We start from the raw sequence: 230,686 nt of genomic DNA, 5'->3' as shown, positions 1-230,686 counted from the left end.
TTCAGGCGAAACCTTCAGGTTCTACCCCTTGGAAAATTTCACCAGAACGTGTGGGCGGATTGCGACAGCAATTCATCAGAACTCCATGACTTCAGTCCATAGCCCACGGCTCCGGTCAGCTTCTGTTGACTTGATGATTAACGACTATCGCTCCAGCCGATTGTCATTCAGTAAAAATAAGATTTCTCCTGAAATACAGAACAGGCATCGCAGTGGCCGATAATCTGCATAATTTGATCACATCATTCCAGTAGCAGAGAGATCCCGCAATGCTGATCACTATGTACCGTTGCTGTAATCTAAATAATACGGTTCTAATTTAACTTTGAATTTAATCAAAGACGATCTTATCAGAATTCTCTTGCGACCAGCGCAGGAACGCGCGAAACGGATGTGTAAATGCGGTTGGTTCTCTGTCCAGCCATTCGTAGATCTCTGCGAAATCCAGATATTGAATCTCTGAGATTTCATTCGGATCGGGTATTGGAACGGCGTCACTCTGACAGGCATAGAGCTCGGTATGTTCATAACCTGTTTCCGGTCCGGACATAATTTTGTGCCAGCGGGTCAGCTGAGCTTCAATGCCGAGTTCTTCCGACAATTCTCTAGCCGCTGATACGGAATAAGCTTCCCCTGCACTGACATGTCCGGAAGCAGATGAGGTCCACTTGAGTGGTTCCTCTTCTTTACCGGCTGCCCGCAAATGGATCAGCAGTTTTCCTGCAGAGTTGATCACCCAGATGTGTGTGGCTCGATGCAGATGTCCTTCGCCGTGCACTTCGCTGCGCGGTGCACTTCGTAGAACCTGATCGTGCTCATCGACAATATCGAACCACTCTTCTTCTGAGGGTGTTTCCGGCATGTTCTAATTCCTCTGACAAAACTTGATAATAACTGAATCATTAACTGGAGTGGCGGGGGCGTTCTGCTTTAGGGGAAGCCCCCGAAAGTTCCCTCGCCACCCTTGCTTTAATGACTTGCGTGATCGCTTTTAATTATTGAGTTTTGTCTGGCGTTCTTATTCCTCAATTCCATGAGCTTCGACATTTTTCTTTTCGGTTAAGGTCTTTAGGTAAGCGACCAGATCGCGAATCTGTGCTTTGGTCATCTGGTTGGCGATGTCAGCCGGCATCCCTGATTTTCCGGGAGCCTGATCTTCAATATCGTCTTGAGCAATCTGCACGATTTCTCCCATCGGCTTCACCAGAGTGATGAAATCGTCGGTTTCCTCTTTGATGATTCCCGAAACAATTTTTCCTTCAATCGTAACTAGAATTACTGTCTCAAACCCCTTGGCTATTTTTGCATTGGGATCGACGATGGATTCGAGCAAGTAGTGGGCTTCGTTTTTCTTACCGATCTCGGAGAGATCTGGCCCGACTCCACCTCCCTGACCATTGACCAGGTGACAACGCCTGCAGGAAGCAGCGGCGTTTCCGAAGAAGAGTTCTTCGCCCAATGTCTTGTTTCCACCTTCCAGACAAACTCGGAATTTTTCAACGGGATTCCCCGCCTCGAATTTTTCGTTGTACGATTTGACCAGTCCTGTTAACTGCTGATCTTGCGTGGCCTCTGCTGCCTGGATCACGTCAAGATGCAATCCTAGCGGCAATTGATCAGCCAACATTTTCTGGAGCAGATCAGCCAGGATCTGCTGAGTCATTTTTGCATCGAGCCTTGCTAACTGATGAATTGCATCCTGTTGCTCAGCCAAAGTTCCCTCATCGATTGCGGCCTGTAATACAGGACCCGCCTCTGCCGGATGCCGGGCGGCGAATATCTTGCGGGCCGTTTTTCGCAGTTCGGGCAGTTCAGAAGAAATCATCCGTTTTACAATCGGATCGGCTTTCTTCGTCGCAATCTGATCGAGTGCCAGTAAAGCCGAAACTCGTAAGTCAACGGAAGCCTTCTCATCATCGACATACTCCATCATCTGAGGTGCGATGTCAGAGATCTCTAAGAGAGCAGCCAGTTCAACCGCCTGTTTCTGGAGTTTCTCGCTGGCACGGAATAAATCGGGTAACGACCCTGAAACAATTTCTTTCAGATAGGGAGCAGACTGTCCTGTTCTTGGACGATACTTGCCAATCACGGCATCGATATTTGATCCACTCGACCAATTCAATAGTGCGGTCATCGCCTGCTGACGGACGGTTTCCGATAAACGATCGTTGGTGGCAATTTGCACAAGAGTTTCTGCATTCTCCTGCTGTCCGAGCAAATAATTCGCATTCACCACACGTCGCGTCAGAGCCTCCGAAAAGGTCAGATTTCCTTGATAACTGGCAAGTGCAGGCATCGCGAATTCGATCAGTTCATCATGAATGGCCCGAGCCGACTCGATGACCACCTTCGGCTCAGCATCATTCAGGAATTGCGAAATGGCAGAATCACGCAAGCGTCGTAAGGCAACCACAACCGCCAATCGGGAATCTCGTGTCCCTGCTTTGGGATCATCCAGTAGTTCGACCGTTTGTTCTGTGGACTGCTGAGCTGCGCCAATTCCGGTTAAACCCATCACGAGAGCATGTCTTAAGACAGGATCTTCTTTCCCGCGAGTTGTTGCGAGTGAGAGTAATTCGTCTTTGGCAGAGGCAATCCCTAACTTTCCGCAGGCAATTGCCGCATAGTAGACGACGCGAGGATTCTCATGCTTGAGAGCCCCTCGTATTTCCTGAGATGCTTTTTGATAGCGGCAGTCTCCGACAACTCGGCAGACCTGTGCCACGATATTGGCATCTGGATCCTGAAACAGTGGCATGAGTTTAGCAAGCGCACTTTTCTTTTCGGGCTGACGAGCAATTTCCCACAGCCCCCAAATCGCGTGCTGTCTTGCTCTGGATTCATTTGAATGAATAGCAACCTCGACAAGTTCCTGTTGAGCATTGCGTGACGCCAATTCAATTTGAGCACGTTGACGGACACGACGATCCGCATGACTGAGCATCGAGATCAGTTCTTCAACAGACCTGTCTGCAAACGCCTGCTGAAATATCTGTGCGACTTCATTACCTGATTGTTTCAGTGAATCTTCCTCAGGCTGTTGTCGATAGATGCGTCCCTTTTGAATGCCGTCCCAACCGTTGACCCAGTCGGAAAAGTAGAGGCGACCGTCGTAACCAAAATCAACATCAGTCACGAGCGTGTTCCACAGATATTCATGAGAATCGACCAGTTCAAACCCGGCTCCCTTCGGCTTGTTGGCGAAAGAACGGATTCCACTATTCGAGGCTTGTCCGCGAAAGTCAGCCAGGAAGAAGTGTCCCTGGTATCGATCGGGTAGTCCGACACCATAATAGGAAACCAACCCGGAAGGACCATCTCCGAGGTTTGCAATGGGCGGCAAAGTGTAAGCGGGTTGAACGGCTGTCGTTTCCTCATCGGCCTGGAATGGATACCAGATTCGTTCACGATTCCAGGGTCCTCGATCACTCAGATATTGATAGTACATTCGCCAACCGGAATCGGAACCTTCTGCCACATACACCCAACGGGCCTTGTCGCCGCTATCGGAGTTGTTATCGCCGGTGAAGAGATTGCCATCATCATCAAAGGCAAGTTCCTGGGGATTACGCAAACCGTAAGCAAATTCTTCCAGATTAGACCCATCCCGTTCACAACGAAAGACCGCTCCCGTATCGGGGCGTTTGAGCACTCGACCATCTTCTATGATCAAGTTGTATCCGCGGTCACCAATGCTGAAGTAGATTCGTCCATCCGGCCCGAGAGTCAAGCCGTGCATGTCGTGTCCACGAAAGGCGAATCGGACTCCGAAACCATCCTGCAGAATTTCGCGTTCATCAGCCCGCCCATCGCCATTGGTATCTTCAAACTTCCACAGGCGGGGAATACATGTGTAATAGACGTCGCCATCGAACTCCAGAATGCCAGCTCCGGTTCCGGTGACGAGATCATTAAATCCATCTGCATACACGTACGCGGTTTCGTATGTGCCATCCTTGTTTTCATCTTCGAGCAGTCGAATCCGATCGTGCTGAGCGGTCCAGGCAGAAAGCATTTCCGGATGATGCTTCAACATATACTGCCGACGGTCGGCGACCGTTTGAGCCTGCAAATCGTCTTCCAGCCAATACATGTGCCCGCGATTATCTTCGACTCCCTGCTTTTGTCGAAACGTTTCGCAAACGTAAATCCGCCCCTGTTCATCAAAAGCGAAAGCGACAGGATTAGCCACATTCGGTTCGGCTGCTGCCAGTTCGACCTGCATGCCTTCCGGAATGCGGAACGATTCAATCGCCTGCTTGCCTTCATTGGAACTCGGCTCGATTTTTGGTTGATATTCAGGGTCTGACGAATATGCCAATGTAGAACAACACAAAACAATGGCAGTCAGGAACAGGCAATGAACTATTGAACGCATGATGAACTCGATTGTACAACGATTGAAAATTGGAAGACAGAACTTCTGAACGAATTTATTTGTCGATGACCGAACTTTGTAATTTATCAAGTGTGAATCGCGAGAGCCACCAGCCGGCGAATCCGCCGGGAACAAGCATGACGAGCCCCAGAAACGTGAACCACTTCGGCATCGGAATCTGAGAAAGCATTGTGACCGCAAGGAATGCAATAATGACACTTAATACGATACAGCAGAAAGTTCCCTGCTCTGTGCCCATAACGCCAGCGACAAAGCAGCCGAAAAAATTTCCGCAGGTCCAGGCAGCAATAATGCAGACCAGTGCCGTTGCAGGGGCATTCGACAGAATCGTTTTCATCTGGGCATCATCTTCATAATCCAGATCAGCCAGTTCCGGGTAGATTTGATGTCCGAGCATTTCTATCGTACCGACGGCAATCGCACTGACCATCAGGCCAAAGACAATTGCGATGATGTTTCGGAAATGGGGGGAGTCGGGTATTGAGATTTCCATTTCTATTCCTGCTTAAATTAGGGTGATCATACCTGATCAAACTGGGATCATCCCCCTTTGCCGGATAAGATGCAAGTTCGCTGCCTCCGGCGGCTGTCAGGATAGTTAACCAATTCCAAACTCCTAAATGCTTCAGAAAGTCGACTCATGCTTCAGATTTGTCATTCGTCATTGAAACTCAGACTTGCACTGCTGATGGCGGGAATGCTTTTGTCGCTATCACCTGCTCTGTTTGCAGCAGAGACCTCCATCGAGGAATTGAAGGATGCGAAACCCGATCGGATTATCGAGTTCAAACAAACCGAACAGGGAGAGCTGAAGCTGCATGTTTTTGAACCGACGGCCTCTTCAAAAAATGTTAAAAGACCAGCGGTCGTTTTCTTTTTTGGTGGTGGTTGGGTCGGTGGGAGCCCCAGTCAGTTTTATCCCCACTGCCGACATCTGGCTAATCAGGGAATGGTCGCGATTTCTGCCGAATATCGGATTCAATCCAAGCATAAGACGACACCCTTCGAATGCGTTGAAGATGGCAAATCGGCAATTCGCTGGGTTCGTCAACATGCCGAACAATTCAATATCGATCCTGACCGCATCGCAGCCGGTGGTGGTTCGGCTGGCGGGCATGTTGCAGCGACAACTGCAACCTTAACAAAATTCGATAACCCGCAGGAAGACAATGCGATCTCTTCTGTGCCGAATGCGTTGTTGCTCTTCAACCCGGTTGCCGACACGACCGATAAAGGCTGGGCAGGCGGACCAAAAAAATTAGGGGATCGGGCGGAAGAACTTTCACCGCTGCAACACATCAATGCCAATACTCCTCCCACGATCATTTTTCATGGGACGGGAGATACCACTGTGCGTTACGAAAATGTGGAACGCTTTCAGAATACAATGGAAGCAGCGGGCCTGCGATGTGAACTGCATGGCTACGAAGGCCGCCCTCATGGCTTCTTCAATTACTCGAGGAACAAGGACGACTTTGCAGACACGATCCATAAGATGGATGACTTCCTGATCTCACTCGACTGGTTAAAGAAGTGATGCCTGTTTAACCGACTTCAGCTTCAAGGAAGTACTCGACACACAATCCGTAGCCCAATGGTTCTAGTGGACTGTTCCAGTTATAGCTTCGGGTTGTGTGCCACTGGCTCCGCCAATGCAAGTCGAGGCTAAAATTGAAGCTGCGATGCGCTGGCAAAGCCAGTGATATCCTAATTTTTAATTGGAACAGGGCACTAAAGGTTTCGTCTGAAGGCGAGGGGTTTCATCCCATCGAGAGACAATTAATGAGTCCCGGCTTCAATCGCTGAAAGTCAATTCGCATGATTCCACTTCACGATACGATTCCTTCACGCAGCACGCCTTATGTCAACTATCTGTTGATGGCCAGCTGTACGATTGCCTTTTTGATTCAGCTGTCTCAGCCGCCAGGAGCTCCCGATCTGGTTGAGCGTTATGGAATGATTCCCGCCCGGGTGAGCCATCCGGATTCGGAAGTGATGGTTCAGGAGTATCGGTCCGCCCAACTTCAGCCGGGGAGAGTCGAACTTGTTGAACGTCCTGCCGCCCCATCAGCCGTTGCACCATTTTTGACTTTGGTAACTTGCGTGTTTCTGCACGGTGGCTGGATGCACTTTCTGGGCAATATGCTGTTTCTGTTTATCTTTGGAGATAATGTCGAAGACTGTCTGGGGCACATTGGCTACTTTTTGTTTTATGTGGGAGCCGGAGTACTGGCAAGTCTGGCACATTACTTGAGCATGCCGGAATCGACAATTCCGACAATAGGAGCCAGTGGCGCCATCGCGGGTGTCATGGGGGCTTATTTTATTCTATATCCCCACGCAAAAGTCATGACGCTCGTTCCCCTGTTCGTCATTTTCTTCACCGTGATGCTGCCCGCTCAAGTCTTTCTGGGAATCTGGATCGTTTTCCAGCTCCTGCAGGGGACTTACAGTCTGGGAGGGACCGAATCGAGTGGTGTTGCCTGGTGGGCTCATATTGGCGGATTTTTAGCAGGCTTCCTGATTGTCCTCTCACTCCGTCCACTCGGCTTGATTCGTTCTCCAGTTCCCGAACGAAATTATCGAGCGAACTGAAACATAAACGGAGAGACAAGCACAAAACACAATTATTAGACAGTAGCACGTCAGGCATTGCCTGATCTCCATGGTACAACTCAAATTTGGTAACAGTAGGATACGAATTGTATCCACAACGTTCTGGGTGGCACGTCCCAGAACGAAGTGATGGTCGTGGGAATGCTCTAAGTATTACGCAGGATCCTTAAAAGCCTATTCAAAAAAATAATTGCAGCTTTTTGCAGGAGTAAACTCAGTGTTGTACGGCCATTTGGAGTCCAAGCGACTGCAGAAACCATTTGAAAATGGTCTAATCTGATGAGATTGAAGTGGATTCCTCGGTTTGTCCTATAAACTTTGCAATTGCATCCCCCAGTTCCTGAGGACGTTCTTCAAAAAGATAATGGCCGGCTTCCTCAAAGCGAACCGTCTGAGCCTCGGGGAAGATTCGTTGAAACTCTTTAAGAAATTCAGGAGTGAAGCACCAGTCTTTAATCCCCCAGGGAAGCAGAATGGGCTTGGCAGTCAACTTGGTCAGTCCCTTCTCAACTTCGGTCAAAGCTTCATAACTCGGATGGCTGGGGCTGAGAGGGATATCTTTGACGAACCGATCAATCGCGATCCGGTTTCTCCAGGAATCGTAAGGCAGAAGGTATCCTTTTTTAATTTTTGGCGAAAGCGGATACGCTTCATTCACAGCCATGTGGACAGCTGCCTGGGCAAATAAGTTAGCTCCCTGCATCCCGAGTTTTCCCAGTAGTGGAATGCGGCACAGGGCGATACGAAATGGAATTTGTTGCGAGCGAAAAGCACCGGTATTCATTAATACGAGTCGTGAAAAACGCTGCGGGATTCGGCCGGCTACTCCAGTTCCAATCGCTCCTCCCCAATCATGAGCAATCAGAGTGATCTGCTGCAAATCAAGAGTTTCGACCAGCAATTGCAGACGCTCAATATGATCTGCTAAGCGATAAACTTCATTTTGAGGCTTCTCGGAAAGGCCGCAGCCAAGGTGGTCAATCGCAATGCAGCGATGTGTCGGCGAGAATCGTTTAATCAAATTCCGCCAGGCAAAACTCCAGGTCGGATTGCCATGCACAAATAGTAAGACTGGCCCGGTTCCTTCATCCACAAAATGGATTCGACCGGAATCCGTTGTCAGATAATTCTGGTTAAAAGGGTATTCTTCAGTCAAACCATGCTTTAAGACAAGAGGGTGAGAGCCGGTTTGATTCATCAATAAAGACTTTTCAGAGAATTCAGTTCAGAAATGACACTTACATGAGGCCAGAAGAGTATGATCCCGCGAAAATTGTTTTAGCAATTTTATGCTGGAAACGGAACTGATCGAATTTCGACCGTATCCTTTCATGTGGCTGGCTCTGCAACATTTCCTATGAATTTCAGGCAATAATTTCTTCAATCGGGTGACCGAAATCCTGTTCGAGCCGTTTCTGTCCGGGGATTTCCATACGGTGCGATTTCAGACCGAGTTGTTTAAGCAGTGTCGCGTGAATGTCGGTCACATAGTGTGGATTTTCAACGGCGTGAAAACCAATTTCATCGGTCGCTCCGTGGGCAACACCTCCCTTCAAACCTCCGCCCGCCATCCAGACGCTAAATCCATACGGGTGATGATCGCGGCCGTTTGTCCCCTGTGAACCTGGTGTGCGTCCAAATTCGGTCGCGAATACCACGAGCGTTTCATCGAGCAGCCCCCGTTTTTTCAGATCCTGTATCAATCCGGCGATGGGGCGATCTACTTGTTGGGCCAACTCGGCATGTTTCGTTTTGAGATTGGAATGTTGATCCCAGGCTCCGGCTGCTCCATCTCCATGTTGAATTTGAATGAACCGCACCCCCTGTTCGACAAACCGTCTGGCAGCGAGTAACTGTTCTCCAAATGGCCGTGTCTGTTTCTGATCGAATCCATATAACTTCTGGGTCTCTTCAGTTTCTTGAGTAAAATCGATCACATCGGGCACGGCAGTCTGCATCCGAAATGCCAACTCGTAAGACTTGATACGCGCATCAAGAGCGGCATCATTAGGATAGTTTTCAGTCGTAAGCTTATTGAGCCGATTAACAAGATCAAACCCGAGTCGCTGCTCGGCGGCGGTCAGGTCCCCTTCTGGTTGAGCGTAGTCGAGAGGATTTTTGGGGTCGACCTTCAGTTCAATGGAATCGTAAGCAGGGCCAAGGTAATGCCCGTCACGGCGATCGAAAAAACGAGGTCCCATACTGATGAACTGCGGTAGATTTTCATTCAACGAGCCAAGTCCCCAATTGATCCAGGCCCCAATTGTTGGAACGCGGGGATCGAGCATATGGCGTCCCGAATGAAACTGCACTTGGGCACCATGATTATCGTCGGTGGTCCACATGGAACGAATGATGGAAAGATGATCGACCTGCGAACCGATATGCGGAAACCAGTCACTGATTTCGATGCCGCTTTCGCCGTATTTTTTGTAACCGACCTGAAGGGGATACAGTTTGTTTCGCTGCTGACCGTTCGCATCGTTGACGACCACAACCCGAACCCTTTTGAGAAGTTCGGGATTCTGTACATCTGCAAAGGGAGTTTCTGGAATTGTTTTACCAGCGTATTGATTAAGAGCTGGTTTGGGATCGAAACTTTCCATGTGACTCACGCCGCCACGCATGAATAACCAAATCACACTTTTGGCTTTCGGTGCAAAATGAGGCAATCCAGCTGTCAGGGTGTTAGTCGATTTCTCTGCGGCCCCCCAGCCATCACGTTGCAGCATTGCCTGCAGTGCAAGAGTTGAAAAGCCAAGGGCGGAATTACTTAGAAGTTGTCTACGATGCATGAAACTGTTACCGGATCGATATAAAATCGTTGTAGTTGAGTAAACTATGAATCAGGTGGGTCCGAATTCTCTCGGCTTGTTGCTCCGGATTATCGGGATATCGCTTTCGAACCAGCGGAGCAAGTTGTGTGCAGTAATCCTGGCAGGCTAGAAGTTCTTGAGGCGTAGCAGGCCGGGCGATGATGGTTTCAAACGAAGTTCTGATAAAAGATTCTAAATCTTGATCAGGCCGTGAAGCATCAATCGACTTAGCGATTTGTTCGGCCATCGTGATAGCTAACTCGCTATTAGCAAGTGCAAGCGCCTGCTGAGGCACAATACTTTCATCGCGACGGTAACACTGGAGCAAATCCGCATCGTCGAACATTGTCAGGAATTTGTCCTGCTGATCGCGAGAATGCTTGAAGTACAAACTGCGACGTTTGCTTTTGTTCCCAACATCGACCGAAGGCCCGCCAAGTTGAGGATCGAGTTGCCCGGCCAGTTGCAGCAGACAATCACGAACAATCTGTGATTCCATTCGTCTGGTGTTCATCCGCCAGTAATACTCATTCGTTGCATCGACAGAGAGAGTCGTCGCATCAGCATCGCTCGTGGAGGAACTCAGTTGATAAGCATTTGAAGTGACGATTAAACGATGCAAATGCTTGAAGCTCCAGTTGTGCTCCATAAATTCGGCAGCGAGATAGTCCAGCAACTCGGCTTGCACAGGACGTTTTGCTCGGAGTCCAAAATCAAAAACTGAATCCAACAGTGGTTTACCGAAATGTCGCATCCAGACATGATTCACTGCAACCCGAGCCGTTAATGGGTTATCAGGGGATGTCATCCATTTCGCCAGAGAAGTACGACGCCCCGTGCTTGTCGATGAATAAGCAGCTGGATAATCCTCCATTTTATCTGCCGGAGTTTCGAGTGCCTTTTGGGAGGCACGCAAAGTTTTGTACGGAATTTCGCCCGACTTGGCGGCTGTTAGATTCGCTTCAGCCTGCTTCAGTATTTCTTCGGCAGTCTTCTGCTTTTTCTCATCGCTACCAACTTTCAGAAGTTCGTATCGAGCTGAGGCCACCTTGGCTTCGGCCTGCATATGAGCGGCATGTTGAGCAGACTTTGAAACGTCATTGGCAGGCTGGTCAACATATCTCGCTTCATCAGCTTCAATAGTGGCTTGTAACGATTGCAGATTCGCCTGGGCGAGAGCGAGCTTCGCCCTGGCTATTTTAACGACCAGCTCAGGATTCTGAGTGGAGGTATTTTTATCACTCTTGGGGCTGGTCAATTCCATTTCGGGGGCGAGGGATCGGATGGAAATCTCGTCGAAGGCCACGGTTGCATCGAATCCCGAGATCGCGAAGTGTCCATCAGGTTGACGATCCGGGAACTGATAGGCAAGTACGAATTCTCCATCGAGCCAGACATTCATCAAGCGATCGCGGACCGCGAAACGAATTTCATAACTTCGTCCCACTTCAAGCGGGCGAGAGATACGTCCATCACCAGGATAGCTCGTTTTATCATTACGAGTAAACGCGGCTTGGATTTTAGGGTCAGGCTCGTGAGCACTCGAGTAGACAAAATTGTTGTAGGAATAATCGTCTGACTGATCAAACCGAAAAGTGACCGATTTATACGTCGCCCCACCAGTGGCTGTGTATCGGCAAGTGACCTCAAAATCCGTTGGTATGTCATGCTTATATCGGATCGCTTCAGGCTCTCGTGTGGAAGTCGTACGCTGCAGTTTTCCGTCTTTATAGACCCATGCGTTTCCGATGACCTCCCAGTTCATCGGATCAGGTTGATCAAAAGAATCCACGAACTCAAAAGGTTCGTAGTTTCTCTCCGATTTTTTCTTGATGGCAGCAGTCAACTCCTGTTGGGCTGACTCCAGTAACGATTTTGCATTCTTCAAATGATCGTTTTGAACATACTCTCGAAGACCGGGGACATAAGCAGTTGCAGGTAACTCTACCGGCAAAACATTCGGCTGGTAATTGGAGAATAGCTTAGGCACCTGGGGAGAAATAGAAACCGTTTCATCAGGGTTCTTGGGATCCCCTTTAACATGCAGGAAGGTTTTCTCTTCAAGGTGATCGTCAAACACACGAGGCAAACCGTCTCGTTCAAAATTTGTCACTCCGGGAACGGGATCGAGCCGAACCTGATGCGGTTCAAAGATTGCTCGAAAATTATAATAGTCGACCTGCGAGATCGGATCGTACTTGTGATCGTGACATTTGGCACAGTTGAGTGTTAGCCCCAGAAATGCCTTGCCAGTATGCTCGATTGTGCTGTCGAGCCAGGTGGTGCGGTTGAACAAATAGTAGTTGCGAGCCAGAAATCCTGTTGCGGCAATCACCTGAGGATTATCAGGGGCAATTTCATCGCCAGCCAGCATCTGTTCGATCATCTGGTCGTAACCGAGATCCTCATTGAGTGAATTGACAATCCAGTCACGCCACCGCCACATATGTTTCTGACTGTATCGCAACTGCTTACCCAACCCGTACCAGTCGGAGTAACGCCAGACGTCCATCCAATGCCGCCCCCAACGCTCCCCGTGATGCGGACTTGCCAGCAGTTCGTCGACAATCTCGTTCCAGGGACGATCGTCCTGCAATTGCTCCAAAGTTGGCGGCAATCCGATCAAATCCAGATAGAGCCGTCGAATCAGTATCGATCGCGTGGCTGGCGGTTGAGTTTTTAACCCAAGTTCGACACGCTTTTGCTCAAGAAATAAATCAATCGGATTGGGAGATATGCTCCCCGATTCGGAATCTGCACTGGAAGCATGCAGAGCTGGTAAATCTGGTTTTTGGATTTTGCGGAACGCCCAATGTTCAGAGGGAGGATGTGGCGGCGATTCCTCAGGAGCGATGGCGCCTTCCTGGATCCAACGACGAATTAGCTCAATTTCATCTTGTTTCAAAGCAGCCCCTTCATCAGCGGGCGGCATCCGCAAGTCTTCTTCATCGGTGATACGTTCTAACAGCAGACTTTCATCCGGGCTACCTGGCTCAATTACCGAGCCACTATCTCCCCCTTGTTGCATTAATGCCCGAGTCTCCAAACGTAGCTCTGCTTCCTGCTTGAGCACGCCATGACAGGAATAGCATTTCGATTCCAGCAGAGGCTTGATTGTGGTGAGGTAATCAACTGTCTCGGCACAAGAGCATATTGCAGGATTGCCAATGACGAGCCCGATTATAAGACACGATAAGCGTAATGACAGATGAGGCATGCTCTCAGAATCAGTCATCATCATAAGGTACGTTCCTGGAGTGAAATTCGTCAGGTAAATATGGTAGGACTGTCTTCGGGATGACAAAAAACATGGATAATAATTGGAGTTGGTGTGATCAGTTCAAAACAGATCCGTCAAAGGCTTTGAGTTTTCCAAGAGATGGTAAGGCCGTTCGAGTTTGTCGTAGGCAATCAGATCGTTAATTCCCATGGCATGATAAACAGTGTGGGCGATATCGGCGGGAGTCACAGGCTTGTCGATGGGGTATTCTCCACGGGCGTCGCTGGCCCCATAGGTCTGCCCGCCCTGTATTCCTCCACCAGCCAGAACATCTGTCAAACAGTGTGTCCAATGGTCGCGACCAGCTCCGATGGTTCCACCTGATCGTGGATCTCCGATTTTAGGTTTTCGGCCCATTTCACTGGTCACCATCACGAGCGTCTCTTCCAGCATCCCTCGATCAGCCAGATCTTCAATCAATGCAGAGTAAGCTTGGTCAAACTCGGGGAGTAGATCTTCCTGCAGGCATTTGAAGTTATTACCATGTGTATCCCAGCTGCCGGCACTCTTGCATTTTTTGGCAAGTTTGCGGCTATCACCTTTCCAGAAGACCGTGATAAACGGAACCTCGGCTTCAGCTAAACGACGGGCAACCAGCAAGCTCATTCCGTTGACCGTTTTGCCGTATCGTTCAATGACTTCTGGCTTCTCTTGAGACAAATCAAATGCGGATGTCGACTGCGATGAGAGCAACAATGATAAGGCTCGCTGTTGATGCTTTCCCAATGCTGTGGTGTTGGCGGTTTCATCGAAGCAACGGCGTGCCGAGTTGACTTGATCGAGCAGCGAAAATCGCGAGGTCATCCGATCAGCCGTAATGCCCCCTTCCAAAACGAGAGCTGGGGCCTGAAATTTGAGCGGCTCTTCATTGCTACCATTGATATACATCGGATCGTGTTCGACTCCGATGCGAGCGGCGAATTGTCCAGGCCGTGTGTAAGGAGCTCGGCTCGGCATATGAGGCAGTGAAATTGCGTTGGGTAAATTAGGATGCTGAGGTCGACGCGATGCAACGACCGAGCCGATATATGGCCAGTCTTCACGTTCTGGCGTTCGATTGTTTCCCTTAATGACAAATGATTGGTCGGGAACATGGCCCGTTAAATTGTGGTAATACCCGGCATGATGATCGTTCGTGTTGACGGTCCCTTTCACCGAATTGACAAAAGCCAGATGGTGAGCCTGCTTGGCCGTTAAAGGAAGATGCTCGGAAAGGAGCACACCGGGCGCAGAAGTTTCGATGGGCCGGAAGGGACCACGATATTCAAGCAGAGCATCTGGCTTCATATCCCACATATCAAGATGCGAGGCTCCGCCGCAGAGGAAGAACAGAATTGTCGATTTCGCTTTGCCAGGCCGTGAATTCGGAGGCGATGCAGGAGTTGCATGAGTTGGGGATCCGAATTTCAATCCAGCGAAACCGAGGCCGGAAGCAACCAGAAATTGACGTCGTTGCATGAACTTTCTCCTCAATCCGAGTCGAATTTCGCAGGTGGGTCGAAATCAAATGCACCGTGATCGGATAGACTCAAAACAATGGGGCAGGGTTATGAGTGCTCTGATAAAGAATTGATCATCGCCTTATGAAAGCCGGATTGCAAGACAAGTCTGACAATTCGAGGTGCTGCAAGATGATGAATACTTACACATTTCAGAAACCACAGCGCGTTCCAAATGAAAACTGAAAAATAATCAAACCCGAGCGGCGGGGCGATTTTCAAGATGCTACAGGAAATCCGGTTTCCAATTGGTACAGGGTTTAGAGCATATTTAAAAGTTCCCTGCAGCGTCCGGCAGGAGCAAACACAGCGTTTTCAGGGCATTTGAGGTCCAAGCGACTGCAGATAACATTTAAAATGGTTTAGAGTCGCAAACTGAGGCGAGGCCGCAGAACAATTGAGCTTTAAATTGGGCGATGCACGATGCGCCAGAAAAGGATCGACGCCATCAGGCCGACCGTCGCGGCCAATGTTAGTACTGCAAAGACATACTGATGTCCGAGTTCACCCGGCCAACGATCCAGCAGGACCCCCATCAATGGCCCCATGAAGACGTCGGGAGTGTATCCGATGACTGAGACGATACCTACCGCGCTACCGGTGTCACCAAACGGCACACGTCCCGCCTCCATCATCGCAAAGTACAGCCCTCGCAAGGCAAACACAGCTGCACTGGTGGCAATCAACGTCGCGAAGAAGAACACAGTCTCGCCTGGACGAAACGCGCCTGCTGCTATCGCTGCACTGCCAATACCGAATACCAACAGACTCAACATCGTCAGTCGGGCAACGCCAAAGCGATCGGCCAGCAAGCCTGCGGCGATCGCCGCGAAAGGTCGAACCCACATCGAAAGCGTGCCGACCTTGGCCGCTTGAACTTCGTCGTAATCCAAGACTTCGTGCGCGTACAAAGAAACATCGTCCAAGCCTTTGTATCCAACGTAAGCGCAAACCACGACGATTGCTTGAAGCCAGACCGTCGGCATTCGCAGTACACGAACAACTCCTCCCGGCTCATACTTGCTCTGCGAGTCGTCGGAGGATTCTTTTGAGCGAGGCAAAGCGAACCATACGAAAATGGCAGCGGCAAATGTGATGCCCGCAAAAAGAAAGATGACCTGTCTGAAGGCGACTGTCCGCTGTTCGAGCGTTGCATTCTGAACTTCGGAGGGCATGAAAAAGGAGAATAGTGCAACCGCGCCGCTGCCAATGGCAGCAGCAACCAGCCCACGTCCTCCATCAAGGATTCCAAACGCGCGGCCCGGAAGTTTGGTACCACCCCACTCGCGCGTGGCTCGAATCAGCGGTGCCCAAAACAACAAGATCGTGGTCACGCCCCAAAATCCGTATAGCACTTGGAGTCCTGCCAACGAGGGGATCGTCGCCAGCGCAAAACCGCCGATCGACGTTGCGACCAGTGCAAATGACATCATCTTCCGAGTCGAAAACCGATCTGCGAGTGGCCCGCCTGGGAAGTACGCCAACATTGCAACCACTCCGTAAACCGAAAAGGCAATCCCCAGCTGGAGATTGGTCACATCAAAGACGTCCAATAATGTCGGTCGGAAAACACGAGGAAGAACAAATGGCAGAAAGAAGACGGCTTCGCCAGCCACAATGAGCGCAAGCATCGCGATCGTTCGACCTGCAGGCGTTAATTCCCGATTGATGTCATGCATGTGCGGCACCGGTAGAAGGCGGGATATTGCCGTGCAAGGGTAGGACGCGGGACAGTACCTGTCAACCACGACGAAATGCTAAATGTCCTCTCGAAAAATGCGCCGTGAGGATTTTCATGCACAATTCTTGACAAGACTGAGATCTCAGTTAGACTTCAGCTGTTTTATTAATACATGAAGTCGAATCAGCGAAATCAAAATCAATAATCTCAATCGCCGATGACCGCATTTGGTGAGAGACCAGACATGCAGCAACTCAGCCCACGTTCTCTACTTAAAGAGAAAGCATATGAACAACTCAAAAGTCAGATTCAGGATTCGACAATTGTTCCGGGAGCATTTCTTTCGGAACGACAGCTTGCCGCGCAGTTGGACATGAGTAAAACGCCGATCAAGGCAGCTCTAGAGCGTCTGGAATCGGAAGGTTTGGTTTCGGTTTCACCGCAGCAGGGGATTATGGTTCGTGAACTTTCAGTCCATGAAATTGCTGACCAGTTCGAGATCCGACTCGCACTGGAATCGTTTGTGCTTCGCAGTGTGACCGGCAAGCTCGCCAATGACGACATCACAAGAATCCGCAAAAATCTTCAGCAGCATCAACTGGCTGCGAAAGAATTCGACCACACTGCTGCGATTAAACTGGATGCGGAATTCCATGGAATCTTCTGCGACTGCTTGGGCAATCAGGAGATTATTCGGGTGATGACCCAGATGCGAGAAAAGATGTATCGGGTGATTGGTCGCGTATTTGAGCGGTATGAGGATCGAATTGAATCAAGCTGGACAGAGCACACTGCCGTCGCAAACGCAGTGATCACGGGTGACGCAGAATTGGCAGTTAATAGACTTCAGGAGCATCTCGAGTATGGCAAACGGGTGTTGCTTTCGCCCCGCAGATAATCGCGGCTTGCGGATTGTTTTTGTTTTTATGATGACGAGTTTTTCCGTCGTAGCAACGAGTGTTGCCGATGAGGCACCGACGTTTTTCCGTGGACTCAATTTAAACGGTCCGGCTGTCTCGATTGATGGAAATGTCTGGGAGGGCCAGGATGCGAAGACATACACCTGCAAAGATAAGTCATTCAACAACCAGGATGTAAAATTACTGCCATCGACAGATGCTGAGCGCGCGAAAATGATTCGTTCCAGCCGCTGGGGTGGAAATCGTGTGGAACTCAATTCGATTCCAACAGGACGTTACACGGTCTTTCTTTATGTCTGGGAAGACAATCGGTCAGAGACCTACACCGTGTTTGTCAACGATGCCGAGGTTGTCCGAAATTACAACAGCGGTCGAGAGGGACACTGGGAAAAACTTGGGCCATGGCATACAGATTCTAAAGAGGGAACGATTGTCATCTCCAGTAAAGGGGGAGCTGCCAATTTCTCGGGCGTCGAAATCTGGAAAGGCGAGCATGATGGTTCAGGCACAAACATCTTGACCAAGGATCAACTCGCGATGTTCGAAAGTCAGATTCGACCGCTGCTGATCAAGCACTGCTATGATTGTCATAGCGAGAAGTCTGAACAGGTCGAAGGACATCTTCTGGTCGATTCGGCCCCCACCTTAAGGAAAGGTGGGTCACTCGGGCCGGCAGTTATTCCCGGAGACCCCGATCACAGCCTGCTGATTGAAGCCGTTCGCTATGAGAACGACAACATGCAGATGCCGCCCGATGAAAAACTTTCGGACATTGAGATCGCCTCACTTGAAGAATGGGTCCGCAGTGGCGCGCCCGATCCCCGCCGCAGTGCGACTACGATTCCTCTTAAAACCATCGACGTGGCGAAAGCGAGAGAGTTCTGGTCGTTTCGTCCGATCAGTCATCCGATCCCACCCAAAAATACTAATTCACAATGGGCAACAACTGAAATCGATCGTTTTATCCTCGCAAGACTCGAACGTCAAAAGTTACGCCCCGTTGCTGTCGCTGACAAACCAATGCTGATACGACGGGCCACATTCGATCTGATTGGATTGCCTCCCTCTCCAGCTGAAATCGATGCGTTTGTTAACGACCCTTCTCCTCGGGCATTTGAGAATGTTGTCGAACGATTATTGTCTTCGCCACAATATGGGGAGCGATGGGGACGGCACTGGATGGACCTGGTGCGATACGCCGACACTGCGGGCGAAAATTCTGACTATCCCATCCCGCAGGCTTATCGATATCGCAATTACATTATCGATGCCTTCAATAACGATAAACCGTACGATGAATTTCTGCGGGAGCAAATCGCAGGCGACTTGTTACCAGCCAGCACCGACGACGAACGCAACGAACATATTATTGCGACAGGTTATATCGCCAGTTCGCGGCGATTCGGCTCAGTGATTAAAGACTACCCGCAACACTTAACGATCGAAGATACCATTGACAATATGGCACGCGTCGTTTTGGGGCTGACGATTTCCTGTTCCCGATGCCACGATCACAAGTTCGATCCGATTTTGCAGACCGACTATTACGGTCTGTATGGTATCTTCAACAGCACAAAGTATGCGTTCCCGGGGATTGAACTCGATAAAAAACCACGGGGCTTCATCCCGCTGTTCAAAGAGGGATCGCCCGGTCCAGAACTCGCTTACGCTGTGACCGATGGTCAAGTTGGTGACGCAGCGCTGCAGATTCGTGGAGAACCGAAGCAGCCAGGCGAACTGATTCCGCGAAAGTTCCCAGACCTGCTCGGCGGCCAACGGCTAACCGACAAAGAAGCGAAACAAAGCGGTCGCTTGCAGTTAGCCGAGTGGCTGACCGATCCACAGAATCCACTCACCGCTCGAGTCATGGTCAACCGCATCTGGCAGTATCATTTTGGCAAAGGGCTGGTGGGAACCCCTAGCGACTTTGGCATTCGCGGGCTTTCTCCCACCCATCCTGAATTACTCGACTGGCTCGCGACGCAATTTATTGAAAGCGGTTGGTCGGTCAAGCACATGCACAGACAGATCATGAATTCTCGCGTGTATCAACTCACCAGTACCACAGGAGACGCCGAGGATCAGAATAATATTCAACAAGCGATCGACGTTGATCCCGATAATGAATTGTGCTGGCGTTATAATCGGCAACGTCTGGATGCAGAGTCGCTACGTGACACGCTGCTGCTGCTCAGTACCGAACTGGATGCAACACGTATGGAGGAACCCCACCCATTTCCTCCTGTCGAAAAATGGGGATACACGCAGCATCATCCATTCCGAGACAGTTACGAAAGTAATCGTCGAAGCGTGTATTTGATGACGACGCGGTTGAATGCCCGCCCCTATTTTACTGCATTTGACGGACCAGACCGAAACGCATCGTCCGCTGTGAGAGACAATTCCGTCACCACAGTTCAGTCACTGTATCTGCTCAATAATGAGTTCGTACATAGTCGAGCCGAAAAGTTTGCTACGAGGTTACTGGCAGAATGTGACAACGACGACCAGAGAATCGACCTCGCGTTCTTGTTGACTTTCGGTCGCCCAGCGACAACAGATGACAAAACTAACACCCTGTCGTTTCAGAAAACATTAAGTGATGAAATTGGTGCCGATAAGAACAAGTCGCCAGATGAGATCAAGCATCAATGCTGGACCAGTTTCGCTCTTGCCCTATTTCGCACAAACGAATTTTTGTACGTGGATTAACAATGCACAACTTCATGACACGCCGCAACGCCATTCGCTCTATGGTTGGGAGTTCGATTCTGCTTCCCGGAATTCTGTCCGAATTACTGGCCGAAGAGACTAAGTCTTCATTGACAGAGGGGCCACTCACGCCCAAGGCTCCACACTTTACTGCCAAAGCGAAGCGGGTCATCTTTCTGTTTGCCACTGGTGGGGTTTCTCATATTGATTCCTTCGACCCGAAACCTTCGGCGAATGGTCGCGATGGCAGCGGAAAAGACAAATTGATGGGCAGTGTCTTCCCTTACAGTCCCAACAAAAAATGTGGGACAGAAGTGAGCGATCTGTTTCCACAACTGCGGGAACAGATGGAAGATATCTGCGTGATTCGTTCGATGAAATCCGCACATTTCGACCATACTGAAGCAGCCGTGGGAATGCATACCGGTTCGCCGACATTTGCTCGACCAAGCATGGGGTCCTGGCTCAGTTACGGACTGGGGACGATCAACCAGAATCTCCCATCGTTCATTGTCGTCGCCCCTCACCTGCCCTATGGCGGAACACAGGTTTATGCCAGCGATTTTCTACCTGCTTATCATCAGGGAACCAGGGTTATTCCCGGTAAGCACCCCATCGAAAACCTCGCTCCACTGACAACGCGGCAAGACATTCAGCAACTGGAACTCGGGCTGACTGAAGCCTTCAATCGAGGGCACCTGAAGTTGCGACAGGACGACACTCAACTGGCTGCGAGAATCAAATCTTTTGAAACAGCTTTTCAAATGCAAACCGCAGGTCCAGAAGCGTTCGATGTGAACACTGAGGACGACAAAACTCTGGAAGCCTATGCACTAAAACGAGGCGAGAACACGGGCTTCGGTTGGCAGTGTCTGGTGGCTCGCAGACTGGCAGAGAGAGGTGTTCGATTCATCGAACTGATCGATACCGGCTCTCGCCCCAACTGGGATTCACACGGGGAAATGAAGGAACACGTTCCGCTGGCCAAAGCAGTCGACCAGCCAATCGCTGCGCTGATCAAAGATCTCAAGCAACGTAGCATGCTCGATGAAACGCTGATCGTGTGGGCAACAGAGTTTGGACGCACACCAACCAAAGAAGGTAAGAACGGTCGCGGTCATCATGGCAACTGTTTTTCAATCTGGCTGGCAGGAGGGGGAATCAAAGGAGGAATCGTGCATGGTGAAACGGATGAAATTGGGAAAGAGATTGTCAGCGACAAGGTCGATGTTCACGACCTGCACGCCACAATTCTCCACCTGATGGGAATCGATCACACCAAACTGACTTACCGCCACGCCGGCCGCGACTTCCGTCTGACCGACGTTCATGGCAACGTCATCAAAAACGTGATTGCCTGAACCAATCCACTTCGTCACGTTTTCATGCAACAAACAACGGCATTGCCGCATGATCAATTATCGTCAATCACGGGATGGACATCTTTTCTTTTTTACGGTCGTGACACACAAGCGTCGTCAAATTCTCACGACTTATATGGGAAGAGAATTTTTCAGAAGTGCCATCAAAAAGTTCGAGTCCAGTATCCATTCGATCTAAACCCTATTCCGAATGGGAACCGGATTTCCATAGATGATAAACAGATCAAAGATTGGGTTAGCGAATCGTGTCACTCGAACGAATACAAATTGAATGAAAAACAAGACGAGTTCTGCAAGTTGCCATAACCTTTTTGGCTGTTTTCTAATGGAGTGCAGTTTAAATCGGCAGAACGAGTTTAGGAACTATTAAAACCACAGAGGACACGGAGATATCATCTCATAGATCGCTGATACAATATTCGAAAGTTTGAGTCTTTCTGGATCTCTCCTGCAAAACAATCTCTGTGTTCTCTGTGCCTCTGTGGTGTAAAAAATCCAAAGTCAGTTTGTAGATGAATTCTGATTTCTCCGGTTTTCAAATGAAACGTGGTTTAACTGCAATAGTTCTACTTCCAGATCATCTTTGACACAATCTGGGAATTGCCAAGGGGAGATCAAGATTACTCCTTGCGATGACGACGCATCAAATCTCTTATTACGAAAAACTGAATGGCTGCCGGAGGGGTGTCCGCGACTGTTTCCCGCAGCCGCATTCAGAGGGGCGAACGAGGTGTCTGGCAGCGGCAATTCTACCGGCATACAATTCATGATGTAGTGGACTTGAAGAGAGGCGTGGATTATCTCCATGTCAAACCCCTCAAACACGGTTTCGTGAAGCGTGCTTCCGAAGGGGCCTGGTCCTCATTTCATAGAGATATCAAACTCGGAGAATATGCACCCAATTGGGGCAGCCAGATCGAATGGTATGAAGTCGAGTTCAAAAACTTCGAGTGAAAGATGCGTCACGACGCACCCTGCGAAACTCTTATTTTATTGAATGTCCTACTTCCGATCTATTTTTCTCTCATGAAAATAAACCGCCAAAACGCCAAGTGAAACAAGTCGTAATTTCAGTTAATGAAATTGGACCACGAAGACACAAAGGCACCAAGAGTTGTATAACAATATTGCCTCAAACTCATCTGGCTGTTTTGTGATTGATTTTCATGAACCCTAAATCTCTTTGTGCCTTAGTGGTGAATTCAACCTGATTCACTCAAATCCATTTTCATTTCTGTTGATCTCTTGTTTCACTTGGCGTCTTGGCGGTTCATGAATCAAAATGTAAACGGGTTGAGGAGAAATCCTCACTGGGCTCGCTATGGTAAAAACATCTGGTAACTCATCCCGCAATTCTGGAATTATCTCCCAGCTGTCGTTTTGCAAAGCTCCAGTTATTAATAGAAAACACCTGGCAGGAAATTTCCTTGCCAGGTGTTAATTTTGTTTGAACTTGAACTGAAGCAGGGTTTAGACCATTTTCAAATGGTCTCTGCAGTCGCATGGGCACCAAATGTCCTAAATCGCTGTGTTTGCTCCTGCCGAACGCTGCAGGTATTTTTGAATATGCTTTAGCTCCAGTCAACAACAGTATCCTCGCCGGAAAGCGTTTCTTCTCCAGCACCACAGGTTCCACGCATCGTGACGCGATTGACTATGGTTTCGACTCCCAAAGCACATTTCAAATAATCGCTCAGGTCAAAATCAGAATCATCTGTCCTCAAAATTCCTTCGAGACAGATCGCATCGTTGGGCAGGCGACGTACAACCAGATTTTCAAATTCCATACCGGATTTACTGTTGAGGTGACTTGCCAGTTCTTTTTCGACAGAGTGAGCTGCATGATGCATATCGATCGAGCGAGACTTTTTCACCTCTCCGATCGAAGACCATTCATTAAAATAACCAGATTCTTCCGTTTTCATTGCGGAATTCCTTCGCCGCTAAGGGGCCTAAAGAGGACTCTTTCATAAGCAAGTGAACATGTATTGTAATGAGTAATTGCAGATCGCCTAGACGTAAATGGCTTCCTTTCCTCAATTTTTTTTGAATTGAGACTGTCAGAAGCTTGCTCGAAAATTTCCGCTGAAAGTACTTGTTCATCGATGAGCGTTTCGAGATGAGTACGCCAGCATCCAGCGAATTTCTCACCAACTGAATAAATGTCGGGTAAAGTATTCTCAACCCGAAATAACTGACCGAATCGTTGCAATCCCTACCCCTCGTTTAATTCGCCCTACGTATGAAATCTCGTATGGGAAAGTGAGACAAACCACATGAATGACCGAAAAATGGCGATAACAGAGAGTAGAGAAAGGATGGGATGTCATTGCCGATTGGATAAAGCGGGCAACCCTGGTCTCGGAAATACAATCTCAACTCGATAAAGTCGCGTACCCCTGCAACGCGACAGGAGGACCATACCGTGGCGAACCAAAATTTTCACTTCAAGCACAACGCACACATTTCCCCAAAACCAAATCCGAATCGTAAGATTTCAAAAACCTGGTCCATGCTGACAGCTGGCTTGGTGTTTGGACTGTTCGGTATGTATCTGACCGTCACTAAGCCAATGACAGAGCGGATGCATACTCTGGAGTCGGAAATTGCAATGATGCAGTCTGAAATGCACATGCTGGTTGGGACTCGGGATGATTTGTGGAAAACCAACGATCTACTCACAGGCCTGCGTCAGCAACAGCGGCAGATGTCTGAAGTTCAGCAGTCACTCGCCTCAATTCGTAAAATGCGAGATGACGTTCTGGCCTTGAGTTCCGGTCAGGATGTGGCCATGAATACTCTCGACAACCTCGCTTCCATGCAGACAGTTTTGAAGACACAGTCGGAATCGATTGCCCAGTCTCAGGATTCCCTGGCTCACATGGTATCTATGAATGAGCATGTTGTTCGTTTAGGCAAGTCGGCTAATATAACTCGTCAGGATCTGCTGGCAGCCGATCAAGTGATGGCAGATGTTCAACATGTGACCGAGCGGATGTCAAAGCAAGCAGAAGGCATGAATGAAGCCAGCATGGTCTTAACAGCCATGGATGACTTGACGAATAAAATTGTTGCCAAGAAGTCAAATCTGGAAGAATCTAATGAGATACTGACTAAAATTGACGGATTGCACGCTCAAATCATCAAACAGCAGGAAGCAATTCCTGAAGCTGAGCAGAGTCTGGCTCGCATGGCTGCCCTGGAAGCCAAACTGCTGGAGCAAAATCAGGAAGACCTGACCAAAGCGTCTGTCAATCTACAGGAAATGATGACTTTCCAAAAAGACCTGGCAACCGACAATACTCGAATCACTTCTGCCATTCAGACAGTAGAACTCCTTGAAGATTTCCAACTCGAACTCGAACATCAGGCTGCTCTGTTATCAAACATGCGAAGCGAGCTTCAGGAAATCACAATACTCAAATCGACTGTTGAAGACACTCTGGCTGTCTTGAAACCGCTGATTCAACTGAGTGACTTGCGACGCCTGAGCGATGTCGAAGTTCGCGATGCCGCCCGCGTGATTCTGGATCGTCGGATCGCCGACGGCCGATCACACAAATCCAGCCGAATCGCAGAACATCAGATTCACTCACCCGTCATGGGACCGATCAATCACGAAGGCTCTGAAACTCTCAAAGTTCCAGTTCCGACTGATCTTGAGTAGAGTATTCCAAGTAGAGTTAACAAGAAAAGCCGTCTGAGAATTCAGGCGGCTTTTCTTAGTTTTCACATGAGTCCACTCATCGAATGCACTCCGATCTCCTCGCGTGAAATCAGCGGTTCGGCATAAGTGGAATGGATGGCCCAGCCCCAGTAGCGGGCGCGGTCGCGGATGTCGTCCAAGACGGTTGGGAAATTCTGGTCTCGTCCCGTTTTGATTTGCGATTCATAGCAGGCAATCGCCTGCATTTTTTGTTCGAGGTGCTCGCTGATATCCACGACAACACTCGGCTTAGGATGAATCCGCAAATGGACGCTGAAATAGTAGAGCATCTTTGGTGGCCAGTAGGCTTTGCCTTCCAGGTCGGAACGGGAAAGTTTTGCCCAGAAGCGGGCATCGTCGCAGAGTTGGCTGGCGCGGACATGATCGGGATGAGCATCTTCGGACCAGGGAGCCAGAATCATTTTCGGTCGGGTTGTGCGAAAGACATTCGTCAACGCTCGCCGATCGCTGAGCGTGGCTTCGAGTTTCCGATTTGGCAAATTTAAATTTTCCCGCCATTGAACTCCAAGCGTTTTGGTGGCTGCCGCGGTTTCCTGAAGACGTCCTGCATCCGTTCCATGAGGAGTTGGTTCTCCTGACGTTAAGTCGAGAATTCCGACCTGCAGCCCTTCGGAAATGGCTTTGAGGATAATTCCCCCAACACTGATTTCCGCATCATCCGGATGTGTCGCGACAACGAGAAGATCTAACATAAGGGGTTTCAATATGTAGTCTAGTAGGGTGCGTCTTGACGCACCGGAATGGATATGCGAATGCAGAACAATCGTATCCTGTAAAAAGATGGTATAACGAACTCTCAATATCAAACGGTAATATGAGTCGAGCATGGTGCGTCAGGACGCACCCTACATTTCTATTTCCCGACTGGGCGATCAGCCAACGGGGTATTGCCGAGTATGCGGTGGATTATTGTTAATTGGCCGGTGTGAATCGGTTCATGCCAGGCGGCCATTTGAAAGACCATGCCCACATTCGGCATGAAGGGGGGAGCTCCTTCGGGAGTCGGTTGCTCCAAATCCTCTTCACTGCAGTTGTCGAGAATTCGTAGGAAATTCTGCCGACGATCCCGCATCAATTCGCGGACTTCTTTCACGCTGGGATAAGCCGAGAGTTCTTCCTGCGGTTGCGAAAATTTTCCAAATAGATCCTTCAAATGATCCAGGTCAATCGCCGAGGGTGGGTCAAGCATGATCGCAAAACGGTTATCCGTTAATGCCAGATGTCCGGCAATCCACATGGCGTGGTTGGCATTTGGAGTGGGGCGAAGTACCCAGTCGTTCGGTTCCTGAATCTCATCCAGAAGTTTATTCGTCACGCGGCGAGCATGTTCGAGCCCGAAACGAAGTCTTTCCTTGAGCGTCATTATCTACCTTTTAATTCTTGTTTAATATATTTAATTGCGACTTGAGATCAGCTTTTGATTCTCAACGATTAAACGTCACTTCACGTCCGCGATGTTCGGTATTCACAGTCTTGCCATCAAACACAACTTCGCCATTGCACCACGTTTTGACGGGCCAGCCGGTCAGTTCGGTGCCGTGCCAGGGCGACCAGCCGCTTTTCGTTAACTGATATTCGTTAAGGATTGTCTTTTTCAAATTCAGATCGACAAGTACGACATCAGCATCGTACCCCTCCCAAAGTGCACCCTTGTTGGCAATGTTCCAGACGCGAGCAGGATTGATCGTCATCGCGTTTATGATATTTTCCAGCCGAATCATGTTTCGATTCACCGCATCGAGCATTAATGCCAGTGAATTTTCGACGGCTGGTAAACCTGATGGCGATTTCGGATAAGGCTGTTTCTTCTCTTCTAATGTGTGAGGCGCGTGATCGGTCGCGATGACGGTAATTGTCCATTCATTCAATGCTCGCCACAATCGCTTGATATCCTTCTTCGTTTTCACGGAAGGATTCATTTGAATCAGCGAACCGAGTCGTTCGTAATCGTCGATACTGAAATAGAGATGATGTGGGCAGGCTTCCGCGGTGATGATGCAGTCGTTCATCGATTCAAGACTTGCATAATACGAGTACAGCATGTCACATTCTTCAGCGGTTGAAACATGGAGTACGTGAAATCGATGATTGTATTTGATCGCCAGATCCATCGCCCGTCTTGTTGAGATGATTGCGGCTTCATGGTTGCGAATCAGCGAATGATCGGCAAAAGATTTCCCGCCAGCCAGTTTGACCGCATTCGCCCGCACGGTCGCTTCATCCTCGCAATGGGCACAAATTGGCAACGTAGTTTCCGCAAAAATCTGCTTGAGAGCTTCCTGATCATCGACCAGTAAATTCCCAGTGCTCGAACCAATAAAGATTTTGATTCCGGGTGTGCGCTCAGCCTTTTTTAGTTCCTCGATATTGTCGGTCGTTGCTCCAATATAAAATCCGTAATTAACGATCGACTTCCCGGCTGCCAGATCCAGTTTATCGTGCAGAGCCTGAACCGTTGTGGTTGTCGGATTCGTATTAGGCATTTCCAGAAAAGTTGTAATGCCCCCAGCTGCACAGGCCCGCGACCCAGTGTGCAGGTCTTCTTTATGGGTCAGTCCCGGGTCGCGGAAGTGGACCTGATCGTCAATGATACCAGGGATGAGATGCAAACCCGTGGCATCGACCACTTCATCTGCAGAAGAGGTATCGGCAGGATCGATTTCAATTTTCCCATTCCGCAGCAGGACATCGAGCTGGTCTAGATGGTCGGGAAATACGCAGATTGCATTATTAATGAGGGTAGTCGTCATGATGTCACCGTTTGCCCAAATGAGGAGGAGCAAGAGATTTCTGAACTGGTTGGGGATCTCCTTTCAGTTTACCGAATATTTCTCCGAATCAACAGAAGGAAATGAAACAAGCTGCGTCGATCGACAGATCAACGCAGCCTAAATCAGCGTTTGCAATATTGGACATACGTGAAGTTACTGAAAATCTTGTAGGACAGGAACTGCCTGAGCGACACCAGTTGCCACAAACTCCTAATTCCGCACGATATCATCGAGCCCTTCACTTGATGAGTAATGAGGCAAGAACCTGAGCATAGATACGATGACCGAAATCGTTGGGGTGATTGACCCCGTTGCCAGTCAAATCCGCATCTTTTTTCCACTTAAGAAGTTGGTTCCAGACACTTGTCATATCGGCCAACGCAATCCCCGGCTCACACAACGCTGCGAGTTCGTTGCGGTATAAAGGAAAGATTTCGTGATGAAGTCGAGTCCAATCTCGATTTCCCAGCATGGTTGCAATCAAAATGAATTCGGTTTGTGGTAGCACATCGCGAGTGGCCTTAATCATCTTGGCAGTGTTTTGACCGTACTCTTCAGCGGAACGACCAGCCGAATCATTCATTCCAAAGGCGAGGATGACCAGATCGGGTTTGTGCTCAGTCACCTTTTCAATCATTGTCAGCCCCCATGGAGTCGACTTTCCACCTACCGAAAGATTCGTCAGCTTAACTTTTGCCTGATAATGATGTTGTAAATGCTGGACGAGCAGATCCTGATACGGCGGTTGATAAGGAGCACCACCTCCCCAACCTGAGGCATTGCATCCCGTGGAGATGCTATCTCCCAGCAGGACTATGGAAATTTCCTGTTGATCCTGTAATTTCTGCAGTGTAATCGGCAGAACGCTGGCATCGTATTCCGGCATCATGAGAGGCCAAGTAGAATTGGCTTTTTTATAGGTCACGGATGTTTGCATTTGATGATAATCTAATCCGCTACCAAATAGAATTTCTCCGTTGCCATCACGATGCGTCAACTGGTGTCTTTGCGAATTCGCGGGGCGTCGCAGGTCTGAAGCGACTGATGTGACAATCTCAGACCCTGCCGGAATAATCAGTTCACGGGTTCCGACATCATATTGATAATCGATACCTTCCTGATAAATTTTGTCCCCCGCAGAACTACGTACCGAGATAACTTCCTCGATGGGAAACAAGACCTTTCCTCGCGCCGGCTCCTCAGGTTTACTTTTTAGAAAAAGAACGGATTCCTGTTCGACGAGATCTCCTCGCCAGAATGGTTTGAGGAGTTCAGGAGAATAAGTCCATTTTTGAGGGACCTCTAATTGTTCCTGTGCTGGTAAAGTTTTTGCGATTAAAATGCAGGAGGCAACGACGAGGAGAGTTCGCATGGAGTAAGAGTTCATCGATAACATGGCAATCTATTTCTGTGAATCGTTATCAGGAAAAGCCCTCACAGAGATCATTTGCCAGGACTTTAATCAGCTTGTGAGTCACGATAATCAGTGACGTAGAGAGTATCAAGCATTCACTTCGACAGAATTGCATGTGTTTATTACACGTTTGTGAGTCGTTGTGAGTCAATGAATAGGAACGACCCGTCGAACATCTCCTGTCTGACGAAATGTGCCTTCAATGTTGAATGTTGTTGGGCGCTTACTAATCAACAACGGATCCCATGAATGAGTTTCCAGGGTGGATCATTGAAACGTGTTGATGGGTGGGAGAACAACACGAACGATTATTAAAGCATCCAAAAATTGCACACGGTCATTTTTAACAGGAATCACATACAAAACCTGATTCCATTCAGGTGGCTTTGTGTGGCGGGCGTTCTGTGATAGCGGAAGCCCCCAGGAAGTTCTAGAATTTGAGGGCTTCTCATAGAGAGTGCCCCCGTCATCTTACGCGCGAAACAGAATTCAGTCGTCTTTTGCGTCGAGTCCCTGGAGTCGATCCCGGACATCGCGATAGTCGTAATCAACAGCGAGGATTTCGCCGTAATGATCCTCGGCGGATTTCTTATCCCCTTCTTTTTCCAAAATCCTTCCGAGCAGATAATGCACTTCCTTGAAACGATCGGGTTTATCTTCGTAGGAAATTAAAGGGACTACTTTAAGGAATTGCTTTTTCGCGAGTGTCGGTTTGTTGTCTTTCAGAAAACAGTTTCCTAAAGAAACCAGGGCGTCGACTTCGAGCCGTGGGTCGAGGCTGGCTTGCTGATAGAGTGGAATGGCATCGGACCAGCGGTTGAGTCGTTTATAACGGCGGGCCAATTCATATTTCAGGCGTTTATCCTGAGGATATCGCAATGTCCGCTCCGCCATGATTTCAATTTCCCGGTCGAGCAGTTTACGGGCAAATCGGGAATGTGCTTTTTTTGCATCTTCGTTGTCGGGATCTTTGCGAGCAGCATCCTTGAGGTTATCCAGCTCTTTATTTTTCTGTTTCAGCTCGAGATCTTCGACCAGCTCATGGATTGCCCGGTCTCCCTTAGAAAGTTCCAGAGCTTTCTCCAAGGCTTCATAAGCTTTGTCAAATTGATCCTTGGTTTCGTAATGGTGGGCCAGTTTCTGATGAAGCTCAACACTTTTGGGGTCTTTGCGAATTTGATGCAATAAATCCTGTTCCGGATCCTGTCCGGGAGCATCGGCTTCGCCTCGCTTTGGTTTAGTCCCCAATCGAGAACTGATTTCCGCATCTGTCATGACGTCGCGAGTTGTTTCCGCTTCGTCAAAGTTGCCTTGTTTAATCGTTTGCTCAAATTGAGCAGCAGTCATCATTTGACGAGCATGACCATCGGTCGGATCGAGCTTATGAACCTTATTCCAAATTCCAGCCGCTTCATTGAATTGTCGGTCCTCCATAAGGAGGTGACCAAATTCACGCAGGAGCTTGACATTATCCGGCTCTCCCATTGGGCCTGTAGCGGTCCGATAGGCAAAGATCGCAACTGTATTATATCCCCGTTCCAGACAGGCTTCACCAGCACTGGCATTGAAACCAGCGTCCCAGGGATTCAGCTTGAGGGCTTCTTCAGCGATGCGATCGACTTCATCCCATTCTTTTTTCGAGCGGGCACGCGAGAGTTTTTGCCGGAGGCTGACCAGTTTGGGCTTCGACATCATGCCAGCCCCCTTGCCGTTGTTCTTGTATTTTTTGAACTCGGCGGCTCTCAGGGATTGTCGATAGGCCAGATTATCGGGAACAAGTACAGCAGCCTTATGGAACATATCGGTGGCGTAGTCGTAATCTTCGCTGTTAACAGCTTTCGTACCACGCTGCCAGCATTGCTTGGCAATATCCTCGGCTCCACTCATCGGTGACTCTTTCCTATTGGGACGGGGCTCAAATGATCTGAGTACATTATCCTCGAAATTAACAGCCGTTACGAGTCTCTTGTAGGTAACCCCCATAAAATTTACCACATCAAATGAGTTTTGCCCCAGATACTCGTCCGAAATTCTGAATGGTCATCCAGTGTCAGATAGACAAATTCGGCAGAAAAGAACCGGGGAACGCTGGCTCGAGAGATTCTGCGGCAATTTGTCACGCGATCTTCTCTGTTGCGGCGGTTCCATTTTTCGATGAAGTGACTATGATCCCGAAAAGGTCTTAGTTGATGTTCTCAATCTGTGTTTAGCAGGTTTCTTGTTTCTTCGATTGGTTTTTCTAAATTGCATGATGCAATTATCCTGGAAGCTGAAAACCGCTGCTTAGCCTGGTGAATTATGAGTCGATTTCATTTTCCTGCGTGGATCAACCCACTCTTGCCTGCCGTTGCCGGCTTCATGGGTATCGGCGTGCTTTATTATACAGGGCTGTTTGCTTACGGCGTGCATCCCTTAACTTCTGATGTCGGCTATCGTCCAGAGCAGCCCGTTCCGTTCAGTCATGCTCTGCATGCCGGGCAGCTGAAAATGGATTGCCGGTATTGTCACAATACTGTTGAATTTGCTGCCAAGGCTGCGATTCCTCCAGTCGCGACCTGTTTGAATTGTCATCAGGGTGTCGATAAGGACGGTCAGTCGCTTACGGTTGCAATTCATGTGAAAAGCAAAAAGCTTGCCCCTGTTCGTGAAGCTGCCGTCACTGGTGATTCCGTCTTGTGGCGTAAGGTTCACGATCTGCCTGATTATGCTTATTTCAATCACAGCGCCCATGTTACGCGTGGGGTGAGTTGTGTTTCCTGTCACGGCAGGGTTGATCGAATGGATGTGGTTGAGCAGAAGGCGACGTTGTCGATGGGGTTCTGCTTGACGTGTCACCGCAATCCTGAGCCAAGTTTAAGGCCCGTGGATGAAGTGACGAATCTCGCCTGGGAGCCCGGTCCAGGGCAGGAAGATATTGGTGCCGAGATTGCTGTCAGTTTGAATATTCATCCAAAAGAGAATTGTTCGACCTGCCACCGATAGGTCTGGCTGGTGGCTGGTTTTAAGGGTTTTGGCAGGTCGCTGGTTTGATTCAGCGTAAGTTAATTTAAAGTTACTGACTCAACTGCAACGAATTTCGCAGAATAAGAAAAAAACGATCCATGGCGAAATATTGGCGAAGTCTGGAAGAATACTACGAGCAGCCCTCGTTTCGGGAATATCTGGAGCGGGAGTTTCCCGTTGCGGCCTCTATTTTGCCAGAAGGTGTTTCCCGCCGTCGCTGGTTGCAGGTGATGGGGGCTTCGCTCACGATGGCAGGTGCGGCTGGTTGCCATTGGGAAGACGAAAAAGTTGCTGAGTACGTCCAGCGTCCCGTGAATCGAGCGCCTGGTGTTCCTGTGAAATATGCAACTTTGCTGGAGCGATCCGGTGTTGCCTATGGAGTTCTGGCGACTTCTTATGATGGTCGACCGATCAAGATTGATGTAAATCGCGAACATCCTCAGGGGTTTGTGGGGACGGATGGTTTTATTCAGGGAAGTGTGCTTCAGCTTTACGATCCCGATCGAATCGCTCGCGAGCCCGCAACTGGCAAGCACAATAATCTGTATGATCCCCGTCAGGATGCTGTTCTGCGGGAACAAGCATCTTCCGGTCGAAAGGCTCGGACCTGGGAGCAGTTTGAGGCTTTTGCAAAAACTTGGCTCAAGGGTGCTCAGGCGAGCGGCGGAGCAGGCGTATTTGTGCTCAGTGATGCTAATTCATCCCCATCGGCGGAGCGCCTCAAGGGTGAGTTTCAGCAGTTGTTGCCGACTTCAGAGTGGGTGGAATATGTTCCTTCTTCCCGTGATAACGAGTTGCTCGGGGCAGAACTCGCGCTGGGGAGTCGATTACGGCTTCGTTATGATATTTCCAAGGCTGATGTGATTGTTGGTCTGGATTCCGATTTGCTTGATTTTCACCCTGATGCATTGCGTCATATGAGTGAGTGGGCGAATCGCAGGGTGCCTGAAGATGGTGAAATGAACCGGACTTATGCAGTGGAGAGTTGTTATTCCACGCTGGGGCAATCGGCAGATCACCGCTTCCCGCTGGCCTCTTCTCAGATTGGGGCATTTGTCGCTGAGCTGAAGGATGCATTGCAGAGTTCAATGAATGGGGCACCTCAGTCCTCGACAGAGGCCGAGGCAGATCCTAAGCGTGCCGTACTGGATGCGATTGTCGATGATCTTGTCAGCCACAAAGGGCGATCAATTCTCACTGCCGGTCCTGGTCAGCCTGCTGAGGTGCACGCGGCTTGTTTGCAGTTGAATGCACTTTTAGGGAATCTTGGGGAGACAATTACCGCGATTGCTGCTCCCGGGGCTGATCGTCTGTCGCATGCTCAAGGTTTGCAGGGTCTCGTAGAGGCTTTAAAGGCTGGGAGTGTCAAAACATTGATCGTGCTGGGTGGAAACCCGGTTTATAATGTTCCAGCAGAGTTGGGGCTTGGCGAGCTGATTGCCAAGGTTCCCGTCTCGATGCGGTTGGGGCAATACGATGACGAGACCGCTGAGAAGTGTCAGTGGTATTTGCCGGAAGCTCATGATCTCGAAGCTTGGGGTGATGGGCGAAGCTGGGATGGAACAGTCGGGATTCGCCAGCCTCTGATCACACCATTTCACAAGGGAGTGAGCGAAGCTGAGTTACTGGCCCTGCTTATGCAGCAGGAGGTTCGTAGCGGACAGGATATTGTTCGCCAGACGATAAGCACTCTAAAATCGGGCATGACTCAGCGAGACTGGGACCGATATGTTCACGATGGCTTTGTTGGTGAGACTGCATTGACGGCAATTGCCAGTCCGCAGGTCTCCGCTCAGTTAGATTCCACGCTTGCTGACTGGTTTGAGTCAGTCAGCTCTGCCTCTTCAGAAAACAGCGCACCTGAAGCCGAAGTGGTTTATCTGCTGGACGATACAATTTACGATGGCCGTTACGGTAACAATGCCTGGCTGCAGGAAACACCTGGGGCCTTAACGAAGTTGACTTGGGATAATGTGGCGACGATCGGCCCGAAAACTGCCAAGAAACTTGGAGTTAAAGATGGCGATCTGATTTCTATCTCCCGTGGCGATCATACGATCACGATTCCTGTATTTCAGTTGCCTGGCATGGCAGAAAATACTTACGGAGTGAATCTGGGTTACGGTCGAACGTTAGCTGGCCATGTTGGTGGTTGTGAGTTGGATGGTGTTGAGCCTGTCGGTGTGAGTGCCTGGAAGTTGATGTCTTCAGCTGCCACTGGCTTTGATTCCTCAGTATCGGTTTCAGCAGCTGGCGGAGACTTCCTGCTGGCGACCACTCAGTCCCATTGGGCCATTGATGTTGCCGGGATGAATGAGATTGGAAAGAGGGTAGGGGCCCTGGTTCGTGAAGGAACCATAACGGAATTTGAAGAGCATCCCGATTTCGTCGAACATCGCACGCATATGCCAGAGCGTATTGAATCGCTATGGAAGGCACGGGAGTGGACGGGAGAGTATCAATGGGGGATGTCAATTGATCTGGCGCGTTGCATCGGTTGTAATGCCTGCACAGTTGCCTGTCAGTCTGAAAATAATATTCCCGTCGTTGGGAAAGATCAGGTTTCTCGCGGACGCGAAATGCATTGGATTCGCATCGACCGTTACTTTGTCGGCGATCCCGATCAGCCAGAAAATATGGGCGTTTCGACTCAACCAGTGACGTGTCAGCAGTGTGAAAATGCACCGTGCGAGCAGGTCTGCCCAGTCGCCGCAACTGTTCACAGTGAAGAGGGCTTGAATGATATGGCGTACAACCGCTGTATCGGAACCCGCTATTGTGCGAACAACTGTCCTTACAAAGTGCGTCGCTTCAATTATTACAGTAATGCCATTCCGATGATGAAGCCGGAGCGGGAGCTGGTTCAGTTAACGATGAATCCTGAAGTGACGATTCGCAGTCGTGGTGTGATGGAGAAGTGTACTTACTGTGTCCAGCGAATTCAGAACACGAAAATCACGGCGAAAAACAACCGTCGGCGAGTGAAAGATGGCGAAATTGAATCCGCCTGTCAGGAAGCCTGCCCGACCAATGCGATTATCTTCGGGGATCTCAAAGATTCAGAGAGTCAAGTCTCGAAGAATCAGGCGAATCCACGATCATACGCCTTGCTCGGTGAGTTGAATGTGAGGCCAAGAACTCAGTATCTGGGACGTGTTCGAAATCCTCATCCCTCACTGGCAGGTCATTATTATCTGCAACCGGGTAGTAGTCATGGGCACGATGATGCACATGGCGAGCACGATGATGCACACGGTGGCGATGCACACGGGGAAGAGCATCACGAGCATGGTGCCCATCCTGGGGAAGAGCACACCACTAGCCATGGTGACGCAGGGCATAGCAAGCCGGTTGAAACCTCGACCGCACCTGCATCCACTTCTGAGTAGTTAATTTTTTTTGCGACTGATGTTGAAGACAATTTTCTCGTAACGCGTTGAGTTTGAATATGGCCTCCATTTCGATCGATCCTTGCGACAATACGCTGGAAACCCCTGGTCAACGGGCTGCCCTGGTGACTGGGAGTAACACGTATCAAAGTGTGACAGATAAGGTCTGTCTCCTGGCAGAAAAGCCGCGGATCCCTCCAATGTATTTTGTGGCATTGGGGATTTCAGTCACCTGGCTGATAATCCTGAAGTTCTGCATCATTTATCTGCTCACGACTGGTGTCGGAGTCTGGGGGAACATGTCTCCGGTGTTCTGGGGCTGGCCGATTGTGAACTTTGTGTTCTGGGTTGGTATTGGTCATGCGGGAACGTTGATTTCAGCAATTTTGTTCCTGTTTCGACAGAACTGGCGAACGGGAATTAACCGAGCAGCAGAAGCGATGACAATTTTTGCTGTCGTTTGTGCGGGATTGTTTCCGGGGATTCACATTGGTCGTGTCTGGTTTGCGTACTGGTTGTTTCCGCTTCCGAACACCATGTTACTTTGGCCACAGTTTCGAAGTCCTCTGTTATGGGACGTTTTTGCCGTCTCAACATATGCGACCGTCTCGTTGCTCTTCTGGTACATGGGAATGATTCCCGATCTGGCAACTTTCCGGGATCGTGCGACCAGTAGAGTTCGGCAAATTTTCTACGGCGTGTTGTCGCTGGGTTGGACTGGTTCGGCTCGTAACTGGAGTCGCTATGAAAAGGCCTATCTACTGCTGGCTGCACTGGCAACACCACTGGTGTTGAGTGTTCATACTATCGTGAGTTTCGACTTTGCCGTTTCTCAGTTGCCTGGCTGGCACACAACGATTTTCCCTCCGTATTTCGTCGCTGGTGCGGTTTTCAGTGGGTTTGCCATGGTGGCCACTCTGCTGGTTCCTGCCCGTGTTCTTTGCGGACTTGAAGAGATTATTACCATCCGCCACCTGGAGAACATGTGCAAGATCATGCTCGCAACCGGGACGATTGTCGGCTATGCCTACGCGATGGAATTCTTTATTGCCTGGTATGGCGGTAATCCTTACGAGCAGTTTGCCTTTGTGAACCGAGCTTTCGGGCCTTACTGGTGGGCCTACTGGACGATGGTCTCCTGCAATGTTATCAGTCCGCAATTCTTCTGGATCAAATGGTGTCGGACAACACCCTGGTTCATGGTGATTATCTGTATCTTTATCAATATCGGGATGTGGTTTGAGCGATTTGTGATTACGGTCACTTCACTTAGCCGCGACTTTCTGCCGTCGAGCTGGGGATATTTCAAGCCGACAATGATTGACGTCCTGATGCTGATCGGAAGTTTTGGGTTGTTCTTCACTCTGTTCCTGCTCTTCTGTCGGTTCTTACCGGTGGTCGCGATGGCGGAAGTGAAATCTGTAATGCCCCCCCATTCCGATGATTACCCGGAACAGGTTTACGATCAGGTTCATTGAGAAAATTTGAGTTGATCTGAAAACAGAGTAACAGATTTTGAATAAATCGATTTGAGACGAGTTCCCAAAGAGCTTGCTCACCGACGAAGAGGTCTTTATGACAACGGCCGTTGAAGAACATCCTAAAGTAGTGGCACCTGCGCCAGAGCCCTCTCTGGCGGGTTATGTCGCTCAATTTGCCGACGTACCGTCGTTGCTGAATGCTGCTGAAAAAACACGCGACGCGGGGTTCAAATCTTTTGATTGTTATGTCCCGTTTCCAGTGCACGGTATCGACGAGGCGATGGGCATCAAGCCTTCTCGCCTGCCGTTCATCGTGCTGGGCTGTGCCTTCGCCGGGGCGACCACCGCGATGGCTTTGCAGTATTTAACCAACGCATTCGACTACCAGTACATCATCAGCGGCAAGCCAATGTTCAGCATTCCGGCTGATATGCCGGTGACATTTGAACTTTCGGTTCTGTTTTCTGCCTTTGGTGCTTTGCTCGGCATGTTGGCATTGAACAACCTGCCTAAGTTTTACAACAGAATTTTCTTTGTCGATCCTTTCCAGAAAGTAACGACCGATGGCTTCTTTCTTGGTATCGAATGTGAAGATCCCAAGTTTCACAAAGAGGATACGGCTCAGTTTTTAAAGGCTCTCAATCCAGTCAGAGTCGACGAATGTATCGATCCCAATGCAAGCACTGCCTTACCGAAGCTTCTGGCTCCTCTGGCAATTTTTCTGCTGATCGTTGGTTTAATTCCTCTCGTGTTGCTGGCACGCATAAGAGCGATGCCCAAAGATGTTCCTCGCGTGGAAATCCTGACCGACATGGATTTTCAACCGAAGTTAAAATCACAACGCACCTCAAAGATGTTTACAGATGGTCGCGGGATGCGGCCCATTATTGCTGGCACTCTGGCCCGGGGCGACTTTTACGAAGATATTCCACTGAGCGAAGGTCTCGAAGCAGACGCGTCAGCTGAGATTGATCATTCCCTGTTGCTTCCTAATGCAAAAAATCCAGACGGCACAACTGTCAAACTGGGCGACTTTGCCTGGGTGACTGAAATTCCACTCGATGTTAATGAAGAACTGATGGCTCGCGGAGAAGCCCGCTACAACATTTACTGTTCTGTCTGCCACGGCAAAACCGGTAAAGGAGATGGCCTGGTCTCTCAACGGGCAATGGCTCTGCAGAAGGGGACTCCCGGAATTGGAACTTGGATCAAGCCTATCACACTTTACGATCAACCAATTCGCGACCAAGCCGTCGGGCAGATTTTCAACACCATTACTCATGGTGTTCGCAAGATGCCCGGTTACGCATCTCAAATTCCCGTAGAAGATCGCTGGGCTATTGTTTTGTATGTGCGGGCACTACAAAAAGCAGGTTCCGCAACACTCGATCAACTACCTGAAGAAGAACAGAAACGGCTTCAGGCAGACGTTCAATAATATTTTCCGATTTCATCGAGACACTTTTTCGATACGACTAAGCATCATGGCACACCACGGACAAACCATTCCTGTTGAAAATCCGGGAACTCTCGAACAGAACGTCGGGCAACTCGGCCTTTTCGCAATGTATGCCGGCGCGATCGGCTTGCTGATTGCCGGGCTGATTGCGGTCACGTCCAACAACTGGGAACGTTTTCAATTCAGCTATCTACATAACTTATGCTTCGCACTGAGTATCGCACTCGGGGCATTGTTCTTCATCCTGATTCAGCACCTGACTCGGGCGGGATGGAGTACTGTCGTGCGTCGACTGGCTGAGATGATGACCAATGGAATTGTTCCCCTGGCGGTGCTGTTTGTGCCAATCGTTTTCTTACTGCTCAATGGCAGCGACGTGTTGTTTTTATGGAATAACAAAGAGCTCGCTGCGACTGACCCGCTTCTGATTCATAAGCAAATCTATCTCAACCCGATGTGGTTTACTATTCGGGCCATCGTTTATTTTGCGTTCTGGATTCTTTGCTCCCGTTATTATCTGATGACCTCGGCCAAACAGGATGAAACTGGCGATCCTCAATTGAGTTTGAGAATGGAACGCTACAGTGCAGTCTCCTTGATTCTGTTCGCACTCTCCATCACTTTTGCATCGGTCGACTGGATCATGTCACTCGATCCACGCTGGTTCAGCACGATTATCGGTGTCTACTATTTTGCGAATGCCAACGTGGCCTTCTATGCAACACTGGCAATTGTCGTTCATTTTGCAAACAGTAAGGGCATGTTGAACGAAACCGTGAATGCCGAACATCGACACGATATCGGCAAATTATTGTTCGGTTTCAACTGTTTCTGGGCCTACATTGCCTTTTCACAATATTTGCTCTACTGGTATGCCAACATTCCTGAAGAGACAGTTTGGTATATGCGACGTCAGGAAAACGGTTGGGAAATGGTCTCTTTGATTCTCATCATTGGGCATTTTGCGATCCCATTTCTGGGATTGATGTCTCGAACGGTGAAGCGAAATCCTTCTCAGTTGTTCTGCTGGGCAGTTTATCTGCTGGTAATGTGCTGGATTGATCTTTACTGGCTTATCATTCCTGAAGTTTCTCCTGGTTCCCCAGCTCCTGGACTGATTGATTTGGGATGCCTGGTTGGCATTGGTGGTTTCTTTGTCTTTGGTACCGTCAAACTCTCTGAGCAATTTACGGTACTGGCTGTCAAAGATCCTCGTCTGCAGGAATCACTGGCTTTCCATAACATTTGATTTGAAGCTCTGAGTGCGGCGAATCGACGCGATTCACCAGAGTTACTCTAGCGGTTTTACCAGTAAGCGGAATAATGGAACTGGGCAAACATAATTTGCCAATAAAATTAAGCTTGAACAGAGCACTACATACTCCGACGGATTGAATCATGGCACGTTACGACGATTTATATACCGGAACCATCACACTGGTGGGGATTATCTCCGCAGTGATCACTTTTGTGATTATTGTTGCGGCTCAGGTGTTGTACTATCAGTTCCAGACGATTGAACATCAACGCAAAAACATCGATGCTCCGCTGGCACTTACGGATGCTGCCGTGAGGGTTCAAAATGAAGAGTTAAACAGTTTTTCCTGGGTCGACCAGGAAAAAGGTCTGGTTTCGATCCCAATCGAAGATGCGAAAAAACAAGTTCTTCAGGAATTGACTCATCAAACAAAAGAGCAACCTGCTGAAACACCTGCACCAAGAACGACTCCTGAACCAGTCCCATCCACAGAATCCTAATAGAAGAAAATATCCAGCTGAGTTGATTGTCATGAATGTTACCTCCTGCTTTTTGTATTCGTGTTTGATGGGCGTGGTTTTAGCTGCGACTCAGTCATCCTGCACGGCTGCAGATCCCCGGGATGCATTCATGCCAGCGGCTTTGACAGAGATCAAACTCGTCGAACACCTCAACGAAACGCTTCCTCTAGAATTGCAATTTACTGACGACTCCGGCCGGGCGATCCGACTGCAGGATTGTTTCTCCGATGATGTTCCTGTCATTCTCTCACTGAATTATTCGAATTGTCCCATGCTCTGCGTTTTGCAGTTGAATGGATTGGTTGAATCTTTGCGAGAGATCGATCTGGTTGCCGGCAAGGACTTTCACATCATATCGGTCAGTTTGGATCCCCAGGAAACTGCAGAACAGGCGCGAGCAACGAAGCAAAAATATCTGGAGTCATACGGCAAAGCAGCCGAGGCGGAGGGCTGGTATTTTCTGACGGGGCCTGAAAACTCCATCAGTCAATTGGCAGAAGCGGTCGGTATTGAATACGTATATCTTCCCGAAAAACGCCAATATTCGCATCCTGCTGTATTCTGCATTGCCACTCCGGATGGTCGACTTTCACGCTATCACTACGGAGTGGAATTTCCACCTCAAACTGTGCGACTCTCTCTGGTTGAAGCCAGTGAGGGGAAAATTGGAACAACATTCGATCATTTTCTACTGATCTGTTTTCATTATGATGCCACTGAAGGACGTTACGCTCCGACAGCTCGCAACATCATGAAAATTGGTGGTGCGATGGCGATTCTGGTTCTGGGACTAATTTTCTGGACCTGTCATCGATTTCGCCGTAAGTTGGAAAATGTCGATCCCGATCACATTCCCGGTCATGGTCAAACTTCGATCATTCCGGGGACATAATGACCCTAATTATCACATTAAGAGCATATTACAAATTAAATTGCGGCGATCTGCGGGTGCCAACTCATCCCGATCATTAATTTGAACGTCCGTGCGACCGCAAGTGGTAGAGCAAAGTGCTCTAGTCATTGCCGTTTTCAACCCAGGCATTACCTATGACTCAGTTTTGGAACTCAATCAATCCCTTTCCAGGACAACACTCGACATTCGCTTCGAATGTCGATGCGATCTTCTATTTCACTTTCTGGTTGTCTGCATTCTTTTTTGTAGCGATTGTTGGCTTCATGATTTACTTCGTGGTCAAATATCGCCGGATTGAAGGGCAGGAGCCTGAGACCAGCCCATCACACAATACGACAATTGAAGTGGCCTGGTCGGTCATCCCCGGATTTCTGGTTCTGGGGATTTTCTGGTGGGGGTTCACCGGCTATGTCGATATGCGTAGTCCACCCTCAGAGGCTTATGAAGTCAATGTCATCGCTTCGATGTGGCAATGGCAGTTCAAATATCCGACAGGGGCAATTGCCAAAGAACTTCATATTCCGGTCAAAACTCCGGTCAAACTCATCATGCAGTCCAAAGATGTGTTGCATAGTTTGTACATTCCCTCTTTTCGGACCAAACAGGATGTTGTTCCCGGACGATATTCGGGCATGTGGTTTGAGGCGACAGATGTCGGCGTCTACAACTTGTTCTGTGCCGAATATTGTGGGCAGAAACACTCAGATATGATCACAAAAGTCGTAGTTCATCCAGTGACTGCAGAAGATGCAACGGACGAAGTTAAAGAGACGTTTGACGCTTGGATGGAAGTCGCTGCAGACCCACTTAAAGGTCCCGGTGGAGTGGTCATTCCGTTGGAAGAGGCTGGTAAAAATATTGTCGAAATCTTCCAGTGTGCTCAATGTCACTCGATTGATGGTTCCAAGAAAGTTGGGCCTTCGTTTAAAGGAAACTTTGGCAAAGAAGTCGAAATTGCTGGGCAGGGTAAAGTGTTGATGGACGAAAACTACATTCGTGAATCGATCCTGGAGCCGACTGCAAAAATTCGTCTTGGTTATGAACCAAAAATGCCAAGCTTCAAAGGCCAGATGAAAGACGAATGGATCGACGCTGTCATCGCCTATATCAAGTCCATTCAGTAAACTGATGTGACTCAAATTCAAATTTGAAATTCAATTTTTATAGATTAAGGAGCAAGAGCATGGCTACTGACGTTATGCCCGCTCATTCCGAAACCAGTCGTCCAGAAGACAATTACCTGACCGCAAGTAAAGGGATTATGTCTTGGCTCGTTACGCTCGATCACAAGCGGATCGGCGTGATGTATTTGATCGGTACAATGACCGCAATGTTTCTGGGAGGTTTCCTGGCACTGCTGTTACGGGCAGAGCACATTTCCGGTACACCAACCTTTTTCACTCACGATCAATACAATCAGCTGTTCACACTGCACGGCGCGATCATGGTGTTTCTGTTCATCATCCCAAGTATCCCTGCTGCATTAGGGAACTTCATTCTTCCGGTTATGCTCGGTGCGAAAGATGTTGCCTTCCCTAGGATGAACCTTTGCAGTTTTTATCTGTGGGTCATCGGGGCCATCTTCTTTATCTGCGCACTGTTAACGACGGGCCTGGACACTGGTTGGACGTTCTACACTCCCTATTCAACAAATACATCCCAGACGAATGTCGTTCTGGCTACATTCGGAGCATTCATTCTTGGATTCAGTTCGATCTTCACAGGTTTGAATTTCATTGTCACTATTCACACAATGCGACCACCGGGAATGACCTGGTTCCGAATGCCGTTGTTCCTGTGGTCACTGTATGCAACCGCCATCATTCAAGTGCTGGCAACTCCCGTGCTCGGTATTACTTTGCTACTGCTGGCAGCCGAGCGGATGTTTGGTTTGGGGATTTTCGATCCGAAACTGGGTGGCGACCCGGTGCTTTATCAGCACTTTTTCTGGTTCTATTCTCACCCGGCTGTTTACATCATGATTCTGCCTGCGATGGGGATCATCAGCGAACTGATTTCAACATTCAGTCGCAAGCCAATTTTTGGATATCGGTTCATCGCTTTCAGTAGTATGGCGATCGCTCTGCTTGGTTTCCTCGTCTGGGGACACCATATGTTTACGAGTGGGCAATCGGAGATGGTGACGATCATCTTCTCCGTGTTGACGTTCAGCGTTTCGATTCCTTCTGCGATTAAAGTGTTCAACTGGCTGGCCACGATGTACAAGGGTTCGATCGTTCTGGCGACTCCCATGTGCTATGCACTCTCCTTCCTGTTTCTGTTTACAATTGGTGGATTAACAGGTCTGTTCCTGGGAGCCTTGGCAACCGACATCCACTTGCACGATACTTATTTCGTGGTGGCTCACTTCCACTATGTGATGATGGGTGGAACATTAGTAGCATTCATCGGTGGATTGTTCTACTGGTGGCCGAAAATGACGGGTCGCATGTACAACGAATTTTGGGGCCAGATTTCCAGTCTGATCGTTTTCGTTGCCTTCAACCTAACGTTCTTCCCGCAATTCGTGATGGGTTCTCGCGGGATGCCTCGACGCTATTATAACTACCTCCCTGAGTTTCAAGTTTATCACGTGCTCTCCACAATCGGAGCCTTCCTGCTCGGATTTGGATTATTGCTGGCAGCAATTGTTTTGATCGTCTCTCTGTTCAAAGGGAAGAAAGCTCCAGCTAACCCATGGGGAGCAGCGACTCTCGAATGGCAGTGCGGTTCTCCACCACCTCTGGCGAACTTTGAAAAAACTCCGACGGTAGGAAACCCTTATGATATGAATTCCGTTGTCTGGGATCCGGACACCGAAAGTTTCATTCGTCGAGGCGATGTTCCTCCCGTGACAGATTAATCAACATAATAACTTAGTTATGTTGCACAGCAGAGATTGATATTGATATTGAATAGCTGTCTGTTTTTTTAATAGTTGATTAAACAGTAGCCATACAATTTACTCCGATTACGATTCGACAGAAAAGGTTAGCCAATGGCGACAGCCGTGGAACCGCATGAATCCCATGAAGACAGTCATGACGACTGGCATCATCAACCATTCAGTGCCCATCATTTTGATAACGCCGAGCAACAGTTTGACTCGGGCAAGCTGGGTATGTGGCTGTTTCTGGTCACCGAAATCCTGTTTTTCAGCGGGTTATTCTGTGCCTACGCCGTCTACCGGTCGACTCATCCCGAAGTCTTCATCTATGCGTCTCAGTTTCTCGACAAATACCTCGGGGGCATGAACACCATTGTGCTGATCTTCAGTAGCTTGACGATGGCCTGGGCTGTTCGTTGTGCTCAACTGGGACAACGAACGGGACTGGTCACTCTGCTGGGTGTGACTCTGTTTTGTGCGGCTCTATTCCTGGGTGTCAAAACCTTTGAGTACACCGAGAAAGCCCATAAGCGACTGCTCTGGTCGGGAGCCTTCGTAAAAGCGACTGATATCGGTAAACAGTCGCAGGTGTTTGAAGTTGGAAAACCACTTCCTAAAGCTGAGTTCGAAGATCGTGTGATGGCTTCGCTGGATACAATCAAGAAGTTCTGGTGGTTCGCATGTGTCATTCCGCTGGTTTTGATAGGAATCGGTTATGGATCTGGTTCGCGTCCCTGGAGGACGACCGGTTTTGCCGGATTGATTTCGATCTTTGGGATCTTAGCAGGAATCTGGATCAGTATCGAAATCCATCATGCCCAACATGCCGGCGATCATGCTGATGGTCACGGAGATTCCCATGCGGTTGCTGAGCATGAAGGCGAACACGCAGAAGATGATCACGGCGAGCATGACCATGCACAAACTGCTGAAGAGAAAGAAGCGGCCGAAATTGATGCCGAAGCTCTGGCAATTCAGGAGAAAATAGGAATTGAAGCGTCTGAAGCTCCTGACATGATTCTTGGTGAAATGAACAATGCCATACCTGCGATCTCCACTCCCGTGGTTACAAATTCACAAGCGGATGCTCCACGGAATGCCAACATATTCTTCAGTATTTATTACTTCATGACCGGTCTGCATGCCTTCCACATTATCTGCGGCATGATTGCGATCACTTGGCTGATGGTCCGATCGGTTGAAAACCATTTCCGGCCCGATTACTTCGGACCAGTCGATTTCGTCGGCTTGTATTGGCACATTGTCGACCTGATTTGGATTTATCTGTTCCCACTCCTGTATTTGATTGGTCACTGATCCTGTTTCGATTTCTTTTGTCGAGTGATTCGGTTTCCCATATTATATAACGTTGTAGTTGAGAGTTGAGACTATGTCTGACCATCATGAAGATCACAATCATGGCTTCTCCCATGTCATGTCTCCAGGAATTCTGCTGGGTACGTTTGGAGTTCTGATTGTGATGACAATCGTGACGGTGCTCCTGGCGGGTAGCCCACTCATTCCCAAGGGATTTGACGTGCACGTTGCACTGACAATTGCCACAGTCAAGGCGGCTTTCGTGATGCTGTTCTTCATGCATATGATTTACGATAAGCCATTGAATACCATCTTTTTTCTGTTCTCGATTGTCTTCGTCTCCCTGTTCCTGGGTTTTGCAATGACAGATACCGATCAGTATCAGCACAGAATTGATGAATACAATTACAGCGAAGTTGAAGAGACCCCGTAACATCGGGACATTTCAACTTGTTCAAACTCAGTAGGTCAGGAATCACCTGGCCTACATTCTGTTTACGGTTGAGCCATGTCGAAGCCGTCACCTTCTCTCGTGAAAACACGGGTGTATCCCGAATTTGCAAAGACGAGTTTTCTCGTTTATGGTCTGATTGTTTCGATTGCGATTTTCTTTGTCGGAGCGATCGTCGCTTATCTGGGACGGTTTGTTTTCTCTTCTCATCCGATTACTCCAGTCGTTATTCCACCAATATTGTGGATCAACACACTCTTACTGTTAATCGGAAGCCATCTGTTGTTTCGAGGATACAGAGCCGTCCGCAGAGAGCAGCTTCAGAAATTTCGCCGCTATTTGAGTGCCTCGCTGACGATCGCCTGCATTTTCTGTGTGCTGCAATCGATTGGCATGTATGAATTACTCGAACAGCATTGGCAGCAATCGTCTCGAACTTCAGGTTCCGTGGCAGCGGTATTACTGATGGTTTTCCTGCATGTTGCGCATTTTTTTGCCGGCTTGCTCGGATTAGCTTTCGTTACCTATCAGGCATTCCAGGGGCGCTATGATCATGAGTATCATAATGGCGTTCGTCTTGCAGCGATTTACTGGCGATTTCTGGATGTGATCTGGTTATTGCTGTTGTGGCTGTTTTACAGCACTGGAACGTCACTCCTCTTCTGAAGAATGGCGACGTTTCTTGATGGTCACTTTCTTCCTGCTGGACTTCTTACGAAGTTTCTTTTTGGGTTCGAACTTTTCTGTCAACAGATAGACATCATTGGAGCTAACCACAAAATCGTTCCCCAACGCAGTACGGCCAATCAACATGCGGCATTGCATACGCTTCCGGCAAACGAGGGTTACATCGACATTTTTTTCGACCGGACCAATTCGCAGAGTTGTTTCCACAACGACCCGCTCCGTGATATGGCCGTTGCTCGATTTGACCTGCGTGTGCCGTTTGATTTTCATTCGCACCGGCTTGGACAGGCTGCGATCGGTTCGCGATAAAGCCACATCGAAGGAGACGTAGTCGTCCTCTTCAATTTTCAGATTCTTCACATCGACTGCTGAGGAGCGGGCACCCGTATCCGATTTGGCTTCGATACCCTGCACGCCCCAGTCTGGCAAATCGATCCGTTCCCGCCAGCCAATTGTTAGTCGTTCATTCATCGATCAATTTCTCTCCCAGTTTGACCAGTCAAAATGATATCTGACCTGCAACTGACGACTCTATTGTAAACATCAGGCTTACATTCGGAAACCAGTCGAGCCCTTTAAAACCTCTTGTACTTGACTTCCCAGCCTAGTGTTAAGGACACTGGAGAGGATACATTCTCCTAATTGAGTAAAGAGTTCGTGAGAATGACATTCAATTCTGACTTCAGCGGATAATTTACATCATGTATTCTTTACCACCCAGCGGTGTCAAAAATATGAGCAAAACAGGTATCAGCGAGGCGAAAACTCTCCGAAAATCACTTGTGACAGTATGCGGAATTCTGTGCCTGATCCTTATTCTCAATTCTCCAATCTGGGCTGCGCCGTTTCCGGGTGAGAATGCCGAATCAATCATTACTCAGGCGATGTTGCAGGCGAGTCCGAGTCTGGTGCGAATTGAAACAGTTGGTGGAGCCGATGTTGTCGATGATGTGTTGACTGGAACAGGACCAACAACCGGCGTCATTGTATCAGAAGATGGTTACATTATTACGAGTTCCTTCAATTTTGCTTCAAATCCTGCGACGGTCTTAGTCACACTTCCTGAGACCGATAATCGCCTCCCTGCTCAAATCGTCGCACGCGATGAAGTTCGCAAAACGACATTACTGAAAATCGAGGCGACGGGATTAATCCCGGCCGTGGCGGTGCCTGTTCAGGAAATTAAAGTGGGGCAATGGGTTCTGGCCTTGGGGCGAACATACGATGCTCGTCGCCCGAATGTTTCGCTGGGACTGGTCAGTGCATTGGGGCGAGTTGAAGGGAAGGCGATTCAAACCGACGCTAAAGTTTCTCCTGCAAATTATGGTGGACCTTTAACAAACCTGAAGGGAGAGGTCTTGGGGATACTCACGCCACTCTCGCCGCAAGGCACAAGCAGTATGGACGGGATGAACTGGTACGATTCCGGAATCGGGTTTGCGATTCCGTTACAGGATATTTTTGCGGTGCTCGATCGTCTCAAAGCAGGAGAGACTTTAAAGCCGGGTTTGATGGGAGTCAGTTTTTCTGCCACCCCGGGCTTCCTGACCGATCCTGTCATTAAAGAAGTCAGGCCAACTTCTCCAGCGGCAGAATCAGGATTAAAAGCTGAAGATCGCGTGCTCACTGCCGAAGGCAAAGAGGTGAAATCGGTCGCCCAGCTCAAGCAGGTTCTCGGACAAAAGTATGCCGGGGATACCATTTCGATGACTGTTTCCCGCGGAGATTCCACTGAAGAAGTCTCGATGGTGCTGGCCGCTGAGTTACAAACATTTGAGCATGGTTTATTGGGGATTTTGCCGAAACGAATTGCGGAAGATGAATCAGGCGTCGCGATTCGATCTGTGCTTGCCGACTCCGCTGCGGAGAAAGCGGGAATTCTGGAGAACGATGTGATCGCCTCGTTGAATGGGGAAGAAATTCAGAACGTCCTTGAACTCTCGATGAAACTTTCCGTTAAACCTGCGGGGGAGGAAGTCACGCTGGGCTTGCTTCGCGAGGGAGAAACTAAACTTCTGAAAGTGACATTATCTTCTGCCATCGAAACCATCCCTGTGGAAGTTCCTTTACCTTTTGCGGGAAGTGAGCCGAATCAGGCATTGAAGTTGAAAGAGAGTGGCGAACTGAAAAATACAATTTCAGAGACCAGTCTGGATTATGAGATTTATCTGCCTGAAGATTATCAGACGGATCGGCGTTACGGTTTGATTCTCTGGATGTCGAGTCAGGGGGATCAACTTCCTGCTGGAGACCTGGCGCAATGGAAACGCATCTGTCGAACTCGAGGGTTTCTCCTGGTTCGCCCACTGACAGAACCGGGAGTTGCCTGGACTGCAGCCGACACGCTGGCGTTGGAATCCTGTCTGGATGATGTCGAGCAGAAATATTCAGTTGATCGAGATACGACAGCGCTGTTTATTACGGGAAATCAACCAGAGTTTTTGATAGAGTTTGCCACCACTCACCGTAGTCGAATTCACGGGAACGTTATTCAATCGATTCCTCGACAATTCGATCTTCCATTCAACGAACCGGGCCAACGATTCCGTTTCGCCCTGTTGTATACCGTAGATCTTACTGATGAGATTCAAAGCAAATTGAAAGAATTTGTAAAAAGTCATGGTCTTCCGGTCTGGATTTCTCAAGTACAATCGCCACCGACTCAAGAAGAGTTTGATGACATCGCGACATGGTTTGACTTGCTGGGCACACTTTAAATAATACAGATACAAGCACGAAGCGCAAGCGAGTGTGTCAAGTTGACTCACGATTCAAGTTCAGGGAAGAAATGTTTGAATGGATATCGATCAGTGGTTTCAAGTGTTTTTGCTGGGCATTGTCCAGGGCATAGCCGAGTTTCTTCCGATCAGTTCATCAGGTCATCTGGTGATCGTCAATGAATTTCTTCCTGGCGAAGCGGCAGGGGGAGCAGATGACCTGGCACTCAATATCGCATTACATTTGGGGACACTCGGATCGATTTTGGTCGTTTACCGAAAAGACCTCATCCACATCCTTCGTGATTTCCAGATGCTGATTTCCATTGTCGTGGCGACGATTCCCATTGTGATTGTCGGCTTCACATTGAAAGATTACATCGAAGCCGCTTTTGAAACTCCGATGGTGGCTGCCTGTGGCTTGATGGTAACCGCTTTGTTTCTCTGGCTTTGTGACTGGCTGGGGAAAGTTGAATCCGAACCCCTCGATCAACCCCAGACTCCGGACTGGAAACAATCGGTCTTAATCGGTTTATTTCAAGCGATGGCAATCGTGCCTGGGATTTCCCGCTCGGGGAGTACGATTGCTGGTGGTGTGATGGTCGGTGTCTCACGAATTTCTGCGGCTCGGTTTTCATTTCTCATCGCCATTCCCGCCATCTCAGGAGCCACACTTTTGCATGGAATCGATATCGCTCGGGGTGAATCCGGTGCGACTCCGATTGCCGTCTTAGTCGTTGGAGCAATTGTTTCGTTCTTCGTTGGCATTGGAGCGTTGGAAGTCTTGCTGAAAATTGTTCGCAAGAATCGGCTCCGATACTTCGCCATTTACTGCCTGGCTGCTTCGTGGATCACCATCGCGTATTTAGTGATCAAAGGCTGAGTGAACCATTCCATCTGTGATGGTTGCGAAATAAATCCGCTGTAGGTCAAACTATGCCTGACCTACGACTTTATATACAAGCACGAAGCGCAAGCGAGTGAGTAAATGATTCATGTTGACTCACTCGCTTGCGCTTCGTGCTTGTATTCGTTCCAATAAAAATAATCAGTTATTGGAATCTTGAGTGGCAACGAAAAGGCTTGCCAGATACCCAACAGTCACGCAAACCGTGATACCGCTGGCGGTGTAAAGAAAACCGTTGATTTTTGTGAATCGCCAGAGATAAAACATAAAGGCCGTTCCGGCAAAAGCACCCGTCAGAGCTCCAAAGGAATTCGCACGACGAGTCACCGCACCCAGAACGAATAGTCCGCCGAGAACGCCCATGAACAGGCCGATGATTTTGATGAAAGCATCAAACAGCGATTTGATTTCTGGATTAACAAAAATCAGTCCCAGCAATGTTCCCATCACTCCCATCAGAAATGTAATTGTACGTGCTGAAATCAGGTAGCCACGTTCCGTCTTGCAAGCATTAAACGGTCGCATGAAATCGGTCACGATGGTTGTCGCAGTAGAATTCATACTGGTTGAGACGGTCGATTGAGCGGCAGAGAAAATGCCTGCGACGATCAGACCGGCAATACCGATCGGCATTTCGTTTGCAATAAACAGGGGGAAGATCTGATCGGTCGTGATTGTCGGATCAAGTCTTTCCGGATGGGAATGATAGAACGCAAACAGAGCTGTGCCGATTCCGAAAAACAGGACCGTCGCTGGTATCGTCATGATGGCATTTAACCAGATCGATCGAGCAGCCAGTTTTTCCGTGGGCGTTGTCATATATCGCTGAACCACAGCTTGATCAGCAGTATAAGAGGAGACGTTCTGCCCGATCGCTCCAACCACCACAACCCAGAGAGCGATTTGAGCACTGGAGGGATCCCAATAGAAGTTGGCCAGTCGAAACTTATCTGCATCAAAGGCCAGTTGAGCAGATCCACTGAACCCGCCGTCACTCCCGTTAACCATTAGAATGAGTGCAAGCAATGCTCCACCCAACAGAACGACTGTTTGAATAGTATCGGTCCAGATGACCGCCTCGATCCCTCCCATTGTGCAGTAAATAATGCTGAGAACTCCCATCAACAAAACCGACTGTTCCGGAGTCAGCGGTGTGGCAACCGCCAGCGCCAGACCTGTCAAAGACATCACGACAGCCATACGGAAAATGTGGAACAAAGTGAAACTGGCACTGCCAAACAATCGCACGCTACGGTTGAAGCGAATCTCCAGATATTCATAAGCACTGGTGACATCAATCCGCCGGTAAAACGGGAGGGCAATGTAAACGCCGACAAAGGCCACCACGGGGATCATAAAATTCCCAATGGCATAGACCCAGTCTTGTGCGAAGGCTTTGGAAGGAATTCCAGTGAAGGTCAACGAGCTAACCCGGATTTCTCACCCGGGGGTGGAAAAAGGCTGCCTGGTTTGGGATAAGTTGTTTTCTCACAACAGCTTTCACCCCAAACGACAGGCAGCCTTCTCATGACACAGTGTTCCACAAAGTCCCTCACTTTTCAACCCCACCAGCGTCGCGAAGTCGTGGCCAATTTTGATGGTCTGATGATCACCTCCGATGCGGGCGGGCTCTTGCTGCGGGAACTCGATAACAAGCTGAAGTTGACTTCACGGGTCGCTGGTTGTTTTAGCGATCATCGCGATTTCGATTATATTGAGCACTCCGTGCTCGAACTGGTCAGGCAGCGTATTTTTGCGTTAACGCTCGGCTATGAAGACCTCAATGATCATGACCGCCTGCGGGATGATCCATTGCTCGCGCTGCTGGCCGGCAAAGACGATCTGACCGGACAACAGCGAGCGCGGGAACGTGATCGCGGGCATGCTCTGGCCGGCAAAAGCACGCTCAATCGACTCGAGTTGACTCCCCCCGGAGCCAGCCCGGAGAGCCGCTACAAAAAGATCACGGCCAACTGCAGCGACTTCTCACGTTTGTTCGTGGATCTGTTTCTCGACGCTCACCAGAGGCCGCCCGAAGAAATCATTCTCGATTTCGACGCCACCGATGATCCACTGCACGGACATCAACTCGGGCGATTCTTTCACGGTTATTACAAGCAGTACTGCTATCTGCCGCTGTATATTTTCTGTGGCGAGCACCTGCTGTGTGCGCAGCTCCGACCGGCCGATATCGATGCCAGTCTGGGGACAGTGGAACAGTTGCAGCGGATTGTGCCGTTGATTCGCCAGCGCTGGCCGGAGGTGCGAATCGTGATTCGCGGCGACAGCGGATTTTGTCGCGAGCCGATCATGCAGTGGTGCGAAAAGAACGAAGTCCAATACATTTTGGGGCTGGCCAAAAACGAGCGACTCAAGGAAATGATTGAGGCTCAGCGGGTGGCCGCCAAGCTCTTTTTTGACGACACGAAACAAGCCGCTCGCCTGTTCGCTGACCTGCGGTACCGGACGTTGAAAAGTTGGAGTTGCCAGCGGCGGGTTGTCGCCAAGGCCGAGCATCTCTCGAAAGGCGAGAACCCGCGGTTTGTGGTGACGAATCTGACAGAAGACCAGGCCGATGCCCGGACGCTGTATGAAGATCTGTATTGTCAGCGCGGCGAGATGGAAAACCGGATCAAGGAACAGCAGTTGTGTCTGTTCGCCGACCGGACGAGTTGTGCGACCATGCGGGCCAATCAACTGCGGTTGTGGTTTTCTTCGGTGGCCTATGTGCTGCTGGCGGCTCTGCGACGTCACGGCTTACAGGGAACCGATCACGCAAAGGCCCGCTGCGATACGATTCGCGTGAAGCTGCTCAAGATCGGGGCACAGGTGCGGGTGACGTGCCGGAAGGTGTGGCTGTCACTGTCGGAAGCATACCCGTATCGCGAGTTGTTCGGCCAGGTCTGGCAAAACCTGCAAGACCTCCCGCCGCGGCCTGTCCCTGGATGAGCCCAATCGGCTTCGAAAGAGTCCACCACAGCGCCCACCGCGCTCGCGGTACGCGCCGAACTGACAAAAACGGCCTGAAATCCGACCTGGCACCAAAAAAACACCTCTCGACACCCCCTCCACGCTCCCAATCCCCACCCACCAAACCAAATTCCCGCCCCGCAAGCCCCCGGGAGAAGAAATGAGAAACCGGGTGAGAAATGCGGGCTAGGGTGAGGAGGAATCGGTATAATTTTCAATAAGAATGTCGAAGGCTCCCACTCATCCGACCTTCGGCCACCTTCTCTCAGGAGAAGGGAAGAACACCGCTCCCTAAGTAATGAAAACGACTCCCTTGGGAAAAAGTTCACTTGTAACCACCGCGCATGAAAAAACAGTCTCAGCGCTCGGTAAACCATATTGATAATGGTTTAGCCGAGCGCGAGACTACTCCCCCCTCACACTGAAGCCGTAATCGGCTCTCAGTGCTCACTCCATTCTGAATGATTCGGATGACCTGCGATTATGGGGAAAAGCAGAACATTCAGTGGAATCCAGCAGCGACCAAACCATGATGGAAACAGTCCCATCCGGGGGTCGAAGGCTTGGATTGCCCAGAGCGTTGGGGGCAAAAAGATTGCTTATCGTGCGTCGATCCGTTCGCGGACGGCTTTCTGCTCAGCACGATATTCCGCCAGGGCTCGCTCCTGATTAGGAAGCAATTCTTCAGGCCCGTGCGGGAAATATTGTACATCATCACGAAGGTAGAACGCCGAAGGCAGGGTTTGCCCGCCCATTTGCGTCTGGCATCCGGTCAATCCTGATACGGCGATTACGCCCAGGAGGCCGGCACACAAGCTTCGAGAGACATGTGCATGAAATTTCATGAGGAACTCACTCTGCAATTTGCAGTAAAAATAGAGCGATATCGGGACCGTCTAACTACAACTTTCCGGTAACCACTTCGCCGCTCGTTCAGAAATTATTTACTGAAAGCGAAGTGCTTAATGATTGTTATCCCGATGTCATTTCGACTCGCTGGGACAATGTTAATAATCGGTCCTCACAACCGATATCTTTGGAAAAACTGGTCCAATTTAACAAACAGAGTCCGAATTGAATTCCCATCAATCGCAGTTCACAAATAACATGACCCGATGTACACCTTCCGATTAACGCAGAGACGACGGTCGCCAGATCAATGAATTGCTCCCAAAGTTGTTGAAAGTAGAATCCCGCCGCATGTCTATAGGTAAAATTACCCATTTTTTATTTGTAAGACTTATTTCATCTTGTCCAGAACATGAAGAAGTAATATAAAATAAGCTTATATTGTTTGAATATGCTGTGAATCAGGCTCCAGTACTGCATTGCAGCTTAGATTTCGGGTTGGGATCTTTCGAATTCGACGAAAGAGCAGGCACTTTCGTCGAAGCTTGAGATTTTTTAACCTGTATCTTTTATCTTTAGATAGAACGTTCCACCAGATCAGTCAACGAAGACCAGAAATCGAGCGCTCGATATGACTATGGTTTCGACACGACGTCCTTCCGATTTATGCAGTTTGCATCAGGAAGGGGCGCGAGAAGCAGATCGCTACAAATGGATTGAAAGCGAAAAGCGTGGTCACGATATTGGCTGGAATGCCGTGCACGACTGGTATCGTAAATACTGGTTAAGATATTGCCGTGAAAAGCGTATTGAGCATGTGATGGGACAGCGACGCTGGGAAGAATTCTCAGACACCCCCTCTTCTTATATCCTTGAACTGATCCAATCGAACGACCTTCTGTTTGAGCGGGTTCTGGATCGCTTGATCTGCGACTGGGAAAATCTCGATATCATCACCTGGGGAATTTCCTGGGGAATTTGCACCGAACGGATCATCTCGATTCTTGAAGAGCTCGATATCAATTCTGCTCGTTTGGATCCTCCGATTGCTAACTGAGTGATCGACAAGAGACAAACTACCGGGAGAACACAACCGCTCTCGCGTGATTCCGTTCAATGAACTATGTTTGAGGTCTGTGAGTTAACGGACCCCCTAAACAAATCCCTTTTGTGACGTCATGGAAGACATCGCACCGTTGTCGCAATCCCAACACAACTCTTCGGGCCATAACCAATCTTCTTCCTGGATGCGTCACGTCCGCAGGGTCGGCTTATTGACGTTTCTGAGTCGCATTCTTGGCTTGATTCGCGACATGGGAATGGCTGCGACATTCGGCAATGGCCCTTTGCTGGATGCCTTCACACTGGCATTTCGCATTCCGAATTTGAGCAGACGCTTATTTGGAGAAGGCGCTTTAACCACTGCCTTTCTCCCCCGCTATGCCGAAACCCTTGAACAGGATCAGTCAAAAGCTGAGCAACTCGCCTCAGCTGTCCTCTTCATTTTAGTTGTGACACTGAGCTTAATGACATTGCTGGGTTACGGACTGATCTGCACATTGTATCTGACGAATCTCCTCGGAGAATCGAGCCGTGAATTGTTGGTGATGGCTGGGGCCTTGTTACCATATGTGTTGCTCATCTGTGCGACTGCTCAGTTGTGTGCGATGCTGAATGCCCAGGGGTATTTTTCGATTCCTGCAACGGTCCCGATCCTGCTGAACCTGATCTGGATCCTGGCAATCTGGTTCATTACTCCCTGTTACACAGATCCACAGACGCAAGTTTACATTGTCATCGGTGCAATCCTGTTGGGAGGGGGAATGCAACTGCTATTGCCGGCAATGCATTTATTTCTACTGGGGTTTCGTATTCACTGGAACACGCGTGACCAATTGCGCGAGGCTCGCAAGGTCTTTCGCCACATGCTGCCCATTGTATTTGGATTGTCGATCACACAGGTCAACTCGATTTGCGATGGAACACTCGCCTGGTGGTTTGCGTTACCGGAGCAAGGTTCCTGGATTACACCCGGTTCCGCTTCGGCTCTATATTACGGGCAGAGAATGTATCAATTCCCGCTGGGAATTTTTGGGATCGCTCTCGGGACAGTTCTATTTGCGCGTCTGGCTCTTCATGTGAAAACCAATCAGATGGAATCGGTTCGACAGGATGTGCAATTTGGATTGCGTTTTGTACTCATCATCGGCTTACCAGCCTCTGCAGGCATGATGCTGTTAGCTTATCCCATTGCAGAAACATTGCTCCAGCGAGGACAGTTTGATGCCTTCGATACGCAGCAAACCACGCAGACAATTATCGCTTACGGCACTGCGATCTGGTCCTATTTGGGAATCACCTTATTACAGCGAGTGTTTTATGCAATTGGAGATGTCAGAACTCCTTTGAGGATCGGGCTGGCAACCGTATCACTCAATCTCGTTTTGAATTTTCCATTGATGATCTGGCTCGGAGGCAAGGGCTTAGCCTATGCCACGGCTATCGCGGCTGTCGTACAGTTCATTTACTTATGGGCTGTTTTAAAGCGTAATATTCCAATTTCGTTCTCCGCAACAAATTTAGAAATTGTAGGGAAGCTGATCCTGAGCACGTTATGCATGTCACTGGCAATCTGGCTTCTACTGCAAGTATTACCAGACCCTGAACTCAAACGCTGGCAAGCTGTGCAGTTGTTGTTTTTGATCAGTGTGGCTGTCATCGTTTACGGACTCAGTTTGAAAAAATTACAAGTTGAAGAACTGGGGGAGATCCTGGGATTTAAGAAGAATCAGACGATTCCCAACAGCCAGGAGGATCTCGACTCGAATCCGGAGAATCCTTAGAATCCGCAAAATCTACGCAAGTCCACACCGTTAAACACCGATATCGATTATGGACGTCGATGAGCGAGCCTCATCATTGAAGCCAGGAAATTGAAGATCAGCAAATCGGTTTGACCTCATCGCAGTCACAGACATTCGTCTCTGCAGTTGCAAACACCCGAAGCATGCACTCACTCGAACGATTTCCTTCTTGTTTCTGGATTCATCTTTCCACAATCATCCCATCGTTTCCTGTTCCAGAAAATGCAGGGCGGTCAATATCGCAAAGAGGTTTCCCATGCGACTGATTATTACAACAATCGTCACCACTGTTCTGGTTTTATCCACCACGCTGAAAGCTGACGACACAACACTGGATAAAAAAGTCTGGCACCAGGAATTACAGAAGGCACACGTTCTCGCCAAGAGCGAAAGCAAACCGATGCTGATTGTGTTTGGGGCCACCTGGTGCAAGTTCTGCAAGAAGCTCGAAAAGGAAACCTTCTCCGATCCACAGATGCAGGCTTATGTACAGGCTAACTTTATTCCCGTGCATCTTGATCTGGATGAACAGAAATCAATCGGAAAGATCCTGGAAGTCAAATCTCTGCCTTGCACAGTCGTACTGAGCCCAAACGCCGATTTACTCGGCAAAGTGGTTGGCTACAAAGACACTTCCGCAATGAAAATTCAACTCGACAAAGCACTGCAGACACAAAGCGTATTAAAGCAGGCTTCAAAAGATAAAGTCGTGAAATAAATCAAGCGAATCGACCATCAGGGAAGCAGAATCCACTCATTCTGCTTCCCTTTTTTGATGCCCGCTGATAAGTTCCGAAACAAGCCTGTCCTACCTTTGCGAAAATTTCTGATGTATACTTTTGCGCATGAATGTTCCGCCTGAAATCCTGACGAAGTGTTGGTTTCTGGCTGGGCCGACGGCTGTCGGGAAGACGGAAACGTCATTGCTGCTGGCCGAGAGATTGGATGCGGAAATCCTTTCACTCGATTCCATGGCCATTTATCGTCAGATGGATATCGGGACAGCTAAACCTTCTCTCGCAGAACGGCAGCGGGTTCCGCATCATCTGATCGATATCATCAACCCTGACGAGGATTTCAGCACAGCGGAATTTGTCCGCTGTGCCAGCCAGATCGCAGCAGAGATTGTCCGTCGAGGGAGAACACCATTATTTGTCGGTGGCACAGGCTTATATCTTCGCTCGATCTTACGCGGAGTTTTTGAAGGCCCGGATGCTGATTGGGATTATCGGCGTCAGTTGGAAGCTGAGGAAGCAGACTCGCCCGGAAGTCTGCATGGTAAACTGCAACAGTGTGATCCCCCTCTGGCAGAGAAATTGCACCCCAATGATCTGCGACGCGTTATCCGTGCCCTGGAAGTGTATCACCTGACTGGAACCCAACTCTCTGTTCAACAACAGCAGGCTGCCCGCATTCCAGAAGAGACTTCAGGCAACGTATTCTGGTTGCATCCGGATCGAGACTGGCTTTATGAGCGAATCAATCGACGCGTCGACCTGATGTTTGAGCAGGGACTTGTCGAAGAAGTTCGACTGCTGCTCCAAAGGAATCCCCCTGCTTCGAGAACCGCATTGCAGGGACTCGGCTACAAAGAGATGGTCGAGCATTTGAGCGGCGACATGCCATTGGATGAAGCTCGTGAAATGATCAAAATCAGAACTCGCCAGTTTGCCAAACGCCAGCACACCTGGTTTCGCAATTTGCCCGAGTGCCAAGAAATAAAGGTGACCGGAAACCAGTCACCTTTGGATCTTGTCGAGGCCATAATTCAGCATTCAAAAACGTGATGCTAAAACGGCTTCTAATTATTCATCTGAGCTTGTCTCTTCAATCGCGACTGATTCTGCAGGGGCAGATTCAACCTTCTCTTCGACAACTTCCAGCCCCGGCACATTGAAATCGCCAATTTTAACGAGAGCATATTTCTGGCGATGGCCTGTATGACGACGTGAGTTTTTTCGACGACGGAACTTCTGGACTTCCAGTTTAGGCCCCTTGAAGTAGGGATCGACAATGCTGGCGGCAATTGTCGCTCCTTCGATGATCGGTTTTCCGATCACACTGCCGGCTCCACCATTGGCGAGCAGGATGCGATCGAAAACGAGATCGCCACCCTCTTCGAGACCTTCACGCAGATCGACAGCGATTTCCAAACCGGGAGCGACTTTGAACTGACGTCCACTATCTTCAATAATTGCAAACATAACCGAATACCTTGTTCTCAGAAATTTCAGCCTCCACGGGCTGTTATCGATCAGCGATCACGCAGTGTCGCGATTTTTATGGGAATGTCCAGCGTTTCAGCTGGGAATTCTACGACTTTTCCTCTGTTATTTCGAGCTCATGCTGTGTGAAAACGCAATTTCATCACCAAATTTACTCTGACAGCGAATTTCCAGATGATTGGGATTCACGTCGTAGCGAGATTCAAAGTTGATGACGACCTTGTTGCGGTCCTCCAGTTCGAGTAGTTCTTTTCGCTTTTTGTTGGCCAGATACGTTGCCACGCGGTGATTGAGTTCGACGGAAATGCGACCAATGGATTCCTGACTTGAGGCCCGCATCACTTCCCGCATGACTTCAATCGCGACACTTTCCGCGGTTTTGACCGAGCCGGTGCCATTGCAGCAGGGGCATTCTTCATAGATACTCCGCTTGAGCGAAGGCCGAATTCGCTGTCGCGTCATCTCAATCAAACCAAACGGACTGATTCTCAGCACTTTGGTCCGAGCACGATCGCGTTTGACGGCATTTTGTAGTTCTCGCTCGACCCCCCTGCGATGCTTCTCGGCCTTCATATCGATGAAGTCATTGACGATGACTCCACCAAGGTCGCGAAGACGGATTTGACGGGAAATTTCCTTAGCCGCTTTAATATTCACCTGATAAGCCGTTTCCTCGGCATTATCATCAACCCGATGTGTTCCACTGTTGACATCGATGGCAACCAGGGCTTCTGTCGGATCAATCACAATCGAACCTCCCCCCTGCAGTGGGACAGTTCTGCTCTGGATATTCGTAATTTCCTGCTCAATATTGTATTTATGGAACAGGGGCTCGGAGCCTTCGTAAAACTGAACGCGATCGACCTGCTTGGGGAGTACGACTTTCATGAACTCACGAGCACGCTCGTATTGGGTTTTGTCGTCAATCAGTACCCGATCAATTTCGCTGGTGTAGATATCGCGAATCGTGCGAGTAATCATGTCGCTTTCTTCATAGATATCGACTGGGGCAGACTGCTTTTCAATGCGGCGAACAATCGTCTTCCACAATCGCAGCAGGTAGTTCATGTCGCGGCGAAGATCCTTTTCAGAGCGATCAATCCCTGCCGTTCTAACAATAAAGCCAAGTCCTTCCGGCGGCTCAAGCTCTTTGATGATATCGCGAAGTTTCTTGCGATCATCCAGGTTGATAATTTTCCGGCTGATACCAACTCGCTGTAGAGCAGGCATCAAAACGAGGTAGCGACCTGGGATACTGATATAAGTCGAGAGTGTTGGACCTTTTGTACCGATGCCATCTTTAATGACTTGCACGAGCACTTCATCGCCACGCTTGAAAATCTGCTGAATGGAAGGCTTGCCCGCCACGGAACGTTCGCTGCCTGGGCGTTTGTTCTGAGGACGACGACCGCCTTTGTTAACTGGTGGTCGCGAGCGATCCCGTTGTGGTCGTGAATTCTCGACCGGTGGAAGGTGCTTGAAGTACTCGGCTTCGACATCGCTGACGTGGAGAAACCCGTTAGACCCGACGCCGAAGTCAACAAATGCCGCCTGAATGCTCGATTCAATATTGACGACACGACCTTTATAGATATTGCCGACGAAACTTTCCTGGCTGTTCCGCTCGACATAAAGCTCTTCAAGGACACCATCTTCGACAATTGCGATGCGGCTTTCCTCAGGCTGGTAAACATTGACCAGCATTTCTGTATTCATGATTGACCTTTCTCAATCGGTGAGAAAGGCTCTAACAGTGATGGGTTTTTCTTCGTTAGACGGAGTCTTGAAAGTGTGATTCCTGTCAGTACTGCAAACTGGTGTCCTGTTTGTAGATTTACTCTAGCAGTCCTCAGATCCTTCTTGCTTTTTTGAATGAAACAGATGACTCGAAATTTTCCAGAGAAAATTGAAATCTCACAGAAAAACAGAGAAAAAATGAATTGGATAAGACAAGTTCTACTCGTCATTATCCAATAAGAATTCTAGGTTTTCGGTCGTCCGAGGTCTGTTACTATTCAATATCGTTCCGACGAATTTTTGGGGCGACTGCCCGAGCTGACTGATCAAGGCTGGTTCTTGATGTATCGAGTAAGTACAGCAACTTTTTGCTGGTGTAATTACGTCCCATCTCTGTTTTCCGAATCCCGATCACGACAATGTGTAGGCTTAAAAGTATTTTCAATTCAACGTGTGGCTCGATTGCAGTTTTGTGCGAGAGCCGTTTTGTGAACGAGAAAACGGAAAACGATCGGGTCAGCCCAATCAACCATTCTTTTTTCCCGATGCTAGCAGGTGCTAATCAGGTATGGCAGACGCTATCCCCTGGTGCTGTTAAAACCTTTCCCTGGGTGGATATCGTAAGCAGGTGAATTTAGATTTCATTCACCTGTAACTCAGTATTTATGTCTTATTGTGAAACCTAAAGCTGACAGCCGTGTCAGTATTGAATAGGACTTCATCTTGAGTTTAATCGCGATGTCCCAATGAACACCTGTTATTGCGATTCACTCGCTATCATGACAAAAATAAAAACAAATGGCAATCGTTGACAGCTTTTCCCTCCGTATTCTCTTCGTTTTCGCCCCGACTGCTCCGAGAAGTCAGGCTATTCCTTTGAGAAGCAATCAGCCTCAAATTGTCCTGTCGAACCTCGTGCCGATGGCCTCTACCACTCGCTCAGGCTTGGAATAATACGGTTTCATACGGGAATCGTAATTCCGGTAAGAGGCCAAAGCCGCCAGGGAATTACCAGCCATGTAGGACAACCCTGTGCTATCTGCAGCATAGCGTGGAGAATGTCCATTCAGTGCATTCAGCAGCAATGCCAGTTCAATTTCCGTGGCGGAAAACTCCCGCATACAGTTTGCCAGCTTTACTGATTTCAACAATGGCGGGCAAACTGTAGTATTTTCTCGTACTGGCCTGAACGAAGGTTCGTTAGAGGAGTGAAATTCAATCGGCGGTAGCTGTGTGCGACAATAATATGAGGAAATCGAATTGATTGTTAACGGATAAGTCATGCCAGACTCCAGGCTCAAAGCTCGGTGGCACAGAACTCCTTTTCCGCGTGAACAGGCAAGCCCGTCCGAATTTGATTCTCCTGACTCCATCCTAAGCACATTATGATCCGAGCAAAGGAATTTTTGGGGATCGTGACCTAAATCGTTAATTAACAGTGGATTGATAAGGTTCGCTGTGCCAGATGATCACCGTGGAAGCGAACTCGTGTTGTGTTCAGTCAACACCCTGCTGCTTTTCTGATACATTGTCGCATTCAGAAAGTGATTTCTACTACTGATTCGCAATTTAAGGTAGCGGCTTGTTGTTGGCCTGAATCCTATTTTCCCCGACAATTCCCCGTGACACATTCGTGACGACGGCTATAAATCTTGTGTTCTGCTGGTTATTTTTTATCTGAAAACAAAATCACATCATGCATATTCTACTGGCCAACGATGACGGGATACACGCACCAGGTTTAATTGCACTGGAATCAAAACTGAGTGCACTGGGAGAAGTCAGCGTTGTTGCACCGGCTCATGAGCAAAGCGGCGTCGGGCACAGCATCACGTATCGTAGCCCGCTTCAGGTCGAAGAAGTCTATCGAGAGGGAAAGCGATTTGGCTGGTCGGTGCATGGGAGTCCTGCCGATTGCGTGAAACTGGGAATTTTAGAGCTCTGCCCTCGCAAACCTGATCTGATCGTTTCCGGCATCAATTCCGGATCGAACTACGGCATCAACGTGCTGTATTCGGGAACTGTCGCCGCTGCGATCGAAGGCGCTTTTTTTGGAATTCCCTCAGTGGCGATCTCCCTGAACACAACAACCCCTCCAGATTTTGAACTCGCTGCCAGCAGAAGCGTACGCATTCTGCAACGATTGCTTGGGGTTATGGAAGCTCACCCCCCAGAAGCAGGCTCACTTTGGAGTATCAACTTTCCTCCATCCAATGCACAACTCCAGGGAGTCCGTTTTGCGACAATGGGAGTGAAACGTCACACCGAAACCATGGAAAAACGCATCGATCCCCGAGGCAAACCTTATTATTGGAGTGGAAACGATCCGCTGCACAATCATGAATTTGAAACAGAAACCGACATCCGGGCACTCTCGGAAAACTATGTAACAATCACGCCTCTCAAGTTCGATTTAACCGATTACGACCGACTTCCAAAGAATCGCACTCCAGATTGGGACTGCCTGTAAACAATCAGAATTCCCTTCGCGAGTGATCTTTCTGTCAGGATCGTTACAATTGTCAGAGTCTTTCCAAAGGGATTGATTTTGCCTGATCGTTGTAAACAGGGTGTGCAATTGATGACGATGCTGACCATAATTGCAAATAGTTACGAGAAATTATTGCCAACACTGTTGATCAATCACTGAATATTCAGAGGAAAAGTTGACCCATGGGTAAGTGGAGCGCATTTCTGATTTCACTCATACCAGCTGCGCTGGCCGGCTATCTTTGTTTCCTACTGGTTACCGTCGGTTTGCCGATTGTCGAAGAGAGTGCCATCATGTGGGGACCTCTCGGAGCTGGTTTCCTGGGTTGCGTAATGTGCCTGCTGGCTCCATTCGGCATTGCGATCTTCGTCAGCTCAGCTCCCAAGGCAGCTGCGGCCGGGGTTCCTTTAACAGATGATCTCGATATCGAAGACGATGAAGAAATGCTCAGCGGCGAAGAAGATGCTTTCGAAAGCGATGAATTCGCCAGTGATGAGTTTTCCGATGACGACCTGGCTGCAGAGGACTTTGTATCGGACGATGAGTTTGATCTGGACGACAGCAGTACAGACTTTCAATCGGCTGAGCTGGCCTCCGATGAATTCAGCGGCGATCTGGATGAATTCGATCTTGGCGATGAGGATGAAGACGACGATGATTTGTTCGCTTAAGCTGTAGCCAAGTCTCTTGTTCGCGACAATTGTGGTGAAGATCTCAGCATATTCACATCAAATCTTCACAAAATATCTATCTGAGCCTCTGGAAAAGCGATTTTTTGATTTCGCACTCAAAAATCTTATGCAATGCTTTGACGAATGAATTGCGTTCTCGTTAGTTTTATACTGCGTTCTCAACATGAGTTACCGTATTAAGATTAACGCAGTCACTAAACCGATGGAGAGTTTGTGGAAAATCATTCCCACGCGGCCATTGAAAAATTGATTTCCAATATCAGTCAGGTCCTCCTGGGCAAAGACAAAACCGTTCGACTCGCTGTCACTGCTCTGCTGGCACAAGGGCATCTTTTGATTGAGGATGCTCCGGGAGTTGGAAAAACATCTTTAGCCAAAGCTCTGGCGATGAGCCTGAACTGTGAATACACACGTCTGCAATTCACTCCCGACCTGCTTCCGAGCGATATTCTCGGAACCAGTGTGTTCCTGCCGGGCTCTGGCGACTTTGAATTTCGCCGCGGTCCTGTTTTCACCAATGTGCTACTGGCCGATGAAATCAATCGGACCACTCCACGTACACAAAGTGCATTGCTTGAGGCGATGAGTGAATTTCAGGTTTCTGTCGATGCAAAAACCTACACTCTGGAGCGCCCCTTCTTTGTATTGGCGACACAAAATCCCCATGAATTCGAAGGAACCTATCCGTTACCCGAGAATCAACTCGACCGCTTCATGCTGAGAATCGAAATCGGCTATCCTTCGATGGAAGTCGAAAAGGAAGTACTACGCTCTCATCGACTTGGGGAACCAGTCAGCCAATTGCAGGCGGCTCTCGATAAAACAGCGCTTGTAAAAATCCAGGATGAAGTCCGCAATGTGAAGATGGACGATTCGATTCACGAATACATTCTGCAAATCGCCCATGCAACACGAGATCATGCGGAGCTTTCTCTCGGAATCAGCACCCGGGGAGTGATCACGATGATGCACGCTTTGCAGGCTTTTGCGTTTGTCAGTGGCCGAGATTATGTGACCCCCGATGATGTGAAAGCCCTGGCGGTTCCTGTGTTTGCTCACCGGATTGTTGTCGGGGGAATTTTACGAGAGTCGAGTCGAGATCGAGCTGCAGGGATCATCGACAATCTCCTCACCACAATTGCAGTCCCTGTATAATCAACCGTAGAAGTGCTCCCTCAACGCCTATTCCAGATGCCAGTCGTGCGCATCCTGCATGATACTCGTATTGATATCGAGCAGTTGTGACTTCAATTCTTTGAGGACTTCTGGATTGGACGCTGCCAGATCCTGAGTTTGCTGGGGATCTTTCACCAGATCATAAAGCCGGAAATTTGTGTAGGTTCCCGATTTGATTATTGGGATCCAGGCTTCCTCAAACATATTGCTGGTCGAGAGCTTATAGTCTGGATCGGCGACCAGAGAGTACTGACCGGATCGCATGGCTACAATGGGACGCGACTTCTGCAGATGCCAGAATAATGGCTGGTGCCGTTCAAACTGATCCGTGTGCCCTGTCAGAAGTGGCGCCAGGTTTGAGCCATCGAGATGACGATTGGCTGGGGGATTGATCTTCAGTAGTCCACAAACGGTAGGCAGAATATCGACAACCCCAGCTGGCTCAGACGAAACTTGCTCTGCAGGAATTGAGCCGGGCCAGCTGAAGATCCCTGGTACACGAATACCTCCTTCCCAGTTTTGCCCTTTCTTTCCCTTCAAGCCACCGGTTCGATCATCGCGATAACTGCCGTTGTCGGATGCATACACAATCAGCGTATTTTCAGGAGCATCGAGTTTCTTGAGTTTTGTCAGCAGTCGTGCGATTGCGCGATCAGTGTTATCGATCGTTCCCGAGTAGATAGCAGCTTTATCGTTGAGCTTGCCATATTCGCTGACGAGATTGTCAGGAGCTGCGATTGGTGCATGAGGTTCGTGAAACCACAGATTAAGAAAGAATGGACGATCGTCATTCGAGCGAGAATCCAGCCAGCCGATCGCTTCTTCAACCAGTAACTGGCAGGAGTAGCCCTCTGTTTTTCCGACCGGTTCCCCATTGCGGATGAAGTTGTCAGGATTCTTATGACTGGGAGACGCGTTGTTCGCAGTCGCCAACCAATAGTCAAAACCATGATCTCCGGGAGTCGGTTTGTCACGCTCATTGGTCGGCAATCCAAGATGCCACTTGCCGATGTGGGCAGTTGTGTAGCCGTTCAATTTGAGAATCTCTGCCAGCGTATTTTCCCGCTCGAGCAGATGCGAATTCTGGCTCGCATCATTGATCCAGCTGTAAACTCCCGTGCGGATATGATGCCGCCCCGTAAGCAGAGTAGCACGCGAAGGCGAGCAGACCGCACATCCCGAATAAAACTGCGTCATCCGCATCCCACTGGCGGCCAGCTTATCCAGTGTGGGCGTCTTCACGGGGCCGTCGTAACAACTCAAGTCCTGATAGCCGAGATCGTCGGCCAGTAAGATGACGACGTTGGGTTGAGACTTCTCTGCGAAAAGTAACGATGCGTTACCCAGGAAAATCAGTAAGAAAATCGACAGGAACAAGAAAAGCCCTCCGCGAATTTGAAACGCAAAGGGCTGCGGAAATGTCTTCATGGATTCTGATCCTCGGTTAACACTCGTAGTATTGCTGAATGTCAACTTATTATGACAATCCAATCATGAACGTCAACGACTGCAAAATCGAAGTGAGTGATTCTGATTCTCAATTCGATAATACATTGCTTAAACGATTTCAGTTAAAGATTAAAATCGTGAGAATTGTCTCCCAGATTGACGGAAACGGTTAACCCACTTGATTCCGGGGTTTTAAACTTTTCCGGAATGATGGTCTCTGCATCAGGCTCCTTATAAGTGCCTGCGTTAATCATCTCATTGAGCTTGTCAGGATCCGTTTCGGCAACAGTCTCTTTTCCTTGAGGAACAAATCCAACATTATACTTGCCGACTTGAGCTCGCGGGAAATTATACGCACCATCGGCTCGAACCTGAGCTGAGGTCGCTGCTCCATTCTCTGGATTTATCATCGTCACCATGGTTCCTGCTGGAGCGGGCTTGCCATTTAAAGTAACTATTCCACTTAAGGAACCGTACTCACGACTGTCCCCACCAGAGCAACCGACGAAAATGAGACAAACCAGTCCCATGGACCAGTAACCGAACGATTGACGCTGTAACATCTCTTGACTTTTCCGTAACGAATGTGAGTGAAAAAAGAGTGGGGATTCGCGGCGCAGAATCCCAACTCTCTTAAATAAGTTTGGAAGACCAGTTTGGCTTAATATTCCCCAACCGGTTGACGATCATCTCGTAATGCCAGCCGCTTTAAGGTGACCAGATCGATATTCTCACTGATGAAGGCGACATGCCCATCGAGCAAGACAACCTGAACTCCTCCTTTATGAGCAGACATCAAAGGATTGTTGGCTCCATGATTGGATTCCACACCGGGTAAAGGGTACGTTCTTGTATTGGGAGCATAACGGATAGTCGTCAAGTTGAATTCTCGACGACGATTTGCATCATGATATGTTCCCATCATCCAGCCATGAGGATGGCTCCCATCAATACTGATTGGGGATCCCGCTGAATTGAATGCGAAGTCGGAACATTCTGCCACGACAATGACATTGGAAGTTCCGTCTACCGCTTCCGCAAAACGACGGGAGCGACCTCCAGCTGTAACACGCCCTTCACCTGTTGAACCTCCTCCGTCAGGACCAACCAGCATTCCACCTGTCGATTTGATTCCTGTATCTGAAAAACCAGCAGGGCCACAACATTGATTGTGGTTGGCTCCAATAACTTTTGCCTGTGCTGGAGTAATAATCGCATCATCAGCAGCACCTGAAATTCCTACGTAGGATGCTCTCATGGAATTTGCACAGGTTGATGTCACGCGAGTTGGCAGGGGACTGCTCGGACACAGAAATGTGTTGATCAGCGTTCTGCCATCAGTTCCCAAATTCGTGCACTGAGTGGAATATCCAACATTGGGAAGACTGAAGTCAAACTTATCGTAAAGGGCCGACTGCTCGACAAATGGGAGCAATGCTGGCATCCAGGAAATACCCCAGCCATTTCGACTGCTGTTTCCCATGGGGAGTGTCGAAAACACATCATGATAATTATGCAGTGCCAGCCCAATCTGCTTGAGATTATTTTTACACGAACTTCGCCGGGCGGCTTCGCGGGCCTGCTGGACGGCTGGGAGCAGTAAAGCCACCAGTATGGCAATGATTGCGATGACCACGAGCAGCTCGATCAACGTGAAGCCATCCCGGATTCGGAATTTTTGTTTCGCATGCATGAGACGATCCTTTACTTAAAAGTGAAATGAATGAACGCGATTACTCAGCTAAATTGAAATCGATGGGAGCATCCTGACCAGCGACCACGTCAGCCGTCAGTCCTGATGTCTCCGCGTTATTATATTTCTGAGGGATTTCCGCTTTGATATTTTCGAGTTCTTCGGTGCTGTTTCCCGGAGGAGCCTCCTGTTTTGAAATCGAAACTTTATGCTTACCTGCGACCGCACCATCGCCAGATTCATATGTTGTGAGAGTATAGATGCCATCCTGGTCAGTCATTCCAGAAGCAGCCCGACCTTTCTCTGGATAGAACGTAACGCTGGCATCAGCAATCGGCTCACCGTTGTATGTCACCATGCCGGTGACTGGTACTGTGTCGAGTTTGGAAGCCCCGCCGCATCCAAGTAGAAATATCATCAGAAAACAAATTTCCTTGTGCCCATTTAACCTCATCTTCACCCTTATCATTAATCATTATGTTGTCAATCACGTCGCCTGATTGATGACACTACACAAGTAGAATCACATTCGAGATTTAAAACTCTCCAGTCGACTCCGATCCTGAGATAGTCCCCAGCGCACGATAGAGATTTGTATCGATGTTTTCGCTAACAAATTTGACCGAGCCATCGACCAGTGCAAACTGACCGCCCCCTTTATGCTCACTGGCAAAGTTGTAATTGTATTGCCATAGATCTATACCCTACTTTCCTGGCGGATAGTAGTAATTTAATGGGACGCCAGTACTCCCTGTCACCGCATTCGAATTCCACCACCAACTATGACTGCAGGCTCCTGGAAGTGCTTCACCAATTGCAAGAGTGTTACTGGTTCCATCCGTCACATCTTTCATCAGTGTTGGGGGAGACGATGCATAATATCCGGTTCGCCGGCCAATAAATCCGTTCGGCGAATCGAGTCCTTGAATAATATTTGCATTCCTTTTGCAGGAAACACATGAAACAGCAGTATGATCTCCCCATTGCCAGTTGCTGCCTGAGACAGTCTTGTAATTGTTAACTCCATAAGCAGTTCCACTACTGGGTGCATTCGCTCGGTTAGTTAAACGGCCTTTCTGATTCAGAGGATCCGAAGGACATAAATAGGTTGAAATTGCCACCTGAGCAGCAGCACTATTAGCCGCATTGGCCAGATCGACATCGAAGTTGATTGTGTCGTAGAGAGCGGATTGCTCAACGAAAGGCAGGATGTAAGCCATCCAGGAAAAGCCTTCCTGGGTGTTTTCATTGTGATTGTGATTCACTGTCCAGTTAATGGGAAACATCTGGTGGGTGTCGTGATAGTTATGCAGAGCCAACCCGAGTTGCTTCAGGTTATTTTTACAGGCACTGCGACGAGCCGCTTCCCGAGCCTGCTGGACGGCTGGTAAAAGTAAAGCGACCAATATGGCGATGATCGCGATGACCACGAGCAGTTCTATTAATGTAAATCCGCGCACGGACTTTTGGCACCCATGTTTCATGAATAACTCCCGGATAATAAGAGGATATTCGATGAATTAAAGGGAAGGAACTTCTCGAAGCTAAAGGCTCGGTTATATGAGGAGGAAGACGACGGTAATTGCCAGCCAGCTTTGAATCTGCGAGAAACTCTTTCAACTTAAAACATCGTTAGAACATGATGTTTCAGGAAGGAGACCCGGTTCAGGTATACCATCCAGTCCCCATTGAAATCACTGGCAGAAGCCAAACCCTCAATGGGGTAGAAACAACAACCGATAATAAATATTCGCTATCGCGTCTGTTGCTTGATTTAACTGTGCTCGAAATCGTGAATTGATAATTTATTTGCTGACAAAAGGAATTCTTATCAGCAGACTCTTATTACAATGCCTGCTTCTGACAGAATTGTCAACCTCGGGTTTCGAGACTTTTAAAAATTTTTCAGGTTGACCTTGAACTGCTTATACCAGTTGAGAAGCAAAGAAGAATAGATAGAGTTCAATTTAGAAAAGAGCCGGTTCTTTTTCAGTCGCTATAACTGTTTCTATGGGGGCAGGATTCTGCTTAACATATTCTCGGCGAGCCGCGGCGATTTCTCCCGGAGAGAAGTCGAGGAGCTTAGCGAGGATTAAAGCATTCTCGGTGGTAAGAGCTTTAAGCAGGCGGAACTGTTTTTTCTGAATACCGACAACCGCCTCTCCACGCCAGTAGACCACGCGATTGTTCGCCAGGGCGGGAACACGAGTTTGTGTCGTCAGAACTCCGGCCAGATTGAGCGGATCAACTGCATTGAGCATGACCAGCTCTTCGCCATCGAGATTCTCATCCCGGAGTTTACGAAGTTGGCCGACAGTATCGGCGGAAGCGTATTGTTCTCCGGCGACTCCTCGAATGAAGCGACCGCCGCGAATTTCGCCGCGAGCTTCGAGACGACGATAACATTGGACGAGTTCATACCAGCGGGGGGCTCCCTGTTCGCGTTCGAGCAGATCCCGAAAAACAACACCCCAGCGATGCAACAACTGCCACGCCCAGGCTTCCACGCGGCCTCGCATTTTTTCGGGATCGTCCAGTTCATCGTCACGTCGCCAAAGCGACCAGCGCCCTGCCCGTCCCGCTAAGGTTTTCGGACGGCGTCCACCAGTCATTCTTCGCGGATAGGATACGTTCCCGGTACTACGAGATTGCCCAATTAGGCCTCTCAGCCCGGCAAAACCATCAGAGGTAATCCAGCCGCGGGATATTAATTCGCCGAGGGCATCCGTTAATTGTGTCGGTAAGAGTTGAGCAGCGTATTCGATATCACCAGCGAACATTGCTCCCTGACGTTGCAGCACCATGAGCAGATCCTGCGCGACTCCACTGAGGTTGTCCGTCGGTAACGAGGAACGCTCCGGCAGCAGCCAATGAGCATCATCCCGCCGAAAGAGTGCGATCAGAGAATTTCGCGACAAGGTTTTGAGGGGACGCCCTTTTCCCTCAATCGGCTTCGGATTGGGATACAACCGTCCCCAGCTGATTTCGCCCGTCATACACAATTCATCCAGCCATGCGGAGGAATAATCGCGGACACGATACTTGAGCAGATCCCGCTCCCAATACCCGGCTGGCAAATCGAAACCCTGCAGTTGCGTGATGGTTTCGTAAAGTCCTTCTGCTCCTTCACGTCGGGTACTCGGGTGAAAACCGTGATGACGAAACAGAAATCGCATGTAAGTTGCGACATCAACCGGCTCGATCTGCTTCCGCAAGCCTTCCAGCGTGAGGCGATGAATACGAGCCAGCAGTCGGCGATGACACCACTCGGGATGATTGAGCGTTTCTGATGGTGGGTTGACGGTGTTGTCTTCAGAAAAAGACTGCGAGGATTCGCGGAACTTGCCACGTAGTACTAAGCCTTCACCCTCAAGGGCTTCGAAAGTGGCATCGGCTTGCGACTCTGTCCACCCGAGTTGAGCGGTGATTTCTTTTGTCGTGACCGGGCCCAGATATTCCATCCAGCCGCGCAGGATTTCGACGCGGGCTTCGGTCGTGGCAGCTGGAGGTTTGGCACGTTCAGGAGCAGTCACTTCTGGCTCCATCTCCAGTTCTGGCCAGAGGACTTGCGCGATGAGCAGCTTTTCAGCCGGGATGTAGAATTGATGATTTTCTACGGTGATCAACGTAACGCGATGCTGCTCCTGCAATTGCTGCATCATGTCAGACCAGAGTTGGCCTTCATTCTTCGGCAACAGAATACGAGTCAGTAAATAGTCGTGCAATTCATCGGCATCCCGCACGACCGGCGAGGCTTCTTCGAGAACGCGTTCGATGGCCAGTGGATCGAGTCGACTCAAATCACTCACCGATTCCACAGTAACCGACCTTCGTGTTCCCACTGCTCGTGCCCGGCGGTCAATCGCCTCGCCTCCATCGAGAAACGCATACGGATTCGCATTCAGAAGTTCATAACAGAAGGGCGATGGCTCGCGGGTTTCTTTGGCGACGAACGTGATCTCTCCTTTTTCGACTCGCCCCAGGATATTGACCAACTCATTAAAATTGAGCGCCTCGTTGAAACAGTCTTCCATGGTCTGCTTGACGAGCGGATGCTCGGGGATTTCATGATCGCCGACGTGCTCTTCCTGACAGCCGGTCAGCTTGGGAAAAACAGCCGTGAGGAGATCGTCAGACCGAAATCGCTGCAGAGCAGGGGGAACCCGCTTGCCGGCTTTACGGCGTTCGACAATCAGAGCGGTGTTGAGGTTCCAGCGCCAGCGAAGTTGAAACGTTGGCACATAGATGAGAGCCTGTTCCAGTAATTTGTACGCATTGGCAGCGGTCAGCATCGGAAAAAGGGATTCAATCGGGAAGCTGTGTTGCGGACCGAGTGTGAGAATGAAACCATCGTCATCAGCAGTTGCCTGCAGTTCGAAGTCGAACGATCGACAGAACCGTTTTCGCATCGCAAAGCCCCACGCCCTTGTGATCCGACTACCAAACGGAGCGTGTACCACCAGTTGCATCCCGCCGGTTTCATCGAAGAAGCGTTCAAAAACAATCCGTTTGTGAGTCGGCACCAAACCCAACGCGGCTCTTTGAGCGGCGACGTATTCCGTAATTTGTTCCGCACCAAAATCACAACAGTGCGTTTCCTTTTTCAGCCATTTGGCGATGTCGGCTTTCGATTCCCCGGCGATAAGTTTCGCTTCCATCTCTTCCCGCAGTCGGGAAACTTCTTCGGAAAGTTCGAGCGTTCGCCCGGGAGACTCTCCTCTCCAGAACGGCACGCTCGGCGGAGCGCCCTGCGCGTCGATCACGATGGCATCGTTCCCGCGGATTCCTTTGAGTCGCCAGGATGTGTTCCCCAACAGAAAGACATCGCCTGCCTGACTCTCGACGGCGAAATCTTCATCGAGCGAACCGACGACAACATTCTCCGGTTCGGCAACCACGCGATAGGAGCCGATATCGGGAATAGATCCCGCATTATTGACGGCAACCAGTCGGGCACTGCGGCGAGGGCGGACACGTTTCTGAATTTGATCGTGATGTAGATAAGTCCGGCTGCGGCCTGTCTGATGCGTAATCCCTTCACTGAGGTATTCGACCACATCGTCGAAGTCTTTTCGTTCCAATTTTTGATACGGCCAGGCGCGGCGAAACAATTCGAAGAGATTATCCGTCTCCCACTCTGTGGCTGCGACTTCAGCGACCAGTTGCTGGGCGAGCACATCGAGTGGGGCGTTGCGGCAGCAAATCACATCGAGCCGACCGGAACGTACAGCCCGGATCAAGCCCATGCACTCGACCAGTTCATCACGAGTGAGAGCGAACAGACGCCCCTTCGGAGTCAACCCGAGTGCATGTCCGGAACGACCGATTCGTTGCAGGAATTTGGAGATGCCATCGGGGGAGCCAAGTTGGATTACCAGATCGATGTAACCGACGTCAATCCCCAGTTCGAGCGATGCAGTCGCGACAACCGCTTTGAGTTGCCCGGTTTTGAGACGCTGTTCGGTATCGAGTCGAATATCAGCAGAGAGCGAGCCATGATGGCTACTGACCTGATCCTCTCCCAGCAGTTCAGTCAACTGATGCGAAACCCGCTCGGCCATGCGTCGTGTGTTGACAAAAATTAAAGTGCTGCGATGAGAGTTGACCAGTTCGATCACGCGGGTATTCACTTCCGCCCATTGTTCGTGCGAGCAAATTGCAGAGAGCGGACTGGGAGGAATTTCGATTCCGAGATCTAAATCCCGCGCATGCCCGATATTAATGATTTCCAGAGTTCGGGTTTGAGATGAATCTGGTATCCGTTCTGCCTCATCGGAATTATTTTTAAACAATCGCTTCTGTTTTTCTTCCGACACTTTATTACGATCGATTTCCCAGTCGACACTGCGAAGTGGAGTGGAACGATCTCGCGTACCCAGCAGAAAGTCTGCAACCAGTTCAATCGGCTTTTGCGTGGCAGACAAACCGATTCTCTGCAGAGGTCGTTCACAAATCGATTCGAGCCGTTCGAGCGATAATGCCAGATGGGCGCCCCGTTTATCGGGCAGCATCGCGTGAATTTCATCAATGATTAAGGTTTGCGTGGTCCCGAGCCGCTCGCGGCTTTTTTCAGCTGTTAATAAGAGGTAGAGCGATTCTGGCGTCGTGACCACAATTTGAGGTGGCTTTTTGATCATCGCCACGCGGTCTTTGGCAGGTGTGTCGCCGGTTCTCAATCCGATACGAATTTCGGGAACGTTGTAGCCTTCCTGCTGAGCCAGCTCGCGTATTTCCCGCAGCGGCTCCGTCAGATTCTTTTGCATATCATTGGAAAGTGCCCGCAGTGGCGAAATGTATATGCAATTGATCTCATCCTTCAGCTTGCCCGCGAGAGCAAGGCGAAAGAGACGATCAATAATCGCCAGAAAAGCAGTGAGCGTTTTTCCGGAACCGGTCGGAGCGGCGATCAGAGCGTGCTTGCCAGCCGCAATTGCTGGCCAGCCAAGACGTTGTGGCTCGGAAGGCTGCTCAAACTTTTCCGCAAACCACTTGGCAACCAGAGGATGAAATTGTTCAACCGACATAACGCTCAATCCTTCGAAGTGACATTCCTTTCATAGTGTCATACGGCAGGGCAAACGTCAATCTGTACAGCGGAAATAGGCCAGTGTTGAGTGGCCAGAGGCCAGAGGCCAGAGTAGGTTAGGGGTGAGAGGTTAGAGTGGTTGATAATAGTATCGAAGCCATCTTGCCACTCGCCTCTCGACATTGGCCACACGCGTCGAACATGAGGAAAATCTCTCCATGACCGCCTTAGCTAACAGATCAGTGGTTGAGAGGTTGTCTGGTATCGGTTAGTGAAAGTTTGAGGGTTTTGCGGGTTGGGACTGCCGTTTCTGCCCTGACGTCTGCTCGGGAGGAATCTGATCAATTCTGCTAACTCTGATGATTTTCGGAAGAAAAAGCTTCAAAGGGGGTCGAAACTGAGGATACAATCCATTTTAATATGACTTGATAATCTCATTATTCATTCGCAGAGATTTTCGCGTCCACTATCGAATGACACCGAGCGGTCCGGGCTGGCTTTGATTTGTTGAGAGGCCATACCGATTTCCACGACCGCATGCAACGGGCCTGCCCCGGGAGATGCATCACTATGAAGCGATCACGATTTTGGCTAGCAGCAGCCCTGCTTTGTGCAGGAACTACAACGTTCAGTTCACTGAGCGTTGCCGGAGAAACCACCAGTTCTCCTACCCTTGAAGTTTACCGGACACCGGAAGGCCGCGATTATGCTGCTGTCGGACTGAGCTTGTCTCAGGTGGCTGTAAAATCCCGAGCACCGGAACAGGTGCTGGTTCTGGTCGACACCTCCGCCAGCCAGATGGGCGAATACCGGGAACAGTCGATTTCCGTGGTGCGGGAATTGCTCTCACAACTTCCTGAGCAGACATCCGCTGCAGTCTGGGCAATTGATCTGTCTCAAACTGCGTTGACGGACTCATTCGAATCGATGACTGCTGAAAAAGTGAATTCAATCACTGCAGCATTGAACAATCGAATTCCCGCTGGTTCAACCGATCTTTCTGGAGCCGTGGAAGCTTCGCTGAAAAGTTTAGACGCCAGCAAGAGTAGCGTGATCGTGTATGTGGGCGATGGATTCAGTGCTGCGAATTTAATTTCTGAAACTAAAATGCAGGAACTGACAAAAGCTCTTGCAGATAAACAAACTCCTGTTGTCAGCTATGCCCTCGGCTCTCAAGTCGACATGCAGTTGCTCGGCGTTCTGGCTCTGCGAAGTGGTGGAATTGTCCTTCAGGATCAAGTGGGCCAGCCCGTAAATGAAACCGTTGCTGCGATCAATAAAGCAATCTCGACACCCGTCTGGTATCCAAGTCAGGTCGAAGTGACCGAAGGCATCGAACTTTATCCGCATGCCGCATTGCCGTTGCGATCCGATCGCGAAACGATTTATCTCGGCAAGATTGAAGAAGCGACAAAGGGTCTGAGCATCGATTTGAGTGATGAGAATAACAATCAAATCGGGTTTCATGTTGAAAATTATTCAACGGCTGTTGCTGGTCACCCTTCACTGCGAGCATTGTGGTTGCGAGCAGATCAGGACAAGGGCTTGAGTGTACCGACGGCTGGCCAGGTTGTTCTCAGTTCTGCAAAAAATCAGTTTGAACTACATGTTGCAGGCATGCTCGAAGCCGCTAATTCTGCAGCTCATGCTGGAAAGACAAAGGAATCGGTCGCGATTTCACACGCTCTGTTACAGTTTGACCCCAGTAATAAGGCCGCAGCAAAATTACTCGATGTTCGTCAGGTCGCCTTGCTGCAGGATGATTCTGCGGTGGTCCCCGGCGAAGACAACACAGACGCTCCTGTTGTTGTTCCTGGTGAACCCTCGGCACTTGAAGGACGAACCGACGCACCAACTGATATCGAACAGGATTTGATTCAACGATTCAAAAATCGGTCCAAAGCTGCTGGTGAAAAGCTGGCACTGGAAGTCAACCGGGCTATTGAACAGGCTCGATCAATCGTTCAGGACGACCCCGATGCGGCTATCTCTATCCTGAAGGGGATGGCCGGGAATGTTCGCATTGCAGCGGATATCGATCCAGAATTGAAACGAAATCTCGAACGAAAACTACTGGATGTGACTCAGCAGGTTCGTGCCCAACGCGAACAGTTCCGTAATAATCGAATTCGTTTCGAACAGGAACTGGCTGAAGTTGAAGCACGTCGACGAGCCATCGAAGGCCTGTATCTTGAAGAAGAACGCTTGGAACAATTAATCGATCAGGTTCGAGCCCTTCTCGACGATGGTTTTCACGGCGAACCAGCTGCTTATGCACAAGCGGAATCGGTTGCAGAAGCCGCAGTCGAACTGGTTCCTTTCAGCGGAACCGCTGCTGCAGCCCGCTTCTCCGCTGAAGCGGCCGGTCAGTTGGAAGATGCCCGTTACTTACGAGCGTTACGAGCAGACCGCTTCCTGGAAACTTTGACGCAGGTCGAATTCTCACACGTTCCATTCCCGGATGAACCTCCAATTCGATATCCAGCTGCTCCCGTCTGGAAGGCTTTGACCGAACGACGCAGCATCTGGAAGTCTGTCGATTTGAAAGACGATTCCGCAGCCGAGCGACGAATTCGAGCCGCTCTGGAAGAAGAAACCGAACTTCAATTTGTCGATACTCCTCTTGTCGATGCCTTGCAAATTATCGGTGAACTGCACAATATCAATATTCGACTCGATGTCGTCACTCTTGACGACGAAGGTATTTCGACTGATGAGCCTGTGAACATCTTCATCTCAGGAATTCGGCTCAAGTCTGCACTGAAAATCATGCTGGAACAGACACCGACTCCAGTTGAGTTGACCTGGGTCATTGAAGATGAAGTGATGAAAATCACAACCGTCCTCAAAGCCGAAGAAGCGACTGAAACCCGCGTTTATCCAGTCACCGACCTTGTTATCCCTGTCCAGCAATTGGGTGGTGGTGGCGGCCTGCTCGGTGGCGGCGGTGTCAATGGCGGTCAGCAAGGTGGACAGTTTGGCGGTGGCGGTGGTGGTCAATTCGGCGGTCAACAGGGTGGCGGTGGAGGCTTCTTCAGCATTCCTCCTGCGACTCTGCCAACTGCAAAAAAAAACCAGTAACCTCTCTGCACCATTGCGAATATTGCAATAACCAGTTGGTAATTATCGAGCGAACTGAGAACACTGTTTCTCAGTTCGCTTTTTTATTGGAAAAATTCTCTCTCGCGGCTCAAAACCTTTGCTTTCCTCTGCTGCAAAGTTCTGTTCCAGTCACCTTTTTTCAGGATGAGATCGATCCCCTCCAAAATCTGCAGGCCTCTCCCAATCGCGAACTCTGGAAGCAGTACTTCTCAACGAAACGGGAAGGAACTCAAGTTCGCAGAATGATTCAAAAGTTGCAGCGAGACAAACATTTCGATCATATCACTGTCGCCCTTGAAGAGGCTTTAAGAGCAGGTCAGCCAGAACCCTGGATGTATGAAGTCCTCGCGTTATCCATGCAAATCGAAGGGCGTCCCGAGCAGGAAGTCGAACGGATCCTGCTTTCCATGACGGACTTCAACGTCCGCGATGTCCCCAATCTTCTCGGTTCTGCGGCCTATCTGGTTCGTCTGGGAGCTCACAAGCAGGCACTCAAAATGTATCGACAGGTCTCACGACTCGAACCAACCCGTCCCGAGCCATACCTGCTCGGTTTAAAACTGGCCGACAAAACGCAGGATATCGAGAGCCTGACCTGGGCGGCTTCAGGAATTCTGACTTACTTCTGGTACGATGGCTTTCAAAAACAGCACGATCTGGCAATCAAGCTACTCTCTGACTGGAAACTCCGCCTCGAAAACGAAGGCCGGGCCGAAGAGGCGAATCGCATGACCGAAACCCTGCAGCAGGCACTCATCCGCGATTTGCAATTAAAACTGACCTGGTCAGGCGATGCCGATCTCGATTTAATTATTCAGGAACCACTCGGCACCGAATGCTCCTTCGCTCAACCCCATACCGCATCCGGCGGCTCACTCCTTCATGAAGGAGCAGGGCCGAATCAGGCGGAGTGTTATGAAGACTATGTCTGTGCATTCGCCGCTCCGGGGGATTATGTTGTCACGGTCCGACACAACTCCGGTCGAATCGTCGGTAATCGGGCACGTTTGACAGTAACACGCTATGCCGGGACGGATCACGAAAATACTGAAATGGTGAATGTTGTTTTCGACAAAGCCGAGAAGAAATTCAGGATCTCGCTACATCAGGGCCGACGCACTCAGCAAGCCCCCGTCTTTGAACCGATCAAGCAGACCATCAAGCAAAAGAAACAGGAAACCGCCTTCACGCTGCACGATTTACGAAACCAGTATCGTAAGCCGCATTCCTACGTCCTACCGCAACTACAACAAAACAACAATTTCGGAGCCGTCGGCTTCTCACCCGTTGTCGCACCAGTCAACTCGGGTGTGCAACTCAATGCCACCGCAGTCGTCTCCCCCGACCGCCGCTACGTCCGCCTCGGCATGCAACCTGTGTTTACAGATATCACAGATGTCTTCACTTTCAGCTTCGCTGGCGGTGGGCAGTAAGGCGGATTGCATATCCGCCTCAGTGCAGATTAGTAATTTAAGAACATCATTATAAGCTCAACAGAGCACGTCCTCGATGAAACAAAATTACAGTTTCCTTTTGCTGTAGTTCAACAAATCATGATAGGATAGTGAGAGATCCGAAACACTGGCTTCCAAATCACCAGAAACTGATGACAACATGAATAGCAACTTTTCGAAAAAAGCAGAAGGATTTGATTCTGAGAAATGTCGAGCCGGTTTGAAAGTGGTTGAAGTTGGCATCGCCGTACTCATTGTTGGAGTCCTTATTGCTTTAATGCTGCCGGGCACCCGGAGGGCGGGTCCAGCGGCTCGAAGATCACAGTGCGTAAATAACCTGAGAAATATTGGAATTGCTCTGTATAACTATGCAGACACTTACGGTACTCTGCCACCAGCATACACGGTTGACGCCCAGGGCCATCGATTGCACAGCTGGCGTACTTTACTCCTCCCGTTCCTAAATAATGTAGCCTTGTATCGTCAAATTGACCTCAACCAGCCATGGGACAGCCCGGCAAACTTGAAGGCCTTCAATACGACTCCTGACATTTATCGATGCCCTGAATCCAGTAGCCCTGCTACACATACTTCATATTTAGCGATCGTGACGACGGACAGTTGTATTCAAGCCACTGAAGGAAGGGAGTTGAACACAATCTCCAATGGAGACGGACTTGCCCAAACTCTTTTAATTGTCGAAATGCCTGAAGAAGACGCCGTCCATTGGATGGCCCCTCAAGACGCAAGCGAAGCTTCTTTCCTGAAAATTTCCAATGATTCTCGCTTACCACATCAATCTGGAATGAACGTGCTCTTCGCCGATGGCCGTGTAACATTTCTTAGTGCAGAAATTTCGCAAGATATTTTACGCGCATTGATCACTGCCACCAGCGAGGACAATGAGATATTATATCATGAGGGCTTTTAACTCGTTCCCGATTGTAGTTCAGTTCGTTCTGCAGTAGTAAAATCTCGCGAGGCAATTGCTTTTGGCAGAGTCGCTTACGAAGCGATCAGAGTTCAGCCAACGCTGAGCAACTTCGAACGACAAATACAATGATCGAAGTCTTTTCCCTCTGCAGTCGAGATAACCAAGGCCATCGAAGAACATGATTAAATCAGCTCTTCCGATACGGCTTCGATTTTGGATTCCGAGCCTGATAGATTTCAAAAATTATCAGAGGCACAAGCCAGCTTAACCACGTTGTAGCGGGATCATACCACGAAGGCACCTCTCCAAGTAAACTTCCCAGTCCACCCAGTAGACGCAGCACGACCGCAGAGCAGATCATTAGGTAGCTTCGCAACATCCAGCGGCGGTGAAGTTCGAACCGACGTTGCAACGCGGCATTCCATCCCAACCCTACAGCGACTGCTGTCAGACAACTCAGTAACGCTAAACTGATTGTTGCTGCCGTTCCCCCGGAAGCGTACTGCGACATCCAAAGCCCACTGGGGGCCAACAAAAACAGAGCGATTAGCCCCTGACACCGTCCCATGCAGCGATGCCAATGTGGATAAGCATTGCGAAGTGGTTCGCTAAGTAACAATAAGCCCAAAAATAATGTGATTGGCCCGGAAATGATGTGGACATAGAACGCCCAGCAATAAACGCCATAGAAATAATCTTCCCGTCCACGAAGAAAATCAGAATTGAAGTCAGGAGGCAGATAAAAATTATATCCCAGCACGATGCCAATCGTCACTTTGACAATTAATAAAATTGAGAACACTGCCAATATACGCTGCAGTAAATCGTAGGACTGAACTGACATCGATCATTGTGCTCAGGTTAATAGGGACTTCGAAAGCCTGCCTTCAGAGTATCCGATGAAATAATGATAGTGAAGTCGTAGGCTATCTGTCACAATACTTTGGTCAGCGGAAACGAATTGTAAGAACCGGCCCGCATTCCTGCGAAGTCCTGTAGTTCTGTAGGTTGGATTAGTGGAACGCGTAACCCAACATTATTTCGGGCTCAGTTTATCAGGCAATCAGCTGGTAGGAATGCTGATTCCGATCGTCTCGAAATTTCCATCATTAGTTTGAGATCGAAATAGATTCAAATCGAGATCTGGAGACCAGAGGTTAACTGGATACTCTCGGAATTCGTTGTCAACGGGAGCCAGTTTTTCAAGAGCGGCGATCACTTCCCGCGGGTTGGCAGTATGAACATTAATTCCTGCAAACGTTACGACATAATCCGGCTCACTGGCAACTTCAATATGAGTCACCTCAAATTCGGAATTATAAGTTACCTGAAATGCGTTCCTGAAAAAGAAATCCCGATCCGGCCAGTGGATACCCCACTTCACATGAGCTTGTTCGACTGAATTGGGATATCCAAAAATCTGCCGGACATTATCCCGAAGCATCCCCAGATGTATTGGGCCGATTGACTGATGTGGGATAACTTTGAATTCCTGCATGATGAGACCCATTCAATGGAGAGTCTTTCCAATAACTTAATCAACCATAACCTCTTTGGTCAGCGGAAACGAATTGTAAGAACCGGCTCGCATTCCTGCGCAGTAGGCGCCGACGTCTTCGACGATGAGATAATCGCCGAGTTCTGCTTTTTGCAGTGATCTTGGTTCGAGACGTTCGGGATCGCCCTCTGCGACTGTCAGCATGTCGCCGCTTTCGCAGCAATGACCACTGACTGCGTAATCGACCACCTCACCAGCGGGTCTGTCTTCTCTGGGAACGACGACGAGAGGATGCTGGGCTCCGTAAAGGGACGGGCGGAGGATTTCGGTCATGCCTGCGTTGATCAGGATGAAGTTGTAGCCTTCGCTGCCGGTGTCTTTAATGTCGATGATTTCGGTGATGAGGGCGCCGATATTGACCACCAGAAACGAGCCCGGCTCGACTTCCAGATGAATCTTGCGGCCGGTTCTTTCATGAAACTCCTCCAGCAGTTTTGCGATTGGCGGAGAGATCACATCGATCTGAGCCGACTTTTCGCCCGGCATCCGTCCGACTTTGAAGCCGCCGCCAATGCTGGTTTTGGTCGCCGTCGGAAACTTCTCGACGATTTCCATGTTTCGTGTTGTCACTTCGAGCCATTTATCGGGATCGCCACCTGTGCCGGCATGGGTGTGCACCATATCGATGGTCAGATCATACGTTTTGGCCAGCTCATGTACCTGATCAATGTATTCATGCCAGATCCCAAAGCTAGCCGCGACTCCGGCTGTGGTGAGACGATTATTGAGTCCTTCGCCCGTCCCCTTGCCGGGATTGATTCGCACGCCGACGGAAGTGCTGGGAGCAATTTTGCCGTAGGTTTCCAATTGATGCAGCGAACAGGCATTGAACTTCACGCCCTGCTTGATCAGTTCCTCAAGATCATCCGGCATCTGCTGCGAAGTGATCTGAATGTCTGCTGGTTTTACGCCCGCCTGCATGGCGACTTCAGCCTCGTAGCCTGAGCTGGCATCGATTCCGATTCCGTGCGAATAGATCTGAGCAATCACCTCAGGAAACGGATTCGCTTTCATGGCAAATCGAAGCGTCACCCCATAAGGCGCCTGCCACGACGTCAGCTTTTTCGCATTTTCATCGAGTTTGCTCTTGGAATAGACATACAACGGCAAATCGTGGCTGGAAGCGATTTGGCGGACTTGATCTTCAGTCAAAAACTTCAATTGGGCTGGCTGCGACATGGTCTAACTTTATTTCATCTACAATAACGGGGTTGGTTTCGATTCACATCATCCCAATATTTTAGGACTGTATGATCAGAATATAGCCGGAATTTCTTGAAAACTCACCCATCCAGATAGCATTCGTGGGTGAACGGGAAGGAGAATGGATTCTAACAAGGGTAGGACACGAGAATTTGGTGGAAGTTCCGTTGAATCCAGCGAGTTTTCACAGGGGCCCAACTGCCAATGTCTGTCGAGACATGCGCCGAATTCTTGGAGCTTCGCTACGACCCCAGCCACCAGTCGATGGAATTAAAAGGCAGGTAAGTAAATTTCAAACATTTCAGATAAATTCGAAAGCATAACGATCAAACCAAACATCAATGACATTATCAGGAACACAAATAAGTTAAAATAAATAACAGCCGGCAAGAGTTTATTCCTACTAAACATATTATCATTCATTAATAGGACATATGTTAATATTAAACGACCACTAATCAGAGTTACCAGCGAAGAAGCAATAAGTTGTGGGACGGAATAAATGCCAAATACTTCATATGCAATCGAAGGGCTAAACAAGCGAGAGAAAAACCATATAATCACTGTTCCAAGTGCGCATTTAAAGCAAAACATGAGTTGAGTTTTAGAGGATGAATTAATATCTACCTCTTTATGACGCAGAATCATCCTTTCAATAACTGCAAGTGACAGCATGTCTATTGGAACAAGTAACACTGCAACTATCCCGAGAAATATCAGCATGTGCATCATCACGTGATCAGGAGGGTTGATTAGCTGATTGATGGCATGAGCTTCTTCCCTTTCTACTCTAATTGCTCTTACGTTATTTTCTCGGTCTTCATTTTCCTTCGATTTCTTTTGAGCAATTCTACGCTTTTCTTCTTGCTCTCTTCTTTTTAGCTCTAACTTTGCCTCTTTAGTGAATATTTCTTCAAAGTCGGCTGGAAGTTCTAATAGTAGATCAATTCGATTCCTTCTTGACTGTCCCTTTTGATTCATACAACGTATATCAACTGTGACAACAAAGGGGCGAGATACCGCTTCGCGATTAGTTATGTCTTTGAAACGCTTATAGTTAATGGAGTATTCATCACGATATCTCTTAAGGTCTTTAATTTTTGCGTTCATGATCCCCGCCCTCGCTGCTTTGTCTGTTAGGACGATGTCTCTGGGTACTCTTTCGTCATTGATAAGGTAAGTTGGGTTGGTACATGGGAAATCGAGATCAATTTCGGGCAAGACGCAATTATCCCAAGAAATGTAACGGGGAGTATCAGCATTAACACTCAGTGCATTTGAAGTTGTAAAGCTTAAGAGGAGAATCCATATCAATAATGCACGGGACATAAAAAACATTTGCCTTATTTTCTCAGAGTTGAGTTCTTGGAACCATAACATTAAGTAGCATGCAAATGTTTTTATGAACTGGCAATCTCTTGGTATTGTTGAGCTACGCGAGTTGATTATTTCATTGTTTTGTTGGCTTCCGCAAATCATAACACATCAGTGCTGTTTCGCTTCTCAAAAACAATCGTCCCCGGCTCAGGACTGGGGCTGTCCAGGCGGGGTAGTTGAGTTGGTTGGGTTTGAAGCGGTTGAGTTCGTGGAAGTGGTCGGGGGTGGCTTCGATGAGGGCGACGGTGCCGCGTTCTCCGATGATGAGGAATTGTCCGTCGAGCCAGATGCTTGAGCCGCGGCCGTAGTAGGGCCAGGGGTCGATGGTGTCTGTCTTCGAATTTTTGACGCTTCTGCTTGATGCGGGGGAGAGGTGATCGAGCGGGCCTTCCCAGCCGGTGGTTTCCCAGACAACTTTGCCCGTTTCCAGTTCGAGGCAGCGGAGGGTGGAGCCGTTTTCGTGACGGCCGCTGAAGCCGTAGATGTACTTGCCGACGGGGATGGGTGTGGACCAGTGGCAGAGCAGGTTTTCGGTATCGCGCCAGATTTCTTTCACGCTTTTGCTATCTTCGGCTACTTCCAGATAGGCGGCTCCTGTCTGATAGGCGGCTGTCAGGAGAATGCGATTGCCGATGACAACAGGCCGGGCAGCATTGACCGATTCATGGACCTGCGCGCGGAACCAGTAATGAAAATTCTCGGCTCCGGTTTCAGGATCGAGCGAAACGAGCCCATGACGGAGCAGGCAGAGGATTTGTCGTTTGCCGTGAATGGTGACGGCGATGGGTGAGGAGTAGGAGACGATCATTTCCTCGCCGGTCCACTCGTAGTTTTCCTGCCGTCGCCAGCCGGTGGCGACCCCGTTCCAGGTTTCTTTGCCGCAACTTTCCCAGAGGGTTTTGCCCGATTGGGCATCAAAGGCAACGACGCCGGAATTGGGTTGGCCGCCGACGAGGACAATCAGTTTGCCGTCTTCGAGAATGGGAGTTGCTCCGACGCCGAAGAAGGCGGTCGGGACGTTGAAGTCTTCGTGAGTTTTGCGTTCCCAGATCAGTTTTCCATCTTCCAGATTCAAACAGAGCAGACGGCCTTCGGCTCCGAAGGTGTAGCAGAGGGTTTCGGTCAGCAATGGCGAACAGCGGGGGCCGTTGTTGTAGCCGTAGGGGTCGGAGAATTGAGAGGGATTCGAATGCTTCCAGAGTGTTTTTCCATTGGTCACATCGAAGCATTGCACGATTTCCTCATCACCAATTCGATGATGACAGACGACCCGATTCCCACGAACGGAGGGAGCACTGTATCCGGTACCGACTTCAGCCTGCCAGAGTTCCGGCGGGCCTGCAGCGGGCCATTCCTTGATCAGACCTGTCTCCGAGGAGAGCCCGATGCCGGAAGGTCCGAGGAAGACGGGCCAGTCTTCACCGAGAGTGGTTGTAGCATTTGAGGACGATTTTGTTTCCGCCTGTGGTTCTGCGGCACAACTGAAGGAGGTGAGTGTCACAACGAGGAGGGTGGCCAACGGGAGTTGATGAGGTGTCATAATAGAATTCCGTTTGAAATATGCAGGGTGCGTCTTGACGCACCTTGCCTTCGAGTCAATATCGGGTTGGATGTTCTTTTTATTAGCCGTATGTAATCTTAATGAGTGGAGTTTTGCAAAACTTCAGTTTGAAACCAAACTACGAAAATGACTCAACAGATCTTGAGAAAGATTAAAACCACAGAGGCACAGAGTACACAGAGAAATTTTAGGAAAATGGCTGTCATGCTCAAACAATCGAAGTCTTCATAAGCCTTGGATTTCAAGACTTCTCCGTGTCCTCTGTGCCTCTGTGGTTAAAAAACAATTTCAGTTTCGTCAGGCGTTCTTATTTCTTGGGATTTCAAATCGATCTTAAAAAAACTCACTCACTTGCGCTTCGTGCTTGCAACAGGGTTTTTGCAAAACTTCAGTTAATGAGTCAAAATGAATTTGGAACTCGATTTTTGTGCGTCAGGACGCACCCTACTTTTCTGCATATGAGATGGAAGTGGGTGGCACGTCCCAGAACGCAGTGATGGGCGTGGTGATCCTGCGAAACCACGCCCTTCGCTTTGCTCAGAGCGTGCCACCCACTCAGGTTTGGTTATGATTATTGTATTGTCTGTCTACTTGGGTTGATAGGCGGCTGTATCGGTTAGGCCGGCTTCAGCGAAGCCCTGGAGTCGTAATATGCAGGCGTCGCATTGGCCGCAGGCGCGGCCTTCGGAGTCGGGATCGTAACAGGTGTGGGTTGAGCCGTAGTCGACACCGAGTTTGGTTCCTGTGCGGATGATCTCGGCTTTTGTCAGTTGAATTAACGGGGCATGGATTTTCCAGGTGCGTGTTCCTTCGACGCCTGATTTGGTGGCGAGGTTTGCCAGCTGTTCGAAAGACTTGATGAACTCGGGACGGCAATCGGGATAGCCGCTGTAATCGACGGCATTGACGCCGATGAAGATATCGCTGGCGCCGAGGGATTCTGCCCAGCCCATGGCGACCGAAAGGAACACGGTATTGCGAGCTGGGACATACGTCACAGGGATCCCGTCATTCATTTCTTCCTGCGAGCGGTGTTTAGGGACTGCAATTTCGGAGGTGAGAGCAGAGCCCCCAAACGCGGCCAGGTTCAGAGGGATGATGACGTGCTGTGTGACGTTCCACTTCTCAGCCAGAGTTTTGGCGGCTTCAAGTTCGAACTGATGGCGTTGACCGTAATCGAACGAAAGCGCGTAGAGTTCGTAACCCTGGTCTGCAGCGATGGCGAGCGTGGTGGTGGAATCGAGTCCTCCACTGAGTAAGACGACTGCTTTTTGCGACACGTGTATAAACCCTACGGCGTTTATGTTGAGCGATTCAAATATCGCTTATTGTCGCAAATATGCAGCTTTGATCGCAAGGGCTGCGGTTGGCTCAAGCAGGTTTTAAAGCGTAAACACACCGGGGGGGCGTTGCGGCTTGATGCCGACTGCGTTGATTTTCAATCCGAACTTCTCGCCGATTTTTACCGCTTCGCCCTGGGCATAATGCTGATTGTTCACATACAGATCGAGCAGGTCATCGCAGGATTTCTGGAACATGATCAGCGTGCCGGGACAGAGATTGGCGAGTTGACCAACGTCAATTTTCTTTTCGGCAACTCGCACAGACACTTTCACCGTTAACGGGAGTACCCGACGAACCCGATTGACCAAGTCGTTGGGATTGATTTCAGTTTGTGTATTCGTATCTGACATTGGTGTGGATTCGTCGTGATGATTTTCAGATGGTGTTTCAGGTTTTGGGGCAGAATCAGAAGTGACTGGAACATTCTCTTCCATGTTTGCAGTCACAATTAGATATAATAATTGATTCGAACTGGGATCACTTTCGGAATAGGCTTCAATTGAAATCACAGAACAACGAGGCTCAAGTGCTTCTTCTTCGAGTGTTAACTGAAGTTTCTGACTCCAGGTGGTTGCTCGTTGATCCGTTTCATCGATGTCTTGAAGCAGAGTTTTCTCAAGTGATTTCGCAAGTTCTTCAAGCTGACCGATCTGCTCCTCTTCTGGCTGGCTGGCCCATTCTGGCAAAATGGGTCCTTCAGGAATTAGAAGATATACTGCTTCACTTTCCAACGACAGTTTGAAAACGAGTCCTGAATCCTCCAGAGCAGACAGTTTTGAGTATTCAATTGGCTCACTCAAGTCCAGTGACCAGTCCCCATCGAAAACTGCCCGTAGTGCCTCCGCAATTTTATCCGTCCCCTGTTTGAGGGAATTATGCAGCGTGTTAAATTGAAGAGTGGTTAAAGACATAAATCCATCAGTGAGTCAGACGCCCTCGATTCGCGGTAACATCATGTGACATAGGCAGTAATAACAATAGAACTGTTTTCTGTGCTCGTAATATTTTCGTACGATCTCTTATTTGATCGTAGCTCTGTAACTATTTATCGAACATTTTGTCCCTGGAACTCGATGATAAAATCGGTCTTTTTGATAAGGTTTCGCGAACCGCTACAGATCCCCAAGTCTTGTGATTCCAAGTGATTAACTCAAAAAGCATGTTGATTGGGAAACTCAATGATTGACATTGGCTTGTGGGATGGTCATAATTTTTATACCGCTCAACCTTCCTACTCCCCTGTGGGACATGCCGGGTGGCCAGCTTGAGCATTTCTCGCTATTGAATTTTCAATAGCTGCCATGCGATGCTCGCAGATCGGTTTCGCCAGATTACGTTGAATCTTTCTGAGTTGAACTGTTATTGGGTCGAATACTCCCCACAGCTTGAGCGTGAAAGACTCCCTCTCCAAGCCTCGGTTCAATTCAAGGTTCGATCAGGAATTAAGAACGGTTCCCAATCGACGCTCTGTCTGCGAAGTCACGATGTTAACTGTCCTCAACGAAGTCCACCCCGGACTCAAATTATATCACTGCTCAATTTGAGTAGATTTCCCTCAATTTCAGGTGAAAATTGGAGAATTGAATCATGACCTGTTTAGGTTTTATCCCCGGAATGCCGGGTGGCATTGAATTGATTATTCTGCTGCTGATCATCCTGTTACTTTTCGGCAAACGACTTCCCACAGCGATGTTTTCTGTCGGTAAAAGTATTACCGAATTCAAAAAAGGGATGACGACAAGTATCGATGAGAGTCTGGATGACGATTCTGAGAAATCGAAATCGGAAAAGTCTTCAGAATCGTCCAATAGCTAATTTTTTAAGTTCATTACTCTAATTTATTGCGTTGAGATAACGCTTAATCTCGGGAGAGAGACCATGTTTTCACCCGGTTGGACCGAAATGATAATCATCGGCTTCATTGCATTGCTGTTATTCGGCAAGCGGTTGCCGGAAGTGGCCCGGAGTCTCGGGCAGGGGTTTGTCGAATTCAAACGCGGCATGACATCCATTGAAACGGATATGCGTAAAGCGGCTTACAGCGAGCCGGCCCCCGCTAAACCTGTCGAAACGAAGCGAGTCGAGGAAGATTTGCGTCCGACAGCCGACAAGTTTGAAGCTCCAGAACCTCCTCGGCAGGACGATTGAGGCACCGGTTTCGGTTTTAGAGAAGGTAGGACAGGCTCTTGCCTGTCCATTTATAGGTGCCAACGGACATTAAGACAGGCTGGAAACCTGTCCTACCGGGTGTCTACTTTTTCATGAGTCGATACGTTTTTCCGCAGCCGCGACAGGCGTGATTTTCAATCGTGCCTACAACCAGATATTCAGCATGGCAACTCGGGCACTGGAATTGTCCACCATCTTTTAAGATGTGTTCGAGAGGTGCATCGCTCGTGCGTCTGCTCTCGGCTCTGCGCTCTCGACCTGCGTATTGATTCGTTGTTAGAGTCCCTTCACCATCGGCTTCCCTTCGTCCGGTTGGTGTCGTTCTTCGTTCTATCAGATTCTGCAATGCAGCAGGCAATTCCATGTGATCGCTCATGTTTGTTTCCTGACGTTATCAAGATAAAAATCGATTGTTAAAAATAAAAATTAAGGATCATCAAGTTCATCTGTTTCGAGCACTGTTGATGACTTAGTCATTATACGGCTCTGGATGCGGGAGTTAATCCCCCTGGCAAGGTTGTCGAATTCGCAATTTTGCGGGATTGTTTCGCGAATTGAGCAATTCAGGTTCTCCACGGGGGACTTCCAGTAATGGCCCATAGAGAAGTGGTGTCATTGAGCGATTCAACTGATCCTGATCAACGCAGCGATAGTCACCCTGATAGGGAACGATACGGGGAATCAAAGTAATCACGATTTCATTACGTTCTTTGTCTTTTGTGCGGCGTTGAAATCCATAGCCAATGTATTTCAGGCTTCCAATGAATGGGATTTTTGATTGGCGGTCGGAATTGATCTCTTTAATCAATCCTCCAATGACAACCCCATGACCATCCTGCACCATGACAGTAGTATCCACTTCCGTTGTATCCTTATCGGGCAGGCCTGTTGACGGATTCACGAATCCAGTAGAGACTTCCGGTTTGACCTTCATCAGGATTCTGCCGTCATCGCTGATTATCGGAGTGACGTTCAGCACGACACCGACATCCAGAAAATCGACATTTTCGACGGTACTGGTTTGCGTAACCGTCGTCGTTTTATAGCCGATTTGTTCACCGATCTGAATTTTGGCTTCCTGTCCATTCAGGACCAGAACTTTAGGGGAAGCGAGAGTTTTTGAGTCTGTTGTATCCTGAATCGCTTCGATCACATTATCGATTTTGCCTCCACTGATATTGAGCAGAAAAGCCGGGCTGGCCATCGGGTTGGCAAAACCACCTGAGGAAACGGAGATATCCGCTCCAGCCAATTGCGATATATAGGACAGATTGACCCCGTGCCGACATTCATCATCCAGTTTAATCTGCATGACATGCGCTTCGATGAGCACCTGACGGGGCGGACGATCGATATTGATTACATAGTTTTCGACGCGTGAAACATACTCCGGAAGATCTTCGACAATAATCCGTTCCTGAGTGCGGCGTTTATCGAGGGCATCGGTTTCGTGAATGAAAATTTGCCCGACAGGCGAGAGCAATCCTGTTACAACTTTTTCGACTTCAGAAGCGGAGACAAAGTTAAGAGGAATGACGCGCATTTGTCGGCCCTGTACATAGGGACGGACGTCGGAATCTTTACTGATTTTAGTGATCAGAATGATGTTTTTCTGCAAAACCCAGGTGCAACCTGTTGTGGCCAGAATGTTGTCGAGTGCATCCTGAAGGGGGACGTCCTGTAGAGACAGCGTAATTCCCATCTCCAGATTTTCGCTGAGAATGACGTTCAAACCATGCTGCTGAGCAATCATTGTGACGACAGCACTGAGCGGAGCATCCCGGGCAATGATCGTTAAATTCTCGCCAGTCCGTTCAATTTGCAATTGGCTTGAGGCGACTGGCGGAATCATTTCAATATCGAAATAGGCCGGTCCGTTTTGTCGGGGAATCGCAGGTCCGGGATACTGGAAGGGGTCAGGTGCAAGTTCCGGTTCTGGAGCAGGATTGCGTACCGTTGAGAAGTTCTGAACGGTACTTTCCTCGGCAGGCACAAACGGGATTTTTAAATCAGCAGGCAACTGATTAATCGCATCTTTTGTGTCAGGCCAGGGAACATCAAATGGAATGAGAGGATCCACATTCTGGAAAACCTCATCACTCAACAATTGAAACTCCGTCTCTTCTGAAGAATCCGGCTCATCTGAAATTTGGTGAGTTGAGGTTCCCGCCTGTGCTACAAAATTCGCTCCGGCTTGTCCCTGTACAGAATTCGTTTCTTTGCGTTGCTGTTGGGGCAAAAATCGAATTGACTCGACACCAGGCGACTTTGTGGTTTGGGCTCTCTGATCAGTCGTCTCAACGACTTCAGATTTAAAAGCAGAGGGCTCAAACCGAGTCGCTGACTCAGTTTGACATCCGATCAGTATCGAAATCATCAGCAGGCATCCGCTGAAAAATCGATCGCATTGTCGAACAGTCCCACGCATCGTATGAAATTCAGCCAATCCAGAGATATCGATGATACTTTTCAGGGAAAATAACCCTGCGCATGCTGCTCGAAGAGCATATGTATCATTGAGATCGACCGAAACGACCGTTGGAATTGGCGCAATCGAAATAATCGTTACAACGAACGGAGATCTTGCAGTGAACAACGCAATTAACCGATAGAGCTTCCTCAGGTTGGATTACCGTCAAACTTGCCTTATGTTGCCCAGCTTCCAGTTGAGCCGTTATCCATGCAAATGTTTGGCCAGTGCGAATGCACCAAGAACTCCAGATTCATTCCCAAGTCCCGGGGGGACGATGAAATCATCGAGACCATCGATAAGGGTGGGCGATTGAATGTAATCGTTAAGGAGTCGTTTCACATGTTTACGGATCAGCTCATGCATTTTCGGCTGTTCCATCACACCGCCCCCCATAATGATTTTCTGAGGCGAAACCGTACAAATGTAATTGAGAGCTGCATAAGCCAGATACTCAGCTTCCAGGTCCCATGCGGGATGATCGGGTGGCAACTCAAAGCCTTTTTTCTTCCAGCGATCTTCAATCGCCGGACCACAAGCCAGTCCTTCCAGACAGTCGCCATGGTAAGGACATCGTCCGGGAAAGGGATCGCGTTCCAGATCGTGTGGGATGCGAATGTGACCGACTTCGGGATGGATCAACCCGTGCATTAATTCCCCATTGATCATGCCTCCGCCGCCAATACCGGTGCCGATGGTCATGTAAATAAAGGTATCGAGTCCGATGGCAGAACCCCAGGTATGCTCTCCCAGAGCCGCAACATTCACATCGATATCGAAAGCGACCGGCATCCCAAAGGCATCGCTAATCGGCCCTACAAAATTGGTGTGACTCCAATTCGGTTTGGGAGTCGCGGTGATGTAGCCAAACGTTTCGGAATCTGGACGAGGATCAACCGGACCAAACGAAGCGATGCCAATCGCTTCAAAATGATGCCCGGCGTCCTGTTGATGACGGAAGAAATCGATCGTTCGCCGGAGAGTTTCTTCAGGAGTTGTTGTGGGAAAACGCTCGATTGCTTCAATTTCACCAGGTCCGGAACCAACCGCACAGACAAACTTGGTTCCCCCTGCTTCAATTCCGCCGTAAAGTGTTTTCATGATGATCTCTCTCCAAGTGTCTCGACAACGATTGTAAATTCTGATGAACGCTCTCTATTTATTCTAACGCATACTGTAATTGATCAAGGACCTTGTGATAATCCTCTGTGATCCCTTTGACTAGGAAAAAAGAACGGGAGTGACCTCCCTGATTGTTCTACACATTTTCTTTCGATTGATTTCAGTCGAATTGTTTAAAGCACAAATAGACAGATGAATTCCGAAACACCGACTGCTGCACAACCCATTGACGGGCAAAGCATGTTGACTACGACATCACTCAGCCTTTTAACGTTGATATTACTTTTTATTCAAATTGCATTCACCTGGCCGTTATGGAACAACTCTCACAACTATCCTCTCATCCCATTAATTGGTTTAAAGCTTCTGATACCAGCTTACGGAGATTTGTTCTCACTAATCATTCTGGGCTGTACAGCGACGAGTCTGGTGATTGAAAACATCTCGCGAATGGCAGCGAAACTCTCTCCGAGAAAACTCCGAAACAATAATCTTACGCAGACTTCTGCTGATGTGCAGCATAACCGACAGCTGGCGATCAATAGATTTCAAATTCTCTGGTTCATCCTTTGTGTCTCTCTCGGCTTTCTGATTTTGACGAATCAACATCGACTTCAAGCCTGGGCCTGGCAAATATTATTGTACGGAATCTGCTTTTCTGCCTTCCGACCTGCCAACTCACTCAAGTGGATTCGTCGAGTGACAATCAGTATCTATTTTTATTCAGCGATTTCGAAGCTGGATGCCTCGTTTCTGCAAACACACGGACAGGTTTTACTGGATGGGACCCTGAAACTGCTACCCATCGAAATCGATCTCTCCGAGTCGATGCGAACCGTGATCGTTGGGCTGTTTCCGCTAGTGGAACTTCTGATTGCCTTGCTGCTCTGCTTCCGTTTCTCTAGGCGCTGGGGCTGGCGGTTGAGTCTGATGTTGCATTTCGGTTTGATACTGATTCTCGGACCATTCGGGCTGAATCATCATTTGCCAGTTTTAGTCTGGAATGCATTTTTCCTGTTGCAGAATTCTATTTTATTCGCAAGTGTGAATTTCCAACCAGATAATACTCGTAATGACGGACATCAAAACAAACGCCGCAGAGAATATATGGGACGAATAGCGATTGTTGCGGCTTTGCTGTTTCCAGCAACAGAATGGTTTAATCTCTGTGATGTATGGCCGGGCTGGGGTTTATATGCCTCTCGTGGAGCAAAGGTTCAACTATATATTGAACGTGAAGCCTTGAAAAACCTGCCTCCGGAAGTCGCTCAGCATTGTTTCACGACAGTCGTTTACCCCGACCATGTTCGGCTCGATCTGTTTCGCTGGTCATTTGCCGAAACCCATGCCCCTGCTTATCCCGAAGATCGATTCCTGACCGCAGTCGCACTGGCAACTCTCCAGAATTATGGAATAAAAGACCGGTTTCTTTACATCCATTCCAGCACGGCTCATCGCTGGACAGGGGAACGCGAGCAGATTGAGTTTTCAAACTTGAAAGCCCTGCAACGCTTTGCGAGTGGCTTTTTACTGAATACTCAGCAAGTCAAATCTGAGGTTGAGGAAAATCTTCGCGACTGATCGTTCGACTCGTCACGACCGGTTCTTCTTCGGGCGTCTGACGAAACAGATGGATATCACAGCGGTCGTACGCCTGAAGTTCGACATGATTCGCAGCCATCTGCAAAATCGTTAAGACATCATTTTCATAACGTTCCGGTTCGCGTTCAGGATTATATTCGATTCGGATCACAATTCGCAGAATGGAATCGATATCACGATGCAGGCCATGCTTTCCCCCTTCGACCCTTGGATTTGAGTCTGGAAACTTTTCGCCTAAAGCATCGGTGAGTGACCGGAAAGGACGTGTGTGTAATTCCCAGTAAGTCCATAAGCCAACGGAAACGGAGATCGCAAACAGGAACATCACTGCAATCAACCAACGCCCCCGAGTCGGATAGACAGGCTGATCTTCCAAAGCTTTAGGATGTTGAGGGATCTCCGTCATGGACACAATTTGTTTCCGAATAATTACAAGCACGAAGCGCAAACGAGTGTATCGAAATGAAATAAGACGGAATCGCTCGTGCACCTGACAATCTGGGGACTACGCTTCACTCCGCCTCCAGCCACCCGGGTGTGATTATTTACCGGTTTTCATCAGGAAGTAACCAGTGTTCTTAAAAATTGTTGAAGTTCTCCGGCTTTTTATTTGGAACGCGGTATCGAAGGGTGCCGTTTTAACGCACTTAATTCTGACTGTTATCACACGAGTATGAGTCATTCTCGTCGAACTCGACTAGTGCATTTCTAAATGCAGCGTGCCTTCGCATGTACGATTATTTGCCTAAATCGCTGCATTTGCTCAGACAGAACGCGGAAATTTGATTTTGGAAATGCGCTAGTGGATCGTTCCGATTAAAACTTCAGGTTGTGTGCCCTGTTCCGCAGGCCGTTTGCCTACTCACCGATGCTGAATTTAAACGATATTTTGGATAGACAGTCACCTTGTATTGATCGTTAAGAAACAATCTTCTGGAATCGTTTCACGGCTTCTTCGATATTTTCCCGGCTATTAAACGCACTCAGACGGAAGTAACCTTCGCCCGAGGCTCCAAAGCCACTACCGGGAGTTCCGACGAGATGGGCTTTGTTGAGCAGTTCATCAAAGAAGTCCCAACTCGTGAACGCTTGCGGCGTCTTCAGCCAGACGTAAGGAGCATTCACGCCGCCGTAAACTGAAATGCCAACCGCTTCCAACCCTTCTCGCAGTAGACGAGCATTGTCCAGATAGAAGGCGATCAACGCTTTCGACTGTTCCTGCCCTTCTGGGGAATAGACCGCCTCAGCACCACGCTGCACGATATAAGAGACGCCATTGAACTTGGTTGATTGACGACGGTTCCACAACTGATGCAACGAAACCTGCTTCTCAGTGCTTGTCGTCACCATGAGGGATTTCGGCACGACGGTAAAGGCACAACGTGTTCCCGTAAAACCGGCATTCTTGCTGAAGCTGCGAAACTCAATTGCGACTTCCTGGGCTCCCTCGATTTCATAAATCGAATGGGGAATTTCCGGATCGGTGATGAAGGCTTCGTAGGCAGCATCAAAAAGAATCAGAGCATGATGTTCGCGGGCGTACTCGACCCATTTTGTCAGTGTCTCTTTCGTCGCCACAACACCAGTCGGATTGTTGGGATAACACAGATAGATGACATCAACCGGTTCATCCGGCAATTCTGGAGTGAAATCATTTTCAGCGGTGACAGGCAGGTAAATCAAACCTTGATAGCGACCTTCGCTATCAGCCGAGCCGGTATGCCCGGCCATCACGTTCGTATCGACATAAACTGGATACACGGGATCGAGAACGGCAATGTGATTGTCTTTCCCCAAAATATCGAGGATATTCCCCGTATCGCACTTGCTGCCATCGGAGATAAAAATTTCATCGGCTGAAATCGTCACGCCACGGCTGGCAAAATCGTGCTCGGCAATTTTGTCTCGAAGAAACGCATAGCCCTGTTCCGGACCATAGCCTCGAAACTTCGAGCGATCTCCCATTTCATCGACAGCAGCGTGCATCGCTTTGATGACTGCCTGAGGCAATGGTTCGGTAACATCGCCGATCCCGAGCTTGATTACCTGGGCATCAGGATGGCTCTCTACAAACGAATTGACTCGCCGGGCAATCTCCGGAAACAAATAGCCCGCTTTGAGCTTCAGAAAGTTCTCATTCACCGCTGTCATTGGGAAGCACCATTTCAAGTTCAGATTTTCTACAGTGTGATCATTGCCGTTAACTGGAACATGATATGAACAAACAGCAGACACTTGTCTGCTGTTTGCGTTCTCTTAAATCTTCAATATCAGGCGATCTTGACTATTCGCCGTCAGGAACAACACTTCCCAGGCCAGCCCCGGGAGCAGGTCGTTCGTGAGTCATTGTGGAAGGAGCAGGTGTATGAGACATCCCTGAGGATTGACCGGCACCGTTGCCATCTCCACCCATCTGGTTCAACAGATCCATCCGAGCCGCCAGAATACGTTCCTTCTCTTCCTGCAGTTCCTGCAGAGCTTCTGGTCGAATTCGAACTTCCGATTCCTGATGAGTATGGAAACCCGTTCCAGCTGGAATCAAGTGTCCCAGAATGACGTTTTCTTTCAAACCGACAAGGTAATCCCGTTTCCCAGCCAGAGCAGCCTCGGTCAGCACCTTGGTTGTTTCCTGGAAACTGGCTGCCGAGATAAAGCTTTCACTTTGGACGGCTGCTTTGGTAATTCCCAGCAACTGAGTACTTCCGACCGCAGGGTGAGGAGCTTTGCCGATTGCGATCTGGCCACCTTCGGCTTCGATCTGGGCATTCACCTCATCCAGTTCCTCTTTCTGGACGACATCGCCTATTTCGTATTCGGTATCTCCAGGTTCCGCAATCCGCAGACACTGCTGGAGACGATCGATCGAGTGTCGGAATTCGATTTTGTCGACCAGACTTCCTGGCAACAAATCGGTATCACCCACATCGTCGACCTTCAATTTTCGCAACATCTGAGAGACCACGATTTCGATGTGCTTGTCATCGATACCCACACGTTGGGCTCGATACACATTCTGAATTTCGTGCAACAGATATTCATGCACGGCATTCTCACCGGAAACTCGTAGAATATCGTGAGGAACCAACGGGCCACGAACCAACGCATCTCCTGCGACCACTTCGTCTCCACTGTGGACCAAAAGCTGTTTACCGTGAGGAATCACATGTTCGACTTCGGTTCCATCGGGTGAGCGAACCACAACAATTCGTTTACCACGTTTCTTCTCGGCCAGAAGTTCGACGACGCCGTCAATTTCTGCCAGAACAGCCGGGTCTTTCGGCTTACGAGCTTCGAACAGTTCGGTTACGCGTGGCAGACCCCCAGTAATATCCTGAGTACCGCCAGATTCACGAGGCAGCTTACCAAGAACCGTACCAGCAGTAATTTCTGCTCCTTCAGTGATCTCCACAGTCGCCCGTTCCGGCAGATAGTAGAAGTCGAGAATTTTTCCTGTGCCATCTTCCAGAATGATCTGAGGATGCAGGTCACCCTTATGCTCGATAATGGTTTTTCGAACGTTACCCGACCGATCTTTTTCAGATCGAATCGTTCGACCTTCGATGATATCGTCGTAGCGAACCTTACCGCCCACTTCCGCCAGAATCGGCACCGCATGAGGGTCCCACTGACAGATCACCGTATTCGGCTCAACTTGCTGACCTTCGGTCACCATCAAAATCGAACCGTTCGGGATACGATACGATTCAATCTCGCGATGCTTCGCATCCATCACAACCGCTTCACCGTTTCGGGTCAGCACGACGTTGTGACCTTCGTTATTAACAACGGTACGGATACGGGCGTAACGAATGTAACCACCCTTACGACACTTCAGTTCGCTTTCTTCCATGTCTCGCTGGGCAACCCCACCGATATGGAACGTTCGCATCGTCAACTGTGTACCCGGCTCACCAATACTCTGAGCCGCAATAATTCCAACGGCCAAACCATCTTCGGCCATCGAGCCTGTTGAAAGATCCATACCATAACATTTGCGGCACATGCCCAATTCCGCTTCGCAAGCCATCGGGCTACGAACCTGAATTTTCTCAAGGCCGAGATCTTCGATTTTCAGAGCTTTCTCAACCGTAATCAAATCGCCTTCACGCACGATCACTTCGTCCGTAATCGGGTTGACGATATTCGTACGACTGACACGTCCGCGAATCGCGTCCGCCAGACTGACTTCAACGTTCTCACCGCGGTAGACAATCCCCTTGGTAATCCCCTGAGTCGTGCCGCAATCTTCCATCGTGATGACAACGTTCTGACAGATATCTGCCAGTTTACGTGTTAAATAACCACTGTCGGCGGTCTTGAGAGCGGTATCGGCCAAACCTTTACGAGCTCCATGAGTCGAACTGAAGTACTCGAGTACTGTCAGTCCATCCTTAAAGCTCGCCTTAATTGGCGTTTCAATAATTTCACCGGATGGCTTGGCCATCAGACCACGCATCCCTGCCAGCTGGCGAATCTGTTCAACACCCCCTCGGGCACCCGAGTCTGACATGAGGAAGATTGGATTGACATAGCGACCTTCATCGCGAATATCGTTTTCCATTTCGACCATCATCTCGGAAGTGATTTTTTCACGAACACCACCCCAGGTATCGAGTACTTTGTTGTATCGTTCCTGGTTCGTAATGATCCCGCGATCGTACAGCTTCTGCTGTTTGAGAACGATGGATTCGGCTTCGGCAATGATTTTTTCTTTGCTTGGTGGAGTCACCAGGTCACTGGTACCGAATGACAAACCACTGCGAGTCGACGACCGGAAACCGGCATCTTTCATGCGATCGAGAAGTTCAATCGTATGACGACGTCCCATTTCCAGATAGCAGTCGGAAATCACGTTGGAGAGATCGCGACTTTTCATCGTCCGATTATAGAAGGACATGCCTTTGGCGACGATCTCTTCGTTGAACATGACACGACCAACAGTCGTTTCAATCAGACCACCGGACTTGAAGCTTTCCGCCCCATCCCCCTTAACCTGAACACCTTTCGGCAGGCGAAGTTTAATGACCGCATGACGGGATACCTTACCTTGTTCATAAGCCATGTAGACTTCATTAACAGAGGCAAAGATCAAACCATCACCCTTGAGTCCTCCGCGACTCAGCGTCAGGTAATAGCAACCCATCACGATATCCTGAGATGGCGTAATGATCGGTTGACCGTTGGCCGGGCTGAAGACGTTGTTTGTTGACATCATCAATGTCGTCGCTTCAACCTGCGCTTCAATCGACAACGGCAAGTGGACGGCCATCTGGTCGCCGTCGAAGTCGGCATTGAAACCCTTACAGACGAGTGGATGGACTCGAATCGCGTGACCTTCCACCAGAGTCGGTTCAAAGGCTTGAATGCCCATTCGGTGTAAAGTCGGTGCACGGTTCAACAGGACCGGGTGATTCGTAATCACCTCATCTAGAATATCCCAAACGTCCTCATCTTTACGTTCAAGCATTCGCTTGGCGGACTTAATCGTATCGGCATGACCGAGTTCTTTGAGTCGGCGGATCACGAACGGCTGGAACAATTCCAGGGCGATCTTCTTCGGCAAACCACACTGGTGTAGTTTGAGATCGGGACCGACGACAATCACACTACGAGCCGAGTAATCGACACGCTTACCGAGCAGGTTTTCGCGGAATCGTCCCTGCTTACCCTTGATCATATCCGTCAACGATTTCAGCGGTCGGTTCGAAGAACCGAGCACGGGGCGTTTACAGCGTGTATTATCGAACAATGCGTCGACTGACTGCTGCAGCATCCGTTTTTCGTTGTTGACGATGACCTGCGGTGCGTTCAGATCGACCAGTTTTTTCAACCGGTTATTTCGATTGATAATTCGACGATACAGATCGTTCAGGTCGCTCGTGGCAAAGTTACCCGAATCGAGCAGAACGAGCGGACGCAGTTCCGGCGGAATGACAGGAACAACATCGAGCACCATCCACTCAGGGCTGTTCGGGCTGTCTCGCAGACTTTCCACGATTTTGAGCCGCTTGGTCAAATCACGGATTTTCTGCTGACTGTTCGTGGTTTTAAGCTCTTTGCGCAGCTTCTCAGACTCTTCAACAAGGTTGATCGCCTGCAGCATCTTCTTGATGGCTTGAGCACCCATCTCGATTTCGAACGATCCTTCGCCATACTTATCCCAAGCTTGTCGAGCTTCGGCTTCGGTCAGCAACTGACCGAGTCGCAGGGGAGTATCGCCCGGATCGATAACAACGTAGTCCTGGAAATAGATGACTTTTTCCAGACTGGTCGTTTTCATATTCAACAGCGCGCCCAGACGGCTCGGCATCGATTTAAAAAACCAGATATGCACAACCGGTGCAGCCAGTTCGATATGCCCCATACGCTTACGGCGCACGCGAGAGTGAGTCACTTTCACCCCACAACGATCGCAGATCATCCCTTTGTATTTCATACCGCGGTATTTGCCGCAGGCACACTCCCAGTCCTTTTCAGGACCGAAAATTCGCTCGCAGAACAATCCATCGCGTTCTGGACGATACGTTCGGTAGTTAATGGTTTCCGGCTTTTTGACTTCGCCAAAAGACCAGCTGCGGATATCGTGTGAACTTGCCAGGCGGATCGAAATCGAGCCGTAATCGTTGACGCGTTCGTACTGCATCTCACCAGTGCTCATAGATCAGTTCCTTGTCGGGTGAGGAATGTTATATTCGAGAGATCGCCACCGTCGCGACGATCACATCAGTAATCAGATCGGCTGCAGCTGATCTGATTACGCGGTTGTTTTTTCCAGTTGCATATTCAGGCACAAGCCGCGAATTTCATTGTTGAGAACATCAAAACTGGCAGGAGTGCCAGCCTCCAGAGTATTCTCGCCTTTGACCATCGACTCGTAAATCTTAGTCCGTCCTTCGACGTCATCACTCTTCACAGTTAACAGTTCTTGCAGAATATAAGCGGCTCCATAGGCTTCGAGAGCCCAGACTTCCATTTCTCCGAATCGCTGTCCACCGAACCGAGCTTTACCACCCAGCGGCTGCTGTGTGATCAACGAATAAGGACCCGTCGCACGTGCGTGGACCTTATCATCAACCAAGTGATGCAGTTTGAGCATGTAAATCTGACCAACGGTCGTTTTCTGCTCGTGCGCTTCACCGGTACGACCATCATAGAGCTGGCTCTTACCATCCTTGGGCAAACCTGCCTGATCCATGATGTCGAAAATTTCATTTTCGTCGATACTGTCGAACACCGGACATAAAGCACGGAAGCCAAGCTTCTGTGCAGCCCAGCCAAGCTGAGTTTCGAGGATCTGCCCCACGTTCATACGACTTGGAACCCCCAGTGGATTCAAAATGATATCAACAGGTGTTCCATCTTCGAGGAAAGGCATGTCTTCGATTGGCAGAACTTTCGAAATCACCCCTTTGTTTCCGTGACGACCAGCCATCTTATCCCCGACAGAAATCTGTCGTTTGGATGCGACATAGACTTTAACCATCTGCAACACACCACTCGGCAATTCATCGCCTCGCTTGAGTGTATTCATTTTCCCGTCGCGGGTATCAATGGCTTCTTCAACCGATCGCCATTCTTCCTTGATAATCTTCTTGCAGTCGGCAACTTTTTGAGGACTGCGGATATCAAGCTGATCAAACTTGCCTTTGAATTGTTCCGCATGTTGAGCCAGGACTTTGCTGTCTTCAATCGAGCGAAATTCGACACCATCGTCGTCAGCAAGATGTTTATCCAATGCCGCTTCGAAGATTTTCAAGAACGCTTTAAAGGCCTCAGCAACCAGTTCGTTGCCTTCATTTTCAGCTTGCTTGAGTTCGGTTTCGTAACTCTTCTTTTCGACTTCGGTCAGACTCATTCTGCGAGAGAAGCGTTCCGTTTGAATCACGATTCCTTCAACTCCCGAAGGAACCTCGAGAGATTCGTTTTTCACATCTTCGCCAGCACGACCAAAAATGGCATGCAGCAGTTTTTCTTCAGGTGTCAGTTCCGACTTCGCTTTTGGAGTCACTTTGCCGACGAGGATATCGCCAGGAGAAACTGGAGTTCCAACCTGAACGATGCCGTTGTCATCGAGATGACGTAGTGCTTTTTCGCTAACGTTCGGAATGTCCCGTGTAAATTCTTCGCGTCCTAGTTTGGTCTCGCGAATTTCGACATCAAATTCATCGATATGAATTGAAGTATAGACGTCTTCTTTCACGAGTCGTTCGGACAAAATAATCGCATCTTCGAAGTTGTAACCTTCCCACGACATGAACGCGACCAGCACGTTTCGTCCGAGGGCGAGTTCACCATCGCGGGTCGCAGCCGTATCACACAGCAGCTGACCTTTTTTGACTTTTTCGCCCATTGAAACCAAAGGCTTCTGATTCAGACAGGTTCGTTCATTCAGTCCGGTGTACTTGCGAAGTGGGTGCTTGAGGCCATCGATTTCAATGACAGTCGCATCAACATACGTGACCTTACCGGCTTTTTCAGCGTAGACCGACATGCCAGTATTTTCTGCGACAATCTTCTCCATCCCTGTGCCGACAACCGGTTGCTCAGTAATGAGCAAGGGAACGGCCTGACGTTGCATGTTCGAACCCATCAGGGCACGGTTCGCATCATCGTGTTCCAGGAACGGAATCAAACCGGCGGAGACCCCCGTCATCTGACTTGGTGAAATATCGAAGTACTGGATGTTCGGCTTTACAGTCCAGACAAATTCGTGGCGATAACGGGCCAGAATTCGCTCATCGACGATCTTACCATTTTCTAATGGTGTATCGGCTGGAGCCACATAAACCTTAGCTTCTTCATCGGCTCGCAACCACTCGATTTCGTCGGTCACCTTTTCGTTAACGACCTTAAGATACGGCGTGATCAGGAACCCATAATCATCCACTTTGGCATAAACACCAAGACTTGAAATCAAGCCGATGTTTGTACCTTCCGGTGTTTCAATCGGACAGATTCGACCATAGTGGGAAATGTGAACATCACGAACTTCGAAACCTGCACGCTTACGATTCAAACCCCCTGGACCCAATGCACTCAGACGACGTTCGTGAGTCAACATTGCCAATGGGTTAGTCTGGTCGACAACCTGAGACAATTCACTTCGACCGAAGAAGAACTCGATGGCCGCTGAAATACTCTTAGGATTCACCAATGTCCGGGGCGTCATTGTCTCGACATCTTTGAGACTCATGCGCTCCTGAACAGTACGTCGAAGCTTCAGGAAACCTTTGCGGATTTCGTCGTTGGCCAGTTCATCAATCGTTCGCAGACGGCGGTTACCGAGGTTATCGATATCATCGACATGAGCAGAATCGTCATCGCCACGCAAGCGCATCAGGTAATGAATCGAGTTGGCAAAGTCTTCGGGACGCAGTGTCATTTCGTCATCAGAAATATCCTGCTGGAATTTCCGATTGATACGGAATCGACCAACTCGGCCGAGACGATAGCGATTCAAGTCAAAGAATTTCTCTTTGAACAGTTCAATCGCCTTATCCAACTGAGGCGGATTACCAGGTCGTAAACGCTGATAAATCCGCAACAACGCCTCTTCGTGACTTGTTGTCGTATCTTCCAGAATACTGTTGAGGATCAGCGGATCAGTTGCTTCCGTCTTTACAACTTCAATCTGCTTAATGCCTGACTCAAGCAGTTCGAGAGCCTGCACTTCAAGAAGCTTGTGTGCACACTCGACAATAATCTCGCCACACTTTTCATGACCTGAAGGGTAAATCACATCTTCAGCTGCAACCCGACCGGTAAATTCAGAAGCCTCTGCCGTTTTTGAGATCTTAAGCGATTCCGTCGGATGAAACATTTTAACCAATTCCGCATCGGTCGAATGCCCTTTATCCATGGCTCGCAGGAGCGTCATTGCGGAGAACTTTCCGCTTTGATCGATACGAACCCCCAGCGTTTCCTTTTTACTGATCAGCAATTCAATCCAACTGCCACGTTCAGGAATAATACGACAGGAGTGAGTCTTACGCTCTCCCGGCTCGACATTAATCACAAAGTCGACACCTGGAGACCGATGCAACTGACTGACGACGACACGCTCGGCTCCGTTGACGATAAACTCGCCACCGCCCAGCATAATCGGCAGATCGCCAAGATAAACCTCCTCTTCGATCGCCTGCTCTTTTTGCAATCGCAACCAGACCCTCAGAGGACGACCATAGGTCAATCGCAACTGACGGCATTCCACTGGGGAATAACGCGGCTTACCCAGCTCGTACTTGACATATTCGAGGCGAAACTGTCCATCAAAACTTTCGACCGGGAATATTTCCCGCAATATTTCCTCAAGCCCAACTGGCTTACGACGGGCAGGATCCACATCAGCCTGAAGAAACCGTGCGTAGGAATCCGTCTGAATCTTTGTCAATCCGGTCATTTCAAAGTCGGACTGCAACTTGCCCGTGTTTCTTGTAACACTTGAGCTGATAATGCGTTGCACAGGTACAGGCATAGACTCTCTCCCCTAATTCCCATCAACTGGTTGAATCAAATTTAAATTATTGCCAAGTATCAATCTTGTTTGGCGTTTGGCAAATATTCTGTGGCTTGCAAGTTCATGAGCCGAAATAATGGTTTGCCCTTTAAGGCATCTCTGGAATATTCACGCCAGTTGTCGCAAATACGGTTTTCCCCAAGACCACCGCGATTGAAGATAACACAAGCAATTCCCCCCTGATATCTCCCAAGCAAAGGGGCTTCGCCTGCGCACAGGGAAGCCGGCACAGAAGTAGAACTTCCACGCGACAATGGGGTGATAGAATTCTCGAGCTTGAAGCAATGACGCACGTATTGACCGGATAGCAGACCTGATGCAATTCTTGACTGCCAAATGGTAACCTTATTTGAAAAAAATGCAACAGAATGGGAAAAGAAAACACTTTCCCCATTCTGAATTGGCACTTTAGGCATCAAAGATGCTGTATGTTAGCTTTGATGCAACGGCAACAGAAAGCAATTACTTGATTTCTGCAGTTCCGCCGGCAGCTTCAATATCAGCCTTGATTTTTTCAGCATCTTCTTTCGAGACACCTTCTTTGAGGGGCTTTGGAGCTCCTTCAACAGTATCTTTGGCTTCTTTCAAACCGAGTCCGGTAATTGCACGGACAGCCTTGATGACGCCGATTTTCTGATCGCCGAAGCCAGTCAAAATGACATCAAACTCGGTTTTCTCAGCTGCAGCAGCTCCGCCGCCATCATCGCCACCACCTGCTGGAGCAGCCATCATCACACCGCCACCGGCAGGCTCAATGCCGTGGACTTCTTTGAGATAATCAGCCAGTTGTTTGGCTTGCAGCAATGTCAAACCGACAATCTGATCGCCCAGGCCTTTAGTTTCCTCTGAAAATTCTGTTGTTGCTTCGGCTGTCGCCATGACATCCCCCTCGTTTATCAAATAAGTGACAGTATATCCGCTGATCGTACCCTGCTCAGCAATCTTAATCATTTACGCGGCAGGCGTACGCCGCAATTACGCTTTAAACCAGGGCGATTAAGCCTCGGCTTTTTCCTCGACAGCCTTCACGCAGCCTGCCAGCTTGCCGCCAGGCCCCAACAGGGCTCCTGCCAACTGGCCACCAGGGCTGAGAATCAGACCAGCGATTTGTGAAATCAATTCTGCTCGACCCGGGCTTTTGGAAAGTTTCTCGACACCCTTTGTGTCCAGAGGCTGGCCTTCAACGCTGGCCCCTTTCACCTGCAACGGTTCGATTTTTTTTGCCCATTTGGTGACCTCTTTGGACAAGGCAACAATATCTTCGCCGCCCCACACAAGAGTCGATGGCCCCTTCAGGACTTCACCCAGAGCGGCTCCCGCCTCACCGAGCACCTTGCGGGCCAATGAATTCTTGACCGTCAGCAAATGCACATTCTTTTCCTGCATTGCCTGGCGAAAACCGTTATCCGAAATCGCATCCATTCGAGATGAATCCACAACCAAAACATCACGGGTCCCGTCCAGACGAGACTCGATATCCTGCATGACCATCTCTTTGACAAATTTGCTCATCGAAGCACCTTAAACCAACTTCAAATGGACTTGGTCGCAGCGACACAACGCCCGATACGAACCGAAATAATGGATCAACTCAACTAAACAGCAACGGAAATCCCAGGACCCATCGTGCTCGAGAGAGCCACATTACGGACATAAACACCTTTTTGAGCATTCGGCTTCAACGACTGAACGTGCTGAAGAAACGCTTCTATATTCTCTTTCAATTGCTCTTCCGAAAATGACATCTTCCCAACTACGCAATGAACATTGCCGCTGGAATCATTTCGGAACTCAACCTTACCTGCTTTGTACTCTTTCACCGCATTAGCCACATCCTGCGTGACAGTGCCCGCTCGCGGAGATGGCATCAAGCCACGAGGCCCGAGAACTCGCCCGAGTGGACCAACAACTCCCATCATATCCGGAGAGGCAATCGCGACATCAAAGTCGAGCCAGTTCTCTTTGAGAATCTTGTCAGCCAGGTCTTTTTCGCCGACCTCGTCTGCCCCGGCAGCCTTTGCGGCAGCCGCTGCATCACCCTTGGCAAAAACAATCACCCGCTGAGCCTTACCAATACCGTGCGGCAAAACAATTGAACCTCGAACGAGCTGATCAGCCTGCCGGGAATCAATCCCAAGGCGAATCGCAACTTCGACTGTTTGATCAAACTTACAAGGCTTCGTACCTGTTTTCAGTGAAGACTCCATGGTCTTCAATTCTGCGACTGCTTTTTCCAGATTGACCGTGCCAAGCGATTCCGCTTTGGCTCGCAATTCCTGCATGCGTCTTGAACGTTTAGCCATCTCGATAACCTTAATTCCAACAACTCTTAATTCTGTATATTCAGCGAGACCCAAGGTCAGACTAATCAACAATTTCCAGACCCATACTGCGAGCAGTACCCGCAATCATTCGTGATGCCTGCTGCACATCTTTGACGTTCAGGTCATCCAGCTTTGTCTTAGCGATATCTTCAAGCTGCGACTGTGTAACACGACCGACCTTATTTGCCAGAGGATTACCTGACCCCTTGGCAATTTGAGCAGCCTGCTTCAGCAGAACTGCTGCTGGTGGACTCTTAGTGACAAAATCAAAAGAGCGATCATTGTAGACCGAAATCACAACAGGAATTGTCACGCCAGCGAACTCTTTGGTCTTCTCGTTAAACTGCTGAACGAACTGACCAATATTCACCCCATGAGGCCCCAGAGCCGTACCAACCGGCGGAGCCGGAGTGGCCTGACCACCGACGACCTGTACCTTAATCACCTTGACAAGCTGCTTAGCCATATTATCTCACCTTATCGCCAGACACCTGACGGACCCTTAACGGATCATTTTCTTCTCGAAGCCCCTCAACACAACATCTTGCCCGAAGGAACCGGAGCCTAAATCTTCTCAACCTGCCAATGCTCCAACTCAACAGGAGTTGGTCGGCCGAAGATTTCAATCAATACACTAATTTTTCCACTGGCGTCATCAATGGCCTCAATGGAGCCTTCGAAGCTCTCAAAGGTCCCTTCGCCAATCTTGACTGTATCGCCAACACCCAGGTTGATTTTAACCTTAGTGGGCTCTTCCTCCTTAGTCTCTTCCTGCCCAAGCATGCGGACAATTTCCTCTTCCCGCATTGGAATTGGCTTGCCGGCAGAGCCAGTAAAGTCACCAACCCCTCCGGTATCCCGCACCAGATACCAAGAGTCATCATTCAGGATCATCTGAATCATGATATAGCCAGGATAAAGACGCTGCTCTCGGACCCGCTTCTTTCCACTCTTCGTCTCTACGATTCTCTCTGTCGGTATAATGATCTCGCCAAAATATTCATCGAGATGATCCCGCTTAATTCGACGCAACAACGCATCACGAATGGTGCGTTCACGATTCGACTGCACCTTCAGCACATACCAGAGCATATCTGGCTTGCCTGAGGCAGCTTCATCATCCCGTGAAGGAATTTTCGAATTGTCGATATCCAGATCATCCATGGAACGAGGTTCACAACCTATCCAAAATTAAGTGCTCACGAATTCCAGTCAACCGACAACTAAGCGGTTTCGGTAATTCGTCCCCGAGCAAAGAAACGGGGATTATGGAAATCTCGCTGCTGAATTTCAAGTGCCAGACGCCTATAGATTTGAAGAAATCCAAGCGCCGAGGATATTTTCCTGAAAAACGTCGAGAACTTTACCCAATCAGACCTTCAGAAAGCCCACCTGGGTAAACACAAACTGCCAGATAACATCGAAGGCAAAGAGTGAGACCGCCAGAAAGACCATAACAACGAGCACCACAATGGTAGCTCGCCATAACTGTGGCCAGGTTGGCCACGAAACTTTCTCCATTTCCCCTTGCACAGAAATCAAAAAATCAGCTGCACGAGGGTAATTAACAATACGATACGCAAACCAGCACCCCAAAGCCCCGGTAACTGTCGGGATAATTAGTTGCAGATTTGGATCAAGGCCACTGAGCAGGTTGATTTTCATCGTCCAGGCAGCAACTATGAAGACCGCAGCAATGGCCAGACCAGTAACCTGACGAACCTGCTGGCCCTGAGCTCGCTTGTACAGACTGGCTGAAAACATTTCTGCAAGCAAACCAGACGACGACTTAGATTTCGACATACTTCCTGTCCCGCCGAACAATATGTTCTTTATAAACTCGAAACAAATTGGTGTCGCAACTTAACCATTCATGGCAAAGTTAAGACATTAAACACGGGCGGAGAGACTTGAACTCCCAACCTGCGGATTTGGAATCCGCTGCTCTGCCAATTGAGCTACGCCCGTTGATATTCAGTACACAGTTACACTCGCCCAAACCCTGGCACTCAAAGCAAACCCTTGCATCGCGTGCCAACTCATTGCCTCAAGCCTGCACTTACCTCTTAAAACAACACCAGAACCCGAGCAGCAGCTGTGAACCCGAACCCACCGGCCCCGAATTGGATCAAGAAAATAGCACAACGAGCCCAGCCTGCCTAGTCGAGATGAATTGCCCAGGCGACTGACTCATTCGATTATTTCTTGCGAGATTCTTTGTGAGTCGTATGCCTTCGGAGTTTTGGGCAGTACTTCATCAGCTCCAGGCGTTCGGTACCACGCATCTCTTTAGGCACACGATAATTACGCATGCCTGTCTCAGTGCATTCCAACCAGACATACTCACGAGCCATATCAGTCACCCTCAAACACTATTGATTAGATCAGTAAAATAAAACGTCTCTCAAGAAAACCAAGCCTCGCCCTTGTTCATGCAAGAGCGAGGCTGGTGAAATTTCTCATTCAGCCTTACGGCCGCAGCTTCGCCTTTGATTCACTTCAGTGACTATCAGCAGGAATCAACCCCTACAATTAACGTCAACTAAAAAACCCAAGGCATCGAGTAAGACTACTCGAGAATCTTAGTAACAACACCAGAACCGACAGTTCGGCCACCTTCGCGAATAGCGAAACGGCTTCCTTCGTCCATGGCGATTGGCTTCTGCAGCTCAACTTCCAAGGCCACATTATCGCCCGGCATACACATTTCTGCACCGCCGAGCAACTTTGCTGCACCAGTCACGTCCGTTGTGCGGAAGTAGAACTGTGGGCGATAGCCACTGAAGAACGGTGTATGACGACCACCTTCCTCTTTACTCAGAACGTAAACTTCACACTCAAAGCGGAAGTGAGGAGTGATCGTGCCAGCCTTTGCCAGACACTGCCCACGTTCAATGTCATCTTTTTCAACACCACGCAACAGCAAGCCAACATTATCGCCAGCCATTCCGGAGTCGAGTGTTTTATTGAACATCTCAACCCCAGTCACAGTGGTTTCCTGAGTGTCCCTCAGACCAATAACCTGCACCTTATCACCAACATTGACCACGCCACGTTCGATACGACCAGTCGCCACAGTACCGCGACCTTTGATCGAAAAGACGTCCTCGACGGCCATCAGAAATGGCTTATCAGACTCACGCGAAGGCTCTGGAATATCGTTATCCAGCGCGTCGAGCAGATTCTGAATACAAGCACCAGAAGCCTCATCAGAAGGATTTTCCAATGCCGCTTTTGCATTTCCGCGTACAATTGTGATGTCATCGCCAGGGAAGTCGTACTTGCTGAGAAGCTCACGAACTTCCATTTCGACCAACTCAAGCAACTCTTCATCGTCGACCAGGTCACACTTATTAAGAAAGACAACCAGAGCAGGCACGTTCACCTGACGAGCCAGCAGGATATGCTCGCGAGTCTGAGGCATCGGACCATCAGCAGCAGACACAACGAGAATCGCCCCGTCCATCTGAGCAGCACCGGTAATCATGTTTTTGACATAGTCGGCGTGACCCGGGCAATCGATATGTGCATAGTGACGACCGACCGATTCGTATTCCACGTGACTCACTGCGATTGTCACAGTCTTCGAATCATCTCGCACGGTACCACCCTTGGTGATTTCCGCATAACTGAGAGATTTCGCCAGCCCCTTGGCAGCCTGAACCTGAACCAGGGCAGCTGTCAGTGTGCTCTTGCCGTGATCGATGTGACCAATAGTTCCCACATTAACGTGAGGTTTTGTACGCTCAAAGACTTGCTTAGCCATCTCTTAATTCCTAGCTCCGAAAAGACGGTCCGAACCCTGACTCTCAGGATCCGTCACTTAATACCACGATTTTGAATGATAATCACCGTATGACAATGACGCGAGCGATTACGGCGGTGAATTCATATACCGCAATCGCCTTTTCGAGGTCAAGCAACCAGCCATTCCTCAAAAGCAAGCCTTAAGCAGGCCAAAGCTGCTGATGGGACTTGAACCCATGACCTCTTCCTTACCAAGGAAGTGCTCTACCACTGAGCTACAGCAGCAGCGCTTTTCACTGTGTTCCAACTAACTGATTCGTCACTTGAATTTTGTCATTTCCTCAAAAAGCGGGTGAAGGGAATCGAACCCTCACGACCAGCTTGGAAGGCTGGAGTTCTACCATTGAACTACACCCGCAGGCATGCACGCTGCAAAGCGTACACATCCAGAGGGGGTTTCGGCAAGCGTGCCTGCGAAACTCACTCTTTTCTCACAGAATGGGGACGACAGGATTCGAACCTGTGAAGGCTGAGCCATCAGATTTACAGTCTGACCCCTTTGGCCGCTCGGGAACATCCCCAGACATTCCTCACACTTCAATAATCGACAGGTCTGCCGATTGCCTGAAGTGAAAGCTAGCGGAGGGATTTGAACCCACAACCACCGGTTTACAAAACCGGAGCTCTGCCGTTGAGCTACGCTAGCAAAACAAATTTTCAGGATTGTTTCCCGCATAGTCTCTGACACAACTAATGCTGTCTGCAGAGGTACGCAGGCACGAACGGAACCCAATCGCAAGCGGCGAACTATAACGATATGACCGCATGTTGCAAGTCTAAAAATAGTCAGCCATCAGCGTTTAGGTACAATTCATCAATTTTCATATCCTAACGAATCTCGGAAATCGGTCAACGGCAGGCATATGAGATGGCGTCAGAATACGAGGCTTCATTGAATCCAGACACAATGAATATCAATCGGTTCTCAGAATTTGCGCAAGAATTATTCGGTCCCACCAAACACGGCCTTCCCGATTTTGGTGTCCAGGAATTGAAAAACCGCTATTTTGGGCCCCATTCTGGAGGTACGATATCGATTTCCGTTTCCGAAAGTTTTTGGAGGAGACGGTCGGTTGCGAAGACTGGGCTTACTTGCAGGTCTTTCAGAAAAGGGTGGTCTGAACGGTGTTCATGAGAAGCAGACATGACTGAAGGAGTGTATGCTGTTTGCGGAATTGTTCCTGTGATTGTCGCATAAAAATTTTCAGTTCTCGAATCCCAGTGTTCTGAGTCAGCCATTTTCAGCAAGATTTCTAGAGCTTGTTGAGAAGTACCCGCCTTGTAGTGGGCATAAGCCAGTCGGTATCGATCTCGCGGGGTTGGCTGATCCGTCATTGCATCCGCTTTTGCGAGATGCTCGACTGCGTCTTCCCAGCGCTCAGTTTGCCCATAAGCAATCCCCAGATTCAAATGAGCTCGAGATTCGTCTTCCGGGATCAGATTCGTACGAGTCAGCCCTCGAAGTATTGCCGCCGCCTGGACAGACTCGTGTTTGGCAAGCAGCATTTCAGCCAGTTCTAAAGTTGCTTCGGCATGATTCGGATTGACCTGCAGGACATGATAGTAGGCCGACATCGCTAATGGATGATCTGCCTGCTTCCTTGCAAGCCTTCCTGAAAGCATGATCGCATCGATATTGTTAGGAATTCGGCGAATTGTTTCTTTCAGGGCCGTCTGAGCAAGTTCGTATTCATTTTGTAAATAATACAATTGGGCCAGTCTCAAATAGCCGTGAGGATCGTCTGGCTGTAATTCGAGATATTCTTTCAGTTCGACAATCGCCTGGCTGTAGCGATCCTGCTGGATGGAAAGTTCAGCCAGGTTCCACCAGGTTTCGGCATGATGGGGCTCAATTTTAATGGATTTTTCGAGATGCTGCCTGGCTTGCTCCAGATTCCCTGTTTGCTGAGCGGTGAACGACTGCTCGATGCAATCACGACACAACTCCTGATTATAACCCTGTTTGCGCTGAATCCAGTTGCACCCAAAAATGACAGAAAGCATCGGCGCAAGCAGCAGCCACACGACTATTCTGTCGTTTAAATATCTTATTCCATGATGTTGAGGGGAATCCGGTCGTGGCATGACCAGAATTTCAATCTATGGAAGGGAGTGCAGGAGAGGGTAAAGTGGGAATGGATGATATCAGAAATTGATGAAGTCGGTCGAGACCTCTCAAATTTATGGAAATTGTGCGAATTGACGAGCCGGCATTGATTTTAGATCAAGTCCGATTTTCTCCGCCAAAGCCGTCGTATAGATCCGAGACGCCTGCTCATCCATGTGCAACCCGTCGAAGAACATCTCGTTGGTGAGCCCGGGGATGAGCCGGCAATCGATCAGTTGAGCAGATGTACTCGAAACCACTTCCAGCAGTGCAGAGTCAAATTCGTAGTATTCAGGCACTGGCATCGCAACAAGAATTACCTGCACATCATCCTGCTCCGCCAGAGCGATGAACTTCAGAAGTCGCTCATAGGAGACCTGTACCTTTGGGGATGCTGATGTTGCAATTTGCAGTCGACCATTCAATTGATCCATACCTTCCCGATACTGAGGAATGACTTGATCCAGCACTCGCCGTTGCAGCCGATCCCGATTCGCCATCGCAGCTGAGACGCGACAGAGTTGAAATGAAATCTTCTGTTCGAGCGTTTTGAGATCAAACCGGCCGAGGTCTTCCGGATCGTTTCCTGCACCATAGTAATAGGCGAGTCGATCGAGATGGTTAGAGGGAGCATCCCGCAAATGGTTTCCTTCAAAACCGACGATCATCACTTCTGGAGGACGGCCAGCTTTTTTGAAGTAGGTCTGATAAGCATAGAACCAGTCTGCCAAGGCGGTGTTATCGGGGTTCATCTTGACGGTTTTGACTGTGAGATCATAGTCGTCGGCCACGATCTGGGTGAATAGTTCCTGGTCGATTCCATATCGCGTGAGTGAATTCCCCAGGAATAATGTGCGAAGTTCGTTGGGTTGGGCAGCCTCTGCAAGCTCGCGCGAAATCTGTTCGAATGAATTCAGATGGGCAATATCCTTGGAGAGAATTTCCCCGCGAAAACGGAAGACGCTTTCCAGTGCAAGAAACGTTACGAGTACGATCAACAGCACACCCCACTCGGCTCGAATCATTCGTCGACGTTTTGTCGGTCGAGTGATATCGGCCTGTGGCTCGATTTCCGGTGCTTGTGTGGGCATGCAAATGCTCATCGTGTTTCCGTTTCTAACTTGTGTTGGGTGGCACGTCCCTGAGCAACGCGAAGGGCGTGGAATTTCGCAATCGCCACGCCCATCACTTCGTTCTGGGACGTGCCACCCTCGTCTAGCTATTTACCTTTTGATACAAGCCTTGTTGGTCAGGCACTGTCTGACGAAATTGACTTTTGAGTTTTCATATTGTCATCACTTCAGATTTAATAATGACTCATGGGATATCCGCCTCGAATGATGCTTGCCCTGCTGCGCGATGCAAGCATGGCACCAGATACTAAAAACATATCACTGCAGGGATGTTAAAATTGAAAGTAAATAAAACTGCTGGCCACTGGTGGCGGGAAGCAGAGACACATCATTAAGGCATACGAATAGGCCAGTCCTCGCCAGCCCCAGTGAATCTGGAAGGACTCTTCTGCTTTCGCACCGAATTCCTGCCAGGCTTCAAACAACAACAATGGCCCCGCGCAAAACATCAGCATGCCGGTGATCAGTGAAACGGTTGGCGTCCACGCCCAGCTGCCCGTCATGACTATCATCATTTCCCAGGCTTGCAGAATGCTTTCAGCCCGGAAGAGGAGCCAGGTCAGGCAGACGAAGTGGAACATCAGAAACATTTTGCCGCCCCGCAGCAGGGCGGCTTGGAACAGTGCAGGATCAGAGACCGGTTCTTTTCGTTTGGAAGTTGCGAAGTATCGATAAGCTGCCAGCAAAGCTCCGTGCAAAGCTCCCCAGATGATGAAGGTCCAGTTGGCTCCGTGCCAAAGCCCGCCCAGCAGCATGGTCAGCATCAGATTGCGATAGGTCATCAATTCGCCATGACGATTGCCGCCGAGCGGAATATACAGATAATCCCGCAACCACTGAGACAAGCTGATATGCCAGCGTCTCCAGAAATCACTCGGGTCGACCGCGAAGTAAGGTCTACGGAAGTTGACCATCAGGTCGAAACCGAGCCATTTGGAGATGCCGCGGGCAATGGCCGAGTATCCAGAGAAGTCGCCGTAGATCTGGAAAGCAAATGCATACACACCGACCAGAACTTCGAGTCCGGTCAACTGTGATGAAGGCGTATCAAAAATCGCATTGACGAGCACCGCCATATTGTCGGCGACCACAATTTTCTTAAAGAGGCCGAGGATGATCAGATACAGCCCCGCCTGAAAATCGCCCGGCTGGTAAGTGCGAGGTTGAATCACCTGAGGCAGAAAGTGCGAGGCTCGTTCTATCGGCCCTGCGACCAGTTGCGGGAAGAACGAAACATAGACGGCAAAATCGAGCAGACTGCGTGTCGGTTTGCAATCGCCTCGGTAGACGTCGATCGTGTAACTCATCGTCTGAAATGTGTAGAATGAGATTCCGACGGGCAGAATGACGTTCAGTGTTGGCAGTAATAACGGCACACCGACAGTTTGCCCCAGTGTGACCAACTCATTTGCAAAGAATCCGTAGTATTTAAAAAAGGCGAGAATCCCGAGGTTTGTACAGATCGACAAGGTGACGAACGCTTTGCGTTTCCAGGCAATTTTTGAGGAGTCGATTCGCAGGGCAACGAAATAATCGATGATCGTTGAGATGGCGATTAAACTGAGAAATCGCCAGTCCCAGCAGCCATAAAAGAAGTAGCTGGCAATCAGCAATAATACGTTTTGACCGCGATGCCTGCAGGCAAAATACAGCATCAGCACGACGGCATAGAAAATCCAGAATGTGAAACTGTTGAAGAGCATGCGAACTGTCGTGCTTGAACAACTGAGGGAATTTTGACTGATGAGAAGCCAGTTGATGCTGGCAGTCTTCGCTCAAGATTAGTTCAAAGCGTGCGGTTCGAAGAGAATTATTGAACCACGGTTGACTCATCCAGAAGAGAGAAGTGCAAGCGAGTCGGATCCTGACGATCGTGCAGATTATTCAGGATTATTTCCGCATGTTTCATTTCACAAGCACGAAGCGCAAGTAGGTGTATTCGAAAATTGTATTAAAAAAAGTCCAAAGATTTTCAGATCTGCACAGAAAACCAGTTCTCTTCAGCAGATTTCTGGATATCGTGAATATAGAGACATTCATTATCCGAATGTGTGGGAGCGTGATGGTTCACGTTCATTTATCAATCAGGAGAGCAGTCATGAAATCGTTTTTAAGCACTTTAACCATTGCTGCAATGCTTATCGCATTCAGCACAGCGAACGCCTTGGCTGATCGCTACAGTTGGCGTCCAGATTCCAGCCGGGACTATAACAGCGGAATTTACAGTAACGGGTACAACAACAATTACCGCATCCCGAATTACGGCACCTATTATCGCGGCTATGGCAACTACAACTATGGGAGGCCGTATAATTACGGAACCTACTACGGCCCAGGATATGTGCCGTACAACACGTATTACGGACCACGAAACTACCAGTACAACTATCAGTACCAGACATTTCCGTTTCCGAGCTATCAATACCAGTATCACTACAATTATTAAGCGATGAAAGTTATCCAGGGCCAACCGTCTGAAACACATCGCAAACCCACCATTCGACATACCATTCAAAAGCAAAGCCCAATGGTGTGAGCTTCAAGGCGAACAGCGGATAATACGGGAGCATTACCGCATAAAACTCGTTGTGTCCTGTTGTCTCTCGGAGCCAGAATCCGATTCCCATCACTGGGCCGCTGCTAATTGCGTAAACAGCGACGACTACGCACAGAATCAATAGCCAGTGACAAAGCAAGGCGAGCCATGTTCTTTCGTGGCGATGCTCCGCCAATGCTTGCGTATTGTCTGTGTTCATGTCATTTCACCTGAATAGAGTTGCCATTCACATTTCAATTGCACCTCTGAAAATGTATCATGTAATAAACAATTACGCTCGACAACCAAAATTTGAGAATTGATGAGTTTATCCCGTTGAACAAGCCTGCTGCCATTCTTGATGTTCATGATCTGACGGTTGCCTATCGGCATCGTCCGGTGTTGTGGAATATCGATTTTGAAATTGATTCCCCGCAATTACTGGGGATTGTCGGTCCGAATGGAGCCGGGAAAAGCACGCTGCTGAAGTCGATTCTCGATCTGGTGCAGCCGCTCTCGGGCAATGTTTCTTTGTTCGGGCAGCCGATTGATAAAGTCCGCAAGCGAATTGGTTATGTGCCTCAGCGGGAAAGTGTGGACTGGGATTTTCCGATCACTGTTCGCGAAGTCGTGCTCATGGGAACTTACGCCAAACTCGGCTGGTTTCGACGTCCCGGCAAATCTCAACAGGAGTTGACCGATCGATGCCTGCAGGATGTCGGGATGCAGGATTTTGCGAACCGGCAGATTGGTCGTCTTTCCGGCGGTCAGCAGCAACGCGTTTTTCTAGCCAGAGCGCTGGCTCAGGATGCCGACGTCTATTTCCTGGATGAACCGTTCGCCGGTGTCGATGCGGCGACGGAAGACATTGTGCTCGGTGTTCTCCGCGGCTTGAAAGACCGCGGCAAACTGCTCATCGTTGTGCATCACGATTTACTGACCGTCAAACGTTCGTTCGATTCCGTTCTCCTGCTCAATGGAAGACTTATTGCCTGGGGACCTGTCGAAGAAACTTTGACGCCCGAAAACCTCAAGCGAACCTACGGCGGCCATCTGCCCATTCTCGATGAACTGGGAACTGCGGTCGTCAATCAATCGACTGCTGGCTGAGCAGGTTTTGTTTCGCTCTGCTCTTTCTTGTCATACTGCAGGGCATGTATTTTGGCGACCTGCCACATGTAGCGACTGATGCCTTGAGTTTTCTGATGTTCTTTCCAAGCCGCGGTGGCATACTTTTTGGCCTGTTCATGATCCTCCATCGCTTCGTAATAAAGTGCCAGATAGAGTTGTGCATAGAACATCCGCCCTGCCAGCACTTCCGGGGCCGGGTCTCCCGCTTTGGCAACTTCCAGAACTTTTTCTGGTGTCGATTCTCCGCGAAACAGGGCATAGGCTTCCATCAACGGAATGCGCGGATCATTTCGAATGGGTAGCATTTCTTTGCGGGCGATTTCGATGCCATCCGTTTTGGTCATACATAAAAATCGCCAGACCGAATTCTCGACATCGTTATCGTGATACGTCTGATACAGCGCGAACTGCTCTGCTCCTTCTTTATACATTCCCGCATAATAATGGGAGATGCCCCTCTCCCATAACTTGACTTCTGCTGCAGGAAGTAGTTCCACATAGTGATCAAAGTCGCTGACCGATTCTTTGAATTTCTGGATATTAAAATGGTAGACCCCACGCAGATACCAGGCTCGCGGCGAAGCCGGATCGATTGCGATGAACTCCGACAACAATCGCACCGCTTCCGCATCCTGGTCTTTGTCGATCGCTTCTGAAATCTTCTGTGAAATTTCTTTGAGCCGTTTCTGCTCGGTTTCATCGGCTTTCAGATGAGACATGCCGAGAGCACAAAGAGAGAGCAGACCTGCCAGAACAGGAATGCATCGAATGAGTGATCGATTTTTGATAGTCATAATATCGTGCCTTATTGATTCTCGTTTTGACGATTGTCGGACTTCTTCCTTCCAACCAGTTTTGACGATCCTGACTGAAAAAGCGAATGAGTGTGCCACTCACTGTCCGCTTTGCGACACATTCCCGGAGCGAGCGAATCGGACAAGCACACATATCCAAGATTGCCGATGCGTAATAGGCCCCTCTATTTTTATCGCTGATTGATTTCTCTGTTCCAGGGAACACCGTATGAATAAGTTGTATCGCGTCGACAATCCGCACGAGTTGGCGGCTCGGGTGAATGCCGCCCTTCGGAGAGCCTCGCATGAAGTCTCTCGCAACACTCGCTTTCAGGTCTTTGCGAATCAGGTTCGAGTCAGCGGGAAAATTGGCTCCTATTATCAAAAGCAACTCGCTCAGGAAGCCCTCAAAAAACTCTCGCCGGAAATTGATGTCATCAATGAAATGACAGTCGAACGCTAAACCATTATTAATGGTTTCTGCAGTCGCATGAGCATCAAATGACCATAGAACGCAGGGTTTGCTCCTGCCGTATGCTGCCGTTCATTATTGAAAATGCACTAGATCAAGCATTTCTTAAGAAATTAAATCCAGTACAAGCACGAAGCGCAAGCGAGTGTGTATATACGTGAATAACACACTCGCTTGCGCTTCGTGCTTGTAGAATTTACAAACCAAGGAGTAGGTCATTACTTGTATGCTGGTAATGACTTACGACAATTTCTAATCACCTTCTCCCCCAGATTCTGATAAATTTCCCAAAATCTGCTCAATATTTCTCCTGCTTCAGCGAATAGCTAAGTGAGTTGGCAATCATTTCTGGATTGTCAGAAAGCTTCAGGGAGAGATGAGATGCCTACAAAACAGTATTTTGAGCGATTGAAAAGAAATTGTTCTCACGGAAATAATTCACACAGGGGAGACCGAGCCATGATTAAGAAGGCAATAGTTACCGGGTTGTTGCTGGTTGGAGCCAGTACGTTTGTTTTTGGCCGGAGTGCCTTTACCTACATAAAGACGGCTGGCTCTGAAATTCGTCAGTCAGTGAAAAGTCAGGTGCCGATTGAATTTGAAGTTCGTCGCGCCGAGCAGCTAGTGAAAGATCTCGTGCCTGAAATTCGAAATTCAATGCACGTGATTGCCGAACAGCAAGTCGAAGTCGAGTCACTGCACCGCACTGTCGATGCTCGCCGTCAATCAATCACAATGCAGAAAGACGCAATCCTCGCTTTACGCAGCAATCTCGATTCAGCTGATACCAAGTACGTGATTGCCGGCAAGTCTTACACGCAACAGCAGGTCGAAAAGGATCTGGCCACTCGATTCCGTCGCTTCAAAATTGCTGAAGAGACGCTGGATCGTGAAGAAGACATCCTGAATGCCCGTCAGACGGCTCTGAATGCCAACGAAGAACACCTGGCGACTTTGATTTCGACCAAGAAAGATCTGGAAGCTCAGCTGGCTCAGTTGGATGCACGAATGCGATCGATTAAAGCAGCCGAGTCAATCAGCGAATCAACTCTGGTAGATGACAGCCGTCTGAGCAAAGCGAAGAATCTGATTGCCGAGTTGAACAAACAACTCGACATCAAAGAACGACTGCTCGAAACGGATGTCAATTCTGCAGGACTGATTCCAGTCGAAGCCGACCTGGCACCGGAAGTCGAAATCTCCAGCCAGATTGACGAGTACTTCGAAGCCGACCTGGCTGACCGTGCTCTGTAAACCTGAGAATTGATCAGCACCTAAGGTGGGCACTGGCCCACCTTTTTTTGCGAGTATTGGAGACTACAAGCACGAAGCGCAAGCGAGTGTGTAATTATGTATGATTCGAAAAACTCACTCGCTTGCGCTTCGTGCTTGTAAAATTAATTCCGCTTACTCATAAAAATATTTCTCAAAATGCCAATCATTTCCGGATAAGATGATGAACTCTGTCGTGGATCAGTACGTTGAGAAAGTAAAGGATCGGATGATGCCGAATTCGGAAATTCATTCTCTGAACGATGTCATCCTGCGAATAGATCGCGTGGGGAGCTATCGACTCGTTCTGAGTGATGAAGTGATGATCGGCGGTCCGACCGGAGCCGGTACATCCGGGCAAATTGCCCTGTTTAGCCAACTTTCAACGAATCATGCAGTGATCGCCCGCAGAACGAATGGATACACGATTCGACCTGCTCAGGGAGCTGTCTCGATAAAATCACAAACTACAGAAAATGGATCACTTGATGTCGAAAAACCAGAAAACTTGTTGATTCAGGAGACCTGTCTTACGAACAATTGTCGAGCGAGCCTGGGAAATCAGGTGACGGTTTCTGTGCGAAGGAAATCGCCATTATCACAGACGGCTGTTCTGGAAGTCGATCCGCTGGATCGGATGGTCGATCGAGTGGACGGCGTGATCCTGATGGAAAATCTGTTACTAATGGGGCCAGGGAGCCAGGCTCATATCCGTTGTCCCCACTGGGAGCAATCTGGCGTTTTAATTTACCAGCAAGGACGGTTTCATTTTCGATCACCCGTGGGACGAGAGACGGCGGCTGAGCAGAAGATGGTCGATCTGTCTGTCCCCTTTGATCAACATGTTGAACAGGATGATTTTGGGTTTTATCTGGAAACCTTATATTAAAAAAGCTGTCGGTCTAGCATTGACTGACCGACAAGAGGGCGCGGGACACCTATCATGAAATTTACATTTTCAGCCGGAGATCAGCCGCTTGAAGGGATGACCATCAAGCGGGCGATCCATCGTGGCGGTTTTGGTGAGGTTTATTATGCCTTGACCGATGCCGGGAAAGAAGTTGCGCTCAAACTTCTGCACGACAACATGGAGATTGAACTTCGTGGCGTGTCGCAATGCTTGAATTTGAGTCACCCGAATCTGGTCACCATCTTCGATGTCAAAACCGATGCCGACGGCGACTATTGGATTTTGATGGAGTATATCTCCGGCAACACACTGGCTGAAGCGATCGAAAAATTCCCCAATGGGATGTCGAGTCAGCAGGCCAGTCAGATTTTGAAACAGGCCTGTGAGGGTCTCGGCTTTCTGCATGATCGCGGGCTGGTGCATCGCGATTTGAAACCGGCCAATATCTTCTGGGATCACGGACATCTGAAAATTGCCGATGTCGGCCTGTCCAAATTTATCAGTGCTTCTCAACGCAGTGCCCATACGCAAAGTGTGGGAACCGTTTATTACATGGCTCCCGAAGTTGCCCGGGGTCGATATGGTCCGGGTGTCGACATTTATGCGATGGGCGTGATTGCCTACGAAATGTTGACCGGACAGGTGCCTTTCGATGGAGAATCGACGGGCGAAATCCTGATGAAGCATCTGACCGAGCCACCAAAACTCGATATGCTCGATCCGAAGTTGCAACCTGTTATCGGGAAAGCGCTGGCCAAAGAAGAGACCGAACGATTTCAAAGCATTCAAGAATTTGAAGCCGCGTTTTCTGCTGCTGTGAATGGTCAGGCGATGCCAGTCAATTCACAGGTGGCGGATGACGATGGTGTAAAAATCGCCAAATCCTCAGTCGATCAGGCATTTCAGGATAAGAATCCTGGCACGCCTGTTCGGGGTACTCAGCCTGCGGTTCCTGCAAAGAGACTGGCTGATCGGGCAGTCCCCGTATTAGCTGGGATTGCGGGGATGATGATTCTGTTCCGGATTTTTCCCAGCCGCCTGACCTGGATGTCGTTGCTGGCCTTTGGTCTGTGCATGTTTCTGGGAATGCGATTATTCCGCTGGGCTCGACGCGAGTTTCATGCCAGTCGAGGAGAGGAGTCGAACCGTCATCGATTTGGTGAGAAAGTTCACTCGAATCGAAAAGTCGTGAAGCCACTGGTTCAATCGAAGTATCGGAGTTTTTCTCAGCGGTTGGCACAGACTTTCTCTGCGATCGCTCGAACTCCATTTTACGTCATCATGATGACCGCTGCTGTTCTGTTTGTCTCACGCGACTTCTTTACTTCGCAGTGGTCACGCAGTGGGTTTGATCTCGGACATATCACATTCTTCGTGCTTTCCAGTTGTCTGGCGACCTGGGTGTTGCTGGGCTTTACGCAATTATGGTCACGGGGGAAGTTGGATCATTCCCGGTTTCGAATTGCCCTGGCAGTCGCGGGGATCGCCACGGGAACAGCGGTGAGCGGTTTGCATAACTGGTTGCTGGTGGAATATCCGAATGTCATTTTCCCGCATGGAAAAACGGGAATCGTGTCTCACATTGGACGGCACGATCTGGCAGAACCGATTGAAATCTGCCCGGAAAGTCCTGCATTCGAGTTTGACGAAATTCAACCTGCTTATGTGACTCCTGTCATGATGCAGAAGCATGGGGAGATGGATCGAGCCGCAGCGAGTGATTATGTGAGCAGTGAGGAGGGACGATCTAACTATCATCGTGAGGATCATCTGAAAACGATCTGGGCACCGACAATGGTCGGCTATGCGACCTTCTTCGGAATATTATTTTCGATTCGCTCGTGGTGGCTGGTCAGTGATTATCGAAGGAACTATCGCTATGAATTCTCTTCGATCATCTGGTCTGCATTCACGGCATACATCATTTGCATCTTTTTTACGTTTCCACTGGTCTGGGGGATTACCTGGGCGGCAACAATTACCGCGGCACTCCAGCTGGCCGCTCCGATGCAGTCTCGCAATATCTCTTAATCGTAGTCTGGATATATCTTGAAGTTCTCGTATTAAATTGAAACCTCAAGGAAAGAAAACCCATGAATGCAACTCCTGACATCTCGATACCCATTCTCGTTATCCTGGGAAATGTGGTCATGGGAGTGATTTATGCTGGAATCTATTTCAGTTTGAAGTCGTCTGGAATAGGTGCCCGAATCGTGAAGATGATCGCGGGTATCCTGTTACTGATGACGTTATTTGCCTTCCCGGTTATGTTTTATATGGTTTCATTCCAGTCCCCTCCTTCCGTTCAAATGTCTTCAACTGCGACATATGATACCAATCACACAATGCAAATTGGTCAGCCCAGTCAGCCACGGGAAGTTACCAATCAACCCTATCGAGAGGGGGCTATTCAGCTATACGAAAAGGCAATCGCTGAACTTCATGAGCAGAGTGTCCAGCAGGTTTCACCGGATGAAGATCGCTCAGAGCGAACTCGTAAACTTCGTCAGCAATTGGAAGCGAAACTCGAAGAACTGAAGCATCCCGAACAGAATTATCCCCGCTGGATTAAAGAAGCGGGACCGCAAGCGCTGGCTCAACTGGAACATCCCGGAGTTCAAAGGATTCCGACATTTCATCAGCAGATGATTGTGAGCAGTGCTCGCTGGGTGACTCGGCAGGAAGCTCATCAGGAAGCGATCGATCAGGCGAAGCAGGCGATTTTTGAACAAATCAGTTCACCCGGTGAAACTCCAGAAATCTCGATTGAACAACTGAACTCTTTTATTCTGGACGAGTATATCGAAGACTATCAGCTCAATCTGAAGGACAGTTCCATTCAGGCCGATATGTATCGCTGTCATCTGCTGCTGGATCTGAGCCCTGCTCAACTTGCCACGTTGATGCCTGATATTCGCAAATCGGCTCTTGAAAAACGTCTCGCTATCGCTGGTGGGGCTTTGCTTTCCATTATGACGTTTGCCGGATTGGCGAGTTTTGTGATCGGGCGAAAGTAGTTCGAAAGCGGAAAGCGGAATGCCGAAACATCTGGTATTTTCGGCACACTTTCCTGCTGCATAGGAAGCGGTTTGCTGTCTTTGTCCTTGGGGGGCGGTGTTCTTCCCTTCTTCTGGGGAGAAGGTGACCGAAGGCCGGATGAGGGGATTCCATCGATGTTCATTCTGCAATCAACACCGATTGCCGCTCACCCTAACACTCTTCCAGAGGGAGAGGGGACTATGCTTGTAAGACGCCGTCCCCTCGCTGACGCTTCGGGTTAAGATATCGGTGCGATTTACTGACTGTTCGTTTCCGTTGTTTTCTTCATCCACTCCAGTGACTGCAGTAAGTTTGCCTGAGTCCACAAAAGTGGAGTGATGTCATTCGGGACGTAGGTTCCATTTTCCAGATAATAGGATTCGGGACATCGCAAACCACCCATGCGGCAATCTTCAGCTGTTAATTGCGTGAGTGCTCGCTGGAAGTAGTAAATCTGTTTTTCCCGGTCATTCTTATCACCGGAATGATGATAGCGTTTGGCATAAATGACGGAGAGAATCGAGTCAAAAATGCACCACTGGGCCTCTTCTCCCGGCTTGAGAAGTGCATCCCGAACTTCCTGATTGTCACTGAAATCATCGGTGCGCTGCTCAGGTGAGAGCATATCTTTATAGTCCGCACACCAGTAAGAATCGCCCACATAGCGACGGATGCCGAAATCGCCCTGTAAATGTTCCTGAATATCAGCAATGATTTTATCCGCCATTTCATAATTGACAATTTGCAACGGCTCAATCAGAAAGAGCAGGGCGGCATCGTACTTGCGGTTTTTAAGAGGATCTTCCTGAATGCATTCAGCAGGCAAAATTGAATACAGCGCATTTCGTCCGCGGGTAATCGCATCTTCCAGAATGTCAATTCGCTCACAGGCGATCTGATGCTCCTGAAACAGATCGGCTCGTTCGTCATAAAATCGACTGAACTCGAGCAGGCCAGCAGTAGCAGTGCCGATGCTCGAAGCCGCGATTTTGCGGACTTCTTCCCAGTGACCGCTGTCTTCATCTTCCCAGAATTTCAGAGCGTGCAGGGTTTCCACGAACAGGATCATCAGGTCGATTTGATCCGAAGTGGGCTCGAAGGCCCGGTCGCAAGCGAGCCTGCTGAAGGCCCAGAGGAAATAGCCGAGAGCATCGTTTTGAGCGTGTGCCCAGTGTTGATCGATCTCTTCGAGTTGCTCGCCACGAATGCGGATGTGGGGGCGCTGCATCGGATCGTCGGGATCACTTTTTCCGGCAATCAGGTCGTCAAACCGATGTCGAGATTTGAGAAAATAGTCGGCCAGTGTCTGCAGGCTGCGCATTGCGGGTTCGACGCGTCCCGACGCATACAATCCCCAGGCAACCAGGACATTATCGCGCACCCAGCAATTGGAATAGCCGGTGTATTCGGTGTCATCCTGCAATGCCAAGGCAGCAGGGAAGAGACCATTTGAAAGGGCCTCGAAACGAAATGTGCCGGAATCGTTTAACAGCTTCTCCAGGTTCTGAAGATCTTCTGTAGTGTAGCTGTCTTTCAAAAACGGTTGAATACAGGCAGCTTGAGCAGTAAGCATTTTAACATCCTTGCAGTTGTCTGTAGATCAGGCTGTGCCTGACGAAATGCGAGCAAAATGTAAAGTCGAGCCGGTCGTCCTATGTCTTATAGATCTTCTGGTGGTTCCAGCCCGAAGTCCCGGATTGTTAAAAGAGTGCGATGAGGGATGTTTCGAGCGGCGAAGTTTGCAGCTCCTCCTTCGAGTCGATCGATAATTGCTGCGACCGCGACCACTTCACAACCGAAGTCCTGCACGCGATCGACGGCCAGCAATGCACTTCCACCCGTTGTGACGACATCTTCGACAATAGCGACTTTCATGCCGGGTTCCACGGGGCCTTCGACGAATTTCTGGGTGCCGTGACCTTTGGATTCTTTGCGGATCATGAATCCGACGACGTCCCTTTTCTGTTCGGCTGCAACAGTCAACATGCCGCCAACAATTGGATCGGCTCCGATCGACATGCCGCCGATGGCATCAAACTCGAATTCATCAAGGAGATCCCACAATCCCTGACTGACCAGCCGCAAACCCTCTGCATGCAGAGTGACCTGCTTGCCATCAAGGTAATATTTGGCTTTTCGGCCGGAAACGAGGGTGAAATCGCCGAATTTCAGGGCTCGTTCGCGGAGTAATTCGGCTAATCGGGTGGGATTGCTCATGGTTTGGATGCCTTGTCACGATTGGGAGCGGATTCAAAATTGGACCGAATAGATCATTCCCGTTAGAATTCTGATCGATCCAAAGCCGCTCCTCTGCTATACTGGTTACATACGGAAACATAGCAGATCATCCGCCGTTCCAAAAGTTGAGAGCCTTGCTCATGCAGATTTCTCGCCGACATGCACTAACTGGCTTGGGATTATTACTAGTCCCAAATATGCCAGTTTACGCTCGAAAACAGGACCCAAAAGTCAAACTGGCCGTTGGGCGTGCGCTCGATTATCTCGTACGGACTCAAAAACGGCAGGGTTATTGGGAAGCCAATGGTGGACAGTATCGTGTTGCCATGACGGCTCTGTCCGGTATGGCCCTGCTGTGTGAAGGTTCGACTACTAATCGGGGAAAATACGCCAAAACGGTCCGCTCAGCGGTCGATTATCTGGTTGATATGTCTCAGCCGAATGGTTTGATCGGTTATGAGAAAGACTATCACTACACATACGGCCATGGCTTTTCGATGTTGTTTCTCTCGCAGATACTTGGAGAAGAAGAAGGGGCAGAGCGTCGAAAGAACTTGCTGAGAGTGCTGAATAATTCCGTCAAGTTCAGTGGCTACGCCCAGACAACCCGCGGCGGCTGGGGATATGTCTCCGCCAAAGATGGTGGCGATTTTGATGAGGGCTCGACCTGTATCACCCAGGTTCAGGGCCTTCGTGCTTGCCGCAATGCGGGTATTCCGGTTGCGAAAGAAATTATCGATCGAGCCAAGCAATACATCAAAGACTGCACTACTCCGGAAGGGGGGGTGCAGTATTCAATTCGCGGTGGTGGAGCCCGTCCGCCAATTACAGCTGCAGCAGTCGCCGCCATGTACAGTGCCGGCGATTATGATGAATCTACCCATGTCGAGAAAATGCTCGAGTTCTGTAAGGAAAACATTTGGCCGAATGAAGGGGGAAGTTCCAATTACTTCGGTCACTGGCACTATACACACTATTACTATTCTCAGGTAATGTATCGGGATGAAACCGTGTGGCCGAAGTATTTTGAGGATATTTCCCGACAGATACTTCCGAAACAAAATGCGTCTGGCGCCTGGAAAGAAGGGCATATTGGCGATGTCTACACCACCGCCATCAATGCTACCATCCTGCAACTCGAAAACGGTTATGTACCAATTTACCAGCGATAGCAAGGTAGGACAGGCTTCCAGCCTGTCTCATTGGGATACCCTGAAATTTGAAATCAGTTGCACGATTTAATTGGAAATTACACAATATATTCATTGCTTTGACCCAATTGATTTCCAGGTTGTGTGCCACTGGCTTTGCCATTGCAAATCCAACTTTTTATTGGGTCAGATTACAAGACAAATCGCTCACCATCAGGCTTATAATTCCAATGCACGAGACTACAGAATCCCACCCCAATTACCTGATGATCTTCTTCTGCCTGTGCGGACTGACGCTGGCTTCGGTTGTGCTGGATCTGTTTTCCAGTCCTTCCTGGAAGATCACAATCGGTTCTCTCGTGATGCTGGTCGCAGCAGCGAAAGCGAGTTTAGTTATGCTGTTCTTCATGCATTTAAAGTTTGAGCGAAACTGGAAATACGCCCTTTTGATGCCGACCGTTATTCTCTCGATGGGATTGATCCTCGCGTTCCTGCCTGATATCGCGATGCATTACTATCCGCTTGATGTCCCACAGGTAACGGAGACTATTGGACAGAACGCACATTGAGCCAATCATGAGGTTGCTCAAAACACAAGCACGAAGCGCAAGCGAGTGTGTCAAGATCTTCAGGACACATTCGCTTGTGCTTCGTGCTTGTAAGTATTGTTAGAGTACGTCTCGACGCACCCTGCGGTTTCGTCCCTCGTTAAATGTCGTCTCATTCTGAAACCCAATTCCTGTTTCACACTGCTGGACAAGCCAGCGGTGGCACACATCAACGACATTAATCAGTAGACAGGGCCTCCTGTTTTTTCCGTGTTAACCCTGAAAACGAATATAAAGGTGCAACCTCAAAACGTGTCAGCGAGGGAACGGTGTTCGATTTACAATCCCGTTCAGCTCTGATGTTCGATACGTCATGTCATTGCATGCAAGAAGTTGAGGACATCGGTAACGAGATAAAATCAAACCCACCCGGGTCATGACTGACTCGGCTCACCTGACTGATCATTGCCTTGTACTCAGAATCTTGATGTAACTTCTGCAATTCCTGCCTCTGGAAAAAACTTCAGTTGACTCATTATTGAGATTCCAGCAATATCCGCTCGCATTGATTAAAGACTTTGATCATGTTGTTCCTGACAAGCTCTTCAGGATGAAGTTGCCCAGGAAATTGTGACGATGAGAATAAGGATGTTCAATTCGTCATTTTTATCTCACCCATTAAATGTATTGGTCAGCAAGAGGCTGCCCTCCTCGATTCACGACGAATCGAATTACACCAAACTACAGTACCTACCTTAAGGAACATGACAATGAAAACTCTTCTGACCGGATTCGCGTGTCTGAGCCTTGTGCTCGCTCCGATTTTCTCGACACAGGCAGAAGTCGCCCGGACGACGAAAACAAAATCAGCCGTCAGCGACATTGCTCTTTCTAACGGCGGAGCCTTGAATGGCAAAGCTGTCACCGGACAAGGCCAGGCCCTTAATGGTGCGAAAGTTTCCGTTCGCCGCAACAATGAAGTCGTTGCCACAACCGTGACCGATGCCGATGGCAAATTCACTGTTGCCGGTTTGGACACAGGCATCTACGAATTGCAGGCTGGCGAAGGCAAGGGTGTCGTTCGAGCCTGGGAAGGTTCCGTTGCTCCCCCAACTTCAAAAAGTAACGTGCTGATCGTCAGCGGTGCGACAACAACTCGTGCACAGTCTGGATTGTTTGTCGATCCTCTCGACACAATCACACTCGGACTCTCAATCACTGGTGTTGCACTCGGTGCCGCTGCTCTGTCTGAAGATAACGAAACGATTATCGTCAGCCCGTAATTCTGCACTTGCAGAAGTTTCAACACAAAAACAGCACTCGCCCAATGTTTGACGAGTGCTGTTTATTATTTTACGACTTGATCAAAATCGATTGACCAAGAATTACTTCAAGAACTCAGCCGCTTCGTCGAAGAAGGAATCTTCGAGTTCCCGCATTTGGTCGACAGCATCTTTCAACTCGACAGCGACAATCTGTGTTCCTCTCATGGCTACCATTTTGCCGAAGTCTTTCTTCAATGCCAGATGACCGGCGTGCACACCGAGACGGGTTCCCAGAACGCGATCAAACGCACTTGGTGTTCCACCGCGCTGCAGGTGGCCCAGTGTGACCGAACGGGTTTCGATCCCCATGCGGTTTTCAATCACTTTGGCAACGTGATCGCCAATTCCGCCCAGTTTGACATGACCAAATTCATCGACTTCCTGATCTTTTGTCACAAAGCCACCATCAGTGTTGAGCTTGGCTCCTTCACTGACAACGACGATGCCGTAATTTTTGCCTTCATCGCGTCGCTTCTGCAGAACGTCAATCATTTCCTTGATGTTGACTTCGCGTTCAGGAACCATGAAATAGTCGGCTCCGGAAGCAATTGCAGAATAACAGGCGATCCAGCCCGCATGTCGCCCCATCACTTCGACGACCAGAATACGACGATGTGATTCTGCAGTCGTTCGCAGACGATCGATCGCTTCCATCACGATGTTGATACAGGTATCAAAACCGAATGTCTGATCGGTTGCGCTCAAATCGTTATCGATCGTTTTGGGACATCCGATTACCGGCAGTCCCTTTTCGCTGTACAACTTGCTCGCTACACCGAGGGTGTCGTCTCCGCCGATTGCGACCAGTGCATCCAGACCAAGATTGCCAAATGTTTCGACGATTTGATCGATTTCCGTTGGATTCTTGAACGGGTTGGTTCGAGAGGAACCGAGAATCGTACCCCCTTTGTCGATGATCGGATCGGTAAACTTAGGAGTCAGTTCGATATGGTTTCCCGTAATCGCTCCCCGCCACCCTTCCAGTAGACCGATACTTTTTCCACCCGCATTATCAATAACTTTGACGACGCCGCGAATAACGGCATTCAAACCCGGGCAATCGCCACCACCAGTTAACAGACCGACTTTCATTACTTCAATTCCTTAGAGTTTTCGAGGGGTTGAATTTCTACAAGGTGCCCCGCGTCCGTCATGACTCGGGTTACTCACGTTTTTTTGCGATGTTTGCAATTCACTGGTCAATGATGAAGCGAACTGACCCATGACTGACTCGGCTCGCCTGACATGACGATTCAACAGTGAGCATAGTGAATTGCTGCTGAGATTTCAAAACGTCCGTTCCAGGAACGTGGTGTCGATTTTACCATCTTTAAACGCTGAGTGGGCGAGTACACGTCGGGCGAGGGGGATTGTCGTTTTCACACCTTCAATGACGAATTCGTCTAATGCCGAAAGAGCAGCTGCAATGGCCTCATCGCGAGTTTCTCGATGCACGATCAATTTGCCGATCATCGAATCATAATACGGGCTGATTACGTAACCTTCATGAACATGCGAATCGAAGCGTACGCCAAATCCTCCAGGGACACGCAATTTTGTGATCTTGCCTGGGCAACCGCGATAATCGTTTTCTGGATCTTCAGCATTGATGCGGACCTCAATCGCACATCCCTGCGACTTGATATTCCGCTGTTTTAACTTCAATTCTTCACCGGCTGCGACGCGAATCTGCTCTTTGATCAAGTCAATTCCCGTCACCATTTCACTGACGGGATGTTCAACCTGAATTCGGGCATTGACTTCAATAAAGTAGAATTGATGTTCTTTATCGACGATAAATTCCACGGTGCCTGCATTGTAGTAACCACAGGTTTTGATGAGCCGGACGGCTGATTTACAGATATCTTCCCGAACCGACTTCGGCAGATCCGGAGCCGGGCTTTCTTCGATCAGTTTCTGATGCTTTCTCTGTGTGGAACAATCTCGCTCCCAGAGATGGACACAGTTCCCGTGCTGATCGGCAAGTACCTGCACTTCGACGTGCCGGGGGCGTTCGATATACTTTTCGAGATACACTCCCGGATTATTAAATGCTTTTTCGGCTTCCTGACGAGCGGCACTGAACCCGGATTTGAGCGAGATTTCATTCATCGCCACCCGCATCCCTTTTCCGCCACCACCAGCTGTTGCCTTGATGAGTACGGGATAGCCGATTTTGCCGGCTACTTCGAGAGCGGTTTTTTCATCGGTGACTAGTCCGTCACTTCCGGGAACGACATTCACTTTGGCATCGGCTGCAATTTTTCGAGCAGAGACTTTGTCTCCAAGTTGTTCCATCGCGGAATGATGCGGCCCGATAAATTCGATGCTGCATTCCCGACAGACTTCCGCAAAGTGAGCATTTTCAGCGAGAAACCCGTAGCCCGGATGAATTGCCTGCACATTTCCGATTTCTGCTGCTGAAATAATGCGATTGATCAACAGATAGCTATCACTGGCGGGAGCTTTGCCGATGCAATACGACTCGTCTGCGAGTGTGAGATAATGGGCCCCCCGATCCGCTTCGCTGTAAACAGCGACGGTCTCAATCCCCAATTCCCGACAGGCCCGCATGATTCGCAGGGCAATTTCGCCACGGTTTGCGATGAGTATTCGTTGAAACATAAAACAATCGTCTATCTGATGCAGTAGTCAACCAGATTTTACTGATGGAATTTGATAACCCAAACCGATGGATACGCATTTAGTATCCAACGAGTGGTTAGTTGGGCTTAACTTTAAAGAGTGCCTGGCCAAAATCGACAGCATCGCCATCTTTGGCCAGAATCTTTTCGACTGTCCCGCTGCATTCAGCCGGAATCTGGTTGAAAACTTTCATCGCTTCAACCAGACAAACAATGGATTCGGCTGACACCTGCGATCCGACTTTCACAAATGCAGGATCTTCAGGGCTCGGAGATGAGTAAAATGTCCCGACGGTTGGACTTTTGATTTCGATTAAACCGTCATCAACTGGAGCTGCAGTATCCCCCGATGCGGCTGGTGCACTTGATGCCTGAGCCGGGGCAGCGACCGGAGCCGCCATCGGAGGCATTGCAGTTGGCATCGCCTGCATTGGCATCGCGGTGACTTGTGGTCCCCGTCGCAGCCGCCACTGTTCGTCGCCGTTACGCAGGTTGACTTCAGTCACATCGTGAGCCTCCATCATCTCCATCAGCTCTTTCAACTGAGCCAGATCGATGGGGCCGTGAGTGGAATCTGGTTTTGGCTTGGATTTGTCGTTCATTTGCTTTCTGTCGCTCTTCGAGCCCTGAATGACATGTTAATCTTGCGTTTTGTAAAGATCCTGAGGATCAAGCCGAAAATATTCCTCGACTCAAAACCGCGTTATTGTCTTTGTAAATAATCGTAAACACGGACAGGATATGTCGCTACCCAACCGTATGAGCCTCGAGTTCACGAGACAATGAGGAGAGAACTTCGCAGCCACCTTTAGTAATTAACACATCGTCTTCGATGCGAATCCCTCCCCATCCTGGAAAATACAATCCTGGCTCGACGGTCACAACCATACCGGGCTTAAACACATCTTCCGATGTCGGACTCATCCGGACCGATTCATGAACCTGTAAACCAAATCCATGCCCCAACCCATGATTGAATTTCGCAGCCACACCATGATTTTCCATAACCTGGCGAGCGACTCGATCCACATCACTGGCCCTGACATCTGGCCCAATTGCCTGAATCGATTCTTCCAGGGCAGTTTTCACAACTTCATACATACGTTGAAGTTTGGACGAAATGCTACCTGTGACTATCATCCTCGTCAAGTCGCTGACATATCCTGTCGAAGTTCGAGCCCCCCAGTCGACCAGCATGAACGGAGATTCTTCGCAGCGAGTTAAGCCTGGACGAGCATGAGGCAGAGCGGCTCGCTCGCCAACAGCAGTAATGATTTCAAACCCGGCTCCAATGGCTCCGAACCGACGCATACCTTCTTCAAGTGTAAATGCTGCTTGAAGTTCGGTCATTTCGAGCATCAGACTCGACTTGAGAAATTCAAAGCCCTTTTCGGCCTGACGAACCGCTTCTCGGACTTGTTTGATCTCGTCAGCATCTTTGACTGCTCGGAGTGGTTCGACGAGCCCTTTGACAGGAATCAGGTCAGGTGTTTCCACCGCCTCGACCAACTGACCGGCTGCATCGTAGCTGATCGCAGTGGATTCGAACCCGCAAATGGGTTCTTTGGTCGCCTTGAGCACTTCGGCTGTCGTTTGCAGTAATGTTTTGTTAACCGGTCGAATTTCAGCCTGGATTCCTGGGCATTCCTCGGAGATCTGAGTCGTATAGCGACCATCACTGATCAGGATTTCGAAATCTTTGCCGATCAGAAACCAGCTACTGTCCCCGGAAAATCCGGTCAGATAGCTGACGTTGGTTTCATTACAGACCAGAAACGCGGGTAATTTTTCTTTTTTGAGAACCCGCTTGAGTTTCTCTCGCCGGGCTGAATATCGATTTTGCGGAATCATAGATGCTCCTCATGTTGCACAGCGAGAAGATACAAAACAGTAATGAACGCGAATCCCAACACGAACTAATTTTCGTTCAACATTCATTTTCTTTTAACGTGTCATTAACTTTCCGCAAGCCTGTTCTAGAGCAGATTCAAAAATTACCTGCTGTGTCCTGCAGGAGCAGGACACAGGGTATAAGGACATATGGTGTCCATGCGACTGCAGATACCATTTGAAAATGATCTATTATTTTAATGTCATTTACTCAAAGTGTAATGGGTGGCAGGGGTCGAACGAAGTGATGCCCCAGAAATTTCAACGTCCTGGGGGCTTCGCTGCGTTCCGATCCCAGACACTCAGATATTTGAATTAGCAATCAACTCAAATGAACTCGTTTCACCCAGCCTGTAAGCGGCCCCCTTTTATCGCGGAGTTTACTTGTGGCAATTGTCCCCGATTGAACATCCTGTGGTGAAAAGAAGAGAGAACCAAGCAGAATTTCCTGAGTCGGAATCCCCAGCCGGTCAAAAACTTCCGGGGAACGCAGCACGCCACCACTCGACCAATAATTGCGAATCCCATTCGCAGTCGCTGCCAGGAGTAGATTTTGGACTGCAGCCGAAGCGGCAGCCAGGTGTTCCATGTTTTCAAGGGATGCCTCAAAGAGAATTTTCTCTGGCAGTTCCGTCTGGGGCGGATTGGGCAACCAGGTCACCTGCACCATGCAGTCGGCAGTCGCGAGCATCCGCATCACATTGCTGCTGTCTTTTTCCATCAATTCTTCACGCAACTGACGGCATGCCGAATCATCGAGCACATAAAACCGCCAGGGCATCAGAGCCTTCAGTTCCGAGTCCTGCAGATGAACATCATTGGCAGGTCGATGAAAGGGTGCCCAAGCCGCCAGTTCCAGAATTTCATTGGCCAGCGATTTTCCGGAAGCAGGCAATGGCTCTTCTGCCAATACTTTTTCTGTACAACGTGCATGGACAATTCTGGCAAAAAGTTCAGAGGACATACGGCAACTTTAATATTCTAAAGAGTGGAGATCCCGTTGAATTCAAGGTGTCACCAACGGGTGGAGGTGAATCAGATTCCTGTTTAGTGCTCCATTCCAACTAAAAATCAGGATGTCACTGGCTTTGCCAGTGTATTTAATATTTGGGACAATCCGTTAATACTGACAATCCAGCATGCACCTGTGAAGAAACTACGACCAAATGGCATTAAAGGTTTTATTCTAAGCCAATTCAGCGTAACATATCCATGGGCATTAATGCCTGATTCCTGTCTTCGGTTATGTTCCTAACCACGTGATATCAGTTTGGTTGATACGATTCATCACTTCCAGTGATCCTTGAGTTCTGTTTTTGAACAAGGTTTCGTTCCAATTTCGCACTCTCTTGTGTCGATCAGGAGAAGCGTTCGACAACAGATTTGGGGTATTGAACTGGAATTGCCCATCGAATTTCCCCTATAACCGTTACAAGAGGTCAGGACAATCGACAGAGAGGCCATCAGTTTCATCCGAGATCGGATTCCCAAGCTATTCTCTTGGCATAGGGTCTCCGGTTCACCATAATTAAAGGCGCGACTGGCAAAAAATGAATTCTGATGCCATGATCTCTAGTGGCGTTCGTTACCAACAGTCTGCTCCATCACGTTTTAATTCTCGATATCAAGTACCGACAGCATTATGATTTTCAGACTTCTTGAACGTTTCGAGCAGACGGGCATCTCTCCTCGAGTTGAGAATGCATTGGTGACTTGCGTACCCATGCGAACGGAATCCCGATTTACGATCAGCCTGTTTGCACTGGCTTTCTGTTTAATTTCAAGCCTGCTGGTTCAAGCAACGCCCGCTTATGCTCAGGGCGACGGAGAACTCATAAAGGAAGCCGACCTCGATTTCCTCAAGCGCAAAAAATTCGAGTACACTAAAGCGCTCGGCACAACCAATATCACTCAGGCAGATATCGCACTACTGACGGAATACAATCGAATTCAAATCTTGCAGATGAGTCTGAAAAGCCAGCTTCGGCAACTTTCTAAAATCCGTGAACAACTCAAACGCGATCTCAACCTGCTGGCCAAGCCTCCTGCTCGATCCGTACTCCTGCCATTGATCATAAAGCACTGCGAACAATTGAACGAACAGCCGCTTCCCGTGCGTTTGAATGCCTGTTTGCTGATTACCGAGTTAAATGAAGAACCGCCAAATATTCCCAAGCAGATCCCAGCAACTCCGTTTACAGGAATCGCCGACCCACTGATTGCGATCATCTCGGAAAAAAATCAAAGTGAAGCTCTCAAAATTATTGCAACCAACGGTTTGATGAGATTGTGCCAGGATGGTTCGCCCAAAGTCGATATTCGTAGTCGAATTGCCGATGCTTTGATTGCGCAACTCAAACAACCTAATCTCAATGAATGGTACAAGCGATCTCTGGTCGAAGCGGTTTCACAAACTTCGGTTTTATTTGATAAAACACGTACGCCTTATATTGTGCAGACACTCGCCGAGATTCTGATTAACCCTATGGAACCCTGGACGGTTCGTGCCGAAGCTGCCAGCGGACTGGGACGGACAGAAATGAATCGGGAAATTAATCTCACCCTGATTAATTATGAAATTGTCCGTTTCGCCTATGAAATGGGTCAGCAGTATAATGCGAAACCGAATGCCCCCCATTGGAGACTTTGTGCATTCCGAATATACACGGCATATCAGCCTGAGTTTTCTAATTCGACAGCATTACTGACTCGTGTGAAAAGTGCTCCATTCACCGCATATCGAGCAGAGATTCAAGGAGCGTATGATGTTGTTCTCCCGTTAGCGAATGGGATTCTGAAACTTCCCCCCCCGCCGGGAGCTAAGCCTGTCCCTCCCAAAGTCTTGTCCGACCTCAAAGCATGGCTCGATGCCAATACTCCCGAGAACGATATCATCGGACCCAATACAAAACCGCTGAAAAACCCTTAATAACGAAAAAATTCGTGTCCTGTCGAGCATTAATTGTCGTTTGATGTGTTCCACTGCTGGCTTACTCAGCATTGAATAATCCGATGGGTGGCTGAGGTCGAAGCACTGCGAAGCCCCCAGACTTGTTTCGACTCCGCTTGCTGCAATTCCCCCCGGATTCGACACTCTCTTCCTGCCAGAGTTCCCTCTCAAATTGCCAGTTCCTATAATAGAGTGATACACCGATTCGGAACTCTTGCGCTGCTTTTATAAAGCAGACTTCAGCAAAATTGAAAGACACTATGTCGCATCAGCAAATTCATCAATACGAAATGTCGAACGGGATGACCTTGTTGATTGAGCATTTGCCAGCTGTCCGCTCGGCTGCCGTCACGCTCACCTTTCCAGCCGGAACCTCCCACGAACCAGCCGGAAAAAATGGAACGGCTGCACTCCTGAGCGAATTGATGCTCCGGGGGGCGGGTGATTTGGATTCCCGACAATTATCGATTGCTTTCGACAATCTCGGCGTCCAGTATTCAGTTTCTCCGGGCTGGTTTCATGTAACGATCTCCGCTGCGACCATCGCCGAGCGACTGCCCGAAGCACTGGAATTGATCGCCAAAGTGTTACTCGAACCACGGATGGAAGCCAATCATTTCGACATGTGCAAGGTTGGTCGAGAACAGGCTTTGCGATCGATCGAAGATGAGCCCCGTCAAAAACTGATGATCGAACTTCGCCGCCGTTGCTATCCACCACCATGGAATCGTCCGCTCGAAGGGACGATGGAGCATCTCGATACAATCACACTCGAAAATGTGACCGACCATTATCGTCGCTGCTGCGTGCCCGAAGGAGCCATTCTCGGAATCGCCGGCTATGTCGACCCGCAAACCACGCGTGCTCTCTGCGAACAACTCTTCGGCGGCTGGCAGGGCATCGCGCCGAAGCCGCTGACGGAAATTGAACCGAAAGTTCATCAGGGACATTTGAAGCACGATTCCACTCAAACCAACATTGGCATCGCCTACCCGGCTGTGCCCTATAATCATCCCGATTACTACAGCGGCTGGGCTGCTGTCGGCATCCTCAGTGGCGGAATGAGTTCCCGGCTCTTCACCAAAGTCCGCGAAGAACGCGGCCTTTGCTATGCCATCGGAGCCTCACTCAACACATTGAAAGAGCGTGCCCGAGTTCTGTGCTACGCTGGCACAACCAACGAACGTGCCCAGGAAACGCTTGATGTCACGCTTCAAGAACTGAAAAACTTCGGGCTCGATATCACCGAAAATGAACTGCAACGCTGTAAGGCTCGTGCAAAATCATCATTGATCATGCAGGAAGAATCGACCATGGCTCGCGCCGGTTCGATGGTGCGGGACTGGTTCCATCTGGGCGAAATCAAAACGCTCGATGAAGTCCGCCAGAAAGTCGATTCACTCACCATCGACGACCTGACCCGCTACGCCGAAGAACACTCCGCCGAAAAATTCCAGGTCCTCACCATCGGCCCCGAACCCCTCGATGTCCAGGGCGAAGTCGACATCAGCGAGCTGTAAGCTTTCCAGGGGTGGCTGGGGTCGTAGCGAAGCGGAGCCCCCAGAGGGGCAACTAATCTGGGGCTCACTATGTTCGACCCCAGCCAACCTGTCACCTGTTTGAGCTGAGAAATATCGTTCGAGTGAACAAAATCCCCCATTCGGGATTCAAGAACCAGACTCGGTTGTGATATTATCTACCCAAAGATTTTCCATTTGCAGACGCTGGCTCGAATGACGTTCTTCAGATCGTTCGGCCTGATATCAAGGATGAACACGATGAGATTATATAGCCTGATGGCTGGAGTGTTAGTTATTGCAGGTGCTGGTTCCAGTCCGACATTACTGGCTCAGTCGTACTCGTTACGTGAACCGCTTGCCGATACACGAACCCTGCAAGTGACTGCCCAGGTGCAGGGACAGGGAACTCTCAAAACCCCAACACAGGAGAAGAAAGACCTCGATCTGCCTCTCGAAGTGCAGGCTTCTCTCACCTTCTACGAACGTCGGCTCCCCTCAGCCGGGCGGGATGAGCGTGCCTGGCGATCCTTCCGACTTTACGACAACGCCCGCTCAAACATCAAAGTCAAAAATCAAGTGACCAACCTGACGCTCTCCTCGCTCGTCCGCGAAGTCATCTGCGAAGGCCAGCGGGAAGGGGTGCTGCTCTATGCTCCCAAAATGCCAATGCGACGTCACGATCTCGATTTGATCACGATTCCGGGAGACCCGCTCGCATTGCTGGCGTTGTTACCTTCTTCTGATGTCGAACTCGAAGAAACCTGGAAAGTTCCCGACTGGGCCGCTCAAATGTTTGTCGGCATCGAAGCGGCGACCTCGGTGGAGATGTCTGGAAAATTAATTGCCGTCAAAGATCAAATTGCCACGATTGAATTCAACGGAAAAGTCGCCGGAGCAACGATTGGAGCCTTGACAGAAGTTTCGATTAAAGGCACCGCAACCTTCGATATCGCCAATCAATTACTGACTTCACTGAAGATGGAGCAAGTCGAAAAACGATCCGTCAGCACCGTTTCTCCCGGCATGGAAGTGACGGCGAATGTTTCCTGGCAGCGCAAAGTCAGCCCGAGTGTGACGATTTCTGAAAATCAGATTTCCAACATCCCGTTCGACCTGCCCGAAATTTCAAAGCTGTTGTTGTTCAAATCGAAGCACTGGAACATCAGTCTGATTCACGATCGCAACTGGTATGTCTTTCAGGAAATCCCTGAAGTGGCTGTGCTCCGCATGGTCGACAACGGCAGTCTGATCAGCCAGTGCAACATCGCCAAAATCGGCAGCGCTGGACCGGGCCAGCATGTCGCACCCGAGAAATTCGAAAGCGATATCAAAGCTTCTCTCGGCGAATCGCTTTCAAGTATCGTCGATAAAGGTGTGGTCGAAGTGAACTCCGGCAACTACATCTACCGCGTCGTCGCCTCCGGCTCAGCCAATGGTCTGGAGATGGTCTGGATCTATTACCTGTGTGCCGCCGAGGATGGCCGCCAGGTTTCGTTTGTCTTCGCCGTCGAAGGCAATAACATCGAAATCCTCAACAGCCGCGACCTCTCGATGGTCGAATCGATCGAGTTTGAACCGGTTGGGCCGTAAATATTTGCACTTACAAATCAATCGGTGCCACGGCTCTGTGAGCCGTGTGAGTTACACTCGACAACCACATGCACGGCTCACAGAGCCGTGGCACAATTATAATGTCTTTTGTTTGAGGTCCATCCTATCGTAGAATATTGAATACATGAACGACCTCACCAGCATCATCTTTCGCAAAGTCTGGTGGCAATACGATGTGACCGACACTTCGTGGTTTTCAATTGTCTATCACTGGTTCAACATCGCAGAAGGCGTCGCTTGGGTTGTGTTTGCGATCCTTGTCCTGATGCGATTTTTACAGCATGGAAAATCAAAACTGGAACTCTGGTATGCGTTCACATTCCTGCTGTTCGGAATCACCGACTTTCGTGAAGCCTGGCAGCAATCTTCGCCATTGATCTGGATCAAACTGTTAATTCTGATCGCGTTGCTCTGGCTCAGGAAAGTTGTGCTGACAAAGTTCTATCCTGAGGCAAAGCTGTTTTGAGTCGGGTGTTATAATTGAAAAGGCGAGCCGTCGCAGTGATGCGACGGGTACGTTCGATCAATTTCGACGGGATAGTCGGGTATCAATCATCTCCACAATGATCATGACAAAAACCGTGCCATGACTGGCACGGCTCGCCTGACGATCGCCTTATTGTGTTTGTTCAGCTTTTCTAAAACCACCCCGAGGGGCAACCACATAGACGATACTCGAAAGTGCAGCCAGCAGCAGTCCAAACCACGCGAGCAATCCGGAGAGTACTGCGAAGCCGACCAAACCAGCGATCATCAGGCCGAGTGCGGTTTCGCGAACCCGGCGGCCTTCCGCTAACGCTCGGCAGCTGAGCAGCAGCCACAGAACGAATGCTCCGCAGAGAATCGTCCAGCCCCAGCCGAGACCAGTTTGCAGGAAGGTGCGAGATTGCACGCGGAGCGTCAATTGAGGATTCCCACCCACTTTCGAGAAGACAGTCACATTGCCGTAAGTCGGCAGGGTGACGGGAATCGAAAGTCCACCAGCGGTGGTCCACTGCTGTGGAATGACAGCAATTGGCTTCCCTGCCGCTTCACCCGATGCCCGCCCGTAAGAGACGACATCATCCTGACCGACAACGGCGAAGTCATTCGGCTCGACCTGTAGTTCCAGGCCACGCTGTGAATTATTCAACTCGATTTGATTTCGGATACTAACCCCGGAGTTACTGTAAAATCCAGTATTCGGCACGTCGGTGTAATAGTGATAAGGAACACTGCCGCCGCGAGACTGGTCCGCTGGGCTGCCGTCAGGCAATGTCGGTGGGCCACTTAATCCCATTCCGTTGCCAGACCGAGGCATGCCCCACTGCAGTTGATTACTGCCATCATCCCACTCAATTGTCGAGCTTCTCCACCCCAAGGGTGGACCATTCGGTTGAATTCCATACGCACCATTTGTGCTGTTAAAAATGGACAGATCACTGTTGCCATCGCCATCGAAATCTCCACTTCTTGAAAGTGGATCCAAGATGCCGTTGGAGTTGTAGTCGATCTGTTCGCGTTTCTGCTGCTTGAGAAACTCGGTGTTTTTGCGAGTGTTTTCTTCCAGTAAGGAACGGCGATTTTCGAGTTCGTTCTGTCCTTGCTCGGCCGCTTTTCCCTTAAGTGCGGGGGTAGTAGTGGACTGCGGTTTTGAAGGATTGAGTTGCTTCAAATCAAACCGCAGCTTCACATCATCATCCAGAGATTCGCCTTCAGCACCTGAGCTGGACTTATCGACTCCCAGACCGTAATCCCTATTATCTCGCAGGATATCGCTATTGCTACCGAGGATAAACATCCGGCCGCGAGATTGCGGATTGGCATTAAGAATTCCATTTTCTGCAGCAGATTGTCCTTCAAGTCGATTCAGACTCTCCACCGCTTCGTCAATCACCTCGACCTGCTGCTGACGTTGCTGATCGGAGACTCCAGTTTGTGCAGGAGCGTTTTCCAGTGCTTTCTTCAAACCTTTCAAGTTGGAAGCAGCCTGTAATTTCTGATTATAAGAGCTTGATTTTCGTCTCACAATACTCGAAAGTTCCGAGAGTTCCTGCAGTCGATTTCGCAGCCGAACTTCGCTCACTTCCTGACTTTCCGTCTCGTTCATATTCGAGCTATCTCCCCGAACAGCCGAGATGTAATAATCATCCGGCGTGCTCACTTTCCAGATCGAGTGCATCACAGGAATACCAAATTTCGCAGAGGCTTCGGGTGAAAGCACATCGGGACGTTCCAGCGAAATCGAGGTTCCCATCCAGGCGGAACCGAATCCGTGTGACAGTTTCCCTTGCGTTACCACCCGCACATCAAACGCCAAATCAGCAGCACTGGCAGGAGGGAGTGGAATCAGTTGGGCAGACTTTCCGTCAATCGTATGCCGGGTAGCCCGCGCGGCTTTGCCATTCACGAGAACCGATATCAACTCGGTCGCTTCCGGCAGCACAATCGGCAGGAATTGACGGCGTCGATTCTTCACCGTGTAAGTCGCAGTGGTTCGATAGGTTCCCTGACGATCAAGAATCGTCATCAGTTCTGCCAGGAAAATCGTAGCCGCAGGCGATTCCTGTTCTTCGAGCGGCTTCAATTCCCAGGAGGGAACCACTTGAGGCGTGACTCTTACAAATTCGACCGCCTGACGGGCAAGGTCTTCGGGAATCTCGATGGGTAACTCCCGTCGTGATACCAGTTTGGAACTGTGATTGGAAATCGGTTCGAGCGTTTGACGTCCCAGATTCGCCAGCACGACATAATGTCCCTGAATATCCAGTGGCGTGGTCGATTTGTCGTCCGCGTTTACGGCTTCCGTTTCCACAAATTGAAGTGAGGGTGTTCGCACAGTTCGGTCTTCAGGATACGGCACCGAGATGACAGCCGTCGCAAAGAATTGATCGCCGTGTGAGGTTCGCGTTTCCAGAATCCATTTTGTGCGTTGTTCATCCAGATCGACCGTGATGACCTGTCGTAAATCCGCAGCGGTGAATTCGATGCGATCCTTCATCCAATTCGGTCCAATGAAGGCAAACCGATCCGTCGCCGCTTTCGAGATATTCCACTCGAGCGACAAACCGTAATCAATCGAAGCTTCCGAGACAGCGATCAATGTCACAGAATCCGCCTTCACCTGAGCCTGTTCCCGTTTGAGTTGGATTTGTACATTCTGAGCAGTGCTCGAATTATTGAGAAAACCAATGCGAATTGGAAACTTGGCAACCGAAGTCAAAACAGACGGCAGCCGATCAGGAGCGATCGTTTGCGAGTTGCCTGCATCAGCAACCGTCAAGCCATACATCTCGGCTGCACCAACAGCCAGATACTCCGTCGATCGCGTCGCACCCAGCATACGCAAACCACGTACGGGAATACTTTCCTGAAGACTGTTTTCCTGCTGAATAAACCCGCGAACAACCAGCCGGACATTCCCCTGTCGAGGTTGAGAGAACAGAATCGTCAGCACGCCATTCGCCTGACCATCAGGCTGGGTAACAAACCAGTCCTGCACATCATCGCCATTAATTTCTATCGGCTGCATGTTTTCGGGGAGTTCCAGATCAACCGCCAGCCGCGCCGCTCCCTGCAGGTTGGCATCGACAATCGAAACGATGTGCGTTTTATGAGGTTGCAGATCGACCAGTGAGTACTGTTTTACATCGGCCTGCGATGGTTCGCGTTTGATTTCGAGAGTTAACCCCTGTGGACGGCTGGAGAAGCGATAGACACGCTGAATTTCGGAGATGGTTCGTTTGTCATCGAGCGGACGAAATTCGTTATTCTGCAATTGTCGCACGCCGTTCGTTTCGACGAACACGACATCGAGCAGAGACTCCCAGCCGACCGCCCAACTGCCAATCTCCCGAGTAATTCCCTGAGGGATCACATCCGGGCAGACAAACCGTTGACGCTCTGAAGAAACCGTTAATGGTGCGAACAGCGACATCGTGAGCAGAGTTCGGTCATCGACCGAGCGTTTCAGCAGTACCCGCAAACGTCCATCCGCCTGCTTTTGCCAACCGGCCAGATCTGCTCCTTCAAGTGATTTCAATGCGACATTCGCTGGCATTTCAAATTCGAGTTCGGAAAAACTTCCCTGAGCGATATCGAACTGGAACGTGTATCGCAGTTCGACGCCCACTTCGCGAATGAGCACCTGTCGTGTCGATTCGCTGGAGAGGAACTGCAGTTGAGTCGTCGACACCTTCGGCTGCCAGGCAATATTCAACGCTCCCCCGGCTGTAATGGCGAACTCGGCAAACGTCTTCCCATCCCGTTCAATCAACTGATATGGAATTGAACCTTCATTAATGCGTAACTGGAGATTTTCCGCGGGCAGTTCGAACGTCATTGCTCCAGAGGCGACCGGCAACAGATTCAACTGAAACTGACCAGCGATTCCAATCGCACTGGCCGGGAAGCGGAACGTTGCATCGACCAGATGCACCCCCTTGCCAGCAATTAAGACAGATGGACTTTGATCATTATCGATACTGGCCGCCACGGGTTTGCCATCGACTTCGACCTTGTCGAGCAGCAAGGCTCCTATGGGCAGAGGAACCAGTTGTTCCTGATTTCGATAACTGCGGATGACATACCGGGCTTTCAGTTCGACTGTATGATTTTTCGCATTCGCCTGACCGGCTATGATCCGAGCCGAGTAAGAGGCTTCGCTCAGTTGGAAGTCAATCGGAGACGATTCCAGAGTATCATCGGGATTCGCATTCTTCCACAACTTCAGATAAATATCTTTCGGCACATACACCCGCTCGGCTGCCAGGGGAGAAGCTCCCTGTTTGTAAGGAAAGACGAGCGGAATTTTCGCAGGTTCTGGAGGCGGACAGGGAATGATAATCTCCGCCTGTTGTGCGGGAGGTGCCTGCTGCATTGCCCGTTGTTGTTGCGAATTCTGTATTTGTTGCACCGCTTGTGAAGGCTGATTTGTTTGCGGCATTACAAATTCGTCTGCCTGTGCCTGAACGTCCGAGGAAGACGCAAGGCTCAATGCACAGAGAATGGCAGTCGCAGCAATCGATTGACGAGTGCTCCACAACCACCCACAAACTTTACGGCAGCAGTAAGTCAGCAGTTGAATCAGCTTGAGAGCAATCCACAGGTAGACACCAACCAGCACTCCCAGCAAACATCCTTCAACGAGCGAATACGCAATTTCGGGGATGATACCCGTCAGTGCGATCGGAATGCCGACCATCGCAACGACTACAGCGGCCCGCAGGGCACGGGAGGCGTCGCGAATCAACCAGAGCAACAACAGTGCAACCGCGGCAATCAACCAGCGAATCTGACTGGTAAACTCTTCCGAAATTATCCGCACATTCGCAACCGAAGAAGCCCGAAAACTCTGCAGCCGGGTGGTGATCATATTACCGGGGATCTGCAATCGGATCGGCAGTGAGAGGAGGCCGTCGTTTCGACTCTGTTGAACGTTATTTTGGAAAATAGAGTATTGCAGGTCGTTATTGGTTCGAAGTGGCAATTCCTCCCCAAGAATTTCCGACTGTTGTTTCACTTCCGATTCTTCAACCAGTCGTTCATTGACGAGTTGATCTTTATTTTGCTTCCGAAAATATTCTTGCTCACTAAGTTTTTTATCTGGAGACTGTATCTCAAATTTAGCCCCCCATTTCGCTAATTCTTTTTCAGACTTCAGTTCTGCAGCTCTGGCTCGTTTGCTTTCCAAAGATGACAACAATTTTGCTTTTTCCTCAGATGTCGGCTTGGTTTCCATTGGCTGTTCAGCTCTGGGTGGTTCGGGACCGCTCATTGGTTCGGGAGAGTTGGCCGGCCTGTCTATTGTTGATAATTCGCTTTTCAGGGATTCAGAAGACGTTGAACCGCGCATAGACCCTGAATCAAAATTCGGTGCTCTTCCAAAACGATCACTCTGTTCCTCCCATTCAGAATCCGCAACCATGCCCTCTGCCCCACCGTAATATTCATCTGTATAATCGGATGTCGGTGCTTTTGAATAGGCAATGTCACTGGGACTTTGGACCGATTTCGTCAACAGCAACGAAAAGATCCCCAGGCTGCCAACCACAACCACACCAAACAAAATCCACAAAGTGGGACGTACTTCGCCCGATTGCAATGTAATCACGCCCATCTGAATTAATTTTGTCAGGCCGATTGGAATCAGCAGCAGGGCAAAGCCGATTCCAAAATTCTGAGCGAGTGTCGTCCAGCTTTGCGAACGGATTTTTTCGATCACACGTCCCAGCCAGGTGGACGTCGAATGCTGCTCGGCTAACTCCACGTCATCCGAAACCGGCATCACGATTGACTCTGAATCGTGATGTACTACCCAGTTCGTCACCAGTACATACAGCGGTTGAATTTCTCCCTGACCAACCTGAATCGCAAATTCGGGAGCAGGAATCGCCTGCACTCCGAATCCGGTCTGAGAATTCTCGTTCGCTTTTGGAGTGTAGAGTAGTCGCAGTTTCCGTTCATAATTTTGCCCCTGAGCCGGCGGGACGGGAATGTGAAATCCATCCCCATCTATACGAGCAGTGACCGGAACATTATCGACAGTAGCAGACCACAAACGGGCATTTGCAGGCAACTTGACCAGCAGATTCTGCACGCCGACCGCAGCAAACGTCAGCTCAGCCTGCTGCTGCATTGTAGAGTTTTGCTTCCAGACGGTTTCGATTTCGAGCAGTTGGCCAATGGCAGTTGGAATCGGTGCAGCCTCGAATTTATCGATGGATAAAGTCGCAGTCGCACCCGGCTCGATTAAATGATAACCAGCCACGACTCGCTTGCGCCCTTGTGAAGATGCGATCGGCATGTCAGCCGGGTCCACTGGAGAGACTGCTGTCCCTTTGGCGTTCAGCACCTGCACATCGAGGTACTGATCCTCATCAGCCAGGAACGCAAGATAATCATCCTGCAACTCGGCTCCTTCAAAAAAGATTTCCGGAATCACAATACCCTCATCACCTTCACGGGGAATGACAACCTGAAGTGAAAGCGGTAAGACACCCGTGAGATACCGATCAAATGTCAAATTCCAGATTGTCTGGTCATCTGCAGTAGACTGCTCCTGCCGCGAAATCCGAAACGGTCCTCCGGCTACGAATTCCGCAGTCGTTTCGAGTTTCTTCGGCAGCGTGACACGCAGGTTCCGCAGACCTCCGCCGCTGATTTCCAGTGTCGCCTGATACGAGAGCATCACACTGTCTTCATCGGCATCGACGAGCGTCATTCGCGTTGCATTGAAGCGGGTCGGCTTGCGTTGAATCTTAAATTCACCACCGATATGGGCATTCTGATAACGATATCCAAACCGCTCATTCGGCGTCCCCAGATGAGTTGGGTCCATCCCTTTCACATCGACCGGCACCACATCGAGCCGAAAATCAGCGGCGACGCTGTACGAGCCTTCCAGAATTTTCACGTCATCAATTCGAATTTCCGGTAATGCGATGGTCGTGGCCTGCTGACCAAGTTCAGCATCCTCGAAAGGTTGATCGACGGCAATCGAAATCGATCGCGTTTGTCCCGGCTGTAACGGTGGCTGCAGAGGAATACTGATCCGCGATCCCGCTTCCCCCTGTGAAAGATATTGCCACTCCAGTTGAGTCCCTTCAGTTTGCACATCCGCAATCGTCCAGCCAGCTGGAAGATCGACCTTCAACTCAAACAAAGGTGCAAACAGAGACTGCAGCGTAAAGACCGAAGACAGATGCGAAGTCACTTCACTGATTTCCAATCGATGCGAAACCGCGGCCTGAACTTCTCGATTGGTTTCGTCCGAAGTAATCCGAAAAACAAACTCGGAATTCCAGATATCATAAAACTGTATGGGGCCGCGAGGGGTATAATCATCAACCGGCTTCCAGCTTCGCGTCGCAGGTCGAATGCCATCGAGAGTGAGCGTCTTGATGCGAATTTGAGAAGGTGCAGAAATTGCCAACCCGCCCGTATGCGTTGTTGCTCCTTTGAGTCGGAGAGAAGCGACCGTCCATTCGCGTTCCTGCTGAGTCAGTTGCACGCCATGCATTTCGATGCGTGCCCGCTGCGGGATCGGTTCCCGGAAGGTGAGTGTGATTAATGTCCGCTTCGGATCTTCGGGATCATCCTGCAAATCCCAGGCCTGCAAGCCTGGCACAGAGACGGATGTGATTTCCAAACTGTTCGGCACTGTGAATTCGAGTCGCGTAAATCGTTTGCCATACAGATCGATTTGCGTCAGCGTCTGCCAGTCCAGACTATCCCGCTCGACACCAATGGCATACACGGTTTGAGCAAACACGAGCGATTCATCGAGCGATTCGCCCAATGCATCGGTCCACCGCAGTTGAATCACTCGCATGCCTCCGGTTGGAATCTTCACGGTCCGGGCAACCGCTTCGTCCTGCTCGGTTTCGACTTCGGCTCCGTTAACTCGCAAATGTCTCCCCTGAGCTATGGCGACTGTCATCGAAGAGGCCACATTGGGGAGCAATGTCATTGAAGCCAGTTCGTCGGTTCCAACGCGTGAAATTGGTACGGACATTGTGAGCGTTAAAGATTTCGAGCCGACAAAATCGCTCAGGAATGTCAACTGCTTTTGTTCGCCACGCATTCCGAGCGGAGCGGGTTGGTTATCAAATGTCGCTGATAACAACGAGACGCCCGTCAGAGGCAGAGGCAATGTCGCCCAGCCGGTTCTCAGTTTTGTCAGTCGACACTCGGCTGTAATCTTGAGTGTATCGCCAACGATTTCGACATTGTATTCAACATTCTCCAGCACAATGCCATGCGGCTGATCGCTGTCCGGTTCGAGAACCTCATCCGACTTTTTAAGCAGGTTTTCAAACGTCGCCCGATCGACCAGCACTCCCGGTTCCACATGCGACCAGTACTCCGCCAGCGAACCTTCTGGGACATAAATGCGTTCAAAGTGATCATCGATCGTTTTGCGTGGTACCGCAGCGTTTTCCTGAGCCTGGAGCGAAGCTGAAGAGGAAGCAACCAAGCAGATGCAGGCCATCATACACAAAAATATTGAGAGGGCATGATGATAATAATTCATCGATGGGTGGCGGGAGCGATCCCGCAGGGAAGCCCCCGAGTCTGTCAACTTCCGGGGGCTTCCACTTACGTGGAGCGCCCCCGCCACCCTTTGCGATTCAGTATCAATAGTGTATTTATTGGAATATGCCATCGACTTTACCGCCTTGTGATTATTAACGATTGCGTTCGGAATGAATGATGATTGAGTTCTCATACATCACCTCCCGGAGCAGGATCGTCGTGTATCGATTCCGGCGGAGTTTCATCGAGTTGAGTCAGTTCTTCCGATTTCGGAAAACAGCAGGAGCGAATTTGAAACAGTCCACGTACAATCCAGATACCCGCGACAAACACAATGCCGTAGCGAGCCGAGTACACCAGTTGCTTGATCACTTCCGGAGCAAACTGCAAACCTGCAGCCAGAGCCGCAATGACTGCCAGAACGACCAGAATCTTGTTCTCCCAGCTGGTTTTCAGCAGCACGAAGGCCAGCACCAGCAAGAGCACCGTCATCAATGCCGTCACGTAATGTCGATTCCAGTAAGTCAACTGCAGTGTTTCTCCACTACCAACAGCAACAAACGTGTATGCTAAGCCTTCCGTTGGAAAATTGACGGCTCCCATCGAGTTACCCGCCCACTGATGCTGATCATCCTGAGAGTAAGTATCGTCAGAGACGCCATATTCGAATGAGATTTGGGAATATCGCTGCCAGCGTTCATAAGGTGAACTCACGCGGATCGGAATAAACGTCCGAGGCATCCAGACAATACACCGGCTTTCCTGTACGACGGCAGAGTTCTGTCCGGGATTCAACACGCGAGGCACAGAAAATTCAACTGCTCCCCGCAAGGTTGATTCCGATAACGGACTCGCCTTCATCAGATATTGCAGAGTCAGTGTGAACGACTCGTCCGAGTTCTTGCTGCGGGACACATTGACCACATAATTCGTCCAGCCCGTTTCGGTCGATTTTTCCCCCTTCTGTAACTGACGCGTTTCGCCATCAAGCAGAACCATCATCGGCTGAGCCGACTCGGGCAATTGAACAATGAGACGCTGGCGTTGACTCGATTGGATTTGCATTTGAGACCGGACTGCCAAGTCGGCCGATGTTCCCAGCACATATTCGCTGAGCATTTTCGAAACAACCGTACTCACTACCTCGGCCACTTCAAAACGCGAAACCTGCAGTTCCAGGCGAATCGGATCGTCATCGGATTGGACCGGATATCGAAACGCCTGATGCCCCTGCTGCGGCAGCATCGTCAATTCCCGCACATCAATCGGCTCGATGCCCGTACCCATCCCCTTGACGGCTACCGATAAAGCCGGGTCGGTTTGAATGACGATTTCACCAGTCGAGCGCGTCAAATCAATTCGGTCTTCTGCTCCTCGTTCCCAGCCAAGTGGTTTGGGGATCAATAACGATTCCGAAAGCTCGGCTGCGGACTCCTCTTCTTCCTCGGTCGCATCCCCAGCTTCGCCCGTTTTCAGGGAGAGATCATAAGTCATTTTGAATCGTTGACGACCTGTGACAGGTCGTTGAGTCTGGATATTCCAAATCACCCACGGACTCTCTTCATCACTTGCTTGAGGCGATTTTTGCTGGATAGGCACCGAATTTTTATCGGCGATTTCAATTTCGATTTGATCGCTGAATTCTTTAGGCACTGCGATGCGGAATTGATCGATTCCTGCGTACTGCACAAGGAAATCGAGATAAGCCGTCACCTGAATTCCGGAAGGCTGCACCTGAATCGTGCTGTAAGTTTGAGCGGTCAGACGAGTCGGGCGGCGAATAATGCGAACGGGAATTTCGACAGGCCGGGTTTGAAATTTCCAGGCTGCTCGCACCTGAGTGTCCGAGGATTTATACGGGATTCCATTCACAGGAATCGGCTGAGCATTCTTCACCTGATCTTCATTGGCGGCCAGTTCAATCGCTTCAATCGTATACGCAATAATCCGACCCTCTTCCTGACGGATGCCGACCGGCTCTATCTGCGGGAGGTTATCGAGCGAGGACGCATCGGCTTCCATGTATTGCTGTGGGGGAGGGATGTAGCCACGAACCTGAATGGAAAGCGTTCCCTGGGTCCGCTCTTTTAGAACGACCGTCAAAGAATTGCTGGCTTTTTCGTGTTGAAACTCCGACATCTGCGGACAGTTTACCCCGAGCAGTTCGAAGTCAGCCGGCAGCTTCAACTGCAGTTGAAAGACACCTGCTTTACGAATGGTGTATTCCAGTTGAGACGTCAATTCAATTCGCTGCTCGCGGAAGATGACGAGATTATCGTGCTTCAAATCGAGAATCGGCTGGACCGGTTCGAATCGAGCGACAAAACTGAACGACGGCGAGAAGTAGCGATAAGCCAGCTGGGCGGCTCCTTTTTCTCCCAAGTCCGTCCGAACCAGTCCCGCCTGTTCTTCGACGACGACCGTCAGTTCATCGCCGTGGGTCAGACGAATCTGTCCCTGTTCGCGAGTCACATCCAGACTGTGAACCCCATGGACAGCTTTATCTTCTCCAATACCGGCCAATGTGATTGGACCATCCGGCAGCGAGCGTTCGGTATGAATTTCGACGGTGCAACTGGAGTCGACAGCCGAGAGCATTTTGATGTTGATAATCTGCCCTCGATCTTCCTGCTCGACGGTCCAGCCTTCCAGACGGGCAGAACTGGTGACATCGAGAATGCGATGCTCCTTCGGCACTGCAATTCTTAATCGATCCAACTCTCCCCGTAGCACGCGATATTCGAGTTTGGCTTCGGTATGAATCAGTCCGTCGGCTATCGAGATTTGCAATTGATTGGAAACCGTCGTCAGCAAATCCATTTCCGGACGATCGCTCATATCCGGCACCCAGGTCGCGGTAATGCTTTTTGTTGCTCCCAGACTCACAGCAATTGTCGAGCGATTCTCAGCAGCAGGCTGTGTCGGAGGAATTTCGATATGTCGCGGCGAGATACTGATTTTCTGATTCGATTTCGGAATCGACAATTCAAACGTGGTGATGCCGACCGGGGGGACTTTTAATTCGAGAGAGGGGCCACCTGGAGACTGCGTGATCCGCTTGAGCAGTTTCATTGTAATGGTGTAATCGCCCGCTTTCGGGAACAGGATTTCGTAAGTTCCTTCACCCGTTCCCCGCAGCAGTACTTTGTTTTCTCCGTCGGTCGACACTTCCCCGACCGCGGCATCGGCAAAACTGATCGGCAGCGACGCCCAGCGATCTTTCAACGCCCGGCACTTCAACACAGCCGTGATTTCCGCAACTTCACCATTCACAACTGCTGAATAACTGGCGGTGGAAAGAATGGCCGGGTTGTCCAGTTTGTGGGGTGTCTGATTCCCCTGAGCCTGCTTGACCAGTTCCAGATACTCTTCATAAGAAAGGACCACTTTCGATTTGAGTCGATCAATCACATCACTTAATCGATCGTAAGGAATGTAAATCAGATGATCGACCGGACGGGCAGCCTCAGCTGGGGGATCTTCCACCGCTGCAGGATCCACCACCGGCACAGGTGGTTCATCCTGCCCTAGAGCTGGACTGGCGAACATCACCGCCAGCATTGAAAAGCAAATCAGGACAGAGTTCAAACAGAGGCGAGCATTCATCGAGAACCCCAGTAATTTCTTGGAGCAATAGAAATCGATATTTTCCGCCAATTGCGCGTGCAATCAGCCGTAAAAAATCGATCGATATCGGGAAAATTCAGTTCAAAGAGCAATTCTCGGCTCAATCCCCCAGCGATTGCCAGAGACTTTTGACGCGATCGAGCCAGATTTACCTTAACCTATGACGCAACCAGATTGCAGAATGTTTCCCAAAATTCCGTATTTTTACGGATCGCTACAGATTCCGCGAGAATCAGCAGTATTCCCGTGGCACAGGTATTGAGTTACTTTGGAACTCTTCCAGCCATTATGCCAGGCGTGTATTCTCAAGATTCCTGAACTTTTCAACCTCGGTCTCAGGCAAATCAGCAATCACCTTGAGCCGACGTTCGTCGATTTCATCTGCACCGATAACTCTCAGATACTCAGCCACAACTCCCGCTTCAATCCAGACAATCCCCGCTCCCGCCCAGTGACGATCCTCTCCATTCTTCTTGACCCCGGAAACCCAGTACTCATCACCCGATTCGAGATCAAAATAATTCGCGGAAATCCCTTTCCCATCAGCCCGCTTCAACGCTTTTCCATTGAAGTACACCGTCCGACCAGACTTCGAAAGTTTCACACGAGCAATCCAAGCCGGCCCCTGATCATTCTGGCCACTCTTGAGTTCGATGTATTTCAGCATGAAATTCTCGTATTGCATTTTGACGGGATGGGCCAGACGCTTGCGCCTGTTTGAAGTAGTCACCAGAAGTCGTGCATTAAGAAGATGCTTTTGTATAAATCTCAAGCTAGTCAGAGGTCTTCAATTTTGGATTGGACAACGATTTCCACTGAGTTGCAATAGTTATCCACAGCATTGAAACCAGCCAAACTAAATATCCTATTCTGATTTCGTCAATAACATAACCAATCAAATATGACAGGGTGATCAGTCCACAACACATCGCAGCTGAGACAACAGACACAAATAATACGCTCGATTTAATAACATCGCTTTTCACTAAAATAAGCACAAAGGCTATGGCATGAAGAGTTAAATACAGAATTGGCACGATCATTAGCCAATGACGGTGTTCATTCAGTGGCAATGTTACCGTGACATGAATCATCATCACGGTGAATCCAAAACCGTCATAAGTAAATTCAAAATGATCTACAAATGGCAGAAACAGACTGATCGTCCATAAACTCACTGCGATCTTAATGTTGATGTTTTTTTGCCTTATTGAAAAAGACATTAATAAAAGATCCTTACTCACTCAAACTCATCATAATGCGGGATCGGCCCTGTCCGCTGGCAGAGCAGAAAGTCATTGACATCACGTGAGCAAAGCAGCCGGTATGTCATTTCCAGGAAGACAAAGCTCATCGAGCCCAAGATCAGGCAGGCCCACAGGTTATCGAGGGGCATCATCACCAGCATCATAATTCCGGCAATTCCATACAGCACGATACACAACCATTTAGCGACCGAGCTGCCTCGATACAGCCAGATCATCAGCAAAAGCGTCAGCACAAAACGGACGATGCGGGGAGGCAATGTCTCAAGCCCGTGGAGACTGACATAAAAGTAAATCACAAGGGCAGACATCAAGAGAACTTTTACGATGCTGTTGACCAGCAGTTTCCTGCCCCATGCGACATCCGCAATTGAAATTTCTTCTGTCATGTCTGCAATCCCATAAAAAAACGTTCCGCACAGTCAATGACTATACGGAACGGATATTCTAATGTCAGCTTCGCCTGCGAATTACAGACCGGCGATTTTTGCAATCAGGTCGGCTGTGCGGCAGGAGTAGCCGTATTCGTTGTCGTACCAGCTGAGGACTTTGACCATGTTGCCATTGATCACGCTCGTCCAGCCGGAATCGAAGATGCTGCTGTAAGTGCTGCCCACGATGTCGCTGGAGACGATCGGGTCTTCGTTGTAGTACAGAATACCCTTAAGAGGACCTTCAGCAGCTTCTTTCATCTTGCTGTTGATTTCTTCAGCAGTCACTTCTTTATCCAGAACGGCAACCAGGTCGGTCACACTTCCTGAAGGGACAGGAACTCGCAAGCTGATACCAGTCAACTTGCCTTTGACGGATGGCAGAACCAGTCCGACAGCTTTGGCGGCTCCGGTTGAAGTTGGAATGATGTTCAACGCAGCAGCACGAGCACGGTGAGGATCAGAGTGATACTGATCGGACACGCGTTGATCGTTCGTGTAAGCGTGAATGGTCGTCATCAGACCGCTGGTGATCCCGAAGTTTTCCTGGAGAACCTTGGCCATTGGAGCCAGGCAGTTCGTTGTACAACTCGCATTGGAGATGCACTTGTGATCGGCAGTCAGCTGATCGTCGTTCACACCCATCACAACAGTCAGGTCGACGTTGTCTTTGGCAGGTGCAGACAGAACGACTTTTCGGGCACCCGCTTCGAGGTGGCTGTCGTATCCGGGCTTGCCATTTCCAGCTCGCGAAGTGAAGAATCCGGTTGATTCCAGAGCCACATCGATATTCATTTCTTTCCAAGGCAGTTCAGCAGGATTCCGCTGAGCGATGACCTTGATTTTCTTGCCGTCGACAACGAGAGAATCGCCATCAACTTCGACAGTTCCAGGATAACGACCCTGAACGGAATCGTATTTAAGGAGCATGGCGAGAGCTTTAGGATCGCCCAGGTCGTTAATTGCGACAATGTCGAATTCTTCTGGACGAGCAGCCATGGCTCGAAAAGAAATACGACCGATACGACCAAAACCATTAATACCAACACGAACTGCAGCCACGGCGAGTTCCCCTTTCTGGTGTTTCTACACAGAGTTTTCTCAAAATCCCGGAAACAAAACCCGGGCACGGCACCATACACAGGAGTACCGCATGCTTCCTTCATTAAGGCAGTGAATAAGGAAGTATATCGCCAAGCCGATGCCTGCTCAACTAACTCACGAGGTCGCAGGCAACGCATCAACAGGTTCAAATCACTGGAGATGAGAGGAAACGAACCTATTTACATACAAGCACGAAGCGCAAGCGAGTGTGTTTATCGATTTCGACTCACTCGCGCTTCGTGCTTGTAATTTCATATTCTTTTTGGGGGATGGCTGGGTTCGGGGTGTAGCGCAGCCCCAGAATGTTCAATATATTCCAACCTCAACATCATACTGGACGCCTCTCCAGAACCGTTTATGATGTCGTAAGCCAAAAATCGACATGCTGAACTGGATAATAAAATGCGACTATTAATTGTCGAACCCTCAATAGCCACACGATTTACGCCGATTGCCCTGATGCGTCCGGTCTTTGAACTACTGTGTGGAACTCGTTCGCTGAGACAACGCCTGCTGGAGACATTGCCGGTCAATCAGTGGGGCGTGATCGTGCGGGACGAGTTGCAGACTGTCTATCAGGAAGAATTTTCGGAGGCAGCCGTCAACGATTTTGCCTGGATCGATGCAGAGGAGACTCTTATCATCGATGGCACCTGGCTGGGTGATCCTCGAATTCTACTTGATTTCTGGGAGGGCGAGTCCGGTAAACAAGTAGACGATTTCCCATTTGCATTTGTACGACGCCCTGGTGATTCCCAACTCAGCACGCTCTCAGCAATTGTTCATAAGTGTGACAAGAGTGATGACTCGGCCTCGGTTTCAAAACCTCATCTGCAGTTTCCCTGGGATCTCATCAAGCATAATGGAGACATGATTCAACTCGATTTCGTATTGCTGGCCGAAAACTTGACCTGTCAAAGTCAGGATGTTTCCGGATTGTGCAGTCGGGAATCCAATCCCAAGCAAATCTTCATACACCCAACCGCAAAACTGGAACCGTTTGTTTCGATCAATGCCGAAAACGGGCCAGTCATTGTGGATGAAGGAGCCATCATTCAATCGTTCACGCGGTTGGAAGGTCCCTGCTACATCGGCAAGCAGACACAACTCTTCCGCGCCAACATCCGCGGGGAAACTTCGATCGGTCCAGTTTGCCGTGTGGGGGGCGAAGTCGAAGCGAGCATTATGCAGGGATATTCCAATAAATATCACGATGGATTCCTCGGACACAGCTACGTCTGCCCGTGGGTCAATCTGGGAGCATTGACGTCCAATAGTGATCTGAAGAATGATTATTCCAGTGTGAAATTTCCGCTGGGGACGGACTTTATTTCGACCGGCGAAAAGAAAATCGGCTGCCTGATTGGAGATCACGCCAAAACTGCCATCGGCACCTTATTTAATACGGGTTCGAATGTTGGTGTGATGTCGATGGTCCTGCCGGCTGGGAGGCTTTGTCCTAAGCATATTCCCAGTTTTACGAGGCTATGGCATGGCAAACTGGATGATCAGGTCGACTTCGAGGCTGCTTGCCAGACCGCACAAATCGCCATGAGTCGGCGTGAGCAGAAGCTGACAGATTCTCAAATACGATTGCTGCACGCGATTCTTGATCAGACTAAACAGGAGCGTGAACTGGCGATCAATCGGTAATGCAATACTTTGCCCCGTCAATACTGACGTTTCTTCGAATGTTTGGAATTTGTGGGTCATCAGGGTTTCCAGCCCTGCGGTTCCGGATGCCCTGGAACTGACCTCGCGTTCAGTACGAGTTAGCATAGGCAATCAATAATAAGATTGCAATGTGATGCAGTCTCCACACGTTTGATGAGTGCAGTGAATCATTGGGATTGGAAAGTCGACATCCATTTAATTGAAGAAGACCCAGGCATTGGCATGCTCAGGCCTTCTTATTCAATCTGACTCTGGGTTTGGGGCAGTCACCCCGGCTTTAATAAACCCCGACAGTCGTTGTTTTTGCGAAGACGTGATAAGGTCGCACGCCGCTCACGCCATCCCAGGGATATTTTTCGTGTGGGAGTTCGCGTTCGCCTTCGTCCCGTTCGAGGAATCCGGGGATGAAGAGTTCGTCGGTCATTGTGTAAAGTTTGACACGACCCGTTTCATCATAGCCAACCAGTTTCGTGTGATCATCGAAATCAACCACTTCGACAGCTGCTCGCGGTTGCGGCGCGTAGTAGGTGATTTTGAAGTTGTCTTCCGGAATGAAAGGTTTTCCGCAGGCCAGGCCCATCAGTGTGTTACCATAGGTTGGAGTGATATAGACATCCGGTCCGAGCAACTCTTCACGAGCAAACCGATACCATTGCTGAGTGAACTCGGTGCCGCCGCAGAAAATCCCTTTGATGCCCGATTCGGCGATGCTGGACCCTTCATCCATCAGCCGCAACGCCAAGGCCTCCAACAGTTTAGGAGTGGTGAACATGCACTGGATTTCATGGCCGGCTGAGAGAATCGTCATGGCCTGATCAATCACATGAGCCGAGTATTCTTTGGCTTCCTCGATTTTGCCTTTTTTGATCAGCTTGACGACCCAACGAGGATCGAGATCGACACAGAAGCAGATCCCGCCGCGGGTCTGACACAAATGCTCGACAGCCAGTCGCAAACGTCGGGGACCGGAAGGGCCGAGCATCATCCAGTTGGCACCCTTGGGAAAAGATTCATCTGGAAGCGTTTCACTGAACTGTTCGTAATCGATCCGAAAATCGTCGACGACACATCGGCTCTTGGGAATGCCGGTCGTACCGCCGGTTTCGAAGGTGTAAGTTGGTTTGTCCCACCATTTCTGGGGCAGAAATCGGCGAACCGGGCCGCCACGTAGCCAATCGTCTTCAAAGAGCGGAAATTTTTTCAGGTCATCAAAGCAGTTGACATCTTTGAGGGGATCGAAATCGTAGGTTTTGGCTTTTTCGAGCCAGAAGGGAGCCCCCAGCTCAGGATGGAAGTGTAATTGAACGGTGTCGACCACTTTTTTGTCGAGCGTTTTTTTCGCATTTTGAGCCAGCGACTCGAGTTCAGGCGAGAGTGATGCGTTTGTCACGAAGGAATCCTGTGTGGTGAAGGTTGATTGAATATTGAGTTATTTGTCTCAGTTTAATGATATCGACAAGTCCCTTCTCCCTGAGGGAGAGGGTTTGGGTGAGGGGGAAACGGGCTTGCTCGTTTTAAATCCAAAAATGAACGCTGAAGGAATCCCCTCATCCGGCCTTCGGCCCTTCTCCCCAAGGAGAAGCAAAGGAAACTGCTCCCCGGGGAGAAGGAAAGATTTCGCTCCCTGAGAAGATATTGTTATCAGCAGATTTTATGCAGGATTGAGTCTTTTTCCAATTCACAAGAGCCTTTGTGAGGGAATCCGACAAGAATAATGAGACTCAAAGATGGTGTTCATATCGAGATCGTCTTGCCCTGTTGGGCGATTTTCGACTAAAACTCGCACTTCATCACCCGGGAGGGGCCTGGGTTTCCTTGGATTTTTTGCTGAATTGAGGGGTGGCATGGACGCCAGCACGCATCCTCTGCACCGATTTTACGCCCGAATGACACCATTTTTGCCGGAACGACAGTTTCTTGTCTCCGCCTTATTGGGTTTCGTGTGCGTTTTCTGGATTCATCTGTTCGTCACCACCTGGGGATTTAGCTCGTCCCTCGGATGGGCAGTCGGCTTGAGCGCGCTGATCGCAATCAGCCTGCCCCGACCACAGACAGCACTTCTGCCTCTACTGGCCACGGCATTGCTATTGCTGCTGACCATTACCTCCTCATTCTGGTGGACCGGTTGGGAATCGGTATTATCCGAGGCAATGGTTGACCAGTCGATTGGCTCTTTGCTGATCGTGACGATCTCCCACTGTTTTCTGATCTCACTGCTGATGGTTTGTGGAAGCTGGTGCCAGGAAAACAGTTCACAAGCTTCAGAAATCTCTGCAAAATCATTACTCGGCTGGGCCTGCGGAATTGCCATTTCTGGACTGATTCTCTCTGCCATCTGGCCAACTTACTGGACCGCCAGTTTTGCCTGTCTGGTCCTGGTGGGCTTGTCGATGACTTCAGCCCGCTCAACAGAGACGGCTTCTGAAACATTTACGAGACAGAGATCACGCGGCCGCGATTCCTGGATGTCTGCACTCATTTTATCGATGGGACTCGGGCTGCTGCTGCCTGCTCTTTATCGATTCCTCTGTCAATTGCAACCCGAAACGGCCTTTCTGTTTTATGCGATCATTGCATCATTTTGTTGCAGTTGCAGTCTCGCAGTTTGGGCCGAACGTCGTGTGCGATTGATCCATGTCGCAGCTTTACTCAGCCTGGTGATCGTCGCCTTTCCGTTGTGGGTGCGGGGTTATCTGGCCGTTTCGGCTCTGGTCTCTACGGTTTCAGTCGCTCTGTCACTTCGAACCTGCATGATCGTCCTCATTATACTGCCAGCCGGTTTATTGGCCGGGCATTTGCTGGCGATGGCTCGTCGTATGTCATCCTGCCAAAATGGAAAATCTCAATTCTGGTTGCCAACAATGCTGCTTTGCGGACTGACTGGAGTGACGTTTTCTCAGACACTCATCCCTCTAATTGGAGTCCCTTTCACTGCGATGGTTGTGATTGGAATTCTGCTGTCCGTTGCCTGGGGAAGCTATCAGGCTTCGCGACAATTTACATGGACATATTCGAGGAGCCGATCTCAGAAAATCGGAGCTAGCCTCATGTATGTTGCTTGTCTGTCGATGTTGCTGGCTCCGCTGACTTACTCACCTCTACTGGCTTCCCGTGCGTTGTTCTCCACTTATGCGTTTCAATCCTGGAGATCAGGAACTCAGCTCTCCGAATTGCCAGGGCTGGATGATGGGCGTCTACTCAAGTTGACTGAAACAAGCAGTGGAACATTATCGTTCTGGAAGCATCAAGGCGAACATGTGCAAATTCGATCCAATGGAATTCCGCAGGGACGAATCAGCCTGAATGCTCAGCTTGTGCCGCAACCCACGGGAGCATTGCTGGGAGCCGTTTTGCCGCTTTCGATGCACAAGGCTCCGCGTGAAGTGTTACTGATTGGACTCGAAAGTGGTCTCAGCTTACAAACAACTCTTGAATTTCCGGTGATGAACGTGCACTGTTACGATGAACGTGCCGATGTGTGGGAAGAAATGAAAACGGGAGTGCTTGCCAAAGCGATGCAACCCGCAACAACGGATTCCCGCGTGCATTATCGAACTCTTTCGCCGGCAATGGCTGTTCGCACTCAGTCACAGACTTACGATGTGATTATCGAATCGCCCCGACACTCCGCCAGTTATCTGGGCGCCAGTCAGTACAACGAAGCTCACTACCGCCACCTGGCGGAATTGCTGAGCGAAGAAGGAATTTATTGCCAGCGATTCATCTTCTCAGATTACGGCCCCAGTGTGCTGACCAGTCTGGCGACGACCATTCAAAATTCTTTCGGCTACATGACCGCGTTCGACACCGCTCCCGGTGAAATTCTGTTTGTTGCAGCTCGCAGTTCAGAATTCATTCTCAGCGAAGGCCTGATTGAGCGAATTTCTACGCCTCAAGTTCAACGAGCATTGTCACACGTCGGCTGGGACTGGTCGGTGGCAATGAATCTGGCTCGTTTTGAACTCGAAGATTTACAAAGCGTAACAGACAAAGCGAAAGCCTCCGTCTTCACGGGCACCGAAGCCTTCGGGCGTTGTGTTGAAATGATGCGGTGGGGCAACAAGTGGAATGAAGTCCGCGACTTACTCGCCCAGAATCCCAAGCGATTGCTCAATCACTATGCAGATCAAAAAGAGACCGATGATATTCTGCGACGCCTTTCCGATGTCGCTGCGCGGGAACAGGTCCTCGAAAAGCATCCGGATGAATTCTGGGTTTATCGCAAGTCGGTCAAAAAACGATTGCTCGACAATCCTCGTTCCGTCATCGAGCCGGTTAAAGGCGAAGGCATCCAGCAGAAAATGCATCCGGAGGACAAACGTCGTCTGAATTACTTTGAAACGCTCGGCGAAGCGACACAGCAGAATCCCTGCCATTTGAGTGACTTGCTGAAGGTCGAAGAATTCGAACAGCCGTTCGACCCACTGATCAGCCATTTCCTGCATGCGGAAATCGCGAAATTGTATCAGCGATGTGAACCGCCTGAACCCGAACGCGAACTCGAACACTGGCTCTATGCCGTTTACTATGGCGGACGTCAGGAACGCTCGGTTCGTGGGATTCATCGAGCTTTGGAATTGCTGAATGAAAATCAGAAACTGGATCCTCAGGTGAAATACGATCATGCGAATGCCCTGATGGAAATTCTCCGAGTTCGTTGGCAGATGCGTCAGGGACACAAGGATATTTCTCAACCGGTGCTGCTGATCGACCTGAAAGACTCACTCGAGCTGAGTCAACAATCGTTGGCAATGATGCAACAGATCGCCGAAGAGAACAGTTTGAATTCCGCTGAGACGACAACCCGCGTCAAACATCTCGAACGAGCCTTGCTTCGCACCCTGCGAAGTTATCGCACCGAAATGCTAGCCAAGGCTTCAAGCCTGCCAATACCTCCTGCTCAACAAAATAATGAGTAGAGCACTGACAGCCAGGTCTTGAACCTGGGATAACTTCAATGCACTCCATTGGTGTGTATAACAATAATTGACGAATCCAATTCGTCGTAAAAATAAAGCCGTCGAGTCTTCTGAAGGTCCTGGGTGGCACGCCCAGAACAAAGTGATGGGCGTGGTGGTCATTGGCTACCACGCCCTTTTTTCCTCATTCAACAAGGGCGAGTCGAGTTAGCTATGACTCGGGTATTTTCATGATCGTTGTGCATAAACAACGTATCCTCAAGTTCCTCGCTGGGAAAGATGAGTATTTGCAGGCTGGGTTTAAACGAATCTATGAAGCCCTGTTAGTCAATGGTCATTTTTTGCGTGGATTTTATTTCGTTATCGCTCGAAGTCAAGAGGTTTGCACAAGCATCGATTCGCCTTGAATCATCGCCAGTTAACGACATGCGAGAAACGCCCCAATCACCCTAACGAAGATCAGCGTTTGCGCACTCTCTTCCTGTGACTGCCCCAATTTTAAAAGACATCAAGGCACAAGCCACTGCAAGCAGCCAGCCCAAGACGAGGGCGGTATAGACGACTGACTTTCTCGCAGTGAACATGGGCACTGAACCGGACGCGTGAGTTACGCGCTTTGTTCCGTCTGGAAGTTCATACTATGCTTCATAGTATGTGAACACATTCAGCAGGCGGAAGTCACGGCCAACTCTATATTTGTTAATGACAGCATTAGGTGGAATTTCCAGAATGTGACTGGGAGAAAGTGGTCCTGGCCCGATTTGCCATGAACCAAACTTGAGCGACGAATAACTCTTTGGGCGATCGTTTTCTATAAGTTGATGGTATTCACTACCAGAAACAGCCATTGCGAAGTAGTGACCAAGGATGAGCGGAACAAACGATGTGCTAAAGCACAGGACCGCTGCAACAGCGAGTACTTGACTGAGGATAGACCGTGTTTTCATTGCCACCTCATTTCCTCAGAAGTGAGTACAACCTTTGCAAACTAATTATTGTTCGGAAGAATTTACTGTAAACCTGACTGCCTCACATCAAGCAGCGTTGCGAATCACAAGAGGTTTTCCTTTGAGGTTTGTTATTTTCAATAGTAACTTTTTGAAGTTGCATTCCCCAAACGTTTCTTTCGCGGCAAACGTTTCTTTCGCGGTCAGTCACACTCCCTCCTGTGGCTTCTTAATCCAGTGAATTCTGCACGACACTCTAAGAGACTCGCTTTTATCCATCCCAATAATTCAGGCTATGGTTGAATAAATAGAAAATCAACGCAAATATTGGCACTCCCCAGCCCCCAACCGCTTTCTCTCATTTTTCATTCGCCAAACGGGTTCGTTCACGGTAGGATAAGAAGCTGGTGAAAGACTAAATCCGCAGCGTTTGGAGAGTTTCTTTTCTCATTTTGGATGAAGACTCCATCGCTCGCACAAAATAGCGACCTATCAACGAAATGATTGAGGAGAATCTCCAGATGGTTCTAGTTTCAGAGTGGACAGAATCGACCTTTGATCCCAAGGGTGAAATTCCAATTGATAAAATCTTCAAGTCTGCCATCAAGCTGGGTTGTTCCGATATTCACCTGCAGGTCGATCGTCCTCCGATTTTCCGTATCAAAGGGGGACTCCGCCCGCTGCAGATGGATCCGATCAGTGAATCGCAGATGATTGAACTGACCTTTCCGATGATGGATCAGCGTAATCTTGATATTTTCCATCGCGATGGCGGGGCCGACTTTGCGAAAACGCTGATTGTCGATGGCGAACCCTGGCGATTTCGTGTGAATTTGATGACCCAGATGAGCAAAATCGGGATGGTGGCTCGAAAAATTGAACGCTCGATTCCGCCGTTCGAAGGGCTGTATCTGCCGCCAATTATGGAAGAGCTCTGTAAGTTCGATCAGGGGATGGTTCTTCTGGCCGGGGTGACAGGTTCGGGTAAGTCAACGACGATTGCCTCGATGCTCGACTGGATCAATCACAATTACAACAAGCATATTCTGACGATTGAAGACCCGATCGAATTTATTTACACGTCGGATAACTGTCTGATCAATCAGCGGGAAATCGGGCAGGATGTGATCGACTTCCATGTCGCGATGAAACATGCGGTTCGTGAAGATCCGGACATCATGCTGGTGGGGGAAATGCGAGACCAGGAAACGTTTGAAACGGCTATCCATGCTGCGGAAACTGGTCACCTGGTGTTTGGAACCATCCATGCTTCGAGTGCCCCGGGAACGATTTCCCGTGTTCTCGACCTGTTCCCTTCCTCAATGCACGCAGCGATTCGTGCGAGTATTGCGATGAACATGCGGGCGATTGTCGGTCAGAAATTGCTCAAGACGATTGTTGACAAACCGAGCCGCGTGCCGATCGTGGAAATCATGCGATTCAATCCGACAGTTCAAAAACTGGTTCGCGAGCATATGGACGAAAAACTCTCTGCCGCCATTCGTATCGGTAAAGACGAAGGGATGCAGCTGTTCAACGACAGCCTGAAACACTTCATCGATTTGGAATACGTCAGTCGAGCCGACGCCTTCGAGATTTCGCCGAATGTCGAAGAGTTGAAAATGCGACTCAAAGGAATCGACGTCAAAGCGGCTGCGATTCTGTAGTTTTGACGAGAATCTTTATGTACATGTGAATTTTGAGAAAACGGGCCATGAAAGTTTCTTTTCTAATTTTGACGGGCAAGCATCAGGGGAAAACGCTCACCCTGCCTGCTGATGTCGTGATCGTTGGCCGGGACCCGCAGGCTCACATCCGTGTGAATTCCACAGAAGTGAGTCGGCATCATTGCGAAATTCATGTCCGTGGAACCGATGTCATTGTCAAAGATCTTGGCAGTCGCAATGGGACTTTCATTAACGGGGAAGCAATTTTCGGAGAAGTACCCATACATCCGGGCGACACGCTGCATGTGGGCTCGATGGTATTTGAGCTGGCAGGAAAAAAGAAACCTGTTCCTCAAAATACACCGGGAGTCCGCAAACCGCCTGGGGCTCGGGCTGCAGCGAAAGCTCCCTCCGAAGATGAGCTAATTGACTGGCTGGCAGAAGATGAGCCGACACTCGATGCCGACACAACGATTATTTCGAATGCCGATGCCTCGAAAATGGGTTTAGGAGGGAAGCCGAATGGTGATGACCATACTTCCCTGGAATCTCCGGTGCTGGTTCCACGCTCGACATCAATAAATGTGAAACCGATTGAAGAAAATTCCCCCTCTGGTGAAGCCGCAGACATTATTAAAAAATATTGGGCCAATAAATCTTAACCCCAGTTAATCATTATTTCACAGCCATCTGCGAGTGTCATCAGACCCAATTCAGATGGGAATTCGATGATAATACCGCAAGTTGTAGAGACATAGACTCTAAATACATCAGGATTTTGTATTCCGTCAATTCGTAAGGAAAGAATCGATCCTGTCGAGTTTTGTCTCGAACTCTCATCAAATCAAATTTTTCCCATCTGTTCGCTCTGGAACTTTCGCCAGAGCGATTACAATAAAAATAATCGTCCCGATCATTCAATCGGATGACGAATAGATTCCCTCATAATAACGCTCCCTCGATTTACAATTCTGGATTGAAAGACTTTGATTCACATGCGAGACATTATTGGCCTGGTTCTTGGTGGAGGAAAAGGATCGCGACTTTTCCCGTTAACAGCCCAACGTTCGAAACCAGCCGTTCCACTGGCGGCAAAATATCGTTTGATTGATATCCCGATTGCCAACTGCATTAACAGTGGTGTCGATCGCATTTATCTGCTCACGCAATTCAACTCGGTCTCACTGCATCGTCACATTCGCCAGACCTATAACTTCGACGGCTTTCATGGCGGGTTTGTCGAAATCCTGGCTGCCCAGCAAACCATTGAAGGTGCAGACTGGTACCAGGGAACAGCTGATGCTGTCCGCAAGAATTTGAAATACATCCAGCAGCCTGGCATTAAGCATGTCATGATTCTCTCCGGCGATCAGCTTTACCGAATGGATTATCGCGATATGCTCAAGACCCATTTGGATGCCAAAGCCGATGTCACGATTGGAGCTTTGCCGGTCGATCGCGAAGCCGCTAAAGGTTTCGGAGTCATGCAGTTGGACGATAACTATCAAGTGAAGGGGTTCGTCGAAAAACCGAAAACCGATAAAGAAATCGATTCTGTCCGAACCGACCCAGCCTGGATCGATTCCCAGGGAATCGAAAGTAAAGGACGAGATTGCCTGGCCAGTATGGGAATTTATCTTTTCAATCGCGATCTACTGGTGGAATTGCTGGAAAAGACCACTCACGAAGATTTCGGCAAGGAAGTCTTTCCGATGGCAATTGATACCAAGCAGGTCAATGTGCATCTGTTTGATGGCTATTGGGAAGATATCGGAACCATCAAATCGTTTTACGATACGAACCTCGAACTGGCCAATCCGAATCCGCCCTTCGAATTTTATCGTCCGGATTCACCCATCTATACGCGACCGCGATTTTTACCCGCGACTAAAGTCAGCGGCACCTACATCGATCGCACCTTAATTGCCGATGGCTGTGTCATTGAAGAAGGGACTCGGATCGAGAACAGCGTGATCGGCTTGCGATGCCGCATCGGTAAGAATGTGACGATCAAAAATTCGATCATCATGGGAGCAGACTATTTCGAGTCAGAAGCGGATACCGACAAGCTTATGTCTAAAGGGACTCCCATCATCGGAATTGGTGATGGCTGCGTGATTGATAAGAGTATTATCGATAAAAACTGCCGTCTCGGAGAAGGTGCAATCGTCGCTCCAGACGGACGTATGGATGCGGATTTGACCAATCCGGAACTCTACATTCGAGATGGAATTCTCGTTGCCCCCAAGGCGACCACCATTCCACCGGGCTGGAAGATTTCATAACAGTTTGTGCCTTTCAACGTACAGCTATTGAAATCTGGATGGATTTCATCGCTAAGCAACAGGGCATATTTACCCAAAAAGGTGTAAACATGTCCTGTTTTAGTTTTTCGCATGCGAATTTATTGATATAAAGAGAGTCGACAACGAATCCCATTTCGATATTCATATCGATCTCTTAATGCATTGGAATGATCCGGGAAGTTCTGAGCTTCCGTTCTATGCAGACCCTTTTCTGGAGTAGTGCGTCGATGAAATACCAAATAGCTGCTGTGATTGCGGTGCTGTCGATTTCCATGGGAAGTCAGGTCTTCGCGAAAGACTATCAAAATTATAGAGAGGCCTGGAACGCAGGTGCAGGCTTCATGAATGCCGGCAACTTTGCCGCTGCCCAGGAACCGCTCGAAGCTGCATTCAAACTCAGTGACAGCGACTTAGAGAAAATGCGAATTCAACGCGCTCTGGTTGCCTGTTATCGCTTATTGCCGGAGCCAGAGAAGTTTATTGAATGCAATGAATACATCATCCTGAATTCCGATCACAATGCCACGAAATCGGTAACCCGAAGCTCTCTGCTGACCTTCATGTTCCAACGCGGAAAAATCGATCAACTCGAAGATCGATATCAGAAAAACATCAAAGACAAAAAGCAGGAAGAACTCTCTCACTTCATGCTCAGTGAACTTTACGGACGTTACAAACGCAATGCGGCTTTGTCGATCAAGCATACCGAGGAACTCGCTAAGCTAACCAAAGATTCCGGCGGCGGGATGACGGCCGCTCAGGTGGCGGAACTGGGACGCCAATATCTAACCTCCAAAAAATATAAAGAAGCCGCAGAAGCCTATGAAAAAGCGGCCGGCCTGGATGAACGAACCGCCTCCTGGAACTGGAAGGATGCAGCCGGGGCCTGGATGAAACTCAATCAACCGGAAAAAGCACAAGCCGCGATCAAGAAAGCTGAAGAACTCGGCCCAGATACCCGGAGCGATCAACTGACTTACTACTGGCACAAATCACTGGCCGACTTGCTACTCGAACTCAACGAACCCAAACGAGCCATCCCGCATCTCGAAGCAGCTCTGGAGAAGACAACCATCGATGGCTATCGCAAAACCTGCGAAGCCGACCTTGCCCGAGCCCGAAATCTCGCTCAGTAATTTTCCAAAAACATCTTAACCCGAAGCCTCAGCAAGCGGACGGCATCCGATTCGCTTTTGGAGTAACAGGAGTAGTAGTGTGTGTCTCGACATGCCCTGCTAATACTAATTAGTTCGGGCATTGAAATCACTGATGATAGACAATACTTATTATTCAAATTACCCTATATTTTCTTACCAGTTAACCGACAAGGAAATTGGCCCGTCACTTCATATAAATAAATATGATTTGAATATTGGTGTATATTTTGTATTGACTCTAAGATATGTATCTGTAATTTGCATGATCGCATTTGGGTTATACTTCATAAGTATAGATGTTTTGACAACCCTTGTTTCAATGCTGACTTCGTTATTTTTGGCGTATGTTTTTACTTTAAAAGCAAAGCTACTGTTGCAATCCATACCGATGTCTCTAACGTATCTTGGCGATATGAATAGTATAGTCATAACTCGATTAGATCGTCGAAAGTACAGTTTAAAACATATTAAGGCCATTGCTTATCAAAAGGTTGGAGATTCTGATATAATTGTGAATTTCACTGCTTCGGATGCTGACAACTCAAAGATTAATTCATTTCAAGTCGTGATGCGACATTCTGTTGATGATGTATTAATATTCTTAGCCATCTTGCAAGAAGCAAATATTGATATTAAGGACAACAGTTTTTAACTATTCAACGGCTCGGCCGCACAACATACTCTCTCGAAGCGATTCCCTAAAATGAATTCACCCGACTCTCAATTATGTTCTGGTTCACAAAGTTTAACTCAGGCTTTAGAATTCATTTTCGATGATAATCAATAACTCAACTCCAGCGCCTCACACAGAAACGTCATCAACGGCGTCCCCGCACGAAGTCTCTCGACAACCTGCTTCTGAAAATCTTTGCTGGTCACATCCTGCTCTTCAAACTTCGAAACAGCGATGAAATCTTTCCGTTTGATCTCTTCAATAGCCGGGTGCTCTTTATCGAAACCCTTGGGGGGACGAGTCAGTTTGTCACCCGCCATTTCAAAATGAGCGGCAAACTTCTTCTGAGTAATCGCCTTCTCCCAGACCTTCGGCTCCTCCGCAATTTTCTGACGAATCCACAGCAGGGGATCCCGTTCCGGATGCCAGGTCCCCACCGCAATAAACGAATTGCCCGGCTCGATATGCAGATAACAACCCGGCGCATGAATATTCCCGCCCGCTTCGTGCCGAAACTGCATGCCGATATGTGTTTTGTAGGGCGTCTTATCGTTTGAAAAACGGGTATCCCGATAAATCCGCAGGAGCGAGCCCCCCATTTTTTTCGGAATCGCTTCCAGAAACGGAGAAATCTTCTTCAACGGCTTCTGCATCGCCGTAATGAATCCCAAAGCGGGCTCCAGATAAAACTCTTCATACCGCTGCTTATTCTCTGCTAACCATTCCCGCTGATTGTTCTTCTTCAGGTCCTTCAAAAACTTCAACGTATCGGTAGGAAAACAGGTCGTTGTTTGCTCAGCCATTATTTTCTCCGTTGTAGGAATTACGGAATCTTGTGGAATATTTTATTTAGTTGGATAGCCCCGAAAGATTCTTTCGGGGCGGCGCAGCCGCAAGAAACGTCTGAGAAATCTACCACATCAATCTGAAGTCTTCTTGTGGACTTCGTCCACCCAGATAGCGGAGCGATCTGGGCTATCCGTTCCCAAATTGAATCCCCCATAAAACCATCTGATGATTCAATCATTCCTTCATTTCTGTATAAGTTGATTAGAGTCATACGACGGCGGCATTTCCAGTCTTGCCCCAATAACGCGCTTGTAATCAAGCTTCTCCAACATTTGCGCTCACTGCAGACTGTATCTTTTGACGCTTCAGTTCTACAATCGGGCGTGCTGATGCTGATGATATTCGATGATGCATCCTTCTGATTTTCAGCGTTTTTCGATATTTTGCCCGTTTTCTCCTCTGTTTTCGTGATACCTGAGTCATGGCTAAAGATTTTCTCGCAGATGTTCGCGACCACTACGATGTCATTGTGATTGGCAGCGGCCTGGCCGGTTTGACCGGGGCCAATGTCCTCGCCAAACAGGGCTATTCCGTCCTTCTGCTCGAACATCACTACCAACTCGGCGGCATGGCGACCTGGTTCAAGCGTCGCGGCGGACACATTTTCGACATCTCCCTCCACGGCTTCCCCAACGGCATGGTCAAAAGCTGTCGCAAGTACTGGACAAAAGAAATTGCCGATAAAATCGTTCAGCTCAAGGGAATCCGCTTCGAAAATCCACAGTTCTCGCTGGAAACCACCTTCAATCGCGATGATTTCACCAAACTCCTGATCGACAAATTCCAGGTCGAACCGCAAACCGTGCAGGATTTCTTCGACACTGCCCGCAACATGAACTTCTACGACGATCAGTCGATGACGACTCGCGAACTGTTCGAAAAGTACTTCCCGGGCCGGGATGATGTCGTACGTCTGCTCATGGAACCGATCACCTACGCCAACGGCTCGACCCTCGAAGACCCAGCCATCACCTATGGCATCGTCTTTTCCAACTTCATGAACAAAGGTGTGTTTACCTTCAAAGGCGGAACCGATGCCCTGATTACCGAAATGCGGGAAGAACTGATCAAAAACGGCGTCGACCTGCGTATCCGATCTCTGGTCGAGAAGATTGAAGTCGACAAAAATCGCAAAGTGACCGGCGTCGTCGTCAACGGAAAACGGATTGGCTGTACTGCCGTCCTGGCCAATGCAAATATCAAATCGACAATCCTGCATCTGGCTGGCGAAGAGAATTTCGATCCGGAATTCGTCGAAGAAGCGAAAGCGGTTCGTGTTAATAACAGTTCCTGCCAGGTTTACATGGGACTCAAACCGGGAGTCGGTTTCGATTACTGCGGCGATTTGCTGTTCCACTCAGAACATCGCGGGTTTGATATCGAAGCGATGCTCAGTAAACAAATCAGCAGCCGGACGTTTTCGTTTTATTACCCCGAAACCCGTCCCGGCTCCGACCGCTGGCTGATTGTCTCCTCAACAAACGCCCGCTACGAAGACTGGGCAAATCTTTCGGAAGAAGATTATGAGCGGGATAAGAAGGATCTCTGCGAAAAAACTCTCGATTGCCTCGAACAATACGTCCCCGGCATTCGCGAAAAACTCGACTGGGTCGAAGCCTCCACGCCGCGAACTTTTAAGCATTATACCCGCCATATCCAGGGGTCTTCCTTCGGCACGAAGTTCGAAGGCCTGAAGGTCAGTCAGGATCTCCCCCAGCAGATTCAGGGCCTGCATCATGCCGGCTCGGTCGGCATCATCATGTCGGGCTGGCTGGGAGCCATGAATTATGGCGTGATTGTCTCCAACGAGATCGACAAATATCTCACTCCATCAGCAGCCACGATTTAATCACAGGATGTCACTCCATCTGGTGCACGCTCAGAACGAAGTGAAGGGCGTGGAATACGCTCCCGACCACGCCCTTCGCGTGGCTCCTGTTGTTTATACATAACTCTCTTCCCTTCTCCTTGGGGAGCGGTTGGCCGAAGGCCGGATGAGGGGATTCCTTCGACGTTCTTATTCAATCAACACTAAACTCCCTCACCCTCTCACAGAAGGGGAGGGGACAAAAACCAACTGATTTCTCTGGAAGATGGAATCACCACGCCCATCACTTCGTTCTGGGTCGTGCCAGCCAATCGACAGTTAACAATTTATTTGTCATGCAGTTTCCGTCTTTCCAGAGAACATATTTGAATTCTTCGTGTCATGGATTGCAAGTATCTGCGAACTACACATATCACAGATGCGGGCGTATAATGTGAAGGATATCAATTCGATGAAACTTCCCTCGCATCGGTTATCCATTAAGAAAATTATAAGGTGAGAAATGATTATTGTGATGCGACAGGATGCGTCCCGCGAAGCGGCTGAAGATGTGGCGAAACGAGTCGAAGCTCTTGGTTTGAAGCCGAATCTCATTTTCGGGGAAGAGCGAACTGTGGTCGCAGTCATCGGAGATGACCGGCGAAAAGATCGCGAGAAATTCGAGTCCTGCGAGGGCGTCGACAAAGTGCTGACTATTCTCGCAGAATACAAAATCGCCTCACTGGAAACCAAACCCGAACCAACTGTCATCCGGACTCATGACCTGGTCATTGGCGGCGGCAATTTCGGAGTGATCGCTGGCCCTTGTTCAGTCGAAAGTGAAGAGCAGATTCTCGCATCGGCCCGGGCCGTCAAAGCAGCTGGGGCAACCGGACTACGCGGCGGAGCTTTCAAGCCACGAACAAGCCCTTACTCATTCCAGGGTATGAAAGAAGAAGGCCTGAAACTGATGGCAGCCGCCCGTGAAGAAACTGGCCTGGCGGTTGTGACCGAAGTGATGACCCCCCAACACGTTGATCTGGTCGCTTCCTATGCCGATGTCATGCAGATCGGTGCCCGGAATATGCAAAACTACCATCTGCTGCAGGCGGTCGGAGAATGCGATAAACCGGTCATGCTCAAGCGGGGAGCCTCGGCTACGATGGACGAATTCCTTCTGGCAGCTGAATACATTCTCGATCAGGGCAATCAGCAGGTCATGCTCTGCGAACGCGGCATCCGCACGTTCGAAACGCACACTCGCTTCACACTTCCCCTCGCTTCAGTGGCTTACCTGAAATCAAAGACTCACCTGCCAGTTGTGATCGACCCCAGCCATGGAACAGGCCATTCAAATCTTGTCCCTTCCATGTGCTCGGCTTCAGTCGCTGTGAAAGCCGATGGAATGATCGTCGAAGTCCATCCGGATCCGTCCAACGCTATGAGCGACGGAGCCCAGTCGCTGACCTTCAAAGTGTTTGAAGCCACCATGCAGGAATGTCGAAAAATCGCCGACGCCATCGGCCTGACTTTGCACTAAACCAACATATCAAAGCATGATCAAAATAAACAAGTCGGGTGGCGGGGGCGCTCCGCGTTAGCGGTAGCCCCCGAAAGTTCTACGATTCGGGGGGCTTCTCTACGAGAGCGCCCCCGCCACCCTTGTTTTATTGGCTAACCCAGCCTGCTCCAGTTCGGAGATTGCCTGTTTTTGCTCTATTATCCCGAAAATCAGCAAAAAAGCGTAGCAATGCCCTTCAGATCAGTTGACGAAACAACCGAAATCGATCATCGTACATGACTCAATTTTGACAGATTCACGAACGGAAGGTTCGTGCCCGCTTATTTTGCGGAACATAAATCCTTTATTTGATGAGTAACAAGGCGAAATGGCTTCTAAATCCAAGATCGAAAAACAGAAACGTAACCGACTTCTGATCGAAAAATACGCTGAAAAACGCAAAGAACTCAAAGCCGCTGGCGATTACGAAGCTCTGGCCAAACTGCCACGCAGTTCCAGCCCGACTCGCCTGCGTCGTCTTTGCCAGTTGACTGGTCGTCCTCGCGGTGTTTATCGCAAGTTCCAGGTCTCACGTATTATGCTGCGTGATATGGCATTGGATGGGTTGATTCCAGGAATGCGAAAAGCCAGCTGGTAAGATCGATCGAGTCTACACAATCTTGAGCACCTCTTGTGAGGTGCTTTTTTATTGCGCGGGTTTAAATTCTTCTTGAGTCATTGTCAAATGCGGCTCGATCCGGGCAAATGTTTTTGCCCCAATGCCTTTGACCTCCTGCAGTTCCTGAATGCTCTCAAATCGTCCCTGCTGTTCACGATGAGCCACGATTCGCTTGCCGATAACCTCTCCTATCCCGTCCAGCAGCGAAAACTCCAGCCAGTTCGCCTCATTGATATCAATCACATATCCAATCGGCCCGGGCTGCAGACGCCGAATCTCGATTTCCTCAGCTCGCCAGTGCGAAAGCGAAAGCGAGCGAATCAATACCCAGCTTGTCAAAATCAGACAAATCAGGGCGACTATTTTCTGATCGGATAGAGTGAGCAGGGGACTGCGCGATTGCGTAGTTACAGCAGAATTCACCAAGACTTCCTGTTCATTCCCAGAACTGCTGGGCAAATCATTCTTCAGCTCAGATTCGGAGTCTGTTGATGATTCCAGGCCTGCAGGCATTCTGACTATATACTCCGAGAAAAAGTACCAGACGGGTGGCTGGGGTCGTAGCGAAGTGAAGGCCCCAGAATTTACTTCTTTCGGGTCTCATTTCTTTCCCTTTTACTTTATTGCCAGTTACTCAAGCAATTCTTTCATCTTCGCCAGCACATCCTCAATCGGAACCGCCAACGTATCCGTTCGTCCTGCCCGTGCGATGTTGATGCCCACTAGTTCTCCTTCCAGATTGACGATCGGTCCACCACAGTTATCCGGATGCAGCAGAGTATCGTGCTGCAGGACACTGCGAAAACCAGAGCGGCGGGCACTGACATCGCTGCCAAAGCGATTCATCATCGCCTGACGATCAATCACGCTGTCCCAGGATGTCCCGACTCGCACATCAAAAGACATCAATTCCCCATCCCGCAAAGCGTTCAATGTAAACCAGTCGCCAGGCTCGTACTCGGCAAATAACCTGGAAAGCCTGTTTCGTTTCTGCAGCGGTTTATTGGCTTCACTGAGAATGATATCGCCCGATTTTAACCCTGCTCGAGAAGCACCACTGTTGGCGTACACATCTTTCACCATCAAACCTTCATCGCTTTGGTCGACCGTCAATCCAACATATCCTTCCGAGGATAGTATCTCACGAGGCAAAGCTCCTAGAACTCCAATTCCCATCGGCAACTCTTCTGCATATTTGAGGGAAACGATCCATTGGCCTGCTTGCAACTTCTCAGCAGTTTTCACCTCGGGCAGATTCAATCTTGTGGGGCGTTTGCAGGAAATGAAAATCATATCCTGAGCCTTGTCATATCCCAGAAAGTTTGCGGCAACCCAGCGATCAGCCGGCAAATGGCAGCGAAACATGTCAGCCTCGGAAACATATTCTTCCAGCGAACTGGCCTTAGTGACGCAAATTCCCTTTTGAGCATCTATGAGCGTGCCGGGCACGGTAATCGTTTCATTAATCTCAATTTCAATCGCTAATTGAGGTGCCTTGGCAACAATCTCCCGAAAGGCGAGTTTGAGCTGTTCACCATGGCGGGAATATGAGGAGTCGAGAGCCTCTTCTGCCCAGGTTGCAGAAGATTCCATCATTGTGATCATAATGATCAGGATGGAGAATGAAGCCCTGCAAAACAACGCTCGATTTTTCATTACGTTTTCTCCTGTTATGCGAAATCATAATTTTATACATTTTATCCACATCGTTTTGTGAAAATCGATGGCTTAAAGTCATGAAATCAAAAAAACCAGTAATTTGATCAATTTTCGGTTTCAGAAAATCCCCAAACGGAACCATTGGTCGAGAGCATCTAATTTCAGACAATTGGCGTTATTATCGCAGTAATCGATACTTATCGTGTGCTAAATGTTCTTTAAAATGCGATCTATTGCGCTTTGATGCAAAATGTCGACATAGATTTCAATGTCTTCATTTCCGAAAGAAATAAGACTTGAGGCATCCTGAAACAGAAGTATCAAGGTCTGAGTCTCCAGCAATCATTTATGATTGACAGGTCAAGTCGCATGCCTGCGGAAGATTCAGTAATGGAGTGAGAACATGATGGTTGAAACACAATTCATCAGTGCCGAACATTATTCGGAACGACAAAAGCGATCCGCCCAAAGAATCCTTGATTCGCTGGACCGAGGTGAGGCACGTCTGCAGGATCATTACACGCAGGTTCGCAATTACAAGCGAGCCAGTTGCCGGAAAGTGATTCACGTACGAATTCCCAATCCGGGTGGGGAACCATTCGCGTTTAGTGTATTTATGCGAGATGTCAGTTCCAGTGGAGCAGGATTTATCTACCCCGGCCCCATTCCAAACGAGAAGATCCTGATTGGAATTCCAATTCCAGGTCGTGATGATACATGGTTCGAAGGCGTTATCGCACGACGAAAAGAATTCATGCAGGAAGGATTCTGGGACTACGGCGTTCGCTTTACAGGCCGATTGACCTAACCTCCTCGTACAGTACTCTTTCGTCGAACACGCGGAACACACACGAAATCTTAGCTGAAATGCCGCAATAGCAGGTCAGGCTTGTCTTCGATTGAAAGGTGTAGACGATAGGTAGTGCAAAGATTTTAAATTTTATAACAATAAATATTTAAGCCACAAAGACCCCAGTGAGGATCTCCCCTCAACTTATTTATGTTATTGATGAATGATAATTAACCGCCAAGAGGCCAAGAGAAAAGTAGATCTGAAACAGGACATGCAGTAAAACGAAGATTGCTGTTCGATTTGTTTGAGGCCCAAATCCAAGCTCTGAAGGGGCATCAGAGGCTTTGCCGCGTCATTCCGCAATTAACGCCTCCGCGAAGCTGTCTGGATCGAACAATTGCAAATCATCGATTTGCTCACCAACGCCAACATACTTCACTGGAATGCCCATTTTCTGTCGAATAGCCACCACAACTCCGCCTTTGGCAGTGCCATCGAGTTTAGCCAGGATCAATCCTGTCGAATTGATAATGCCCGAAAATTGTTCAGCTTGAACGATTCCGTTCTGACCGGTCGTCGCATCCAGAACCAGCAGACTTTCGTGGGGACCGCCCGGAATTTTCTTGCTGATGACGCGGTGAATCTTTTCCAGTTCCTGCATCAGATTCTTCTGCGTCTGCAGTCGACCAGCAGTGTCGATAATCACGATATCTGCTCCCGTTTCCAGAGCCCGTTCGCAACCGGAGTAAGCGACACTAGCCGGATCGGTTCCGCTCGGCTTGGTTACAATATCGCAGCCAATCCGCTCGCTCCACATCCGCAACTGTTCCACTGCAGCCGCTCGAAAGGTATCGCCTGCAGCCAACACAACTTTCTTACCCGATTTCGTGAACAGATTCGCCAGCTTGGCAATTGAGGTCGTCTTTCCGACACCATTCACACCAGCGACCAGAATCACAGTCGGCCCTTCTTCAGCCAGATTCAAAGCGGAAAGCGGATCGTTCACATCCCAGTGAACATCTTCTTCCCCCTTGAGCAGGCCTTTGAGTTTCTCTCGAACCGTTTCCCAAATCGCTTCCAGATCGACCGTTCGTCCCCGATGTTTCTTGCGGAGTTCCTCGACGATTTCCATCGAAGCGGTCACGCCCATATCGGATTCGACAAGCCGTCGTTCAAACTGAGCCAGATGTTCATCCGTCAGAATTTCCCCGGCTCGAAACAGGTCGCGAACATCCGTATTGAGAACCTTAGAGGTTTTTTGCAGTCCCTTTTTGAGCCGATCAAATAAGCCCATATCGTCCAGTACCTTTTAATTATTTCGATGCTTATTCCCAGGATTCCCTGAGACTCTAACCTGTAGGTCAAAAACAAGCACGAAGCGCAAGCGAGTGAATTGTACGCAGCCTCAGGCGTAACGTGCCTTGCAGATCAACCGCAACCCGAATTATAGAAAGCTTCCCGCAACGAAGCCAGTAGCCTTTTCGATCCACAATCTCCGATGGGTGGCTGGGGTCGTAGCAAAGCCAAGCCCCCAGTTCGTTATAGAGAATATGAGGCTCAATCCTGTAGGTTGGGTTAAAAAATCGCAACCCAACAACTATTCGGCAAGCTCAACCCGGCCAATGGATACATTATTCTTAACCGAGGAACTCAAATAAAGGCACCACCCGTCTCCCAAATGAGCCCAGCCTTCGAGTTCATCAACTGGAGACGCCAGATTATACGGCCCGTAATAGGTCGCCTGGTAATCTTCATTCCAAGTCGTAAACGTTAATCGATAGCGGAGACCGGCAATCTGATTCTGTACCAGCGCCAACGAATTCCAGGCTGGAACCCATTCGACGGTTTGCACCCATGGACCGCACTCCTGCTTATTGACGAGTACCCCGGTAGCACTGGAGCGTACTGCTACTTTCAGGCGTTCGGGATCGTACAATCGGAGCTCGTTGTTTTCATCACCATAGTCGGATGTGGCAATTAACCAGCGGTCGTTGACGCGCACAAACTCGGGTCGGGTCCCATTGAATGCTAAATCATCGCTGACCATATTGAGTACGGCTCGATCCAGATTTCGATCCTGCTTCATCGTCTCCCAGTCAACCGTGAAAATCGTCCCCTTTTGATTCACCGTATCGCCCAGAAATGTGCCAAATTCAGGATGATGCGTCAGCCCTGTCGGATGCGGAGCGATATCTTCCCCATTCCTGGTGAGTCGAATTTCCAGCCCGGTGTACCCCAGTTCTTCGGGCTCATCAACACTCCAGTTGTATTCACGAATCACACCCGTCGCAGCATCTCCATATAAATAGACGTGCCCCTCGTGCAAACAGACTCCTTGTCCGTAACCGATGCCAGGGATTGTCAATTGCTTGCTGATAGGCAACAGCTTTTCGACCTGTCTTGAAACTGGCTCTGCCGCCTGAAGTCCACTTGAGTGGATAACGACAATCAGCAACAGAAACAATAAAACGGCCCTGAATTGGCGTGTCATTCCAATATCCTATCGATCAAGTTGCACTTTGTAGAGTCCCTTTGCCGGATGTTTCAGGAACCAGTCGTCGGGTCGACTTTCAAGTTTTTTGCGATCTCTCGCTTCTTCCATAGCCGCATGCTTAAGGATTTCATCCGACTCCGGCTTGCGCCCCTGATCATCAATCTCTTCCTGCCACTCGACAACAGCCTCCGCCAATTTCTGCTTGATTTCAGCATAAGCCGGATCATCTGCCAGGTTATAGATTTCCCAGGGATCTTTCTGGATATCGTACAACTCTTCTGCCGGTCGAGTTGGCTCCATTAACACTGCAGGCGGTCCAGTCAATTTACCTTCCCGATGCAGATATTGTAACAATCCCATGATGGGGTACTGAGTTTCCTTGTAGTGATTGAACTCCATGAATGGCTTTTCGGGATAACCATTTTTCAGATAACGGTACCGATCCGTTCGCGCAGTGCGGATATGGAGAATTGTTTCATCGCCTCGATCGCGGCCGCCAAACACAATTTCCCGAGGCTCATCAGCATGAGATCCCATAAGAATCCGACCCTGCATTAACTTCGGCTTCTCGACACCGGCCCAGTCGAGAGTCGTCGCTGATAAATCAATCGAAGCAATCAACTGCTCACTGACTGTACCTCGCTCATAACCTTTGGGCTCAGGCAGTTGATCATTTCCTTCCGGCCAGTAAATGATCAACGGAATGTGCAACCCACTGTCGTAAGGCCACTGCTTTCCACGCGGCATCGCCCGGCCATGATCCCCAAAAAAGACGACAATTGTATTCTTATCCAGTCCATCCCGTTTAAGGAGGGCAAGCATAAATTTCACTTTTTCATCCACGGCCATCACCGTATTGAGATACTGAGCCCACACCGCACGCGATACCGAATGATCGGGATAATAAGGCGGCAAATCGATATCCTCAGGATCGGCCATCTGCGGAATGCGCTGATGCGAAGTATTCCAGGCGCTGCCGCGATGAGTTTCTGAAAAATTAACCTGTGCATAAAACGGCTGATGAGCTTTGAGGTCATTCCAGTTGTCCGTATCAAAAGGCTTCTTTGGTTTGTCGTAATTGAAATTCCAATCCGTCTTGCCAGTGCCTTTATAGAACTTGGCTGGATATTTAAGGTGTGTGAGAGTTTTGAGATTTGCGGTGTAATATCCAGCCGGTCGTAGCCAATCCGTAAGAACGCGAACCCCTTTAGGTAAAGGATTATCGCCACTGCGATGAGAACGATGATTTTGGGCATCAATGGTCATCGCATACATCCCCGTCATAAAAGACGACCGACTCGTCGAACAGACCGGCGTGACCGTGAACGCATTCTGATAGCGAACTCCGCGCCTGGCTAAATCATCCAGCGTCGGTGTCTGCACGCCGCGGGTGCCGTAGCAACTCAGTTCTGGCCCCATATCCTCGGCAATGATCCACAGAATATTCGGCTGCTCAGCAGCCTGAAGCCATGAGGGACTCATCGAGACGATCATTCCCAGAAAACAACTCGCGAGCGCATAACGACTTATCATAGGAAGACCTCGTTCTAATTGGATGATTTTTGAGTCTGCATCAAGAGGCGAGCCGAGTCAGTCATGACTCGGGTATTGCCATGATCATTGTGCGTCTATTACTGCACGTGCTCAAACTTCTGATACTGCTCAGCAACGTGCCCCTCTTTTTCATCCCCTTCGTGAACATATAAACCATATCGCAGTTTCACCGATTCTCCTGGCTGCAATGTTACAGGAGCGGCTCCGGCTTTGCCGTTGCTGTATTTCTTTTCGCCAAACGGGTTAATGGCGAACAAACCGTATCCACGAACGTGATACCGTGAGGGACGGAAATTGTCCTCGCTATCAAACAGGCTGATGCCGACGGTTTTGCCATCGACTTCGCCGTGATAATCAATCCAAGGCGATGGCTTGCCCCAGCAGTTCTTTTCGCCTTCTTCGCCCGCAGCATTCACAATCTCTCCGCCAGACATTTCTCGCATGGAGTGATTGACTCGAATTGCGAACAGTCCCTCTTTCGTGTCTCCGAAGGTTACTGGTTGATCAATCGCAGTCAGCTTTAACTCGCAAACAATCAGACGATCCGGAGTGATCGTATAACGGGTTTCTTCCTTGATCAGCGGTTTCTTATTTTGTCCCTGCCATTCATTCACAATCTCAATCACGCCATTGTCTCCCTGGGAGGAAACCATAATTTTTTGATTTTTGATGTGATCCTGCTCGTGCCAGTAATTTAGACCATCGTTGACGGTATCAATCGCAATCCAGGCTCCTTTGTGATGGAAATGCCCCATGCCAGTCTTAGCATCATTTCTCTGTTCGCCTTCTTTGTTGAAAACCTGCTCACGAACAACAAGCACATCACCGGGAGCGAGAATCGGATGAAAGTAGGGCTTCGCCTGCGAATCCGCAAAGTTATATGTGGTGAAGTGAGACCCATCGATATTGACGATGGCTTTGTCGCCTTCGCGAACAACGTTCACTTTTCCAGCTTCAAGTGAAACTGTATTCAGGAGAAGCAGAGAAAGGGCGAGGGAAATCGGCTGGAAAATCCGCATGAAGTCGTCTCCGGCTTGAGGTAGGCAGGTTGGAATCGTGTTGTGAGATACGTCCTATTAGCGTATCGCACAACGCATCAAATTCCAATGATCCCTACTTGGAAAGTGGAAGTCGGAAAGCCGAAAGCGGAATTATCAATATGGAGTCGAGTTCGTTCTCGGAGTGAAGTTTTCAATTCACCTTGAACGACTTTCCCCTTTCCACTCTCCGCTTTTGTTATTCATCTCCCCAGTTCGGCTGAACACCGAGCGTTCCTGTTAGAGAGTCGAGATATTCTTCGGATTTGATCTCTGTGATTTTGCTTTCCACCCAGGCTTTTCGATCTTCGATCTGCATCCGCTCAGAAAGCTGAACCGCATCAGGCTGCTGGCTCCATTTTTCCAGATACTCCTGATGTCGCCGCATCAATTTGAGATCAACAACCTGCTTCGCTTTAAGTCGCTCTTGATACCAGTCACTCTCAATTAAATTCTCGCGAGTAAACTGTTTGCGGAATTCTTCATCTTGAACGGTCACGCCATCATCCGAACCATGTGCCATTATTTTTACGAGGGATTGCAAAGGAGGACACAACTGGTCGTAAGTTCCATCCACCAGATACTGTTCAGCAACCTGACGATGAGCCTCGCAAATATACTTAACACCATCGTAAAACGATTCTGGATCTTGCGTTTCCGGCTTTAGGATTTTGTCGTCGAACACGCTAAGGGGATGATCGAAAATGCGTCCAAAATAATTTCGTACAAACCGACGAGTCATGCGATATCCAAGTCGTGAAAGTTCGATCTTTTCGCCATTGAACTCGACATCATCCAGTTTTTCGAGACTTCCCTCTTTAAGCAGATACGCAGGGTCCTGTTCGTGCGGTTCGAGTCGACTCCAGACTTCCGGAACCAGCAGGCTGATATCGTGATCGACCTGCACCTCAGGCCCAATATGACCCGCTGCTGTCGAAAAGCCCTTGAGTCCAGTCAGTAAATAACTCACCAGTGCTGCATTCAAGTCTGCTGCAAATCGCAGCATGTTGAACGGGCCCTTAGTTAATGCCCCCTCACTGCCAAAGCCTGTCGTCGAAGGACTTTTTCCGGTCAGCGAGCAAATCAAATCCATAAACATCTCAGGGAGTTCCTGATAATGAATCGGATTGTAAACAGCCAGCGAGCGGATACCAGCTTCTTTATCGGGAGGATTGTTACGACGCCCCATCAGCACACCATGCACAGGAAACGGCACCGCTTCATCACTTGGAATGGTACGATGCAGTCGCAAACCCCGTTCGGCGACATAACTTGGAAAAACGTTACTCATATCCGGGCGAGCCTGAAGATATCGAGGATTTTTACTGTTTGCTTCCCCAATTTTTCGTGGATTGGCAGAGCAGACGACGTATTCGGAATCCTCATCTTCAATCATCGAAGTGAGCAGTTCCTGCATCGGCTTACTGAAAGCATCGAAATCGACCACTTTCTCTGCCATCTGCAGGATGTCCTCGCGTGTCAGGGGAGCGAAGTTTGAGATGAAGTTTCTCATTCCTGCCAGGTCAGCCTCAGCCTGCTTATCAAACCCACGATGAATCGCCTCATCCGGTCGCTGAAATAAACGATATTCGCAGTTGATAAGAAACTTCAGGCTGTCCTGATTCTCCGATTTCGATAGGTTTTTCAACTGACTGGCAGGAACAACCATTGAAGCGGAGATGTCGTCTTCAGTTTGAATCTTATTTGCAGGTGAGAAGTCCTGGCGTAACTTGAACGTTCGCCATTTGCGTGGCCCCAGGAAACCGACTCGCAAATACGTTCCGACCAGTGTGCGATCCCGGAACTTCAATTCATGTCCCGGCTGACCATTCACCAAATCGACACCGAATGGTTCCATCCAGTTGTCTTCCCAGTGTTCTTCTTCAAACCGTTTGATGATAAACAGCAACGAGAGCAGATAGTCAGGAATGGACGTCAACCATTTGTTGTAATCGTCATTGTAGTCGGCTGAGGGTGTCAACAATTTAATGACACTTCCCAGTGAACGCTGCGGACCGAAGATCGGTCGAGAAACCCGATCCTTGTAGTCGGGTTGGCCGGAATAGTCTTCCCGCCAACGGGATTGAAAATCGGCTTTATCGAGAATCTCCTGAATTCGCTTAAAATCCTGATCCAGGTTTGAAACGAACAACGGACCATAATGCATGTAGTCGACCAGCGACTTACTGATTTCACTTTTGCCACCACCACTCACGGTACAGGGCTTGTGACAAAACGTTCCCTCGGCGACAGTTCCAATCAGTCGCCAACTCGGTGCATGCGGGTGCTTTTCCATGCGGATCTGATAGCCGCTCGGTGTCATGTAAACCTGACCGGGCAGCAAAGGAATTTCGTGCTTGTTGCCGTCTTTATTCCAGGAAATGCTCTGCGCGGTCAACATCGCCAAAGCATTTTCCGGGATGTAAATCAGATTGGGAAAGTTTTTGTCGATGCCGTAACCTTCGGGTTTGACATCGATAAAATCGGAGTACCGCCTGACGACATCCTCAAAGCTCTGTGCATTATACTGCATACTCTTCGCTTGGAATTTTTCGCCCAGAGAGTAGCTGCGAAACGCAATCGCACCGCCGGCATGTTCCTCTTCCGTATTGCCGTAGAGATTGGTTGCATAGCTGATTTGCGTTTTGACTTCCTTCTTGCAATAGCCGAAGTAGTTGTCGGCAATCAGTGTGATGACGACACCACTTTTGTCACGGCAGGTAATCTTGAACGGTTGGCCGTCATTATAAAGTTCGGACTCCTCCTTCCAGCACATGCTGTCGCGTCGCTGACGGGCCGTCGCATCATCGTAATGAGGTAACCCCAGTTCTTTCTTCGTGCAACTGAGCATTTGAGGAGCCAATACGACACAGCCTGTATGTCCGCTCCAGTGCTCCACATCCAGCCCTGCATCGTTGTCGGGCAGTAACGGGTCGCCAGCATTTCCGAAAATCGATTCGACAAAATCGAGATTGCTGACCAGTGAGCCCGGAGCAAAAAAGCGAATCTCCATACTTTTGTGAGTTCCATATCCCGGCACCTGTGGGGCGATCAACGGACGGAGATACAGTGATACGAAAGTATGGGCCTTATCGGGAGCATCAGCGGTGAAGGGGAGTTCCAGAAACTCTTGTGGCGGATTCATGGCGACTTGAAACAGATTTGCAAAAACCAGTTTCGGAACCGCTTTTTTATCACCAGAAATCGGCAATCCCCCCTCGGCAACATGAAATGTGCCTTTGGTCGTCCGACGATCGTGTCTTGGGTTATGCAGAACACCATTCTTGACCCGGTAGGAATTGACCAGATCGTTCTTATAAAAATTTCCATTGGCGGGCAACGACAGCGCGCGACCCATCCCGTGACGTTCAAGCGTGAGAGTCTGGTCGGGAAGCCGAAGTGGGATCTCCAGATTGAGCGAAGCGAAATAGCGATCCAGATAGTTTTCGATTCGTTGATCGACAGGAATTGGTGAAGAACGTAGCAAACGATTTTTTTCACGGTAGTTTTCGAGCAGCGACTCAGAGATATCAAAGATCTGTTCATCTGCAGTGGCAGGCACGCAAGGCAAACCGGAGGCTTTGAGTTGCAGATTGGCGTGTGTGACCAATCGACGTTCATATTCTTCACGATCAGTCGATTCTTTTAGAAAACCGAGTGATCGCTCCTGATCGAGACCAAACAAATTAATAAACTTATTGGAGTCCGTTGGCATGGTGAATCTTTATCAAGGTTAGAATAACTGAAATCTACACGAGAGAGCACGCCCGTGGATTGCTGCACACTATCATCCTCAATCTGTTCTGATCATCAAGCCTGCGGGAGAGACAACAGAAAAAAACTGCACGACTCACGCATAAACACATCATGGAGTGATAATGCGTGTGTGCACTGCCAATGATCGCTGATGTTATGAGACGCAGTCTCTTGTTATGAAAACATGCTTGAATATGCTTGTAGATTGTCTTATAAACAAATAATTATTATTGGTGTTAATCTGTCGCAGGTGCTCATTTCATTTACTTTGCATTTAAATTATGAGGAAACTTATGCCATCACGATTCATTCGAAATGCATTCACGTTAATCGAACTATTGGTTGTTATAGCAATAATAGCCATACTCGTTGCATTGCTGCTCCCTGCGGTTCAACAGGCAAGAGAAGCGGCCAGAAGGTCTAGCTGCAAAAATAATCTGAAGCAAATTGGATTAGCATTGCATAACTATCACGACACTCATGGAGTTTTCCCAGCCGGATATTACGGACGAGCCGGATCTGGAGCGCAAGTTACAAGTTTTGAAATCCGAGCGACAGGCTGGACAATGTTGCTTCCTTTTATCGAAGAGTCTGCTCTGTACGACTTGTACAATTTCGACTGTGGTATTGGTGGATGTGTCGACAGTTCGGGGCAAGGAGCTTCGGCTTCGCAAAATAACTTTTTGGACAAAACAAACATCGATGCTTATCTGTGTCCTTCAATGCCGGGTAGCAATATCGTTAATACCAACCCTCGCGGCGGTCATCTGGATGTCACTGATACCGATGGAACCTGGTCATCCAGTTACGTCTTCTCTTCCGGGGGGAAATATGGAACCGGCAGTTATGATTACTGGCTCAAAGCCACCACAGGATCGAACACAAATGCTCAGGGAATCATGACCGCAAACGGGAAATCAAAATTTCGAGATGTCACAGATGGGACATCGAACACATTTATTGCTGGAGAGGGAGCGACTAACGATCATGGCAGTGATTCTTCAATCTGGGCATCAGATTCCAGTGCACTTCCCGTTCGAAATTTGCCTTTCTGGGCCGAAGGAGAATTTCACAGTTCTCGATCGACACATCTTTCGCCTTATCCCTCTATCGAAGAATGCGTGAATAATACAACTGGGGTTACATGGCAGGAGTGTCGTTATATTTTCGGTGGGCCTCACCCCGGTGGTGTCCAAATGATTCTGGCAGATGGGGCCGTGCGGTTTGTCAGCGAGAATATTGATCGAACAACCTGGCAAAATCTGGGGGCAATGCAGGACGGAAATGTGATCGGTGAGTTTTAATATTTCCAACTGACCTGTATTAAAGGCCGGTGCCCCCGGCCTTTTTTAATTGGTACGGATTTACTCCGTTTAAACGAAAATGTTTACCTGTATGGCAATCTCTCATCTTTCTCAACTTGCATGGACTTTACTATTCACCGTCTTACTCGAGAATACGGCTCGCGCACAAATTGAATTTGAAAAATCTCCTATTCATTATTCCACCTCTGAACCCTCCAACCCGATTACGGAACTGATTCGAAAGATTGACTCCAAAGCCGTCGAGCTCAACTATACAGACGAGCGGGGTTATCTGGATTCTCTCCTTGAGGTTCTGGAGATCTCAACAGCATCTCAAACACTGGTGTTTTCAAAAACCAGCCGACAACGACGATTTATCTCTCCTGAGTCACCGCGGGCTCTTTTCTTTAATGAGGATGTTTATGTTGGCTGGATTCCCGAAGGCGAAATCATTGAGATTTCCGTCGCAGATCCGCAGCTCGGAGCTGTGTTTTACACAATCGATCAAAAGCAACTGACAAATCCTCCGAAAATTACCCGGCAATTTGGACAATGTCTGCTCTGCCATGCCTCAACTCATACCGATCGAATTCCCGGGCATATCGTTCGCTCAGTTCATACGGATCGAACAGGAATGCCGATGCTGCAATCGGTCGCCTATCGCACAACCGACCGAAGTCCGCTGAGTGAACGCTGGGGAGGCTGGTATGTCACCGGGACACATGGTGAGCAAAAACATATGGGGAATTTATGGAGTGAAGACTCCCATAGCTGGTTGCCAACCGACGAGGAGTCAGGTGCAAATCTGATCGATCTGTCAAAAAAGTTCGATCCCTCTCTCTACCCCACATCTCACAGCGATCTCGTTGCCTTGATGGTTCTTGAACATCAAATCACCATGCACAATCTCATCACCGCGGCCAACATCGAATGGCGTATCTACTGTGAAGAGCTCAAATCTCAAGAGACGCAACAAGAAAATTCAGATTCTGGACTCTCGGAAGAATCGAACTACCGTTTAAATCTCCTGGCGTCTCGCATTGTCGAAGGACTCCTGTTTAAGCAGGAAGCACGCCTGCTCAGCCCGGTCAAGGGAACCAGCCCGTTTCAAGACGACTTCGAGTCGAAACCCCCATTCGATTCTCAGGGACGCTCCCTTCATCAATTCGATTTGACACACAGACTCTTCAAATATCCCTGTAGCTATCTCATTTATTCAGAATCGTTCAATGCATTACCAGAAGATCTGTTGAACGCGGTCTTTCATCAACTCAAGTTGACATTGAACGCCAGCAAAGACAACGACAATTATCAAATCCCAATTCCTGAAAGACAGGCCATTTGGAGCATCCTCAAAGAAACTTCTCAAAACTTACCACACACATGGCAACACCATTTCAACCCTAAACCCTAAACCCTAAACAAAAAAACTCCCCGACCTCATCATGAAGTCGGGGAGCATATCAGCGTCATGCTGTCTTCACCCTGCGAGAGGGTTTCTCAGATTATCCCAGGAGGGAAAGTACCTGAGATGGATTTTGGTTAGCAATTGCCAGAACCGAAATACCAGACTGGCTCAGAATCTGAGACTTGGTCAGTTCGGCTGTCGTTTCGGCGAAGTCGGTATCAACGATGACCGATCGGGCTTCGGAAATGTTTTCCAGAGCAACTCCGAGCGAGTTCACGTTGGTGTCGATCACGTTCTTCTGGATCGCACCGAGTCGACCACGCAGAGTCGAAACTCGATTGATCGACTGTTCGACGATGTCGACCAGTGCACTACCTGGGGTATCAGGACCGATATCGAGCAAGCTCTTACCGGCTCCGGAACCGAGTTCGTACAACTTACCAGCAATACCACCGAGTCGGGCGGTGTTGACCGCTTCGATTCCGATACCAATTTGGCCGGCAGCCGAGACTTCCTGACCAATCTGGAAGAGGGAACCCCCACCAGTGATCGTGACATTGGCACGGCGACCTCGGACGTTATTGTCTTCATTGAAGCTCAACGAAGCATCCAGTGAAGCGGTTTTGATTCGAGCCTGCAGACCACTCGTTTGAGCAACCTGACCGTTAATAACGGCTTCGAGATCTTTACCAGTATCCCGGCTGCTTTCGGTGACATTATCCGTTGTTGTCGTCGAGAATCCGCCATCCAGCACATTCACCGCGACAAACTGATTTTCACCGAATTCGCTACTATTCAATTTCAGAATTCGGCTGGCAATATCGACCGTCTGCTGAGCTTGAGCAGTCACCGCTTCTGAACCATTACCTTCAACTTCAACATTGACCAAGCCTCGAGCGGTCGCTGCTCCATCGCTGGTGTCAGTCGAGATAAAAGTCCGAATTTCATCAGCTGTCGAAGTGACATTACCAAATTCGTCAGTCGCCAGATTCACCGTGATTGTGTTATCCGAGGTCCCTGTTGCGGCCACGCTCACAGACAATGTTGCATTGGCAGCACTTGTTGAAGCGAAGACCACATTGACAACCCCATCGGTGCCGTAAGCTCGGGCATCGTTGAAGGTGATGTCGTTATTGGCTCCATCGTTTCCGCCGAGCAACTGTGTCGCAGAAGTCTGCACTGAGAACGTTGACGTATTCGTTGAATCAGCTGATGTCGCTTCTGCAGAGATGAAGCTCTGAGCAGCGATTGCATTGGTTGATGTTCCGCTATTGACCAACGCCAGGATATCGGAAATTGTCGAAGTGGTTGTGCCACTGGTTTTAGCCAGTTGAATCTGAATCGTTGTGTCTCCAGTTTCGGCATTTGTCGAAACACTGGAAATCGAAGCAGAGGCTGAAGATGTTCCAGTCGCACTATCGACAAACTGAACGAAGACTTCGCCGCCAAGTGCACTGACAGATCCACCAGATCCATCATTCCGGTTATCCAGGAATTTGATATCAGCAACATCATCACCGCCAGCCAGGTCAGCAGAAGCAGCCGTTGAAACGGTCACTGCAGTTGAACCGGAAGCACTGACATAGCTACGGGCAGCGACTGCATTGGCAGAGGTTCCGCTGTTAATCAGAGCGGTAATATCGGTAATCGTCGAAGTCACAGCTGCAGTACCGCTGGTTGAGTTACCAATTTCGATAGTAATGGTTGTGTCACCATTGGCTGTCGTGGCAACACTGGAAACGGAAGCCGTATTGGTTGTCGTACCAGCAGTCACGGTATCGGCAAACACAACGCTGATCGTTCCACCCAGAGAGGCATCTGATCCCTGAGTTTGAGTTGCACGTGCATCTGTGAATGTCAAAGTCGACAGGGCAGTACTCGTGGCACCAAACTGGGAATCCAAAGTGTTAACACTTGCAGTCCCTGTATTGACATTCGCAAACGATTTCGTCGCCTCGAGTCCAAAGGTCAAACCAGGATCAAAACTGGCTTTCACACCAGTCACATCAGAAGCGGCATTAATCGCGTTCTTAATATCACCTGTGGTACTGGCTCCACCCAGAAAGATAACCTGAGATCCTTTGGTACCAGAGAGTTCGACGGTCGAAGCAGAGTTCAGATTTCCACCGCCGTAACGCAACTCAGCTTTTTCAGCAGCTTGAGTAATAGCAGCTTCGATTTCGATTGTTGAAGACGTACTGAATACGGCTTCATTAATCTGGAAGTCGGCCAGTTTTGCAGAATCTGCCTTCGTCAAGTTGGTCACGAAAGCTTTGCTGCCGTCGATTAACTTATCGCCGGCGAATGTTGTATTGGCAGAAATTCGGTTGATCGCAGACAGAGCCGCGTCGACCTGAAGCTGATTCGCCTCAACTTCTGATTGTGACAACGCACCACTGTTCAATGTTTCCTGAACCAGTCCACGAACCTGATTGAGCAGGTTGTTGACTTCGCCCAGAGCCGCATCGGCAGTTGCGAGCACGTTATTAGCTCGGTTACTGTTCTTGATCGATTGCTCAATCGAAGAAATCTGTGAACGTAAAGTTTCGCCAGCAATCAAGCCAGCAGGATTGTCTTTACCGGAGTTGATCTTCAAACCTGTTGACAACCGCGTCAATGCGGTATTCTGCAGGTCGTTAGCCCGGTTCAAACTACGCAAGCCTCGCAATGAGGCGACGTTTGTGTTAATTCTCGTCATTGGGAATCGCCTTTCCTATTTTCTGACTGAACCGCTTTTTCTCTAGACGGGGCCAGGTTTCTGGGTTTCGACATGTTCAGATGGCTATCTCAGTAGTAATGACGCGATGTCTCTCACACTGAATGACTCACCAGAACTGGCATTCCTTGCCAAAGGGCATCCTGCTTATGTTCCGTCCATGACCCGTCGTCTCGATCCAAACCCGGAAGCCTCCCGGAAAAGTGATCTCACCCGTTGGTCAAACGGAGAGGCAGCGCAGAATTACATATCTGCGTTGCAACCTACATCGTCCGATGACAATGCCGGCTATCATTCTTCCATCGGACATTACGGATAAACCACTTGAGCAATACAGGTAAAATAAAAAGAAAAACTTAAATAAGGTAAATGGGTAACCCTCAAGACGGGAGAATTGAGGAGATTACCCTCATTTCCATACTCATTGCAGATGCCATATGCAGAAAAGGATTGACCTCTCCATTTTCGAATGACGCCAAAACGAGACAAATGTACAAAAAATCGCCATCGCAAAATTGCGATGGCGATTACATGATTCCTCGATATTACCGGTTAACGCAGGAAATTATTTCCCCTCTACCGGATTCGCCGATTTTTCGATTTGTTTTTCGGTTTGAATCGCGTTGTAAACCTCTTCACGATGTACTGCGACATCAGCAGGGGCCTGGATTCCGATGCGGATTTTATCTCCACGGATATCGACGATAGTGATTTTAATATGATCACCGATCATGATGCTCTCATCGCGCTGTCGGGAAAGAACCAACATCCTGTAGGCTCCTTTCAAATCAATCGAACGCAGACCCGTCTGAAACGTTCGGTAATAAATGGGGGAATGATATGTGGTGTGGATAGATTCCTATCGCCGTTCCCAAAAACGTCCCTGCTTGAACCGGCGATCGGTGATGTGATGGGCGAACAGCATTAGTCTGCTTTGCGACGACATCAACGACAATACTCATGGTGATCGCCCATTCCAGTTTGGTCTCTCCACAGCAGGCTATCGCCATTGAATGAGACCTCCCGGAATGTTCGACATCATCAGGGATACTTCCCGAATCGTCACGTTAGGTACATCAGGCAAAGACAGATTCTCTGATTTCTCTGTTCAACCAGAAAGACCTGGTAATTTGCAACGACTATAATGACTTTATCGATTAAATGACGAAGGGGAGCTTGGAGACAAGGGTCACTCGAAGGGGTGGCTGGGGTCGAAGCACAGCGAAGCCCCCAGAATGTTAATAAAATCTGAGGGCTCACTTCGGTCGATCCCAGTCACCCCGCCAACAACGATTACTCTTGGAATCGCGGAACTGCCATCTTGTTCAGCAGTGTTTCAATTGACGTAGATTTCAAATTCAGACTACTGAAATTGAAATCTGTTTTAGCTTGCCTGCCGTAAATTATCCCCATCAACACAAATTGATTCGACTCAGGCTTGGAAGTCTCGCCTGCTTTGTGCAGAATGATAATCCAATGCCTTAGTCAGAACTGCATTGAGAGTTTCTTAACTTTTTCACTCCGGGTGCTCACTATGTGGACGTTATTTGTCGCTGTCGCTTCGATGGCTGGTTTTATCATTGCTTACAATACGTATGGACGATATCTCTCCAAACGAATCTTCCAGCTCGATGACCACGCTCTCATGCCGAGCGAAGAATTGCGAGATGATGTCGATTTTGTTCCGACCAAAAAGAGCGTCATCTTCGGACACCACTTCACCAGCATCGCCGGCACCGGACCGATTGTTGGTCCTGCGATCGCAGTTTTCTGGGGCTGGTTGCCCGCTCTTTTATGGGTCATCTTCGGCTCAATTTTCATCGGAGCCGTCCACGATTTCGGAGCCCTGGTCATCTCCCTGCGTAATCGCGGACAAACCGTCGGTGAAGTCGCAGGCCGTCTCATTTCCAAACGCGCCCGCGTTCTTTTCCTCTTAATTCTCTTTTTTGCATTGACGGTCGTCCTGGCAATTTTCGGTCTGGTGATTGCCGTCATCTTCAAAATCTATCCCGAGTCCGTCCTCTCGGTATGGCTGGCGATGCCCGTCGCCATCGCGATTGGATTCTGGTCGCACAATCGAACGGGAAGTTTATTGGTTCCCTCATTGCTGGCCCTGGGAATTCTCTATGGAGCGGTCGCCATTGGTGTTTATTATCTCCCCATCACCCTGCCGGCGGCTTGGGGAAATCCCGTCATTTTCTGGACGGTCCTGCTGATGATCTATTGCTACTTCGCCTCGGTCTTACCCGTCTGGATGCTGCTCCAGCCTCGAGATTATGTCAACTCTCATCAATTGATCGTCGCGCTTGCCTTGTTGATTGGTGGTGTTTTCGTCGCCGGCTTTACTCAGCAAACGGATCTGTTCGCCAGTGCTCCCATGATCTCCCAAAACGTCCCGGCTGATGCTCCACCAATTATGCCGTTCCTCTTCATTACAATTGCCTGCGGAGCCTGCAGCGGTTTTCATTGTCTGGTCAGCAGCGGCACAACCAGTAAACAGATCGCCTGCGAAACCGACGCCCAAACCGTCGGCTACGGCGGGATGCTGCTCGAAGGAGCGCTGGCTGTGCTCGTCATCCTCTGCTGTACCGCTGGACTTGGGATGGGAGTGACGACCGCGACCGGAGAACATTTGACACAACTGGCTGCCTGGAATTCGCGATACAATCCCGAACTCGGCTGGGCTGGTTTTAGTCTGGCTGCCAAAGTCGGAGCCTTTGTCGATGGCGGAGCCAACTTCCTCTCTGCGATTGGAATTCCGATCGCGATGGGCATTGGAATTGTTGCTGTCCTCGTCGCCTGTTTTGCCGCAACAACACTCGATACCGCAACTCGTCTGCAACGCTACGTCATCCAGGAACTCGGCACCACACTCAACATCAAACCGCTGAACAATATGTATGTTGCTACGGGAGTCGCGGTCTTCTTCGGATTCACTGTCGCAATGCTTCCCGGACCGAGTGGAGCTTACGGCACCGGCGGGTTGATTCTCTGGCCACTCTTCGGAGCGACCAATCAATTACTGGCAGGTCTCGCATTGATGGTCACCTTTTTCTATCTCTGGCGTCGGGGCAAGAAAGTCGCCTTCGTCGCCATCCCAATGTGCCTCATGTTATTGATGCCCGCCTGGGCAATGCTCTGGCAAATGTTCAACCCGGCCAGCGGCTGGCTCTGGTCCGATCTCCCTCTCGAAAAATATGTTCTGTTCGGCTTCGGCGTCGTCGTGATGATCATGCAAGTCTGGATGATCATCGAAGGCCTCATCGTCTGGAAAAAATCCCAAGGCATCCTCGAAGAACAATTGCCACCATTACCAGAACGCAGCCCAGGCAAACTGGCCTCGGCGAATGGGTAGACATTGGAAGGTAGAGGGGTTGGGATCGAAAGATGTGAGTCCTCGGCAACACTTTTGTTACCTGTCATTATCTGACGAGAAAGTACCAAATGCCACAGCAAACAAGCGGCTTTCGTTTCTCTTCGAAAACTCTGCCATTGTTTATTATTTTCGTTTTTTGTGCGATCTCAATCTGCATTAGAAGTCTCGCGATTAATCAGAGTACGCTTAATCAATTATACGCACAGGAAGATACACTCACGCGAGATATGGTTATTGAAATTGCAGGACTACCTCAATCTCGCAACGGTGATCAGGAGTTTTGCTACAATGTTTGGAATGGATTTGTTTTTTTCAGTGATATGTTTTGTATTGAATTTGATGATGCTGGAAATGTGACGTGGATGTCTTTTTAATTACTGAGTTGCGGGCAATGCTTGTATCGCGAAGCAGGGCAAGCATGAATGAAAGTGGTTTCTACTGAGTCTCTGATGTTCCATTTAAACCGGATAGCCCCGAAAGAATCTTTCGGGGCGGTGCAGCAAGAACCGGATCTCCAACCCTGCGTCTAACTCTTCAACAAACTCGCCGCCGCCTGATCCAGAAACAGCGTCGTATCACCATGCGTTTGCAAAATGGAAGCGGGCACTTCCGGAGTCACTTTTCCCTCGACAGAATTCTTAACCGCTTCCGCTTTCCGCTCATCCGGCACGCTGCAGATGATCGTGTTCGTTTTCAAGATCTGATTGACGGACATGCTCAATGCCTGAGTTGGCACATCGTCCATCGTCGGGAACCAGCCTTCGCCATGTTGCTGACGACGGCAAGCTTCATCGAGATCGACAACCAGATACGGCTGCTCGGTTTCAAAATCAGCCGGGGGATCGTTGAACGCCAAGTGACCATTTTCACCGATCCCGACAAACGCAACATCAATTGGAGCTTCGGTCAGCAACTTGCCGACCCGCTCACATTCCTGCTGCGGATCCGTTTCTCCATCCAGATAATGAAATGCCTTAAGCGAAACCTGATCGACAAATCGCTCTTTCAGATAACCTCGAAAGGAAGCCGGGTGAGTCATTGGTAGTCCGAGATATTCATCGAGATGAAAGCCGGTGACCTTCGACCAGTCGATGTCGGGTTGTTTCACCAGGGCGCCGAGCACCGTAAATTGTGAGGCTCCCGTTGCGACAATAATCCGGGCTTCACCCCGTTCGGCCAGAGCCTGGCGAATTTTCTCAGCTCCTGCTTCCGCGGCGGCCTGTCCCATTTCCTGTTCTGTTGCAAAAATCTCTAACTTCATGGTTGTCTACTTTATCTATTAGTTTCTTTGGCGTTGTAAGTTGGGCCAGGGGAACGCGTAACCCAACACTTTTGTGGAGTTCTCTATATATTCCATTTCGTCAGTTAGTGCCTGACATACATTGGGTGGCACGTCCCAGAACGAAGTGAAGGGCGTGGCGAATCCACATCCCACGCCCTTCGCTTCACTCAGGGACGTGCCACCCTGCATTCTCATCGATTTCCAATCCGTTGTAACGGGCACTTACTCACAATAAAAGTCTCACTCCGATCCTCTTCTTCGAACTCTACCGTGACCGTCCTGCGATGTCCGAATCCGCCTGCTGCCGTGACTGTTCCTAATCCGTACCGCGGATGCCGAACTGATGAGCCGATTGGAAAATTGAACGGCAGTGAAGCAGCCGAGTTGTTCCCGGCCAGTAACGCAGCTGCGGTTGTCAATTGAGGTTTGTCTGGTCGGTTCAAAGCTGCCCGAATCGCTTTAACATCTTCGTCGGAAAGATCGCTAGAGGCAAGTGAAGTCGGTCGATAAGCGGTCTCCGGAAAATCGCTTGTGAGCGTGGTTCCATCGGTTTGCACAAGATCGATTTCTGACAGGAAGTCGCTCGGAATCGTCGGCATCGAGCGTCCGTGCAAATCTCGATAACTGCTCGCCGTCAAATACAGCCGCTCTTCGGCTCGAGTCATGCCTACAAATAATAACCGACGCTCTTCCTCGTACTCCCTTGGATTTCCTTCTCGCAACGATCGCTCATGCGGCAACAGGTTCTGCTCGACACCAATAATATAGACAACAGGAAACTCCAGTCCCTTTGCCGCGTGAAGTGTCATCAGAGTCACTTTGCCCTTTTCGGAATCTCCTTCGAGAGCATCCAGGTCCGATACCAGACTGGTCGTTTCCAGGAATCCTTCGAGCGATGTATCGGCATCGAAAATCGTATCGTGATTTCTAGCAGCCGAGATCAGTTCTTCAACGTTGGCCAGTCGCTGCATATCCTGTTCATTCTGACTCGAAGACCAGGGCCGGGTGTATCCCGTTTTTTCGACGACATCCTCAATCAGTTGAGCCACTGAACCGGAATCGGCGAGAGAGAAATTTTCCATCATTCGGGCGAAGGCCTTGAGAGAAGCCGCCGCCCGTTTCGGCATCTTTGGAACCTCGTCGGCCTGAAGTGCCGCTTCGATATATGTGAGCCCTTTGTCCTCCGCGTAGTTCATTAAGCGGGACTGACTCGTCTTGCCGATGCCACGCAGCGGAACATTCACCACACGAACGAAGGCAGCTCGATTTTGCGGATTGTTAACCAAATCGAGATAGGCGAGCAGATCTCGAACTTCTGCCCGTTGATAAAACGCGACTCCAGCCGCGACCTGATAAGGCACATGATGCCGTCCGAGTGCCAGTTCGAGTTGCCGCGAAATGGAATTCACTCGATAGAAAATTGCAAAGTCCAACCAGTCCCGTTCTCCCGATTCCACCGTATGGCGAATGTGCCGGGCGATGCTGTCGGCTTCGACAGGACTGTCTGGAAAGTGCAACAACTCGACCGGTTCCCCTTCGGCATTTTCGGTCGTGAGTTCCTTGGCTTTGCGAAGTCGGTTGTGTGAGATCAAACTGTCTGCCGCCGCCAGGATCAGTTTCGAACTGCGAAAGTTCTGCTCCAGCTTGATGATTTTTGTGTCCTGATAATCCTGTTCGAATTTCAGAATGTTGTCGATCTTCGCGCCGCGCCAACCATAAATCGATTGGTCAGGATCCCCAGTGACGGAGAGGTTCCGTGAGTTCTGAGACAGTGCCCGTACGATCCGATACTGAGCTTCGTTCGTATCCTGATATTCATCGACGAGCACATACTGATAGCGATCATCGTACTGCGAACGGATTTCATCGTGCTCTTCAAACAGATGCACGACGTGTAATAAGAGGTCATCGAAGTCGACGGCATTCGAGCTGAGCAAATACTTCTGATACGCCGGATACACCTTGGCGACGACTGCGGTGAAATGATCGGCGACTGAATCCTCGAATTGCCCGACGAACATTGGAGCGGTGATCATGTCGTTTTTGGCATTGCTGATCATCGCCAGAATCTTGCCTGGTGGATAGTGGGCGGCATCGTAATCGAGTTCGCTGAGAACCTGCCGGATTGCCTGCTTCTGATCGGCGGTGTCGAGGATCGTAAAGTTCGGCTGCAAACCAACCACCCCGGCTCGCTGCCGGAGAACATGCGCGCAAAATCGGTGGAAGGTACTGACCCACAGATTCTGACTGTTCGTCAGCGTCTTGAGTCGCTCGGACATCTCGGCGGCCGCTTTGTTCGTAAACGTGATCGCCAGAATATTCCAGGGCTTGACTCCCTTTTCAATCAGCCGGGCAACCCGATGCGTGACGACCCGAGTCTTCCCCGATCCGGGGCCCGCCAGAACCAGCATCGGCCCACTGAAATGTTCGACCGCTTCAATTTGAACCGGCGTCAATTGCTGATGGAGAATGGGGACATCCATGTGAGAATCTGTGCTTCCGTGAGCGTGGGCAAAATATCAAAACGAGATTCCGCCATCCTACCCGCTCCGCCTTCCGAAAACAAATCCCGCAGAGATTTCTGCCAGACAGCAAGATCGCAAATTGGTAACCCAGATAGCTCTGCGATCTGGGAGGACGAAGTCCGCAAGAGGTCTTCAACCTGGTGGTGAATTTCCAGCTGAATGCTTACTTCGGGTGGCTGGGGTCGAAGCGGATCGTAGCCCCCAGAAAAGTGCACCGTGTCAATCACTGCTGGGCAAGCCGGCAGTGGCACACTTCAAACTACATATTAAGATAAAACAGTATGCTACGAACTCACCTCTTCCAACTCCTTCTCTTCCTCCATTTCCTCCTCGGCAGCCACATCATCAGCCGCCGTCGTGCCGACATCTTTAGTCAGCTCTTCGAGACGTTCCTGCTGCTTACGGATTTTCGGGAAGTGATCCAGCGGATTGAAATTCGGATCGTTCGCTTTTTTAAACACCTCATCAAATGCTGAAGTGATCGCACTGAAACAGGCCATGAAAATGGCTAGCCCGGCGATCATAAACACCATCACAATCACACGGCCAGCAATCGAATTGGGAGAGAGATCGCCATATCCGACCGTCGTCCCAGTCACTTCCAGGAACCAGGCGATATTGAACAGGTCACGAAACTCTTCCTGCTCGGGGCCTTCAATTTCATACAGTGCGAACATCGTCAGCAGTAAGACCATGATAGCAGTCAGCATCAACGGGCGGAGGTTGAAGTAGGCGCGATAAAAACCGAGAGCCATCACCTGCAGGCCGCGATTGTAGCGGAAGAACTTCAGCATTCTCAAAACACGTAACGTCCGAATCAATTTCAAATGCTGATTGATGCCCGGCACGAAGCCGATCCAGAAGGGGAGGATCGCCGCCAGATCGATCAGGCCGAAGGTCGTGAGCGGATAAAATCCTCGACCCGAATTCCGAATCCAGCGGAGAACATATTCGAGCGTGAGAATCAAAGCGACACCACGTTCTGACCAGAGGAAGAACGGATGACTCTGAAGACTGTTCGATTCCGGATAAAAATGACACTCCAACGCCAGCATGAACACACTGTAACAGACGAGAGGCTGAACGATCTTATCCAGAAAATCGATAGCCGGCTTGAGTGATTCACGGCGGAATTTATTCATGGTTTCCCTCAATGGGCTGCATGAGTATGGGGAAGGGCAGAAAACAGAATCGGCAACCACCCACAAAAAAACCCGGGCCTGACGGCTCCGGGTTCATTAACCTCAGATTGGATATTGTAGGAAATTTGACTCTCTTCACCACCCCGATATTTTAAGGGGCAAGTCGAAGCTGGTTTCCAACTGGTCGGTTTTGTATCCAGGAATGTTCTAGAACTCACCCATGACGTTTCCATCATTTCGTTGGCCGAGATTTCTCCAAGTGGCCAGATTGATATTCTCGCTGGCAAATCGAACCGAACCATCGCTCAGCAAAATCTGCACGCCACCTTTGTGTTGGCTTCTGGCGGCCATATTCACATACACCGCAAAACGTTCGCAATCTGCTGAACGAGCATTTGGAGTTCGAGTGGTCGTAAACGGCCAGGTCGAAGTATAACCGTACATCCAGGAATAGCCGCGATTGTTATTGTTCGTCCCTGCGTTTCCATCGCAGTTATTTGCGTCACCAGCTGAAAGGGCTTTGATTTCAGAGCCTACCAGACATTCAGAGACCGCCATGGTATTCGACAAACCATCGGTAATGTCGCGAAATTTACAGTGGCTATTCGTAGCAAATACACCCTCTTCATTACCGTTATTCAGTACTGCCCGTGCCCATGTGCCATTTCCAACGATATAACTACCATGGCCCTGGGCTGCACTGGCGGTCGAACCACCGTCTCCATAAAGGCGATAGGAGTCACCAATACAAGCAACATAACTAGTGGGAGCGAATCCAGAAACCGCATTCGATTTCGGATCGCTTGGACATCGGTAACCAGGAATCACTTCAGCCCGAACATTGTTAGGGTCCCAACCAGTAACTTTATCTCGAATAAAATCCATCCGATCATACAGCGCCGATTGTTCCATCTGAGGAAGAATCCGAGCCATCCAGGTTGACTGGTTTGATGCAGACGGACCACCTGCACCACGGTCTCGGAACAGGCATCCGATTGGCAGGCAGCCATTGATGTCGTGGTAATTATGCAGTGCCAATCCGAGCTGCTTGAGATTGTTTTTGCAGGACGACCGGCGTGCTGCTTCGCGCGCCTGTTGGACAGCAGGGAGCAACAATGCCACCAGGATGGCAATGATTGCGATGACAACGAGCAACTCGATCAGCGTAAACGCCAACCGTTGCGATCTGTGATTTTTCAGCATGGATCTACCTCATAAAAATTAAGGAACAAGTTCATAATTGACTTCGTCAGTATCAGATGTAATTTCAGTCTGCAGCTCAGAATCGGTATTGTATTTCGCGGGAATATATTGTTCGGATTCGGGCTCCATTTCGCCCATCATATTTTTGATTTGCTTGCCGGTATCGCGAGTCGCCGTGATTTCAACGCGACAGGTCGCCAACGGAATCCCCCGATTATCCAGCGGGTCGGACGATGTGTCGTACTTCCCATCCTTGATGGTCAGTTTGACCGGAGCACCTTCATCCCCTTGCTGAGGGATAAACTGGATGAAGCCCGATTGAACCGGTTCACCGGAAAATGTCACTTGACCTTCCACACTGGCGCGAGAAGGTCCATCTCCACCACCCCCGCACCCTGAAAGAGAAATGCTTATTAATATCAGAAGAGAAAGAGACTTGGACATTGAAAGAGGATTCCTGCATTATCAACTTGAGAAGTGTTTCTCAGTTAAAAGTGGTTTGTGAAGGCTAAAGGAGTTTGTTCTTACCGTGTACTGCGAGGCAATTTGAGCGAAGACCAATGGTAGGTTGACGAAATTAGTGAGGGAGATCTCACTGAAGTGCGAAGAATCGTTCCCTGAATTTACGCAGCAAGATATCATATTCAAGGATTGTTATACTACTTATACTGCACAATTCATTAGCGTTTGTAAAGACTGAGTTTGAAATAATCAGGATGATGGCGCTCCGAAATTTCTACCGATCGTATTAGTCGAGACGGTGAGAATCGAGAAGAATCCCTCCTCAATCCGGATTTCAGCTCATCATAAATGTCCAATAAAAAAGACAGGCTGTTGGCCTGTCATGCTTAATCTCGAACCCAAGGGGAGACTTGGGAGCATGTTGCATATTTTGTCGAAAAACCACCCGTGCCCTAACTGGCACGGGGCGTCTGAACGGACTGATTATGCGGCTCGTGCCTGAACCGATTGCAACGATTCGAGAATCCGATCAAAATCGTTCTGGTTGGCAAAGTGCAGGACGACCTGGCCGGAGTCGGCGGTCTTCAGTTTCAATTCGACTTTCACGCCGAAGCTGTTGCGGAGTTGTTCTTCGATCGATTTGAGGTGATTGTTCAACTCGGGCTTGGACGGTTTGTCGTCCGGCTTCGTCATGGGAACCGTATCTGGCTTGCCCAGAAGTTCCTTGACGGCGGCTTCGGTTTTGCGAACCGAGAGTTGCTCTTTCTGGATGCGGTCGCACAGTTCGAGTTGCTGTTGTTCGTCTTTGAGAGACAGAATCGCGCGGGCATGTCCGGCGGTCAGTTTCTGTTCCTGGAGTGCATTCTTGATTGGCACGGGCAGGTCGAGCAGTCGGAGAGTGTTGGCGACAGCCGAGCGGCTCATACTCAATTGCTTGCCAAGTTCTTCGACTGAGCTTTCGAAGTGATCGATATAATCTCGGAACGCCTGAGCCTTCTCGAGGTCATTGAGATCTTTCCGTTTCAGGTTTTCTTCAAAGGAAAATTCGCAGGCGATCTTATCGATGACATCCACAACACGGCAGGGGATATTCTGCAACCCCGCCTGACGAGCGGCCAGCCAGCGACGTTCGCCAGCAATCAATTCGTAGTTATCACCATACTCACGAACCAGGACCGGCTGAAGAATGCCGTGCTTGCCGACACTGCTGGCCAGTTCGTCCAGCTCGCTTTTCTCGAAATGCTTTCGAGGCTGTTTCGGATTCCTCTGAATCCGATCGAGTGGCAGGTCGGTAATCGTACCGGCTTCGCTAACCGTCGGAGCAGAGTCTGAATTTTGATAAGGCTCATTCGAAGGACCACCTCCACCGAGCAGAGCATCGAGTCCACGTCCGAGTCGGCGTTTCGGAACCACCTGCTGTTGAGGGGCCTCGCCCTGATCCTGATACTCTGGATTGTGTCCCTCGTGAGACTGAACATGATCCATCGAAGAATTGTTTTGATCGAATACGTTATTTTGATCCATCGCTTCAAACCTACCGCTAGTGGCGAAAAAAAGGACGGCGAGCTCCTGTTAAACTACCGATTGGCCGGACTCTAAATTGAGGCTCGAATTCTGACAAGAGCACTCGTCGTTTTGTCATGTTGACAATTTCTCTGCCGTTTCACGTGAAACGGCAGAGAGGTTAGAGATTAGTGATGAGAGGTGAGAGTGAGGTTTCTTCAATACCTTTCCGAGGGCACGCCCAGAACTCACATTTTATTTCCAGATGATTTGTGCCAGAGAACGCCTATCAATCACTTCGACATGTGTTAGTCTGAAGGGAAAGAAACCCACTTGATGCATCAGTGACAAACCGCTCGCCTCGTCAGTATTCCAATAAATTTCATGGCATTAAATGATCACTCCTACATTGATTGCATTACTGATCGCCGGACTGGCGACCGGCCTGATCTGGGTTTGCTGTTCGCGGCTGGAAGTGCTCAGCGAGCAACTTTCGGTTCACTATGATTTACCCGATGTGGTGCGCGGCGGAGTGGTCACTGCAATCGCTTCCAGCTTTCCGGAACTCTCGAGTGTTGTCATTTCGACGGCCTGGCACGGGGAGTTCGAACTGGGAGTAGCCGCCATAATCGGCTCGGCGATTTTCAACATCCTGGTGATTCCCGGCGTCTGCACGCTCGCTTCACGAAAGCTCGAAGCAGATCGGGATATCGTTTTTAAGGAGATGCTTTTCTACCTTCTGGCGATCGCCGTCTTCTCGTTGACTCTTGCCTGTGGAGTCGTTTTTCAACCAAGCGAAGAAGCGTCCCATTCGGGATACGTCAGTCGGAGTCTGGCCCTGATTCCGTTATTCACGTATCTGTTTTATCTCTATATTCAATGGCAGGACTCGCAGGATTCGAGTCCAGAAAAGCCCACCACAGAACCTGCCAATATTAAACGAGACTGGGGACTGCTGGCTGTCTGCCTGATTTTTCTCGCCCTAGGAGTCGAACTTCTGGTTCGCTCTGCCATCCGTCTGGGCGAGATTTTTGAGACACCAAGCTTTCTGTGGGGTCTGACAATTATCGCTGCGGGGTCTAGTCTGCCCGATTTATTCATCAGTCTGAAGACGAGCAGAGAAGGGGAGGATACGACTTCGCTCGCCAATGTGCTCGGCAGCAATACGTTCGATTTGCTGGTCGCGGTTCCGATTGGAGTCTTGATTGCGGGAGCATCGCTCTTTAATTTCGGTCGCTCGGCACCTCTGTTGGGTTGCCTGGCTGGGAGCACTTTGCTCGTGTTTGTGCTGATGCGAAACCAGATGAACCTACGCAGGCGAGATGCACTCATTATGCTCGGAGCCTATGGAATGTTCGTTGGTTGGCTGATTCTGGAGTCGATTGGAATGATCAATCTATTGCGATGAAACTCTCCAACATCTGTTAGGAAAGGCTTCCAGCCTGTCTGAAACCTTGTCGATTTCGTCAGGCACTGCCTGACCTACACCTGTTGGATAGGTTTAATTGAGAAAGAACCTACCGGGTGGCTGGGGTCACACCGAAGCGGAGTCCCCAGGCGTGTTGGTTCACTTCAAAGCCACCTCCATTCATGCTTGCCCTGCTGCGCGATGCAAGCATGGTACCGGCATACTTCTTACAGGAACCCACTGGTCACTGGCCCCTCGACACTGGCCCTTTTTCCGCGAACTTATTAGCATCCCCTGTGTCTCTCAGACAGGCACTAAAAAAATCCAAAAAGATTCTCGTGAGATCGGATTGACCCGCATGGGGGAAGTGCCTAGAATTCGCGAACACCTCGGGGTGTAGCTCAGCTTGGCTAGAGCGCCTGCTTTGGGAGCAGGAAGTCGCACGTTCGAATCGTGTCACCCCGACTCCCGTCAAGAGGACGGATCAACATAAATAAGAGCGGTTTCCACCATTGGAGATCGCTCTTATTTTATGCGCTGGCGAGGGTGGCTGGGGTCTTAGCGCAGCTCCCCCCAACTCCAAATCAGTTTTATTAGCCAGCCCAAAAATATTTGACTCCCTCATTTACCGACCTATGTTTCAGGTAATCAACACGAAAACACCGCTCGGCTCTTCGCGAGTTCGAGCTTGATATCAGCGCGGCGAGAGATGCTGGGAGCATTGAGGGGACTCGCCGTGCTGTTTTTTTATAGTGAATAGTTGCTAGTTATTAGTTAATAGTTCTGGAATTCCACTCGAAACGCACATATCGCAGAATTTGATTTTCGAGGTCGTTTCTGAATCAATTCCTGCAAAACTACTAATTACTATTCACTATTCACTAACGACTACCCTTGACCTCCCCGGAAAATTGATCACAGTTTCACGTGAAACAATTACGATTTTCCAACGAGGTTGCGATGAGAATTGGGATATTTGGGGGGACGTTCGATCCCGTGCATCTGGGGCATTTGATCCTGGCGGAGACCTGTCTGGTCGAGTGTCAGTTGGATCAAATCCGCTTTCTGCCCACGTTTTGTTCGCCACATAAGACGAACGAAAAGACGACCTCTGCCAAGCAACGGCAGTATATGCTCGACTTTGCGACCGCTGGAATCCCGGAATTTGTGGTCGATTCTCGCGAAATCAAGAAGGGCGAAGTCTGTTATTCAGTCGACACGCTGACCGAACTCCGAGCCGAATTCCCAGATGACGAACTCTTTTTTCTCATCGGAGCCGACTCACTCAACGACTTTCCAACTTGGCGAGATCCCGAGAAAATCGCTGAACTGGCCACCATCGCGGCTGTCAATCGGGGCCAGATGAGCGAAGCGGAGATCGATGAGATGTGCCTGCAACTGCCGGATTCCGTGAGAAAATCGGTGCAGATCATTCAAATGCCGGGCATAGAAATCTCCGCCAGTATGATGCGGGATCGAGCTTCGAAAAATCTCTCTATCCGTTTCCTTACACCCAGACCGGTTGAGCGGTATATTACAGAGCAGAAGTTGTATCAGATTTCTGCAGAGTAAATAGTCACCGAGTGGCGGGGGCGCCTCGAAGAGAACCCCCCGAATTTTAACGTCCGGGGGCTTCCGCTAAGCGGAGCGCCCCCGCCACCCAGTCTGATTTCTCGAACACAATTCCTTTTCTAACCGCTCCTGAATTGATTATGCGAAACAAAATCACTCAAATCCTGAACCTGCTGACATTCATTTTTCTGATCGGAATTGTTCCGTCAACCGCCTGGGCGCACCCCGGTCACGGTCAGCCGGAAACTCAATCAACCATTTGGCACTACCTATCTGAGCCGATGCACATCGCCCCGGCACTGGGTGTGATCGCCATGGCGATCTGGATGGTTGTTCGATTTTTCGCAACAAATTCCGACAAAAATCAACACTAAGACATACGTTGGAATCAGTTGGATTTCCCGATTTCCGCCCACCTTGCGTGGATGTTTCGGGCAAAGCGTGGTAAAACGCAATCGGTTCACGTACGAAATATGGGTTCATTGCAAGTCAGGCATTACTGGCTTCAGCAATTCTAGACCCCTCAACAATAAACCCTCAACATTCAACAAATCATAAAGAGGTCACGATCATGGGATTGGCAATTTCTGGAGTTTTCGCACGTCAAATTTTGGATAGCCGTGGAAATCCAACCGTTGAGGTCGACATCGAACTCGAAGATGGCACCCTCGGCCGGGCCGCTGTTCCAAGTGGAGCCAGTACCGGAACTCACGAAGCCTGCGAATTGCGGGATGGCGACAAATCAGTTTATCTCGGCAAGAGCGTTTTGAATGCCGTCCAGAATGTGAACGGCGAAATTGCCGATCTGCTTTACGATATGGATGTGACCGAACAGGTTGCTCTTGATAAAGCAATGATCGATGCCGACGGCACCGAAAACAAATCTCGACTGGGAGCTAATGCGATTCTGGCTTGCTCAATGGCTGCCGCTCACGCTGCCGCCCGATCTTGCGAATTGCCATTGTTCCGCTACATCGGCGGACCAGCCGCGACTGTTCTGCCAGCTCCAATGATGAACATCATTAACGGTGGCGAACACGCCAACAACGGAATCGGCATCCAGGAATTCATGGTCATGCCTCTCGGCTTCTCCTGCTTTTCGGACGCTTTGCGAGCCGGTGCAGAAATTTTCCACGCTCTGAAAAAAGTCCTCGCCGACAAAGGGATGAGCACTGCCGTTGGTGATGAAGGGGGCTTTGCTCCAGACCTGCCGAACTCTCAGGAAGCGATTGAAGTCATTTTGACCGCCATCGAAAAGGCCGGATACAAGCCGGGCGAGCAGATCAAAATCGCTCTCGACTGTGCCGCTTCTGAATTTTATGACGACAAGAAGAAGCAATACAACCTCGAAGGCACCTCTTACGACTCCGCAGGATTCGTCGAATTGCTGGCCAGTTGGGTCAACAAATATCCAATTTGCTCGGTCGAAGATGGCTGCGGCGAAGATGATTGGGATGGCTGGAAGCAGCTGACCGAAGCTGTCGGCGACAAATGTCAGCTTGTCGGCGACGACCTGTTCGTAACCAATTCCAAGAGATTGCAACGCGGAATTGATGAGAACATCGCCAACAGTATCCTCGTCAAAGTGAACCAGATCGGCACCCTGACCGAAACCATCGAAGCGGTCAACCTGGCTTATCGCAACAAATACACAGCGGTCATGAGCCATCGTTCCGGCGAAACCGAAGACACAACCATCGCCGATTTGGCCGTCGCACTGGGAACTGGACAGATCAAAACCGGTTCTGCCAGCCGAACAGACCGGATCGCGAAGTACAATCAGTTACTGCGAATCGAAGAAATCCTGGGTCATACCGCTCAGTACGGTGGCACGATTTCGTAGGTGATTTGAATAGAAAATCGGGTAGCCCAGATAGCTCCGCTATCTGGGTGGACGAAGTCCACAAGAGGCCTTCAGTTTGATGTTGAGTTAATCCAGAACTTCGTGCGGGGCTACCCACGATTCGAAAAAGATATTCGCATGACTGTATCAATTGATACATCAAGCAGCACTAATTCAGTTTAGTGCTGCTTTTTTTGCGCCACGAATCACATATTCAGAGATCATTAACTAGATTCTCAAATTGTAATTCGTGTACAAACTTGACTGAGTTGTATACAAACGATACCTTCCTCGCGTTGTATAAATCAGTGTTAATTTGGGGGGTTCTCATGTCAATCCGTATGGAATGCAAGCATTGCTTTCGACCTCTTAAGGCGAAAGATTCGGCGGCTGGAAAGAAAATACAATGTCCCGGATGCGATACAATCCTCAAAGTCCCGCGGCCTCGTCGACGCAAAAATGAAGAGGATGAATTCGCCGACGCACTGAACTCTATCGATAGTCACAAGGACTATGCTCCGATCTCCGATGAGTTGCCTCCTGCTCGACGCTCCCGCGGGAAATCCAGTTCGAAAAAATCCAGGGATTATGGTGCTCCTGTATCATCTCAACTCGCCTCTCTGGTAATTGGGGGGTTTATGTTATTTGAATTAGTCATCTATGTGATCCGCCGCAATCTGGGAGCGTGATTCAACATTAATAAGAAAACAGAGAACCAAGATGAATGACTGTATGCTGCTTTTCGCTCAGGCAAAGCCCATCAACCTAGCCCTAATATTCGGCATCTTATTATTTGTACTGGCATTGTTTGCTCTGGTGACGCTTCCAATTTGGACCATTATTCTTCGAGCGTCGCTGAAGTGGTTTGCGGGTTTGGATGTCGGCTTTGGTCATGCCTATGGCGTTTCTTTTATATTGATCTTGATTTCTACGATCCAACAGATCTTATTCCGTCTGGCGTTATACGGTAGTATGCCACAAAGAGGAGAGCCAGATATCAGTGGATTGATTGGCTTTCCGATCATATTTTGCCTCCAATCATTGTTAATTGGAGCCCAGTTTGAGCTTTCATTTCTTCGAGCCTGCCTGGTGGAATTAGGAATTTTTCTGGTCTGTCTAGTTATTGCGATTGTCATCACCGCAGTCGTTTTGATCTTCTCTCTGGTGGCTATGTAGTTCAATTTCTGATCGGGTGGGCAAAACATTTGTTGCAAAAAATAAGTCATCGTAAGAAGGCATTTATTGAGTCTGTGATCCATGTTTTAAACGTGTTCCCAGCGTGCCACGGCTCTGTGAGCCGTGCAAAATGCGGGTGGAGTGGAAGCAAACACGGCTCGATGAGTGTGACACAATTTAATGTACTTCGACCATTGAATATGATTGAGAAGCGAAATTTCAAAAAGCGTCGTGCGTACAACGATCCTCGGCATGCTCACTTTCTCACTTTTTCATGCTGGAAAAGAATGCCTTTGCTTAATAAAGATCGATCCAGAAATTGGGTGATCGATGCCATTTCGCAAATGAGAATAAACTTGGATGTTTCGATTCTGGCATATGTGATAATGCCTGAACATGTCCATCTACTTGTCTATCCCAACAATGATCACTATGAAATCAGACGGATATTGGCAGCACTCAAATCACCTGTTTCCAGAAACGCCAAGAAATATTTAGTTGAGAACTGTGAGACAGGCTGGCTAAACTGCCTTACAACTTATCATGGAGCACGTGAGGTTTTTCGATTCTGGCAACCTGGGGGCGGGTTTGATGAAAATCTTTTCGAAAGTAAATCCATTGAAAATGTCATCGATTACATTCATGCGAATCCTGTTCGAAGAGAATTAGTCTCTCATCCTTCTGATTGGAAATGGTCAAGTGCGCGTCATTATTTTGGAGAGGAGAATTCTGTTCTCCAAGTTGATAAGATTGATTTTTCATAAAATTGATTTTGTGAATGTGAGAAATACTTGGTAGTGGATTCACCCGCATTTCGCACGGCTCACAGAGCCGTGGCACACCTGCATTTGCGATTGAATTGAATTCCAGCTCAGTGTGATTAGTACTATAGTTTATTGGGAGCAATGGATCCTTAATAAATTTCGATCCTCAAACTGAAGCCTCTTTTTGACTTCGTCCACCCAGATAGCGGAGCTATCTGGGTTACCCGAGTTTCTTTTTCTCTCTGCCACAAAGGTATCGAATCTCTAATAGATCATCGATTCGATTTTACACTCACCACTCACCTCTAATCCCTCACCTCTACCATGCTAGCAAAACGAATTATTCCCTGTCTTGATGTCCATGCCGGTCGCGTTGTGAAAGGTGTGAATTTTCTTAACCTTCAGGACGCTGGCGACCCTGTTGAAATCGCTTCCCGTTATGAAGCTGAGGGGGCCGACGAGCTCGTTTTTCTGGATATCACCGCTAGCCATGAGCAGCGGGAGATTATTTTGGATGTGGTCAAACGGACCTCGGAAGTCATTTTCATGCCGTTGACGGTGGGTGGTGGCATTCGCACTTTGGACGATATTCGGACTTTGCTCAACTCGGGATGTGATAAAGTTTCGATCAACTCGGCTGCGGTGAACGATCCCGATTTTATTCGTGAGGCTGCTTTGCGGTTTGGAAGTCAGTGCATCGTTGTGAACATCGATCCGAAACGCATCTATAAAGATGGCCAGGAATTCTGGGATGTGCATATCAATGGAGGTCGCAAGCCGACGGGATTGGAAGCGGTTGCCTGGGCGAAGCAGGTTGAAAAACTTGGAGCAGGAGAGATTGTACTGACCTCGATGGATGCCGACGGAACAAAAGATGGCTTCGATATTGAAATCACCTCAGCTGTTTCGGAAGCAGTTAATATCCCGGTTGTGGCTAGTGGCGGATGTGGATCTCCCGAGCATATGCGGGTCGCATTGACTGAAGGCAAAGCCGACGCGGCTCTGGCAGCCAGCATTTTTCACTACGGCGAATACACGATTGATGAAGCAAAATCGTATCTGGCTGAGCATAGTGTTGTTGTGAGGCAGGTTACGAAGACTTAGTTTCACGTGAAACGGGTTGGAGTGGCCAGTGTCGAGAGGCTAGAGGCCAGTGTGATATTTGGGTGGCACGTCCAAGAACGCAGTGATGGGCGTGGCGATTCAATCAGCTGAAATTAAACACACATACAAGCACGAAGCGCAAGCGAGTGTGTCACAAAAACAAAGATCAATTACACACTCGCTTGCGCTTCGTGCTTGTCAATTCAAAATCATTTCGCGTGGGGGTGTGCTTTTTCGTAAGTATCGCGAAGTCGGGCGGCGCTGACGTGAGTGTAGATTTGGGTTGTCGTCAGGCTTTTGTGGCCGAGTAATTCCTGGACACTGCGTAAATCGGCACCGCCATCGAGCAGGTGGGTGGCGAAACTGTGACGCAAAGTATGCGGCGAAGTCTTGTCGGACAAGCCGGTTTGCTTGAGATATTTTTCGATCATGCGACCAATACTGCGCGTCGTCAGTCGGCAGCCGAACTTGTTGAGGAAGAGAGCCTGCTGGTCATCTGCAGTGGACCTGGGGCCATTTTCCCGGACATCGAGCCAGCGTGATAATGCTTTATCGGCGTAACTTCCAATCGGTGCAATACGTTCCTTTTTGCCTTTTCCACGGACACGAATGATGTTGGCATCGCGGTCCCAGTCGCCGATATTCAGGGAAACCAATTCGGCAACACGGAGGCCAGCAGTGTAAAGAGTTTCGAGAATTGCTCGATCTCTTAGCCCGGCTGCTTCATTGGCAGGAGGGGCTTCAAGGAGTGCGGCGACTTCGCGTGAGTTCAAATAGTGCGGAAGTTTTCTTCCAACTCGGGGTGTTCTCAAGGCTTTGGCGGGATTGGAAGAACACATCTGTTCGCGGCAGCAGTAGCGAAACAGACTGCGCAGACAGGCCAGACGGCGAGCGATTGTCGTGCGCTGATAGCCACATTCGTGCAGGTAGGTGAGATATCCGCGCAGGCAAGGGATATCGGCTTCAGCTGGTCTGGGGACAGAGCCGAGGCGATCCTGGCAGTAATCGAGAAAGGATGCGAAATCTTCGGCGTAAGATTTCCGTGTCAATTCGGAGGCATTCCGCTCGACGCGCAGGTATCTCAGAAAACCATCGAAGGCTGCTTCCATAATGAACTCTTGGAGTCGTTAAACAGAAACGACAATCGAGCCATCCTTAGCCTGCGATGATCGAGATTAAGTTGAAGTACAGACATTCCTGTCTGTGGAAAATGGGTGCTGGGTTACGCTACGCTCACTCAACCTACTGGAGATCTTAATTGAGAACAGGTCAAAGGATCGTGACAATACCCGTGCCATCACTGGCACGGCTCGCCTGCTTATGATGTCCTAAAATTTAGGAGTTATTCGCATTTAACTCGATGGCACGGTGCGTCAGGACGCACCCTACGGATTTTAATTATGCGGATTTGCGGTAGAAGGATTCTGATTGAGTTGTGTCTTTCAGCTTATCGCGGCGGAGGGCACGGACGCGTTGGCTCATGACGGCAGCATCGTACCACGAAAAATTCAGGTCCGGGTCGGCGGCGTTTCTGCCTAATGTCTGCAGCAGTTCATCATGGCTGGATTCATCGTAGAGGAAGATGTATCGGTGACCATCTTTGACAAGTGCCAATACATTAATTTCTTCCCCCATCCCTGGTACCCCCCGCTCGAAATTGTGCTCGCGCGATTCCGCTGGAATCTTTTCCAGTCGTCAAAACTGTCCCTGTGATGACGAAAGGGTATCGCGAAATTATGTTCTCAGGTGTTTAACCATTCACATGGCTTCTGCAGTCGCATGAGCAACAAAACACAATCAACATTGTGTTTGCTCCTGCGGATCGTTGCAGAGACATTTGAATTCGATCAATAATCCTGTCCGTAACTCTTATCGGACATGATTCCGCCATCCTGAAGAACTTTTCGAGCAACCGGTATAAGCTACCAAAAGAGATTAGAGGGGAGAGATTAGAGGTTAGAGTTGTTATTCACTAACGCCCAACGCCTACTTATATTTTCTCGACGTAAACACGAATCGTTTACGGGCTTCGCCGCCGTGGAGTTGGAGCATTTCGAGAATCATGCGGTGCATGCAGAAGCGGATGAAATCTTCACTGCGATGCAAATGTCCTGTCCAACCGCCGCTGCGTTGATCGCCACTCAGTTCGAGATAGTTTCTCAGGCTGGCCGTGAAATCGGCGTCGGCTCCATCGAACACTCTGGTGTAGGACATGTAGGGTTGTGAGGAGCCATAGGCGAAGGGATCTTCGTAGACTTCTATTTCCTGATGCATTTCTGGAGCCAGATATTTCTCCATCTCGTCAGGTGGCATCGCCTGTGGTCTTAATGCAGCCACTTGAGAGGGAGACTCGAACCCTGGTCCGATATGAACGGGCAGGCTGAGAGGCGGGTTCTGTTCATAAATGAGCTGCAAGGCTTTTTGCAGGGCGCGATCCCACTCGGCCTGGAGGGGATCGATTTCGCCATCGGCATTCTGGGCACGGATTTCCGTTTTGTTTCTGAAAGGATTGAGTTGTGCAGTCGAACAAGATTTCTCTTTCCATGCCTTCTTGAGCCGTCGACTCCATGACGAAGACTCGGCTTCCGCCTCTCGGCATTCCAGTTCGATTTTCTTACGCATCTGTGGATCGACTGCAATGCCGGGCTGAAATTCGGGGATACCGGGAGTGTACCAGGAAATCTGTAATCCAAGACGCGGGGGATAATAGGGCGTATATTCGGTGATGGCTCCAAAGCAGATGCTGTCAGCATCGAGAATTTCGACCAGTTTGAGCATGTCCTCGGGCGAGTCGAGATTGATTTGGTGTTCGGCCATCGCCGTTTCGACAACGCCAATAGGAATCACTTGAAAACCAGGCGTTTTTTGAAGTTCGGTGAAGTAAGCTTCCGCAAACCGACGCCCGTCGACGCTACGTTCGGGAGAGAGATTGACGAAGGGGGCGATGGCAATCCGAGAGAGATTGGGGGCAGGATTGGAAACGCCAACCTGTACAATGGCACAGCCAGAGAATCCGCTCAGGAGTCCAGAGATGATCAGAATGAGAATCCGCGTCTGAGGACGCATGGCCGTTTCCCCTGTTAAGCAACTTTACAAAGTGGTTCTCTTCTCCTTTGAAAGGAACCGACAATGTCCGCGCCGCTGTCCATTGGTTATGATCGTCATAACCGTTACAGAAACTTTAATCGGAATAGATTGCCCAGTCTCACAAGGAGCTGGCTACAGGATCAAATCATGTCATTTACCATTCGGCCAGTAAATCCTGAAGATTGTGAGACAATTCTTTCTCTGATTCGTGAATTAGCGGTCTACGAAAAGATGCTCGATGAAGTGGTGGCGACACCAGAAATGATTCGTGAATCATTATTCGGAGATCGCCCTGACGCAGAATGTCTGCTGGCTGAAGTGGATGGTGATTGTGTGGGGTTCGCACTCTACTTTTTTAACTATTCCACATTTTTGGGGCGACAGGGTTTGTATCTGGAAGATCTGTTTGTGCAGCCTGAATTCCGGAAGCAGGGAATTGGGAAAGCATTATTTAAGAAGGTTGCTGAAGTCGCCGTCGAAAGAAATTGCGGCAGGATGGAATGGTCGGTATTGGATTGGAATGAGCCATCAATTGAGTTTTACAAATCGATGGGAGCGGAAGCGATGGAGGAGTGGACGGTTTATCGTTTGACAGGTGAGAGACTTAAATCAATCAATAAAATTGATTCTGTCTAATGTATTCGGGGTGGTGGGGACGCTCTCATAAGAAGTAAAATGAAGCCTCAGCCTGTACGGGTCAACCCGAGTTGATCGCCGAAGCGTTCCAGTACGCGGCGTTTGAGAGGGGCGAAGTCGGGCTCATCGATCGTGCCGGCCTGGACCATTCTCGAAGCAGCCCGGCTGGTTTCGAGCAGGATTTTTTCGTCGCGGGAAAAGTCGGTTACGCGGAATGGTTGACTGCCGTGCTGTTCAGTGCCGAGAACGTTGCCTGGGCCACGCAGGGCGAAGTCGGCTTCGGCGATTTCGAATCCATTGTTCGAGCGTTCGACCGCCTGGAGACGTTGCAGAGAGTCCTCATTTGCGGCTTTGCTGAAGAGAAAGCAAAAGCCACGGAAAGAACCTCGACCGATGCGTCCGCGTAACTGGTGGAGTTGAGAGAGGCCAAATTGCTGGGCGTCCTGAATGATCATCAATGTGGCATTGGGAACATCAACGCCAACTTCAACAACAGTGGTGGCCACGATGGCATCGAGTTGACGATCACGGAAGCGTGACATCACCATCTGCTGCTCGGCTCGGTCCATCTGGCCGTGAATCAACCCGAGTTGAAAGTCGCGGAGCTGGTTTTGTTGTAATTCTTTGAAGATTTGCAATGCTCCTGCGGGAGCTTCGGGGTCGGGGGAATCGATGTAGGGGCAGACGATGTATGCCTGTCGGCCCTCATTGAGTTTCTCGACGACAAACTGCCAGGCTTTCGCTTCGACTTTGGGAGTCTGGACGAGGGAGGTGACAATCGGCTGACGACCGGGAGGCAGGTCGGTCATTGTGGAGAGGTCGAGATCTCCATATTGTGTGAGGCAGAGGCTGCGGGGGATGGGAGTGGCGGTCATGACGAGGACGTGGGGGACTGTGTCTCGGGCTTGAAAACGTCCACGTTGCACGACGCCGAATTTGTGTTGTTCATCGATGACGGCCAACCCGAGTTGATGATATTTGACATCGTTCTGAATGACGGCTTGAGTTCCGAAGATCATTTGCATTTCGCCGGTCGCGATTTTGGCGAGTCGATCACGACGCTCAGCTGGTTTCAGGCTCCCTGTCAATAAACAGCGTTTCACGCGACTGTGCAGCAATGCTTCATGAATTGTGTTCCAGTGCTGTTGAGCGAGTAGTTCGGTTGGAGCCATCAATACAGCCTGGTAACCAGCAGCAACCGTGGCGAGCATGGCATACAGTGCGACAACTGTTTTTCCGGCTCCGACATCGGCCTGTAAGAGGCGGTGCATCGGTCGAGATTCTTTGAGGTCGTCGACGATTTCAGAGATGGCCTGCTCCTGGCCATCGGTGAATGTGAAATCGAAGAGTCGTCTGATACGCGCGTTGATCTTTGGTGTAACAATAATTTCAGGAGATCGTTCAGTGGTTTGGCGGAGACGTCTGCGGAGAGCCATGCCGATTTGGAAGTCGAGTTGTTCATCGAAGACGAGTCGTCTGCGGGCGGCGTAGAAATCTTCGACGGTTGGTGGGCGATGAAGATTTGAAATGGCCTCTTCTAAATGCGGCAGTTTGTAGTGTTTGCGTAGTCGTTCGGGGAGATCGTCTGCCAGTGTCCCTTTGACGAATTCGAGAGCTGTCCTAATGTAACCTCGTAAAATGTCGAGCGTGATGCCTTCTGTCAGCCGATATTTTGTGAGGACTTCGCCGCGGGAGTTTTCGTCGTCTTCTTCGAGCCATTGCATGCGGGGATGAGACATTTCCCAGCGGTTATCGCGAAACTTGGGCTTGGCAGACCAGAGCAGAAAACGATCGGACTGAAGTTGCCGTAGCATCCAGGGTTGATTAAACCAGGTCGCGCGGACGAGACCATCGTCAACGCGCATCACAGCTGCCGTCATGGTACGACCGCGGGAAATGGCTCGAGAATCGGAATCGATAATCTGACCACGGATAGTATGGATGCGATCGTCGGTCAATTCGTTAACGAGCGAGAGCTGAGAGAGATCGACAATGTCGCGGGGGATGAGCCAGAGGAGGTCGCGGACGGTTTCGACATCGAGATTTTTGAGCAGTTTTGCACGATGCGGACCGACCCCCTCGAGAAACCGGATGGGAGTTTCGAGGGGTTCGGTTTCCGGGAGATCGGATGTCGAATTGTCGTGTTCCTCAGTCATTGAACCATTGGAACAAACGGCTGATTTTTTCTCCAGTGAAGGGAGAAGTACTGGGGGCTTCGGTTCGCCCCCAGCCACCCTTCCTGGCTAGGAATGAGATCCATGATTTACAAGCACGAAGCGAAAGCGGGTGAGTGAGTACTGGTGAATTTGACTCACTCGCTTGCGCTTCGTGCTTGTATTTTTGCCAGAAATTGTCTGATGACGACGAAGTGGCAGGCACATTTTGTCAGGCATTGCCTGACCTATGGTCTTGGATTAACCCTGCAGGATCGGGAGCAGGTCTGAGGAGCCGTGCTGGATGGTGCGGGTGATGATGTCGCCCATCAGGGTTGTTGGCGTGCAATCGTGAATCTGGACGTTGGCGATGGAACCTGCGAGGCGAGGATTGCCATCGAACACAACGATGCGATCGCAGCGACTGCGTCCGACCAGTTGATTGGTGCTAGCGTTGGTCGGGCGGTTTTGCTCAGCTTTTACCGCACTTTTGCTCGGACCTTCGACGAGGACTTCAACGGAGCGGCCGATGAAGTCGGCATTGTCTTCGGCACTGATCGCGTTCTGCAAATCGAGCATTTCGTTGTTACGACGTTTTTTGACTTTATCCTCGATGTCATCTGGATAGTTGTCAGCCGCTTTGGTGCCTGCCCGTTCGGAGTATTTGAAAATGAAGCTGTTTTTGAAGCGGAACTCGCGGACGGCTTCCATTGTTTTTTGATGAGCTTCTTCGGTTTCGCCACAGAAGCCGACGATGAAGTCGCTGGAGACCGCACAGCTGGGAATGATTTCGCGGATGCGATGCATCATGTCGCGATACTCGGGGACGGTATAACCACGCTTCATTTTTTTGAGGACATCATCACAACCGTGCTGTAAAGGAACATGCAGATAGTGTGCAACCTTGGGCAAATCGCGGATTGCGTAGAGCAGGTCGTTCGTCATGTCTTTGGGGTAGTTGGTAACAAATTTGATTCGCTGAATGCCTTCGGTTTTATGAAGTAACTCCAGCAAATCGGCCATGCGATATTCTTTGCCATCTTCGACATGCTTATAACTGTTGACGGTCTGTCCGAGCAGAGTAATTTCTTTGACACCCTGTTCCGCCAGGGCTTGTGTTTCTCGGGCCAAAGCAGATGGAGACCGGCTTTGTTCCGGGCCTCGGGTGGTAGGGACGACGCAGTATGTGCAGAACTTGTCGCAGCCGATCATGATGCGGACAAATGCCTGATGCGGGCTTGGACGCATGGTGGGATCGCGAAGTGGATCGTAACTTTGAAAGCTGTCGGCGACTTCTGTGCGGGAACCACCTCGACGGCTCAGACTGATCGCCATCTGACGACTACGTTTCTTGCGGGATTCATTGATCAGCTCGGGAATCTCGGCCAGTTGTCCGGTGCCGACGATCATGTCGACCTGAGGGGCCCGTTGGAAAATCAGCTTTTGATCTTTCTGAGCCATACAGCCCATCACGCCGATGACGAGGTTGGGGCGTGTCTCTTTACTGTATTTGAGTCGCCCGAGTTGACTGTAGATTTTCTGTTCGGCATGTTCGCGGACACTGCAGGTGTTGAACAGGATGGTGTCCGCTTCTTTCATGTTGCCGGTCAGTTCGTAGCCGTCCTGACGCAGAGCGGCGACAACGAGTTCGCTGTCGAGGACGTTCATCTGACAGCCGACGGTTTCAATGAACAATTTGTTATTCGGTTCAGAATGACTCATGAGATTTTTCTTTGTACTGATAGTACAGGTATTGATTCTTACAAGCACTAAGCGCAAGCGAGTGTGTTTGGGTTTGCTTGTGTGGACACACTCGCTTGCGCTTCGTGCTTGTATTTAATTGATCTTATTCAGGCGGCTCGTTTTTCCAGTTTGCTGGAGGCGGCATCGAGCTGAGCTTCTAATTTCTCAGCTGCGGCCTGTTCTGCCAGTTCTGTTTCCTGTTTGGCCAGTTCCTGTTTTAACAGATAGGTGTGGACTTTCTTGTGCTGAGACATCAGCGTTAGTAATGATCTCAACGCCATTAAGCCAATCAAGCCATACAGAAGATAAATCCACATCCCTGACTCCGTTTCCTGAACGTCTTGTTCAAGTTTGCAGGTCAGGCAATGCCTGACCTAGTCCTTTGTTGACTGACACGCTTAGATGTTCACACGTTCGACGTAGGATCCTGATTCGACGTCGACTTTCACTTTGTTGCCGGCTTCAATAAAAGCCGGGACTTGAACTTCGACTCCGGTTTCGACCGTTGCCCCTTTGGTGACGTTTGTCGCCGTGTTGCCGCGGGCGGCTGGTTCGGTGTAGGTCACTTCGAGAACCACATGCTGAGGTGGAACCATTGAAATCAGCTGATTGTTCCAGAACATCAACTCGACTTCGGTCCCTTCCATGAGGAACTGCATGTATTTATCGATACTTTCTGTCGGCAAGGCGTATTGCTCGAAAGTTTCATTATCCAGGAAGTAGTAACTATTGCCATCGCGATACGAATAGGAGCCCTTGCCCCGGCGGATGTCGGCTTCTTCCATGCTGTCGCCGCTTTTGTAAGTGCGGTCGAGCATCGTCCCTTTGAGCAGATTGCGAAGTTTCGTTTTGTACAGTGCCTGACCTTTTCCCGGCTTCACGAAGTTGCATTCCAGGATATCGTAGGGATCTCCTTCGATGATGATTTTGACGCCTCTTTTGAAATCGGCGGTATTAATCTGCGGCATCGGTGTCTCTTTCGCTCGGAATTGGTTAAGAATTGTTGGTGTCAGGGTGGTGTCAAACGGTGTCACTCTATTGAGGTGTATCAGGTATCGTCTCAATAAAATGCACACTGTAGTCGTGTTTTACAACGTCACTTACCCAAATAATTTGTAGAGATAGCGCAATATACTCTGGCGAGATAATAAAAGACGGCTCGACAATGAACAAGACCGCTCGAACGGCGATTCTACAGGAACAGCGAACAAATACGCTGGAAAAGGCTAATTCCGAGTCAAATTGGCAGTTGGAGCTGGTGAATGCGTGTCGTGATCCCGACAAATTGCTCTCCCGGCTGGGTTTGACGGAAATCCTTCCTGCATACATGGCGGCTGATTTCCCTTTTCTGGTGCCGGAATCGTTTATTCGACGAATGAAAATCGGAGATCCGAATGATCCTCTCTTGAAACAAGTTCTGCCGGTCCACTACGAAAATGATGTCGTGCCCAACTTTCTCAGCGACCCAGTCGCCGATTTGACGGCATCGCCAGTTCCGGGGATGGTTCATAAGTATGTAAATCGTGTACTGTTAATCACTTCGGGCAGCTGCGCGGTGAATTGCCGTTATTGTTTTCGGAGACATTTCCCCTATTCGGAGGCTCCGCGTTCGCTGGAATCGTGGAAGCCGGTTTTTGAGGAGATTGGGAATCGGCCTGAAGTCGATGAAGTGATCCTCAGCGGGGGAGATCCTTTGACGTTGAATGATCGCAGACTCGGTTTGATGATCGAAAAACTGGCTGAAATCCCGCATCTGCAGAGAATCCGATTTCATTCCCGATTGCCGATCGTGCTTCCGAGTCGGGTGACGGAAGGTTTGCTGAATGCTTTGCGTAAGACGCGATTACAGCCGATTTTTGTCGTACATGCGAATCATGGAAACGAAATTGTTGATGACTGCGCCACAGCGTTACGCCGCCTCGTTCGAGCTGGTATTCCGGTTTTGAATCAAGCGGTTCTGCTCCGGGGCATTAACGACTCGATCAATGCTCAGGTTGATTTGTGTACGCGGTTAGTGAATGTGGGAGCGATGCCGTATTACCTGAATCAGCTGGATCGGGTGCAGGGGGCGGCTCATTTTGAAGTGTCTGTGGAACGCGGGCGGGAGATTATGGCTGGGCTCCGAAAAAATCTCTCCGGCTACGCCGTGCCGAGATATGTGGTCGACGTGCCGGAGTGTGATGGTAAGACGGAGCTTTGAAGTCTTTTCAAGGTTTGAGAAACAGGTTCTCATTCTGGGGGCTCCGCTGCGACCCAAGCCACCCGTGTTATGAAGGGATAGCCCAGATAGCTCCGCTATCTGGGTGGACGAAGTCCACAAGAGGTTTTCAGTTTGAAAGTTGAATTTCTCAGAGGCTTCTTACGGCTGCGCCGCCCCGAAAGAATCTTTCGAGCCACCCGTTTTTCGTAAGGCACTGCCTTTAAACAACTTACACTGCAACCGCCTAGGCATCAACAGGTTAAGTGAGTCCGGACACTGCTGGTCAATTCCGGTTATGACTGGTTCTGGAGGTGGCCAACAGGGACAAATCCGGGACAATTTTGCTTCTGCCGGTTTGAACTGTGGGCTCTCCCAATCACACACCAGAGCCAGTTTCTTTTTGCTCATGTTTGCGATGGCGACGCTGACAGCTGCCAAAGCATCTTCACCGAATGGTATCGGTGATGGTGAGAATTCTCAATCTGAAACCGCCGCTCAAATCAAAGCTCTCTGGAACATTCACTCTGAGATGTTAGCAGATACAACTCATACGGAGACAGGTACGATTTATGCCAGGTATAGTTCTCGGTACCAGGACAGTATTATAGATCAGGTGAGAACCTGTCTCGAGTTCGCTTCCCAACATGGCATTTTTGTATCGCTGGAACATATTTATTACGACCAGTCTAAAACGGGACGTCATGAAAAGAGACCCGGCTTTCAACACATGAGAGATTGCTTGCTCAAAAAGCAAGCCGATACTCTTTTGGTTTTTGCCACGAACCGTTTATTCCGTAAATCCAACAAATGTCTGGATTTTGTGGAACAAGCCGTAAAGGAAAAAAAACGACGGGTTGTGTTTATCAGGAATGGCATCGACTCAGAAAAAGATACTACCTGGAGGCGTTTCCTGCTGTTCCTTTCAGTCTTTGATGAGTTCGCATCGGAGATGTATGTGGAACATATTCGTGCGGCTCACGTTGGCAAATTTGAACGTCGACAAGTAACTGGGACCTTAGCATTTGGGTACTGTGGAAAACCTGTTTCTGAAATCGCCAACTCGAAGGGAAAGTTTGACCATGAAATTGTCATCCATGAGCAGGAAGCTCATTGGGTCAAAGAAATATTCGCCTGGTTTGTGGATTCCAAGCTTTCGATCAACACAATCATCAGAAAGCTCAATGAAACCCCAAACGTACCAAAATCCCGTAAAGGAATAGGCCAGTGGACTCGTCAAGCGGTCATAACGCTGCTCAAGAACAAACGCTATCTCGGGCAATGGGACTATGGAGCCACGGAAGCAGTGCTATTATCGAGCAAGGATTATGTTCGACAGATCGAACGAGACACCCCGTTACGAAGTCAAGATTTCGAAGAGTTACAAATCATTTCGAATGAACAATTCGAAAAAGCACAATCGCGATTGCTGGAATTGAAACAGAGATATCGGAAGAGCAAAAACCGTTGTGGCACGATCGATCGTCCAGCACAGATTCTCAATGGTCTGTTTTTCTGTCCTCAACATGACCGCTCACTCATCATCGGAGGTAGCAAATCTCAATATTTAATGTGTCCGGACTGCCAGAGAGTGTCTCGGGAGCATCGCCCACTCTGTTCCTATCTCAGACGTGACCTGGCATTGCAGGTCCTGTGTGAAACTCTGGCAAAACTAATCCGACAGGATGATCAGCTTATTCCACGGATTGTCAGTTCCTGCCAGCAAGCCGTGAAGCAATTTCAGAGTCTCGATGATACGGATCTCGTGAAACTACAGCAGCGAAAGCAGAGGCTCAAAAATTCGCTCAATTTGCTGTTACGGCAAGAACCGGAATCTGATGATCAGGTTCATGATCTCGAATCGCACATTCGCGAGAGACGAGCGGAGTTAACCCAAATTGAAAGGCAATTGGCTGCCTGCAAAAATCAAACCTCTGCGGCATTATCGATTCCCACAGAAACGGAAATTCAAAATTATCTGACTCAATTGGAGGTAACCCTGTTGAATGTGGCTCATTCTGGACCACCTGCGGAGGTGGATGCACTTCGAGAAATTCTGTTCCAATTGACGGGGGGACGAATCGAACTCTACCAGAAGGGAGAACGGATCAAAAAAACAGGCTGGTTGGAAGGACGGTTTTCCGTTTCTATCCTCAGTCAGATCAGCAGAGAATTCTCTGAATTCTCAAATAAGAACGAGGAGAAATCGGAAATCAAACTGGAATTCCGAAAGCCAACCTTGCACGATCCCCGTGTTCAACAGGTCTGGTCAATGCACCAGCAAGGAATGCTGGGAAAACAAATCGCAGAGGAATTGAATTGCTGCCGTGCGACAGTATCAAAGCTCGTGAAAACAGCGGCGGACAATGCTGGCGAACCTCTTGCCGATGGGCGGACGCGAAGAGCCTCTCTGAAACAGAAGATATGCAGAGTCCCGACCTATCAAAAAATTGCTGACGAAGTCGTCAGAGACTTTAAGCAGGGTGTGCCGCTGGCGAGGATGGCTGAAAAATATGGTTGCAGTTCACCGACTGTGAAAAAGGCAATTAACTTCTGGTATCAATCCCGTGATCTCCCCGTTCCAATGACTGGTGATAATCGAGAGCAAATGAAACAGAATGCTTTCGAGTGGGACCAGGCCGGTATGCCGCTGAAAACCATCGCTGAGAATTGTGGCGTGTCCGATGTTCAAGTTCGAACGTGGCTGAATGAAGTTTATGCAGAGAGCGGACTTGAAGCACCTGATCGCCGAAAGAGACGCCACCTCAAGAATTCAGAGTCGCCACCGGTATAGTGCAGGCTCGGCAGTTCAATTTCGTTCTCAAATGATTTCATTAATGAGGAGATTTCTCATGGGACATACTCTTGTAAGGGTATGTCCCTCTTATTTAATTTTTTATGCCTGCTGTTTGTCACAACATTCGAACGTTTGAGGCAACGGCCAGTGTGTATTCTCGAAACATAATGAAGTGTTGGTTCGCGGTAGTTGACTTCGGAATTCCACGGTTTTGACCAGCTTGATCGGCGTGAAAAAAGGGGGCCATCTGACTGGCAGGAACAATATCAAAATCTTTCGGATCGGATGCATTTCCACAGAGATGATTCTTGTAAATCCGGTAACTGGGCTCTCGTGCGAGTTAACTTCAATAAACTCGACACCGATACCTACGCACAGGAAACCGCCCCATGGACAACATCTGCTCCCACGATAATTGGTCCCGTTCGGTAAGTCCGATACATTCGCTAAACAATTGGCAAAAACGTGTCATCATATAGTAATGGAGAACTGTTAATGTTCGGATACTCCACCAAAATTGAAGGAGCTAGGGGAACCTTGGGGGCAGTCGCATGGGAATCGCGAGACTGAGGGAGCAAAGATAAAAAAGCAATGTGTTTTCTCAGAGTTTTGGGGCCGTGCAGTCAGACATTTGAATCTGGCTGTACGGCTCTTAATGTTTATTCATTCAATTTATGAGAGAGGAACGGCATGAATTACTTTTCAGCGGCTGACTTTACGAGCTGCGCGAGTGGTACCAGTTGATGCTAAGCAATTACCAGTGTTGTGAATTCACAAGAAATTGTCTTTTTTCGGTGCCATCTCTAAGTTTGACAAGGACATGCTTAAACCGCCTGGTAAACCCTGCGAACCAACCGCTCTGCTCGGCAGGTCCGCGAGGCCATCGCTCAGTAGCAACTGCCCGAGAACGGCGGCTTCGAATAGGAATCGGTCGAATACGATCCTGACCGGATCGGCTCCGTTCGACAGGTTTGAGGCATCCGCTAAACAATTGGCAAAAACGTGTCATCATAGAATGATGGAGGAATATTACTCTTCAGTCGCAGTCATTTCTCGCGGTCAGTTGGAATTCATAAACTGATTTTCCGATCTCAGTAAACCGATTCACCACCGCTGCTTGCCGAATCTGCTGTTTGGCTTCTCCATACGGACAATCCTGCTTTCATTGTCTCAGATGCTTTCCTTCGTCCTGAATGCATCGACCACATCACCCCCCCATCTATTGAACAGAAAGGTTTTATGATCGCGTTCAACGACTCATCTGCTTCCTCTTCGTCTGGCCACTTACGCTTCCCTTCCGGCCAGATCGTCATCACCCCCAATGCTCTTTCTCAGTTGCCTCCCTCCGAAGTTCTCCGAGCTCTCAAACGTCATCTGAATGGCGACTGGGGGGACTGCTACTCGGAAGATTGGCAGGCTAACGACCAGGCACTGGAATCGGGTGGCCGTCTCTTCTCGGTGTATCACTCTGAAGATCAGAAAAAATTCTGGATCATCACGGAAGCGGATTACACGCTCACGACCGTATTGATGCCGGACGATTATTGAGGCCGCTCACCGCCATCTATTGCTTCTCGCGAACGGCCACCTTTCGGCGGCCTGCAGGAGCCCACAATCCGTCGGTCAATTTTTGACCACCCTGCGACTGCCCCGGTGGAGCCGTCTGCTCCCTGACTCCCGTTTTGCGGGAGTTTTTTTACGTACTTTTACAAACAAGGAATCCTTATGACTTCTCGAAACAATTCTCACGATCAATGTTCTGACATCTCCTGTCCGCTGCGACAACGCGATCTTGATCGGGCGGTTGCTCGTGCGACAGGCGAATCAGTGCATACGATCCATTCGCGGGGATTCATCCCGCTCTACCCCGATGTCATCGATGACGACATTCCGATCCTCGACTGGGATGAACTCGATCGTCAGCACAGCGTTGGTGTCCATCGGTTGCGACATCCACTCCCCGAGGATTGCTGGATGTCTCCGGAATTCCTCATTTCTCAAACCCCACAAGGAGGCTCATGTCCGCTCGGCACAAGCTAAATGCAGCCTACCTGAATGGCTCGCTGACAATCGCCGGCATTATCGGAGGGATTTTCGAGTCGTATGTCGTATTCGGGATCACCTTTGCCGTGCTGATGATCGGCAACATCCAGGGCGGCGACATTCGTCTCAACAGACGTCGCCCCCGACGCTAGCCATTTGCAATGGTTTCTGCAGTCGCATGAGCACCAAGAGACTGAAACATCAGTTCTGCTCCTGCAATACGCAACATGTCTGACTCAATAATCTCTGAGTCATTACTCTTTTTTCACTCAACACAAGGAGCCCATTTTGAAGATTCTTTATATCAATAACGACGGCGGCGGTTTCGCCGACTACATCTCCATCGAACCCGAGACCACCATCTCCCAGTTCGTTGACCAACGTCTCAAACACGGCATCGCTGCCGACTATCTCATCCGCGTCAATCGCCAACCGGTCAGCTCGGACTACATCCTCCAGGAAGGCGACCGCGTCTCCCTCACCCCCACCAAAATCGAGGGGGCACGAGGTGCCTCTGGGCAGTCGCATGGGCGTCGGGAGACTGAGAGAGTTCAGTTTGCTCCTGCAGGGCGTTGATGAATGACAGGGGAGATTGAGTTCTCCCTGAGCTTTTGTGGGCCGGGCGGTCAGGTTATTGAATCTGGTTGCCCGGCCCTTTTTCTTCCACAAACACTTTTTGAGAAAGGCTCCCTATGAATGACTTTCAGCGACTTGCGTTGCGAGCCGCGATCTCCATGCGAGAGGCAATGCTGGTCGATCCATCGAATCAGGAGATCGATCTCCCTGAGAAGGACTGGAATCGGCTCCAGCGATTGCTGCGGCAGAAGCAGTTGGCTCAAGACCACGAGTGGTCAATGGCGGAACGGATCATAAATACGAGACTGATCTTCACTATGGAACGTCTCGCTACCGATCTGCGACAACGGACACGCGATCTGGAGCAGTCCATCAAATCCCGATCCACTCCAGTCGACCTGCGTCTGATCTATGAAGAGTTGATCGCGTTACCGAATGAATTCAACGAAGTCAGTATCGACCTGCGTCAAGGCATCCTCCGTGTGGTGACGGACGAGATTACTCTCGAAGAAATCACTCTTGGCCGCTTCGAGATCGTTTACAACTGGACCTCGGAAGGTCCAAACCCGAGCTACGATATCCACGCTCTCGATCCGGCTCCCTCGAATGCCAATTCCGACTTCGTGCATCCGCACATTTCTGATGGAATTCTTTGCGAAGGCGAAGCGAAGTCGGGCATCGAAGCGGCACTGGCTCAGGGACGCTTCTGCGATTTCTTTCTGATCGTCGCTAACACGCTCAACACCTACAACGACGACTCGGCTTACGTCACCCTCAAAGAGTGGTACGGCACCCCCTGTCTGGATTGCGGAACCAGCTGCAGCGATGACGACCTCACCCTCTGCAGTGGTTGTGAAGATCCCTACTGCCATCAGTGCTGTGATTGCTGTCGGAATTGCCACGACTCGCTCTGCGGTTCTTGTCTGCAATCCTGCGAGGAGTGCTCAACACCCCATTGCCGCGATTGCCTCAATACGTGCAGCGAATGCAACCACGACTTCTGCAGCAACTGCCTGACTGATGGCTATTGCGAAGCCTGTTACGAAACCCTTTCTGAAACTGACACTGAACTCGAAGAAGAAGAGGACAACCATTATGAAACGACGCACGACCAACAAATCTCCCCTCCCACGACGCCTGCAGAGACGGCCTCGACGTAAACGCTTTCATCGACCGGCCTTGAAGTTCAGCCCGACGGCGTGGGCCAAGTTGATTTACCTGCGCGATGCCGGCCCGACTGAAGTGGGGGGATTCGGCATCTCCTCTGCAGACGATCTGCTGTATGTCGAAGAACTGGTGCTGCTGCCGCAAATCTGCACAGCGGTAACCGTCAGCTTTGCCGAGGACGCGATTGCCGATTACTTCGATCACCAAATTGATAGGGGCCTGAAGCCCGAGCAGTTTGCTCGCATCTGGATCCATACCCACCCGGGAGACTCTCCGGAACCAAGCCCCACGGACCTGGACACGATGGAGACCAGTTTTGGCGAGTGCGACTGGGCGGTGATGTTCATTCTGGCCAAAGAAGGCAAACGTTACACCGAACTCCGCTGGAACCGCATGCAGGATTCCCGCCTGCGGATCAAAACCTCGATCGACTACCAGCAACCGTTTGCCGGAACCGACTATGCCGCCTGGCAGGACGAGTACGACGAGAACGTGGTCGACCAATCCCAGAACTGGACGGACCTCATGGAACCGGACGAGCTCTGGGAGTATGGCGACCTGTTTGACAAACCTCACTCTTATTTGGAGTTCAATGCATGAATATTGAAAACCGTTTTACCCAACAAGCCGACCTCGTGCCCCGAGAGCGGATCCAAGAGTTGCAGGCAACCGTGATTGGAGTCGGAGCGATCGGACGTCAGGTCGCCCTGCAACTGGCCGCTCTGGGAGTTCCGCGATTGCAATTGATCGATTTTGATCAGGTCGAGCCGACGAACATCACGACACAGGGTTACGACCATCAGGATCTGGGCCAGCTTAAAGTCGAGGCCACGGCACGACGCATCCAGGAACTCGATCCCACGATCGCCGTGACGACGATCGCCGACCGCTACCGCTCCCGCATGGAGGTCGGGACGGTCGTCTTCTGCTGCGTCGACCGGATCAGTACCCGGGAATCAATCTGGCGATCCCTCCAGGACCGCTGCGATTTCTGGGGCGACGGCCGCATGCTGGGAGAATCGATGCGGATCCTGACAGCCACGGATCCCAATTCCCGGCAGCACTACAGCACCACTCTGTTCCGGCAATCCGAGGCCCAGACTGGACAATGCACCGCCCGGAGCACCATTTACACCGCCAACATCGCTGGGGGGCTGATGTTGCATCAGTTCAGTCGCTGGTTACGCGGCATGCCAAACGATGCCGACCTTTGTCTGAATCTGCTGGCGAATGAATTGATGATTGCCATCTCACAGGAGGGATAAGATTGAGGTTAAGTTTTCAGGCCACACCCTGACCGGTGTGGTCTGAATTTTTTTATTTAGCCATCAGAACAAATCAGCTAATTTACTAGCAAGAGAATTAGCGATTGCTGGAGGATACCAGCAATCGCTTAACTGGTAACCCGTAAATTACAGTTTCGTGCTTAAAAACAGGCATTTTTGAGTTTTTACTGATTCTCTGAGCCTCGCTGGCTCCCGCCAACTCCGGTCAATTTGCAGTTTCAATGCAAAGTTTCGAAACTCCGGTACGCTTTGCTCGCAGCGCTAAATAATCGCGAAAAATGTGTCATCATTATATGAGAGAGATGTCTTAACTCTCACGGACTCATTCAACGACCGACAATTGCTGTTTCTCATCGTCGGTGACACAACCGCTCAAAACTGCTTTCACGCTGAAGGCTTAGCTGACAGTCTTCGCACGTTCGTCCATTTCCTCTAGAAAGGTACCGGATGCCCAGACCCGATAAAGGTTCACCGAAATCGAAAACGCCCCCACCAAATTCTGACGAAATCCGTCAAAACATCTCCCAGTTGATCGGTCAATTGATCGCCTGGGACTGGATTCAGCAAAATTCCACACAGAAAGGGACAAAATCGAAAAATCAGTATTGAACAGTGCAACCACAATTTTGGAAAATGACAGTAGAAATTCTTAGATACGAGACACGGAGGCTGTGAGCAGGATGCAAAACACGACCACGAACTTACATGCGGAAGCGGCAGAGGATGCCGATTGGAAAATGAGCCAGCCTGTACTTGCAGATTTCCAGCGGATTTCTGAACAAAATCAAAACCGAGGCAATTCCAGTTTTCGAGTCGGATCCATCGTCGATGATCGACGATTCCATCAGCTAGTGGATGAAAATGAGCAATGGTTTCGCGATCGACTGGCAGAAAATGAAGTGATTTACTACCTGGACTGGAACCATTATCTCCTATTAAACGAGTACTACAGTTTGAGTCCTGCAGAGCAGAGAATCGAAGCAGAGTTCAGCACTCTGTGTCAGTTTCATCGAACACTGGGGGTCAGTCAATTTAACGCCATCAAATTTGCTCCACTCTCTGATGGTTTGAACAACGAATTATTGAAATTGAGGTCCAGGGCTGAAAGTGATTGGACGGAACAGCTAGGTTCTGTTTGCTCAAGGCAAATTCGCCGAGTAACAGGTAAGCATCAAGAAATTCTTGATCGTTTACTTGGTGCCGCGGGTTGGCTCATCAGTCATCCCTCCTTCTTAGCTGACAGAGATGGCATTCGTGATCAATGGAAGAAGTTACCAGAAGGGAGCGATCATGTATTCCCGCTCAAGAAAACAACAAAAATTCCACGACTCAACTCTGAATTCCATTATGAACATATTGAACCGTTGCAAATAGATAATTTCAGAATAGCCTTCGATCAATTCTGCGAAACGTGGCAGTTGGAAGGCATGCTGAGCTGGGAACTTCCTGAACCTTCGGGGCCGCATTGGGACTACTTTGATTTTACGGATCCTGAAATGATGTCCAAACCAGCGGAACCGAAGACTCCGTTTCATACACCTGTTCTGGTTAAGGATAAAATGGCTTCAGCTGACTACGAATGCCATGTTCGGAATTCCGCCGAACACAGGTTTAATGATCAACGTAAATGGCAAGCATACGCAAGCATGTTTAAGGTTCATCACTGGTCTGAGATTATTGCCAATCGTTACCCTGGCAGGGAACGTCCACGTGGTGACCAAGGAAAGTCCCGTGGACTGATTTCCGACATTACGGGAATGGTCGGTGGTCGCGTTAAAAAGTTACAGCGACAGTATAAAAGATTGGCAAATGGCGAGTACCAAGACATGAGCGAATTTCGCTAACTCTTCTGCGAACGATCACGTGAATTCATAGAGAGCGGGTTGAATAGAAGCTCCTGATCATCGGTTGCGTCGCTGCCCTGACCACGAGAATGGCTTGGTCCCCCTGCACTTGGTGAGTGTCTGATGTTCCACGGTGCACACTGAAATCCACATGGATTGACGGGATCAAATTGGCCCAAGGAGCCACGGACGAAAAAACGAACGCAATCACTGCGATTATCGAGATTTTGCAGCTGATCGACCTCAAGGACGCGATCGGCTCGCGACACTCATCTGCACCCGAAACGGCAATCGGATCACCGAAACGCGGTACTTCTTCAGCAGCTTACTAACAGTCGTCAAGCAGTTCGTTAATGCGGTGCGAAGTCATTGGAGCATCGAAATCGCCTACACTGGAGCTTGGATTTCACGTATCGCGAAGACGAATATTGCATTCGAGAGCGACGTTTGACCGAGATCTTAGCCTGGCTGCATCGGTTCACGCTATCGCTGCTGAAGCAACATTCGCGAAAACCAGCCCCGTTATGAAACGCAGCGGTTGCGGCTGGAACGAACACTTCTTGCTCAAAGTCCGCACAGGACAAACCACTTTGTCCCCCGCTGGCCCTGGGGCATGTGAAATGCGCCCCCCTTTTTTTTGGACTCTTCGAGATAGTGGGATGAGTCAGACATTCGGGTGCCGAGTGTCATCATTGCTCAACTATCGTCAGGAGGACGAAACGATGTCTCGCAACGGATCCAGGAATATTGCTTCAAAA

The 230,686-nt window shown here is 49.4% G+C and carries 176 protein-coding genes, 6 tRNA genes and 1 pseudogene; 85 read left to right on the top strand and 98 right to left on the bottom strand.

All coding sequences use genetic code 11. From position 1 onward, the window contains the following. Positions 1–331: 331 nt before the first annotated feature. From Pan54_RS00915 to Pan54_RS00905, 3 genes are all read right to left on the bottom strand, one after another. Positions 332–862: an NUDIX hydrolase gene (locus Pan54_RS00915; RefSeq protein ID WP_146501621.1), complete on the bottom strand. Its 531-nt coding sequence runs from the start codon at positions 860–862 to the stop codon at positions 332–334. 156 nt (positions 863–1,018) lie between these two features. Continuing rightward, positions 1,019–4,381, bottom strand: coding sequence for a PVC-type heme-binding CxxCH protein (locus Pan54_RS00910; protein WP_146501620.1), 3,363 nt, complete (start codon positions 4,379–4,381; stop codon positions 1,019–1,021). A gap of 55 nt (positions 4,382–4,436) precedes the next feature. Continuing rightward, a complete protein-coding gene (locus Pan54_RS00905) occupies positions 4,437–4,895 on the bottom strand; it encodes a hypothetical protein (RefSeq protein ID WP_146501619.1) in 459 nt (152 codons plus the stop codon). A gap of 147 nt (positions 4,896–5,042) precedes the next feature. Here Pan54_RS00905 and Pan54_RS00900 point away from each other — a divergent pair, with 147 nt between their 5' ends. Continuing rightward, on the top strand, positions 5,043–5,939 hold the full coding sequence (locus Pan54_RS00900; protein ID WP_146501618.1) for an alpha/beta hydrolase: 897 nt from the start codon (positions 5,043–5,045) through the stop codon (positions 5,937–5,939). 281 nt (positions 5,940–6,220) lie between these two features. Further along, positions 6,221–6,997, top strand: a complete 777-nt coding sequence (locus Pan54_RS00895; RefSeq protein ID WP_146501617.1) for a rhomboid family intramembrane serine protease — start codon at positions 6,221–6,223, stop codon at positions 6,995–6,997. A 292-nt stretch (positions 6,998–7,289) separates the two neighbouring features. Here the strand turns inward: Pan54_RS00895 and Pan54_RS00890 are convergent, their stop codons facing one another. From Pan54_RS00890 to Pan54_RS00870, 5 genes are all read right to left on the bottom strand, one after another. Then, entirely contained in the window at positions 7,290–8,216 is a 927-nt protein-coding gene (locus Pan54_RS00890; RefSeq protein ID WP_146501616.1) for an alpha/beta fold hydrolase, read from the bottom strand. A gap of 166 nt (positions 8,217–8,382) precedes the next feature. Continuing rightward, the gene (locus Pan54_RS00885; protein ID WP_146501615.1) at positions 8,383–9,813 is read right to left on the bottom strand and encodes a DUF1501 domain-containing protein; all 1,431 of its coding nucleotides are present in this window, start codon (positions 9,811–9,813) and stop codon (positions 8,383–8,385) included. 7 nt (positions 9,814–9,820) lie between these two features. After that, positions 9,821–13,075 (bottom strand): DUF1553 domain-containing protein, encoded by a 3,255-nt coding sequence (locus tag Pan54_RS00880; protein ID WP_146501614.1) that lies wholly within the window; start codon positions 13,073–13,075, stop codon positions 9,821–9,823. A gap of 99 nt (positions 13,076–13,174) precedes the next feature. Further along, positions 13,175–14,572, bottom strand: a complete 1,398-nt coding sequence (locus Pan54_RS00875) for a DUF1501 domain-containing protein (RefSeq protein ID WP_146501613.1) — start codon at positions 14,570–14,572, stop codon at positions 13,175–13,177. 445 nt (positions 14,573–15,017) lie between these two features. After that, on the bottom strand, positions 15,018–16,292 hold the full coding sequence (locus Pan54_RS00870) for an MFS transporter (RefSeq protein ID WP_146501612.1): 1,275 nt from the start codon (positions 16,290–16,292) through the stop codon (positions 15,018–15,020). 246 nt (positions 16,293–16,538) lie between these two features. Between Pan54_RS00870 and Pan54_RS00865 the strand changes: the two genes are divergently transcribed. From Pan54_RS00865 to Pan54_RS00845, 4 genes are all read left to right on the top strand, one after another. Next, the gene (locus Pan54_RS00865) at positions 16,539–17,192 is read left to right on the top strand and encodes a GntR family transcriptional regulator (protein ID WP_165441504.1); all 654 of its coding nucleotides are present in this window, start codon (positions 16,539–16,541) and stop codon (positions 17,190–17,192) included. Continuing rightward, positions 17,158–19,926, top strand: coding sequence for a PSD1 and planctomycete cytochrome C domain-containing protein (locus tag Pan54_RS00860; RefSeq protein WP_207310009.1), 2,769 nt, complete (start codon positions 17,158–17,160; stop codon positions 19,924–19,926). Before Pan54_RS00865 ends, Pan54_RS00860 begins: the two co-directional genes overlap by 35 nt. Before the next feature lie 14 nt (positions 19,927–19,940). Next, complete coding sequence (locus Pan54_RS00855) at positions 19,941–21,287, top strand: DUF1501 domain-containing protein (RefSeq protein WP_242631180.1); 1,347 nt, start codon at positions 19,941–19,943, stop codon at positions 21,285–21,287. Between the two features lie 690 nt (positions 21,288–21,977). Then, positions 21,978–22,262 carry a hypothetical protein gene (locus Pan54_RS00845; RefSeq protein WP_146501609.1) on the top strand — a complete coding sequence of 95 codons (285 nt, stop codon included), beginning with the start codon at positions 21,978–21,980 and terminating at the stop codon, positions 22,260–22,262. Positions 22,263–22,879: 617 nt separating this feature from the next. Here the strand turns inward: Pan54_RS00845 and Pan54_RS00840 are convergent. Beyond that, positions 22,880–23,233 (bottom strand): hypothetical protein, encoded by a 354-nt coding sequence (locus Pan54_RS00840; protein WP_146501608.1) that lies wholly within the window; start codon positions 23,231–23,233, stop codon positions 22,880–22,882. 500 nt (positions 23,234–23,733) lie between these two features. Between Pan54_RS00840 and Pan54_RS00835 the strand changes: the two genes are divergently transcribed. Then, entirely contained in the window at positions 23,734–24,975 is a 1,242-nt protein-coding gene (locus tag Pan54_RS00835; protein ID WP_146501607.1) for a hypothetical protein, read from the top strand. Positions 24,976–25,037: 62 nt separating this feature from the next. Here Pan54_RS00835 and bshB1 read toward each other — a convergent pair whose 3' ends face one another. From bshB1 to Pan54_RS00810, 5 genes are all read right to left on the bottom strand, one after another. Then, positions 25,038–25,727, bottom strand: a complete 690-nt coding sequence (gene bshB1 / locus Pan54_RS00830) for a bacillithiol biosynthesis deacetylase BshB1 (protein ID WP_146501606.1) — start codon at positions 25,725–25,727, stop codon at positions 25,038–25,040. Between the two features lie 161 nt (positions 25,728–25,888). Beyond that, complete coding sequence (locus Pan54_RS00825) at positions 25,889–26,398, bottom strand: DinB family protein (RefSeq protein WP_146501605.1); 510 nt, start codon at positions 26,396–26,398, stop codon at positions 25,889–25,891. 61 nt (positions 26,399–26,459) lie between these two features. Further along, complete coding sequence (locus Pan54_RS00820) at positions 26,460–27,785, bottom strand: dihydroorotase (protein ID WP_146501604.1); 1,326 nt, start codon at positions 27,783–27,785, stop codon at positions 26,460–26,462. A gap of 259 nt (positions 27,786–28,044) precedes the next feature. Continuing rightward, positions 28,045–29,178, bottom strand: coding sequence for an SGNH/GDSL hydrolase family protein (locus Pan54_RS00815; protein WP_165441503.1), 1,134 nt, complete (start codon positions 29,176–29,178; stop codon positions 28,045–28,047). A gap of 531 nt (positions 29,179–29,709) precedes the next feature. Beyond that, entirely contained in the window at positions 29,710–31,107 is a 1,398-nt protein-coding gene (locus tag Pan54_RS00810) for a tetratricopeptide repeat protein (protein WP_165441502.1), read from the bottom strand. Between the two features lie 411 nt (positions 31,108–31,518). Between Pan54_RS00810 and Pan54_RS00805 the strand changes: the two genes are divergently transcribed. The 12 genes from Pan54_RS00805 (at position 31,519) to Pan54_RS00745 (ending at position 46,565) form a co-directional block, all read left to right on the top strand. Beyond that, positions 31,519–32,202 (top strand): cytochrome c3 family protein, encoded by a 684-nt coding sequence (locus Pan54_RS00805; protein WP_146501601.1) that lies wholly within the window; start codon positions 31,519–31,521, stop codon positions 32,200–32,202. Between the two features lie 119 nt (positions 32,203–32,321). Further along, positions 32,322–35,612, top strand: a complete 3,291-nt coding sequence (locus Pan54_RS00800; RefSeq protein WP_146501600.1) for a TAT-variant-translocated molybdopterin oxidoreductase — start codon at positions 32,322–32,324, stop codon at positions 35,610–35,612. A gap of 59 nt (positions 35,613–35,671) precedes the next feature. Further along, positions 35,672–37,090 carry an NrfD/PsrC family molybdoenzyme membrane anchor subunit gene (gene nrfD / locus Pan54_RS00795; protein ID WP_146501599.1) on the top strand — a complete coding sequence of 473 codons (1,419 nt, stop codon included), beginning with the start codon at positions 35,672–35,674 and terminating at the stop codon, positions 37,088–37,090. 97 nt (positions 37,091–37,187) lie between these two features. After that, complete coding sequence (locus tag Pan54_RS00790; RefSeq protein ID WP_146501598.1) at positions 37,188–38,531, top strand: quinol:electron acceptor oxidoreductase subunit ActD; 1,344 nt, start codon at positions 37,188–37,190, stop codon at positions 38,529–38,531. Between the two features lie 46 nt (positions 38,532–38,577). Beyond that, the gene (locus Pan54_RS00785) at positions 38,578–39,801 is read left to right on the top strand and encodes a quinol:cytochrome C oxidoreductase (RefSeq protein ID WP_146501597.1); all 1,224 of its coding nucleotides are present in this window, start codon (positions 38,578–38,580) and stop codon (positions 39,799–39,801) included. Positions 39,802–39,950: 149 nt separating this feature from the next. Then, positions 39,951–40,310 (top strand): hypothetical protein, encoded by a 360-nt coding sequence (locus Pan54_RS00780; protein WP_207310007.1) that lies wholly within the window; start codon positions 39,951–39,953, stop codon positions 40,308–40,310. Between the two features lie 31 nt (positions 40,311–40,341). Next, a complete protein-coding gene (locus tag Pan54_RS00775; protein ID WP_146501596.1) occupies positions 40,342–41,223 on the top strand; it encodes an SCO family protein in 882 nt (293 codons plus the stop codon). Between the two features lie 155 nt (positions 41,224–41,378). Next, positions 41,379–42,368 carry a cytochrome c oxidase subunit II gene (gene coxB, locus Pan54_RS00770; protein ID WP_146501595.1) on the top strand — a complete coding sequence of 330 codons (990 nt, stop codon included), beginning with the start codon at positions 41,379–41,381 and terminating at the stop codon, positions 42,366–42,368. Between the two features lie 59 nt (positions 42,369–42,427). Next, positions 42,428–44,107, top strand: coding sequence for a cytochrome c oxidase subunit I (gene ctaD, locus Pan54_RS00765; protein ID WP_146501594.1), 1,680 nt, complete (start codon positions 42,428–42,430; stop codon positions 44,105–44,107). A 135-nt stretch (positions 44,108–44,242) separates the two neighbouring features. Beyond that, positions 44,243–45,448 carry a cytochrome c oxidase subunit 3 gene (locus tag Pan54_RS26175; RefSeq protein WP_242631179.1) on the top strand — a complete coding sequence of 402 codons (1,206 nt, stop codon included), beginning with the start codon at positions 44,243–44,245 and terminating at the stop codon, positions 45,446–45,448. Positions 45,449–45,521: 73 nt separating this feature from the next. Next, positions 45,522–45,881 carry a cytochrome C oxidase subunit IV family protein gene (locus tag Pan54_RS00750; RefSeq protein WP_146501593.1) on the top strand — a complete coding sequence of 120 codons (360 nt, stop codon included), beginning with the start codon at positions 45,522–45,524 and terminating at the stop codon, positions 45,879–45,881. A 75-nt stretch (positions 45,882–45,956) separates the two neighbouring features. Further along, positions 45,957–46,565, top strand: a complete 609-nt coding sequence (locus Pan54_RS00745) for a cytochrome c oxidase subunit 3 (RefSeq protein WP_146501592.1) — start codon at positions 45,957–45,959, stop codon at positions 46,563–46,565. Here the strand turns inward: Pan54_RS00745 and Pan54_RS00740 are convergent. After that, positions 46,551–47,057 carry an ATP-dependent zinc protease family protein gene (locus Pan54_RS00740; protein ID WP_146501591.1) on the bottom strand — a complete coding sequence of 169 codons (507 nt, stop codon included), beginning with the start codon at positions 47,055–47,057 and terminating at the stop codon, positions 46,551–46,553. The genes Pan54_RS00745 and Pan54_RS00740 overlap by 15 nt on opposite strands. A 230-nt stretch (positions 47,058–47,287) precedes the next feature. On the opposite strand from Pan54_RS00740, the gene Pan54_RS00735 reads away from it, so the two are divergent. Beyond that, complete coding sequence (locus tag Pan54_RS00735; protein WP_146501590.1) at positions 47,288–49,303, top strand: PDZ domain-containing protein; 2,016 nt, start codon at positions 47,288–47,290, stop codon at positions 49,301–49,303. A gap of 79 nt (positions 49,304–49,382) precedes the next feature. After that, the gene (locus Pan54_RS00730; RefSeq protein WP_146501589.1) at positions 49,383–50,186 is read left to right on the top strand and encodes an undecaprenyl-diphosphate phosphatase; all 804 of its coding nucleotides are present in this window, start codon (positions 49,383–49,385) and stop codon (positions 50,184–50,186) included. A 165-nt stretch (positions 50,187–50,351) separates the two neighbouring features. Here the strand turns inward: Pan54_RS00730 and Pan54_RS00725 are convergent. Beyond that, positions 50,352–51,641 (bottom strand): annotated as a pseudogene (locus Pan54_RS00725) (sodium:solute symporter); the annotation flags it as partial. Positions 51,642–51,737: 96 nt separating this feature from the next. On the opposite strand from Pan54_RS00725, the gene Pan54_RS00720 reads away from it, so the two are divergent. Further along, positions 51,738–53,159 carry an IS1380 family transposase gene (locus Pan54_RS00720; RefSeq protein ID WP_146501587.1) on the top strand — a complete coding sequence of 474 codons (1,422 nt, stop codon included), beginning with the start codon at positions 51,738–51,740 and terminating at the stop codon, positions 53,157–53,159. 620 nt (positions 53,160–53,779) lie between these two features. Here the strand turns inward: Pan54_RS00720 and Pan54_RS00715 are convergent. Beyond that, positions 53,780–54,025, bottom strand: coding sequence for a hypothetical protein (locus tag Pan54_RS00715; RefSeq protein ID WP_146501586.1), 246 nt, complete (start codon positions 54,023–54,025; stop codon positions 53,780–53,782). A 641-nt stretch (positions 54,026–54,666) separates the two neighbouring features. On the opposite strand from Pan54_RS00715, the gene Pan54_RS00710 reads away from it, so the two are divergent. The 4 genes from Pan54_RS00710 to miaA all read left to right on the top strand — a co-directional run bounded on the left by Pan54_RS00710 (position 54,667) and on the right by miaA (position 58,680). Then, on the top strand, positions 54,667–55,086 hold the full coding sequence (locus tag Pan54_RS00710) for a hypothetical protein (protein ID WP_146501585.1): 420 nt from the start codon (positions 54,667–54,669) through the stop codon (positions 55,084–55,086). A 121-nt stretch (positions 55,087–55,207) separates the two neighbouring features. After that, entirely contained in the window at positions 55,208–56,872 is a 1,665-nt protein-coding gene (gene murJ, locus Pan54_RS00705; RefSeq protein ID WP_146501584.1) for a murein biosynthesis integral membrane protein MurJ, read from the top strand. 277 nt (positions 56,873–57,149) lie between these two features. Further along, positions 57,150–57,611 carry a thioredoxin family protein gene (locus Pan54_RS00700; RefSeq protein WP_146501583.1) on the top strand — a complete coding sequence of 154 codons (462 nt, stop codon included), beginning with the start codon at positions 57,150–57,152 and terminating at the stop codon, positions 57,609–57,611. Positions 57,612–57,738: 127 nt separating this feature from the next. Beyond that, a complete protein-coding gene (miaA, locus tag Pan54_RS00695) occupies positions 57,739–58,680 on the top strand; it encodes a tRNA (adenosine(37)-N6)-dimethylallyltransferase MiaA (protein ID WP_146501582.1) in 942 nt (313 codons plus the stop codon). 18 nt (positions 58,681–58,698) lie between these two features. On the opposite strand, the gene rplU is transcribed toward miaA, so the two are convergent. The 3 genes from rplU to Pan54_RS00680 all read right to left on the bottom strand — a co-directional run bounded on the left by rplU (position 58,699) and on the right by Pan54_RS00680 (position 61,976). Continuing rightward, positions 58,699–59,097 (bottom strand): 50S ribosomal protein L21, encoded by a 399-nt coding sequence (gene rplU, locus Pan54_RS00690; RefSeq protein WP_146501581.1) that lies wholly within the window; start codon positions 59,095–59,097, stop codon positions 58,699–58,701. Positions 59,098–59,223: 126 nt separating this feature from the next. Further along, entirely contained in the window at positions 59,224–60,834 is a 1,611-nt protein-coding gene (locus Pan54_RS00685) for an Rne/Rng family ribonuclease (RefSeq protein WP_146501580.1), read from the bottom strand. Between the two features lie 914 nt (positions 60,835–61,748). After that, the gene (locus Pan54_RS00680; protein WP_146501579.1) at positions 61,749–61,976 is read right to left on the bottom strand and encodes a hypothetical protein; all 228 of its coding nucleotides are present in this window, start codon (positions 61,974–61,976) and stop codon (positions 61,749–61,751) included. Between the two features lie 575 nt (positions 61,977–62,551). Here Pan54_RS00680 and surE point away from each other — a divergent pair. The 3 genes from surE (at position 62,552) to Pan54_RS00665 (ending at position 65,193) form a co-directional block, all read left to right on the top strand. Then, the gene (gene surE / locus Pan54_RS00675; protein ID WP_146501578.1) at positions 62,552–63,325 is read left to right on the top strand and encodes a 5'/3'-nucleotidase SurE; all 774 of its coding nucleotides are present in this window, start codon (positions 62,552–62,554) and stop codon (positions 63,323–63,325) included. 203 nt (positions 63,326–63,528) lie between these two features. Next, a complete protein-coding gene (locus Pan54_RS00670; RefSeq protein ID WP_146501577.1) occupies positions 63,529–64,017 on the top strand; it encodes a hypothetical protein in 489 nt (162 codons plus the stop codon). Positions 64,018–64,251: 234 nt separating this feature from the next. Continuing rightward, a complete protein-coding gene (locus tag Pan54_RS00665; protein ID WP_146501576.1) occupies positions 64,252–65,193 on the top strand; it encodes an AAA family ATPase in 942 nt (313 codons plus the stop codon). Positions 65,194–65,220: 27 nt separating this feature from the next. Here Pan54_RS00665 and Pan54_RS00660 read toward each other — a convergent pair whose 3' ends face one another. The 7 genes from Pan54_RS00660 to Pan54_RS00630 all read right to left on the bottom strand — a co-directional run bounded on the left by Pan54_RS00660 (position 65,221) and on the right by Pan54_RS00630 (position 74,880). Further along, positions 65,221–66,642 carry a sulfatase-like hydrolase/transferase gene (locus tag Pan54_RS00660; protein WP_207310006.1) on the bottom strand — a complete coding sequence of 474 codons (1,422 nt, stop codon included), beginning with the start codon at positions 66,640–66,642 and terminating at the stop codon, positions 65,221–65,223. Between the two features lie 143 nt (positions 66,643–66,785). Next, complete coding sequence (locus Pan54_RS00655) at positions 66,786–67,226, bottom strand: carboxypeptidase-like regulatory domain-containing protein (RefSeq protein WP_146501575.1); 441 nt, start codon at positions 67,224–67,226, stop codon at positions 66,786–66,788. 98 nt (positions 67,227–67,324) lie between these two features. Further along, a complete protein-coding gene (locus tag Pan54_RS00650) occupies positions 67,325–68,356 on the bottom strand; it encodes a DUF1559 domain-containing protein (RefSeq protein WP_146506261.1) in 1,032 nt (343 codons plus the stop codon). A 40-nt stretch (positions 68,357–68,396) separates the two neighbouring features. Then, a complete protein-coding gene (locus Pan54_RS00645) occupies positions 68,397–68,774 on the bottom strand; it encodes a carboxypeptidase-like regulatory domain-containing protein (protein ID WP_242631177.1) in 378 nt (125 codons plus the stop codon). A gap of 118 nt (positions 68,775–68,892) precedes the next feature. After that, on the bottom strand, positions 68,893–69,057 hold the full coding sequence (locus Pan54_RS26170; protein ID WP_146506260.1) for an H-X9-DG-CTERM domain-containing protein: 165 nt from the start codon (positions 69,055–69,057) through the stop codon (positions 68,893–68,895). Between the two features lie 3 nt (positions 69,058–69,060). Continuing rightward, positions 69,061–69,840 (bottom strand): DUF1559 domain-containing protein, encoded by a 780-nt coding sequence (locus Pan54_RS00635; RefSeq protein WP_146501573.1) that lies wholly within the window; start codon positions 69,838–69,840, stop codon positions 69,061–69,063. Between the two features lie 483 nt (positions 69,841–70,323). Then, entirely contained in the window at positions 70,324–74,880 is a 4,557-nt protein-coding gene (locus Pan54_RS00630; RefSeq protein WP_146501572.1) for a DEAD/DEAH box helicase, read from the bottom strand. Between the two features lie 572 nt (positions 74,881–75,452). Here Pan54_RS00630 and Pan54_RS00625 point away from each other — a divergent pair. From Pan54_RS00625 to Pan54_RS00615, 3 genes are all read left to right on the top strand, one after another. After that, positions 75,453–77,963 carry a hypothetical protein gene (locus tag Pan54_RS00625; RefSeq protein ID WP_165441501.1) on the top strand — a complete coding sequence of 837 codons (2,511 nt, stop codon included), beginning with the start codon at positions 75,453–75,455 and terminating at the stop codon, positions 77,961–77,963. Between the two features lie 86 nt (positions 77,964–78,049). Beyond that, positions 78,050–79,417: a hypothetical protein gene (locus Pan54_RS00620; protein ID WP_146501570.1), complete on the top strand. Its 1,368-nt coding sequence runs from the start codon at positions 78,050–78,052 to the stop codon at positions 79,415–79,417. A gap of 181 nt (positions 79,418–79,598) precedes the next feature. After that, complete coding sequence (locus tag Pan54_RS00615; protein ID WP_146501569.1) at positions 79,599–80,369, top strand: DUF1559 family PulG-like putative transporter; 771 nt, start codon at positions 79,599–79,601, stop codon at positions 80,367–80,369. 190 nt (positions 80,370–80,559) lie between these two features. On the opposite strand, the gene Pan54_RS00610 is transcribed toward Pan54_RS00615, so the two are convergent. The 7 genes from Pan54_RS00610 to Pan54_RS00580 form a co-directional block, all read right to left on the bottom strand. Beyond that, entirely contained in the window at positions 80,560–81,216 is a 657-nt protein-coding gene (locus tag Pan54_RS00610; protein ID WP_146501568.1) for a DUF2306 domain-containing protein, read from the bottom strand. Between the two features lie 219 nt (positions 81,217–81,435). Beyond that, positions 81,436–81,870 (bottom strand): hypothetical protein, encoded by a 435-nt coding sequence (locus Pan54_RS00605; RefSeq protein ID WP_146501567.1) that lies wholly within the window; start codon positions 81,868–81,870, stop codon positions 81,436–81,438. Between the two features lie 36 nt (positions 81,871–81,906). Beyond that, on the bottom strand, positions 81,907–83,109 hold the full coding sequence (locus Pan54_RS00600; RefSeq protein ID WP_146501566.1) for a diaminopimelate decarboxylase: 1,203 nt from the start codon (positions 83,107–83,109) through the stop codon (positions 81,907–81,909). Between the two features lie 294 nt (positions 83,110–83,403). Next, positions 83,404–84,462, bottom strand: coding sequence for a hypothetical protein (locus tag Pan54_RS00595; RefSeq protein ID WP_146501565.1), 1,059 nt, complete (start codon positions 84,460–84,462; stop codon positions 83,404–83,406). Positions 84,463–84,583: 121 nt separating this feature from the next. Then, positions 84,584–86,050: a PQQ-binding-like beta-propeller repeat protein gene (locus Pan54_RS00590; protein WP_146501564.1), complete on the bottom strand. Its 1,467-nt coding sequence runs from the start codon at positions 86,048–86,050 to the stop codon at positions 84,584–84,586. A gap of 608 nt (positions 86,051–86,658) precedes the next feature. Then, entirely contained in the window at positions 86,659–87,351 is a 693-nt protein-coding gene (gene queC, locus Pan54_RS00585) for a 7-cyano-7-deazaguanine synthase QueC (RefSeq protein WP_242631176.1), read from the bottom strand. A gap of 102 nt (positions 87,352–87,453) precedes the next feature. Then, positions 87,454–88,326 carry a FliM/FliN family flagellar motor C-terminal domain-containing protein gene (locus tag Pan54_RS00580; protein WP_146501562.1) on the bottom strand — a complete coding sequence of 291 codons (873 nt, stop codon included), beginning with the start codon at positions 88,324–88,326 and terminating at the stop codon, positions 87,454–87,456. Positions 88,327–89,002: 676 nt separating this feature from the next. Here Pan54_RS00580 and Pan54_RS00575 point away from each other — a divergent pair. Together Pan54_RS00575 and Pan54_RS00570 are read left to right on the top strand one after the other, a co-directional pair. Beyond that, positions 89,003–89,230, top strand: a complete 228-nt coding sequence (locus tag Pan54_RS00575) for a twin-arginine translocase TatA/TatE family subunit (protein ID WP_165441500.1) — start codon at positions 89,003–89,005, stop codon at positions 89,228–89,230. A gap of 63 nt (positions 89,231–89,293) precedes the next feature. Then, a complete protein-coding gene (locus Pan54_RS00570) occupies positions 89,294–89,563 on the top strand; it encodes a Sec-independent protein translocase subunit TatA/TatB (protein WP_146501561.1) in 270 nt (89 codons plus the stop codon). Positions 89,564–89,666: 103 nt separating this feature from the next. Here the strand turns inward: Pan54_RS00570 and Pan54_RS00565 are convergent, their stop codons facing one another. The 3 genes from Pan54_RS00565 to Pan54_RS00555 all read right to left on the bottom strand — a co-directional run bounded on the left by Pan54_RS00565 (position 89,667) and on the right by Pan54_RS00555 (position 93,155). Beyond that, positions 89,667–89,960: a hypothetical protein gene (locus tag Pan54_RS00565; RefSeq protein ID WP_146501560.1), complete on the bottom strand. Its 294-nt coding sequence runs from the start codon at positions 89,958–89,960 to the stop codon at positions 89,667–89,669. 123 nt (positions 89,961–90,083) lie between these two features. Further along, the gene (locus Pan54_RS00560) at positions 90,084–92,012 is read right to left on the bottom strand and encodes a hypothetical protein (RefSeq protein ID WP_146501559.1); all 1,929 of its coding nucleotides are present in this window, start codon (positions 92,010–92,012) and stop codon (positions 90,084–90,086) included. Between the two features lie 246 nt (positions 92,013–92,258). Beyond that, entirely contained in the window at positions 92,259–93,155 is an 897-nt protein-coding gene (locus Pan54_RS00555; RefSeq protein ID WP_146501558.1) for an ROK family protein, read from the bottom strand. A gap of 213 nt (positions 93,156–93,368) precedes the next feature. Between Pan54_RS00555 and Pan54_RS00550 the strand changes: the two genes are divergently transcribed. Continuing rightward, positions 93,369–94,757: a hypothetical protein gene (locus tag Pan54_RS00550; RefSeq protein ID WP_146501557.1), complete on the top strand. Its 1,389-nt coding sequence runs from the start codon at positions 93,369–93,371 to the stop codon at positions 94,755–94,757. Here the strand turns inward: Pan54_RS00550 and Pan54_RS00545 are convergent. From Pan54_RS00545 to Pan54_RS00445, 21 genes are all read right to left on the bottom strand, one after another. Further along, positions 94,723–95,184, bottom strand: coding sequence for a hypothetical protein (locus tag Pan54_RS00545; protein ID WP_146501556.1), 462 nt, complete (start codon positions 95,182–95,184; stop codon positions 94,723–94,725). The two genes, Pan54_RS00550 and Pan54_RS00545, sit on opposite strands and share 35 nt — an antisense overlap. Positions 95,185–95,696: 512 nt before the next feature. Beyond that, positions 95,697–96,929, bottom strand: a complete 1,233-nt coding sequence (locus tag Pan54_RS00540) for an LL-diaminopimelate aminotransferase (protein WP_146501555.1) — start codon at positions 96,927–96,929, stop codon at positions 95,697–95,699. Between the two features lie 133 nt (positions 96,930–97,062). Then, a complete protein-coding gene (gene rpoC, locus Pan54_RS00535) occupies positions 97,063–101,436 on the bottom strand; it encodes a DNA-directed RNA polymerase subunit beta' (protein ID WP_146501554.1) in 4,374 nt (1,457 codons plus the stop codon). A gap of 96 nt (positions 101,437–101,532) precedes the next feature. After that, a complete protein-coding gene (gene rpoB, locus Pan54_RS00530) occupies positions 101,533–105,252 on the bottom strand; it encodes a DNA-directed RNA polymerase subunit beta (RefSeq protein ID WP_146501553.1) in 3,720 nt (1,239 codons plus the stop codon). A gap of 59 nt (positions 105,253–105,311) precedes the next feature. Then, entirely contained in the window at positions 105,312–105,710 is a 399-nt protein-coding gene (locus tag Pan54_RS00525; protein WP_146501552.1) for a hypothetical protein, read from the bottom strand. A gap of 46 nt (positions 105,711–105,756) precedes the next feature. Continuing rightward, the gene (rplL, locus tag Pan54_RS00520; RefSeq protein ID WP_146506258.1) at positions 105,757–106,173 is read right to left on the bottom strand and encodes a 50S ribosomal protein L7/L12; all 417 of its coding nucleotides are present in this window, start codon (positions 106,171–106,173) and stop codon (positions 105,757–105,759) included. Positions 106,174–106,290: 117 nt separating this feature from the next. Next, positions 106,291–106,806 (bottom strand): 50S ribosomal protein L10, encoded by a 516-nt coding sequence (gene rplJ, locus Pan54_RS00515; RefSeq protein ID WP_146501551.1) that lies wholly within the window; start codon positions 106,804–106,806, stop codon positions 106,291–106,293. A gap of 83 nt (positions 106,807–106,889) precedes the next feature. Continuing rightward, positions 106,890–107,597: a 50S ribosomal protein L1 gene (rplA, locus tag Pan54_RS00510; protein ID WP_146501550.1), complete on the bottom strand. Its 708-nt coding sequence runs from the start codon at positions 107,595–107,597 to the stop codon at positions 106,890–106,892. A gap of 61 nt (positions 107,598–107,658) precedes the next feature. Continuing rightward, positions 107,659–108,084 (bottom strand): 50S ribosomal protein L11, encoded by a 426-nt coding sequence (gene rplK / locus Pan54_RS00505; protein ID WP_146501549.1) that lies wholly within the window; start codon positions 108,082–108,084, stop codon positions 107,659–107,661. Between the two features lie 98 nt (positions 108,085–108,182). After that, positions 108,183–108,782: a transcription termination/antitermination protein NusG gene (nusG, locus tag Pan54_RS00500; RefSeq protein WP_146501548.1), complete on the bottom strand. Its 600-nt coding sequence runs from the start codon at positions 108,780–108,782 to the stop codon at positions 108,183–108,185. Positions 108,783–108,989: 207 nt separating this feature from the next. Further along, positions 108,990–109,421: a preprotein translocase subunit SecE gene (secE, locus tag Pan54_RS00495; protein ID WP_207310005.1), complete on the bottom strand. Its 432-nt coding sequence runs from the start codon at positions 109,419–109,421 to the stop codon at positions 108,990–108,992. 92 nt (positions 109,422–109,513) lie between these two features. Beyond that, positions 109,514–109,586 (bottom strand) — tRNA-Trp (locus Pan54_RS00490). A gap of 230 nt (positions 109,587–109,816) precedes the next feature. Further along, on the bottom strand, positions 109,817–109,972 hold the full coding sequence (rpmG, locus tag Pan54_RS00485; protein ID WP_146501547.1) for a 50S ribosomal protein L33: 156 nt from the start codon (positions 109,970–109,972) through the stop codon (positions 109,817–109,819). Positions 109,973–110,187: 215 nt separating this feature from the next. Next, the gene (gene tuf, locus Pan54_RS00480; protein ID WP_146501546.1) at positions 110,188–111,384 is read right to left on the bottom strand and encodes an elongation factor Tu; all 1,197 of its coding nucleotides are present in this window, start codon (positions 111,382–111,384) and stop codon (positions 110,188–110,190) included. A 194-nt stretch (positions 111,385–111,578) separates the two neighbouring features. After that, positions 111,579–111,650 (bottom strand) — tRNA-Thr (locus Pan54_RS00475). A gap of 62 nt (positions 111,651–111,712) precedes the next feature. Next, positions 111,713–111,783, bottom strand: a tRNA-Gly gene (locus tag Pan54_RS00470). A gap of 81 nt (positions 111,784–111,864) precedes the next feature. After that, a tRNA-Tyr gene (locus Pan54_RS00465) sits at positions 111,865–111,946 on the bottom strand. Between the two features lie 53 nt (positions 111,947–111,999). Continuing rightward, positions 112,000–112,071: transfer RNA gene (locus Pan54_RS00460), tRNA-Thr, on the bottom strand. Between the two features lie 356 nt (positions 112,072–112,427). Next, positions 112,428–113,450, bottom strand: a complete 1,023-nt coding sequence (locus tag Pan54_RS00455) for a tetratricopeptide repeat protein (RefSeq protein WP_165441498.1) — start codon at positions 113,448–113,450, stop codon at positions 112,428–112,430. Positions 113,451–113,606: 156 nt separating this feature from the next. Beyond that, positions 113,607–114,623 carry a hypothetical protein gene (locus tag Pan54_RS00450; RefSeq protein ID WP_146501544.1) on the bottom strand — a complete coding sequence of 339 codons (1,017 nt, stop codon included), beginning with the start codon at positions 114,621–114,623 and terminating at the stop codon, positions 113,607–113,609. A 314-nt stretch (positions 114,624–114,937) separates the two neighbouring features. After that, positions 114,938–116,368 carry an MBOAT family O-acyltransferase gene (locus Pan54_RS00445; RefSeq protein ID WP_146501543.1) on the bottom strand — a complete coding sequence of 477 codons (1,431 nt, stop codon included), beginning with the start codon at positions 116,366–116,368 and terminating at the stop codon, positions 114,938–114,940. Between the two features lie 395 nt (positions 116,369–116,763). Here Pan54_RS00445 and Pan54_RS00440 point away from each other — a divergent pair, with 395 nt between their 5' ends. Further along, positions 116,764–117,111, top strand: a complete 348-nt coding sequence (locus Pan54_RS00440; protein WP_146501542.1) for a hypothetical protein — start codon at positions 116,764–116,766, stop codon at positions 117,109–117,111. A gap of 10 nt (positions 117,112–117,121) precedes the next feature. Here the strand turns inward: Pan54_RS00440 and Pan54_RS00435 are convergent, their stop codons facing one another. Then, positions 117,122–117,421, bottom strand: coding sequence for a hypothetical protein (locus Pan54_RS00435; protein WP_146501541.1), 300 nt, complete (start codon positions 117,419–117,421; stop codon positions 117,122–117,124). Positions 117,422–117,537: 116 nt separating this feature from the next. On the opposite strand from Pan54_RS00435, the gene Pan54_RS00430 reads away from it, so the two are divergent. Continuing rightward, positions 117,538–118,311 carry a metal ABC transporter ATP-binding protein gene (locus Pan54_RS00430; protein ID WP_146501540.1) on the top strand — a complete coding sequence of 258 codons (774 nt, stop codon included), beginning with the start codon at positions 117,538–117,540 and terminating at the stop codon, positions 118,309–118,311. On the opposite strand, the gene Pan54_RS00425 is transcribed toward Pan54_RS00430, so the two are convergent. Then, positions 118,293–119,126 carry a tetratricopeptide repeat protein gene (locus tag Pan54_RS00425; RefSeq protein WP_146501539.1) on the bottom strand — a complete coding sequence of 278 codons (834 nt, stop codon included), beginning with the start codon at positions 119,124–119,126 and terminating at the stop codon, positions 118,293–118,295. The genes Pan54_RS00430 and Pan54_RS00425 overlap by 19 nt on opposite strands. 229 nt (positions 119,127–119,355) lie before the next feature. Here Pan54_RS00425 and Pan54_RS00420 point away from each other — a divergent pair, with 229 nt between their 5' ends. From Pan54_RS00420 to Pan54_RS00400, 5 genes are all read left to right on the top strand, one after another. Continuing rightward, positions 119,356–119,589 carry a hypothetical protein gene (locus Pan54_RS00420; RefSeq protein ID WP_146501538.1) on the top strand — a complete coding sequence of 78 codons (234 nt, stop codon included), beginning with the start codon at positions 119,356–119,358 and terminating at the stop codon, positions 119,587–119,589. A 468-nt stretch (positions 119,590–120,057) separates the two neighbouring features. After that, entirely contained in the window at positions 120,058–120,852 is a 795-nt protein-coding gene (locus tag Pan54_RS00415; protein WP_146501537.1) for a hypothetical protein, read from the top strand. A 214-nt stretch (positions 120,853–121,066) separates the two neighbouring features. Next, complete coding sequence (locus Pan54_RS00410; protein ID WP_146501536.1) at positions 121,067–121,759, top strand: hypothetical protein; 693 nt, start codon at positions 121,067–121,069, stop codon at positions 121,757–121,759. Between the two features lie 54 nt (positions 121,760–121,813). After that, positions 121,814–123,811, top strand: coding sequence for a serine/threonine protein kinase (locus tag Pan54_RS00405; RefSeq protein ID WP_146501535.1), 1,998 nt, complete (start codon positions 121,814–121,816; stop codon positions 123,809–123,811). Between the two features lie 62 nt (positions 123,812–123,873). Beyond that, positions 123,874–124,797: a hypothetical protein gene (locus Pan54_RS00400; RefSeq protein WP_146501534.1), complete on the top strand. Its 924-nt coding sequence runs from the start codon at positions 123,874–123,876 to the stop codon at positions 124,795–124,797. Between the two features lie 278 nt (positions 124,798–125,075). Here Pan54_RS00400 and Pan54_RS00395 read toward each other — a convergent pair whose 3' ends face one another. Together Pan54_RS00395 and pyrE are read right to left on the bottom strand one after the other, a co-directional pair. Then, a complete protein-coding gene (locus Pan54_RS00395; protein ID WP_146501533.1) occupies positions 125,076–126,392 on the bottom strand; it encodes a glycoside hydrolase family 15 protein in 1,317 nt (438 codons plus the stop codon). An 86-nt stretch (positions 126,393–126,478) separates the two neighbouring features. Then, positions 126,479–127,036, bottom strand: coding sequence for an orotate phosphoribosyltransferase (gene pyrE / locus Pan54_RS00390; RefSeq protein WP_207310004.1), 558 nt, complete (start codon positions 127,034–127,036; stop codon positions 126,479–126,481). Between the two features lie 161 nt (positions 127,037–127,197). Here pyrE and Pan54_RS00385 point away from each other — a divergent pair, with 161 nt between their 5' ends. From Pan54_RS00385 to Pan54_RS00375, 3 genes are all read left to right on the top strand, one after another. Further along, positions 127,198–128,229 (top strand): prenyltransferase/squalene oxidase repeat-containing protein, encoded by a 1,032-nt coding sequence (locus Pan54_RS00385; protein WP_146501531.1) that lies wholly within the window; start codon positions 127,198–127,200, stop codon positions 128,227–128,229. Between the two features lie 209 nt (positions 128,230–128,438). Continuing rightward, the gene (locus Pan54_RS00380; protein ID WP_146501530.1) at positions 128,439–128,777 is read left to right on the top strand and encodes a cytochrome C oxidase subunit IV family protein; all 339 of its coding nucleotides are present in this window, start codon (positions 128,439–128,441) and stop codon (positions 128,775–128,777) included. 749 nt (positions 128,778–129,526) lie between these two features. Further along, positions 129,527–130,039: a carboxypeptidase-like regulatory domain-containing protein gene (locus Pan54_RS00375; protein WP_165441497.1), complete on the top strand. Its 513-nt coding sequence runs from the start codon at positions 129,527–129,529 to the stop codon at positions 130,037–130,039. Positions 130,040–130,141: 102 nt separating this feature from the next. Here the strand turns inward: Pan54_RS00375 and Pan54_RS00370 are convergent, their stop codons facing one another. From Pan54_RS00370 to Pan54_RS00350, 5 genes are all read right to left on the bottom strand, one after another. Beyond that, the gene (locus tag Pan54_RS00370; protein WP_146501528.1) at positions 130,142–131,173 is read right to left on the bottom strand and encodes a 6-phosphofructokinase; all 1,032 of its coding nucleotides are present in this window, start codon (positions 131,171–131,173) and stop codon (positions 130,142–130,144) included. 195 nt (positions 131,174–131,368) lie between these two features. Then, on the bottom strand, positions 131,369–132,706 hold the full coding sequence (gene accC / locus Pan54_RS00365) for an acetyl-CoA carboxylase biotin carboxylase subunit (protein WP_146501527.1): 1,338 nt from the start codon (positions 132,704–132,706) through the stop codon (positions 131,369–131,371). A 97-nt stretch (positions 132,707–132,803) separates the two neighbouring features. Beyond that, positions 132,804–133,328 carry an acetyl-CoA carboxylase biotin carboxyl carrier protein gene (gene accB / locus Pan54_RS00360; RefSeq protein ID WP_146501526.1) on the bottom strand — a complete coding sequence of 175 codons (525 nt, stop codon included), beginning with the start codon at positions 133,326–133,328 and terminating at the stop codon, positions 132,804–132,806. 145 nt (positions 133,329–133,473) lie between these two features. Further along, positions 133,474–134,577, bottom strand: coding sequence for a M24 family metallopeptidase (locus Pan54_RS00355; protein ID WP_146501525.1), 1,104 nt, complete (start codon positions 134,575–134,577; stop codon positions 133,474–133,476). 361 nt (positions 134,578–134,938) lie between these two features. Then, complete coding sequence (locus tag Pan54_RS00350) at positions 134,939–135,580, bottom strand: nitroreductase family protein (RefSeq protein ID WP_146501524.1); 642 nt, start codon at positions 135,578–135,580, stop codon at positions 134,939–134,941. 759 nt (positions 135,581–136,339) lie between these two features. On the opposite strand from Pan54_RS00350, the gene Pan54_RS00345 reads away from it, so the two are divergent. The 4 genes from Pan54_RS00345 (at position 136,340) to Pan54_RS00330 (ending at position 141,163) form a co-directional block, all read left to right on the top strand. Further along, positions 136,340–137,545, top strand: a complete 1,206-nt coding sequence (locus Pan54_RS00345; RefSeq protein ID WP_207310003.1) for a hypothetical protein — start codon at positions 136,340–136,342, stop codon at positions 137,543–137,545. A 281-nt stretch (positions 137,546–137,826) separates the two neighbouring features. Further along, positions 137,827–139,086, top strand: coding sequence for a M16 family metallopeptidase (locus Pan54_RS00340; protein WP_146501522.1), 1,260 nt, complete (start codon positions 137,827–137,829; stop codon positions 139,084–139,086). Positions 139,087–139,344: 258 nt separating this feature from the next. Then, entirely contained in the window at positions 139,345–140,676 is a 1,332-nt protein-coding gene (locus Pan54_RS00335) for a hypothetical protein (RefSeq protein ID WP_146501521.1), read from the top strand. Between the two features lie 145 nt (positions 140,677–140,821). Next, the gene (locus Pan54_RS00330; RefSeq protein WP_146501520.1) at positions 140,822–141,163 is read left to right on the top strand and encodes a hypothetical protein; all 342 of its coding nucleotides are present in this window, start codon (positions 140,822–140,824) and stop codon (positions 141,161–141,163) included. A gap of 150 nt (positions 141,164–141,313) precedes the next feature. On the opposite strand, the gene Pan54_RS00325 is transcribed toward Pan54_RS00330, so the two are convergent. The 6 genes from Pan54_RS00325 to gap all read right to left on the bottom strand — a co-directional run bounded on the left by Pan54_RS00325 (position 141,314) and on the right by gap (position 156,097). Then, positions 141,314–149,905 (bottom strand): hypothetical protein, encoded by an 8,592-nt coding sequence (locus Pan54_RS00325; RefSeq protein WP_146501519.1) that lies wholly within the window; start codon positions 149,903–149,905, stop codon positions 141,314–141,316. Further along, entirely contained in the window at positions 149,902–153,318 is a 3,417-nt protein-coding gene (locus Pan54_RS00320; RefSeq protein WP_146501518.1) for a hypothetical protein, read from the bottom strand. Before Pan54_RS00320 ends, Pan54_RS00325 begins: the two co-directional genes overlap by 4 nt. Positions 153,319–153,625: 307 nt before the next feature. After that, on the bottom strand, positions 153,626–154,006 hold the full coding sequence (locus tag Pan54_RS00315; protein WP_207310002.1) for a hypothetical protein: 381 nt from the start codon (positions 154,004–154,006) through the stop codon (positions 153,626–153,628). Positions 154,007–154,112: 106 nt separating this feature from the next. Continuing rightward, positions 154,113–154,562 (bottom strand): hypothetical protein, encoded by a 450-nt coding sequence (locus Pan54_RS00310; RefSeq protein WP_146501517.1) that lies wholly within the window; start codon positions 154,560–154,562, stop codon positions 154,113–154,115. 17 nt (positions 154,563–154,579) lie between these two features. Next, the gene (locus Pan54_RS00305; RefSeq protein WP_146501516.1) at positions 154,580–154,993 is read right to left on the bottom strand and encodes a hypothetical protein; all 414 of its coding nucleotides are present in this window, start codon (positions 154,991–154,993) and stop codon (positions 154,580–154,582) included. Positions 154,994–155,074: 81 nt separating this feature from the next. Continuing rightward, positions 155,075–156,097 (bottom strand): type I glyceraldehyde-3-phosphate dehydrogenase, encoded by a 1,023-nt coding sequence (gene gap / locus Pan54_RS00300; protein WP_146501515.1) that lies wholly within the window; start codon positions 156,095–156,097, stop codon positions 155,075–155,077. A gap of 444 nt (positions 156,098–156,541) precedes the next feature. Between gap and Pan54_RS00295 the strand changes: the two genes are divergently transcribed. Next, positions 156,542–157,792 carry a putative sugar nucleotidyl transferase gene (locus Pan54_RS00295; protein WP_146501514.1) on the top strand — a complete coding sequence of 417 codons (1,251 nt, stop codon included), beginning with the start codon at positions 156,542–156,544 and terminating at the stop codon, positions 157,790–157,792. Between the two features lie 298 nt (positions 157,793–158,090). On the opposite strand, the gene Pan54_RS00290 is transcribed toward Pan54_RS00295, so the two are convergent. Then, positions 158,091–159,203: a hypothetical protein gene (locus Pan54_RS00290; RefSeq protein ID WP_146501513.1), complete on the bottom strand. Its 1,113-nt coding sequence runs from the start codon at positions 159,201–159,203 to the stop codon at positions 158,091–158,093. A gap of 454 nt (positions 159,204–159,657) precedes the next feature. On the opposite strand from Pan54_RS00290, the gene Pan54_RS00285 reads away from it, so the two are divergent. Further along, positions 159,658–162,732: a hypothetical protein gene (locus Pan54_RS00285; RefSeq protein WP_146501512.1), complete on the top strand. Its 3,075-nt coding sequence runs from the start codon at positions 159,658–159,660 to the stop codon at positions 162,730–162,732. Between the two features lie 638 nt (positions 162,733–163,370). Here the strand turns inward: Pan54_RS00285 and Pan54_RS00280 are convergent. Beyond that, positions 163,371–163,679, bottom strand: coding sequence for a hypothetical protein (locus tag Pan54_RS00280; protein ID WP_146501511.1), 309 nt, complete (start codon positions 163,677–163,679; stop codon positions 163,371–163,373). A gap of 521 nt (positions 163,680–164,200) precedes the next feature. On the opposite strand from Pan54_RS00280, the gene Pan54_RS00275 reads away from it, so the two are divergent. The 5 genes from Pan54_RS00275 (at position 164,201) to Pan54_RS00255 (ending at position 169,461) form a co-directional block, all read left to right on the top strand. Then, positions 164,201–165,346 carry a type IV pilus twitching motility protein PilT gene (locus tag Pan54_RS00275; protein WP_146501510.1) on the top strand — a complete coding sequence of 382 codons (1,146 nt, stop codon included), beginning with the start codon at positions 164,201–164,203 and terminating at the stop codon, positions 165,344–165,346. 47 nt (positions 165,347–165,393) lie between these two features. Beyond that, on the top strand, positions 165,394–166,008 hold the full coding sequence (locus Pan54_RS00270) for an FHA domain-containing protein (RefSeq protein WP_146501509.1): 615 nt from the start codon (positions 165,394–165,396) through the stop codon (positions 166,006–166,008). Positions 166,009–166,341: 333 nt separating this feature from the next. Beyond that, positions 166,342–167,631 (top strand): glucose-1-phosphate adenylyltransferase, encoded by a 1,290-nt coding sequence (locus Pan54_RS00265; RefSeq protein WP_146501508.1) that lies wholly within the window; start codon positions 166,342–166,344, stop codon positions 167,629–167,631. Positions 167,632–167,879: 248 nt separating this feature from the next. Next, positions 167,880–168,788: a tetratricopeptide repeat protein gene (locus tag Pan54_RS00260; RefSeq protein ID WP_165441496.1), complete on the top strand. Its 909-nt coding sequence runs from the start codon at positions 167,880–167,882 to the stop codon at positions 168,786–168,788. A gap of 133 nt (positions 168,789–168,921) precedes the next feature. Continuing rightward, a complete protein-coding gene (locus tag Pan54_RS00255) occupies positions 168,922–169,461 on the top strand; it encodes a hypothetical protein (protein ID WP_146501506.1) in 540 nt (179 codons plus the stop codon). A 128-nt stretch (positions 169,462–169,589) separates the two neighbouring features. On the opposite strand, the gene Pan54_RS00250 is transcribed toward Pan54_RS00255, so the two are convergent. Next, on the bottom strand, positions 169,590–170,285 hold the full coding sequence (locus tag Pan54_RS00250) for a DUF2461 domain-containing protein (protein ID WP_146501505.1): 696 nt from the start codon (positions 170,283–170,285) through the stop codon (positions 169,590–169,592). A gap of 467 nt (positions 170,286–170,752) precedes the next feature. Here Pan54_RS00250 and Pan54_RS00245 point away from each other — a divergent pair, with 467 nt between their 5' ends. The 3 genes from Pan54_RS00245 (at position 170,753) to rpsN (ending at position 174,297) form a co-directional block, all read left to right on the top strand. Further along, positions 170,753–172,180: a phytoene desaturase family protein gene (locus tag Pan54_RS00245; protein ID WP_146501504.1), complete on the top strand. Its 1,428-nt coding sequence runs from the start codon at positions 170,753–170,755 to the stop codon at positions 172,178–172,180. A gap of 481 nt (positions 172,181–172,661) precedes the next feature. Beyond that, on the top strand, positions 172,662–173,678 hold the full coding sequence (gene aroF / locus Pan54_RS00240) for a 3-deoxy-7-phosphoheptulonate synthase (protein WP_146501503.1): 1,017 nt from the start codon (positions 172,662–172,664) through the stop codon (positions 173,676–173,678). Between the two features lie 349 nt (positions 173,679–174,027). Beyond that, on the top strand, positions 174,028–174,297 hold the full coding sequence (gene rpsN, locus Pan54_RS00235) for a 30S ribosomal protein S14 (protein ID WP_146501502.1): 270 nt from the start codon (positions 174,028–174,030) through the stop codon (positions 174,295–174,297). Positions 174,298–174,345: 48 nt separating this feature from the next. On the opposite strand, the gene Pan54_RS00230 is transcribed toward rpsN, so the two are convergent. Beyond that, the gene (locus tag Pan54_RS00230) at positions 174,346–174,741 is read right to left on the bottom strand and encodes a ComEA family DNA-binding protein (RefSeq protein WP_165441495.1); all 396 of its coding nucleotides are present in this window, start codon (positions 174,739–174,741) and stop codon (positions 174,346–174,348) included. Positions 174,742–174,948: 207 nt separating this feature from the next. Continuing rightward, complete coding sequence (locus Pan54_RS00225; RefSeq protein ID WP_146501500.1) at positions 174,949–175,974, bottom strand: PDZ domain-containing protein; 1,026 nt, start codon at positions 175,972–175,974, stop codon at positions 174,949–174,951. A 406-nt stretch (positions 175,975–176,380) separates the two neighbouring features. On the opposite strand from Pan54_RS00225, the gene Pan54_RS00220 reads away from it, so the two are divergent. After that, positions 176,381–176,785, top strand: a complete 405-nt coding sequence (locus Pan54_RS00220; protein ID WP_146501499.1) for a PilZ domain-containing protein — start codon at positions 176,381–176,383, stop codon at positions 176,783–176,785. 337 nt (positions 176,786–177,122) lie between these two features. On the opposite strand, the gene ftsY is transcribed toward Pan54_RS00220, so the two are convergent. The 5 genes from ftsY to Pan54_RS00195 form a co-directional block, all read right to left on the bottom strand. After that, positions 177,123–178,064 carry a signal recognition particle-docking protein FtsY gene (ftsY, locus tag Pan54_RS00215; RefSeq protein WP_146501498.1) on the bottom strand — a complete coding sequence of 314 codons (942 nt, stop codon included), beginning with the start codon at positions 178,062–178,064 and terminating at the stop codon, positions 177,123–177,125. Positions 178,065–178,367: 303 nt separating this feature from the next. Then, positions 178,368–179,261, bottom strand: coding sequence for a hypothetical protein (locus Pan54_RS00210; RefSeq protein ID WP_146501497.1), 894 nt, complete (start codon positions 179,259–179,261; stop codon positions 178,368–178,370). 9 nt (positions 179,262–179,270) lie between these two features. Beyond that, positions 179,271–180,797 carry a sulfatase family protein gene (locus tag Pan54_RS00205; protein WP_146501496.1) on the bottom strand — a complete coding sequence of 509 codons (1,527 nt, stop codon included), beginning with the start codon at positions 180,795–180,797 and terminating at the stop codon, positions 179,271–179,273. 98 nt (positions 180,798–180,895) lie between these two features. Beyond that, positions 180,896–181,837 carry a DUF6807 domain-containing protein gene (locus Pan54_RS00200; protein ID WP_146501495.1) on the bottom strand — a complete coding sequence of 314 codons (942 nt, stop codon included), beginning with the start codon at positions 181,835–181,837 and terminating at the stop codon, positions 180,896–180,898. Positions 181,838–182,054: 217 nt separating this feature from the next. Then, on the bottom strand, positions 182,055–185,570 hold the full coding sequence (locus Pan54_RS00195; RefSeq protein WP_146501494.1) for a hypothetical protein: 3,516 nt from the start codon (positions 185,568–185,570) through the stop codon (positions 182,055–182,057). A gap of 334 nt (positions 185,571–185,904) precedes the next feature. On the opposite strand from Pan54_RS00195, the gene Pan54_RS00190 reads away from it, so the two are divergent. Together Pan54_RS00190 and Pan54_RS00185 are read left to right on the top strand one after the other, a co-directional pair. Further along, positions 185,905–186,915 carry a DUF1559 domain-containing protein gene (locus Pan54_RS00190; protein WP_242631174.1) on the top strand — a complete coding sequence of 337 codons (1,011 nt, stop codon included), beginning with the start codon at positions 185,905–185,907 and terminating at the stop codon, positions 186,913–186,915. Positions 186,916–187,006: 91 nt separating this feature from the next. Continuing rightward, the gene (locus Pan54_RS00185) at positions 187,007–188,329 is read left to right on the top strand and encodes a hypothetical protein (protein WP_146501492.1); all 1,323 of its coding nucleotides are present in this window, start codon (positions 187,007–187,009) and stop codon (positions 188,327–188,329) included. A gap of 91 nt (positions 188,330–188,420) precedes the next feature. Here Pan54_RS00185 and Pan54_RS00180 read toward each other — a convergent pair whose 3' ends face one another. Next, positions 188,421–191,021: a flagellin N-terminal helical domain-containing protein gene (locus Pan54_RS00180; protein ID WP_146501491.1), complete on the bottom strand. Its 2,601-nt coding sequence runs from the start codon at positions 191,019–191,021 to the stop codon at positions 188,421–188,423. Between the two features lie 106 nt (positions 191,022–191,127). Here Pan54_RS00180 and Pan54_RS00175 point away from each other — a divergent pair, with 106 nt between their 5' ends. Then, positions 191,128–191,358 carry a hypothetical protein gene (locus Pan54_RS00175; RefSeq protein ID WP_146501490.1) on the top strand — a complete coding sequence of 77 codons (231 nt, stop codon included), beginning with the start codon at positions 191,128–191,130 and terminating at the stop codon, positions 191,356–191,358. Between the two features lie 246 nt (positions 191,359–191,604). On the opposite strand, the gene csrA is transcribed toward Pan54_RS00175, so the two are convergent. Next, positions 191,605–191,808: a carbon storage regulator CsrA gene (csrA, locus tag Pan54_RS00170; RefSeq protein WP_146501489.1), complete on the bottom strand. Its 204-nt coding sequence runs from the start codon at positions 191,806–191,808 to the stop codon at positions 191,605–191,607. A gap of 765 nt (positions 191,809–192,573) precedes the next feature. Here csrA and Pan54_RS00165 point away from each other — a divergent pair. Further along, positions 192,574–194,394 carry a carbon starvation CstA family protein gene (locus Pan54_RS00165; protein WP_146501488.1) on the top strand — a complete coding sequence of 607 codons (1,821 nt, stop codon included), beginning with the start codon at positions 192,574–192,576 and terminating at the stop codon, positions 194,392–194,394. Positions 194,395–194,941: 547 nt separating this feature from the next. On the opposite strand, the gene Pan54_RS00160 is transcribed toward Pan54_RS00165, so the two are convergent. The 6 genes from Pan54_RS00160 to Pan54_RS00135 all read right to left on the bottom strand — a co-directional run bounded on the left by Pan54_RS00160 (position 194,942) and on the right by Pan54_RS00135 (position 202,553). After that, positions 194,942–195,676 (bottom strand): glucosamine-6-phosphate deaminase, encoded by a 735-nt coding sequence (locus tag Pan54_RS00160; protein WP_146501487.1) that lies wholly within the window; start codon positions 195,674–195,676, stop codon positions 194,942–194,944. 212 nt (positions 195,677–195,888) lie between these two features. Continuing rightward, on the bottom strand, positions 195,889–198,180 hold the full coding sequence (locus Pan54_RS00155; protein ID WP_146501486.1) for an ATP-dependent helicase: 2,292 nt from the start codon (positions 198,178–198,180) through the stop codon (positions 195,889–195,891). A 326-nt stretch (positions 198,181–198,506) separates the two neighbouring features. After that, the gene (locus Pan54_RS00150; RefSeq protein ID WP_146501485.1) at positions 198,507–199,364 is read right to left on the bottom strand and encodes an ion transporter; all 858 of its coding nucleotides are present in this window, start codon (positions 199,362–199,364) and stop codon (positions 198,507–198,509) included. Between the two features lie 207 nt (positions 199,365–199,571). Continuing rightward, positions 199,572–200,567: a DUF1559 domain-containing protein gene (locus tag Pan54_RS00145; RefSeq protein WP_146501484.1), complete on the bottom strand. Its 996-nt coding sequence runs from the start codon at positions 200,565–200,567 to the stop codon at positions 199,572–199,574. Between the two features lie 18 nt (positions 200,568–200,585). Next, on the bottom strand, positions 200,586–201,011 hold the full coding sequence (locus Pan54_RS00140; RefSeq protein ID WP_146501483.1) for a hypothetical protein: 426 nt from the start codon (positions 201,009–201,011) through the stop codon (positions 200,586–200,588). Between the two features lie 501 nt (positions 201,012–201,512). Further along, a complete protein-coding gene (locus tag Pan54_RS00135; RefSeq protein WP_146501482.1) occupies positions 201,513–202,553 on the bottom strand; it encodes a ParB/RepB/Spo0J family partition protein in 1,041 nt (346 codons plus the stop codon). A 373-nt stretch (positions 202,554–202,926) separates the two neighbouring features. On the opposite strand from Pan54_RS00135, the gene Pan54_RS00130 reads away from it, so the two are divergent. From Pan54_RS00130 to hisF, 9 genes are all read left to right on the top strand, one after another. Continuing rightward, the gene (locus Pan54_RS00130; RefSeq protein WP_207310001.1) at positions 202,927–203,940 is read left to right on the top strand and encodes a sodium:calcium antiporter; all 1,014 of its coding nucleotides are present in this window, start codon (positions 202,927–202,929) and stop codon (positions 203,938–203,940) included. 390 nt (positions 203,941–204,330) lie between these two features. After that, a tRNA-Pro gene (locus Pan54_RS00125) sits at positions 204,331–204,405 on the top strand. Positions 204,406–204,900: 495 nt separating this feature from the next. Next, positions 204,901–205,512 (top strand): nicotinate-nucleotide adenylyltransferase, encoded by a 612-nt coding sequence (gene nadD, locus Pan54_RS00120; protein WP_146501481.1) that lies wholly within the window; start codon positions 204,901–204,903, stop codon positions 205,510–205,512. Positions 205,513–205,652: 140 nt separating this feature from the next. Further along, positions 205,653–205,886, top strand: a complete 234-nt coding sequence (locus Pan54_RS00115; protein WP_207310000.1) for a hypothetical protein — start codon at positions 205,653–205,655, stop codon at positions 205,884–205,886. Between the two features lie 197 nt (positions 205,887–206,083). Next, a complete protein-coding gene (gene eno, locus Pan54_RS00110; protein ID WP_146501480.1) occupies positions 206,084–207,355 on the top strand; it encodes a phosphopyruvate hydratase in 1,272 nt (423 codons plus the stop codon). 329 nt (positions 207,356–207,684) lie between these two features. Further along, the gene (locus Pan54_RS00105) at positions 207,685–208,044 is read left to right on the top strand and encodes a hypothetical protein (protein WP_146501479.1); all 360 of its coding nucleotides are present in this window, start codon (positions 207,685–207,687) and stop codon (positions 208,042–208,044) included. 31 nt (positions 208,045–208,075) lie between these two features. Further along, a complete protein-coding gene (locus tag Pan54_RS00100; RefSeq protein WP_146501478.1) occupies positions 208,076–208,531 on the top strand; it encodes a hypothetical protein in 456 nt (151 codons plus the stop codon). A gap of 161 nt (positions 208,532–208,692) precedes the next feature. Further along, on the top strand, positions 208,693–209,295 hold the full coding sequence (locus tag Pan54_RS00095; RefSeq protein ID WP_146501477.1) for an REP-associated tyrosine transposase: 603 nt from the start codon (positions 208,693–208,695) through the stop codon (positions 209,293–209,295). Positions 209,296–209,619: 324 nt separating this feature from the next. Further along, on the top strand, positions 209,620–210,399 hold the full coding sequence (gene hisF / locus Pan54_RS00090; protein ID WP_146501476.1) for an imidazole glycerol phosphate synthase subunit HisF: 780 nt from the start codon (positions 209,620–209,622) through the stop codon (positions 210,397–210,399). Positions 210,400–210,608: 209 nt separating this feature from the next. Here hisF and xerC read toward each other — a convergent pair whose 3' ends face one another. The 3 genes from xerC to Pan54_RS00075 all read right to left on the bottom strand — a co-directional run bounded on the left by xerC (position 210,609) and on the right by Pan54_RS00075 (position 213,465). Continuing rightward, complete coding sequence (gene xerC, locus Pan54_RS00085; RefSeq protein WP_146501475.1) at positions 210,609–211,508, bottom strand: tyrosine recombinase XerC; 900 nt, start codon at positions 211,506–211,508, stop codon at positions 210,609–210,611. A gap of 289 nt (positions 211,509–211,797) precedes the next feature. Further along, positions 211,798–212,034, bottom strand: a complete 237-nt coding sequence (locus tag Pan54_RS00080) for a hypothetical protein (RefSeq protein ID WP_146501474.1) — start codon at positions 212,032–212,034, stop codon at positions 211,798–211,800. 351 nt (positions 212,035–212,385) lie between these two features. After that, a complete protein-coding gene (locus Pan54_RS00075) occupies positions 212,386–213,465 on the bottom strand; it encodes a hypothetical protein (protein ID WP_146501473.1) in 1,080 nt (359 codons plus the stop codon). A 168-nt stretch (positions 213,466–213,633) separates the two neighbouring features. On the opposite strand from Pan54_RS00075, the gene Pan54_RS00070 reads away from it, so the two are divergent. After that, positions 213,634–214,122 (top strand): GNAT family N-acetyltransferase, encoded by a 489-nt coding sequence (locus tag Pan54_RS00070; protein ID WP_207309999.1) that lies wholly within the window; start codon positions 213,634–213,636, stop codon positions 214,120–214,122. A 47-nt stretch (positions 214,123–214,169) separates the two neighbouring features. Here the strand turns inward: Pan54_RS00070 and recG are convergent, their stop codons facing one another. The 4 genes from recG to efp all read right to left on the bottom strand — a co-directional run bounded on the left by recG (position 214,170) and on the right by efp (position 218,986). Continuing rightward, on the bottom strand, positions 214,170–216,278 hold the full coding sequence (gene recG / locus Pan54_RS00065; RefSeq protein ID WP_146501472.1) for an ATP-dependent DNA helicase RecG: 2,109 nt from the start codon (positions 216,276–216,278) through the stop codon (positions 214,170–214,172). A gap of 258 nt (positions 216,279–216,536) precedes the next feature. Beyond that, positions 216,537–217,997 (bottom strand): tRNA (N6-isopentenyl adenosine(37)-C2)-methylthiotransferase MiaB, encoded by a 1,461-nt coding sequence (gene miaB / locus Pan54_RS00060; RefSeq protein WP_146501471.1) that lies wholly within the window; start codon positions 217,995–217,997, stop codon positions 216,537–216,539. Positions 217,998–218,125: 128 nt separating this feature from the next. Beyond that, positions 218,126–218,335, bottom strand: a complete 210-nt coding sequence (locus Pan54_RS00055; RefSeq protein WP_146501470.1) for a hypothetical protein — start codon at positions 218,333–218,335, stop codon at positions 218,126–218,128. Between the two features lie 81 nt (positions 218,336–218,416). Then, positions 218,417–218,986: an elongation factor P gene (gene efp, locus Pan54_RS00050; protein WP_146501469.1), complete on the bottom strand. Its 570-nt coding sequence runs from the start codon at positions 218,984–218,986 to the stop codon at positions 218,417–218,419. 197 nt (positions 218,987–219,183) lie between these two features. Between efp and epmB the strand changes: the two genes are divergently transcribed. The 11 genes from epmB (at position 219,184) to Pan54_RS25650 (ending at position 230,260) form a co-directional block, all read left to right on the top strand. Then, entirely contained in the window at positions 219,184–220,218 is a 1,035-nt protein-coding gene (epmB, locus tag Pan54_RS00045) for an EF-P beta-lysylation protein EpmB (RefSeq protein WP_146501468.1), read from the top strand. 295 nt (positions 220,219–220,513) lie between these two features. Further along, on the top strand, positions 220,514–223,009 hold the full coding sequence (locus tag Pan54_RS00040) for a recombinase family protein (RefSeq protein ID WP_146501467.1): 2,496 nt from the start codon (positions 220,514–220,516) through the stop codon (positions 223,007–223,009). A 1,242-nt stretch (positions 223,010–224,251) separates the two neighbouring features. After that, positions 224,252–224,560, top strand: a complete 309-nt coding sequence (locus tag Pan54_RS00030) for a hypothetical protein (protein ID WP_146501466.1) — start codon at positions 224,252–224,254, stop codon at positions 224,558–224,560. Between the two features lie 177 nt (positions 224,561–224,737). Next, the gene (locus Pan54_RS00025) at positions 224,738–225,052 is read left to right on the top strand and encodes a hypothetical protein (RefSeq protein WP_146501465.1); all 315 of its coding nucleotides are present in this window, start codon (positions 224,738–224,740) and stop codon (positions 225,050–225,052) included. Then, entirely contained in the window at positions 225,031–225,207 is a 177-nt protein-coding gene (locus tag Pan54_RS25660) for a hypothetical protein (protein ID WP_165441494.1), read from the top strand. Before Pan54_RS00025 ends, Pan54_RS25660 begins: the two co-directional genes overlap by 22 nt. A gap of 136 nt (positions 225,208–225,343) precedes the next feature. Beyond that, positions 225,344–225,631 carry a molybdopterin converting factor gene (locus Pan54_RS00020; protein ID WP_207309998.1) on the top strand — a complete coding sequence of 96 codons (288 nt, stop codon included), beginning with the start codon at positions 225,344–225,346 and terminating at the stop codon, positions 225,629–225,631. A gap of 116 nt (positions 225,632–225,747) precedes the next feature. Further along, positions 225,748–226,791 (top strand): hypothetical protein, encoded by a 1,044-nt coding sequence (locus tag Pan54_RS00015; protein WP_146501464.1) that lies wholly within the window; start codon positions 225,748–225,750, stop codon positions 226,789–226,791. Positions 226,792–227,394: 603 nt separating this feature from the next. Next, the gene (locus tag Pan54_RS00010; protein WP_146501463.1) at positions 227,395–228,063 is read left to right on the top strand and encodes a ThiF family adenylyltransferase; all 669 of its coding nucleotides are present in this window, start codon (positions 227,395–227,397) and stop codon (positions 228,061–228,063) included. A gap of 468 nt (positions 228,064–228,531) precedes the next feature. Beyond that, positions 228,532–228,693 carry a hypothetical protein gene (locus Pan54_RS25655; protein ID WP_165441493.1) on the top strand — a complete coding sequence of 54 codons (162 nt, stop codon included), beginning with the start codon at positions 228,532–228,534 and terminating at the stop codon, positions 228,691–228,693. A 71-nt stretch (positions 228,694–228,764) separates the two neighbouring features. Then, entirely contained in the window at positions 228,765–229,928 is a 1,164-nt protein-coding gene (locus Pan54_RS00005; protein ID WP_146501462.1) for a hypothetical protein, read from the top strand. A gap of 170 nt (positions 229,929–230,098) precedes the next feature. Next, positions 230,099–230,260: a hypothetical protein gene (locus tag Pan54_RS25650; protein WP_165441492.1), complete on the top strand. Its 162-nt coding sequence runs from the start codon at positions 230,099–230,101 to the stop codon at positions 230,258–230,260. Positions 230,261–230,686 lie beyond the last annotated feature (426 nt).

It is taken from the genome of Rubinisphaera italica, assembly GCF_007859715.1.
Classification (GTDB): Bacteria; Planctomycetota; Planctomycetia; order Planctomycetales; family Planctomycetaceae; genus Rubinisphaera; species Rubinisphaera italica.
Note: the sequence above shows the minus strand (reverse complement) of the source record. Positions and strands in the feature narration are given on the sequence as shown.

Excerpts from the sequence above, each read along its gene's own strand:
- Pan54_RS00915 (WP_146501621.1), bottom strand. The coding sequence starts at position 862 with ATGCCGGAAACACCCTCAGAAGAAGAGTGGTTCGATATTGTCGATGAG.
- Pan54_RS00910 (WP_146501620.1), bottom strand. The coding sequence starts at position 4,381 with ATGCGTTCAATAGTTCATTGCCTGTTCCTGACTGCCATTGTTTTGTGT.
- Pan54_RS00905 (WP_146501619.1), bottom strand. The coding sequence starts at position 4,895 with ATGGAAATCTCAATACCCGACTCCCCCCATTTCCGAAACATCATCGCA.
- Pan54_RS00900 (WP_146501618.1), top strand. The coding sequence starts at position 5,043 with ATGCTTCAGATTTGTCATTCGTCATTGAAACTCAGACTTGCACTGCTG.
- Pan54_RS00895 (WP_146501617.1), top strand. The coding sequence starts at position 6,221 with ATGATTCCACTTCACGATACGATTCCTTCACGCAGCACGCCTTATGTC.
- Pan54_RS00890 (WP_146501616.1), bottom strand. The coding sequence starts at position 8,216 with ATGAATCAAACCGGCTCTCACCCTCTTGTCTTAAAGCATGGTTTGACT.
- Pan54_RS00885 (WP_146501615.1), bottom strand. The coding sequence starts at position 9,813 with ATGCATCGTAGACAACTTCTAAGTAATTCCGCCCTTGGCTTTTCAACT.
- Pan54_RS00880 (WP_146501614.1), bottom strand. The coding sequence starts at position 13,075 with ATGATGATGACTGATTCTGAGAGCATGCCTCATCTGTCATTACGCTTA.
- Pan54_RS00875 (WP_146501613.1), bottom strand. The coding sequence starts at position 14,572 with ATGCAACGACGTCAATTTCTGGTTGCTTCCGGCCTCGGTTTCGCTGGA.
- Pan54_RS00870 (WP_146501612.1), bottom strand. The coding sequence starts at position 16,292 with ATGCATGACATCAATCGGGAATTAACGCCTGCAGGTCGAACGATCGCG.
- Pan54_RS00865 (WP_165441504.1), top strand. The coding sequence starts at position 16,539 with ATGCAGCAACTCAGCCCACGTTCTCTACTTAAAGAGAAAGCATATGAA.
- Pan54_RS00860 (WP_207310009.1), top strand. The coding sequence starts at position 17,158 with ATGGCAAACGGGTGTTGCTTTCGCCCCGCAGATAATCGCGGCTTGCGG.
- Pan54_RS00855 (WP_242631180.1), top strand. The coding sequence starts at position 19,941 with ATGACACGCCGCAACGCCATTCGCTCTATGGTTGGGAGTTCGATTCTG.
- Pan54_RS00845 (WP_146501609.1), top strand. The coding sequence starts at position 21,978 with ATGGCTGCCGGAGGGGTGTCCGCGACTGTTTCCCGCAGCCGCATTCAG.
- Pan54_RS00840 (WP_146501608.1), bottom strand. The coding sequence starts at position 23,233 with ATGAAAACGGAAGAATCTGGTTATTTTAATGAATGGTCTTCGATCGGA.
- bshB1 (WP_146501606.1), bottom strand. The coding sequence starts at position 25,727 with ATGTTAGATCTTCTCGTTGTCGCGACACATCCGGATGATGCGGAAATC.
- Pan54_RS00825 (WP_146501605.1), bottom strand. The coding sequence starts at position 26,398 with ATGACGCTCAAGGAAAGACTTCGTTTCGGGCTCGAACATGCTCGCCGC.
- Pan54_RS00820 (WP_146501604.1), bottom strand. The coding sequence starts at position 27,785 with ATGACGACTACCCTCATTAATAATGCAATCTGCGTATTTCCCGACCAT.
- Pan54_RS00815 (WP_165441503.1), bottom strand. The coding sequence starts at position 29,178 with ATGCGAACTCTCCTCGTCGTTGCCTCCTGCATTTTAATCGCAAAAACT.
- Pan54_RS00810 (WP_165441502.1), bottom strand. The coding sequence starts at position 31,107 with ATGAGTGGAGCCGAGGATATTGCCAAGCAATGCTGGCAGCGTGGTACG.
- Pan54_RS00805 (WP_146501601.1), top strand. The coding sequence starts at position 31,519 with ATGAGTCGATTTCATTTTCCTGCGTGGATCAACCCACTCTTGCCTGCC.
- Pan54_RS00800 (WP_146501600.1), top strand. The coding sequence starts at position 32,322 with ATGGCGAAATATTGGCGAAGTCTGGAAGAATACTACGAGCAGCCCTCG.
- nrfD (WP_146501599.1), top strand. The coding sequence starts at position 35,672 with ATGGCCTCCATTTCGATCGATCCTTGCGACAATACGCTGGAAACCCCT.
- Pan54_RS00790 (WP_146501598.1), top strand. The coding sequence starts at position 37,188 with ATGACAACGGCCGTTGAAGAACATCCTAAAGTAGTGGCACCTGCGCCA.
- Pan54_RS00785 (WP_146501597.1), top strand. The coding sequence starts at position 38,578 with ATGGCACACCACGGACAAACCATTCCTGTTGAAAATCCGGGAACTCTC.
- Pan54_RS00780 (WP_207310007.1), top strand. The coding sequence starts at position 39,951 with ATGGCACGTTACGACGATTTATATACCGGAACCATCACACTGGTGGGG.
- Pan54_RS00775 (WP_146501596.1), top strand. The coding sequence starts at position 40,342 with ATGAATGTTACCTCCTGCTTTTTGTATTCGTGTTTGATGGGCGTGGTT.
- coxB (WP_146501595.1), top strand. The coding sequence starts at position 41,379 with ATGACTCAGTTTTGGAACTCAATCAATCCCTTTCCAGGACAACACTCG.
- ctaD (WP_146501594.1), top strand. The coding sequence starts at position 42,428 with ATGGCTACTGACGTTATGCCCGCTCATTCCGAAACCAGTCGTCCAGAA.
- Pan54_RS26175 (WP_242631179.1), top strand. The coding sequence starts at position 44,243 with ATGGCGACAGCCGTGGAACCGCATGAATCCCATGAAGACAGTCATGAC.
- Pan54_RS00750 (WP_146501593.1), top strand. The coding sequence starts at position 45,522 with ATGTCTGACCATCATGAAGATCACAATCATGGCTTCTCCCATGTCATG.
- Pan54_RS00745 (WP_146501592.1), top strand. The coding sequence starts at position 45,957 with ATGTCGAAGCCGTCACCTTCTCTCGTGAAAACACGGGTGTATCCCGAA.
- Pan54_RS00740 (WP_146501591.1), bottom strand. The coding sequence starts at position 47,057 with ATGAATGAACGACTAACAATTGGCTGGCGGGAACGGATCGATTTGCCA.
- Pan54_RS00735 (WP_146501590.1), top strand. The coding sequence starts at position 47,288 with ATGTATTCTTTACCACCCAGCGGTGTCAAAAATATGAGCAAAACAGGT.
- Pan54_RS00730 (WP_146501589.1), top strand. The coding sequence starts at position 49,383 with ATGGATATCGATCAGTGGTTTCAAGTGTTTTTGCTGGGCATTGTCCAG.
- Pan54_RS00720 (WP_146501587.1), top strand. The coding sequence starts at position 51,738 with ATGACACAGTGTTCCACAAAGTCCCTCACTTTTCAACCCCACCAGCGT.
- Pan54_RS00715 (WP_146501586.1), bottom strand. The coding sequence starts at position 54,025 with ATGAAATTTCATGCACATGTCTCTCGAAGCTTGTGTGCCGGCCTCCTG.
- Pan54_RS00710 (WP_146501585.1), top strand. The coding sequence starts at position 54,667 with ATGGTTTCGACACGACGTCCTTCCGATTTATGCAGTTTGCATCAGGAA.
- murJ (WP_146501584.1), top strand. The coding sequence starts at position 55,208 with ATGGAAGACATCGCACCGTTGTCGCAATCCCAACACAACTCTTCGGGC.
- Pan54_RS00700 (WP_146501583.1), top strand. The coding sequence starts at position 57,150 with ATGCGACTGATTATTACAACAATCGTCACCACTGTTCTGGTTTTATCC.
- miaA (WP_146501582.1), top strand. The coding sequence starts at position 57,739 with ATGAATGTTCCGCCTGAAATCCTGACGAAGTGTTGGTTTCTGGCTGGG.
- rplU (WP_146501581.1), bottom strand. The coding sequence starts at position 59,097 with ATGTTTGCAATTATTGAAGATAGTGGACGTCAGTTCAAAGTCGCTCCC.
- Pan54_RS00685 (WP_146501580.1), bottom strand. The coding sequence starts at position 60,834 with ATGAATACAGAAATGCTGGTCAATGTTTACCAGCCTGAGGAAAGCCGC.
- Pan54_RS00680 (WP_146501579.1), bottom strand. The coding sequence starts at position 61,976 with ATGCGGGAGTTTTCCGCCACGGAAATTGAACTGGCATTGCTGCTGAAT.
- surE (WP_146501578.1), top strand. The coding sequence starts at position 62,552 with ATGCATATTCTACTGGCCAACGATGACGGGATACACGCACCAGGTTTA.
- Pan54_RS00670 (WP_146501577.1), top strand. The coding sequence starts at position 63,529 with ATGGGTAAGTGGAGCGCATTTCTGATTTCACTCATACCAGCTGCGCTG.
- Pan54_RS00660 (WP_207310006.1), bottom strand. The coding sequence starts at position 66,642 with ATGAAGACATTTCCGCAGCCCTTTGCGTTTCAAATTCGCGGAGGGCTT.
- Pan54_RS00655 (WP_146501575.1), bottom strand. The coding sequence starts at position 67,226 with ATGTTACAGCGTCAATCGTTCGGTTACTGGTCCATGGGACTGGTTTGT.
- Pan54_RS00650 (WP_146506261.1), bottom strand. The coding sequence starts at position 68,356 with ATGCATGCGAAACAAAAATTCCGAATCCGGGATGGCTTCACGTTGATC.
- Pan54_RS00645 (WP_242631177.1), bottom strand. The coding sequence starts at position 68,774 with ATGATATTTCTACTTGGATGCGGCGGGGCTTCCAAACTCGACACAGTA.
- Pan54_RS00635 (WP_146501573.1), bottom strand. The coding sequence starts at position 69,840 with ATGAAACATGGGTGCCAAAAGTCCGTGCGCGGATTTACATTAATAGAA.
- Pan54_RS00630 (WP_146501572.1), bottom strand. The coding sequence starts at position 74,880 with ATGTCGGTTGAACAATTTCATCCTCTGGTTGCCAAGTGGTTTGCGGAA.
- Pan54_RS00625 (WP_165441501.1), top strand. The coding sequence starts at position 75,453 with ATGAAGCGATCACGATTTTGGCTAGCAGCAGCCCTGCTTTGTGCAGGA.
- Pan54_RS00615 (WP_146501569.1), top strand. The coding sequence starts at position 79,599 with ATGAATAGCAACTTTTCGAAAAAAGCAGAAGGATTTGATTCTGAGAAA.
- Pan54_RS00610 (WP_146501568.1), bottom strand. The coding sequence starts at position 81,216 with ATGTCAGTTCAGTCCTACGATTTACTGCAGCGTATATTGGCAGTGTTC.
- Pan54_RS00605 (WP_146501567.1), bottom strand. The coding sequence starts at position 81,870 with ATGCAGGAATTCAAAGTTATCCCACATCAGTCAATCGGCCCAATACAT.
- Pan54_RS00600 (WP_146501566.1), bottom strand. The coding sequence starts at position 83,109 with ATGTCGCAGCCAGCCCAATTGAAGTTTTTGACTGAAGATCAAGTCCGC.
- Pan54_RS00595 (WP_146501565.1), bottom strand. The coding sequence starts at position 84,462 with ATGTCCCGTGCATTATTGATATGGATTCTCCTCTTAAGCTTTACAACT.
- Pan54_RS00590 (WP_146501564.1), bottom strand. The coding sequence starts at position 86,050 with ATGACACCTCATCAACTCCCGTTGGCCACCCTCCTCGTTGTGACACTC.
- Pan54_RS00580 (WP_146501562.1), bottom strand. The coding sequence starts at position 88,326 with ATGTCTTTAACCACTCTTCAATTTAACACGCTGCATAATTCCCTCAAA.
- Pan54_RS00575 (WP_165441500.1), top strand. The coding sequence starts at position 89,003 with ATGACCTGTTTAGGTTTTATCCCCGGAATGCCGGGTGGCATTGAATTG.
- Pan54_RS00570 (WP_146501561.1), top strand. The coding sequence starts at position 89,294 with ATGTTTTCACCCGGTTGGACCGAAATGATAATCATCGGCTTCATTGCA.
- Pan54_RS00565 (WP_146501560.1), bottom strand. The coding sequence starts at position 89,960 with ATGAGCGATCACATGGAATTGCCTGCTGCATTGCAGAATCTGATAGAA.
- Pan54_RS00560 (WP_146501559.1), bottom strand. The coding sequence starts at position 92,012 with ATGCGTGGGACTGTTCGACAATGCGATCGATTTTTCAGCGGATGCCTG.
- Pan54_RS00555 (WP_146501558.1), bottom strand. The coding sequence starts at position 93,155 with ATGAAAACACTTTACGGCGGAATTGAAGCAGGGGGAACCAAGTTTGTC.
- Pan54_RS00550 (WP_146501557.1), top strand. The coding sequence starts at position 93,369 with ATGAATTCCGAAACACCGACTGCTGCACAACCCATTGACGGGCAAAGC.
- Pan54_RS00545 (WP_146501556.1), bottom strand. The coding sequence starts at position 95,184 with ATGACGGAGATCCCTCAACATCCTAAAGCTTTGGAAGATCAGCCTGTC.
- Pan54_RS00540 (WP_146501555.1), bottom strand. The coding sequence starts at position 96,929 with ATGACAGCGGTGAATGAGAACTTTCTGAAGCTCAAAGCGGGCTATTTG.
- rpoC (WP_146501554.1), bottom strand. The coding sequence starts at position 101,436 with ATGAGCACTGGTGAGATGCAGTACGAACGCGTCAACGATTACGGCTCG.
- rpoB (WP_146501553.1), bottom strand. The coding sequence starts at position 105,252 with ATGCCTGTACCTGTGCAACGCATTATCAGCTCAAGTGTTACAAGAAAC.
- Pan54_RS00525 (WP_146501552.1), bottom strand. The coding sequence starts at position 105,710 with ATGCCTAAAGTGCCAATTCAGAATGGGGAAAGTGTTTTCTTTTCCCAT.
- rplL (WP_146506258.1), bottom strand. The coding sequence starts at position 106,173 with ATGGCGACAGCCGAAGCAACAACAGAATTTTCAGAGGAAACTAAAGGC.
- rplJ (WP_146501551.1), bottom strand. The coding sequence starts at position 106,806 with ATGAGCAAATTTGTCAAAGAGATGGTCATGCAGGATATCGAGTCTCGT.
- rplA (WP_146501550.1), bottom strand. The coding sequence starts at position 107,597 with ATGGCTAAACGTTCAAGACGCATGCAGGAATTGCGAGCCAAAGCGGAA.
- rplK (WP_146501549.1), bottom strand. The coding sequence starts at position 108,084 with ATGGCTAAGCAGCTTGTCAAGGTGATTAAGGTACAGGTCGTCGGTGGT.
- nusG (WP_146501548.1), bottom strand. The coding sequence starts at position 108,782 with ATGGATGATCTGGATATCGACAATTCGAAAATTCCTTCACGGGATGAT.
- secE (WP_207310005.1), bottom strand. The coding sequence starts at position 109,421 with ATGTCGAAATCTAAGTCGTCGTCTGGTTTGCTTGCAGAAATGTTTTCA.
- rpmG (WP_146501547.1), bottom strand. The coding sequence starts at position 109,972 with ATGGCTCGTGAGTATGTCTGGTTGGAATGCACTGAGACAGGCATGCGT.
- tuf (WP_146501546.1), bottom strand. The coding sequence starts at position 111,384 with ATGGCTAAGCAAGTCTTTGAGCGTACAAAACCTCACGTTAATGTGGGA.
- Pan54_RS00450 (WP_146501544.1), bottom strand. The coding sequence starts at position 114,623 with ATGCCCACACAAGCACCGGAAATCGAGCCACAGGCCGATATCACTCGA.
- Pan54_RS00445 (WP_146501543.1), bottom strand. The coding sequence starts at position 116,368 with ATGCTCTTCAACAGTTTCACATTCTGGATTTTCTATGCCGTCGTGCTG.
- Pan54_RS00440 (WP_146501542.1), top strand. The coding sequence starts at position 116,764 with ATGAAATCGTTTTTAAGCACTTTAACCATTGCTGCAATGCTTATCGCA.
- Pan54_RS00435 (WP_146501541.1), bottom strand. The coding sequence starts at position 117,421 with ATGAACACAGACAATACGCAAGCATTGGCGGAGCATCGCCACGAAAGA.
- Pan54_RS00425 (WP_146501539.1), bottom strand. The coding sequence starts at position 119,126 with ATGACTATCAAAAATCGATCACTCATTCGATGCATTCCTGTTCTGGCA.
- Pan54_RS00420 (WP_146501538.1), top strand. The coding sequence starts at position 119,356 with ATGAATAAGTTGTATCGCGTCGACAATCCGCACGAGTTGGCGGCTCGG.
- Pan54_RS00415 (WP_146501537.1), top strand. The coding sequence starts at position 120,058 with ATGATTAAGAAGGCAATAGTTACCGGGTTGTTGCTGGTTGGAGCCAGT.
- Pan54_RS00405 (WP_146501535.1), top strand. The coding sequence starts at position 121,814 with ATGAAATTTACATTTTCAGCCGGAGATCAGCCGCTTGAAGGGATGACC.
- Pan54_RS00400 (WP_146501534.1), top strand. The coding sequence starts at position 123,874 with ATGAATGCAACTCCTGACATCTCGATACCCATTCTCGTTATCCTGGGA.
- Pan54_RS00395 (WP_146501533.1), bottom strand. The coding sequence starts at position 126,392 with ATGCTTACTGCTCAAGCTGCCTGTATTCAACCGTTTTTGAAAGACAGC.
- pyrE (WP_207310004.1), bottom strand. The coding sequence starts at position 127,036 with ATGAGCAATCCCACCCGATTAGCCGAATTACTCCGCGAACGAGCCCTG.
- Pan54_RS00385 (WP_146501531.1), top strand. The coding sequence starts at position 127,198 with ATGCAGATTTCTCGCCGACATGCACTAACTGGCTTGGGATTATTACTA.
- Pan54_RS00380 (WP_146501530.1), top strand. The coding sequence starts at position 128,439 with ATGCACGAGACTACAGAATCCCACCCCAATTACCTGATGATCTTCTTC.
- Pan54_RS00375 (WP_165441497.1), top strand. The coding sequence starts at position 129,527 with ATGAAAACTCTTCTGACCGGATTCGCGTGTCTGAGCCTTGTGCTCGCT.
- Pan54_RS00370 (WP_146501528.1), bottom strand. The coding sequence starts at position 131,173 with ATGAAAGTCGGTCTGTTAACTGGTGGTGGCGATTGCCCGGGTTTGAAT.
- accC (WP_146501527.1), bottom strand. The coding sequence starts at position 132,706 with ATGTTTCAACGAATACTCATCGCAAACCGTGGCGAAATTGCCCTGCGA.
- accB (WP_146501526.1), bottom strand. The coding sequence starts at position 133,328 with ATGAACGACAAATCCAAGCCAAAACCAGATTCCACTCACGGCCCCATC.
- Pan54_RS00355 (WP_146501525.1), bottom strand. The coding sequence starts at position 134,577 with ATGATTCCGCAAAATCGATATTCAGCCCGGCGAGAGAAACTCAAGCGG.
- Pan54_RS00350 (WP_146501524.1), bottom strand. The coding sequence starts at position 135,580 with ATGTCCTCTGAACTTTTTGCCAGAATTGTCCATGCACGTTGTACAGAA.
- Pan54_RS00345 (WP_207310003.1), top strand. The coding sequence starts at position 136,340 with ATGCGAACGGAATCCCGATTTACGATCAGCCTGTTTGCACTGGCTTTC.
- Pan54_RS00340 (WP_146501522.1), top strand. The coding sequence starts at position 137,827 with ATGTCGCATCAGCAAATTCATCAATACGAAATGTCGAACGGGATGACC.
- Pan54_RS00335 (WP_146501521.1), top strand. The coding sequence starts at position 139,345 with ATGAGATTATATAGCCTGATGGCTGGAGTGTTAGTTATTGCAGGTGCT.
- Pan54_RS00330 (WP_146501520.1), top strand. The coding sequence starts at position 140,822 with ATGAACGACCTCACCAGCATCATCTTTCGCAAAGTCTGGTGGCAATAC.
- Pan54_RS00325 (WP_146501519.1), bottom strand. The coding sequence starts at position 149,905 with ATGAGAACTCAATCATCATTCATTCCGAACGCAATCGTTAATAATCAC.
- Pan54_RS00320 (WP_146501518.1), bottom strand. The coding sequence starts at position 153,318 with ATGAATGCTCGCCTCTGTTTGAACTCTGTCCTGATTTGCTTTTCAATG.
- Pan54_RS00315 (WP_207310002.1), bottom strand. The coding sequence starts at position 154,006 with ATGCTGAAATACATCGAACTCAAGAGTGGCCAGAATGATCAGGGGCCG.
- Pan54_RS00310 (WP_146501517.1), bottom strand. The coding sequence starts at position 154,562 with ATGTCTTTTTCAATAAGGCAAAAAAACATCAACATTAAGATCGCAGTG.
- Pan54_RS00305 (WP_146501516.1), bottom strand. The coding sequence starts at position 154,993 with ATGACAGAAGAAATTTCAATTGCGGATGTCGCATGGGGCAGGAAACTG.
- Pan54_RS00295 (WP_146501514.1), top strand. The coding sequence starts at position 156,542 with ATGCGACTATTAATTGTCGAACCCTCAATAGCCACACGATTTACGCCG.
- Pan54_RS00285 (WP_146501512.1), top strand. The coding sequence starts at position 159,658 with ATGGACGCCAGCACGCATCCTCTGCACCGATTTTACGCCCGAATGACA.
- Pan54_RS00280 (WP_146501511.1), bottom strand. The coding sequence starts at position 163,679 with ATGAAAACACGGTCTATCCTCAGTCAAGTACTCGCTGTTGCAGCGGTC.
- Pan54_RS00275 (WP_146501510.1), top strand. The coding sequence starts at position 164,201 with ATGGTTCTAGTTTCAGAGTGGACAGAATCGACCTTTGATCCCAAGGGT.
- Pan54_RS00270 (WP_146501509.1), top strand. The coding sequence starts at position 165,394 with ATGAAAGTTTCTTTTCTAATTTTGACGGGCAAGCATCAGGGGAAAACG.
- Pan54_RS00265 (WP_146501508.1), top strand. The coding sequence starts at position 166,342 with ATGCGAGACATTATTGGCCTGGTTCTTGGTGGAGGAAAAGGATCGCGA.
- Pan54_RS00260 (WP_165441496.1), top strand. The coding sequence starts at position 167,880 with ATGAAATACCAAATAGCTGCTGTGATTGCGGTGCTGTCGATTTCCATG.
- Pan54_RS00255 (WP_146501506.1), top strand. The coding sequence starts at position 168,922 with ATGATAGACAATACTTATTATTCAAATTACCCTATATTTTCTTACCAG.
- Pan54_RS00250 (WP_146501505.1), bottom strand. The coding sequence starts at position 170,285 with ATGGCTGAGCAAACAACGACCTGTTTTCCTACCGATACGTTGAAGTTT.
- Pan54_RS00245 (WP_146501504.1), top strand. The coding sequence starts at position 170,753 with ATGGCTAAAGATTTTCTCGCAGATGTTCGCGACCACTACGATGTCATT.
- aroF (WP_146501503.1), top strand. The coding sequence starts at position 172,662 with ATGATTATTGTGATGCGACAGGATGCGTCCCGCGAAGCGGCTGAAGAT.
- rpsN (WP_146501502.1), top strand. The coding sequence starts at position 174,028 with ATGGCTTCTAAATCCAAGATCGAAAAACAGAAACGTAACCGACTTCTG.
- Pan54_RS00225 (WP_146501500.1), bottom strand. The coding sequence starts at position 175,974 with ATGAAAAATCGAGCGTTGTTTTGCAGGGCTTCATTCTCCATCCTGATC.
- Pan54_RS00220 (WP_146501499.1), top strand. The coding sequence starts at position 176,381 with ATGATGGTTGAAACACAATTCATCAGTGCCGAACATTATTCGGAACGA.
- ftsY (WP_146501498.1), bottom strand. The coding sequence starts at position 178,064 with ATGGGCTTATTTGATCGGCTCAAAAAGGGACTGCAAAAAACCTCTAAG.
- Pan54_RS00210 (WP_146501497.1), bottom strand. The coding sequence starts at position 179,261 with ATGACACGCCAATTCAGGGCCGTTTTATTGTTTCTGTTGCTGATTGTC.
- Pan54_RS00205 (WP_146501496.1), bottom strand. The coding sequence starts at position 180,797 with ATGATAAGTCGTTATGCGCTCGCGAGTTGTTTTCTGGGAATGATCGTC.
- Pan54_RS00200 (WP_146501495.1), bottom strand. The coding sequence starts at position 181,837 with ATGCGGATTTTCCAGCCGATTTCCCTCGCCCTTTCTCTGCTTCTCCTG.
- Pan54_RS00195 (WP_146501494.1), bottom strand. The coding sequence starts at position 185,570 with ATGCCAACGGACTCCAATAAGTTTATTAATTTGTTTGGTCTCGATCAG.
- Pan54_RS00190 (WP_242631174.1), top strand. The coding sequence starts at position 185,905 with ATGCCATCACGATTCATTCGAAATGCATTCACGTTAATCGAACTATTG.
- Pan54_RS00185 (WP_146501492.1), top strand. The coding sequence starts at position 187,007 with ATGGCAATCTCTCATCTTTCTCAACTTGCATGGACTTTACTATTCACC.
- Pan54_RS00180 (WP_146501491.1), bottom strand. The coding sequence starts at position 191,021 with ATGACGAGAATTAACACAAACGTCGCCTCATTGCGAGGCTTGCGTAGT.
- Pan54_RS00175 (WP_146501490.1), top strand. The coding sequence starts at position 191,128 with ATGTCTCTCACACTGAATGACTCACCAGAACTGGCATTCCTTGCCAAA.
- csrA (WP_146501489.1), bottom strand. The coding sequence starts at position 191,808 with ATGTTGGTTCTTTCCCGACAGCGCGATGAGAGCATCATGATCGGTGAT.
- Pan54_RS00165 (WP_146501488.1), top strand. The coding sequence starts at position 192,574 with ATGTGGACGTTATTTGTCGCTGTCGCTTCGATGGCTGGTTTTATCATT.
- Pan54_RS00160 (WP_146501487.1), bottom strand. The coding sequence starts at position 195,676 with ATGAAGTTAGAGATTTTTGCAACAGAACAGGAAATGGGACAGGCCGCC.
- Pan54_RS00155 (WP_146501486.1), bottom strand. The coding sequence starts at position 198,180 with ATGGATGTCCCCATTCTCCATCAGCAATTGACGCCGGTTCAAATTGAA.
- Pan54_RS00150 (WP_146501485.1), bottom strand. The coding sequence starts at position 199,364 with ATGAATAAATTCCGCCGTGAATCACTCAAGCCGGCTATCGATTTTCTG.
- Pan54_RS00145 (WP_146501484.1), bottom strand. The coding sequence starts at position 200,567 with ATGCTGAAAAATCACAGATCGCAACGGTTGGCGTTTACGCTGATCGAG.
- Pan54_RS00140 (WP_146501483.1), bottom strand. The coding sequence starts at position 201,011 with ATGTCCAAGTCTCTTTCTCTTCTGATATTAATAAGCATTTCTCTTTCA.
- Pan54_RS00135 (WP_146501482.1), bottom strand. The coding sequence starts at position 202,553 with ATGGATCAAAATAACGTATTCGATCAAAACAATTCTTCGATGGATCAT.
- Pan54_RS00130 (WP_207310001.1), top strand. The coding sequence starts at position 202,927 with ATGATCACTCCTACATTGATTGCATTACTGATCGCCGGACTGGCGACC.
- nadD (WP_146501481.1), top strand. The coding sequence starts at position 204,901 with ATGAGAATTGGGATATTTGGGGGGACGTTCGATCCCGTGCATCTGGGG.
- Pan54_RS00115 (WP_207310000.1), top strand. The coding sequence starts at position 205,653 with ATGCGAAACAAAATCACTCAAATCCTGAACCTGCTGACATTCATTTTT.
- eno (WP_146501480.1), top strand. The coding sequence starts at position 206,084 with ATGGGATTGGCAATTTCTGGAGTTTTCGCACGTCAAATTTTGGATAGC.
- Pan54_RS00105 (WP_146501479.1), top strand. The coding sequence starts at position 207,685 with ATGTCAATCCGTATGGAATGCAAGCATTGCTTTCGACCTCTTAAGGCG.
- Pan54_RS00100 (WP_146501478.1), top strand. The coding sequence starts at position 208,076 with ATGAATGACTGTATGCTGCTTTTCGCTCAGGCAAAGCCCATCAACCTA.
- Pan54_RS00095 (WP_146501477.1), top strand. The coding sequence starts at position 208,693 with ATGAGTGTGACACAATTTAATGTACTTCGACCATTGAATATGATTGAG.
- hisF (WP_146501476.1), top strand. The coding sequence starts at position 209,620 with ATGCTAGCAAAACGAATTATTCCCTGTCTTGATGTCCATGCCGGTCGC.
- xerC (WP_146501475.1), bottom strand. The coding sequence starts at position 211,508 with ATGGAAGCAGCCTTCGATGGTTTTCTGAGATACCTGCGCGTCGAGCGG.
- Pan54_RS00080 (WP_146501474.1), bottom strand. The coding sequence starts at position 212,034 with ATGGGGGAAGAAATTAATGTATTGGCACTTGTCAAAGATGGTCACCGA.
- Pan54_RS00075 (WP_146501473.1), bottom strand. The coding sequence starts at position 213,465 with ATGCGTCCTCAGACGCGGATTCTCATTCTGATCATCTCTGGACTCCTG.
- Pan54_RS00070 (WP_207309999.1), top strand. The coding sequence starts at position 213,634 with ATGTCATTTACCATTCGGCCAGTAAATCCTGAAGATTGTGAGACAATT.
- recG (WP_146501472.1), bottom strand. The coding sequence starts at position 216,278 with ATGACTGAGGAACACGACAATTCGACATCCGATCTCCCGGAAACCGAA.
- miaB (WP_146501471.1), bottom strand. The coding sequence starts at position 217,997 with ATGAGTCATTCTGAACCGAATAACAAATTGTTCATTGAAACCGTCGGC.
- Pan54_RS00055 (WP_146501470.1), bottom strand. The coding sequence starts at position 218,335 with ATGTGGATTTATCTTCTGTATGGCTTGATTGGCTTAATGGCGTTGAGA.
- efp (WP_146501469.1), bottom strand. The coding sequence starts at position 218,986 with ATGCCGCAGATTAATACCGCCGATTTCAAAAGAGGCGTCAAAATCATC.
- epmB (WP_146501468.1), top strand. The coding sequence starts at position 219,184 with ATGAACAAGACCGCTCGAACGGCGATTCTACAGGAACAGCGAACAAAT.
- Pan54_RS00040 (WP_146501467.1), top strand. The coding sequence starts at position 220,514 with ATGACTGGTTCTGGAGGTGGCCAACAGGGACAAATCCGGGACAATTTT.
- Pan54_RS00030 (WP_146501466.1), top strand. The coding sequence starts at position 224,252 with ATGATCGCGTTCAACGACTCATCTGCTTCCTCTTCGTCTGGCCACTTA.
- Pan54_RS00025 (WP_146501465.1), top strand. The coding sequence starts at position 224,738 with ATGACTTCTCGAAACAATTCTCACGATCAATGTTCTGACATCTCCTGT.
- Pan54_RS25660 (WP_165441494.1), top strand. The coding sequence starts at position 225,031 with ATGTCCGCTCGGCACAAGCTAAATGCAGCCTACCTGAATGGCTCGCTG.
- Pan54_RS00015 (WP_146501464.1), top strand. The coding sequence starts at position 225,748 with ATGAATGACTTTCAGCGACTTGCGTTGCGAGCCGCGATCTCCATGCGA.
- Pan54_RS00010 (WP_146501463.1), top strand. The coding sequence starts at position 227,395 with ATGAATATTGAAAACCGTTTTACCCAACAAGCCGACCTCGTGCCCCGA.
- Pan54_RS25655 (WP_165441493.1), top strand. The coding sequence starts at position 228,532 with ATGCCCAGACCCGATAAAGGTTCACCGAAATCGAAAACGCCCCCACCA.
- Pan54_RS00005 (WP_146501462.1), top strand. The coding sequence starts at position 228,765 with ATGCAAAACACGACCACGAACTTACATGCGGAAGCGGCAGAGGATGCC.